225 protein-coding genes, 4 tRNA genes and 5 pseudogenes (1 of these 234 running past the window's edge) are annotated in these 227,427 nt (G+C 68.6%); 126 read left to right on the top strand and 108 right to left on the bottom strand.

The features are described from left to right. The 5 genes from QM714_RS14385 to trxA (QM714_RS14365) all read right to left on the bottom strand — a co-directional run. Nucleotides 1–777 carry the 5' end (the start) of an AMP-binding protein gene (locus QM714_RS14385; protein WP_415101735.1) on the bottom strand. It extends 954 nt beyond the left edge of the window, so the window shows 777 of its 1,731 coding nt (coding positions 1–777); the start codon lies at nt 775–777; its stop codon lies beyond the left edge, outside the window. A 135-nt stretch (nt 778–912) separates the two neighbouring features. Next, on the bottom strand, nt 913–1,617 hold the full coding sequence (locus QM714_RS14380) for a PadR family transcriptional regulator (RefSeq protein ID WP_415101733.1): 705 nt from the start codon (nt 1,615–1,617) through the stop codon (nt 913–915). 412 nt (nt 1,618–2,029) lie between these two features. After that, a complete protein-coding gene (locus tag QM714_RS14375; RefSeq protein ID WP_415101731.1) occupies nt 2,030–2,293 on the bottom strand; it encodes a metal-sensitive transcriptional regulator in 264 nt (87 codons plus the stop codon). After that, nucleotides 2,293–2,718: a DUF302 domain-containing protein gene (locus tag QM714_RS14370; protein ID WP_415101729.1), complete on the bottom strand. Its 426-nt coding sequence runs from the start codon at nt 2,716–2,718 to the stop codon at nt 2,293–2,295. Before QM714_RS14370 ends, QM714_RS14375 begins: the two co-directional genes overlap by 1 nt. Nucleotides 2,719–2,722: 4 nt before the next feature. Beyond that, complete coding sequence (trxA, locus tag QM714_RS14365; protein ID WP_415101727.1) at nt 2,723–3,100, bottom strand: thioredoxin; 378 nt, start codon at nt 3,098–3,100, stop codon at nt 2,723–2,725. Between the two features lie 204 nt (nt 3,101–3,304). On the opposite strand from trxA (QM714_RS14365), the gene QM714_RS14360 reads away from it, so the two are divergent. From QM714_RS14360 to QM714_RS14340, 5 genes are all read left to right on the top strand, one after another. Then, nucleotides 3,305–3,823, top strand: a complete 519-nt coding sequence (locus QM714_RS14360) for a SigE family RNA polymerase sigma factor (RefSeq protein ID WP_415101725.1) — start codon at nt 3,305–3,307, stop codon at nt 3,821–3,823. After that, nucleotides 3,820–4,926 (top strand): hypothetical protein, encoded by a 1,107-nt coding sequence (locus QM714_RS14355; RefSeq protein WP_415101723.1) that lies wholly within the window; start codon nt 3,820–3,822, stop codon nt 4,924–4,926. Before QM714_RS14360 ends, QM714_RS14355 begins: the two co-directional genes overlap by 4 nt. 131 nt (nt 4,927–5,057) lie before the next feature. Next, nucleotides 5,058–6,095, top strand: a complete 1,038-nt coding sequence (gene tdh / locus QM714_RS14350) for an L-threonine 3-dehydrogenase (RefSeq protein WP_415101721.1) — start codon at nt 5,058–5,060, stop codon at nt 6,093–6,095. 16 nt (nt 6,096–6,111) lie between these two features. After that, on the top strand, nt 6,112–7,290 hold the full coding sequence (locus QM714_RS14345) for a glycine C-acetyltransferase (RefSeq protein ID WP_415101719.1): 1,179 nt from the start codon (nt 6,112–6,114) through the stop codon (nt 7,288–7,290). Between the two features lie 103 nt (nt 7,291–7,393). After that, the gene (locus QM714_RS14340) at nt 7,394–7,831 is read left to right on the top strand and encodes a hypothetical protein (RefSeq protein ID WP_415101717.1); all 438 of its coding nucleotides are present in this window, start codon (nt 7,394–7,396) and stop codon (nt 7,829–7,831) included. A 37-nt stretch (nt 7,832–7,868) separates the two neighbouring features. On the opposite strand, the gene QM714_RS14335 is transcribed toward QM714_RS14340, so the two are convergent. The 10 genes from QM714_RS14335 to QM714_RS14290 form a co-directional block, all read right to left on the bottom strand. Then, entirely contained in the window at nt 7,869–9,134 is a 1,266-nt protein-coding gene (locus tag QM714_RS14335) for an MFS transporter (protein WP_415101715.1), read from the bottom strand. A 123-nt stretch (nt 9,135–9,257) separates the two neighbouring features. Then, a complete protein-coding gene (locus QM714_RS14330; protein WP_415101713.1) occupies nt 9,258–9,884 on the bottom strand; it encodes a hypothetical protein in 627 nt (208 codons plus the stop codon). Nucleotides 9,885–10,054: 170 nt separating this feature from the next. Beyond that, nucleotides 10,055–10,696 (bottom strand): response regulator, encoded by a 642-nt coding sequence (locus tag QM714_RS14325; protein ID WP_415101711.1) that lies wholly within the window; start codon nt 10,694–10,696, stop codon nt 10,055–10,057. Further along, nucleotides 10,693–12,189, bottom strand: coding sequence for a histidine kinase (locus QM714_RS14320; protein ID WP_415101709.1), 1,497 nt, complete (start codon nt 12,187–12,189; stop codon nt 10,693–10,695). Before QM714_RS14320 ends, QM714_RS14325 begins: the two co-directional genes overlap by 4 nt. 169 nt (nt 12,190–12,358) lie before the next feature. Then, nucleotides 12,359–13,267 carry a carbamate kinase gene (arcC, locus tag QM714_RS14315; protein WP_415101707.1) on the bottom strand — a complete coding sequence of 303 codons (909 nt, stop codon included), beginning with the start codon at nt 13,265–13,267 and terminating at the stop codon, nt 12,359–12,361. A 9-nt stretch (nt 13,268–13,276) separates the two neighbouring features. Next, nucleotides 13,277–14,281, bottom strand: a complete 1,005-nt coding sequence (locus QM714_RS14310; RefSeq protein ID WP_415101705.1) for an ornithine carbamoyltransferase — start codon at nt 14,279–14,281, stop codon at nt 13,277–13,279. A 98-nt stretch (nt 14,282–14,379) separates the two neighbouring features. Beyond that, the gene (locus tag QM714_RS14305) at nt 14,380–15,648 is read right to left on the bottom strand and encodes an arginine deiminase (RefSeq protein ID WP_415101704.1); all 1,269 of its coding nucleotides are present in this window, start codon (nt 15,646–15,648) and stop codon (nt 14,380–14,382) included. Nucleotides 15,649–15,712: 64 nt separating this feature from the next. After that, on the bottom strand, nt 15,713–17,206 hold the full coding sequence (gene arcD / locus QM714_RS14300) for an arginine-ornithine antiporter (protein ID WP_415101702.1): 1,494 nt from the start codon (nt 17,204–17,206) through the stop codon (nt 15,713–15,715). A 128-nt stretch (nt 17,207–17,334) separates the two neighbouring features. After that, nucleotides 17,335–17,574, bottom strand: coding sequence for a hypothetical protein (locus QM714_RS14295; protein ID WP_415101700.1), 240 nt, complete (start codon nt 17,572–17,574; stop codon nt 17,335–17,337). Nucleotides 17,575–17,647: 73 nt separating this feature from the next. Next, nucleotides 17,648–18,388 carry an NUDIX hydrolase gene (locus QM714_RS14290; protein ID WP_415101698.1) on the bottom strand — a complete coding sequence of 247 codons (741 nt, stop codon included), beginning with the start codon at nt 18,386–18,388 and terminating at the stop codon, nt 17,648–17,650. A gap of 62 nt (nt 18,389–18,450) precedes the next feature. Here QM714_RS14290 and nadA point away from each other — a divergent pair, with 62 nt between their 5' ends. The 10 genes from nadA to QM714_RS14240 all read left to right on the top strand — a co-directional run bounded on the left by nadA (nt 18,451) and on the right by QM714_RS14240 (nt 27,667). Next, a complete protein-coding gene (gene nadA / locus QM714_RS14285; RefSeq protein WP_415101696.1) occupies nt 18,451–19,425 on the top strand; it encodes a quinolinate synthase NadA in 975 nt (324 codons plus the stop codon). Next, nucleotides 19,422–20,984 (top strand): L-aspartate oxidase, encoded by a 1,563-nt coding sequence (gene nadB, locus QM714_RS14280; protein WP_415101694.1) that lies wholly within the window; start codon nt 19,422–19,424, stop codon nt 20,982–20,984. The genes nadA and nadB overlap by 4 nt, the downstream gene beginning before the upstream one ends. Then, on the top strand, nt 20,981–21,931 hold the full coding sequence (gene nadC, locus QM714_RS14275; protein ID WP_415101692.1) for a carboxylating nicotinate-nucleotide diphosphorylase: 951 nt from the start codon (nt 20,981–20,983) through the stop codon (nt 21,929–21,931). Before nadB ends, nadC begins: the two co-directional genes overlap by 4 nt. 60 nt (nt 21,932–21,991) lie before the next feature. Then, complete coding sequence (locus tag QM714_RS14270) at nt 21,992–23,155, top strand: aromatic ring-hydroxylating oxygenase subunit alpha (protein ID WP_415101690.1); 1,164 nt, start codon at nt 21,992–21,994, stop codon at nt 23,153–23,155. Between the two features lie 128 nt (nt 23,156–23,283). Next, the gene (locus QM714_RS14265; protein WP_415101688.1) at nt 23,284–24,456 is read left to right on the top strand and encodes an aromatic ring-hydroxylating oxygenase subunit alpha; all 1,173 of its coding nucleotides are present in this window, start codon (nt 23,284–23,286) and stop codon (nt 24,454–24,456) included. After that, entirely contained in the window at nt 24,443–24,814 is a 372-nt protein-coding gene (locus QM714_RS14260) for a hypothetical protein (protein ID WP_415101686.1), read from the top strand. Before QM714_RS14265 ends, QM714_RS14260 begins: the two co-directional genes overlap by 14 nt. Before the next feature lie 516 nt (nt 24,815–25,330). After that, nucleotides 25,331–26,014, top strand: a complete 684-nt coding sequence (locus tag QM714_RS14255) for a hypothetical protein (RefSeq protein WP_415101684.1) — start codon at nt 25,331–25,333, stop codon at nt 26,012–26,014. 41 nt (nt 26,015–26,055) lie between these two features. After that, nucleotides 26,056–26,598, top strand: a complete 543-nt coding sequence (locus QM714_RS14250; RefSeq protein WP_415101682.1) for a type IV toxin-antitoxin system AbiEi family antitoxin domain-containing protein — start codon at nt 26,056–26,058, stop codon at nt 26,596–26,598. Continuing rightward, the gene (locus tag QM714_RS14245) at nt 26,595–26,759 is read left to right on the top strand and encodes a hypothetical protein (RefSeq protein WP_415101680.1); all 165 of its coding nucleotides are present in this window, start codon (nt 26,595–26,597) and stop codon (nt 26,757–26,759) included. Before QM714_RS14250 ends, QM714_RS14245 begins: the two co-directional genes overlap by 4 nt. Before the next feature lie 86 nt (nt 26,760–26,845). Next, on the top strand, nt 26,846–27,667 hold the full coding sequence (locus QM714_RS14240) for a hypothetical protein (RefSeq protein WP_415101679.1): 822 nt from the start codon (nt 26,846–26,848) through the stop codon (nt 27,665–27,667). Here QM714_RS14240 and QM714_RS14235 read toward each other — a convergent pair. Continuing rightward, nucleotides 27,654–29,264 carry a BTAD domain-containing putative transcriptional regulator gene (locus tag QM714_RS14235; RefSeq protein ID WP_415101677.1) on the bottom strand — a complete coding sequence of 537 codons (1,611 nt, stop codon included), beginning with the start codon at nt 29,262–29,264 and terminating at the stop codon, nt 27,654–27,656. The two genes, QM714_RS14240 and QM714_RS14235, sit on opposite strands and share 14 nt — an antisense overlap. Before the next feature lie 77 nt (nt 29,265–29,341). Between QM714_RS14235 and QM714_RS14230 the strand changes: the two genes are divergently transcribed. Genes QM714_RS14230 through QM714_RS14220 form a run of 3 tightly spaced genes read left to right on the top strand, consistent with a single transcriptional unit; the run spans nt 29,342 to nt 31,228 of the window. Continuing rightward, the gene (locus QM714_RS14230) at nt 29,342–29,974 is read left to right on the top strand and encodes a helix-turn-helix domain-containing protein (RefSeq protein ID WP_415101675.1); all 633 of its coding nucleotides are present in this window, start codon (nt 29,342–29,344) and stop codon (nt 29,972–29,974) included. Between the two features lie 4 nt (nt 29,975–29,978). Further along, nucleotides 29,979–30,329: a hypothetical protein gene (locus tag QM714_RS14225; protein WP_415101673.1), complete on the top strand. Its 351-nt coding sequence runs from the start codon at nt 29,979–29,981 to the stop codon at nt 30,327–30,329. Continuing rightward, entirely contained in the window at nt 30,326–31,228 is a 903-nt protein-coding gene (locus QM714_RS14220; RefSeq protein ID WP_415101671.1) for an EamA family transporter, read from the top strand. Before QM714_RS14225 ends, QM714_RS14220 begins: the two co-directional genes overlap by 4 nt. Here the strand turns inward: QM714_RS14220 and QM714_RS14215 are convergent. Further along, nucleotides 31,218–31,904 (bottom strand): histidine phosphatase family protein, encoded by a 687-nt coding sequence (locus tag QM714_RS14215; protein WP_415101669.1) that lies wholly within the window; start codon nt 31,902–31,904, stop codon nt 31,218–31,220. The two genes, QM714_RS14220 and QM714_RS14215, sit on opposite strands and share 11 nt — an antisense overlap. An 87-nt stretch (nt 31,905–31,991) precedes the next feature. Between QM714_RS14215 and QM714_RS14210 the strand changes: the two genes are divergently transcribed. After that, nucleotides 31,992–32,663, top strand: a complete 672-nt coding sequence (locus QM714_RS14210; protein ID WP_415101667.1) for an EcsC family protein — start codon at nt 31,992–31,994, stop codon at nt 32,661–32,663. Between the two features lie 10 nt (nt 32,664–32,673). Here the strand turns inward: QM714_RS14210 and QM714_RS14205 are convergent, their stop codons facing one another. Next, on the bottom strand, nt 32,674–33,021 hold the full coding sequence (locus QM714_RS14205) for an antitoxin (protein ID WP_415101665.1): 348 nt from the start codon (nt 33,019–33,021) through the stop codon (nt 32,674–32,676). A 118-nt stretch (nt 33,022–33,139) separates the two neighbouring features. Here QM714_RS14205 and QM714_RS14200 point away from each other — a divergent pair, with 118 nt between their 5' ends. Beyond that, entirely contained in the window at nt 33,140–33,913 is a 774-nt protein-coding gene (locus QM714_RS14200; RefSeq protein ID WP_415101663.1) for a lysostaphin resistance A-like protein, read from the top strand. On the opposite strand, the gene QM714_RS14195 is transcribed toward QM714_RS14200, so the two are convergent. Next, complete coding sequence (locus tag QM714_RS14195; RefSeq protein ID WP_415101661.1) at nt 33,900–34,367, bottom strand: SRPBCC family protein; 468 nt, start codon at nt 34,365–34,367, stop codon at nt 33,900–33,902. The genes QM714_RS14200 and QM714_RS14195 overlap by 14 nt on opposite strands. A 51-nt stretch (nt 34,368–34,418) precedes the next feature. On the opposite strand from QM714_RS14195, the gene QM714_RS14190 reads away from it, so the two are divergent. The 4 genes from QM714_RS14190 (at nt 34,419) to QM714_RS14175 (ending at nt 37,973) form a co-directional block, all read left to right on the top strand. Next, on the top strand, nt 34,419–35,255 hold the full coding sequence (locus QM714_RS14190) for an aldo/keto reductase (RefSeq protein ID WP_415101659.1): 837 nt from the start codon (nt 34,419–34,421) through the stop codon (nt 35,253–35,255). A 202-nt stretch (nt 35,256–35,457) separates the two neighbouring features. After that, complete coding sequence (locus QM714_RS14185) at nt 35,458–36,888, top strand: sensor histidine kinase (RefSeq protein WP_415101657.1); 1,431 nt, start codon at nt 35,458–35,460, stop codon at nt 36,886–36,888. Next, nucleotides 36,885–37,556, top strand: a complete 672-nt coding sequence (locus QM714_RS14180; protein WP_415101655.1) for a response regulator — start codon at nt 36,885–36,887, stop codon at nt 37,554–37,556. The genes QM714_RS14185 and QM714_RS14180 overlap by 4 nt, the downstream gene beginning before the upstream one ends. A 54-nt stretch (nt 37,557–37,610) precedes the next feature. Continuing rightward, on the top strand, nt 37,611–37,973 hold the full coding sequence (locus QM714_RS14175; protein WP_415101653.1) for a DUF1304 domain-containing protein: 363 nt from the start codon (nt 37,611–37,613) through the stop codon (nt 37,971–37,973). A 91-nt stretch (nt 37,974–38,064) separates the two neighbouring features. Here the strand turns inward: QM714_RS14175 and QM714_RS14170 are convergent, their stop codons facing one another. Together QM714_RS14170 and QM714_RS14165 are read right to left on the bottom strand one after the other, a co-directional pair. Beyond that, a complete protein-coding gene (locus QM714_RS14170; protein ID WP_415101651.1) occupies nt 38,065–38,439 on the bottom strand; it encodes a hypothetical protein in 375 nt (124 codons plus the stop codon). Further along, nucleotides 38,436–38,669 carry a patatin-like phospholipase family protein gene (locus QM714_RS14165; RefSeq protein WP_415101649.1) on the bottom strand — a complete coding sequence of 78 codons (234 nt, stop codon included), beginning with the start codon at nt 38,667–38,669 and terminating at the stop codon, nt 38,436–38,438. Before QM714_RS14165 ends, QM714_RS14170 begins: the two co-directional genes overlap by 4 nt. A 78-nt stretch (nt 38,670–38,747) precedes the next feature. Here QM714_RS14165 and QM714_RS14160 point away from each other — a divergent pair, with 78 nt between their 5' ends. Beyond that, complete coding sequence (locus QM714_RS14160) at nt 38,748–39,098, top strand: DUF3054 domain-containing protein (protein ID WP_415101647.1); 351 nt, start codon at nt 38,748–38,750, stop codon at nt 39,096–39,098. Here QM714_RS14160 and QM714_RS14155 read toward each other — a convergent pair. Together QM714_RS14155 and QM714_RS14150 are read right to left on the bottom strand one after the other, a co-directional pair. Next, a complete protein-coding gene (locus QM714_RS14155; RefSeq protein WP_415101645.1) occupies nt 39,073–39,600 on the bottom strand; it encodes a DUF4112 domain-containing protein in 528 nt (175 codons plus the stop codon). The two genes, QM714_RS14160 and QM714_RS14155, sit on opposite strands and share 26 nt — an antisense overlap. Nucleotides 39,601–39,639: 39 nt before the next feature. Continuing rightward, nucleotides 39,640–39,801, bottom strand: a complete 162-nt coding sequence (locus QM714_RS14150) for a hypothetical protein (protein WP_415101643.1) — start codon at nt 39,799–39,801, stop codon at nt 39,640–39,642. Nucleotides 39,802–40,087: 286 nt separating this feature from the next. Here QM714_RS14150 and QM714_RS14145 point away from each other — a divergent pair, with 286 nt between their 5' ends. The 4 genes from QM714_RS14145 (at nt 40,088) to QM714_RS14130 (ending at nt 44,052) form a co-directional block, all read left to right on the top strand. Beyond that, complete coding sequence (locus QM714_RS14145; RefSeq protein WP_415101641.1) at nt 40,088–41,767, top strand: circularly permuted type 2 ATP-grasp protein; 1,680 nt, start codon at nt 40,088–40,090, stop codon at nt 41,765–41,767. Continuing rightward, nucleotides 41,767–42,690 carry an alpha-E domain-containing protein gene (locus QM714_RS14140; RefSeq protein ID WP_415101639.1) on the top strand — a complete coding sequence of 308 codons (924 nt, stop codon included), beginning with the start codon at nt 41,767–41,769 and terminating at the stop codon, nt 42,688–42,690. Before QM714_RS14145 ends, QM714_RS14140 begins: the two co-directional genes overlap by 1 nt. After that, nucleotides 42,687–43,532: a transglutaminase family protein gene (locus tag QM714_RS14135; protein ID WP_415101637.1), complete on the top strand. Its 846-nt coding sequence runs from the start codon at nt 42,687–42,689 to the stop codon at nt 43,530–43,532. Before QM714_RS14140 ends, QM714_RS14135 begins: the two co-directional genes overlap by 4 nt. A 373-nt stretch (nt 43,533–43,905) precedes the next feature. After that, the gene (locus QM714_RS14130; RefSeq protein ID WP_415101635.1) at nt 43,906–44,052 is read left to right on the top strand and encodes a hypothetical protein; all 147 of its coding nucleotides are present in this window, start codon (nt 43,906–43,908) and stop codon (nt 44,050–44,052) included. A gap of 39 nt (nt 44,053–44,091) precedes the next feature. Here the strand turns inward: QM714_RS14130 and QM714_RS14125 are convergent, their stop codons facing one another. From QM714_RS14125 to QM714_RS14115, 3 genes are all read right to left on the bottom strand, one after another. After that, a complete protein-coding gene (locus tag QM714_RS14125) occupies nt 44,092–44,763 on the bottom strand; it encodes a response regulator transcription factor (protein WP_415101633.1) in 672 nt (223 codons plus the stop codon). Continuing rightward, entirely contained in the window at nt 44,748–46,229 is a 1,482-nt protein-coding gene (locus tag QM714_RS14120; protein WP_415101631.1) for a sensor histidine kinase, read from the bottom strand. Before QM714_RS14120 ends, QM714_RS14125 begins: the two co-directional genes overlap by 16 nt. Nucleotides 46,230–46,335: 106 nt before the next feature. Then, nucleotides 46,336–46,722: a hypothetical protein gene (locus QM714_RS14115; RefSeq protein WP_415101629.1), complete on the bottom strand. Its 387-nt coding sequence runs from the start codon at nt 46,720–46,722 to the stop codon at nt 46,336–46,338. 243 nt (nt 46,723–46,965) lie between these two features. Between QM714_RS14115 and glgX the strand changes: the two genes are divergently transcribed. After that, complete coding sequence (gene glgX / locus QM714_RS14110) at nt 46,966–49,182, top strand: glycogen debranching protein GlgX (protein WP_415101627.1); 2,217 nt, start codon at nt 46,966–46,968, stop codon at nt 49,180–49,182. Nucleotides 49,183–49,231: 49 nt separating this feature from the next. Here the strand turns inward: glgX and QM714_RS14105 are convergent, their stop codons facing one another. Beyond that, nucleotides 49,232–50,959, bottom strand: a complete 1,728-nt coding sequence (locus QM714_RS14105; protein ID WP_415101625.1) for an alpha/beta hydrolase — start codon at nt 50,957–50,959, stop codon at nt 49,232–49,234. A 59-nt stretch (nt 50,960–51,018) separates the two neighbouring features. Next, entirely contained in the window at nt 51,019–52,251 is a 1,233-nt protein-coding gene (locus QM714_RS14100; RefSeq protein WP_415101623.1) for a calcium:proton antiporter, read from the bottom strand. Nucleotides 52,252–52,284: 33 nt separating this feature from the next. On the opposite strand from QM714_RS14100, the gene QM714_RS14095 reads away from it, so the two are divergent. Both QM714_RS14095 and QM714_RS14090 read left to right on the top strand, forming a co-directional pair. Then, nucleotides 52,285–52,851, top strand: a complete 567-nt coding sequence (locus tag QM714_RS14095) for an SDR family NAD(P)-dependent oxidoreductase (RefSeq protein WP_415101621.1) — start codon at nt 52,285–52,287, stop codon at nt 52,849–52,851. A gap of 227 nt (nt 52,852–53,078) precedes the next feature. Then, on the top strand, nt 53,079–53,468 hold the full coding sequence (locus tag QM714_RS14090) for a hypothetical protein (RefSeq protein WP_415101619.1): 390 nt from the start codon (nt 53,079–53,081) through the stop codon (nt 53,466–53,468). Between the two features lie 477 nt (nt 53,469–53,945). Here the strand turns inward: QM714_RS14090 and QM714_RS14085 are convergent, their stop codons facing one another. The 3 genes from QM714_RS14085 to QM714_RS14075 are packed head-to-tail and all read right to left on the bottom strand — an operon-like array spanning nt 53,946 to nt 59,554. Beyond that, nucleotides 53,946–57,317, bottom strand: coding sequence for an error-prone DNA polymerase (locus tag QM714_RS14085; protein ID WP_415101617.1), 3,372 nt, complete (start codon nt 57,315–57,317; stop codon nt 53,946–53,948). Between the two features lie 18 nt (nt 57,318–57,335). Continuing rightward, nucleotides 57,336–58,892 carry a DNA polymerase Y family protein gene (locus QM714_RS14080; protein WP_415101615.1) on the bottom strand — a complete coding sequence of 519 codons (1,557 nt, stop codon included), beginning with the start codon at nt 58,890–58,892 and terminating at the stop codon, nt 57,336–57,338. Next, on the bottom strand, nt 58,889–59,554 hold the full coding sequence (locus QM714_RS14075) for a hypothetical protein (RefSeq protein ID WP_415101613.1): 666 nt from the start codon (nt 59,552–59,554) through the stop codon (nt 58,889–58,891). The genes QM714_RS14080 and QM714_RS14075 overlap by 4 nt, the downstream gene beginning before the upstream one ends. Nucleotides 59,555–59,572: 18 nt before the next feature. Here QM714_RS14075 and QM714_RS14070 point away from each other — a divergent pair, with 18 nt between their 5' ends. Next, complete coding sequence (locus tag QM714_RS14070; RefSeq protein WP_415101611.1) at nt 59,573–60,016, top strand: VOC family protein; 444 nt, start codon at nt 59,573–59,575, stop codon at nt 60,014–60,016. A 77-nt stretch (nt 60,017–60,093) separates the two neighbouring features. Here QM714_RS14070 and QM714_RS14065 read toward each other — a convergent pair whose 3' ends face one another. The 3 genes from QM714_RS14065 to QM714_RS14055 all read right to left on the bottom strand — a co-directional run bounded on the left by QM714_RS14065 (nt 60,094) and on the right by QM714_RS14055 (nt 63,679). After that, nucleotides 60,094–61,344: an MFS transporter gene (locus QM714_RS14065; RefSeq protein ID WP_415101609.1), complete on the bottom strand. Its 1,251-nt coding sequence runs from the start codon at nt 61,342–61,344 to the stop codon at nt 60,094–60,096. Further along, nucleotides 61,341–62,087, bottom strand: a complete 747-nt coding sequence (locus QM714_RS14060) for a JmjC domain-containing protein (protein WP_415101607.1) — start codon at nt 62,085–62,087, stop codon at nt 61,341–61,343. The genes QM714_RS14065 and QM714_RS14060 overlap by 4 nt, the downstream gene beginning before the upstream one ends. A 98-nt stretch (nt 62,088–62,185) precedes the next feature. After that, entirely contained in the window at nt 62,186–63,679 is a 1,494-nt protein-coding gene (locus tag QM714_RS14055) for a TfuA-like protein (RefSeq protein ID WP_415101605.1), read from the bottom strand. 248 nt (nt 63,680–63,927) lie between these two features. Here QM714_RS14055 and QM714_RS14050 point away from each other — a divergent pair, with 248 nt between their 5' ends. Together QM714_RS14050 and QM714_RS14045 are read left to right on the top strand one after the other, a co-directional pair. Next, a complete protein-coding gene (locus QM714_RS14050; protein ID WP_415101603.1) occupies nt 63,928–65,199 on the top strand; it encodes a helix-turn-helix transcriptional regulator in 1,272 nt (423 codons plus the stop codon). 136 nt (nt 65,200–65,335) lie between these two features. Further along, a complete protein-coding gene (locus QM714_RS14045; protein ID WP_415101601.1) occupies nt 65,336–66,394 on the top strand; it encodes a GNAT family N-acetyltransferase in 1,059 nt (352 codons plus the stop codon). A 35-nt stretch (nt 66,395–66,429) separates the two neighbouring features. On the opposite strand, the gene QM714_RS14040 is transcribed toward QM714_RS14045, so the two are convergent. The 5 genes from QM714_RS14040 to QM714_RS14020 all read right to left on the bottom strand — a co-directional run bounded on the left by QM714_RS14040 (nt 66,430) and on the right by QM714_RS14020 (nt 70,505). Then, nucleotides 66,430–68,220 (bottom strand): carbohydrate-binding domain-containing protein, encoded by a 1,791-nt coding sequence (locus tag QM714_RS14040; RefSeq protein ID WP_415101599.1) that lies wholly within the window; start codon nt 68,218–68,220, stop codon nt 66,430–66,432. Next, complete coding sequence (locus QM714_RS14035) at nt 68,217–69,131, bottom strand: polyphosphate polymerase domain-containing protein (protein WP_415101597.1); 915 nt, start codon at nt 69,129–69,131, stop codon at nt 68,217–68,219. The genes QM714_RS14040 and QM714_RS14035 overlap by 4 nt, the downstream gene beginning before the upstream one ends. Further along, nucleotides 69,128–69,730 (bottom strand): DUF4956 domain-containing protein, encoded by a 603-nt coding sequence (locus QM714_RS14030; protein ID WP_415101595.1) that lies wholly within the window; start codon nt 69,728–69,730, stop codon nt 69,128–69,130. The genes QM714_RS14035 and QM714_RS14030 overlap by 4 nt, the downstream gene beginning before the upstream one ends. Before the next feature lie 95 nt (nt 69,731–69,825). Continuing rightward, complete coding sequence (locus QM714_RS14025; RefSeq protein WP_415101593.1) at nt 69,826–70,263, bottom strand: type II toxin-antitoxin system VapC family toxin; 438 nt, start codon at nt 70,261–70,263, stop codon at nt 69,826–69,828. Further along, on the bottom strand, nt 70,260–70,505 hold the full coding sequence (locus QM714_RS14020; RefSeq protein WP_415101591.1) for an AbrB/MazE/SpoVT family DNA-binding domain-containing protein: 246 nt from the start codon (nt 70,503–70,505) through the stop codon (nt 70,260–70,262). The genes QM714_RS14025 and QM714_RS14020 overlap by 4 nt, the downstream gene beginning before the upstream one ends. Before the next feature lie 86 nt (nt 70,506–70,591). Here QM714_RS14020 and QM714_RS14015 point away from each other — a divergent pair, with 86 nt between their 5' ends. Beyond that, nucleotides 70,592–72,352: a DEAD/DEAH box helicase gene (locus QM714_RS14015; protein WP_415101589.1), complete on the top strand. Its 1,761-nt coding sequence runs from the start codon at nt 70,592–70,594 to the stop codon at nt 72,350–72,352. 3 nt (nt 72,353–72,355) lie between these two features. Here QM714_RS14015 and QM714_RS14010 read toward each other — a convergent pair whose 3' ends face one another. Continuing rightward, nucleotides 72,356–72,757 carry a hypothetical protein gene (locus QM714_RS14010; protein ID WP_415101587.1) on the bottom strand — a complete coding sequence of 134 codons (402 nt, stop codon included), beginning with the start codon at nt 72,755–72,757 and terminating at the stop codon, nt 72,356–72,358. 57 nt (nt 72,758–72,814) lie between these two features. Further along, the gene (locus QM714_RS14005) at nt 72,815–73,132 is read right to left on the bottom strand and encodes a DUF1905 domain-containing protein (protein WP_415101586.1); all 318 of its coding nucleotides are present in this window, start codon (nt 73,130–73,132) and stop codon (nt 72,815–72,817) included. A gap of 63 nt (nt 73,133–73,195) precedes the next feature. Between QM714_RS14005 and QM714_RS14000 the strand changes: the two genes are divergently transcribed. The 6 genes from QM714_RS14000 (at nt 73,196) to lgt (ending at nt 80,363) form a co-directional block, all read left to right on the top strand. Then, nucleotides 73,196–73,909, top strand: coding sequence for an HAD family hydrolase (locus tag QM714_RS14000; protein ID WP_415101584.1), 714 nt, complete (start codon nt 73,196–73,198; stop codon nt 73,907–73,909). After that, the gene (locus QM714_RS13995; protein WP_415101582.1) at nt 73,906–76,395 is read left to right on the top strand and encodes a glycoside hydrolase family 65 protein; all 2,490 of its coding nucleotides are present in this window, start codon (nt 73,906–73,908) and stop codon (nt 76,393–76,395) included. Before QM714_RS14000 ends, QM714_RS13995 begins: the two co-directional genes overlap by 4 nt. A gap of 263 nt (nt 76,396–76,658) precedes the next feature. Continuing rightward, nucleotides 76,659–77,423, top strand: a complete 765-nt coding sequence (modA, locus tag QM714_RS13990; RefSeq protein WP_415101580.1) for a molybdate ABC transporter substrate-binding protein — start codon at nt 76,659–76,661, stop codon at nt 77,421–77,423. Nucleotides 77,424–77,430: 7 nt separating this feature from the next. Next, nucleotides 77,431–78,222, top strand: coding sequence for an ABC transporter permease (locus QM714_RS13985; RefSeq protein WP_415101578.1), 792 nt, complete (start codon nt 77,431–77,433; stop codon nt 78,220–78,222). 52 nt (nt 78,223–78,274) lie between these two features. Further along, on the top strand, nt 78,275–79,336 hold the full coding sequence (locus QM714_RS13980) for a sulfate/molybdate ABC transporter ATP-binding protein (RefSeq protein WP_415101576.1): 1,062 nt from the start codon (nt 78,275–78,277) through the stop codon (nt 79,334–79,336). Between the two features lie 127 nt (nt 79,337–79,463). Continuing rightward, complete coding sequence (lgt, locus tag QM714_RS13975) at nt 79,464–80,363, top strand: prolipoprotein diacylglyceryl transferase (RefSeq protein WP_415101574.1); 900 nt, start codon at nt 79,464–79,466, stop codon at nt 80,361–80,363. A gap of 167 nt (nt 80,364–80,530) precedes the next feature. Here lgt and QM714_RS13970 read toward each other — a convergent pair whose 3' ends face one another. The 4 genes from QM714_RS13970 to QM714_RS13955 are packed head-to-tail and all read right to left on the bottom strand — an operon-like array spanning nt 80,531 to nt 83,683. Then, a complete protein-coding gene (locus QM714_RS13970; protein ID WP_415101572.1) occupies nt 80,531–81,964 on the bottom strand; it encodes a flavin monoamine oxidase family protein in 1,434 nt (477 codons plus the stop codon). Continuing rightward, nucleotides 81,961–82,755 (bottom strand): hypothetical protein, encoded by a 795-nt coding sequence (locus tag QM714_RS13965; RefSeq protein WP_415101570.1) that lies wholly within the window; start codon nt 82,753–82,755, stop codon nt 81,961–81,963. The genes QM714_RS13970 and QM714_RS13965 overlap by 4 nt, the downstream gene beginning before the upstream one ends. A gap of 39 nt (nt 82,756–82,794) precedes the next feature. Beyond that, nucleotides 82,795–83,469, bottom strand: coding sequence for a DsbA family oxidoreductase (locus tag QM714_RS13960; RefSeq protein ID WP_415101568.1), 675 nt, complete (start codon nt 83,467–83,469; stop codon nt 82,795–82,797). Between the two features lie 19 nt (nt 83,470–83,488). Beyond that, nucleotides 83,489–83,683, bottom strand: a complete 195-nt coding sequence (locus tag QM714_RS13955) for a hypothetical protein (RefSeq protein WP_415101566.1) — start codon at nt 83,681–83,683, stop codon at nt 83,489–83,491. A gap of 152 nt (nt 83,684–83,835) precedes the next feature. Here QM714_RS13955 and QM714_RS13950 point away from each other — a divergent pair, with 152 nt between their 5' ends. Both QM714_RS13950 and QM714_RS13945 read left to right on the top strand, forming a co-directional pair. Beyond that, on the top strand, nt 83,836–85,254 hold the full coding sequence (locus QM714_RS13950) for an aspartate aminotransferase family protein (RefSeq protein ID WP_415101564.1): 1,419 nt from the start codon (nt 83,836–83,838) through the stop codon (nt 85,252–85,254). Nucleotides 85,255–85,533: 279 nt separating this feature from the next. Next, nucleotides 85,534–87,666, top strand: a complete 2,133-nt coding sequence (locus QM714_RS13945; RefSeq protein WP_415101562.1) for a DEAD/DEAH box helicase — start codon at nt 85,534–85,536, stop codon at nt 87,664–87,666. Between the two features lie 21 nt (nt 87,667–87,687). Here the strand turns inward: QM714_RS13945 and QM714_RS13940 are convergent. The 4 genes and pseudogenes from QM714_RS13940 to QM714_RS13925 form a co-directional block, all read right to left on the bottom strand. Further along, a pseudogene (locus QM714_RS13940) lies at nt 87,688–87,949 on the bottom strand (DUF6457 domain-containing protein). Between the two features lie 102 nt (nt 87,950–88,051). Next, nucleotides 88,052–88,576 carry an aminotransferase class V-fold PLP-dependent enzyme gene (locus QM714_RS13935; RefSeq protein ID WP_415103034.1) on the bottom strand — a complete coding sequence of 175 codons (525 nt, stop codon included), beginning with the start codon at nt 88,574–88,576 and terminating at the stop codon, nt 88,052–88,054. Further along, nucleotides 88,516–89,460, bottom strand: a pseudogene (locus tag QM714_RS13930) (aminotransferase class V-fold PLP-dependent enzyme); the annotation flags it as partial. The pseudogene QM714_RS13930 and the gene QM714_RS13935, both read right to left, overlap by 61 nt. Before the next feature lie 24 nt (nt 89,461–89,484). Further along, complete coding sequence (locus QM714_RS13925) at nt 89,485–90,357, bottom strand: class I SAM-dependent methyltransferase (RefSeq protein ID WP_415101560.1); 873 nt, start codon at nt 90,355–90,357, stop codon at nt 89,485–89,487. Nucleotides 90,358–90,489: 132 nt separating this feature from the next. Between QM714_RS13925 and QM714_RS13920 the strand changes: the two genes are divergently transcribed. Continuing rightward, on the top strand, nt 90,490–93,387 hold the full coding sequence (locus QM714_RS13920; protein ID WP_415101558.1) for a helix-turn-helix transcriptional regulator: 2,898 nt from the start codon (nt 90,490–90,492) through the stop codon (nt 93,385–93,387). A 55-nt stretch (nt 93,388–93,442) separates the two neighbouring features. Here QM714_RS13920 and QM714_RS13915 read toward each other — a convergent pair whose 3' ends face one another. Both QM714_RS13915 and QM714_RS13910 read right to left on the bottom strand, forming a co-directional pair. Next, the gene (locus QM714_RS13915) at nt 93,443–93,859 is read right to left on the bottom strand and encodes a hypothetical protein (protein ID WP_415101556.1); all 417 of its coding nucleotides are present in this window, start codon (nt 93,857–93,859) and stop codon (nt 93,443–93,445) included. A gap of 62 nt (nt 93,860–93,921) precedes the next feature. Further along, nucleotides 93,922–94,410: a Dps family protein gene (locus tag QM714_RS13910; protein ID WP_415101554.1), complete on the bottom strand. Its 489-nt coding sequence runs from the start codon at nt 94,408–94,410 to the stop codon at nt 93,922–93,924. Nucleotides 94,411–94,428: 18 nt separating this feature from the next. Here QM714_RS13910 and QM714_RS13905 point away from each other — a divergent pair, with 18 nt between their 5' ends. Next, complete coding sequence (locus tag QM714_RS13905; RefSeq protein WP_415101552.1) at nt 94,429–94,551, top strand: hypothetical protein; 123 nt, start codon at nt 94,429–94,431, stop codon at nt 94,549–94,551. Nucleotides 94,552–94,632: 81 nt separating this feature from the next. Here the strand turns inward: QM714_RS13905 and QM714_RS13900 are convergent, their stop codons facing one another. Further along, nucleotides 94,633–95,373, bottom strand: a complete 741-nt coding sequence (locus tag QM714_RS13900; RefSeq protein WP_415101550.1) for a TetR/AcrR family transcriptional regulator — start codon at nt 95,371–95,373, stop codon at nt 94,633–94,635. Nucleotides 95,374–95,499: 126 nt separating this feature from the next. Here QM714_RS13900 and QM714_RS13895 point away from each other — a divergent pair, with 126 nt between their 5' ends. Together QM714_RS13895 and QM714_RS13890 are read left to right on the top strand one after the other, a co-directional pair. Beyond that, nucleotides 95,500–96,672 carry an FAD-dependent monooxygenase gene (locus tag QM714_RS13895; RefSeq protein ID WP_415101548.1) on the top strand — a complete coding sequence of 391 codons (1,173 nt, stop codon included), beginning with the start codon at nt 95,500–95,502 and terminating at the stop codon, nt 96,670–96,672. A gap of 261 nt (nt 96,673–96,933) precedes the next feature. Next, the gene (locus QM714_RS13890) at nt 96,934–98,286 is read left to right on the top strand and encodes a DUF222 domain-containing protein (protein ID WP_415101546.1); all 1,353 of its coding nucleotides are present in this window, start codon (nt 96,934–96,936) and stop codon (nt 98,284–98,286) included. 1 nt (nt 98,287) lies between these two features. Here the strand turns inward: QM714_RS13890 and QM714_RS13885 are convergent, their stop codons facing one another. From QM714_RS13885 to QM714_RS13840, 10 genes and pseudogenes are all read right to left on the bottom strand, one after another. Next, nucleotides 98,288–98,872 carry a methyltransferase family protein gene (locus QM714_RS13885; protein WP_415101544.1) on the bottom strand — a complete coding sequence of 195 codons (585 nt, stop codon included), beginning with the start codon at nt 98,870–98,872 and terminating at the stop codon, nt 98,288–98,290. A gap of 10 nt (nt 98,873–98,882) precedes the next feature. Beyond that, nucleotides 98,883–99,098, bottom strand: a complete 216-nt coding sequence (locus tag QM714_RS13880) for a helix-turn-helix domain-containing protein (protein ID WP_415101542.1) — start codon at nt 99,096–99,098, stop codon at nt 98,883–98,885. Nucleotides 99,099–99,206: 108 nt separating this feature from the next. Continuing rightward, nucleotides 99,207–99,830, bottom strand: coding sequence for a CG0192-related protein (locus QM714_RS13875; RefSeq protein ID WP_415101540.1), 624 nt, complete (start codon nt 99,828–99,830; stop codon nt 99,207–99,209). An 18-nt stretch (nt 99,831–99,848) separates the two neighbouring features. Beyond that, nucleotides 99,849–100,298 carry a MarR family winged helix-turn-helix transcriptional regulator gene (locus QM714_RS13870; RefSeq protein WP_415101538.1) on the bottom strand — a complete coding sequence of 150 codons (450 nt, stop codon included), beginning with the start codon at nt 100,296–100,298 and terminating at the stop codon, nt 99,849–99,851. Between the two features lie 14 nt (nt 100,299–100,312). Then, nucleotides 100,313–101,536 (bottom strand): MFS transporter, encoded by a 1,224-nt coding sequence (locus tag QM714_RS13865; protein WP_415101536.1) that lies wholly within the window; start codon nt 101,534–101,536, stop codon nt 100,313–100,315. A gap of 169 nt (nt 101,537–101,705) precedes the next feature. Continuing rightward, a pseudogene (locus QM714_RS13860) lies at nt 101,706–101,858 on the bottom strand (hypothetical protein); the annotation flags it as partial. A gap of 81 nt (nt 101,859–101,939) precedes the next feature. Continuing rightward, entirely contained in the window at nt 101,940–102,941 is a 1,002-nt protein-coding gene (locus QM714_RS13855) for a MerR family transcriptional regulator (RefSeq protein WP_415101534.1), read from the bottom strand. Between the two features lie 185 nt (nt 102,942–103,126). Further along, nucleotides 103,127–103,288, bottom strand: a complete 162-nt coding sequence (locus QM714_RS13850; protein ID WP_415101532.1) for a hypothetical protein — start codon at nt 103,286–103,288, stop codon at nt 103,127–103,129. 109 nt (nt 103,289–103,397) lie between these two features. Beyond that, nucleotides 103,398–103,886 (bottom strand): hypothetical protein, encoded by a 489-nt coding sequence (locus tag QM714_RS13845; RefSeq protein WP_415101530.1) that lies wholly within the window; start codon nt 103,884–103,886, stop codon nt 103,398–103,400. Then, the gene (locus tag QM714_RS13840) at nt 103,883–104,524 is read right to left on the bottom strand and encodes a TetR/AcrR family transcriptional regulator (protein ID WP_415101528.1); all 642 of its coding nucleotides are present in this window, start codon (nt 104,522–104,524) and stop codon (nt 103,883–103,885) included. Before QM714_RS13840 ends, QM714_RS13845 begins: the two co-directional genes overlap by 4 nt. A gap of 79 nt (nt 104,525–104,603) precedes the next feature. On the opposite strand from QM714_RS13840, the gene QM714_RS13835 reads away from it, so the two are divergent. Continuing rightward, nucleotides 104,604–105,116: a hypothetical protein gene (locus tag QM714_RS13835; protein ID WP_415101526.1), complete on the top strand. Its 513-nt coding sequence runs from the start codon at nt 104,604–104,606 to the stop codon at nt 105,114–105,116. 41 nt (nt 105,117–105,157) lie between these two features. Here QM714_RS13835 and QM714_RS13830 read toward each other — a convergent pair whose 3' ends face one another. Together QM714_RS13830 and QM714_RS13825 are read right to left on the bottom strand one after the other, a co-directional pair. After that, nucleotides 105,158–105,712 (bottom strand): AAA family ATPase, encoded by a 555-nt coding sequence (locus QM714_RS13830; protein ID WP_415101524.1) that lies wholly within the window; start codon nt 105,710–105,712, stop codon nt 105,158–105,160. Nucleotides 105,713–105,745: 33 nt separating this feature from the next. Next, on the bottom strand, nt 105,746–106,144 hold the full coding sequence (locus tag QM714_RS13825; protein ID WP_415101522.1) for a GNAT family N-acetyltransferase: 399 nt from the start codon (nt 106,142–106,144) through the stop codon (nt 105,746–105,748). A 211-nt stretch (nt 106,145–106,355) separates the two neighbouring features. On the opposite strand from QM714_RS13825, the gene QM714_RS13820 reads away from it, so the two are divergent. From QM714_RS13820 to QM714_RS13810, 3 genes are all read left to right on the top strand, one after another. After that, on the top strand, nt 106,356–106,919 hold the full coding sequence (locus QM714_RS13820) for a dihydrofolate reductase family protein (RefSeq protein WP_415101520.1): 564 nt from the start codon (nt 106,356–106,358) through the stop codon (nt 106,917–106,919). A gap of 150 nt (nt 106,920–107,069) precedes the next feature. Continuing rightward, entirely contained in the window at nt 107,070–107,672 is a 603-nt protein-coding gene (locus QM714_RS13815; RefSeq protein ID WP_415101518.1) for a class I SAM-dependent methyltransferase, read from the top strand. A 93-nt stretch (nt 107,673–107,765) separates the two neighbouring features. Next, complete coding sequence (locus tag QM714_RS13810; protein ID WP_415101516.1) at nt 107,766–108,482, top strand: DUF488 family protein; 717 nt, start codon at nt 107,766–107,768, stop codon at nt 108,480–108,482. Here QM714_RS13810 and QM714_RS13805 read toward each other — a convergent pair. From QM714_RS13805 to dnaB, 3 genes are all read right to left on the bottom strand, one after another. Next, the gene (locus QM714_RS13805; protein WP_415101514.1) at nt 108,479–109,297 is read right to left on the bottom strand and encodes a hypothetical protein; all 819 of its coding nucleotides are present in this window, start codon (nt 109,295–109,297) and stop codon (nt 108,479–108,481) included. The two genes, QM714_RS13810 and QM714_RS13805, sit on opposite strands and share 4 nt — an antisense overlap. Before the next feature lie 136 nt (nt 109,298–109,433). Next, a complete protein-coding gene (locus QM714_RS13800; RefSeq protein ID WP_415101512.1) occupies nt 109,434–111,182 on the bottom strand; it encodes an exonuclease domain-containing protein in 1,749 nt (582 codons plus the stop codon). A gap of 110 nt (nt 111,183–111,292) precedes the next feature. Further along, nucleotides 111,293–113,140 (bottom strand): replicative DNA helicase, encoded by a 1,848-nt coding sequence (dnaB, locus tag QM714_RS13795; RefSeq protein ID WP_415103033.1) that lies wholly within the window; start codon nt 113,138–113,140, stop codon nt 111,293–111,295. A 654-nt stretch (nt 113,141–113,794) separates the two neighbouring features. Between dnaB and nagB the strand changes: the two genes are divergently transcribed. From nagB to QM714_RS13780, 3 genes and pseudogenes are all read left to right on the top strand, one after another. After that, a complete protein-coding gene (gene nagB, locus QM714_RS13790) occupies nt 113,795–114,580 on the top strand; it encodes a glucosamine-6-phosphate deaminase (RefSeq protein WP_415101510.1) in 786 nt (261 codons plus the stop codon). A 49-nt stretch (nt 114,581–114,629) separates the two neighbouring features. After that, a complete protein-coding gene (gene nagA, locus QM714_RS13785; RefSeq protein WP_415101508.1) occupies nt 114,630–115,787 on the top strand; it encodes an N-acetylglucosamine-6-phosphate deacetylase in 1,158 nt (385 codons plus the stop codon). A gap of 31 nt (nt 115,788–115,818) precedes the next feature. Next, nucleotides 115,819–117,048 (top strand): annotated as a pseudogene (locus QM714_RS13780) (MATE family efflux transporter); the annotation flags it as partial. Nucleotides 117,049–117,189: 141 nt separating this feature from the next. On the opposite strand, the gene QM714_RS13775 reads toward QM714_RS13780, so the two are convergent. The 5 genes from QM714_RS13775 to rpsF all read right to left on the bottom strand — a co-directional run bounded on the left by QM714_RS13775 (nt 117,190) and on the right by rpsF (nt 119,567). Next, the gene (locus QM714_RS13775) at nt 117,190–117,705 is read right to left on the bottom strand and encodes a TetR family transcriptional regulator (RefSeq protein ID WP_415103032.1); all 516 of its coding nucleotides are present in this window, start codon (nt 117,703–117,705) and stop codon (nt 117,190–117,192) included. Nucleotides 117,706–117,813: 108 nt separating this feature from the next. Further along, a complete protein-coding gene (rplI, locus tag QM714_RS13770; protein WP_415101506.1) occupies nt 117,814–118,260 on the bottom strand; it encodes a 50S ribosomal protein L9 in 447 nt (148 codons plus the stop codon). A gap of 14 nt (nt 118,261–118,274) precedes the next feature. Continuing rightward, a complete protein-coding gene (rpsR, locus tag QM714_RS13765) occupies nt 118,275–118,511 on the bottom strand; it encodes a 30S ribosomal protein S18 (RefSeq protein WP_415101504.1) in 237 nt (78 codons plus the stop codon). A 133-nt stretch (nt 118,512–118,644) separates the two neighbouring features. Continuing rightward, entirely contained in the window at nt 118,645–119,187 is a 543-nt protein-coding gene (locus QM714_RS13760; RefSeq protein WP_415101502.1) for a single-stranded DNA-binding protein, read from the bottom strand. An 86-nt stretch (nt 119,188–119,273) separates the two neighbouring features. Continuing rightward, complete coding sequence (rpsF, locus tag QM714_RS13755; protein ID WP_415101500.1) at nt 119,274–119,567, bottom strand: 30S ribosomal protein S6; 294 nt, start codon at nt 119,565–119,567, stop codon at nt 119,274–119,276. Nucleotides 119,568–119,881: 314 nt separating this feature from the next. Between rpsF and QM714_RS13750 the strand changes: the two genes are divergently transcribed. After that, a complete protein-coding gene (locus tag QM714_RS13750) occupies nt 119,882–120,688 on the top strand; it encodes a deoxyribonuclease IV (RefSeq protein ID WP_415101498.1) in 807 nt (268 codons plus the stop codon). Between the two features lie 63 nt (nt 120,689–120,751). Here the strand turns inward: QM714_RS13750 and QM714_RS13745 are convergent, their stop codons facing one another. The 4 genes from QM714_RS13745 to QM714_RS13730 are packed head-to-tail and all read right to left on the bottom strand — an operon-like array spanning nt 120,752 to nt 125,912. Further along, on the bottom strand, nt 120,752–123,211 hold the full coding sequence (locus tag QM714_RS13745; protein ID WP_415101496.1) for a CHAT domain-containing protein: 2,460 nt from the start codon (nt 123,209–123,211) through the stop codon (nt 120,752–120,754). Then, nucleotides 123,195–124,841 carry a S8/S53 family peptidase gene (locus tag QM714_RS13740; RefSeq protein ID WP_415101494.1) on the bottom strand — a complete coding sequence of 549 codons (1,647 nt, stop codon included), beginning with the start codon at nt 124,839–124,841 and terminating at the stop codon, nt 123,195–123,197. Before QM714_RS13740 ends, QM714_RS13745 begins: the two co-directional genes overlap by 17 nt. A 22-nt stretch (nt 124,842–124,863) precedes the next feature. Next, nucleotides 124,864–125,352 (bottom strand): hypothetical protein, encoded by a 489-nt coding sequence (locus QM714_RS13735; protein WP_415101492.1) that lies wholly within the window; start codon nt 125,350–125,352, stop codon nt 124,864–124,866. After that, a complete protein-coding gene (locus QM714_RS13730; RefSeq protein WP_415101490.1) occupies nt 125,349–125,912 on the bottom strand; it encodes an RNA polymerase sigma factor in 564 nt (187 codons plus the stop codon). The genes QM714_RS13735 and QM714_RS13730 overlap by 4 nt, the downstream gene beginning before the upstream one ends. Nucleotides 125,913–126,371: 459 nt before the next feature. On the opposite strand from QM714_RS13730, the gene QM714_RS13725 reads away from it, so the two are divergent. Together QM714_RS13725 and QM714_RS13720 are read left to right on the top strand one after the other, a co-directional pair. Further along, a complete protein-coding gene (locus tag QM714_RS13725) occupies nt 126,372–127,523 on the top strand; it encodes a lipid II:glycine glycyltransferase FemX (protein ID WP_415101488.1) in 1,152 nt (383 codons plus the stop codon). Nucleotides 127,524–127,526: 3 nt separating this feature from the next. Beyond that, nucleotides 127,527–128,588: an alanine racemase gene (locus tag QM714_RS13720; RefSeq protein ID WP_415101486.1), complete on the top strand. Its 1,062-nt coding sequence runs from the start codon at nt 127,527–127,529 to the stop codon at nt 128,586–128,588. Here QM714_RS13720 and QM714_RS13715 read toward each other — a convergent pair. Both QM714_RS13715 and QM714_RS13710 read right to left on the bottom strand, forming a co-directional pair. Then, nucleotides 128,581–130,002 carry a glycosyltransferase family 87 protein gene (locus tag QM714_RS13715; protein ID WP_415101484.1) on the bottom strand — a complete coding sequence of 474 codons (1,422 nt, stop codon included), beginning with the start codon at nt 130,000–130,002 and terminating at the stop codon, nt 128,581–128,583. The genes QM714_RS13720 and QM714_RS13715 overlap by 8 nt on opposite strands. Next, nucleotides 129,989–132,322 (bottom strand): transglycosylase domain-containing protein, encoded by a 2,334-nt coding sequence (locus QM714_RS13710; RefSeq protein WP_415101482.1) that lies wholly within the window; start codon nt 132,320–132,322, stop codon nt 129,989–129,991. The genes QM714_RS13715 and QM714_RS13710 overlap by 14 nt, the downstream gene beginning before the upstream one ends. A gap of 159 nt (nt 132,323–132,481) precedes the next feature. Between QM714_RS13710 and QM714_RS13705 the strand changes: the two genes are divergently transcribed. After that, complete coding sequence (locus tag QM714_RS13705) at nt 132,482–133,054, top strand: helix-turn-helix transcriptional regulator (RefSeq protein WP_415101480.1); 573 nt, start codon at nt 132,482–132,484, stop codon at nt 133,052–133,054. 84 nt (nt 133,055–133,138) lie between these two features. After that, on the top strand, nt 133,139–134,224 hold the full coding sequence (locus tag QM714_RS13700; protein ID WP_415101478.1) for an inositol-3-phosphate synthase: 1,086 nt from the start codon (nt 133,139–133,141) through the stop codon (nt 134,222–134,224). 116 nt (nt 134,225–134,340) lie between these two features. On the opposite strand, the gene QM714_RS13695 is transcribed toward QM714_RS13700, so the two are convergent. Then, on the bottom strand, nt 134,341–135,762 hold the full coding sequence (locus QM714_RS13695; protein WP_415103031.1) for a CCA tRNA nucleotidyltransferase: 1,422 nt from the start codon (nt 135,760–135,762) through the stop codon (nt 134,341–134,343). A gap of 129 nt (nt 135,763–135,891) precedes the next feature. On the opposite strand from QM714_RS13695, the gene QM714_RS13690 reads away from it, so the two are divergent. From QM714_RS13690 to trxA (QM714_RS13660), 7 genes are all read left to right on the top strand, one after another. Beyond that, nucleotides 135,892–137,988: a hypothetical protein gene (locus tag QM714_RS13690; protein ID WP_415101476.1), complete on the top strand. Its 2,097-nt coding sequence runs from the start codon at nt 135,892–135,894 to the stop codon at nt 137,986–137,988. Then, a complete protein-coding gene (murJ, locus tag QM714_RS13685; protein WP_415101474.1) occupies nt 137,985–139,655 on the top strand; it encodes a murein biosynthesis integral membrane protein MurJ in 1,671 nt (556 codons plus the stop codon). The genes QM714_RS13690 and murJ overlap by 4 nt, the downstream gene beginning before the upstream one ends. A gap of 60 nt (nt 139,656–139,715) precedes the next feature. Continuing rightward, a complete protein-coding gene (locus QM714_RS13680; protein ID WP_415101472.1) occupies nt 139,716–141,671 on the top strand; it encodes a hypothetical protein in 1,956 nt (651 codons plus the stop codon). Further along, nucleotides 141,668–142,366: an RNA polymerase sigma factor SigM gene (sigM, locus tag QM714_RS13675; RefSeq protein ID WP_415101470.1), complete on the top strand. Its 699-nt coding sequence runs from the start codon at nt 141,668–141,670 to the stop codon at nt 142,364–142,366. The genes QM714_RS13680 and sigM overlap by 4 nt, the downstream gene beginning before the upstream one ends. After that, nucleotides 142,363–143,115, top strand: coding sequence for a hypothetical protein (locus QM714_RS13670; RefSeq protein ID WP_415101468.1), 753 nt, complete (start codon nt 142,363–142,365; stop codon nt 143,113–143,115). The genes sigM and QM714_RS13670 overlap by 4 nt, the downstream gene beginning before the upstream one ends. A gap of 79 nt (nt 143,116–143,194) precedes the next feature. Then, nucleotides 143,195–144,187, top strand: coding sequence for a thioredoxin-disulfide reductase (trxB, locus tag QM714_RS13665; RefSeq protein WP_415103030.1), 993 nt, complete (start codon nt 143,195–143,197; stop codon nt 144,185–144,187). 180 nt (nt 144,188–144,367) lie between these two features. Next, nucleotides 144,368–144,694: a thioredoxin gene (gene trxA / locus QM714_RS13660; RefSeq protein WP_415101466.1), complete on the top strand. Its 327-nt coding sequence runs from the start codon at nt 144,368–144,370 to the stop codon at nt 144,692–144,694. 16 nt (nt 144,695–144,710) lie between these two features. On the opposite strand, the gene QM714_RS13655 is transcribed toward trxA (QM714_RS13660), so the two are convergent. Beyond that, nucleotides 144,711–145,358, bottom strand: a complete 648-nt coding sequence (locus QM714_RS13655) for a GNAT family N-acetyltransferase (protein WP_415101464.1) — start codon at nt 145,356–145,358, stop codon at nt 144,711–144,713. 117 nt (nt 145,359–145,475) lie between these two features. Here QM714_RS13655 and QM714_RS13650 point away from each other — a divergent pair, with 117 nt between their 5' ends. Then, on the top strand, nt 145,476–146,792 hold the full coding sequence (locus QM714_RS13650; protein ID WP_415101462.1) for a PLP-dependent aminotransferase family protein: 1,317 nt from the start codon (nt 145,476–145,478) through the stop codon (nt 146,790–146,792). Nucleotides 146,793–146,862: 70 nt separating this feature from the next. Beyond that, nucleotides 146,863–147,834 (top strand): D-alanine--D-alanine ligase family protein, encoded by a 972-nt coding sequence (locus QM714_RS13645; protein WP_415101460.1) that lies wholly within the window; start codon nt 146,863–146,865, stop codon nt 147,832–147,834. A 169-nt stretch (nt 147,835–148,003) separates the two neighbouring features. Here QM714_RS13645 and QM714_RS13640 read toward each other — a convergent pair whose 3' ends face one another. From QM714_RS13640 to rpmH, 8 genes are all read right to left on the bottom strand, one after another. Then, the gene (locus QM714_RS13640; protein WP_415101458.1) at nt 148,004–148,990 is read right to left on the bottom strand and encodes a ParB/RepB/Spo0J family partition protein; all 987 of its coding nucleotides are present in this window, start codon (nt 148,988–148,990) and stop codon (nt 148,004–148,006) included. After that, nucleotides 148,987–149,940, bottom strand: a complete 954-nt coding sequence (locus tag QM714_RS13635) for a ParA family protein (RefSeq protein WP_415101456.1) — start codon at nt 149,938–149,940, stop codon at nt 148,987–148,989. Before QM714_RS13635 ends, QM714_RS13640 begins: the two co-directional genes overlap by 4 nt. A gap of 188 nt (nt 149,941–150,128) precedes the next feature. Next, on the bottom strand, nt 150,129–150,821 hold the full coding sequence (gene rsmG / locus QM714_RS13630) for a 16S rRNA (guanine(527)-N(7))-methyltransferase RsmG (RefSeq protein WP_415101454.1): 693 nt from the start codon (nt 150,819–150,821) through the stop codon (nt 150,129–150,131). A gap of 52 nt (nt 150,822–150,873) precedes the next feature. Next, nucleotides 150,874–151,467 carry a protein jag gene (locus QM714_RS13625; RefSeq protein WP_415103029.1) on the bottom strand — a complete coding sequence of 198 codons (594 nt, stop codon included), beginning with the start codon at nt 151,465–151,467 and terminating at the stop codon, nt 150,874–150,876. 59 nt (nt 151,468–151,526) lie between these two features. Then, a complete protein-coding gene (yidC, locus tag QM714_RS13620) occupies nt 151,527–152,486 on the bottom strand; it encodes a membrane protein insertase YidC (protein WP_415103028.1) in 960 nt (319 codons plus the stop codon). A gap of 30 nt (nt 152,487–152,516) precedes the next feature. Next, on the bottom strand, nt 152,517–152,765 hold the full coding sequence (gene yidD, locus QM714_RS13615; protein WP_415101452.1) for a membrane protein insertion efficiency factor YidD: 249 nt from the start codon (nt 152,763–152,765) through the stop codon (nt 152,517–152,519). Further along, entirely contained in the window at nt 152,762–153,130 is a 369-nt protein-coding gene (rnpA, locus tag QM714_RS13610; protein WP_415101450.1) for a ribonuclease P protein component, read from the bottom strand. Before rnpA ends, yidD begins: the two co-directional genes overlap by 4 nt. A 26-nt stretch (nt 153,131–153,156) precedes the next feature. After that, a complete protein-coding gene (rpmH, locus tag QM714_RS13605) occupies nt 153,157–153,294 on the bottom strand; it encodes a 50S ribosomal protein L34 (RefSeq protein ID WP_011758123.1) in 138 nt (45 codons plus the stop codon). Nucleotides 153,295–153,824: 530 nt separating this feature from the next. Between rpmH and dnaA the strand changes: the two genes are divergently transcribed. The 9 genes from dnaA to QM714_RS13560 all read left to right on the top strand — a co-directional run bounded on the left by dnaA (nt 153,825) and on the right by QM714_RS13560 (nt 165,850). After that, nucleotides 153,825–155,330 (top strand): chromosomal replication initiator protein DnaA, encoded by a 1,506-nt coding sequence (dnaA, locus tag QM714_RS13600; RefSeq protein WP_415101447.1) that lies wholly within the window; start codon nt 153,825–153,827, stop codon nt 155,328–155,330. A gap of 431 nt (nt 155,331–155,761) precedes the next feature. After that, a complete protein-coding gene (gene dnaN / locus QM714_RS13595; RefSeq protein WP_415101445.1) occupies nt 155,762–156,901 on the top strand; it encodes a DNA polymerase III subunit beta in 1,140 nt (379 codons plus the stop codon). A 29-nt stretch (nt 156,902–156,930) separates the two neighbouring features. Further along, nucleotides 156,931–157,836 (top strand): phosphogluconate dehydrogenase (NAD(+)-dependent, decarboxylating), encoded by a 906-nt coding sequence (gnd, locus tag QM714_RS13590; protein WP_415101443.1) that lies wholly within the window; start codon nt 156,931–156,933, stop codon nt 157,834–157,836. Nucleotides 157,837–157,845: 9 nt separating this feature from the next. Beyond that, entirely contained in the window at nt 157,846–159,003 is a 1,158-nt protein-coding gene (gene recF / locus QM714_RS13585; RefSeq protein WP_415101441.1) for a DNA replication/repair protein RecF, read from the top strand. Further along, nucleotides 158,996–159,544 carry a DUF721 domain-containing protein gene (locus tag QM714_RS13580; RefSeq protein ID WP_415101439.1) on the top strand — a complete coding sequence of 183 codons (549 nt, stop codon included), beginning with the start codon at nt 158,996–158,998 and terminating at the stop codon, nt 159,542–159,544. The genes recF and QM714_RS13580 overlap by 8 nt, the downstream gene beginning before the upstream one ends. Nucleotides 159,545–159,860: 316 nt before the next feature. Next, on the top strand, nt 159,861–161,966 hold the full coding sequence (gene gyrB, locus QM714_RS13575; RefSeq protein WP_415101437.1) for a DNA topoisomerase (ATP-hydrolyzing) subunit B: 2,106 nt from the start codon (nt 159,861–159,863) through the stop codon (nt 161,964–161,966). A gap of 51 nt (nt 161,967–162,017) precedes the next feature. Continuing rightward, the gene (gyrA, locus tag QM714_RS13570) at nt 162,018–164,672 is read left to right on the top strand and encodes a DNA gyrase subunit A (RefSeq protein WP_415101435.1); all 2,655 of its coding nucleotides are present in this window, start codon (nt 162,018–162,020) and stop codon (nt 164,670–164,672) included. Further along, nucleotides 164,672–165,664, top strand: coding sequence for a DUF3566 domain-containing protein (locus tag QM714_RS13565; protein ID WP_415101433.1), 993 nt, complete (start codon nt 164,672–164,674; stop codon nt 165,662–165,664). The genes gyrA and QM714_RS13565 overlap by 1 nt, the downstream gene beginning before the upstream one ends. A gap of 112 nt (nt 165,665–165,776) precedes the next feature. Continuing rightward, a tRNA-Ile gene (locus tag QM714_RS13560) sits at nt 165,777–165,850 on the top strand. Nucleotides 165,851–165,915: 65 nt separating this feature from the next. Here QM714_RS13560 and QM714_RS13555 read toward each other — a convergent pair. After that, complete coding sequence (locus tag QM714_RS13555) at nt 165,916–166,731, bottom strand: IclR family transcriptional regulator C-terminal domain-containing protein (RefSeq protein WP_415101431.1); 816 nt, start codon at nt 166,729–166,731, stop codon at nt 165,916–165,918. 178 nt (nt 166,732–166,909) lie between these two features. On the opposite strand from QM714_RS13555, the gene QM714_RS13550 reads away from it, so the two are divergent. The 13 genes and pseudogenes from QM714_RS13550 (at nt 166,910) to QM714_RS13490 (ending at nt 176,815) form a co-directional block, all read left to right on the top strand. Beyond that, nucleotides 166,910–168,472: a bifunctional 3-(3-hydroxy-phenyl)propionate/3-hydroxycinnamic acid hydroxylase gene (locus tag QM714_RS13550; RefSeq protein WP_415101429.1), complete on the top strand. Its 1,563-nt coding sequence runs from the start codon at nt 166,910–166,912 to the stop codon at nt 168,470–168,472. 58 nt (nt 168,473–168,530) lie between these two features. Then, nucleotides 168,531–169,673, top strand: a complete 1,143-nt coding sequence (locus QM714_RS13545) for an alpha/beta hydrolase family protein (protein WP_415101427.1) — start codon at nt 168,531–168,533, stop codon at nt 169,671–169,673. Next, the gene (locus tag QM714_RS13540; RefSeq protein ID WP_415101425.1) at nt 169,670–171,034 is read left to right on the top strand and encodes an amidohydrolase family protein; all 1,365 of its coding nucleotides are present in this window, start codon (nt 169,670–169,672) and stop codon (nt 171,032–171,034) included. The genes QM714_RS13545 and QM714_RS13540 overlap by 4 nt, the downstream gene beginning before the upstream one ends. 11 nt (nt 171,035–171,045) lie before the next feature. Next, nucleotides 171,046–171,585, top strand: coding sequence for a DoxX family protein (locus tag QM714_RS13535; protein WP_415101423.1), 540 nt, complete (start codon nt 171,046–171,048; stop codon nt 171,583–171,585). A gap of 124 nt (nt 171,586–171,709) precedes the next feature. Beyond that, the gene (locus QM714_RS13530; protein WP_415101421.1) at nt 171,710–172,573 is read left to right on the top strand and encodes a hypothetical protein; all 864 of its coding nucleotides are present in this window, start codon (nt 171,710–171,712) and stop codon (nt 172,571–172,573) included. Next, a complete protein-coding gene (locus QM714_RS13525) occupies nt 172,570–172,929 on the top strand; it encodes a hypothetical protein (RefSeq protein WP_415101419.1) in 360 nt (119 codons plus the stop codon). Before QM714_RS13530 ends, QM714_RS13525 begins: the two co-directional genes overlap by 4 nt. A 63-nt stretch (nt 172,930–172,992) precedes the next feature. Next, nucleotides 172,993–174,246, top strand: coding sequence for a CaiB/BaiF CoA transferase family protein (locus QM714_RS13520; protein WP_415101417.1), 1,254 nt, complete (start codon nt 172,993–172,995; stop codon nt 174,244–174,246). Continuing rightward, complete coding sequence (locus tag QM714_RS13515; RefSeq protein ID WP_415101415.1) at nt 174,243–175,049, top strand: citryl-CoA lyase; 807 nt, start codon at nt 174,243–174,245, stop codon at nt 175,047–175,049. The genes QM714_RS13520 and QM714_RS13515 overlap by 4 nt, the downstream gene beginning before the upstream one ends. A 196-nt stretch (nt 175,050–175,245) precedes the next feature. Further along, the gene (locus tag QM714_RS13510) at nt 175,246–175,371 is read left to right on the top strand and encodes a DLW-39 family protein (protein ID WP_415101413.1); all 126 of its coding nucleotides are present in this window, start codon (nt 175,246–175,248) and stop codon (nt 175,369–175,371) included. Between the two features lie 58 nt (nt 175,372–175,429). Then, a tRNA-Ala gene (locus QM714_RS13505) sits at nt 175,430–175,494 on the top strand. Then, nucleotides 175,489–175,564, top strand: a tRNA-Ala gene (locus tag QM714_RS13500). Before QM714_RS13505 ends, QM714_RS13500 begins: the two co-directional genes overlap by 6 nt. 77 nt (nt 175,565–175,641) lie before the next feature. Further along, nucleotides 175,642–176,049 (top strand): annotated as a pseudogene (locus QM714_RS13495) (DUF1016 N-terminal domain-containing protein); the annotation flags it as partial. A 73-nt stretch (nt 176,050–176,122) separates the two neighbouring features. Continuing rightward, entirely contained in the window at nt 176,123–176,815 is a 693-nt protein-coding gene (locus QM714_RS13490; protein ID WP_415103027.1) for a PDDEXK nuclease domain-containing protein, read from the top strand. 495 nt (nt 176,816–177,310) lie between these two features. Here QM714_RS13490 and QM714_RS13485 read toward each other — a convergent pair whose 3' ends face one another. The 4 genes from QM714_RS13485 to QM714_RS13470 form a co-directional block, all read right to left on the bottom strand. Next, nucleotides 177,311–177,550 (bottom strand): hypothetical protein, encoded by a 240-nt coding sequence (locus QM714_RS13485; protein ID WP_415101411.1) that lies wholly within the window; start codon nt 177,548–177,550, stop codon nt 177,311–177,313. A gap of 401 nt (nt 177,551–177,951) precedes the next feature. Then, on the bottom strand, nt 177,952–179,628 hold the full coding sequence (locus tag QM714_RS13480) for an RNA-binding domain-containing protein (protein WP_415101409.1): 1,677 nt from the start codon (nt 179,626–179,628) through the stop codon (nt 177,952–177,954). A gap of 102 nt (nt 179,629–179,730) precedes the next feature. After that, nucleotides 179,731–179,919 carry a hypothetical protein gene (locus QM714_RS13475; protein ID WP_415101407.1) on the bottom strand — a complete coding sequence of 63 codons (189 nt, stop codon included), beginning with the start codon at nt 179,917–179,919 and terminating at the stop codon, nt 179,731–179,733. A 39-nt stretch (nt 179,920–179,958) separates the two neighbouring features. Continuing rightward, a complete protein-coding gene (locus QM714_RS13470) occupies nt 179,959–180,384 on the bottom strand; it encodes a hypothetical protein (protein WP_415101405.1) in 426 nt (141 codons plus the stop codon). A 60-nt stretch (nt 180,385–180,444) separates the two neighbouring features. On the opposite strand from QM714_RS13470, the gene QM714_RS13465 reads away from it, so the two are divergent. The 6 genes from QM714_RS13465 to QM714_RS13440 all read left to right on the top strand — a co-directional run bounded on the left by QM714_RS13465 (nt 180,445) and on the right by QM714_RS13440 (nt 184,340). Continuing rightward, nucleotides 180,445–180,987, top strand: coding sequence for a TetR/AcrR family transcriptional regulator (locus QM714_RS13465; RefSeq protein WP_415101403.1), 543 nt, complete (start codon nt 180,445–180,447; stop codon nt 180,985–180,987). A 95-nt stretch (nt 180,988–181,082) separates the two neighbouring features. Continuing rightward, nucleotides 181,083–181,232: a hypothetical protein gene (locus tag QM714_RS13460; protein WP_415101401.1), complete on the top strand. Its 150-nt coding sequence runs from the start codon at nt 181,083–181,085 to the stop codon at nt 181,230–181,232. 43 nt (nt 181,233–181,275) lie between these two features. Beyond that, nucleotides 181,276–182,097, top strand: coding sequence for an SURF1 family protein (locus QM714_RS13455; protein WP_415101399.1), 822 nt, complete (start codon nt 181,276–181,278; stop codon nt 182,095–182,097). Further along, the gene (locus QM714_RS13450; protein ID WP_415101397.1) at nt 182,094–182,435 is read left to right on the top strand and encodes a DUF3817 domain-containing protein; all 342 of its coding nucleotides are present in this window, start codon (nt 182,094–182,096) and stop codon (nt 182,433–182,435) included. Before QM714_RS13455 ends, QM714_RS13450 begins: the two co-directional genes overlap by 4 nt. 28 nt (nt 182,436–182,463) lie before the next feature. Next, entirely contained in the window at nt 182,464–183,324 is an 861-nt protein-coding gene (locus QM714_RS13445; protein WP_415101395.1) for a patatin-like phospholipase family protein, read from the top strand. Continuing rightward, nucleotides 183,324–184,340, top strand: a complete 1,017-nt coding sequence (locus QM714_RS13440) for a 1-acyl-sn-glycerol-3-phosphate acyltransferase (RefSeq protein ID WP_415101393.1) — start codon at nt 183,324–183,326, stop codon at nt 184,338–184,340. Before QM714_RS13445 ends, QM714_RS13440 begins: the two co-directional genes overlap by 1 nt. A gap of 7 nt (nt 184,341–184,347) precedes the next feature. Here QM714_RS13440 and QM714_RS13435 read toward each other — a convergent pair whose 3' ends face one another. Next, nucleotides 184,348–184,845, bottom strand: a complete 498-nt coding sequence (locus tag QM714_RS13435; protein WP_415101391.1) for a hypothetical protein — start codon at nt 184,843–184,845, stop codon at nt 184,348–184,350. A 131-nt stretch (nt 184,846–184,976) separates the two neighbouring features. On the opposite strand from QM714_RS13435, the gene QM714_RS13430 reads away from it, so the two are divergent. Together QM714_RS13430 and QM714_RS13425 are read left to right on the top strand one after the other, a co-directional pair. Further along, nucleotides 184,977–185,492 (top strand): peptidylprolyl isomerase, encoded by a 516-nt coding sequence (locus QM714_RS13430; protein ID WP_415101389.1) that lies wholly within the window; start codon nt 184,977–184,979, stop codon nt 185,490–185,492. 13 nt (nt 185,493–185,505) lie between these two features. Further along, nucleotides 185,506–186,411 carry a rhomboid family intramembrane serine protease gene (locus QM714_RS13425; RefSeq protein ID WP_415101387.1) on the top strand — a complete coding sequence of 302 codons (906 nt, stop codon included), beginning with the start codon at nt 185,506–185,508 and terminating at the stop codon, nt 186,409–186,411. A gap of 88 nt (nt 186,412–186,499) precedes the next feature. On the opposite strand, the gene QM714_RS13420 is transcribed toward QM714_RS13425, so the two are convergent. Beyond that, nucleotides 186,500–186,967: a cell division protein CrgA gene (locus QM714_RS13420; RefSeq protein ID WP_415101385.1), complete on the bottom strand. Its 468-nt coding sequence runs from the start codon at nt 186,965–186,967 to the stop codon at nt 186,500–186,502. Between the two features lie 83 nt (nt 186,968–187,050). On the opposite strand from QM714_RS13420, the gene QM714_RS13415 reads away from it, so the two are divergent. After that, on the top strand, nt 187,051–187,842 hold the full coding sequence (locus QM714_RS13415; protein WP_415101383.1) for a DUF881 domain-containing protein: 792 nt from the start codon (nt 187,051–187,053) through the stop codon (nt 187,840–187,842). Between the two features lie 45 nt (nt 187,843–187,887). Here the strand turns inward: QM714_RS13415 and pknB are convergent, their stop codons facing one another. From pknB to QM714_RS13385, 6 genes are read right to left on the bottom strand one after another with little or no spacing between them, the layout of a single operon-like run. Beyond that, nucleotides 187,888–189,648 (bottom strand): Stk1 family PASTA domain-containing Ser/Thr kinase, encoded by a 1,761-nt coding sequence (pknB, locus tag QM714_RS13410; protein ID WP_415101381.1) that lies wholly within the window; start codon nt 189,646–189,648, stop codon nt 187,888–187,890. 25 nt (nt 189,649–189,673) lie between these two features. Further along, nucleotides 189,674–191,128, bottom strand: a complete 1,455-nt coding sequence (locus QM714_RS13405) for a peptidoglycan D,D-transpeptidase FtsI family protein (RefSeq protein WP_415101379.1) — start codon at nt 191,126–191,128, stop codon at nt 189,674–189,676. Beyond that, complete coding sequence (locus tag QM714_RS13400; protein WP_415103026.1) at nt 191,125–192,510, bottom strand: FtsW/RodA/SpoVE family cell cycle protein; 1,386 nt, start codon at nt 192,508–192,510, stop codon at nt 191,125–191,127. The genes QM714_RS13405 and QM714_RS13400 overlap by 4 nt, the downstream gene beginning before the upstream one ends. 26 nt (nt 192,511–192,536) lie before the next feature. Next, nucleotides 192,537–193,883: a PP2C family protein-serine/threonine phosphatase gene (locus tag QM714_RS13395; RefSeq protein ID WP_415101377.1), complete on the bottom strand. Its 1,347-nt coding sequence runs from the start codon at nt 193,881–193,883 to the stop codon at nt 192,537–192,539. A gap of 3 nt (nt 193,884–193,886) precedes the next feature. After that, the gene (locus QM714_RS13390) at nt 193,887–194,357 is read right to left on the bottom strand and encodes an FHA domain-containing protein (RefSeq protein ID WP_415101375.1); all 471 of its coding nucleotides are present in this window, start codon (nt 194,355–194,357) and stop codon (nt 193,887–193,889) included. Next, a complete protein-coding gene (locus tag QM714_RS13385) occupies nt 194,350–195,102 on the bottom strand; it encodes an FhaA domain-containing protein (RefSeq protein WP_415101373.1) in 753 nt (250 codons plus the stop codon). Before QM714_RS13385 ends, QM714_RS13390 begins: the two co-directional genes overlap by 8 nt. Before the next feature lie 289 nt (nt 195,103–195,391). Here QM714_RS13385 and QM714_RS13380 point away from each other — a divergent pair. The 9 genes from QM714_RS13380 (at nt 195,392) to QM714_RS13340 (ending at nt 203,077) form a co-directional block, all read left to right on the top strand. Continuing rightward, a tRNA-Leu gene (locus tag QM714_RS13380) sits at nt 195,392–195,475 on the top strand. Between the two features lies 1 nt (nt 195,476). After that, the gene (locus QM714_RS13375) at nt 195,477–196,433 is read left to right on the top strand and encodes a tyrosine-type recombinase/integrase (protein WP_415101371.1); all 957 of its coding nucleotides are present in this window, start codon (nt 195,477–195,479) and stop codon (nt 196,431–196,433) included. A 282-nt stretch (nt 196,434–196,715) separates the two neighbouring features. Beyond that, on the top strand, nt 196,716–196,925 hold the full coding sequence (locus QM714_RS13370) for a hypothetical protein (protein ID WP_415101369.1): 210 nt from the start codon (nt 196,716–196,718) through the stop codon (nt 196,923–196,925). Then, entirely contained in the window at nt 196,919–197,101 is a 183-nt protein-coding gene (locus QM714_RS13365) for a YegP family protein (RefSeq protein WP_415101367.1), read from the top strand. The genes QM714_RS13370 and QM714_RS13365 overlap by 7 nt, the downstream gene beginning before the upstream one ends. Before the next feature lie 247 nt (nt 197,102–197,348). Beyond that, complete coding sequence (locus tag QM714_RS13360; RefSeq protein ID WP_415101365.1) at nt 197,349–197,648, top strand: hypothetical protein; 300 nt, start codon at nt 197,349–197,351, stop codon at nt 197,646–197,648. A 466-nt stretch (nt 197,649–198,114) separates the two neighbouring features. After that, entirely contained in the window at nt 198,115–198,615 is a 501-nt protein-coding gene (locus QM714_RS13355; protein WP_415101363.1) for a VOC family protein, read from the top strand. Between the two features lie 286 nt (nt 198,616–198,901). Continuing rightward, the gene (locus QM714_RS13350) at nt 198,902–200,164 is read left to right on the top strand and encodes a M24 family metallopeptidase (RefSeq protein WP_415101361.1); all 1,263 of its coding nucleotides are present in this window, start codon (nt 198,902–198,904) and stop codon (nt 200,162–200,164) included. Nucleotides 200,165–200,186: 22 nt separating this feature from the next. Further along, complete coding sequence (locus QM714_RS13345) at nt 200,187–201,635, top strand: NAD-dependent succinate-semialdehyde dehydrogenase (protein ID WP_415101359.1); 1,449 nt, start codon at nt 200,187–200,189, stop codon at nt 201,633–201,635. Next, complete coding sequence (locus QM714_RS13340) at nt 201,632–203,077, top strand: amidohydrolase family protein (protein ID WP_415101357.1); 1,446 nt, start codon at nt 201,632–201,634, stop codon at nt 203,075–203,077. Before QM714_RS13345 ends, QM714_RS13340 begins: the two co-directional genes overlap by 4 nt. A gap of 34 nt (nt 203,078–203,111) precedes the next feature. Here QM714_RS13340 and QM714_RS13335 read toward each other — a convergent pair whose 3' ends face one another. After that, nucleotides 203,112–204,137, bottom strand: coding sequence for a ketopantoate reductase family protein (locus QM714_RS13335; RefSeq protein ID WP_415101355.1), 1,026 nt, complete (start codon nt 204,135–204,137; stop codon nt 203,112–203,114). Nucleotides 204,138–204,265: 128 nt separating this feature from the next. Between QM714_RS13335 and QM714_RS13330 the strand changes: the two genes are divergently transcribed. Genes QM714_RS13330 through QM714_RS13315 form a run of 4 tightly spaced genes read left to right on the top strand, consistent with a single transcriptional unit; the run spans nt 204,266 to nt 207,367 of the window. Next, complete coding sequence (locus QM714_RS13330) at nt 204,266–204,703, top strand: cupin domain-containing protein (protein WP_415101353.1); 438 nt, start codon at nt 204,266–204,268, stop codon at nt 204,701–204,703. Further along, nucleotides 204,700–205,614, top strand: a complete 915-nt coding sequence (locus QM714_RS13325) for an NAD(P)-dependent oxidoreductase (protein ID WP_415101351.1) — start codon at nt 204,700–204,702, stop codon at nt 205,612–205,614. Before QM714_RS13330 ends, QM714_RS13325 begins: the two co-directional genes overlap by 4 nt. Continuing rightward, nucleotides 205,611–206,726 (top strand): zinc-dependent alcohol dehydrogenase, encoded by a 1,116-nt coding sequence (locus QM714_RS13320; protein ID WP_415101349.1) that lies wholly within the window; start codon nt 205,611–205,613, stop codon nt 206,724–206,726. Before QM714_RS13325 ends, QM714_RS13320 begins: the two co-directional genes overlap by 4 nt. A 41-nt stretch (nt 206,727–206,767) precedes the next feature. Further along, entirely contained in the window at nt 206,768–207,367 is a 600-nt protein-coding gene (locus QM714_RS13315; protein ID WP_415101347.1) for a helix-turn-helix domain-containing protein, read from the top strand. On the opposite strand, the gene QM714_RS13310 is transcribed toward QM714_RS13315, so the two are convergent. Beyond that, nucleotides 207,352–207,654, bottom strand: a complete 303-nt coding sequence (locus QM714_RS13310) for a Dabb family protein (protein WP_415101345.1) — start codon at nt 207,652–207,654, stop codon at nt 207,352–207,354. The two genes, QM714_RS13315 and QM714_RS13310, sit on opposite strands and share 16 nt — an antisense overlap. 73 nt (nt 207,655–207,727) lie before the next feature. Here QM714_RS13310 and QM714_RS13305 point away from each other — a divergent pair, with 73 nt between their 5' ends. After that, nucleotides 207,728–208,756, top strand: coding sequence for a ketopantoate reductase family protein (locus QM714_RS13305; protein WP_415101343.1), 1,029 nt, complete (start codon nt 207,728–207,730; stop codon nt 208,754–208,756). Nucleotides 208,757–208,765: 9 nt separating this feature from the next. On the opposite strand, the gene QM714_RS13300 is transcribed toward QM714_RS13305, so the two are convergent. Continuing rightward, nucleotides 208,766–209,794, bottom strand: coding sequence for a LacI family DNA-binding transcriptional regulator (locus QM714_RS13300; RefSeq protein WP_415101341.1), 1,029 nt, complete (start codon nt 209,792–209,794; stop codon nt 208,766–208,768). A 188-nt stretch (nt 209,795–209,982) separates the two neighbouring features. Between QM714_RS13300 and QM714_RS13295 the strand changes: the two genes are divergently transcribed. From QM714_RS13295 to QM714_RS13255, 9 genes are all read left to right on the top strand, one after another. Further along, entirely contained in the window at nt 209,983–211,053 is a 1,071-nt protein-coding gene (locus QM714_RS13295) for a sugar ABC transporter substrate-binding protein (protein WP_415101339.1), read from the top strand. Nucleotides 211,054–211,061: 8 nt separating this feature from the next. Then, nucleotides 211,062–212,561: a sugar ABC transporter ATP-binding protein gene (locus QM714_RS13290; protein ID WP_415101337.1), complete on the top strand. Its 1,500-nt coding sequence runs from the start codon at nt 211,062–211,064 to the stop codon at nt 212,559–212,561. Nucleotides 212,562–212,639: 78 nt separating this feature from the next. Further along, nucleotides 212,640–213,665: an ABC transporter permease gene (locus tag QM714_RS13285; RefSeq protein WP_415101335.1), complete on the top strand. Its 1,026-nt coding sequence runs from the start codon at nt 212,640–212,642 to the stop codon at nt 213,663–213,665. Nucleotides 213,666–213,843: 178 nt separating this feature from the next. Continuing rightward, nucleotides 213,844–215,418, top strand: a complete 1,575-nt coding sequence (locus QM714_RS13280; protein WP_415101333.1) for a sugar ABC transporter ATP-binding protein — start codon at nt 213,844–213,846, stop codon at nt 215,416–215,418. Then, a complete protein-coding gene (locus QM714_RS13275) occupies nt 215,415–216,428 on the top strand; it encodes an ABC transporter permease (RefSeq protein WP_415101331.1) in 1,014 nt (337 codons plus the stop codon). Before QM714_RS13280 ends, QM714_RS13275 begins: the two co-directional genes overlap by 4 nt. Then, nucleotides 216,421–217,488 (top strand): ABC transporter permease, encoded by a 1,068-nt coding sequence (locus QM714_RS13270; RefSeq protein ID WP_415101329.1) that lies wholly within the window; start codon nt 216,421–216,423, stop codon nt 217,486–217,488. The genes QM714_RS13275 and QM714_RS13270 overlap by 8 nt, the downstream gene beginning before the upstream one ends. Before the next feature lie 19 nt (nt 217,489–217,507). Continuing rightward, nucleotides 217,508–218,515, top strand: a complete 1,008-nt coding sequence (locus QM714_RS13265; RefSeq protein ID WP_415101327.1) for a substrate-binding domain-containing protein — start codon at nt 217,508–217,510, stop codon at nt 218,513–218,515. A gap of 222 nt (nt 218,516–218,737) precedes the next feature. Next, nucleotides 218,738–219,037, top strand: coding sequence for a hypothetical protein (locus QM714_RS13260; RefSeq protein ID WP_415101325.1), 300 nt, complete (start codon nt 218,738–218,740; stop codon nt 219,035–219,037). Further along, nucleotides 219,028–219,642: an enolase C-terminal domain-like protein gene (locus QM714_RS13255; protein ID WP_415101323.1), complete on the top strand. Its 615-nt coding sequence runs from the start codon at nt 219,028–219,030 to the stop codon at nt 219,640–219,642. Before QM714_RS13260 ends, QM714_RS13255 begins: the two co-directional genes overlap by 10 nt. Nucleotides 219,643–219,732: 90 nt before the next feature. Here QM714_RS13255 and QM714_RS13250 read toward each other — a convergent pair whose 3' ends face one another. Beyond that, nucleotides 219,733–220,431, bottom strand: coding sequence for a GntR family transcriptional regulator (locus QM714_RS13250; protein ID WP_415101321.1), 699 nt, complete (start codon nt 220,429–220,431; stop codon nt 219,733–219,735). Nucleotides 220,432–220,445: 14 nt separating this feature from the next. After that, complete coding sequence (locus QM714_RS13245) at nt 220,446–220,955, bottom strand: VOC family protein (RefSeq protein WP_415101319.1); 510 nt, start codon at nt 220,953–220,955, stop codon at nt 220,446–220,448. A 136-nt stretch (nt 220,956–221,091) separates the two neighbouring features. On the opposite strand from QM714_RS13245, the gene QM714_RS13240 reads away from it, so the two are divergent. From QM714_RS13240 to lpdA, 3 genes are all read left to right on the top strand, one after another. Then, the gene (locus tag QM714_RS13240) at nt 221,092–223,248 is read left to right on the top strand and encodes a thiamine pyrophosphate-dependent enzyme (RefSeq protein ID WP_415101317.1); all 2,157 of its coding nucleotides are present in this window, start codon (nt 221,092–221,094) and stop codon (nt 223,246–223,248) included. A gap of 64 nt (nt 223,249–223,312) precedes the next feature. Next, nucleotides 223,313–224,674, top strand: coding sequence for a dihydrolipoamide acetyltransferase family protein (locus tag QM714_RS13235; protein WP_415101315.1), 1,362 nt, complete (start codon nt 223,313–223,315; stop codon nt 224,672–224,674). A 39-nt stretch (nt 224,675–224,713) separates the two neighbouring features. Next, on the top strand, nt 224,714–226,081 hold the full coding sequence (gene lpdA, locus QM714_RS13230; RefSeq protein ID WP_415103025.1) for a dihydrolipoyl dehydrogenase: 1,368 nt from the start codon (nt 224,714–224,716) through the stop codon (nt 226,079–226,081). A gap of 60 nt (nt 226,082–226,141) precedes the next feature. Here lpdA and QM714_RS13225 read toward each other — a convergent pair whose 3' ends face one another. After that, complete coding sequence (locus QM714_RS13225) at nt 226,142–226,639, bottom strand: hypothetical protein (protein ID WP_415103024.1); 498 nt, start codon at nt 226,637–226,639, stop codon at nt 226,142–226,144. Nucleotides 226,640–227,134: 495 nt separating this feature from the next. Next, the gene (locus QM714_RS13220) at nt 227,135–227,338 is read right to left on the bottom strand and encodes a hypothetical protein (RefSeq protein ID WP_415101313.1); all 204 of its coding nucleotides are present in this window, start codon (nt 227,336–227,338) and stop codon (nt 227,135–227,137) included. Nucleotides 227,339–227,427 lie beyond the last annotated feature (89 nt).

The raw sequence follows: 227,427 nt of genomic DNA, 5'->3' as shown, positions 1-227,427 counted from the left end.
CCACGCGTGCTTGGCCCATCCGGGCGAGGAGATGTTGAGGTGCACGTCGCCGGGCCGCAGGCCGAGCCAGTACATCGTCGAGAGATGCCCGATCGGATAGGACGCCTGGGTGTGCTCGACCAGCTTCGGCCGTGACGTGGTGCCGGAGGTGAAGTAGAGCAGCAGCCGGTCGCCCGGCCCGGTCCCCGGGTGCTCGCTGGCGACGGCGTCGAGGTCGTACGCCGCCCGCAGGTCGTGCCAGACCCCACCGGAATCCCGAGCCGCTGGTCCGCCGACGGGACCGACGCTGATCCGCGTGTAGTCGCCGGCGACAGTGTCGAACTTCGGTGCGTCGACCGGGTTGCAGATCACGAAGCGAGCGGCACCGCGGCTGACCCGGTCGGTCAACTCGGCCGGTCCCACTGCCGTTGTGGTGGGCATGATCACCGCGCCCAGCTTGATGACCGCCAGCATGGTCTCCCAGAGCTCGATCTGGTTGCCCAGCATGACGATCACCGAGTCGCCGCGGCCGACCCCGCGCTCGCGCAGCCAGCTCGCCACCTGATCCGAGCGGCGGACCAGTTCGTCGAAGGTGCGGGTCCTCGCGGAGCCATCCTCCTCGACCACGATGAGGCCGGGTTGGTCGTTGCCACGGGCGAAGGTGTCGAACCAGTCGATCGCCCAGTTCCACCGGTCGCCGACGTCGGGGAACTCGAACTCGGCGACGGCCCGGTCGCGCTGCTCCCTGAGCGCCAACAGATGGTCGCGCGCCTCACGGTAGGCCTCGGTCCCAGACATGCTGCTCCCCTCGACGATCCTGTCGCCGAGTCTGCCCCCTGCGCGGGCATCCGACCACACGGGGTCCGGTGAGCCGGGACGGCACCGTGCCCCGGGCGAAGCCTCGCCCGGGGCACGGTGTGGTGGCAGGGAGGGCTACTCCACGTCGCCTTCGGCGAGCAGACCGTAGAGCTTGCGCCGGGTCTCGACCAGGAGGTCGATCGCCTCGGCGTGCTGCTGTTCGGTGCCCGTGGTGACGATCTGCCAGACGGCGTTCATCAAGGCCACGATCTCAGGCTTGAGCCTGCTGACCTCGTCCTCGCCGTCGCCGAGGTCGCGCTCGAAGGGGCGCCACACCGCGGCCAGATCGTCGGCGCGCTCGGCGACGTACGCCTCGCCCGCCTCGGTGAGTCGGAGGGTGCGGCGACCGGCGCTCTCGTCGGTCGTGACCAGGCCCTCGTCCTCGAGCTGGGAGATGGTCGGGTAGACCGAGCCCGGACTGGGCCGCCACGCCCCGTCGCTGCGCTCGGCGATCTGGCTGATGATCTGGTAGCCGTTCATCGGCTGATGGCGCAGCACGTCCAAGATCGCGGATCGTACGTCGCCGCGGCGCACCCGCGGGCCGCGCCGGGGGTCGCCCCCTGGGCCGCCTTGGGCCGCTCCGAAGAGGCCGCCGATCCAGGGCGGCGGGCCCTGGCGGCCGCGGCGCGAACCGCCTCGACCTCGGTCCCAACCCCTGTCCCAGCCGCGCTCCCAGCCCTCGGGGCCGTCACCGCGACGACCGTCGCGGTGCTGCTCCCATTCGCCCTCGGTCGGGCGGCGTCGCCAGCCATCATGTCCTCGTTGTCCTCGTTGTCCCATGATCAGGACTCCTCTCGGTGATCGGCCGGAGCGTTGGTGGGCCCGGCCGTAGGCATCGGTGGGGAGCTCGTGACCCCCCGACTATCGTGAGACTATCGTCGATGCATCACGATATATCGTTACCGTACACGGCGATCGGCGCCCTCGCAAGGCCCGGCCGCGAACGTGCCGACCAGGTCGATGCGCCGACGGGCGTCAACAGGTGGTCACCACGCACAGAAGTGCGCCCCGGACGGCGCGCGCGATGGCCATCCGGGGCGCGACCGCGACACCAGCCGGTGCCGCGGAGTCGCAGGTCGCCAACGTCGCGGCGCCCGTACGCCCCGGCTCCAGCATCCCCCTCCCACGGGGACGCCGACAGGACCTGCGTCACACCTGGACGGGTCAATTCCCGACCCGTCAGTGAGACCGATCAGGCGAGGGTGAGGAAGAGTTTCTCCATCTTCTTCACGTCGACGCCGCCGCTGTCTTCGGGGTTGGCCAGGCACTGCTGGATCCCGGAGGCGACGATGGCGAAGCCGGCCCGATCCAGCGCCTTGGACACCGCGGCCAGCTGGGTCACCACCGACTCGCAGTCACGGCCCTCCTCGAGCATCCGGAGCACGCCACCGAGCTGGCCCTGGGCGCGCTTGATGCGGTTGATGACATGGATCATCTCGTCGGGATCCAGCTGCATCACGCCTCCTTGCTGTCGGGCTGACGGGTCTCGGACCGACTGGCAACGGCGGCCAAGGCAGCGGTCAACCGCTGCTTGGCATCGGCCGCCACCTCACGGACGGCGGGCCCGCCTGCCAGCGACATCATGGCATCGGGGTCGATCGCCTCCACGACGACACCCTGCTCGGCGGCGCGGACGACCACGTTGCACGGCAACAGCGCCGCGATGGACGGATCTGCCTGCAGCGCCGCGTGGGCGAGCGGCGGGCGGCACGCACCCAGGATCACCTGGGGCGCCACCTCCACGCCGAGCTTGGCGCGCAGCGTCGCCTGGATGTCGATCTCGGTCAGCACCCCGAACCCCTGCTCGGCGAGGGCCTCGCGCACCTGCACGACCGCGTCGTCGTACGCCGCGTCGACGGTGGCTGTCAGTGTGTAGTCCATGGTCTCAGGCCTCCGGCGCGGTCTCACCCGACGAAGCGGAGGCCGCTCTGGCGGCGTCGATGTCGAGGTCGCGCACGGCTTGGATCAGCTCCGCGAGAGCTGGCGCGGGAAGCGCGCCCGGCTGGGCGAAGACCAGTGAGCCGTCCTTGAAGGCCATCAGTGTCGGAATCGAGCTGATGCCGGCCGCACCGGCGAGGCCGCGCTCGGCCTCGGTGTCGATCTTGCCGAACACGATGTCGGGATGCTCGTCGGACGCCTGCTCGAAGATCGGCGCGAACATCCGGCACGGCCCGCACCACGACGCCCACCAGTCGACGAGGACGATGTGGTTGTCCTTGACGGTGGACTCGAAGTCGGCTTGGCCGAGCGTGGTCGTGGCCATGGGTGAACCTTTCAGACGGCGGCGTGCGTGGGTGTCACTCGACCTAACGAGGATACCCCACCCCGTATTCCCGGCACCGTGCCCGGGGCGCCGTAGTGATCGGTCGCCCGGGCGACCGGGGAGGATGACCTCCCACGGGACGGCCAACCTTTCCGGGGTCGCACCTCGTCAGCAGGACATGAGCACAGCAGCGGAGGACCGTCGATGACACCGTCCCAGCGTGCGGCGTTCGCCGATTTCGCCACGGCCCGGGGCGCGGCGCTCCATCGAGCCGCCTACTTGATGGTGGGCGATGCACACCTGGCCGAGGACCTGGTTCAAGAGGCGTTGTCGAGGGTGTATGCCGCCTGGCCGCGAGTGCGTGAACCGGAGGCCTACGCGCGGCGCGCCATCACCACGACTGCGATCTCCTGGATGCGGCGCAAGGCCTGGGCCGAGCGGCCCGTGGACCTCGTCGCGGAGCCGGGCACTGCCGTCGACGGCTCAACGGAAGTTGCCAGTCGCCTCGACCTCTGGTCAGCGCTCGGCGCCCTCCCGCCCCGACAGCGCGCCGCCGTGGTGCTGCGCTACTTCGAGGACCTCACCGAGGCCCAGACCGCCCAGGCGATGGGCTGCTCGGTCGGCACGGTGAAGAGCCAGGTGTCGGCGGCCATCGCCAAGCTGCGCGACTCCCTCACCACAGACACCCCCTTGGCTATCGACTCCGTAGGAGAGTTCTCATGACTGATCTCAAGCAGCGTCTCCAGGTCGAGGTGGACCAACTGCCTCTCCTGGTGGTGGACCTCGACGCAATCACTGCCTCGGGCGGCAGCATCGTCCGTCGTCGTCGGGCGGCCTGGGTGGCTGGAGGCACCGCCGCGGTCCTCGCGGTCGCGGGCCTCGGGTACGGCCTTGCAGCCCTCCCCGGTCACTCCGCTCGGACATCCGCTGTGGCCAGCGCGGGGCTGCCCACCGGTCCGTCCTGGGCCGTCGGCAGCACCATCCATCTCGGGGACACCTCCGTCGATGTCGGGCGTCGGGTCCAAGCGATGGTGCTCACCGAGCGTGGTGCCGCGTTCACCGACGACACCGACGATGTCTTCGCAGTGGTGGACGGCACCGTGAAGCGCCTCGGAGCTGCCTTCGTCGCCGACGGCGACAACGGTGACCTGCTCCTCGCCGCCGACAGCCAGGGCACCCGCGTGGCATGGATCAGCACGGACGGCGACGGCTTCTCGCTGGCGACGTACGACGTCGCCAAGGACTCGGTGACTACCCACGCCCTCGACCGCCCGGGATCTGCTCCGCAGGTCCGCGCTGTCGATCGTTCAGGGGTCTACCTCTTCGACGGTCGCGGGGTGGTCCGCATCGACGGCGACGACGAGCAGGTCATGGCCGCCACCACCAACCACGAACTGCTCCAGGACGTCTCAAGTGGAGTGTTCCTGCGTCAGGAGAGCACGGGCGAGACGATCGGGATGGTGGCGGCGAGCGATCTGGCGGCGCGAGGTCACCGCTTCCGCAGCGCCAGCACCGGCACGCTGTCGCCGGACGGCGAGCACGCGATCAGCGACACCGCCGACCAGGCCCTGCTGATGGACACCGCCACTGGCCGGCAACGCGATCTGTCCCTGCCGGGCTTTGGCTTCCTAGCGCCCTACGGCTGGATCGACAACGACACCATTGCTGCCATCGGCATCGAGTCCGAGGACGCCACCGAGGTCAGCATCGCCACCTGTGCGGTCACGACTGCACAGTGCCAGGTCAGCGTCGCCAACACCGGCACCGCGGATCCACTGGACCTCGCATTTCCGACCGGTGACGACCTCTACCGCGAAGTCGACTGAGCGGCACTCCGCAGGATCAGGAAGAGCGCTCGTCTCTCCGGAAAGGATGACGTCCACCGGGGTTGGTGCCGTGCGAGCGGTCGGCAGCGGCCTCGCTAGAGTGGGGCCGCACCCTACGGCGAGGAGGCGGCATGCGGGCGCTGGTCAAGACGGCCCCGGGGCCGGGGTTGGAGCTGCTCGACGTCGTGGAGCCGGAGTGCGGCCCGGACGAGGTGAAGATCCGGGTGCTCCGCGCCGGCCTGTGCGGCACCGACCTGCACCTGTTCGAGTGGGACGAGTGGGCGGCGGCCACGGTGCGCACGCCGATGACGATCGGACACGAGTTCTACGGCGAGGTGGCCGAGGTCGGCGAGGACGTCACCACCATCGAGGTCGGCCAGCGCGTCTCTGGTGAGGGTCACATCGTCTGCGGGATGTGCCGCAACTGCCGCGCCGGGAGACGCCACCTGTGCATCAACACTGTCGGCATCGGGGTGAACCGGGACGGTGCGTTCGCCGACTACGTCGTCATTCCCGCCACCAACGTGTGGGTCCAGCCGGCCGACCTCGACCCGGACCTGGGGGCCCTGTTCGACCCGTTCGGCAATGCCACGCACACCGCGTTGTCTTTCCCGATCGCGGGCGAGGACGTGGTCATCACCGGCGCTGGGCCGATCGGGGTGATGGCGACCGCCATCACCCGGCACGTCGGCGCTCGGTTCATCGTGGTGACCGACATCAGCGAGGTCCGGCTGGAGTTGGCCAGAGCCGCCGGCGCCGACCTGGCGATCAATGCCGCGACCACCTCGCTCGGCGACGCCATGGCCACACTCGGCATGAAGGAAGGCTTCGACATCGGTCTGGAGATGTCCGGCGCGCCCGCCGCCGTGGCCGACATGCTGGCCACGATGAACCATGGCGGCCGGGTTGCGATGTTGGGGCTGCCGCACGCCGACTACGTCATCGACTGGGGTCGGGTGATCACCCACATGCTCACCATCAAGGGGATCTACGGCCGGGAGATGTACGACACCTGGTATGCCATGAGCGCCATGCTGCAGACCTCCGCCCCCTTGCGCGACGCCCTCCGCTCGGTGATCACCCACCGCTTCCCCGCGGAGCGCTGGCCGGAGGCCTTCGAGGCGATCCGCTCCGGTCGGTGCGGCAAAGTGATCATGGACTGGAGCTGACGAGAAGGAGAGAAGCATGTACGCCGCCGTCCGCGACCAGTTGCGCGCGACCCTCGACGAGATCGAGGCCACCGGACTCACCAAGCACGAGCGGGAGCTGACCTCACCCCAGGCGGCGCACGTGACGACGTCGACCGGTGAGGCGCTGAACTTCTGCGCCAACAACTACCTCGGCCTGGCCGGCCATCCCGACGTCGTCGCCGCCGCGTCAGATGCCCTCCGGAACTGGGGCTTCGGGATGGCCAGCGTGCGGTTCATCTGCGGCACCCAGGAGCTGCACAAGCGACTCGAGGCGGCACTCACCGCCTTCCTCGGCACCCAGGACACCGTCTTGTTCGCGTCCTGCTTCGACGCCAACGGCGGCGTGTTCGAGGTGCTCTTCGGCGAGCAGGACGCGGTCATCTCCGACGAGCTCAACCACGCGTCCCTGATCGACGGCATCCGACTGTGCAAGGCGAGCCGCTACCGCTACCGCAACGCCGACCTGGCCGACCTGGAAGCGCAGCTCCAGGCGGCCTCGGGCGCACGCCGGCGCTGCATCGTCACCGACGGCGTCTTCTCCATGGACGGCTACCTCGCGCCCTTGCCGGGGATCTGCGAGCTCGCCGAGAGGTACGACGCCCTGGTGCTGGTCGACGACTCCCACGCCGTCGGCTTCGTCGGCGACGGTGGCCGCGGCACCCCCGAACACTTCGGGGTCGCCTCCCGCGTAGACATCCTCACCGGCACCCTCGGCAAGGCGCTCGGCGGCGCGTCCGGCGGCTACGTGAGCGGGCCGCGCGAGGTCATCGAGCTGCTCCGGCAGCGCGCCCGCCCGTATCTGTTCTCCAACGCGGTAGCTCCGAGTGTGGCCGCCGGATCCCTGCGGGCCCTCGAGCTGGTCTCCTCCTCCGACGAGGCGCGCGAGACGCTGCGGCGCAACACCACCCTCTTCCGGTCGCTGATGACCGACGCCGGCTTCGAGATCCTGCCTGGTGAGCACCCCATCACGCCGGTGATGTTCCGTGGCGAGGACGGCGCCCGCCGCGCCGCCGAAGTGGCCGATCGGATGCTTGCCGAAGGCATCTACGTCATCGCGTTCTCGTTCCCCGTCGTGCCGCGTGGCCAGGCCAGGATCCGGGTGCAGCTCTCCGCCGCTCACACCGAGGACGACGTACGCCGTTGCGTCGCCGCCTTCGTCGCCGCGACCTCCTGACCCTGGGAGACGGCGGCCACGCCCGACCGCACGGGTCCAACCGCACAGCGTCGTCATAGCCGGCGCCGAGGCACGGCCTAGGGATCCGGACCACGCTGAGGTCGTGACCGATCAACAACAAGCACCCGACCCGGGCTCGCCCGAGCCCACCGACTCCACCGGCACCGACCGTCGCGGCGAGAGCGCCACGGCGACCGCAGACGCCCGACCCGGCTCCCGTCTCTCCGGGTTGCGCGGCGTGAGGCTGGGACTGGTCGCAGCGACGGCCGGCCTGTTGATGGGCGGCGTGGGCGGGTTCGCGGTCGGTCAAGTCACTGCCGGGGAAGCGCGCGACGAAATGTCCCCCTCGCACAGCTTCCCCGGCAGTGGCGCCAACGACGGGAGCGAACTCCCTGGAGCGCCAGCCGGTCAGCAGGACGGGGCGTCCGACGGAGCAGCGCCGGGCCAGGGACAACCCCCGACCGGTGGGCAAGGCGAGCAGGGCGACGGCGACCAGGACGGCGGCGGGGGCAGCAGCGACTCCTCCACCTCGGCCACCTGACAGCCTCCGTCAGGGCCCGCGAATCAGGGCCCGCGAGTCAGGGCCCGGCGATCCGGTAGCGGACGAAGGCGGGCGCGGCTAGCGCGGCGGCGACCATCAGGACCACCACGAGCACACCGCCGCCGGCTGCGGCCGCCGCCGTGCCGACCAAGGCCGCCGCGCTGCCGTGCACGACATCGGCGATCCGCGGGCCGCCCGCGACCACGACGATGAAGACGCCCTGGAGGCGGCCACGCACCTCGTCCGAGGCGGCGCCCTGCAGCATGCTCATCCGGAACGCGGCGGAGGCCATGTCAGCGGCCCCACCCACGACCAACATCACGACAGCGACCGCGAGCAGGGCGCCACCGGTGCCACCCGCCAGGCCCGCGGCGACGCCGAAGCCGACCATGGCGGCGCCCCAGACCACGATGGCGACGATCACCGCGAAGCCCTGCCGCTCCACCCGCGAGACCCATCCGGAGAAGATGCCGCCCAGCACCGCGCCGGCGGGGATGGCGGCAAACAGCAAGGCGAAGGCGAGCCCGCCTTCGTTCGGCCCACCGAAGCTGAGGTGCGCCATCTCCGGGAAGAGCGCCCTCGGCATCCCGAAGACCATCGCGATGATGTCGACCACGAAGGACATCAGCAGGACCGGATGGTGGCGCAGATAGCCCAGCCCGTCGACGATCGAGCGCAGGCCCGGTGTCTTCGTCGCTCCTTCGATCGGCAGGGCGGGCAGGGCGATCACCGACGCCAAGGTCGCGAACAGGGACAGGCTGTCGAGCAGGTAGAGCCAGCTGAAGCCAAGGATCGGGATCAACACACCACCGACCAGCGGTCCCGCGATCGCACCCGCCTGGGTCACGGTCATGCTCAAGGAGTTGGCCGCCGGCAGGAGTTCGTCCTCCATCAGCCGGGGCAGGATCGCGCTGCGGGTGGGCCAGTTGACGGCGAAGAAGGCCTGCTGCACGGCGAAGACGACCAGCAGCAGCCAGACGTCTCCGTTGCCCAGCAGCGCCTGCAACCAGAACACCGCGCTGGTCACGATCAGCCCGATGGTGGTGATGATCAGGATGGTCCGGCGGTCCATCGCGTCCGCCAGCGCACCGCCCCAGAGCCCGAAGACGACCAGCGGGACCAGCCCGAAGACGCCGGTCAGGCCGACGTACGCCGACGAGCCGGTGATCGCATAGATCTGCGCCGGCACCGCCACCACGGTGAGCTGGGCGCCGATCACGGTGACGATGCTGGCCAGCCACAGCCGACGAAAGGCAGGTACGGCGAGGGGGCGGGTGTCTGCCAACACCCCACGCAGACCCATCTGGTCCCTCCCGCCGTGTGTCTCACCAAGCCGGGCGACCTCGCCGACCGGGACACCGAGGTGCCCGAGCGATGCTCTCACCTCCGGCGGCCCGGTGCGCGATCGGACCACCGGAGGCGAGATTCACGACCTGGGTCGCGCACCCACTCCGACCACCGAGATTCCGCCGAGGACGGTCATGGTGAGCAGAACTGGGCTCGCCCAGTCGTCGGCGAACAGGAACACGGCGACGGTCAGCAGCACCGCAAGCACTGACAGCGCGAGCACTCGGCCGCCGACGCCGAGCTCGTTGCGTCGCACCTGGGTCAGTCCGATCACCATGGCCGGCAAGAAGGTCGCCGCGAGACCGAAGAACGCCGCCAGGCCGGAGGCGTTGTAGATCGGCCCCGAGTCGATCTCGAAGACCTTGAGCAACGGGTAGATGATCCCGTTGCCCGCGATCATCGCGACGAGTCCGGCCATCAAGATCGTGCGGCAGACCCGGAGCGTGCGGCCGAACCGCTGAACCGCGAGGAACAACGGACGCTCGCGACGGAGCACCACGATGAGCATGGCGCAGGCCAGACAGAGGCCCCCGGTGAGCAGGACGTGGACCCAGAGCGGAGCGGACAGAGCATCGTCGGTGATGAAGGTGCGCTCGCCAGTGACGCCGGTGATGATCCAGTCCACCGCGAGGGCGGTCAGAAGCGGTACGACGACAACGAGGGCCGCGACGTGGTGGTTGGCCAGGAGGGCCCGAGTCTCGGACACGGCCCGATCATCGGCAGGGGTTGAAGCGGTGGTCATGGTGTGCCTCTCGTGGTTGATTCAGGAGTTCCACCGTGGTCCGCGCACCGCCGCCGACACGTCGGCCGATCGAGCCTCATCCGGCGCCCGAGGGCGGAGATCGGCCCATCCTTGAGGAGGAGGCCTGCCGAGCCTCAGGACAGCAGGCCGGCCCGGTGAGCGGCCACCGCGGCCTGCAGCCGGTCTCGCACGCCCAGTTTGGTGAGGATGTGCGCCACGTGCGTCTTGACCGTGGTCTCCGCCAGGTAGAGCTCGCGGCTGATCTCGGCGTTGGAGCGGCCCGCGGCGAGCGAACGGAGCACGTCCAGTTCGCGATCGGTGAGGTCGGCAAGCCCGGGCACCGGCTCCTGCGGCGCCCCGAGCAGCGGTCGCACGACGCGCTCCAGCACGTGCGACGCGATCGTCGACTGCCCTTGCGCGCAGGCAGAGACGGCGCGCAGGAGGTCGGCGGGCGGGGTGGTCTTGAGCAGATAGCCGCTGGCCCCGGCCCGAAGCGCCTCGACGACATACTCATCCAGGTCGAACATGGTCAGCACCAGCACGCGTGTGTCCGGGAGGGCCGCAGTGATCTCCCGGGTGGCCGAGATGCCGTCGCCCCCGGCCATCTCGACGTCCATCAAGACGACGTCGGGCCGCAGCCGCTGCGCGAGCCGGACGGCCTCCGGTCCGTCGGTGGCCTGGCCGATGACCTCGATCTGGTCGTCGCTGGTCAACACGGTGACCAGGCCTTGGCGGAGCACCTCGTGGTCGTCCACGACCAGGACCCGGACCTTCACGCGCGGGCCACCGTACGGTGCGGCAGCTGGACAACGAGGCGATGTCCACCGCGCGCACCCGGACCGGTGGACAGCGAGCCGCCGGCCAACCCGACCCGCTCTCTCAGACCGACCAGCCCGAAGCCTGGCTCGGCCGTCGGCGACGGACCGGGCCCATCGTCCTCGATCTCGACCTCGACCAGGTCGGATCGCTGGACCACCTGGACTCGGACGGTGGCGCCTCGCGCATGGCGGAGCACGTTGGTGAGGGCCTCCTGCACCACCCGATGCGCGACCGGCCCGGCCGAGCCGGTCAGGACCGTGGGTCCGTCGTACTGCAGTCGGAGCCCGGCTGCCCGGGCTCGAGCGACCAGCGAACCCAGGTCCGCGACTTCTGGTGGCGTCGCGGCGGACGCCACCTCGGACAACTCCTCGATCGCCGCCCCCACGCTGGCGTCGAGGGCATCGAGCGCGGCCAGGGCCGTGGCCGGGTGTTGCCGCCACGAGACCGTGGCCGCGGACGCCTGGACTGCGACGACCGCAACGGCATGAGAGACCACGTCGTGCAGCTCACGAGCCAGGGACAGTCGCTCAAGACGGCCGGCCGCCTCCCGGGCTTGGGCCAGGCGCTCCTCTCGTTCCTCGACCAGCGCGACGGTGGCGTGCTCGCGGCCCCGCGTCACCCGACGCACGGTCGCGGCCACCACCGTCACCAGCAGCAGCACGGCGGTGGCACCGGCGTTGTCGCGGTTCAGCACCCAGGTCGAGACGCACATGGAGGCAACCAGGAAGGTGCCCGCGGCGGCCAGCCGATCGACACCCTTCGTCCGCTGTACCAGCGTCCACAGCACGGCCCCCATGGTCACCAACATCCAGAATCCGCCGGAGACCATATGACCCATCGACAGTGCGAGCAGGTGCACGATCCCGATCAGCACTGCTGCGGCGGCCGGTGACGTCCGGGCCAGCAGGACAGGCACCGCCGCGGCCACGGTCAAGATCACGGTCGTCCAGTCCACCGCACCCAGCTCCATCGACGTGTATAACGTCGCCTCTGCACCAGCAAGGGCCCCGGCCACCACAGCGAGTGCCAGGTCTCCTCGCCGCAGCGTGGGCGCGAGATCCGCCGCCTCTTCATCCGCTGGAGGCGGCTCGGGCGGACGAAGCAGACCGATCTGGCGCCGAAGCTCGCTGGTGGCGCGGCGGGACTCCAGGTGGATGCCGTCGAGCGGGGCCGTCGGGTCGCCGCCGTCGACGATCGCCTGACGCGCCGCGGCGGACTCATGTCGTACGACGTCAAGGCCGGCCCGCAGACCCACCGAGATCTCGGTGGAGAGCCGCTCTCGCTCCGCCTGGACCGCGGCATAGGCCACCCGCTCCGGATCGACGCCGACGAGGAGTGCAGCCTGCCGGCGGACCTCGCGGAGCCGCCGCCATGCCACCACCTGGCCATGGACGACCCACGCGAGGACCGAGAGCAAGACGCTGAAGAACAGCACTTCGGGCCAGCCCACCGCGTCAGCATAGGAGCGCCGGAAACGCTGCGTCATCGTCCTTTCGACGGAGCAGCTCCCACCAGAGGAGCACCACGAGTCGCCGCAGCCCGTGCACTCCCCTCGACGCGGTCGAGCTCGATGTCGCTAGTGGCTGACGGTCCGCTGATCCACGTCTGTCAACGCGTGCTCAGGAGAGCCGCACCCGCGTGCCGGCGGTGCCGCGCACGATGTCGGCGATGTCGGCCAGCGAGCCGATCACGGCCTCCTTGCCCGAGGCCCGGGCGAACCGGCAGGCTGCCTCCACCTTGGGGCCCATCGAGCCGACGGGTAGGTCGAGGCCCTCGAGCTCGTCGGGCGTGACCACACCGAGCCGGCGCTGCTGCGGCGTCCCGAAGTCGACGTACACCCCGTCCACGTCGGTAGCGATGACCAACAGGTCGGCGTCCAGCTCTCGGGCGAGCAGGGCAGAGGCGAGGTCCTTGTCGATGACCGCCTCGACCCCGTGCAGCTTGCCGTGCTCGTCGAACATGGTGGGGATGCCGCCACCGCCGGCGCAGATCACGATCGCGCCGCTCTCCAGGAGGGTGCGGATCGGGCGGATCTCGAAGATGCGGCGCGGGCGAGGGCTGGCGACGACCCGGCGGAACCGATCCCCGTCGGCCGCGATCGTCCAGCCCCCCTCGGCTGCGAGCACTTCGGCGGTCTCCCGGTCGTAGGTCGGCCCGATCGGCTTGGTCGGGGTGGCGAAGGCCGGGTCGTCCCGGTCCACCTCGATCATGGTGAGCAGGGTGGCCAGCGGCTGTTCCGGCGGCAAGATGTTGCCGAGCTCCTGCTCGATGACATAGCCGATCATCGCCTCGGTCTGCGCGCCCAGGACATCGAGCGGGTAGGCCTTCACCTCGGTGTAGGCCGCCGCCTGCAACGCGAGCAGGCCGACCTGGGGCCCGTTGCCGTGCGCGATGACCAGCTCGTTGTCGGGCGCCACCTCGGCGATCCGCTCGGAGGCGAGGCGGACGTTGGCACGCTGGTTCTCCGCCGTCATCGGTTCGCCCCGACGCAGCAGCGCGTTGCCACCGAGGGCGATCACGATCCGCATCCAGCCTCCTCAGCCCAGCGCGGCCACGAGGACCGCCTTGATGGTGTGCATCCGGTTCTCGGCCTGCTCGAAGGCGAGGTTGGCCGGCGACTCGAAGACATCCTCGGTGACCTCGATGCCGTTGGCCAGCGCCGGGTAGGCCTCGGCGATCTGCGCGCCGACGACGGTCTCGGCGTTGTGGAAGGCGGGCAGGCAGTGCATGAACTTCACCCGCGGGTTGCCGGCGGCCGCCATCAGTGCCGGGTTGACCTGGAAGGGCAGCAACAGGTCGATCCGCTCACCCCAGGACTCGACCGGCTCGCCCATCGACACCCAGACGTCGGTGTGGATGAAGTCGACGCCGGCCACCGCGACCTGGGGGTCGTCGGTGACGGTGATCCGGGCCCCCGACTCGGCGGCGAACTCCTGACACTGCTCCACCAGCTCGTCGAGTGGCCACAACTCACGCGGCGCACCGATCCGCACGTCCATGCCCAGCTTCGCGCCCACCAGCAGCAGTGAGTTGGCCATGTTGTTGCGGCCGTCGCCCACGTAGGCGTAGGAGATCTCGTGGACCGGCTTGGTCGAGTGCTCGGTCATGGTGAGCACGTCGGCGAGCATCTGGGTGGGGTGGAACTCGTTGGTCAGGCCGTTGAAGACCGGCACGCCGGAGTACTCCGCGAGGATCTCGACGTTCTCCTGGCCGGAGCCGCGATACTCGATCGCGTCGTACATCCGACCCAGCACCCGCGCGGTGTCCTTCATCGACTCCTTGTGCCCGATCTGCGAGGACGTCGGGTCGATGTAGGTGACGTGGGCACCTTCGTCGAAGGCCGCGACCTCGAACGCGCACCGGGTGCGGGTGGAGGTCTTCTCGAAGATCAGCGCGATGTTCTTGCCGGCCAGGCTGCGCCGTTGCACACCGGAGTACTTCGCGCGTTTGAGGTCGCGGGAGAGGTCCAGCAGATAGTGCAGGTCGCGCTCGGAGTGGTGCCGCAGGCTGAGCAGGCTCCGGTTGCGGAGGTTGAATGACATCGGATGCGCCTTTCGATGCGGCCGGCCGGAGGCCAGGGTGACGGGGTACGGCGGGCCCGGGTCGGCTGCTCCGGCCGGCCCGGGCTGGAGGTGGAAGGTCAGGTGTAGAGCGGGTCACGCAGGATCGGGCAGGTCATGCATCGACCGCCGCCGCGGCCACGGCCCAGCTCGCTGGCCGTGATCGTGACCACCTCGACGCCGGCCTTGCGCAGCGCGGTGTTGGTCAGCGTGTTGCGGTCGTAGCCGATCACCACACCGGGCTCCAGCGCCACCACGTTGTTGCCGTCGTCCCACTGTTCGCGCTGGATGCCGTAGAGATCACCGGCAGTGGTGACCACCCGGAAGTCGACACCCAGCGCCTCGCCGACGGTGTCGATCAGACCCCGCGGCTCGCGCCTGATGTCCAGCCCGGACGGGCCGTCGCCGGGGCGCAGGCTGAAGCACGAGATGCCGTCCACCACGGGGGCGAACGAGGTGACCAGGTCGTGGTCGGCGAAGGTGAACACCGTGTCGAGGTGCATCGCCGCCCGCATCCGGGGCAGGCTCGCCACGATGACCCGCTCCGCGGCGCCCGCGGCGAACAGGTTGCCCGCCACCTGCGAGATGGCCTGATGCGAGGTCCGCTCGCCCATCCCGACCAGCACCACGCCGCGACCCAGCGGCATCACGTCGCCACCTTCGAGGAACGCGAAGCCGCTGTCCTCGGGCGGGCCGTCCAGGTCGCCCAGCCAGACGTCGAACTTGTCGTCGGCGAAGGCCGGATGGAAGCGGTAGACGGCGGTCGTCAACAGCGTCTCGTCCCGCCGCGCTGGATAGTGCATGGGATTGAGTGTCACCCCGGAGAAGATCCACGAGGTGTTGTCCCGCATGAACTGGGTGTTGGGCAGCGGCCGGATCACGAACCCGAGGGGGTCGACCTCGCGCAGGGTGCTCAAGAAACCACCACCGAGGTCCTCGGGCAGGTCCTGATAGGCGACTCCGCCGATGAGGAACTCCGCGAGCCGCTCCGCAGCCAGCTCGTCGAGCCAGGCCCGGACGTCGGGTCGCAGGCCGGGGCCGACCCGGCGGTCGGTGATCTTGTGGTCCAGCAGCCACCCTCGCGCCTCGGGCTCCGCAACCACCTCGGCGAGCAGGTCGTGGAGCTCGAGCACCTCGATGTCGCGTTCGGCCATCTTCGCGACGAAGTCGAAGTGGTCGCGCCGGGCCTGCTGCACCCAGATGACGTCGTCGAAGAGCAGCTCGTCGCAGTTCTCCGGAGTCAGTCTCTGGTGAGCCAGGCCCGGCGCGCACACCAGGACGCGGCGCAGCTTGCCGGCCTCGGACCAGACGCCCACCCGGGCATCTGTTCGGACGTCGATGTCGTTCATCGTCCCTCTCTCCTCTTCCGGCACGCGGTCATCGTGTCATCCCACCTGGGTCGTCACACCTGGGTCACAACACCTGGAGCCAGCCCTGCGCGATGCCCAGGACGGCGACCACGGAAGTCACCGTCACCACGGCGGCGAGGACCCACTCACGTGAGGTGAACAGCTGCTGCCGACTCTCCTTGCGCGCCCACAGGTAGAACGCCGTGCCGACGAGGTAGAAGAGTGCGGCAACGAGAACGTACTGCCACCCTCCCGCGTAGACCAACCACACGGCGTACACCAGCGCGATGGCGCCGACCACCAGGTCCTTGCCGCGCGGTCCACCGCCGAGGTAGGTCTCGCCCCGCGCCGCCAGCAGCAGTTGGTAGGCCGCCGACCAGAGGTAGGGCAGCAAGATCAGCGAGGTGGCCAGGTAGATCAGGTTGGTGTAGGTGCTCTCGTTGAAGAGCGTCCACACCAGCAGCACCTGCACGCACCCGTTGGTCAGCCACAGCGCGACGGAAGGTGCGCCGTGGGAGTTCTCGCGGCCGAGGGCCTTCGGCATCACGTGCTCCTGGGCCGGCAGGCGCAGGATCTCCACGCACAACATCACCCAGGCGAGCAGGGCACCGAGCAGCGAGACCACCAGCCCGATGGAGATGAACGCGCCACCCCACGTGCCGACCTGGTCCTCCATCAATCCGGCCATGGACGGGTCGTCGAGACCGGCGATCTTGGCCTGGGCCATCAATCCGTAGGACAACAGGTTGACCAGCACCAGCAGACCGAGCACGCCTACGAAGCCGATCACCGTCGCGCGGCCGACGTCCTTGCGGCTGCCGGCGCGCTGGGAGTAGACCGCGGCACCTTCGATGCCGATGAAGGCCCACACCGTCACCAGCATCATGTTCTTGACCTGGTCGAGCGTGCCGCCCAGGGAGCTACCGTCGACGGTGAGGTGCTGACCCCAGAAGTCGGCGCTGAACAGCCCGGCCTTGAATCCCACCGCCGCAATCGCGACGAAGGTGAGGATCGGCACGATCTTCGCAATGGTCACGACGGTGTTGACGAACGCAGCGGTGTGTACGCCGCGCAGCGCCAACGCGTGGATGACCCAGAGCAGGATCGACGCCCCGATGATGGCCGGCAGCGTCGTACCTCCCACGAACGGGTCGAAGAAGTAGCCGAGCGTGGCGAACAGCAGCACCAGATAGGCCACGTTGCCCACCCACGCCGACACCCAGTAGCCCCAGGCCGCCGTGAAGCCGACATAGTTGCCGAACCCGGCGCGGGCGTAGCCGTAGACACCGCCGTCGACGTCGGGCTTGCGCTCAGCGAGGGTCTGGAAGACGAAGGCCAGGGTCAACATGCCGACACCGGTGATGGCCCAGCCGATCAACAGCGGACCCGGTGCGGCGCTCGCGGCCATCTGGGATGGCAGCGCGAAGATGCCGCTACCGATCATGGACCCGACCACCAGAGCGGTCAGGGCACTCAGCGTCAGGCCGACTTTGACTCCCGGAGATCTGCCCTCACCGTGCCCGGCCGACTCGACTCGGGTCTGCACCTGGTGACTCATGATGCGCCTCCTTCGTGCCGCCGGATGCACCGCACCCGACACTTCGACGCTAGTGACTCGGCTGCTGTCCAAGACAGCGAATGCAACCGAGGTCACGGTGACTCGTGCGTCACACCGGCGAGGCTTCCCTAGGGGTCCTCGTCGCCCCGGCTGGGGGCGAGCGTCTCGGCCTCCTCGGCCGGGCCGTTCTCGGCAGCCGGAGTGGCGCCGTACGACGCCAGGCGGGCCTGCTTGACCCCGGCCGAGATCGAGTGCCAGAGCCGGTGCTCGCCGAGCTCGTCGAGCAAGCCGGAGCGGCCCAGCACCACGGAGTGCATCCCCGGTCGGTGGCGGGCCCGGTTGTGGCGCCCCGGGCCGGGAACGGTCACCCGGTGCGGCTGAGCCAGTTGCGGCTACTGGTGCGTACGACACGGCAGGTGAGTCGTACACACCAGTAGCCGATCAACCAGTCGGCGGTTTGAGGACGGCGAACGGGTCGGTGACCGTGAGTGACCGCTCGCGGAAGCGGAACAGGGCGGCCGGTCGGCCGCCCGCGTTCCCTGATGGCGCGCGCGCACCGGTCGGCTCGATCATGTCCCGCCTGGTCATCACCCGATGCAGGTTGGTGGGGTCGACAGGGTGGTCGAGGGCGGCGGCGATGATGCCGCGCAGCCGGGCGATGGTGAACTCCGGCGGCGCCAGCGCGAAGCCGATGTTGGTGTAGGACAGCTTCGCGCGCAGCCGCTCCACTGCGGCCTCGATGAAGTAGTGGTGGTCGAACGCGGTCTCGGGCAGCGCCGCCACGTCGAACCATCTGGTGTCCTCGGGGAGGTCGGGCTCGCTGCCGGTGGGCACCAGAGCGAGGTAGCCGGTGGCGAGCACGCGGCCACGCGGGTCCCGATCGACGCGGCTGTGCGTGGCGACCTGCTCGAGCCAGGCGATCTCGCGCACGTCGACCTTCTCCGCGAGGTGCTGGCCAAGGGCGTCGCGCAACCTCAGATCGGCGGGCACGCCACCGCCGGGCAGCGACCAGGCGCCGGCTGCCGGCGGCAATCGCCGCTGCCACAACAACACCTGCAGCCGATCGTCGCGGACAGAGAGCACCACCGAGAGGACCTCATGGGGGTACGCCGGAAAGGGCGGGCCGCCGGACTCCATCCCGGCCCCCGTCTCGGCGGGAAGCTCCCGTTCACGCTCTGGCACGCGGTCATGCTAACCTGCTCTCGAGCAGTTTTCGACTGATAGACGCAAACCTGGAGGCGGCGATGACGATCACCCCCGAGCGCACCTGGCAGGACGAGGTGCGCCACCTCGCCGAGGAGCGAGACGCGGTCGTGCTCGCGCACAACTACATGCGCCCCGAGATCCAAGACGTCGCCCACCATGTGGGCGACTCGCTGGCCCTCTCCCGGATCGCCGCCGCGACCGACGCCTCGACCATCGTGTTCTGCGGAGTGCACTTCATGGCCGAGACCGCGAAGCTGCTCTCCCCAGAGAAGACGGTGCTGGCGCCGACGCGGGAGGCCGGCTGCTCGCTGGCCGACAGCATCGACGCCGCGGCACTGCGGGCCTGGAAGGCAGAGCATCCCGGCGCCGTCGTGGTCGCCTACGTCAACACCACTGCGGAGGTGAAGGCGGAGACGGACATCTGCTGCACCTCCTCCAACGCGGTCGAGGTGGTCGCCTCGATCCCCGAGGACACCCCGGTGCTGTTCCTCCCCGACCAGTTCCTCGGCGCGCACGTGCGTCGGATGACGGGTCGCACCAACATGCATGTCTGGATGGGCGAGTGCCACGTCCATGCCGGCATCAGTCCGGCTGACGTGCGCAGCCAGGTGGCCGCCCATCCCGACGCCGAGCTGCTGGTGCATCCCGAGTGTGGCTGCGCCACGTCCGCGCTATGGCTCACCGGCGAAGGGGAGCTGCCCGCCTCGCGCACCCAGATCCTGTCCACCGGCGGCATGGTCGACGCCGCCCGGTCGATGCAGGCGAGCACCGCCCTGGTCGCCACCGAGATCGGGATGCTGCATCAGCTGCGCCAGGTCAACAAGCACACCACGTTCTTGCCGATGAACCCGCAGGCCTCCTGCCGCTACATGAAGATGACCACGCCCGAGCTCCTCCTGCGCGCGCTGCGAGAGGGCCGCGACGAGGTCACCGTCGATCCCGTCATCGCCGAGCGGGCTCGACGTGCGGTCGAGCGGATGATCGCCGTCGGCAACCCCGGCGGTAGCGAGTGAACGCGGCGAGCCGGCCGACGACGGAGCGGGAGACCGACGTCCTCGTCCTCGGCGCCGGCGTCGCGGGCCTCACCGTTGCCCGAGCGGTAGCAGGCGCACGTCGGGTGCTGTTGGTCGAGGCAGGACCCGGATCGACCGCGACCGCCCAGGGTGGGATCGCGGCCGCGATCGACGCCGAGGACGACCCGCGCCAACACGCGGCCGACACCTCGGTGGCCGGAGCGGGCGTCTGCGACGAGGACGCGGTGACCGCGTTGACCGAGGACGGTCCGGTCGCGATCGCCGGGCTGGTGCGGGCCGGCGCGCAGTTCGACCGCGGGCCCGACGGTCGGCTCGCGCTCGGCCTCGAAGGTGGCCACCACCGTCGACGGATCGTCCATGCCGGTGGCGACGCCACCGGAGCCGAGGTGCATCGGGCGCTCTCCGGCTCGCTGACCGGGGTGGAGCGGCTGCGCGGCAGCGCGGTGACCCTGACGCTCGGGATCGGGGCTCTCGGCATCGGAACCCACGGCCGGCAGGTCACCGGCGCCGTGGTGCGCACCCCCGAGGGCGACGTCGTGGTGCGCGCTCGAGCCACAGTGCTGGCCACCGGGGGACTCGGCCACGTGTATGCACGCACCACCAATCCCGTCGGGGTCGACGGCTCCGGGTTGGCGCTGGCTCTGGCCGCCGGCGCCAACCTGGTGGACATGGAGTTCGTCCAGTTCCACCCGACCGCCCTGGCCACCGGCGCCGCCTCCGGGCAGCTTCCGTTGGTGTCAGAAGCGGTGCGCGGAGAAGGCGCCGTGCTCCTCGACGCCGACGGTCGCCGGTTCATGCTCGGCCGACACCCGCTCGCCGACCTGGCGCCGCGCGACATCGTGGCCCGCGAGATCACCAAGGTCGCAGCGGAGACTGGCTCCGCCCACGTCTGGTTGGATGCTCGGCCGATCGGCCGGGCTCTCCCCGCCCGATTCCCCACCTTCGTCGCGAGCTGCGCCACGCTCGGCCTGGACCCGGCCGACGACCTGGTGCCGGTGGCTCCGGCCGAGCACTACCTGTGCGGTGGCGTGGCGACCGACCGCTGGGGAGCCACGAACGTGCCCGGCCTGTACGCCGTCGGCGAGGTCGCCGCCACCGGCATCCACGGTGCCAACCGGCTCGCGTCGAACAGCCTGCTCGAGGGCCTCGTCTTCGGACGGCGACTCGCCGACCGGCTGGTGTTGGAGCTGCCGGACCGAGCCCCCCACGAGCTGACGGTGGGCATCCCCCAACGCGACCCCTCTGCCGCGGCCCTGGTGCCCGGCCTGCTCGCCGAGCATGCCGGCGTGGTGCGGGATGCGGTCGGGCTCGACCTGGCCACCGCCGCGCTGGCCGCCCTGCCCGTGGACGACCCGCTCGCCCAGGTCGGCCGAGCGGTGCTCGCCGCCGCGACCGCTCGCACCGAGAGTCGCGGAGCACACTTCCGCACCGACCACCCCGCCACCGACCCCGGTTGGGTCCGACGGGTGCCGGTCCGGCTCGACGAGGACGGCCTCCCCCGCGCCGATCTCACCCGCGCCGAGGAGTGTGCCGCGTGACGACATTGTCCACTCCGACGAACGCCTCCGATGCTGGCGGCTCCCTTCCCTCGGCGGCCTCGAGCGGCGGCGCCACGGCCACGGATCTGCTCCGCACTGCAGGACTCGACGCCGGCGAAGTGCAGGCCCTGGTCCGGGCCACGCTCGCGGAGGATCTCGGCGAGCGGGGCGACCTGACCTCGGCCGCAACCGTCCCCGACGACGCCACGCTGTCGGTCCGGTGGGTGGCGCGCCAGGCCGGGGTCGTGGCGGGACTCCCGGTGCTCGCCTTGATCGTCGAGGAGCACCTCGGCCTGCCCGTCGTCGTACACACCTATGACGGTGATCTGGTGGACCGCCGCACCGTGCTCGCCTCCTTGCACGGACCAGCTCGAGGGATCTTGGAGATCGAGCGCACCTCGCTGAACCTGCTGGGACATCTCAGTGGGGTGGCGACTCTGACCCGGCGCTGGGTCGACGCGGTCGCCGGCACCGGCGCGCAGATCCGAGACACCCGCAAGACGATGCCGCTGCTGCGCGCGTTGCAGAAGTACGCCGTCCGCTGCGGCGGCGGCGTCAACCACCGGTCCGGTCTCTACGACGCCGTCCTCGTCAAGGACAACCACGTCGCGGCGGCCGGTGGGATCGGCCCTGCCCTCGACGCCGCGCTCGCGGCCTACTCGGACGCCCAGGTCGTGGTCCAGATCGAGGTCGACGACCTCGCCCAGCTCCGCGAGGCGCTGGCACACGGCGCGACCCAGGTGCTGCTGGACAACATGCCCCCCGCGGTGCTGTCCGAGGCGGTCGCGCTCACCCGCGCCACCGCGCCCGGCGTACTCCTCGAAGCCAGCGGTGGCCTCGCCCTCGCCACCGCCCGCGAGGTGGCCGAGACCGGCGTCGACTTCCTCGCCGTCGGCGCCCTCACCCACTCCGTCCCCCAGCTCGACATCGGTCTCGACGCCGGGTGAGGCTGCATCGGCCGGCGGTCGCCGTACCGTTCGGAGCCGAACAGGATCTAGGATCTCGTCATGTCCCAGACCGTCACCGCTCAGCAGATCCCGCCCGCCCCCGTCGACGCGAAGCAGCTCGCCGATGCGCTGCGCCCGTTCGGCGAGAGCCGGATGCTTCCTCGTGGGTCCTACTTCGATCCCGAGGTGCTGGCGTGGGAACGGCGACATCTGTTCAGCGGCTGGGTCGGGCTCGGTCGCAGCGACGAGTTGACTCGGCCCCGGATGATGAAGGCCTACCCGGCCGGCGACGGCGGCGTGCTCGTCGTGCGCCAGGACGACGGCAGCCTCAAGGGCTTCGAGAACGCCTGCCGCCACCGTGGCCACGAACTGCTGCCGTGTGACGGCAGCACCGAGGGTCGCGCGATCGTCTGCCCCTACCACGCCTGGGCCTACCGCCTCGACGGCTCACTGCTCGGCGCTCCCGGCTTCAAGGACGTCGAGCACTTCGACACCACCGAGTTCCCCCTCCACGAGGTCGAGCTGCGCGAGTGGCAGGGCTGGCTGTTCGGCAACATGGGCACCACCCAGCCGTTCGAGGAGCACATCTCCGGACTGGAGCCGATCTTCGAACACTACGACGGCGCCGACCTGGTCACCGCCGAGCTCCACGAGTACGACGTCGAGGCCAACTGGAAGGTCGTCGTCGAGAACTACCAGGAGTGCTACCACTGCCCCTCGATCCACCCCGAGCTGTGCCAGGTGAGCCCGCCGGCCTCCGGTGACAACCTGAACCCGCAGGCGGACTGGATCGGGGGCACCATGGAGCTGCGCGACCACGCGGCGACGATGTCCCTGGACGGCCACAGCGGCGGCGCCATGATAGGCCGCCTCGACGAGGTCGAGCAGCGCACGGTGATGTACCTCGGTCTGCTGCCCAACCTGCTCATCTCGCTGCACCCCGACTACGTGATGACCCACCTGCTGATCCCGACGACCCCCGAACGCACCCGGATCCGCTGCTCGTGGGCGTTCCCGCGCGCGGTGACCGAGGCCGAGGGCTTCGACCCGGCCTACGCCGTGGACTTCTGGGACATCACCAACCGTCAGGACTGGGCGGCCTGCGAGTCCGTCCAGCGCGGGATGGCCAACCCCGCCTTCCTCCCCGGCCCGCTCGCTCCCGCCGAGGACGGCCTCTACGACTTCGTGCACTACGTCGCGAGGAAGTACGCCGGCGAGGGCTGACGGCTCGCTTCGGGACCTCAGGCTTCGACCACGCGCAGGCAGGCGCCTAAACGGAGCGGCATCAGCGTCTGCTGCCAGAGTCGCCGTCCTTGGGTAGATTGACCGAACGATCAGTCAGGAGCCCTTCCGTGGATCCGAGCAAGACGCCGACCGCCACTCGCAGCCTGCCAGGCGTCGCGTACACCGATCCGGTGCTGTACGAGCAGGAGCTCAAAGACGTCTTTGAGCGGGCGTGGATCCTGGTCGGCCACGTTTCCGAGCTGTCCGAGCCAGGCCAGTACGTCACGGCGAACGTCGGTCGCGAGCCGGTCGTCGTCGTCCGGGGTCACGACGGCGAACTGCGGGCGATGTCGAACGTCTGCCGCCATCGGGCGTCGCTGATCCTGGAAGGGACCGGTCAGACCCGCTCGGTGATGCGCTGTCCGTACCACGCCTGGACCTACGAGCTCGACGGTCGGCTGGCGGCGGCGCCGTCGGGTCAGGGGTTCGCGTGCCTCGACCGCGACCAGGTGGCTCTTCCCCAGTTCCGGGTCGGCATCGCCGGTGGCCTGGTGTTCTGCTGCACCGACCCTGACCAGATGTCGCTGGAGGACATGCTCGGCCCGGTCGCGCCGTACCTGGACTGGCTCAACATCGGAGGCCTCACGGTGCACCGGAACGACGGGGCGGCGCGGTGGACCGAGGACTTCGAGGAGAACTGGAAGATCCTTGCCGACAACTACCTCGAGGACTACCACGTCCCGGTGGCGCACCCCGCGCTGGTGCGAATCGTCGAGGTCAAGGGGACGATCGGCGACAACAACGACTGGTGCGAGTGGTCGCGGGCGCCTTATCGCACTCGCCCGTCACGAGACCCGCGCGAGCGCGAGTACCAGAGCCTGATCCGCCGGATGCCCGGCATGCCCGAGGAGTTCGAGGGGTGGATGGGCCACGTCTGCATCTGGCCTACGACGTTCATGGAGATCTACCCCCACCACGTCGACACCTGGCAGCTCGAGCCGACGGGGTTGTTCTCGACGCGGGCCACCACCATGACGCTGGTGCATCCCGACGAGGATGCGCAGGCGAGGCGGGCGCGGGCGCTGATGCGCGAGCTCAACGTCGACATCATGGGCGAGGACGTCGACATCACCACCCGGGTGCAGCGGGGCGTCCAGGCTCCGTCGTACCACTCGGGGATCCTCAACGACGAGCAGGAGTTCTCCGTGATCCGCTTTCAGCGGCGGTTGCGCGAGTTGCTGCCACGGATCACCGAGCTCGAGGCGACGGCCACGGGGGCGAGCAGCGTTGCCTCATCCTGACGCCTGGCTCTTCCTGCCTCCGGAGGTCGAGGCGCTGGTGCCGTCGCTGCTGAGCCGCCTCGCCGCCACCGGCGGCTCGTCGGACGAGGTCGAACGGGGCCTGCGGCATCGCATCCAGGCTCTGATCCTCGAGGGCGACGTCGAGCAATGGCGCACGTTCCTGCGTGAGGCCACCGGGATGGTCGCCGAGTACGCCGGTGATGATGATGAGGCGCGCACCATGCTCGCCGCGATCTTGGACGACCAGTTCCTGCTCGCCCGTGCCGTCGTCGACCTCGACCCCCCCCGATCTCGACGCCCGCCGTCGGCTCGCTCTTGCCGGCGCGACGCCACCACGCTCCAGCCGAGCGTAGCGTGAGGGTCGGTTTTGCAGGGGACCTCGCCCAGCAGCCCACGGCCGCCCGGGAACTTGCTGCCCGGACCCGGACACGGAACTGGCTGGGCTAGGACCGATGCCTCTCGGACGAAGTGTCGGGGATCTGAGCCTTTCCACCTCGACCTGTGCATGAGCAGCTGGTCCCAACGGGATCGTTCCTCGGCGTCCTCATGGCAGTGCTCGTCGGACTTCGGCCACGAGGGTCGGATACGGATCGTCGAGAGGCGGAGAAGTCTCGCCAGCCCCAGTCGGCCGCGATCACGTGCAAGGCACGAAAGTCATCGGAGCTGTGCAACTCGTGAAGGACGGTGCGATGCCGTCGCAGGATCTCGTCATACTGGGCCGACTCTCGGGGTACCGCTTCGACCCGGGAAGGCTGTGGAACCGGACCCATCGCGGCAATCTACGGCGGACGGCCGTGAAGCCCCGACCGGATTACGGCGCTGCCGGCGCCAATCTCGGTCGCAGGCGACGACGCTCTGCGTGAGGATGGACCGCATGGAATGGGACGACGTCACCCGGGAGAGGCTTGAGGTCGCGCTCAACGAGTCCGACGTGGTCGGAGTACGGCTCGACCCCGCCCGTGCGTACGTCGACGTTCTGCTTCACGTGATCGCACTTCCAGAGTCTGGCCCACTCATGAAGGACGGTCGCCGGATCATGCGGCTCAAGCGGCCTGCCGAGTTGCGGTTCTTGCTGCGACGGGATCCGATTGGCGAGCAGGCGGCGACCCAGCCAGCCATCCCTTTGGCTGACGAGGCTGCGGTCGAGAACTTCTTCGACTCGCTCGCGTGGGGCGGTTCGATCTACGGCTGGCGCTTCTTCGATGAGCCCGGACTGACCAGAGACTGGCCAGCGGATCCGAGCCTCCGCATCCCGGTTCGAACCGAAGGTGGCGCGCATTCGTTCTACTGGTTCAACGAATGCGGCATCGAGAGGGACGGGGAGGCCGAGGCCTTCTGTATCGAGGGCACGGTCACCTTCGACGACCTCGTGGTGTTCGATGCCGAGGAGCGCGAGATTCCCATCGAGACGTTCATTGCTGACGGCGTTCGCCAATGGGACGCCCTCTACGCACATGATGAGCGCCTCAGTGTGGAGGCTCAGAGGGAGTCGCAGAACCGCGCCCCGAAGTGGAGGAAGTGGGCGGAGGGAGCCGAATCGGCAATGGGCCCAATCTGATTCGTGTGTCACAACACTACCGGTTTCGGTATAGTTGTGACATGGCCGCCGAGGCGAAATACCGAGATGTCGTGCGCGAGATCGCGCTCGATCAGTACGGCTACGTCACCACGAAGCAGGCGGCCGAGGCGGGTGTCCCAGCCGTCGAGCTTCCGAAGCTTGCTGCTCGCGGTGGTCTGGAGAACGTTGCCTATGGGCTCTATCGACTGCCAGATGCGCCTGCCACCCCCTTCGCGCAGTCCGCCGAGGCGCTACTGCGTGCGGGCGAGGGGTCGTATCTCCACGGAGACTCGGTGCTGGCGTTGTTCGGGCTCGCAGACGTGAACCCTCGACGGATCAGGGTCGCGGTCCGGAAGCGAACCAGGCCGAAGCTGCCGCCGTTCATTGACCTGACGCTGGTGAAGGGCGATGTCGTCACGACGCAGTACGAAGGTCTGGAGTCGCAACGAGTTGCGGATGCGATCCTCGAATGTCGAGGGCGAATCGAGCGGAGTCGTCTGATAGAGGCTGCCGAGGAAGCACGAAAGGAGGGCTTGGTGACCACGAAGGAGTGGCAGCGGGTCAGGAAGGAACTCCGGTCGTGAGCTACACCGATGTGCCGAACAGTGTCCGGTCTTTGGAGCAGCGGATCCGCAACCTCGAGGGCAGCGACGAACTCGCCATTCGGCGACGCGTCGGCATGCCGCGGGTCAGCCACACAATGCCATCAGCCGTTGAGCGTGCCGCGCTCCCCTGGCGCTACTGAACGCCCTCACGCCGCAATTTACCGTCGCATTACCGTTCTCTGACCTGCTGGACGCCTCAATCTGGACGGCAGGAGGGGTGTCGATGATGTGGCGAGGAGTGGGGGTCGCGGCGGCGGTTGCGTTGCTGCTCGGGGGTTGTGGCGGCGGGTCGGAGCCCACGGCCGAGGCGAAGCCGGACCCGGTGAGGGTGGCGGTGCTCGGCGGAAGTCTGCCGACATCCGGGCCGGAGAGCAGCGATCCGGGGGCGTGGTGGGTGCAGTTCGCCGATCACGTCACCACCGAGCTGGGTCGGGAGACGACCTACGACCTGCTGTCGCTGGGGTCGGTGCAGGACGCGGTGGCAGCGGTGTCGGAGCCGGGCGCGGACGCGGACAAGATCGCCGCCGCCGACATCGTGCTCGTCACCCTCGGTGGGGGCCAGGCCCTCCCGGACCCCGAGACCGGGATCGGCTGCAAGACCTGGTTCCTCGAGGCCAAGGGGCCTTGCTTGGCCGAGGGCGTGACGACGTACGGCGACCTCTACGACCAGCTCTACGCCGGGATCAAGGCACTGCGCGGTGACAAGCCGACGGTTTATGTGCAGACGACGAGCTACAACGGCAACATCGAGTCACCCGACGACGTCCCCGACGGCCTGCTCTCCCTCTACACCAAGACACATCAGGAGAAGGAGGCCAAGGCGTGGGCAGTGGCGGCCTACGACCGGTGGGCCACGATGCAGACCGAGCGCGCGACGGCAGCCGGGTTCCAGGTCATCGACATGTACCACGCCTTCAACGGCCCGGACGGGACAGGCACCCTGGTGCCGGCGTACATGGACCCGCCCTCGACTCTGAACGCGGGAGGTCACGACCTGTTCGCCTCGGAGCTGACCAAGATCGACCTGTCAACGCTCAGCGACAAGTAGGTGCATACGGGCGGTCGCCGACGTACTCCCGCCACTCGACCGGCGTCAGCGGCCGTCCCGCCAGCCCGCACGCATAGGTGATCCAGCGCGCGACGGAGGGATCGCGGATGGACATCGTGAGGTCACCGGCGCGGAACATCACCGGATCGCCGTCCATAGTCCGGGCCAGGGCGTGGGAGGCGGTGAGATCCCACCGGTGGATGCCGTCGTCGCCGAACGACCAGACCGACGAGCCATCCGGTGCGAAGACGTGAGCCTGAACCGCCCCGTCGCCGGAGTCGAACGTCGCCACCTCGGCGCCACTCTCGACGTCCCACACCACCGTCGAGCCGGTCGGCGCGAAACCGAGCTCACTCATGCCGGCGGCCAAGTAGCGACCATCCGGGGAGAACGTGAGAGCAGTCGGGTTGTCCGTCGGAGTCATCAGGCGGCGGGTCGGCCGGTCGTCCTTGGTGAGCTGGATGGCGGCAGCGCGAGCAGTTGCCATGGTCCGCCCGTCCGGCGACGCGGCCACCGAAGACTCCTCCGGCCATCCTTCGGCAGGCGGGGTGCCAGTGCTGAGCAGGTCTGAGAAGTTGCCCAACGTGTCCAGGGCGCGAGTGCGCACCGCCTCGGAGTCATCGACAGACAGCGCCTCGGCGGCGAGCGCCAGCGCGACCGACGGGTTGGTCTGGGTCGAGGCGAGCTCGCCGAGGCGGAGCGCCTCCGTGGTGTCCCGAGCGGCGGCGGCCTGCTGGGACGCGTGGTTGGCACGGCTCCGTTGGTGCAGCGCGACCCCGATGCCGACGACAGTCACCAGGGCGAGCACCGCAGCGACGATCCGGCCGGTCCGCGAGAACAGCCACCGTCCGCTTCCGACCGACGACGGCAGGTCGAGCGACGGATCCTGTCGGAGCATCGCGGTCTCCAACGCGGCGATCTCCGGCGACGGATCGATGCCGAGATCCTCGGCGAGGGTGTCGCGCAGCATGCGCAGGGTCGCCAAGCCATCCGCCTGACGACCGGCGGCGTACTGCGCGCGGGCCAGGAGTGCCCAGCGCTCTTCGCGGTACGGCGTGACAGACGCGAGGGCCTCCGCGAGGACGGCCGCGGAGGCGGCACGGCCCGAGAGCAGGGTCGCCTCGACCTCGACATCCCTCGCGATCTCGCGGAGCTCACGCAGGCGCTGCGCCTCGGCCTGCGCGGGAGCCCACTCCGGGAGCTCTGGATAGGGGTCACCACGCCACAGCTCCAAGGCGTCACCGGCACGCTCGGCCGCGCGCCGCGGATCGCCTTCATCCAGCGCCGACTGGGCGGTGTCGACGAGCGCTTCGAAGAGGGACGTGTCCACCTCGTCGGCTGGAAGCACCAACGAGTAGCCACCCTCTCGAGTAGCGATCGAGTCCTCGCCAAGCTGACGTCGAAGCCGGACGACACAGCCCTGCACCACCTTCCGATGGGTCACAGGCGGACGGTCGCCCCAGATCGCATCGGCCAGCTCGCTCATCTCCACGGTCGAGCCCGTCCGCACCACCAGCACCCCGAGCACGGCCCGGTCGCGCAGCGACAAGTCACCCCGGCCGCCCACGACCATCGCACCGAGCACCGCGATCTGCATAGTCACATGATGGCTGCGGCGACCAGTCCCCGACTAGGAGCAACTCCCGTTCACTCCAAGTGCACTATGCTGCACTCGTGGACGACGAGACGGCGACCCTGGCGTCGACGATCGGTGAGCGGGTGCGGCGGGAGCGGCAGGCGCGACGGTGGACGTTGGATCGTCTCGCCGAGGCCGCCGGCGTGAGCCGACGCATGGTGATCAGCGTCGAGCAGGGCGCGGTGAACCCGAGCGTGGGCACCCTGCTGCGGTTGAGCGATGCCCTCGGCATCGGGCTGCCGACGCTGGTGGAGCCCCCCGAGGTCAGGCCGGTCAAGCTGACCCGGCGAGGCGAGGGTGCGGTGCTGTGGAGCGGCGACTCGGGGGGTCGCGGCGTTCTGGTCGGCGGAACCCAGCCGCCCGAGGTGGTCGAGCTCTGGGACTGGACCCAGGAGCCCGGCGAGAGCCTGGCCAGCGAGCCGCACACGCCCGGGACCATGGAGCTGATCCAGGTCCAGCAAGGCGCGCTCACCGTCACGGTGGGCGACGAGTCGTTCGTCCTGGCCGTCGGCGATGCGGTCACCTATCCCGGCGACGTCGCGCACTCCTACGCCAACCGTGGCAAGCGACCAACCCGATTCACGATGGTGGTCTTCGAGCCGGACGTCGGGTCCGCACCCCACCAGGAGGCCGTCTCGACCAGCACCCGATCCAACCCGGAGAGTGAGTGACCACATGCTGATTCATCCCTGGGATGCCGCCCTCGACGATCAGGAGTGGCGGGAGTGGGTCGCCTCGACCGACCGGTTCGGCATGCTCGTGGTCAACAACCTCGACCCCGCCGAGGCGCCGATCGTGGTGCCGACCCACTTCACGGTGGCGGCCGAGGACGCCGGCAGCGAACCCGCGTTGTTGATCCACCTGGCCAGGCCCAACCCGGTCGAGCACCGAGAGCGCGTGATCGGCTACCTCGGCCAGCGCGACCGTGGGCTCGATGCCGGCGCCGCCACCCAGCAGCGCCGCCGGCTCGACGCGATCGGCGACTGGGAAGCCCCGCGCGACCAGACTCGTCGTGATCGGTCGTGACCGACCCGATCTCACCCTTCGAGCCCACACGATCCGATCTGCCCAGTGCGGCCCGACCGGGCAACGCGGCGCTCGGCGTACCGCCATGGATCCTCGCGGTGGCGGCGATGCTGTCTGTCCAGCTGGGGTCGGCGCTGTCGGTCGGGCTGATCTCGACGGTCGGATCGGCCGGGATCGCCTGGCTCCGGTTGACGATGGGTGCGTTGGTCCTGGTCGTGCTCGCTCGGCCGCCCCTGCGCTCGATCCGACGAGCCGACGTCCCGGTGCTGCTCGCGCTGGGGGTGGCCACCGGGATGATGACCGTCGCCTTCCTCTCCGCGATCGAGCGCATCCCGCTCGGCACCGCGGTGGCCATCGACTTCCTCGGCCCGCTGACGGTGGCCGCGGTGCGCAGCCACCATGCCCGAGCGCTGATGTGGCCGGGCCTGGCCTTGCTCGGCGTGCTGTGCCTGACCGAGCCGTGGCACGGCAAGGTGGATCCGGTCGGCATCGGGTTCGCCGCCCTGGCGGCCCTCGGCTGGGGCACCTACATCCTGCTCACCCAGCTCGTCGGGGACCGCTTCTCCGGGATCGGTGGCCTCTCGATGACCATCCCGATCGCGGCCGTCGCGGCCGCTGTCGTCGGCATCCCCCAAGCCGCCGGGCACATCACCCCAGGCGTCCTCGGCGCAACTCTCGGCCTCGGGATCCTGGTCCCGGTGCTGCCCTTCTCCTTGGAGATGCTGGCCCTTCGCGAGATGACCCACCATGCCTTCGGCACACTCATGGCGGTCGAGCCGGCCATCGGCTTCCTGCTCGGACTGATCATCCTCGACCAGCGCCCGACCACACTGCCACTGTTCGGCCTCCTGCTCGTCGTCGTCGCGGGCGCCGCCGCGCAGCGCAGCGTCAGGAGCTGATCTGGTCCGGCCTGAGGTGGGACACGCCGTTCAGGGCGGTCGCGACCACTCCGTGCCGACCGATCTCGAACCGGCTGATGGCGGTGTTGTCGATCTGGATCCAGCCCGTCATGTCACCGATGCCGAGCAGGGCGCGGATCAGGAACTGGGTGAAGAAGCCGTGCGTCACCAGCGCGATCACCCGCGGATCCTCTGTGGCGCCAGGCTGGATCAGGCTCTCGACCACTCGCCTACCCCGCTCAGCGGCCACGGCGTTCTCCTCGAACGGACCGGGCCACCACACCTCGCCACCGTCCACCGGATCGTGCTGGAGCCGGCTGGTCAACGCACGCAGAGCCGACATCGGTGTCCCCGGATGCCAGCTGCGCGCCCCGGTCTCCTCGTCCTCCTCATAGGGGCCGCCGACCTCGAAGATCTCGGGATGCCCCAGCAAAGGCAGGTCCAGGGTCTCGGCCAGCGGAGCCGCGGTCTGCACGGCGCGGTGCATCAGGCTCGTGTGCAGCTCGGTCACCCGCGGCGCCGAAGCATCGCGCGCGAACCAGCGGGCCAGCGCGTCGGCCTGGGCCAACCCCAGGTCGGTGAGCGGGCTGTCCGGGTCCCTGCCCGCGATGCCACCGGTCTGCTCCCAGATCAGGTTGTTGCCTGACTGCCCGTGCCGGATGAGTACGACCTCCACGGTCACTCAACCTATCCGGCTCGCCCACCGTCCTGGCATCATGGGTCGGACCGCCCCATCCGGGTGAGCGGCCAACGGGGAGGTGCCATGGGATCGGACGAGGCGAGGGCACGGACCGCACTCGAGGCAGCGCACGACGCCGACCAGGGCATGCTCACCCGGCTCATCCAGCAGGTGCTCGACTGTGGCCTGGACGGCTTCGGACCCTACGACTCCGCCGCCGAGGTCGCGGCCAAGGCCCGCTCGGAGACCTCCTCGGTCGCTGCCGCCGTCAAGAAGGTGACACGCTCCCACGTCCTCGGCGCGGGGGTCGGCGGATTCGCGACGGGTGTCGGCGGATTCGTCACCCTGCCGGTCGCGCTGCCGGCCAATGTGCTGGAGTTCTACGTCCAGGCCGCCCGTCTGGTCGGCGCGGTAGCGGTGCTGCGCGGCTACGACGTCGCCGACCAGCGGGTGCGGATGGCGGTGCTGCTCACCCTCTCGGGCGCCGACGCCGACGACGTGCTCGCCAAGGCAGGGCTGAGCACGGGTGGTGGTCGGCTCGCCTCCCTCGCCACTCGGCGGATGCCCCCGGCCGCCGTCGTACTCGTCAACAAGGCGGTCGCCTTCCGGCTGCTGCGCACCCTCGGCGACAGCGTGCTGACCCGACTGGGCAAGGGCGTCCCGCTGGTCGGCGGCGCGGTCGGCGCATCCTTCGACGGCTACCTGATGAAGAAGATCGCCGAGCGTGCAGAGAGGGAGTTCCCGCCGGCCGACTGACCGTGCCGGGCTACTCCTCCGACTCCGGCCGACTCGGCTCGTCCGGCGCGGCGAGCGGGAGCTCGGTGACCTCGGCCTCGGTGGCACGCTGCTCGGCCACCTTCGCCCAGGCGGTCGTGATGCCGTCGCGCACCTTGTCCCACGCGTCGGAGTAGCGACCCTCGGTGCGCTCGTCGATCGCAGCACCGGCCTTGTCCAGCCACTCCTCGAGACCGTCCTCGTGGTCGTGCGCGAAGTCGCCGACCTTCTCCAGTGCCTTGACGACCGTGTCCTCGGCAAGTCCGGTCGCCTCGGTGACGTGTCGCTCGATCTCCAGGTCGTCGAGGAACTGCTTGATGCTGTCGGTGATGTTGGCCATCGGTGGTCCCCTCTCGGCGCTCGGGGTGGGTCGGTCGGGATGTGTCCGGGATGACCGGGGGTCCGGCCAGGGTCAGCCCCGACGCGGCGAGCCCACTCCGATCGCCAGGCTACAAGTCATGTCCGCCTACTCACCTGCACAGGATGCATCTCCGCTGATCCGACAGCACTCACTCGCCGGGGTCCTCGGCGTCTGGGCCGCTGCCGCTCTCCCGATGGCCGCCCTGGCCTGGCTGGTAGCACCGGCCATCGCCCACCCCGATGCCGCCGACCCGGCATGGTTCCGCACGCTGGTGCTGGCGCTGACCGCCGGACTGGCCTGGCAGGCGGTGTTGGTGGCCTGGCTGGTGCGCCGCGAGCAAGGCACCCTGCGATGGGCCAGCACCCGGCGGGCACTCTGGCTGGTCGCGCCGACCACGGCGGCGGGTCGGCCATCGCGTCGACTCTGGTGGCTGGTCGTCCCCCTCGCCGTGGGCTTCGCCGCCGAGGAGGCGGTGCCGGTGGCCAGTCATCCGGCCGCCAGAGACATGGCCGCCTTCTTGGACGGAGCGACCGGTCACGACTTCCTTTCCGGCAACTGGCTGTGGTGGGGGATCCTGCTGGTGATGCTGGTCCTCAACACCGTCCTCGGTGAGGAGCTGATGTTCCGTGGCTGGCTGCTGCCGCGGATGCGTGGCGTCTTCGGCCGTGCGGACTGGGTCGCCAACGGAGTGCTGTTCGCCGTCTACCACCTGCACATGCCGTGGGCGATCCCCGGCGCACTGCTGGACACGTTCTGGCTGTCCTGGCCGAGCCGCCGGTTCCGGAGCGCTTGGTTCGGCATCGCGGTGCACAGCCTGCAGAGTGTGGTCATCTTGGTCGCCGTCACGGCGCTCGTCCTCACCCGGCGGTGACGAGATCCTCGATCCGCTCCAAGGTGGCCTCCATCGCCCGTCGGGTGCGCGCGGCGAGCAGGCGGACGAACGGGCGAGACAGCGGCCTCTCGGTGCTGATGTCCCAGGTCTCGGTCACCAACGTCCCCTCGTCGCGCGGCTCGAGCTGATAGCGCCAGGTGCGCCCGGTCACGACCTTCGAGAGTGCGCCACCGGCCAGCGTCCGCCACGCGATGACCCGGTCTTCCTCCAGCTCCACGACCTGGTTCAGGGTGGAGTAACCGATGCCGGCGTCCATATTCATCCCGAAGCGGTCGCCCAGGGCCAGCCGCCGGCTACCCCCACGCGACTCGCGCACCCAACCGGATCCGTCGATCTCCGCGTGTCTGGCTGGGTCGGCCAACAGATCGAAGATTTCCGAGGCGGGAGCGTGGATGAGGCGTTGCACGCTGATCCGGTCACTGCTTCGGTTCATGGCGCGCGAGGCTAGCAGTCGTCCTGGAGGCGCCCACTACGGTGGGGACCCATGGGCATCCCCACACACACACTCAACGACGGCCACACCCTGCCGGCGATCGGCTTCGGCACCTACCCACTCAACGGCGAGGACGGCATCGTCGCGGTGGTGAGCGCCGTCGAACAGGGCTACCGCCTGCTGGACACCGCGGTGAACTACGGCAACGAGGAGGCGGTCGGTGAAGCGATCCGCCGCTCGGGTCTCCCGCGTGAGGAGCTCAGGGTGACCAGCAAGATCCCCGGTCGCCACCATGCCTACGACGACGCGGTCGCCTCCACCAAGGACTCGTTGCGTCGGCTGGGGTTGGACTATCTCGACCTGCACCTCATCCACTGGCCGAATCCGAGCGTGGACAAGTACGTCGAGGCGTGGCGTGCGCTGATCGATCTGCGGGAGCAGGGTCTGGTCCGCTCGATCGGCGTCTCGAACTTCACCCCCGCCCACCTAGAGCGGATCATCACCGAGACCGGAGTGACCCCCGCGGTCAACCAGATCGAGCTGCACCCCCACTTCCCCCAGGTCGAGCAACGCGCCGTGAACGAGCGGCTGGGCATCCTCACCGAGTCGTGGAGCCCCCTAGGCAGGCGGCAGGCACCGTTCGAGGAGCCCGCGGTCGCCGGTCCGGCCGAGGCGTACGGCGTCACGCCGGGGCAGGTGATCCTGCGCTGGCAAGTGCAGCTCGGCGCCCTGCCCATCCCGAAGTCGGCGACCCGGGCACGGCAGACGCAGAACCTCGACGTCTTCGGCTTCCAGCTCACCGCCGGAGAGGTGGCCGCGATCACCGCTCTGGGTCGGACCGACGGGCGGCTCTTCGGCAGCGACCCGGACACGCACGAGGAGATGTAGCCGGCCCGCCGAACGAGCAGACCGGCACCAGAGTCGACCCGACCGGCACCTCCGATGGAGGCGGCGGAGGCGAGAGCCCGGCAAGGTGGTTCGTGACGGCGCGCCGCGGGACGCTACGGGGGTACGTCTCGCGGCGCAGCCGGCGCCGACGGGCGTCGATCAGTGCCTGAGCCAACATCCTGAGCCAACATCAGGGGAGACGATGACCAGCGATCCGACCACACCGATGGCGGTGCCGAGCCACCCCGGTGTCGTGCGCCCAGGGTCGGTCGGACAACCCTTCGCGAGTCCCCACGATCCCCACCCAGAGCCGACCGGCTTCGCCGCGTGGTGGCCCGACCTCACCACTGGCGGCGCAGTGACACTGGTCGGCCTGGTCGAAGTGCTGACGCGGGCGCCGTTCCTCTGGTGGGCGCCTACCATCTTGATGCTGGTGCTGGGGATCGCCGTCGCCAGCGCCCGGCACCTCCCGTGGCTCGCCTTCGGGCTGATGTGGGTTGCGGCCGTCATCCAACTGCTCACCGGGACTGGGCCATGGCTCGTCGAGGCGGCCGTCGGCATCGTGGCCTACGGGATAGCGCGGCACGGTAGCACCAGCCTGGTCTGGCTCAGTGGGCTGTCGATCCCGGCCGTCGGCATGCTCGGACTGCTATGGACCGGCGCACCCAACGACCTCGTCGACGTTGCTACCGGGTTGCGCTACGGGTCACCCGATCTGGTCGCGTTGACCATGCCTCTGCTGGCGTGGGGACTGATCCTGTTCTTGGTGCTCGGGTTGCCGTGGTTCGTCGGCCTGACGATGCGCTCGCTGGATCGTTCCCGCGCTTCCCAGGCCGCAGCCGAGCGACGGCAGGCGGAAGCCGAGGCACGGTCTGCCGCCGCCGAGCATGCCCGTCTTCAGGCCCAGGAGATCGCGACCCTCAAGGAGGGCCACGCCCAGCTCGCTCGCGACGTGCACGACGTGGTCGGCCATTCGCTCGCGGTGATCTTGGCCCAAGCTGAGGCTGCCCGCACCCGACCGGACAGCGACGTCGAGGCGATGCGTGAGGCGATGGGCAACGTTGCCGACTCCGCGCGACGTTCGCTCGGGGATGTGCGGGCTGTGCTGAGTCGGACCGGCGGCGGGGCCGCCGCCACGACGGCACGGGGTGGGCTGACCGAGTTGGTCGACGGCGTCGCGGCGGCCGGCAACGACGTCCGGCTCAGCGTGCTCGGCGAGCCGGTGCCGCTCCCGCCCGAGCTGGAGCAGGTGTCCTACCGGGTGCTGCAAGAGATGCTCACGAACGCTCTCAAGCACGGTCGACAGACCGGCCCGATCTGGGTCGAGCTGGCCTGGGGCGACCAATGGCAGCCCGATCAGCTCCGGTTGGAGGTCGCCAACCTCGGCAATGACGGGCCGGGGCTCACCCAGCCGATCCGACCGAATGACGGCGGAGCCGCACCGTGGACCGAGGGTTCAGAGCACCCGACCTCCGGTGCGGACGCCGCGCACCCCGGGCTCGGGCTGATCTCGATCCGGCAACGACTGGAGTCCGTGGGCGGCCGGATGGACGTACGCCGCCGTAGCAGCCCCGGCGGTGACCTGTTCACGGTGACCTGCTGGCTCCCGGTGCGCTCCGCGGAGCTGCGGTGACCGAGCCGCCCGAGACCATCGGTGTGCTTCTGGTCGACGACCAAGAGCTGTTCCGCGCCGGCGTCGCTGTGATCCTCAACGCGCAGGACGGGCTCCAGGTCATCGGTGAAGCAGGCGACGGCCGCGAGGCCGTCGAGCTCGTCGAGACGCTGGAGCCGGACGTCGTCTTGATGGACATCCGGATGCCCGACATGGACGGCGTCGAGGCGACCCGCCAGATCTTCGCACCCGAGCGGATCTCGCGGCGGACGCGGCCGGTCCGAGTCGTCGTCCTCACCACGTTCAACCTCGACGACCGGGCGGCCACCGCGATCCGCTACGGCGCCAGCGGGTTCCTGCTCAAGGACGCCACGCCGGCGATGCTGGCCGACGCGATCCGCACCGTGCACACGGGGAATGCGGTGCTCGCGCCGGCAGATCTGGCGACCCTGCTCGACGGCCAGTTCCGGATCCAGCAGCCGGTGCCCGCGGCGTACCTCTCCCTGACCGACAAGGAGCGTGAGGTGGCTCTGGCCATCGCTTGCGGATTGTCCAACGCAGAGATCGGGCAGCAGATCTTCGCGAGCGAATCGACGGTGAAGACCCACGTCGGGAGCATCTTGCGCAAGCTGGGCCTGCGCGATCGGGTCCAGGTCGTCGTCTTCGCCCATCAGCACGGCCTAGTCTGAGGTCGCGGGCGGAGCCCGATTCCGCGGAACGGCCGCGGGCTCTACGATCACAAGATGTCGATCGTCGCCTCGATCCTGGTCGCCCTGGTGGCGCTGGTCCACTGCTACATCGTCGTGCTCGAGATGGCGCTGTGGACCTCGCCACGGGGACGCGCCGCCTTCGGCACGACCGCGGAGTTCGCCGAGGAGACCAAGACGCTGGCGGCCAACCAGGGTCTCTACAACGGCTTCTTGGCGGCCGGCCTGATCTGGAGCCTGCTCGGCCCCGAGCACCTGCGCTTCGGCTTCGCCGTCTTCTTCCTGCTCTGCGTGATGGTCGCGGGACTCTACGGCGCGCTCACCGTCAGCCGACGCATCCTCGTGGTGCAGACTGTCCCCGCCACTCTCGCCCTCATCGCGGTCCTGCTCGCCCACTGATCACCCGGCAGCTGCCGTCGGACGTCATCGCGCCCGGTCGCCGGAGCGACCGGAAGGCATGAGGTCTGCGCCGGATCCGCCGACCGAGGGGTCAACGGTCGAGCTGGTCGAGCAGCCAGGAGGGGCGGAGCACCTCGGCGTCGACCGAGGCGACCCGGGCGGCCAGCGCGCGGTCGGCGGTGACGACCGTGACCGACGCTCCCGACTCAGCGGCCCCGCGAGCCGCCGCGACGATCGCTGCATCGCCGTCACGGGGCGCGTGCACGATGCGGACGTGGGCGTCCCGGCCAGCGGGCACGCCTGCCTTGGCCTGGCCCTCCAGCACCAACACGACTTCGTCATGAACCAGGTCCGCCACCAACAGTCGCTCGTGGAGCCGCGCCGCGGCCCCAGGCCGATCCTTCCACCAGCCATCGGGCGTCGCGCCCACGACGTTCGCACCGTCGACGATCAAGACTCGGGTCACTCCCCCTCCCGGCGCCGGAGCACGTCGGAGCGGCGTAGCCCGCTGACCCGGGTCGCATAATCCTCCAGGCGATCGGTCGCCACCAGCCCACCGATCAGCGCGCCCATCGAGGCGCCGGAGATCGCGGCCACCTCCATGTTGCGCCGTTGAAGCTCCCGGATCACCCCGATGTGCGCATACCCGCGCGCTCCCCCGGAGCCCAGCGCCAGCGCTACCCGCGTCGTTGCCACTCCTCCACGCTACTGAGGACGCCCCGCCCGACCCGGCCCGGCCTCACGAGCAGGAGCACTCCGCGAGATGCTGAGCGGGTGCGATGGTTCCCGGTCGACGTGCTGATGGTGTCGCTGTTCGCCGCCATCGGCCGACTCAGTCACGGCGAAGATCTGTCTCCGGGCGGCTGGTGGCACACCGCCTGGCCCTTCTTGGACGGACTGCTCGTCGGCTGGGTGCTGATCTGGTTGGCCGGTCGGGCCGGCGGCGGGCTCGGCGCCGGCATGGTCGTCTGGGGCTGCACCCTGATAGGCGGCATGCTGCTGCGAGCGCTGAGCGATCAGGGCATCGCCGCGCCGTTCGTCATCGTGGCGACCGTCGTACTCGCTGCCTTCGTGCTCGGCCCCCGCGCCCTGGTGAGGATCAGCCGAAGATCCAGCGCAGCATGAGCCACAGAGCGACGATGCTGATCACCACGCCCAGGACCAGGGGTACGACGACCAGGGCGACCGCCGCCACGATGTAGCCTGCTGTCGGCGGACCCGGATCGGGGTTCTCGCGGACCGCCTTCTCCAGCAGCGCGTAGTTCTTGCGGTTCGCCCGGTGGGCGACGTCGAGCAGGTCACCCACCCCCGGCACCACACCGAGGAGCGCATCCACGATCAGGGTGGTGCCCATCCGGGCCAGGCTCGGCACCGGCACCCGGTAGCGCACGGCGTCGTAGACGATCACGCCCGAGACGGTGGAGCCGATCAGGTCGCCGAGGCCGGGGATCAGGCCGATCACCGCATCGAGTCCGACGCCGACCTGGGTGCCCGGCACGGTCGCGAGGTCGTCCATCACATGCGCCAGGTGGCGACTGGTGGTGAGCCGAGGCGCGGGGTCGGCTACCGGGGCATCAATGGGTGTCGCGGGCTCCGCGGTGACGCTGGCTGACGGCTTCCGACTCACCCCTCCAGCGTAGGAGGTCTTGGGTCACGGACGGCCACCTCACGCGCACCACAGCACCGCGTCGCCGAGCTGATCGGCGAGGGCCGAGACACCGCGCAGCTCCTCGCGATCGGTCAGCAGCCTCACCAGCCCCTCGGCATTGCGCGCCTCAAGACGCTCGCGCATGGCCAGGCTCACTACGAGTCGGTCGTCATCGGTCATCGTCAGCTCCCTTCTCGACCGTGGACAGTCTCGACCGTGGCAGTCTCAACCGTTGGGCAGCAGCCTTGCTCAACGAGTTGTCGGCGGTGTTGACGACCGGTTACGTCCCCATCACATCGAAGGGAGGTCGACGGAACGGCCAGAGGCCGATCACCCGGATCGCACTACGATCCGGTCATGGTGACTGCGTCCTCGCGAAACCTGGCCGTGACATGCCCGCCGCGTAGGCGTCACACGTGACGCTTAGCCTGGATCCGTGGAAGGCCACCAGGCTTAGGGTGCGGCCGTGAGCGCCCCGACCCAGGCCGAGTCCGGCCACTACGGACCCGCGCCGGACCACGCCGGGGCGCTCTTCGACGGCTACGCCCTGGATCCGCACGCGTGGGACGAGATGCTGGAGGAAGTCGGCGCACCGCGTACGACGTACAAGGCCGTCCACCACACCCTGGCCTCGATGACGTCGGCGGAGATGAGGGACCGAGCCGACCAGCTCGCCCGCAGCTATCTCGACCAGGGCGTCACCTTCGACCACTCCGGGGAGGAACAACCGTTCCCCCTGGACGCCGTGCCGCGGGTGATCTCGGCGCACGAGTGGGATGCCATCGAGTCGGGCGTGATCCAGCGGGTGACCGCGCTCGAGGCCCTGCTGGACGACATCTACAGCCGCGAGGGGGAGCTGCCTCGCTCGGTCCACGAGGGCATCGTCCCGTGGCGGCTGATCGCGTCGTCGGCGCACTTCCACCGCGCGGTGACCGGGATCCGGCCACCGAACGGCGTGCGGGTGCACGTCTCCGGCATCGACCTGGTCCGCGACGAGGACGGCGTCTTCCGGGTCTTGGAGGACAACGTGCGCGTGCCCTCCGGTGTCTCCTATGTGATCGCGAACCGTCGCGCGATGGCCAACGTCTTCCCCGAGGCGTTCGCGACGATGCGGATCCGCCCGGTCCGTGACTATCCGCGGATGCTGCTGTCCGCGCTGCGTGCCGCCGCACCGGACGGCACCAAGGATCCGACGGTCGTCGTCCTCACCCCGGGCATCTACAACAGCGCCTACTTCGAGCACGCGCTCCTGGCCCGGATGATGGGCGTCGAGCTCGTCGAGGGCCGCGACCTGATCTGCAGCGGCGGCCAGGTGCGGATGCGCACGACCACCGGCGACCAACCCGTCGACGTGATCTACAAGCGCCTCGACGACGAGTTCCTCGACCCGGTGCACTTCCGTGGGGACTCGATGCTCGGCTGCGCGGGCCTGGTGTCGTCGATGCGGGCCGGTCGGGTGAGCGTCGCCAACGCGGTCGGCAACGGGGTCGCCGACGACAAGCTGATCTACTCCTACATTCCCGATCTGATCCGCTTCTATCTCGAAGAGGACCCGATCCTGCCCAACGTCGACACCTACCGCTGCAACGAGCCCCCCGCGCTGCGGCACGTCCTCGACCACCTCGACGAGATGGTCGTCAAGCCGGTCGACGGCTCCGGAGGCAAGGGCCTGGTGATCGGCACGGAGGCGGACGGCAAGACCCTGGACGGGCTCCGGGCCAAGCTGGTCGCCGATCCGCGCGGCTGGATCGCCCAACCGGTGGTCCAGCTGTCGACGGTGCCGACCTTGATCTCCGGCCGCCTCGAGCCACGCCACGTGGACCTGCGTCCCTTCGCGGTCAACGACGGCGACCGGGTGCGTGTGCTGCCCGGTGGGCTGACTCGGGTCGCCCTCCCCGCCGGTCAGCTCGTGGTCAACTCCAGCCAGGGCGGGGGTTCGAAGGACACCTGGGTGCTCTCCGGGCGCCACCATCTGGCCCAGCGGCGCTCCAGACGGTCCGCCGACAGCCGGGAGGTCATCGTGATGACGGCGCCGACCTCGTCGCCCGAGGACTCCCTGCGCGCCCAGCAACAACAGCAGCAACAGACCGGAGCAGAGCGCTATCGTGCCCGCCGGAAGGCGTCGCCGCCCGGGGGTGAGCGATGATGCTCAGCCGGATCGCGGAGTCGCTGTTCTGGATCGGGAGGTACGTCGAGCGGGCCGACGGCACCGCGCGCATCGTCGACGTACTCCGACTCCAACTGCTGGAGGACCCTGGCGCCGACGAGCACCAGACCGCGGCGACCGTGCTGTCCTCGGTGATGGGCATGCCGACCGACGGCGAGGCCACCTTCGCCACGGTCGGCGACCTGCTCGTCTTCGACCGCGGCAACCCCAGCTCGATCTCGGGGGCGTGGCACGCGGCCCGGGAGAACGCGCGCCGGACCCGCGAGACCCTCTCCACCGAGCTGTGGGAGACCATCAACACGACCTGGCATCGCTGGCGCAGCATGGGCCGGCATGCGGTGACCGAGCGGCATCTCTCCTGGGTCCGCGAGCGCGCGGCGTTGGTCAACGGCATCGCCGACTCCACGATGAGCCACGACGACGCCTGGGACTTCCTCGTGCTCGGCCGTGCCCTCGAACGTGCCGACATGACCGCCCGCCTGGTCGCCAACGGTGGCCTGCACTCCCGCGGTCCGTCGTGGTCGACCGTGCTCAGCTCGTGCGGCGCGGCCCAGGCCTTCACCCGCAGCCAGCGCGGCCTGCTCACCGACCACCGAGCGGCGGCATTCCTGGTCCTCGACCGTGAGTTCCCGCGGTCGGTGTGCTTCGCGCTCGCCGAGGCCGAGCGACGGCTGATGGCCCTCTCCCCCGAGGCCGCCCGGATCGGCGTCTCCGACGAGGCGCGCCGCCAACTCGGGCGCATCCGCACGTCGCTGGAGTATCGCTCCACCTCCGAGATCCTCGCCGACCTCCCCGCCCAGATGCTGCGGGTGCAGGCCGCCATCACCGCAGCCTCGGAGGCGATCGCCGCGAAGTACTTCCAGGCCGGTCCGGTCCTCAGCTGGACCGAGGAGCTGGTGTGACCGTGCGGCGCTATCGGATCGTGCACAAGACCTCGATGACATACGACGCACCGGTGCGCGCCTCTCACAACGAGCTGCGGATGACACCGCTGAGCGAGCCCGGTCAGACCACGCTCGAGAGCCGGCTGCGGGTCCGGCCGATGACCTGGAGCCACATCTACCGTGACCATTGGGGCACTCATGTCACGGCGATGGAGTCGCTCCAAGAGCACCATCGTCTGGACATCGAGGCGGTCAGCACCGTCGAGCGGAGCGATCCGCCGTCGTTCGTCGAGTCGATCGGCTGGGGAGCGCTGGCCGACGACGCCGTCGGCGATCGCAACTACGAGTGGCTGATGCTGACCCCACGAACCACGCCGGGTGAGGGGGTCGGGGAGCTGGCCGACTCCGTGCGGGAACTCGCGACCCCGCGCGAGGCGGCGTACTCCTTGTGTGCACGCGTCAACGAGGTGATGACCTACCAGCACGGCGCCACCGGGGTGCACAGCAGCGGCGAGGAGGCCTGGCTCGCCCGCGCCGGCGTGTGTCAGGACTTCGCGCACATCACCCTCGGTGCGCTGCGCACCCTCGGCGTGCCCGCCCGCTATGTCTCCGGCTACCTGGCTCCCAAACGGGACGCCGAGGTCGGCGAGACCAGCACCGGCGAGAGTCATGCGTGGGTGGAGTTCTGGGACGGTGACTGGCTTGCCGCCGACCCGACCAACCTGACCCCGGTCGGCGTCGACCATGTCGTCGTCGCCCGCGGCCGGGACTATCAAGACGTGCCGCCGTTCAAGGGCGTCTACTCCGGCCCCGGGGTGGCCGACCTCACCGTCGAGGTGCGGTTCACCCGGCTGAGCTGACGGCTCGCTGGCTCGGCTGACTCGGACCCGTCTGCTGCGCGATTGTCGGGGCTGAGTTCCCTGCAGAACGGGCATCCAGCACCCACGCGGGCGCAGGAGATCACGGGGTCTCAAAGGAGGAACGATGAGGAAGCTCGCATCCGCCGGCACCGTCGCGATGATCGGCCAGCCGGTCGGACCAGACTCGCGACTGGACCCGTGACGGCGGCGACCGCACTCGCGACTGGTCGGCCGACAAGACCAACGGCGCCAGCCGCAACGACAACCGCAGTCTGCGCTGATCCGATGACCGACCCCCAGCGCACGGCTCCCGCCTCGTGGGGGCTGCAGGAGGGCGACCCGATCTCCGCCGAGCTCGGAGCTGCCCGACGACGTGCCCGACGAGGTCGCCAAGCTGATCCTCGCGATGCTCGAGAAGCGACCCGCCAACCGGCCCCGGCCGGCAGAGGTCGCCGACACGCTGCAGCCCGTCTTGGAGGCACTCCCCCGCGGCCGCCTGGCCGGCTTCAAGGTCCGTTGATCCCGCCTGCTCGACTTGCCCTCGCGGAGTAGCCCCTCGTCAGCGGGCGTTGAAGCGGTAGCCCATCCCGCGCACGGTGCTGATCGTGTCGGCCCCGAACTTCTTGCGCAGGTAGCCGACGTAGACGTCGACGACGTTCGATCCAGGATCGAAGTCATAGCCCCAGACGTGATCGAGAAGCTGCTCTCGGGAGAGCACCTGCCCCGGGTTGAGCGTGAAGATCTCCGCGAGTGCGAACTCCCTTGCCGAGAGCTCGACCACTCGACCGGAGATCTCCGCCTGCCGGGTGCGGAGGTCCAACAAGACGTCACCGACCACCAGGTGCTCCGGTCTCGCGCTGGCGGCCTGTTCCGGCTGACGCAGCCGGAGCCGGACCCGGGCCAGGAGCTCGGCGAAGCGGAACGGCTTGGGCATGTAGTCGTCGGCGCCCCCTTCCAGCGCCGTGACCGTGTCGGTCACCGAGTCCCGCGCGGTCAGCACGATGACCGGCACCCGGCTGCCCTGCGAGCGGAGCTGGTCGAGCACCTCGAAGCCGTCCAGCCCCGGCAGGCCGATATCGAGGATGACCAGGTCATAGAGCCCGGTCATCGCCTCGTCCAACGCCTGCCGACCGTCGCCGACCACCGTGGGCTGGTGCCCTTCTGCCCGCAGGCCCTTGGCGACGAACGACGCGATGCGCTCCTCGTCCTCGACGATCAAGATCGCGGCCATGACTGCTCCTCCGATGACTCTGCGTGCTGCGTCCCTAGGTCCGGCGCCTCTGGATGCAACGTCTCAGGGCTCGGTGCCTCCGCGTGCGCCGACGCCTGGGTGGTGACGAGAGGGATGACGACCTCGAAGCAGGCGCCGCTCGGGTCGGCCGGCACGGCCCGCGCGGTGCCGCCGTGGGCCTCGGCGATGGCGCGCACGATGGAGAGGCCGAGCCCGAAGCCCTCGTCGCCGGCGGCCACAACCCCGCGACCGAACCGGTCGAAGATCAGCTCCCGGTCCGCCTCGGGCACGCCCGGTCCCTCGTCGGCCACCCACAACACCAGGTCGCCGCCGACCACCGAGGCGCCAAAGCCGACGGCGTCGTCCGACTCGGTGTGCTTGACCGCGTTGTCGGCGAGCTGCAGCAGCGCCTGGGTGATCCGCTGCTCGTCGAGCATCGCGGTGAGCTCGGGCACCGAGTCGAGCCACCAGTCCCGGTCACCGAGCGCGCGGGCCTTGGCGAGCACGGCCCTCAGCAGCGGCTCGATCTGGGTCGGAGCAGGGTGGACGAAGTCGGGTCGACGGGCCTTCGCGAGCAGGATCAGGTCGCCGACCAGACGGGCCATCCGGTCGGTCTCGTCCAGAAGCAGCTCCTTGGTCTCCGCGATCTCCTCCTGACTGCCGACGTCGAGCAGCTCCAGGTGGCCGCGGAGCACCGTCAGCGGCGTGCGCAGCTCGTGGCCCGCGTCGTCGAGGAACCGGCGCTGACCCTCGAAGCCGGCTTCCAGCCGGTCGAGCATGTCGTTGACCGTTCGAGTCAGTGCGGTCAGGTCGTCGTTGCCACGCTCGGGGATCCGCTGGGTCAGGTCAGTGGCCGTGATGTCCTCGGCAGTGCGGCGCAGTGTCCGCAACGGAGCGAGCAGCCGACCGGACTGCCACCAGGCCAGCCCGGCGACCAGGATCAACAATCCCGAGCCCACCAGGGCATAGGTGCGGATGGTGTCATGCAGACCACCCCTGGCGAGGTCCAGGAAGGTGACGATCACCAGCGCACCGGAGTCCGAGTCACCGGCTTGGGCAGGTTGGACGGTGACCATCAGCTCGCCGTACTCCCGCGAGTGGTAGATCGACGTGCCGCTGACGTCGATCCGCTCCCTCACGAACGCGACGAACGACGGGTCCTCGGCCAGCGGATGTCGGGGCGACCGGATCTTCGGCCCGCCTCCCCACCAACCGATCAACAGCTCGTCCTCGTCGGGGACGTTGCGGCTCAAGAAGGTGCTGATCAACGACTGCACGTCGGTGAAGGGCGTGCCGCCTTCCGCTGCGTCCCTCTGCAGCGCCGCGAACTCGTCCAACTCCTGGTCGATCTCCCGCGTGACCTCCTCGCCGATCCGATCGGCCTCGATGGCGAAGGCGATCACGCCCGCCGCGGCCAGGGCGAGACCCGCCAGCAGCGCCATCGCTGCGGTGAGTCGAGCGCGCACGGACAAGCCCGGTCGAGAGCGATCCGCGCTTCGGCCGGGCTCAGGAGTCGAGGGCGGCGAGCTCAGTGGCCGCCCCTGTCAGTCGTCATCGTTCAGTCGTCATCGTTCAGTCGTCATCGGGATCATCGTCATGGTCGTCGTGCCGATCGTCCCTGTCGTGGTCATCGTCATCGTCGCCGTCCCGGCCGTCGTCATCCCCATCGTCGTCGATGTCGTCCGGATCAAGGGTGGCGTCCTCCACCGGACTCTGCGAGCGACCCGGACCGCCGGACGGATCCGCCGACCGGCTGCGCCTTCCGCTGGGCCCTCCGCTGGGCTCGGCGGTGCTGCTCGACGTCGGAGCGTCCTTGAGCACGACGGTCTGCCGGGGCGCCGGTGGCTCAGGGCTGGCATGCAGGATGCCGAAGGCATAGATGGCGAGCACCGCGACCACTCCCGCCCCCAGCGTGGTCTGCCACCACCGCATCACGACCTCCCGCCCCGCCGTCTTCACGCCGCCTCCTCGCGCTCCGGGGGCAGTCGCCACTGCTGACCGCCCGAGATCCAGCCTGCGGCCGCCCGATGGGCTGGCGATGAGACGAAAATGAGAAGCCTCTCATGAAACCAGAGCCGCCCACCTCGCCGGACGTCGTGCGAGCTGGTCGCCCGGGCGACCGGAGACGATGACGTCCCGCCCACCCGGCTAACGTTGCCCGGTGGGCGTCGGCAACCGCCGACTGCCGAGGAGGGGGATGTCGTGCAGGTCTGGCCAGGCTCGGCATACCCCCTGGGCGCCGACTTCGACGGCAGCGGCACCAACTTCGCGCTGTTCAGCGAGGTAGCCGACCGGGTCGAGCTGTGCCTCTTCGACAACGGCGTCGGGCCGGACGCGGCGCCGGTCGAGACACGAATCGAGCTGACCGAGGTCGACGGCTACGTCTGGCACTGCTACCTGCCGCACGTGCAGCCCGGACAGCGCTACGGCTACCGCGTGCACGGACCCTACGACCCCGACCGCGGCCAGCGCTGCAACCCCAACAAGCTGCTGCTGGACCCCTACGCCAAGGCCACCTGGGGCACCATCGACTGGAGCCCGGCGCTGTTCGGCTACGACTTCGACGATCCCGACCAGCGCAACGACGAGGACTCCGCCCCGCACATGATGCTCGGGGTGGTCATCAACCCGTTCTTCAACTGGGAGGGCGACCGTCGACTCGGCCACCCCTACAACGAGACGGTCATCTACGAGGCGCACGTCAAGGGCCTCACCGAGCTGCACCCCGACATCCCGGCCGAGCTGCGCGGCACGTACGCCGGCCTGGCGCACCCCGCCATCACCGAACACCTCACCCGACTCGGGGTCACCGCGATCGAGCTGATGCCCGTCCACGAGTTCGTGCAGGACCAAGCCCTGCAGGAGCAGGGGCTGCGCAACTACTGGGGCTACAACACCATCGGCTTCTTCGCCCCGCACGCCGGGTACGCCGCCGTACCCCGTGATCCGACGCAGCGCGGCCAGCAGGTCCAGGAGTTCAAGTCGATGGTCAAGGCGATGCACGCCGCCGGCATCGAGGTGATCTTGGACGTGGTCTACAACCACACCGCGGAGGGCAACCATCTCGGGCCGACACTGTCCTTCAAGGGCATCGACAACGCGGCGTACTACCGCGTCGTCGAGGACGACCCCCGCTACTACATGGACTACACCGGCACCGGCAACTCGCTCAACGTGCGGCACCCGCACTCGCTGCAGCTGATCATGGACTCGCTGCGCTACTGGGTCACCGAGATGCACGTCGACGGCTTCCGCTTCGACCTTGCCGCCACGCTGGCGCGCGAGTTCTACGACGTCGACCGGCTGGCCACCTTCTTCGAGCTGGTGCAGCAGGACCCGGTGGTCAGCCAGGTCAAGCTGATCGCGGAGCCGTGGGACGTCGGCCCTGGCGGCTATCAAGTCGGGAACTTCCCGCCGCAGTGGACCGAGTGGAACGGCGCCTACCGCGACACCGTGCGCGACTTCTGGCGCGGGGAGCCGGAGATCGGCGCGTTCGCCAGCCGGCTGGCCGGATCCTCGGACTTCTACGAGCACTCCGGCCGCCGCCCGGTCGCCTCGATCAACTTCATCACCGCCCACGACGGATTCACCCTCGCCGACCTGGTGTCCTACAACGAGAAGCACAACGACGCCAACGGCGAAGGCGGTCGGGACGGTGAGAGCTTCAACCGGTCCTGGAACCACGGCGCCGAGGGCCCCACCGACGATCCCGCGATCCTCGCCTCCCGGGCGCGCACGCAGCGCAACTTCCTGGCCACCCTGCTGCTCAGCCAGGGCGTCCCGATGATTGCGCACGGCGACGAGCTGGGCCGCACCCAGCAGGGCAACAACAACACCTACGCCCAAGACTCCGAGCTGAGCTGGGTGCACTGGGACGAGGCCGACCTGCCCCTGGTGGAGTTCACCGCGGCCGTGTCCCGGCTACGCCGCGAACACCCGACCTTCCGGCGCAAGCGGTTCTTCACCGGCACGACGGTGCGCACGGCCGACGGCCCCGAAGGCGGGGACCGGCTCAACGACATCGTCTGGCTGCAGGCCGACGGCCGCCCGATGGAGGGTGCGGACTGGGAGGCGGCGGGAGAGACGCTGCTGGGCATGTACCTCAACGGTCAGGGCATCACCGGCCCGGACGCCATGGGTCGGCCCATCCACGACGACCACTTCTTGCTGTACTTCAACGCCGCCGATGCCGCGGTCGCCGTACAGCTCCCGCCGGAGGAGTACGCCGCCGCGTGGGACGTCGTCCTCGACACCGCTGCCGCCAAGCCCGACGCCGACCCACACCTCCCGGGCACCTCTCTCGAGGTCCCCGCCCGGAGCGTGGTGGTGCTGCGCGAGCACGTCCCCGCCGCCCCCACCCCCGACTCCTCCGTCGCCGCCTCCCTCGCAGCGAAATCCCGCCGCCCCACCTCCCCCTGACCCGCGAGATACCAGGCGGGGTTGCGCGAGGTGCCAGGCACCTCCCGGGTCAGGCGCGGTCGGGGTCGATGATCTTGGCGACCGCGGCCTCGATGGCGGCAAGCTCGTCGTCGGGAAGCTTGACGCCGAGGATGGTGGCCCAGGCGGGGGCCACGATCTCGTCGTAGATGTGGCCGTGGCCGGGCGGCACCGAGTTGGCGCCTAGCTGGTCGAAGCTTCCCTGCAGCCAACTGACCACCGGGAATGCGTTCATCCGGGGATGGATGTCCGGACCGCGTGGGTCCAGCCATTCACGGCGGCTGATCTTCCAGGCGACGATCGGGTCGGACTGGTGGACCAGGTAGATGATCCGGTTATCTGTCTTCCAGGTAAGCGTGGGGTCGGTGAGGTCGGCGGCGTCGTCGACTGTTCGGGCCATCGCCCCGTCTTGGTAGCGCGGCTTCCAGATCGGTGACCCCGGGTCACGGCGTTCCTGAATGCGCTGCCAGGTCGGCTCGAAGTCGGGTGGCCCGATCATCAACGCACCGTCGGTGGTGGTGGCGATGTCCTCCACGCTGGTGAAGGCACTGCCGGTGGAGTAGGCCCCGAGGCTTTCGCCGAAGACGTAGAGCTGCGGGCGTTTGTCGGCTGGCATCGAGGCCAGCTCGACCCGGATCGCGGTGAGCAGCTCGGCGGCGTTCTCCTGGGCGCGGCTGCGGTCCACGAGATAGGACATCCAGCTGGGCAGGTAGGAGTACTGCGTGGTGACGATCGCGACGTCACCGTGCGTGACATACTCCAGCGCCGCCGGTGGCTGCGGGTCGATCCAGCCGGTGCCGGTAGTGCCTGCGACGGCCAGCACGCTCCGGTCGAAGCCGCCGAGGTCGTGCAGCTCCTTGACGGCGAGCTGCGCCCGCTCCGCGGCTGAGTCGGCGGCCCGCAGGCCGACGTACGCCCGCACCGGCTCGACGGCGTCTGTGGCGCCGGTGACCTCGGTGATGTCGGCCGCGGTCAGCCCGCTGGAGACGAAGTAGCGGCCCTCTCGGCTGAGCTGGTCCCAGGCAACGTCGGAGCGCGGACCTCCGGAGCGGAACTGCGACTCCGGGTTCGACACGCCCTCCTTGTCGCCGGCCGCATGCGCCGCGAAGACGCCGTCCGCCATGGTCAGCGCCCGGTCGACGACGACTCCGCGGGCGAGCTGCCAGCTGATGAAGGCGGTGAGCAAGATCGCGATGACGGCGGCCAATCGGCCGGGGAGCACGCGGCTCAAGGCGCGGTCGAGGGCCCGGCCCAGCAGACGGATCGCCCGCGCGACGAGCAGCCCGACGGCCACCACCAGCACTCCCAGCAGCGGGGCAATCAGCCACCACCAGGAGGCATCGCCGTCCATGCCCAACAACTCGCGCTGCTGGCTCTGCCAGCGCCGACCTAGCCATCCGCCGATCAGCAGGGCGACCGGGGTGGCGATCAGGAGCACCCGCCACAGCCAGCGGCGCAGCCGCTCGGGCAGGTCCGGCAGGCCGAGCGCACGCCAGACCCAGGCGAGGAAGGCTCCGGCGGCATACCCGACCAGGAAGCAGACACCCGCCAGCAGGACCTGCAACGGCCAGATCCGCGGGACCAACGAGGGGGTGACCGACGCGACCATCAACACTGCTCCCAGCAGCGCTCCGAGCAGGCTGGCCTGTCGGATCTTCAAGGGGCCGAGTCTCAGGTCCGGCCGCGACCCCGAGGTCTTGCCCACCGAAGGCGCAGCAGCCTCGGCCGGATCGGGGCTGGGCGTTGTCTCGGTGGCCACCGCGCAGAGACTACGGGATCGCGGGCACGGCTCGGAGAGGGCTCCGCTCAGTACGTGTACTAGGGCTGCACGGTCAAGAAGATGAACGCGGCGGCCAAGGTGAGGTGCAGGCCGGCCTGGAGCGGTTTGGCGCGACCCGGCACTACGGTGAGCACCGACACGAACCCGGTGGCCACGAGGAGCACCAGGTGCACCGGGTCCAGGCCGAGGTGCAGCGGCTGGTCGATCCAGATGGTGCTCAACGCGATCACCGGGATGGTCAGGCCGACACAGGCCAGGCAGGATCCGTAGGCGAGGTTGAGGCTGGTCTGCACGCGATCGGCGTACGCCGCCCGGGCCGCGGCCACCGACTCGGGACCGAGCACGACGATCGCGACCACCACTCCGACGAAGGCGTGCTCCAGGCCCAGCCTGGAGACGATCCGTTCGATCGGGGCCGACTCCACCTTCGCCAGCCCGACCACGGCCACCAGGGCGGCCACCAGCAGCGCGAACGCTGCCGTGGAGCTGCGCTGGCTGTCGACGTCGGCATGATCCTCGGCGTCGTCGGGCTCGATGCCGTCGCCCTCGTCTCCGTGGCCGGGAGTGGGCCCGGAGCCGGAGACGGCCTGCTTGACGGGAAGGAAGAAGTCGCGATGGCGGACGGTCTGGGTGAAGAGGAACAGCAGATAGACCGCGAGTGAGCAGACTGCGGCGAAACCAAGCTGGGCGGGGGAGAAGTCCGGACCCGATGTCGTGGTGGTGTATCTCGGCACCACGAAGCAGAGGATCACCAAGGTGAGTGCGGCCGACAGCGCGGCACCGGTGCCCTCGGGGTTGAACTCGGCCAGGTGGTGCCGCAGCGACGCGATCAGGATCGACAGACCCACGATGAAGTTCAACGTCAGCATCACAGCGGCGAACACGGTGTCCCGGGCCAGCGTCGAGACGTCCTTGTCCGCCGAGACGGTCAACGTGACGATGAGGGCCACCTCGATGACGGTGACCGCCACCGCCAGCACCAAGGACCCCAGCGGTTCACCCACCCGGTGGGCGATCACCTCGGCGTGATGCACCGCGGCCAGCACCGAGGCGACCAGGAGCACCGCGACCAACACCAACACGGGGGTGCTCAGGGAGCGGCCCCAGCTGAGCCCCAGCACGACCAGGCCGAGCAGCGGCACGACGACCGTCCAGTCGAGATGGCGACGCCAGGCCGGCCGCCCTCCGCTCGGGTCTGGTGCGGGCCCGTTGTCGGCTCGGCTGTGAGCCGCGCCATCCGCCCCGACCCCGCCCGCCTGATGCTCAGCCATGGCGCCCAGCCTGACAGGTAGGAGGCGAGGAACATGAACGCCAACCACTTCCCCAGCACCAACCACTTCAACTGCAGGGGCAAGGTCTTCGTCGTCACGGGTGGCGGCAACGGCATCGGACGAGCGGTCGTCCTCGGTCTGCTGCGCCGGGGAGCCGAGGTGGCCGACCGGATGAGCAGCCATGTCGTCGACATCTCCGATCGTGCCGCGGTCGCCGCGCTGCCTGACGCCGTACTCTCCCGGCACGGTCGAGTGGACGGCCTGCTCAACGTCGCCGGGGTCATCCAGCGCTTCGTCCCCTTCGCCGAGCTCCGCGGCACGCCCGTCGCGGTCACCGTCGTCTTCCCCGGTGGGGTAGCCACCCATATCGCCGACAACTCCGGCCCCGCCGCGCCTGGTGCCGGTGACAACAACGCAGAGGTGGCCGCCAAGCTGGCCACCCCGCAGTACGCCGCCCAGCAGATCATCGACGGGATGGAGAGGGGCAGCTACCGCGTGGTGATCGGCAAGGACGCCGCGATGACGGACAAGTTCTCCCGGATCGCACCCCAGCGGGCCACCGACACCATCGCCAAGAAGATGGCCTCGCTGCTGTCCTGACCCTCTGGCGGATGGGACGTCATGCTCTCCGGTCGCTCGGGCGGCCGCGCGGCATGACGTCCCGCGGATGAGGGAGTCCGTCGACACGGTCGATGAGAGGGCTCTCATCTTCGTCTCATCCCCGCCCCATCGGCGGGCTGCAGGCTGGGGACATCGAGGCGGAGCACCTGCGGCAGTTGCCCGGGACTGTCTCGTTAACCCCACGATGTCGACCACCAGGAGGAGTCATGTCCCCGATCACCCGCGCTACTGCCATCGCTGCCGGCGGCGCCCTACTCGCCACCCCGGCAGTGCTGTTCGCCGCCCCGGCGCATGCCGATGTCGAGAGGCACGGCAACTGCGGTGGTGGCACCTACGAGTTCTCCGTCGACCGTGAGGACAGCGGCCGCTACGAGGTCTCCCTCGATCTCGACCGGGTCAAGCCGGGCAGCACCTGGAAGGTCGTGCTGAAGCAGAACGGCAACCGCTTCTTCTCCGGCAAGCTGACCACCGACCACGAGGGCGACCTCGACGTCGAGCGGCACCGGGCGAACACCACCGGCAAGGACACGTTCAAGTTCAAGGCCAAGCGCGTCGGCCACTCCAGCAGCTGCTCGCGCACCATCACCGTCGCCTGATCCACGCCGGCCTGAACGATCCCGCGTCCCACCCCTGGCCGCCGTCGGAGACTCCTCCGGCGGCGGCCCCGGACGTCATGCGATCCGCCCGTCCGCCGCCGGGATGCTGGTCTGCGGTGGTGCTGGCCGACAGGGCGGCAACGACGGATGAGCATCGCCGTGGTCCGGGTCGTCGGCCGGGATGCTGGTCGCTGGTGGTCACTCCCGTCGCTGCTTTCACAAGGTATCTGGGTGGGCCTGCACTTCTCATTGCGTGTGCGCCGTGAGAGGTGACGCTTCATCCACTTACCTTGATGAAGCAGCGATCCGAGCGGCCCCCGGGAACCCAGCGGCAGGACTCGGGGGACGGGGCCATCGATTGGCCGCAAACGACATGCCGGATCGCGGTCTCGTTGCCGTTTGGGCCCAAACCGCAACCCCTCGACCCACCAGAGCCCCTCTCCCGCCTGCGATCCGCCATCCCGACACGGGCCCGTTCTAGTGGAAGTCGCGGGAGCGGTGCCGGGCACGCAGAGAGGCACCGGCATCGGGGTGGATCGTCTCGATCGGCGCCAGCTCGTCGGCGATCAGATTGGTGACGCCGTCGTGGCGCTCGAGGATCCCGCGGATCACCATGCCCGCGGCGTTGCGGGCGATCTGGGCGTGCTTCCCCCACAACCCGGCGGAGCAGACGACGTTGAGCATTCCGGTTTCGTCCTCGAGGTTGAAGAAGGTGACGCCGCCGGCCGTGCCCGGCCGCTGCCGGTGGGTGATCAGGCCGGCGACGTGCAACCGTCGCTTCGGCTCGGCGTGCGCCAGATCGGCGATCGCCCAGACCCCGCGCTCACGCAGGAGGGGACGCAGGTGACCGACCGGATGACTCGCAGGGGTGACCGACGTCGCCCACAGGTCGGCCAGGGTCACCTCAACCTCGTCCATCGTCGGCAGGGCCGGGATGGGCACGACGGTCGCGGTGCCCTCGAGCTGGTCCGGACTCTCGGTGTAGCCGGCGTTCCACAGCGCCTCACGCCGGCCCAGTCCCAAAGAACCGAATGCGCCGGCCGTGGCCAGCGCCTCCAACTGCCGGCTGTCCAGGCCGGCCCGGCGCGATAGGTCGACCATGTCGACGAACGGCCGCTCCTCCCGTGCGGCCACGATCCGGGCGGCGACCTCGGCACCAATACCGCGCACCGAGTCGAGCCCCAGCCGCACGGAGTACGCCGTGTCGCGGCGATGTTGCGGGGTGGGGTCGAGGGTGCCGTCAACGAACTCGGTGCGCCCAACATGGTCACCACGACAAGAATCCAGCCCCGTCGCCCGTGCCGTGCCCGGCGACTCACGATCCAGCACCTCCAGATCGGCCAACGCAGCAGAGCAGACGATGTCGGGGCGGCGTACTTCGACACCGTGACGGCGGGCATCCTGCACCAGCGACTGCGAGGAGTAGAACCCCATCGGCTGAGCACGCAGCAGCGCAGCCAGGAACGCGGCCGGGTAGTGCAACTTGAACCACGAAGAGGCATAGACGAGCTTGGCGAAGGAGAGCGCATGGCTCTCGGCGAAGCCGAAGTTGGCGAAGGAGAGGATCTTGTCGTAGATCGCGTCGGCGGCCTTGCCGACGATGTCGCGCTCCGCCATCCCGGCGTACAGCTTGTCCTTGATGCTCTCGATCCGCTCGATCCCCCGCTTGGAGCCCATCGCCCGGCGGAGCAGGTCGGCCTCGTCCGCGGTGCAGTCACCGAGCGTGCGCGCCATCGCCATCAGCTGCTCCTGGAACAGCGGCACCCCCTTGGTCCGCTCCAGGATCGGGATCAGGTCGTCGTGGTCGTAGGCGATCTCCTCTCGCCCGGTGGCCCGCCGGATGTAGGGGTGCACGGCGCCACCTTGGATCGGGCCGGGTCGGATCAGCGCGATCTCGATCGCCAGGTCGTAGAACTCTCGCGGTCGGAGCCGCGGCAGGGTGCCGATCTGGGCGCGGCTCTCGACCTGGAAGACACCGACCGAGTCGGCCCGGCAGAGCATGTCGTAGACCGCCGGTTCCTCTTTGGGGATGGTGGCCAGCGTCCACTCCTCACCGAGGTGGTCAGAGACGATCCGCATCATGTGGTCCAGGGCGGAGAGCATGCCCAGCCCGAGCAGGTCGAACTTGACCAGTCCCATGAACTCGCAGGCGTCCTTGTCCCACTGCAGCACCGTGCGGTCGTCCATCCGGGCCCGCTCGATCGGGCACACCTCGCCGATCGGTCGCTCGGTGAGGATCATCCCGCCGGAGTGGATGCCGAGGTGACGTGGTGCGCCGAGCAACTGGTTGGCCAGCCCGACGACCGGATCGGGGATGCCGTGGTTGTCTCCCGCCTCCACCGCCTGCCAGCTGATGATCTGCTTGGACCAGGCGTCCTGCTGACCCGGGGAGTAGCCGAGCGCCTTGGCCGCATCCCGGATCGCCAGCTTGGGCCGGTAAGTGATCACGTTGGCGACCTGGGCGGCGTTGCGTCGGCCGTACCGCTCGTAGACCCACTGGATGACCTTCTCGCGCCGATCGGAGTCGAAGTCCACGTCGATGTCGGGCTCTTCGTCCCGGGTCTCGGAGATGAACCGCTCGAACGGTAGCTCATAGAAGACCGGGTCGATCGCGGTGACCCCGAGGGCGTAGCAGACCGCTGAGGCGGCCGCCGAGCCCCGTCCCTGGCACAAGATCCCCTCCGAGCGCGCGAACGCGACGATGTCGTGCACGATGACGAAGTAGCCGGCGAAGTCCTTCCGCTCGATGACCTCCAGCTCGTGCTCGACCCTCGCGCGCGCCTTCCTCTCCAGACCTGTCCCGCGATAGCGCTCCGCGAAGCCGCGCGCCACCAGGACCCGCAGCCAGCTCATCGGGGTCTCTCCCTCCGGGATGTGGCGCTTGGGCAGACGGGGGGCGGCCTTCTGCAGGTCGAAGCTCACCTCCCGCGCGATCTCCACGCTGCGGGCAACCACGCCGGGATAGCGGGCGAACCGCTCCACCATCTCGTCACCGGACCGCAGACAGGCACCGCCCCAGGCCGGCAGCCAGCCGTTCATCTCGGTCAGGCTGCGCCTTGCCCGGATCGCCGCCATCGCATCGGCCAGCCGGTGGCCTGCGGGGGTGGCGTAGTGCACGTTGCCGGTGGCGACCGCTCGGAGACCTAGGTCGTGAGCAAGCGCGAAGAGCGCGTCGTTGACGGCGCTGTCGTCGGGGTAACCGTGGTCGGTCAGCTCCACCGCCACGCTGTCGCTGCCGAACCGGTCGACCAGGTCGGCGATCTCCGCGCGGCTGCGCATCCCCTTGCGGCAGCCGGTGAGCAGCAGCCAGTGGCCACGACCCTGGTCGGTGAGCTCGTCGAGGTCGTACGCCGGCCGCCCCTTCTCGTCGCCGCGCAACTGAGCCTCGGTGATCGCGCCGGCCAACCGGTGATAGCCCTCGACCCCTCTAGCCAGGACGAGCAGGTGTCGACCTTCGGGATCCGCAACGCCGTTCTGCGGCCGGGTCAGCCCGAGTGACAGCTCCGCGCCGTACCCGGTCTGGAGATCGGGATACTTCTGCGCGACCTCGGCGAACAAGGGGGCGCCGTAGAACCCGTCGTGGTCGGTGAGCGAGAGGCCGACCAGCCCGAGCCGGACCGCCTCCTCCACCAGGGTGACCGGACTGGCCGCGCCGTCGAGGAAGCTGAAGTGGCTGTGGCTGTGCAGCTCGGCGTACGGCGTGACCGGCCGGTCGGGCGGAGTCACCTCGGGGCGGGGCTGGTATTTCTTCCGACGACGCGGTCCCGGGCCGTCCTCGGGTGGGACCGAAATGCCGGAGAGCGTGCGCTCGTGCTGCCGCCATGAGGTCGGTGGGTTCTGCCAGCCCATCAGGCTCTCCTCGCTTCCCTAGTCATAGCTCGCCTCGATCCACCACTGGTCGTCCATGCAGACCATCAACCAGGCCCGGCCGTCGAAGCCGACCACCTGGAATCGGGCCACCCGACGCCGGTCCTCCTCCCACCACAGCTCGTCGACCGGCCACGGCCCCGCCCAAGCCGCGACCTGCTGCCACCTGTCCGGCTGTCCACCAGTCAGCCCGGCGGAGAACCGAGCCGGCGCCGAGGTCATCGCACCGCGGTCGCTGACCATCGGCACCCGGCCGTCGGCGCCCACCATCGCGGCCGGCAACGGCTCGGCGAAGATCCTGGTGGGTGCGGGGTCGGGCACGCTGCCCGGCCAGGGCAGCTCCCGCGGTCGCAGCCCGGTCGGCCGCTCCCCCCACGGGATCAACGCCTGCCGGTCCGCGGGGGCCCGACCGCCCTGCAGCACCGGGACGACCACGGCGTCATAGCCGAGCATCGCCTGCACTCGGGCGATGCCGCGCTCGGCGTCCTCGTCGGTGCCGCCCCAAAGCCCCTCGGCATGGGCGGCGCTGGACTCGATCGCCTCCGGGATCAGCCGCACCAGCCCGACCGGTCCGGGCAGTCGCTGCGCCGACAGTTGCCAGTGCACCCGGTCGATGAGGTCGGGAGCACGGAACCAGCGCACGTGTGCCCAGCTCTGGGCAGAGGCCGCCACCCCCTCACGCTCGACTCCCTCACATTCAACCTGGATCTCGACCCGGGTGCAGACCAGGTGGCGATCGGCCAGCTGGGCGACGAATTGGTCGGCGGTGCGACGCAGGCTGGAGCACACCGTCTCGACCGAGGCGAGCGGTGGCTCGAAGCCGATCTGGCAGACCAGGTCCGGTGGCGGGGTGCGCAGCGCCAGCGCAGCGTCGTCGTCCCCTCGGGCGAGGCGGTGGATCCGAGCACCTTCGGCTCCGAAGCGGGCGTGAACCTCGCGGCGGGGCAGCCCGGCGAGGTCGCCGAGGGTGCGGATGCCGAGACGTCGCAGCAGGCCGACCAGGTCGGGATCGTCCAATGCCTCGACCGGAAGCCCTTGCAGGAAGCCCGCCGAGCCGCCCTCCGAGACGATCAGGGTGTCCTGCGGCGCGGCCTGTCGGGCCGCCTGCTCCGCGGCGAACAGATTGTCGGCGACGCCGACGCGGCAGTCCCACACCCCGAGGTCGACCACCCGCTCGGCGATGATCGCCGCCGCCTCGACCTCACCGCCGTAGAACCGGTCGGGGACATGCAGGGCGAGCAGTCCCGGTCGCAGCAGGTCCACGCCCGGACGCAGCTCCTCGACAGCGGCGGCCACCGGCTCGAAGGCCCGCGCGTCTCGCTCCGGGTTGGCCTCGAGCAGGACCAGCTCGGGGCATCGGGACTGGGCGTCTCGCCGCCGCATGCCACGGCGTACGCCGTCAGCGCGCGCCGCACCGTTGCAGGCGACCACGGCGTTCTTCTCCAGCACCGCCGCCGGCAGCCGATCCGGGAGGCCCGCGTCGGCCAGCCCGGAGACCACCGGCCAGTCCGGGCACCAGAGCACCAGCACCCGCCTGACCTTCTGGCTACTGCTCATCCGGCGGCCTCGACTTCCTCCACCACCTCCGCGGCCGCCCCAGCCGGCACTGCCCGGATCGCACCATCGTCGTCAGGGAGCCACAGCGTGCCCCGCCGCTCCGACCCAGCTCCGCGACGTGCGGTGACGACTACCTGGCGAGACCGCAGCCGGCCGTCCCCTCGGCCGGGGCCCGTCCACTGGGAGGCGGCCACCGAGAGCCGCGCATCGCAACGCGGCCAGGATCCCCAGGCGACCAGCACGGTCCCCTTCTTGCGGAGCCGGGCGGACAGCCGGCTCGCCGTCTGCGCGTCAACCCGTCCCGGGGGGCGGAGCACGACGAGCGCTGCCGACTCCACCAGGGCCGCCGTCGCCTCAAGCCACTGCGGCCCCGGGTCGGGCACCAGCACCGTCCGGGCCAGGTCGACCCCGACCGCTGCCGCCGCCTCCAGGCCGAGGTCGGCCACCCCCACCACCGCTGTCCAGGCGCCCTGTCGGGACGGCCCCGCCATCAGCATCAGCGCCAGGCTCGCGGAGTCCACCTGATAGGTGCCACCGGCGTACAACCGCACCAGACCAGCCAGCGACGGATGGGTCGCCACCGGCTGCCGCCCGGCGCCCTCCATCCGGCTCACTCGGGCCCGCAGCATCTCGACGGTCTGCGCGACGGGCTGCACGGTCATCCTTCGATGATCGAACATATGTTCGATCCCGTCAATCCCGGTGCGCCCACCATGCGGGTGGTTGGCTGGCTACATGGCCAGCAAGTTCACCGAGCTCGCGATCGACTGCGCCGACCCCCCCCCCGCCTCGCCCAGTTCTGGTGCGCGGTCCTCGGCTACGAGGTGCAGGACGAGGAGGACGGCGTGGTCGCCATCGGCTCCCCGCTGGTGCCCGACGGGAAGGCCACCCCCGGCCCGGTGCCGCCGACGCTGACCTTCGCGTCCGTGCCTGGGGCCAAGACGATCAAGAACCGGCTCCACCTCGACCTCAACCCCACCGACAGGAGCCAGGCAGAAGAGGTACGCCGCCTGCTCGGCCTGGGCGCCCGCCATGTCGACGTCGGCCAGGGCGACCAGAGCTGGGTCGTCCTTGCCGACCCAGAGGGGAACGAGTTCTGCGTCCTGGCCACCCGCTGTCCGTGACCGGCAGCGCCAGCCGCGGATGCCGCGCCGTGAACCAGTTCGAGCGAACATCAGACTCGGCGTAGCTGATCGCAGCCCTATCCGAGGCACCCCTTGGCGTCATCTAGTGATTTGACCGAGGTGATCTGCGGACTCAACACCCAGCCCACAGCGACGCACATGCCTCCGGCGCAAATGAAGAGCGCCACGTGCGGCGTCAAGACGGTGAGCAAGAGACCCCCGAGCAGCCCTCCGAGCGCTGTGCCACCCCGCGTCAGCACCCGATTGGCGCCAAGGACGCGCGAGTACACATTCTCCGGCGTAACTGCGCGGTTGAGAGTCCCAGCAACCACGCCCGAAAGAAGGCTTCCAGCGCCCATGACCGCGAATGTCAGACACACCGCGGCGAAAGCGAGCCAAGAGTCTCCGATAAACGTCGGCACCAGGATGGTGGCAGCATCGGCAACGAGGAGAGCGCGCAAGATCGTGGGTCCTATGCCAATGCGGCTCGCCAGCTTTGGGCCGAGCTCGGAGCCGACCACGGCACCGAGGCTACTCGCTCCGAGGGCGATGCCGATCTGTGTTGGGGACCAGTGAAGTTCAGCGGCTGCATGCACCATGAAACCGACGATGAATGCCTGGTAGAAGACGTTGTAGTGCGCTCCTTCGAGGACGATCCGTCGGTTGACGGTGTTGCTCCAAGCGAACGACGCACCTTCTCTCAGCCTGCTCAAGAATGTTGCACGCGGGTCAGCACCCGTCGGCTCAAGTTCCGGAAGACGTCGAACGAAGAGGAACGAGACCAGGTACGTCATCGCATCGCCTGTCACTGCGCGAGCTGCTCCAGCGATCCCAATCAGCATCCCGGCAAGAGGTCTGCCGGCTACGTCTGCTGACTGCATGAGGCTCACTTGCCGGCTCCGGGCGGCGACAAGTTGGTCGAGACCGACAAGCCGAGGCAGATAGGACGTGCTTGCGAGGTCGCTGAAGACGGTGAGACAACCGACCACCAACGCCGCGAGAAGGAGATGAAGGAACGTCAGTAAACCAGCCATGAACGCGAGCGGAATGGTGAGAAGAACCGCAGCGCGACCAGCATCGCAAACGAGCATCAGGCGTCTCGGTCGCATCGCCTCGATCCACGTACCCGCTGGCACGCCGAGAACAAGGTTCGGAATAAGAGCAGCCGAACTGAGCGCCCCGACTTCGAACGCCGTGGAGTCAAGGACCGTCAACGCCACGAGCGGCAACGCGAGCTCCGAGATCCGGCTACCGAATGCCGACACCCCAGTAGCTGCTTGGAGCCACCTCACCTGGCGCGCGGCGTTGCCCAAGTGAGCGACGCTCACGACGCTCCCATAAGCGAGGTGAGTCGTTGCCGCGCAGCCGACGCCTCGACCCGTTGGTTGGTCCCTTTCGTGTTAGTCATTGCCCGAAGTTCGGAGATAAAGCGTTCGGTGAGTGCCTCAAGAGGTAGGTCGTCAGGGAGTGCCGAGGCCGCGGCCCGGATGTTGGACCTCAAGGCTGACCTCCCACTTCGGACCTTGGCAGTTAGCGACACGTGAAGTGAGTAGGTCTCTGAGCTCTGCGCTTGGTGAGGATGGGCAGCGGGCATTGAGAAAACGTCCCCGACACCAAGGATCATGTCATGTGCGACCGATGCGTCTCCTCGAAGCATGACTGGGCCCGCCACGTCGTTGCCTTCGACGTGGTCATAGACCTGCCAGCGTTTCTCGCCATTGCACTGGATGACGACCACGTGAACGGGATCCTGATGGAGCGGGAATGCGCCGAGTCCTGGCGGACTGAGAAATGCCATCGCGCCGATCTCAACGCCGGTTGCTCGCTCGACTAGGGCGACGATCTTGGCAAGGACTGGCCAGTATGCTTCGAGTTCGTTGAAAACAATGCTGGCACCCGCCTTAAGCAATCCTTCAACCTTCGGGATTTCTACGAATCCAGCGGACGGGGTGCCGTTTATGATCCGCTCGCCAGTGAACTCACTAGGCGATAGTGGCTTCCCACCCAGGGTCATTACCACGTGGGGAAAGCGTGCGCGCCCGTCGACGAGAATGTCAACTACATCGGCCATCGTCAGCGGCAGTGGGTGCGCTGCGCCCGGTAAGAGGTGACATGAAGTGTCATTGGATGCAAAGAACTCGGCCGCAATATCAGCCAACGTTTCTGTCGTCACTGTCGATAGTCCCATCGGATAGTCGGCATTCCCTTGCTGACGGCGTATGGCAGGTACGGCCTGGCCGCTGCCACAAACTCGTCAAGACTCGCGAATCCGCGCCTCAGGACTTCGTACCGGGTGACATCGGTTCCCCACCAAGACTTGAAGTGATGGAGGACGGTGATTGAAGCGATGTACTCTGGGCGTGCATTGGGCGCTGTAGTAGCCAACCTCTCGTTATAGACGCTCACTTCTGCCGCGAGTTCGATTGCATCCTGTTGGATTGGGAAGTCACCTGCTATCGCCTGCGCTGTTCGATACGTGTGACGCGCCAAGGCTCTAGCCACCAGCTCACCAGAACCCAAGGTCGCTTGTTCCAATGGGGAAAGATAGTGGGACAATCCCGCCGATTTGGCATTCTCATCCCAGGTAGGTTGCTGACCAAAAGAGCCACACCGGTCAATGAGCTCCACATCGCTCTCGACACCCCACGCTGACCTGAGCGCCGCGGCGCCGTAGTGCGCTACTGCCTCAGGGGCATTGCTGGCAAAGAGTTGCAGCACGTTGAGTGCTTGGCGTCGAGTCACACTGTTCGGTGCCAACGGCTGAAAGTCGGCCACCCAGTCGTATACGAGTTGAGGAAATCCTTCTGGCCTCCAATCGTTGTTATCCCGGGGACGGACAATCCAAGTGTCAAGAGACAAAGCGTTAAGCAATTGCCTAGCGTCCTCCTGCTTGGCGTTCCAGGGCTCTGTAATGAGCCACTCTCGGAATCGTTCAGCAGTACGGGATGTGAAGACGCCGGAGCGCTCGCATAGCCGAACGAGGTCTCGGGCTCTGCGGCGACCGAAGTGCAGCGACCGTGCGGTGGCCACGAACCCGGCAGCCTCAACGGCATTGAGTGTTCCGTCAAGTTCAGCGCGCTCAGCTGCAGCACGAAGGTTGACGAGTGGATCCGAATAGGAGATCCAACCCTCGTCAGCGTCACCATGCACGACGGCGACCTCATCGTCAGCGATAAGAGTCCCTGCGGCGTACGCTTCATAGACTTGACCGATGCCTCGCATGCCGAATCGGTTGAGTTCTGCCGCCCTGAGAGCACCCATACTCGATGCTCCGACCACACGGACGCCGCGCTCGATGAGATATAGAAGCTCCTTGTGTCGTACGGCGGAGGACTGGAAGAACAGCCCATCGATAATCGCGAGAGTGTCACCCTCAACAACATCAATCCGTAGTGGGTCGCCGTGGCTGACTGGAGGGTGGACTTCGGCGTTAGGAAGCCATTGGTAATGGAGGCACCGTGCGCTTGGACGCACAGCCGCATAAACGGGGATTCCGAGTTCATCCAGCCCGGTGTGGTCAACAATCCTGGTGATCCCAGCGCGCGTCAGCAGTGGTTGGATTCGCGCCCAGGTTTCATGCGGCGCTACAAGGCGGGATGTGGCGCGGTAGCAGTCAGCATGGCGCCCGGCGAGCGCCGAACGTGATCGAACGTCGGTAGTCATAACATGTAACTCTTGTCCTGGATCCGAGGGAGAGCGAGAAGATAGCTCGGAGAGGGCGGCGTCAAGGTCCAGTTGGCGCCGCCCTCAGAGAGTTCACCTCAGCCGCTGATGTGGTTCGCGCTGTAAGCGTTGTCCAACTCTTGGACGCTGTCTTCGAAGATGTCCTCCATGCCCTCCACCTCCCTCCGAAGCGACGTCGCGCCGTTCTCTTCCAGCGCGAGTTGGGAAGACGGTAGAATCTGTGACTGATGGTGTCAAGAGTTGTGACAACAGAGTCACAGATTGTTGAAGTTGGCGGGGAGATGGTGGACACAGACTTCAAGACTCGTCTGCGCGAGCTGAGGATCAGGCGCGGGCTCTCCCAAGGCGCTCTGGGCGGTAGCCGATACACGGCTAGCTACATATCGCTGCTTGAGAGTGGCCGCCGCCAGCCGACCACTGAGGTCGTCGGCTACCTTGCGTCAGCACTGGACGTCGCGCGCGAGGAACTCGATCCACCAGATGAACACAGCACCTCAACCGCGACAGAGTTGCTCGACCTCGAGCTGGACCTGAGCCAGTCCTGGCGGGGTGGTGCGTTGGATACGGTTCGCTCGGCCGCCGAAAAGCTCGCCGGGGCGGCCGCCGCCAACGACCGTTGGGACGTGTGGTGGCGTGCCTCTCTCGAGTTGGCTCACGTTGAGGCACTGCAGGGATCGACCGACGCGAGTATCACGCTGCTCAGGGAACTGGCGAGCCACGAGATCGTCGCCACCTCGGCTTCCATAGCCGCCGAGGCCCTCAATCTGACAACCGCCGTACTCACCTGGCAAGGCAGACTGGCCGAGGCACTCGAGTCCGCCCATGAGGCCGTGAGAGCGACGTCCACGATGCCGTCGGGCTCGTCGCGACGTGTCCGCGCAATTGCCAACTTGCTCACCGCCTACGTTGCCGTCGGAGACGCTGTCCAAGGACAGCGCCAGACCCAGGCTCTCAAGGCTGAGATCAGCGAGGTGGGTTCTGTGCAGGTCCGCGGCATTGCGCATTGGGCCGTCGGTGAATCCACGCTGCTTTCCGGTGCGATTGACGCCGGAGTTGAACATATCCGGGCCGCCCGTGCCCTTCTCTCGCCCGCGAACGACGCCGTCCTCTGGGGTCAGTTCCTGCGTACGGCGGCGTTCCACCTCGCGAGAGTCAACGCCGCACCCGAACTCCAGGACTTGATGACGCTGGTGGAATCGGCTCCACAGACGTATCTACCCAACGAACTCGCGATGGAAACGATGGCGCGGGTGATTGCCAACGCCGACCCGGCGAACCCGGCAGGGACAGCTGACCAATTGCTGGATACTGCCCGCCAGCTTCCGGAGTCACCGGTCCACATCATCGCGGAGATACATCTCCTTGCTGCGGCATACCTCCGCCGAGACGGCCAGCGTGGGCGCGCGGATGAAGTCGCTCGGGATGCAGCGGCCGCCTTCACACGGGTTGGAGCACCCTGGAGGGCCATCGCCGCCTATGAGCTCATGGCTGCTGACTAGCTAGTTCAGCCCAAGGGCCGCCAGGTTGCATGTCTCGCCCACACTGTGAGCAGGCGATGGGTTGAACCGACGTCCATCCCGGCCTCTTCTCCTCTTGAGGTTTCCCAACATCTCCCCGTCGGGGATGCTTGGTCGGATGGTCCGCTCTGAGCCGCTGCCGACGCGCTATCCGCTATCGACCGAGCGACTGCTCCTGCGCATCATGCGGAGCACCGACGCGGAGGCGTTCGCGGCCTACCGCAACGACCCCGAGGTCGCCCGCCACCAGCTCTGGGATCTGCCCTTCACCGAGCAAGACGCCCATGAGGTGCTCGACGACCAGGACGAGCTGACCGACCTGGTGATCGGCGGGTGGACCCAGATCGCGGTGGAGCGAGGCGGCGAGGTCATCGGCGACGTTTGCTGCGACATCGACGAGACCCGCGGGATCGCCGAGATCGGCTACACCTTGTCGCGAGCAGCCCAAGGGCACGGCTATGCGACCGAGGCAGCGGCGGTGCTGGCCGAGGATCTGGTCGAACGCATCGGCGTAGGCCGCCTCTACGGCGAGCTCGACCCGGTCAACGTCGCCTCCCAACGGGTGCTGGAGAACATCGGGCTCAGCTACGAATACACCACGAAGCGCTCCTTCCTCTGGCGCGGCGAGTGGAGCGACAACATGGGCTACGGCGCCACCGCTAAGGAGTGGCGAGCATGGCGTGACCGGCCAACCAGCCCGCCTGGCGACGTACGTCTGGTGCCGCTCACCACCACCGACGCCGAGGCCTACGGCGCCCTGCGCACCCACCATTCCCAGGAGCGGTTCGTGGCCCCGATGGCCGACAGCTTCGCCGACGCCCTCTTCCCCGAAATCGTCAACGGAGCACCGGTCGTGCCGCGGATGTACGGCGTCGAGGCGGACGGGGAGCCGGTGGCATTCGTGATGATCGCGGAGGTGACCCCGGCCCACCCCGAGCCGTTCTTGTGGCGGCTGCTCGTCGACCGCCTCCACCAGCGGCGCGGCATCGGCACCCGCGCGCTGGACCTGCTCCGCGACGTCCTGCTCGCCGAAGGCTGCGAGACCCTGCAGACCAGCTGGTACGACGCCCCGGGCGGCCCGCGCGGCTTCTACCTGCGTCACGGGTTCGTCGAGACCGGGGAGATGCTGGGCGAAGAGACCATCGGTCGGCTGGTCCTGACCGACCGGGATGCCTGATCTCCTGCGCTGACCGCGCCGACGGCGACCCGCCCTCAGCTGTTCGTGCTGGCCTGCCCTCCATCAGCCGAGCCACCGTCGGGAGCTCCCTGGGGTGCCTCGCCGTCGGGAGCCTCGCCGTTCGGTGCCCCGCCACCGAAGCCACCGCCGTCACTGCCGGCGGCCGCCTCACCGGCAGTCACGGTGGTCAGCTCGTCGCCGGCCACGACCAGGGTGTACTCCTCGCCGTTCTCGACCGCGGACGACGACAGCACCAGCGACGAGACGTCCTCGGGCACCTGATAGCTGGCGATCTCGGTGCCGTCCTCGTCCACCACGGTCAGCGTCGAGCCGGTCGAGACCGTGTCGAAGGTCGCGACCAGCCAACCCTGCTGGGAGTCCTCCGATGGTGAGACCAGCATCGAGGAAGTGCCGACGGCGACCATGACGCCGCCGTTGACCACCACGCCGCCGTCGGCGTCCAGGGAGCCGTTGCCCGCCTGGGTGGGGCCGTTGACGGTGACCGTCCCGCCGGTCTGGGTCAGCGCACCACCGTTGACGTCGATGCCGTCACCGCCGGCCGTGACCGTCACGTCGCCACCTGAGATGGTGACCGAGGCGGCATCGTCGCCGGACCCGTTGATGCCGTCGTCGGAGGCGGTCAGGTCGACGGTGCCGCCGCTGATCGACACGGCCAGCCCTTCCAGCGCCTCGACGGAGTCGCTCACGGTGAGCCGACCACCGGCGACGGTGAGGGCCGCGTCGGCGTGTGCTCCGTCGTCCCCGGAGGCGACGGAGACCTTGCCGCCGTCGATCGAGACGGTGCCGTCGGAGTGCAGTCCGTCGTCGGCGGCATCGACGCTCACCGTTCCGCCCGAGACCACCACGCTGACATCGCCCTTGAGACCCTTCGCCGAGGCATCGTCCGCCAGGGCTTCGCCGGCTCCACCGCCAGCGGTCACCGACAAGTCCCCGTCGGCCACGATCACGTCGGTGGCCGCAGTCAGCCCGTCATCGCCGGCGGTGATGGTGAGGGTGCCGCCCTCGATGGCGACGTACCCCTCGGTCGCGTCGCTGTCCTGGTCGGACTTCAGCCCGTCTCCTCCGGCCTCCACACTCACCTGGCCACCGGTGACGACGAGGTAGTCCTTGCCGCGGATGCCGTCGTCGGCAGCGGTGACGTTCACCTTGCCGGAGAGGATCACCAGACCGTCCTTGCTGGTTATGCCGTCGGCGTGGCCGGACACGGTGAGCGAGCCGGAGCCGGCGATGGTCAGGTCGGCGGTCGAGAAGAGAGTCGCATTGGGCGCGTCCTCCTCGTCGTCGTCCGCGGTCGACCCGGTCCCGTCGGCGAGCTGGTTGTCCGAGCCCGCCGCCAGGACCACGACCACCTCGTCGGCGTCGCTGACCAGCAGCGGCGAGGAGTCGGCGGAGGTGAGGTCGACCCCGTCCAAGACGATGACCACCTTGCCGTCGCCCGAGCTGTCGACGACGAGTTGGCCGTCGCTCAGCGTGCCGGAGACGACGTAGGTGCCCGCCGCGCTGATAGTGACCACGTCGCCGTCCACACTCGCGCCGTCACCGTCGACCGCAGACGCCCCGTCGGCCAGGGTGATGGTCGTGGCCGAGGCAGCGTCGTAGTCGCCGTCGTCGGCATCCGCGTGGGTGTCAGCGTTGTCGGCGAGGGCGTCGGCGGCACTGATGGCCTTGGTGTCGGCGACGCTCACGACCGATGCGTTCGAGTCGCTACCGGTCGTGCTCTCGGTGGCTTGAGCCCCGCAGGCGGTCAGCACCAAGGCGAGGGCACCGGCGGCGAAGGCGGCAACGGGACGGCGGGGGATTCTCATGAGGCGCTCCTGGGAGTCGATAGGTAGTGCTGGGCAGGGGCCAGCTGGAATGTGGACGGCCGGACGACGGACGACGACGCGCCGGCCGCCTCGACGGAGGTCGCAGTGGCGGCGCCCTCGGCGCGCCGCCGACGGACGTCGAGGTGGTGATCGAGGGTGCGGTGCCACTTGTTGCGCGGCAGGTCGGGCCGGAGTGCGGCCAGGCCGACGGCGTACTTGCTCAGCCGCACCGGTCGATGCCCGCTGCGCCACAGCAGCCGGTCGACCTCCGACGGAGTCGAGCCGGACTTGGTCTCGACGACCACCAGGCCGGGGCGGTCGAGGTCGCCCCCGCCTGCCCGAAGAGCGGTCCAGCCGAGCTCGGTGTCGATGGTGACCCGGGTCTGCTGACCGGGCAACAACAAGGTGCTGCGCCGATAGGCCGTCGCCAGGACCGGCCTCAGATCCTCAGCCGTGACCGCGGAGATGTGCGCCTCGGCCAGACAGCGGTCGACGAACGCCTCGCCGACGTCGCCGAGGGGGGCGAACTCCGCGTCGTGGTGCGCGATGCGCTGCTTGAGAGTCGCCGCACGCGGACCTCTGGTCTTCACCTCCAGCCAGCAGGTGTGGGTGTCGAGGTAGGCCCGACTGCGCACCTTGAACCTGCGCCGCCGGCCCGCCGCGGTCAGGTGGTAGCCGGCCAGCGCGGGGGTGTCGAGGTAGACCGAGCGGTAGCCGAACTCACGCCGACCGTCGATGTCGAGCACGCGGGTGTCGGTCGGCAGCGCTGCCAGCAGGTCGGGCAGCTCGCGGCGCGAGACGGCGTACTTGCGGTCGATCCGATGCAGCAGGGCCGCCTGCTCGACCAGCTCGTCGAGACCGACGCTGGGCAGGCCGTCGACGACCCTGCGGGCGTCTGTCGGGGTCCTCATGCGATGTCCTCGTGGGCGCCGGTGAGGACAGCCACGGGCCGGTCGTCGCGGCGGTAGCGCACGGTCACGTGGGTGGTGTCGTTGACCAAGTCGGTGCGACGAACCCGCACCGACTCCACCCGGGCGCCGAGCAGGCCTTCCACTCGAGCAACCACACCGCGCTCGTCGGTGAACGCCCGGTCCAAGACGAGATCCTGGGAGCGGGTGCCGGCGGCGATCCTCGGGTGATCGCCGATCAGGACACTGGCCACGATGGCGGCCATCAGGCCGAGGTTGAGCCAGCTCGCGGTCAGACCGAGGCCACCGAGCAGGCCCAGCGCCAGCGCCGCGAAGTAGTAGGCCACCTCGTGCTGGGCCAACTCATCCGAGCGCAGCCGGATGATCGACAGCACCCCGAACAGACCCAGCCCCAGTCCGGCGCCGACGGTGCCGGTCGCCAGGGCGGTGGTCACCGCCAGCACCCCGACGTTGACGCCGAGATAGGCGACGATCAGGTCACGGCGGCCATGTCGGGGCAGGAACAGGCCGAACACCAAGACGCTGATGGCGACGAGGTCGGCGGCGACCATGAGGTACGGCGAGAGGGCGGTGAGCGACATCAGAACTCCTGGGATCGGTGGTGAGATCCCAGTCAGTCAGTCCGCGCTCTGCCCACGGTGTGGCCTGTCTGTGAGCCTGCTGTGAGCGCCGGTCTCTACATCAGCCGATAGGTCGCACCGACGACGCCGTAGGTCGTCCGAGCGCGTTGGTCGCGGGTGAGTAGCGCGAAGCCGTGGTGCGCGGCAGTGGCGGCGACCAGTCCGTCGTACACCGCGCCGCCGACGACCCGATGTTGCGCCAACTGCGAGATGAGCCGGGGCCAGCGTGGCGCCGACAGGGTGAGGACGCGCAGCCCGAGACCACCAACCGCGACGCCGGCCACCGCGGCGTCGAGTCGATGCGGCGCAGGCAGTCGGGTCAGCACGGAGTAGCACTCCATCAGGACATGCGCGGGCACGGCCGTCACGTGGGCGGCGATCTCCTCCCGGCAGGCATCGTGGTCGGCATGCCAGGACAGCAGCGCAGGGACGAGGACGCTGGTGTCGCATGCCCACGGAACATCCTCGGCATGGTCACCACCGCGAATGCTCACCTGCGGGTGGCCTCGACCGTCGCCCTGATCTCGTCGTCGCTGAGCGGCGGTAGTGGCTCGGCTGCTCGCAGGCGCGGCAGCGGCTCGCTCAGGTCGGCGTCCACTCGGGCCGGCGCCAGCTCGATCTCGATCCGACCGTCGACGTAGGCGACGTCGACCAGCCGGCCCGCAGTCAACTTCATCTCGTCACGGATCGCCTTGGGCACGACGATCCGACCAGCTCCGTCGATGGTGGTGATCATGGTAGAAAAATACCATCAATGCTGCCAGAGGTCGCCGCCCGATCGACACTTCGGCACAAGGGCGGGCTGTGCTCTACGGTTGTGGAGTGGACGAGCGCAGCGAGAGCGCGGACCAGCCTGACCTGACCTTCGCCGACCTCGGACTCGGGGCGCCGATGCTCAAGGCGCTGCGCGAGGTCGGCTACGAGACCCCCAGCACCATCCAGGCCCAGACCATCCCGCACCTGCTCGCCGGCAGCGACGTGGTGGGGCTGGCGCAGACCGGCACCGGCAAGACGGCCGCCTTCGCGCTGCCGATCCTCGAGCAGCTCGACCTGCACCAGAAGACACCTCAAGCGCTGGTGCTCGCGCCCACCCGCGAGCTCGCTGTCCAGGTCTGCGAGGCGTTCGAGAGGTACGCCGCCCACCTGCGCGGCGTACGCCTGCTGCCCGTCTACGGCGGCCAGGGCTACGGCATCCAACTCTCCGCGCTGCGTCGCGGAGTGCACGTGGTCGTCGGCACGCCCGGTCGGATCATGGACCACCTCGAACGCGGCACCCTCGACCTCTCCGAGCTGCGCTTCTGTGTGCTCGACGAGGCCGACGAGATGCTCAAGATGGGCTTCGCCGACGACGTCGAGACGATCCTGGCCAGCACGCCGGACACCAAGCAGGTGGCGCTCTTCTCCGCCACCATGCCGGCCGCGATCCGCAAGTTGGCCGCGCGCTATCTGCACGATCCGGTCGAGATCACCGTCAAGGGGCGCACGACCACGGCGGCCAACGTCTCTCAGCGCTATCTGATCGTCGCCTATCCGCAGAAGGTCGACGCGCTGACCCGGATCCTCGAGGTCGAGAACTTCGAGGGCATGATCGTCTTCGTCCGCACCAAGAACGAGACCGAGACGCTCGCCGAGAAGTTGCGCGCCCGCGGGTTCGGCGCCGAGGCGATCAACGGTGACATGGCCCAGCAGCAGCGGGAGCGGACGGTCAACCGGCTCCGCTCCGGCAAGCTCGACATCCTGGTCGCCACCGACGTCGCCGCGCGCGGCCTCGACGTCGACCGGATCAGTCACGTCGTCAACTACGACATCCCGACCGACACCGAGTCCTACGTCCACCGGATCGGCCGCACCGGGCGAGCCGGTCGCAGCGGTGCGGCCATCTCCTTCGTCACCCCGCGCGAGCGCTACCTGCTCAAGCACATCGAGAAGGCCACCCGCCAGCCGCTCACCGAGATGTCGATGCCGTCCGTGGACGCCGTCAACACCACCCGACTGGCTCGCTTCGACGACCAGATCACCGCGGCCCTCGGGTCACGCGACGTCGACTTCTTCCGCGACGTGGTCACCCACTACGTCCAGGAGTACGACGTCCCGGAGGTCGACGTGGCCGCGGCCCTGGCCATCGCCATGCAGGGCGACACCCCGCTGCTGCTCGAGCCCGACCCGGAGCCGCGTCCGGCTCGCCGCTCCCCGGCCGGCGGGGAGAGGGGCGGCGGTCGGCGCGACCGATCGGCTGGCGGCCCCTCGGCGACCTACCGCATCGCCGTCGGCCGGCGGCACAAGGTCGAGCCGCGCCAGATCGTCGGCGCACTCGCCAACGAAGGCGGCCTGCGCCGCGAGGACTTCGGCCACATCTCCATCCGGGTCGACCACTCCCTGGTCGAGCTGCCGGCCCGGCTGCCGCAGGAGGTGTGGGACCGGCTGCGGGACACCCGCATCTCGGGCAAGCTCGTCGAGCTGCGACCCGACACCGGCCCGCGCCGCGACGATCGCGGCTCGGACGGCAAGAAGCACGGCAAGGGCACCAGCAAGAGCAAGGGTGACAAGAAGGGCCGCTCCCGCGGGCCCCGAGATCACGGCTGAGCCTCAGCGCGACGGCGGCTTCGCCAGCTGCCAGATGCCCGGCGCGGGCTTGCTCATCAGTCCTTCGTCGATCAGCTCGATCCGGGCCCGGCGGGCGGCGGAGCGCCAGCGGAGCTCACCCTCGGGTGTCATCTCGTGGTCCCCGGGCAGCAGCCGGTCCTCGGTCAGGATCTCCAGCTCCAAGAAGGCTTCCTCGGCCTCCAGCTCCCCCCGGCTTCGGTCAGCACGCTCACGATGAGCGGCTTGAAGACCTCCGGCGGTGTCCAACGACGGGCGACGGATCTGGCCGGAGTCGTGGACCTGACGGCGGTAGTGGGGCGAGCCGAAGTCGACGGACGCCGTCTCGGCTTCGGCTTCTCCGCCTTGGGAGCCTGCTTCGGGGCCGGCGGCAGGCCGTGGACACATTGGGAAAGCGGGAGATCACACAACTCGCAGTAGTCGTCGGTGTCCATCGCGCCCACTCTAGGCGTCGCGGTGGACGAGGCGACCGTCGCGGGTCGCGACGGTGAGCCCGACATCGACGCGGTCGCCGAGACGGAGCGACTCGGCGTCGCGGACCTTGCCCTTGACCGGAAGCAGATAGCCCCCGTCCTTGGGCCACAGCGACGTCTCCCACTCGGTCCCACCGACCTGGACCCGGACCGGGATCATCCCCCAGCCGTAGGTCACTTCGGCGGCCAACTCGGCCACGTCGGCGGCCAGATCTTCGGGGAGGCCCACGAAGTGGTACGGCGCCGGGCCACGCCACTCGACGAGGGGGCCGGCGAACGCGAAGTCCATCCGGTCACGGTAGTACGGTGAGCAGGACACCCAGCCGACACCGAACCGGCCTATCCTCACCACGTGAACTGGGAGCCCTACGCCGCTGTTCTCTTCGACCTCGACGGGGTGGTCACCCCGACAGCCGAGGTGCACATGCGGGCGTGGGCGGTGATGTTCAGCAAGTTCCTGCGAGACTACGACCCCGAGCAGGCGCCGTACACCGAGCGCGACTACTTCGACTACATCGACGGCAAGCCGCGCTACGACGGCGTCGCGTCGTTCCTGGAGTCGCGCGGCATCGACCTGCCGACCGGCGACCCGAGTGACCCGCCGACCGCCCTGACCGTGTGCGGGTTGGGCAACCGGAAGAACGAGGCGTTCAACGAGGTGCTGCGCGACGAGGGCGTGACGGCCTACCCCGGCTCGCTGCGGCTGGTCCGACAGCTGCACGCACAGGGCATGCCGATGGCGATCGTCTCCTCCTCCAAGAACGCGCCCGCCGTGTTGGCGGCCGCAGATCTGGAGCAGTACTTCGCCGAGGTGATGCACGGTGGCGCCGCCGCCGAGCGGGGGCTGGCCGGCAAGCCGGCGCCGGACACCTTCGTGGCCGCCGCCCAGGATCTGGGCGTCGAGCCCGCCCACGCGGTCGTGCTCGAGGATGCTCTCAGCGGGGTCAGCGCCGGGGCCGCGGGAGGCTTCGGACTGGTGATCGGCGTGGACCGGGGCGTCGGTGCGGAGAATCTGGTCGACGCGGGCGCCGACGTCGTCGTTCATGACCTGGAGGAGCTGCTATGACCGCGTTCGCGGCCGTCACCGGCGACCCGATGGATCGCAGCCGTTTCCCGGTCGACGACTGGGCGCTCACCGAGACCCGCTTCGACGCCGAGGACCTCGGCGTCACCGAGTCGCTGTTCGCGGTGGGCAACGGCTACCTCGGGCTGCGCGGCAACTACGAGGAGAGCCGAGACGCTTTCTCCGACGGCACCTTCATCAACGGCTTCCACGAGACGTGGCCGATCCTGCATGCCGAGGAGGCCTACGGTCTGGCGCGGGTGGGCCAGAGCATCGTCAACGTGCCCGACCCGAAGGTGATCCGGCTCTATGTGGACGACGAGCCGTTGGAGCTGTCCAGCGCCGACTTGTTGGAGTACGACCGCACCCTCGACTTCCGCACCGGTGTGCTCACCCGGCAACTGTGCTGGCGCACCCCCAGCGGACGTCGGATCCGCGTGGTCAGCCGCCGGATGGTCTCCTTCACCCAGAAGCACTTGGCGGTGATGACCTTCGAGGTCACCCCCCTCGATGGCCGCGGGCCGGTGCAGATCTCCTCGCAACTGCTCAACAGGCAGGACCGTGAGCTCGAGCACCCTGCCATCGAGACGCCGGGCGGCACCATCGCCGACCCACGCAAGGCGGAGAAGATCGGGCGGCGGGTGCTGATCCCGGCCGTCTCCAGCATCGATGAGGACCATGGCCGGATCAGGCTCGGCTACCGCTGTGCCGAGAGCGGGATGACGCTGGGTGTCGTGGTAGACCACGAGATCAGTGCGCCGGTCGACATTCGCACCCAGGCCCACATCGCCGAGGACGAAGGGAAGATGATCTACCGCCTCCAACTCGAGGCCGGCCAGACCGTCACTCTCGTCAAGACCGCTTCCTTCCACACCGCGCAGCACGTCCCGCCGCGCGAGCTGATCGACCGCTGCGAGCGCACGCTGGATCGGGCCGCCGAGGAGGGGCTGCAGCGGCAGTTCGACGACCAGCGAGCCTGGCTGGACGCCTACTGGCAGCGGTCGGACGTCGAGCTGCCCGATCGGCCGTCGTTGCAGCAGGCGACCCGGTGGAACCTGTTCTCGCTCGCCCAGGCCTCCGCCCGAGCCGAGGCCCAGGGCATCCCCGCCAAGGGAGTGACGGGATCGGGCTATGGCGGCCACTACTTCTGGGACACCGAGGTCTACGTGCTGCCGTTCTTGACCTACACCTCGCCGTACGCCGCCCGCAACGCCCTGCGCTTCCGCTACTCGCTCCTCCCCGCTGCGCGCCGCCGGGCCCGGGAGCTGTGCCAGCGTGGCGCCCTGTTCCCCTGGCGCACGATCAACGGGCACGAAGCGTCGGCCTACTACGCGGCAGGTACCGCGCAATATCACATCGACGCCGACGTGGCCTACGGCCTGAGTCAATACGTCGGCGCGACCGACGACGTCGACTTCCTCTGTCGCGAGGGCATCGACATCCTGGTCGAGACGGCCCGGCTCTGGGCCGACTTGGGCTTCTGGCGCCGGGAGAACGGCGACGCCAGCTTCCACATCCACGGCGTCACCGGGCCGGACGAGTACACCACCGTGGTCAACGACAACATGTACACCAACGTGCTCGCGCGCTTCAATCTGCGCCGAGCCGCCGATGCCGTGGCCGAGGTGCGCGCCGTCGATCCGGACGCCTACGACCAGCTGGTCCGCCGCACCGGACTGCGCGAGGAGGAGATCCTCGAGTGGCGCGAGGCCGCTGCCGAGATGAGCATCCCGTTCGACGCCAAGGTCGGCATCCACCCCCAAGACTCCCGTTTCCTGGACCGCGAGATGTGGGACCTGGAGAACACCCCAGTCGAGGTCCGGCCGCTGCTCCTGCACCACCACCCGTTGGTGATCTACCGCTTCCAGGTGCTCAAGCAGGCCGATGTCGTGCTCGCGCTCTTCTTGCAAGGGGAGGAGTTCAGCTACGACGAGAAGCTCGCCGACTTCTCCTACTACGACCCGATCACGACCGGTGATTCGACGCTGTCAGCGGTGGCGCAGTCGATCATCGCTGCCGAGGTCGGCTACCACGAGCTCGCCTGGAGCTACTTCCTCGAGGCGGCGTACGTCGACCTGGCCAACCGGCACGCCAACACCAGCGACGGCGTCCACGTCGCCTCGATCGGCGGCGTGTGGAGCGCGCTGGCGTTCGGGTTCGGCGGCTTCCGTGACCTCGGTGCCGGCCAGTGGACCTTCGACCCGAGACTGCCCGACGAGCTGGACTCGCTGGTCTACCGGCTCACCCTGCGCGGCACCCGGATGCGGGTCACCGTGCGGCGCACCGAGGTGAGCTTCGAGATCGAGGCGGGCGCCGGGCCGCTCACCTTCTCCGTCCGCGGCGAGCCGGTCGTGCTCACCCCCGACTCGCCCGTCACGGTGCAGCTCGCCGACCAGGGGCCCCGCCTCGAGGGTCGTCCGCCCAACCCCGCCGGCACCGTCCGCGCCGACGGCACCGTCATCTCCGCGACTGTGCCCCGCGGGGACTGAGGCACCGATGCGGATCGCGGTGGCCGGAGGCACCGGCTGGATCAGCAGGCCGGTGGTCGAGGAGGTACGCCGGTCCGGCGACACCGCAGTCGTCCTCAGCCGCGGCACCGGCGTCGACCTGACCACCGGATCCGGCCTCACGACGAGCCGCATTCTCGCCCCCTTCAGACTTCCGCAGAGTTGGAGCTGGAGCTCGGCTCCGTTGCTGTCGCGGTCGTCAAGTCGACCACGGTGATCGTGGAAACCCCCCAAGGAGGAGTCTCATGAGACGCCTATTCAGTGCCGCTGCTGCACTCGCGCTAGCCAGCACCCTGGTGGCCTGCGGATCCGACGACAGCTCGGGAGGTGACGGCGCGACGACGCTCACCGTCTTCGCCGCCGCCTCACTGACCAGCACCTTCACCGAGCTCGGCGAGCAGTTCGAGGCCGACCACGACGGAGTCAAGGTGGTCTTCGACTTCGCCGGCTCCTCCGACCTGGTCGCCCAGATCCAGCAGGGTGCGCCAGCCGACGTCTTCGCCTCCGCCGACACCGCCAACATGGACAAGGCCACTGGTGACGGCCTAGTCGAGGGCGACCCCGTGGACTTCGCGACCAACGTCCTCGAGATCGCGACGCCGCCGGATAACCCGGCCGACGTGACATCCCTCCAGGACCTCGCCAAGCCCGGCGTCAGCGTCGTGGTCTGCGCGCCCGAGGTCCCCTGTGGTGCCGCCACCGTCAAGGTCACCGACCTGGCCGGCGTCAAGCTCGAGCCAGTCAGCGAAGAACAGTCGGTGACCGACGTGCTGGGCAAGGTCACCAGCGGAGATGCGGACGCCGGCCTCGTCTACGTCACCGATGTCACCGCCGCCGGTGACGCGGTGCACGGCGTGGAGTTCCCCGAGTCCGACCAGGTGGTCAACGTCTACCCGATCGCAGCGCTCGCCGACAGCAAGGAGCCCGACCTGGCTGCCGACTTCGTCAAGCTGGTCACCGGCGAGCAGGGTCAGAGCGTCCTCTCCGACGCCGGCTTCGGCGCACCGTAGACCGGCCATGGCCGCCAGCTCAGCGCAGGTCGACCTGCCACGGTGGGCATTCCTGCCTGCCGTGGCAGGCGCCGTGTTCATCATGCTGCCCCTGGTGGCACTGCTGGTCAGGGTCGACTGGTCGAACTTCGTCGGCCTGGTCACCTCCGACTCCGCGCTCGCCGCGCTGTGGCTGAGCCTGAAGACGTCCACGGCCAGCACCGCGTTGTGCCTTGTCTTCGGGGTCCCGATGGCGCTGGTGCTCGCCCGCACCGAGTTCCGAGGCGAGCAGGCACTGCGGTCCCTGATCCTGCTGCCGCTGGTCCTCCCTCCGGTCGTGGGCGGCATCGCGCTCCTCTACACCTTCGGGCGGCGCGGCCTGCTCGGAAGCACCCTGGACGTGCTCGGCATCCAGATCGCCTTCTCGACGACCGCCGTGGTGATGGCGCAGACCTTCGTCGCCCTGCCCTTCTTGGTGTTGAGCCTGGAGGGTGCGATGCGCACGGCGGGTCACCGCTACGAGGTCGTCGCGGCGACCCTCGGCGCCCGTCCCACGACGGTGTTCCGTCGGGTGACCTTGCCGTTGGTCCTTCCCGGCCTGGTGTCCGGTGCGATCTTGTCCTTCGCCCGGTCGCTCGGCGAGTTCGGCGCCACCATCACCTTCGCCGGTAGCCTGCAGGGAGTGACTCGCACCCTGCCGTTGGAGATCTACCTGCAACGAGAGACCGACCCGGACGCGGCGGTCGCACTCTCCCTGCTCCTGGTGCTGGTCGCCGTCCTCGTGATCGGGCTGGCCCGGGGCGGGCGCGGTCTCGGATGACCCGCCCTTCACCACCGCTTGGCACCCTTGGGCGCCGCCGCGTGAGAGTCCGATGAGCCTCGAGTTGTCGGCTCGGGTCACCGAGCGTGAGTTCGACCTCGACCTATCCGTCCCGACCGGACAGGTCGTCGCCCTGATCGGCCCCAACGGAGCCGGGAAGTCCACCGCCCTGTCGGTGATCTCCGGCCTACTCCGGCCCGATCGTGGCCACGCCATCCTCGACGGCCAGGCCCTGTTCGACCTCAGCGGCCCCGGAAGCGAGCGAGCGTGGACGCCGCCGCACGCTCGCAGAGTCGCCCTGCTCGCCCAGGAGCCGCTGCTGTTCCCCCACCTGACCGCACTGGACAACGTCGCCTTCGGTCCCCGCAGCACGGGCCAGTCGAAGCAGGACTCGCGCAACAGCGGGCTGCGCTGGCTGGACGAGGTCGATGCCCGCGAGTTCGCCGACCGCAAACCCGCCCAACTCTCCGGCGGCCAGGCACAGCGGATCGCGGTCGCCCGGGCGCTGGCCGCCGAACCGAGCCTGCTGCTCTTGGACGAGCCGATGGCGGCGCTCGACGTCGCCGTCGCGCCAGCTCTGCGGCAGATGCTCGGCCGCGTACTCGCCGGCCGCACCGCCGTGCTGGTCACCCACGACGTGCTGGACGCACTCCTGCTGGCCGACCGGGTGGTCGTCCTCGACGATGGCCGCGTCACCGAAGACGGGCCGACCGGTCAGGTGCTGTCTCGGCCCAAGAGTGCGTTTGCCGCCCGGATCGCCGGACTGAACATGATCCGCGGCAACCTGGTCGAGGGTGGCCTGCGCACCGACGACGGGGTGCTGGTCAGCGGCCGGGTGGATGCCACCCTCGACCAGACCAGCTCAACGGAGGCGATCGCGGTCTTCCGACCCAGCGCGGTCAGCATCTTCGAGCAGCCCCCGGGGGGCAGCCCGCAGGACGTCTTCGATGTCGTGATCACCGAGTTGGAGCCCCAAGGCGACCGGATTCGCGTGCGCACCGGTCAACTGAACGCCGACGTCACACCGGCCGCGGTCGCCCAGCTCGGCCTGGCCCCCGGGCAACGGGTCAGTTTCGTGGTCAAGGCCAACGAGGTCGACATCTACCCCGTGTAGCCCGGTCACCACTCGGGTCACTCGAGGCCGCGCTTGCGGCCACCCACCCGCCTACCCGCCGCACCTGCCCTTCGTGAGCTGGTCTCGTCGATTGCGTCGAAGCCAGCCGAGCCACCACCATGGAGTCGTGCTGCTCTCCGACGTGTTGCACTGGGCCGACCTCGGCCTCCAGCCAGGGTTCCATATCGGCCCGCTGCTGATCCACTACTACGCCCTGGCCTATGTCCTCGGCGTCCTGATCGGGTTCTGGCACCTGACCAGGATGGTGCGCAGCCCGGGGAGCCCGATGACCGAGGAGCAGGCCGGGGATCTGGTCTTCTGGTGCATCCTCGGCATCATCCTCGGCGGCCGGCTGGGCTACGCGACGTTCTACGAAGCATCACTGTGGACCTCCGTCGATCTGGTGAAGGTCTGGCAGGGCGGGATGAGCTTCCACGGCGGTCTGATCGGTGTGCTGGTCGCGCTCGCGGTCTTCGTCCGACGGCAACGGCTCAGCATGCTGCGGGTGTTGGACTACGTCGCGGTCAACGTCCCGTTCGGGATGATGCTGGGTCGGATCGCAAACTTCATCAACGGGGAGCTGTGGGGGAAGCCCAGCACCGTGCCGTGGGCCATGGTGTTCCCTGGCGCCGGCGATCAGCCGCGGCACCCGAGCCAGCTCTACGAGGCCGCGCTCGAGGGCGCGGCGTTGATCGTCGTGATGCTCCTGTTCTTCTGGCGAACCCAGGCGCGGTGGCGACCGGGCCTGCTCGCCGGCGTCTTCGCGGTCGGCATCGGGGTGGCCAGGTTCATCGTGGAGTTCTTCCGCGAGCCCGATGCTCAGCTGGCGGCGTTCGCCGCGCGGACCGGCCTGCACATGGGGCAGTGGTTGACGCTTCCGCTGATCGCCATCGGCGTCTTCTTGATCGTCCGGGCCCGGCGTCGTCCGGCGCTGCCGCGGGCCGACGGCGACGACGTCGTCGTCGGCGGCGGCAGCAGCAACAACGCTGGCGATGGCGGCGAGCACCGAACCGGGTCCAGGTCGTAGGCGCGCGGAGGGCGGGAGACCTCGACGGCGTCGGTCGCCTCCTCCCGACCGACCGGGCAGCCCGCGCGACACCGCCCTCGGACTGCCCATCACCGAGGATCACCCTGCCAGCCAGCCCCAGACCAGCCAGCCCCAGACCAGCCAGGAGCAACTGTCTGGATCCACGCCTAAGCCGACCGAGGACCGAGCGCGGCGACGACCTGGCGGGCGGCACGGCGACCGGAGAGCAGGGCACCGTGGACGGTGCCGCTGTAGTCGGGCTCGGTCGCCTCACCGGCCAGGAAGACGCGGCCCTCGATCGGCCGCGTCAACGCCACCCGATCGACCCGGGTCGAGCCCACTGCGTTGATGGAGTAGGAGCCGTGGGCGTGCGGATCCAGCGACCACCGGGTGCTGCGGACGGCAACCGGGTCGGGGATGTCGGAGCCGAACATGCGGCGCAGCACTCGCATCGCCTCGGCCCGCACGTCGGCCGGGTCGGCGGCCTCCAACGACCGAGCCCGGTCACCACCGTGGAAGCAGAGCAGCACCGGTGGTCCGGACTTGGCGAGGCTGAACCATTCGGCCCAGGCCCCGTGCCGCGGTCCGAGATACTCCTGCCAGTCGATCCGCACGGGCCAGAACGGCTCGGGGAAGCGTAGGAAGGTCTTGCTCAGCACGCCCATCTCGAGGCGGTCGATCGCCGCCGCGACACGGTGCGGCAGCACTGGCCGGAAGTCGATGCCCTCCGCCTCGAGCACGCCCAGTGGCACGGTGACCACGGCCGCGCGAGCGCGCAGAGTGCCGGCGTTGGTGTGCACGTCCACCCCACCAGGGCGGAGCACGATCCGTCGGACCCGCACGCCGGTGTGCACCGACAGCCGACGAGCCATGAAGTCGGTCACCTGGTCGTAGCCGTCGGGGAGGATCGCGTCCTCCCCCGTCTCGCCGTACTCCAACCCCTGGTCGACGGTCCGCGCCGACAGCTCGTCCGGATCAGCACCCCACTCGGTGGTGTAGTTGGCGTTGAGATAGAACGCCAGGTCCGCCCGCTCGACCTTGCTCAGGTCGAGATCTCTGACCTCGCGGCGGACGGCTTGGGCCAGGCTGACGTCGTGCGGGCCACGGCGTGCGGCACGCTCGGCACGTCTGACCACCGCCGCCCACCGACCCTCCTGCGACCGGGTCAATCCGGCGGCTTCGAGCCGGGCGTCGATGTGCAGCCGCCACGAGGAGTACGACGTCGGCACCAGCCGCGCGTCGGCGCGACGGGCAAGCGGAGTGACCGGGTTACCGGCGGCATAGCCGTGGATCCACGACGCGCCGAGGTCGAGAGTCGTGTCCGGCCACCCACGCCAGGAGTGGATCCGTCCACCGACCCGGTCGCGCACCTCCAGCACCCGCACCCGGTGGCCGGCGCGCTGGATCCCGCGAGCCGCAGCGATGCCGGCCATGCCCGCCCCGATGACGACGACGCCGGACCTGGTCCGACCCGCCAGGTGCGCCGACGGGAGCGCCTCGCTGCCTACAGTCGAGCCTGCCGAGCACCAGGCCGCCCGCCGCGGCGCCGGTGAGGACGGTACGGCGTCCGGCGACCGGTCCGGCCCAGCCCATCGCCTCACTCCATCCCGGTCGGCTGCGCGAGGATCCGGCCGGTGCCGTAGGGCGTGAAGCCGATCCGACGGACGATCGGTCCGGAGGTTCCGACGCTGGCGTGGACCAGCGCCAGGGTGGCGCCGTGCTCGACGGCGACCTCGAGCCGACGCTCGAGGACCAGTCGGTAGGCACCTCGACCACGCGCCTCCGGGAGGGTACAGGCGCTCCACAGTCGAGCCACTCGGTCGACGATCTGACAGCCGCCGGTGGCCAGCGGCGCACCCGCGGCGTCGTAGACCACGACCTGGAAGCCGTCCTGCTCCGCCGCCGGTCGCGCCAGCGCTGCCAGCTTCTGGGCACGGCGCGCGCCGGACGACGGCTCACCACCCCACACGGCCGCCGTGACGTGCTCGGCGTCGTCGAGCGTCGCCTCGTCCTGGACCAGGCGAGCCACCAGACCCTCGGTCGGTCCGTGGTCGGGGATGCCGTCGGTCAGATCCAGCGCGTAGACCTCGGTCTCCACGTCGAGGGTGGCGCCCTGGGCGATCAGGAAGTCGGCGAAGTCCACCGGTCGGGTGGATGGCGAGACCCACCACTGCACCTTCGCGCGGCCACGCTCACGCGCCACCTTGACCACAGCCGCGACGGTCCGCCCCGGGTCGGCGACCACCTGCGGACGCGCGTAGAAGCCCATCAGCGCCCAGGCGGGGTAGTCGATGACGTCGACCCCGTCAACCACGAGCGTCTCGGCTCCGCCCGGCACCCAGCGCCAGGCATCCGACGCGGCCAAGACGGCCTCGCGGGTCCAGGTGGTCATCGCTGGATCATAGGCAGGCTTGGATCACGGGCAGGAGAGTCACTCGGCAGAGTCACCGACTGGGCGATCCGCCCAAGCGCGCTCCAGCACCTGGCCGAACACCTCGCGCGACTGCGCCCCGGAGACGCCGTACTTCGCGTCGATGACGAAGAACGGCACCCCGTTGGCGCCGTACTGACGCGCCCGGTCGATGTCGGCCTCCACGGCGTCGGAGTAGTCCTTCCCGGCCAGCACCGCCGCCACCCGCTCGGGGTCCAGCCCGACCTCGGTGCCGAGCCGGGCGAGCACCTCGTGGTCGGCGAGGTTCCCGGTCTCGACGAAGTACGTCGCCAGCAGCCGCTCCTCGAGCCGCCCCTGAACCTCCGGGCCACCCTCGGCCAGCGCGAGCTGGAGCAGTCGGTGGGCGTCGAAGGTGTTCACGTGCCGGGACTCCGCGTGGCGGAACACCAGGCCCTCCTCGGCGGCTACCGCCTCGACCTGCGCCACCATCTGCCGACCCGCATCGTCCCCGCCGCCGTACTTCCGACCGAGCATCTCGACCACCGACTCGGTCGGCTTCCTCGGTGCTGACGGATCAAGCTCGAAGGAGTGCCAGACGGTCTCCACCTCGGCGTCGGGGTGGGCCTGGTCGAAGTCGGCCAAGGCCCCCTCGAGACGTCGCTTGCCGATGTAGCACCAGGGGCAGACCACGTCGGCCCAGATGTCGATGCGCACGTGGTGGCAACCTTCTCGGTCAGGCCACTATTCCTGGCTCGGCGTCGAGCTCCGCCCGCCGGGCGTAGGCCCAGCCCGGCCGTCGCAACAGGAAGGACCAGCGGTCCCGCCAGGTCCGCGCGGAAGCGACGTCGGCGGCGATGTCGGTCCATTCATAGGTGGCGATCCGGGCCAGGTTGTAGCTGTCCACGTTGCGGGTCAGCCCGTAGACCACCGGGGCGTCCTCCTCCTCGAAGGCGCACTACGCTACTGATTCGGATCACGTGGTTCACGGACCGCCTCGGATGCGGAATGATGGGTCTACCGCCGGTTGTCACAACGAAATCCTGTTCAGCGGACCTTGCCGAGCAGGCGCAGGAGGGAAGCATGTCCGAGACTGGAGCAGCCACGACCTGGCCACCGAACGACCCCGCGACCTGGCGCCATGTCCCCGCGAGCTCGACTCCGGTCGACCCCGACCGGGTGCAGAAGCTGCTCGCGGCGGAGTGGGAGCGCTTCACCGCGGACACGTCCGGCTCCGGCGAGCACAACACCCGGGCCAGCGAGTCGCTTCCGTTGGGCGTGACCTCCTCCTTCCAGCACTGGGATCCCTACCCGATCTCGATCGAGTCGGCCCGTGGCGCCTGGCTCACCGACGTCGACGGCCGCCGGCTGCTAGACCTGTCGATGGGCTTCGGCGCCATGCTCGTCGGCCACCTCAACCCGGTGGTCGTCGACCACGTCACCCGCGCGCTGAACGAGACCGGCACGCTCTTCGTCACCCCGTCGCCGCAGGCGACCGAGATGAGCGAGCGCTACCAGGAGCGCTTCGGCCTCGGCATGCTCCGCTTCACCAACTCCGGCACCGAGTCGCTGATGTACGCCGTCCGGGCGGCCCGCGCCTACACCGGCCGCAAGGCGGTGCTCAAGATCGAGGGCGGCTACCACGGTGGGTACGACGCCCTCCAGGTCTCCGTCAAACCCGCGCTGGAGGACATCGGTCCCGCCGACAACCCCATCCCCGAGGTGCCGTTCGACGTCGAGGCCGGCGATGTCTACGTGGTCGCCTACAACGACCTGGAGATGCTCGAGCGGGTGCTCTGCGAGCGCGGTTCGGAGATCGCGGTCCTGGTCATCGAGCCGGTGGTGGAGAACCTCTCCATCGTGGTGCCCGACGAGGGCTACCTGGCTGCGGTCCGCGAGGCCTGCGACCGGCACGGCGTCGTCCTCCTCTTCGACGAGGTGAAGACCGGCCTCACCGCTGGCTATGCCGGCGCCGCGCAACGCCTCGGCGTACAACCCGACCTGATCACGCTGGCCAAGAGCATCGGCGGCGGCCTACCGCTCGCGGCCTTCGGTGGTAAGCGCGAGGTGATGGAGGTCGTCGTCGACGGGCGGATGGCCCACTTCGGCACCTACAACGGCAACCCGCTGGTGATGGCGGCGGCCAAGGCGGTCGACGAGATCTGCACCCGCGAGGCGCTGGCCGGGGTGGAGGCGCTCAACGAGAAGGCGCTCAGCGCACTGGACGAGGTGATCGCGACCTACGAGCTGCCCGCCCATACCGTCGGCCTCGGCGCCAAGGGCTGCGTCACCTGGTCACCCACGCCGGTGCGCAACTACCGCGACTACAAGGCGGTCGACTTCGGCCTGGCCGAGCTGTCCTGGCTGTGGGGCGTCAACCGCAACATCCTCACCCCGCCCGGTCTCGACGAGCAGTGGCTGGTCTCCCTCGCCCACACCACCGACGACATGGACCTGCTGGTCAGCGACTTCGCCGAGCTGGCCCGAGCGCTGCGGGACTGATTTCCACGCGGATGCCCACGAATGCCCGTCGACCTCCTAGACTGGGGTAGCCCGCGGCAGTAGACCGGTGACCACGTCCCAGATCCGAGCACCGCGGTCGAGTGTCACAGCACACGGTGGTGCGCAGGTCCGAGCGTTGCTCGGTGCGTCGGACCGGACCGTCGGAGCGGTTCCCCAGGGGCGCTCCGAGAGGAACGATCCGGCTACGCGGTCGTGCCGGTGGGTGACGCGAAGAGCACGTCTCGTCGCACGACGAGACGCAGTGGAAGGACTGCTCGTTTGGCGACACGAGAGAGGCAGCGGTCGGGAGACCGCCGGCCGAGCCAGCGTGCGCGCGCCCGCGGCTATGACAACGAGGGCATCATCCCGGTGCTCGCGAAGGCGGTCCGAGAGATCGAGAACGCCGTCAAGCGTGGCCCCCTGACGTTGGCCCAGCGTGGCCGCTATCAGGCAGTCGCCCTGTTGGCCAGGGAGGAGCGAGCCAGCGTCCGCACCGACAAGACGCTCACGGATGCACAGCGCGACATCCAGCTCAAGCGTCTCGACGGGATCGCCACGATCTTGGCCCAGACCGCGGCCAATCACCCCTCCTTGTTCTCCCTCCTCGGTGAGGACGCCGAGATCGGCGAGTCCACTCAGCGGATGAAGCGCGAGATGCAGCTCGCCGCCGGCCTCGAACTGCCCGAGGCCGAGGTGACCGAGCCCGTCGAGGTGACCGAAGGGCGCGTCGATCGTCGCGTCATCCCGCCGTCAGTGGCGGCGGCTCAGTTGGCCAACCCGTTCCTGGTCCCCGACTTCAGCCAGGTGGCTCCCCGACCCCAGGGCCATCTGGTCGGCTGGGATCTGATCGGCCCACTGCTCAACTCCTTCGAGGTCTCCACCCCGGGTGCGTCGACCTGTATGGAGCTCCCCGAGCCCGGCAACCTGCTGCTCCCGAAGGGCGTCGACCTGATGCCGCACCAGGCCCGCCTGGTCGCCTCCGTCTCCGCCGGCCACCGGAGCTTCCTGCTCGCCGACGAGCCCGGTCTCGGCAAGACCGCACAGGCGCTGCTGGCCGCCCAGGTGGCCAACGCCTATCCCCTCCTGGCGGTCGTCCCCAACGTGGTGAAGACCAACTGGGCCCGTGAGGTCGAGATGTGGACCCCGCAGCGGACGGTCAGCGTGGTGCATGGCGACGGCGAGACTGTCGACGGCTTCGCCGACATCATGGTGGTCAACTACGAAATCCTCGACCGTCACGTCGACTGGATCGGCAAGCACGGGTTCCGTGGGATGGTCGTCGACGAAGCGCACTACATCAAGAACAAGAAGTCGCAGCGCTCCCAGCATGTCTTGGAGATCTCCCAGCGGGTACGCCGCCGCATGACACGGCCACTCCTGATGGCGCTCACGGGCACCCCGCTGATCAACGACATCGAGGACTTCCGCACCATCTGGCAGTTCCTCGGCTGGATCGGGGAGCGCCAGCCGGGTGACGCCTTGATGGCCAGGCTCGAGGCGACTGACCTGACTCCGGCTGACCACGCCTTCTACCCCGCCGCCCGTCAGGCCGTGGTGGACATGGGCATCGTGCGGCGTCGCAAGGTCGACGTCGCCGCTGACATCCCTGCCCGTCGCATCGCCGACCTGCCGGTCGAGCTCGAGGGTGCCGTGGGGCGGTCGATCCACGAGGCGGAGCTGCGGCTCGCCCAACGGCTGGTGGGTCGCTACCAGGCCGCCCTGGAGCATCGCCGCTCCACAGGCGTGGTCGTGGACGGCATCGACCACGAGCTGGTGCGCCGCGTCGCCGAGCGCGAGGTGGCCGAGAGCTCGGAGTCGAGCACCGAGGACAACGTCTTCGCGATGGTGCGTCGGATCGGTCAGGCCAAGGCCGAGCTCGCTGCGGACTACGCTGCCCAACTGGCGCGGAGCGCCGGCAAGGTCGTGTTCTTCGCCAAGCACCTCGACGTGATGGACACCGCCGAGGAGCTCTTCGCCAAGCGTGGCCTGCGGTCCACCTCGATCCGCGGCGACCAGACCAAGACCGCCCGTCAGCAGGCGATCGACAGTTTCGTGAACGATCCGGATGTGCCGCTGATCGTCTGCTCGCTCACCGCCGCGGGCGTCGGCATCAACCTCCAGGTTTCTTCCAACGTGGTGCTTGCCGAGCTTTCCTGGACCAACGCCGAGCAGACCCAGGCCATCGACCGGGTGCACCGGATCGGCCAGCGTGAGCCGGTCACCGCCTGGCGGATCATCGCCGCGCAGACCATCGACGCCCGGATCGCCGAGCTGATCGACAGCAAGGCCGGCCTCGCCGCCCGCGCCCTGGACGGCTCCACCGAGGAGATCACCGCCTCCGCCGACATCCAGGTCGAGGCTCTGGTGTCCCTGCTCACGCAAGCGCTCACCGAGGACGCGGCGCCGATCTAGGGTCGAACGGAACGAGGCGAGTCAGTCGGACGGGTAGTCCAACGCCAGGTCGGCCAGCCGCGCGGCGAGTTCCTCGGCGTCGGCTCCTCGGCCGACGGCGACACCGACCAGGAAGGCGGTGAGCGGCGCCCCGGGTCGCGACGGGCCGTGGGCGACGTCGGAGATCATCGCCAACAGCGGCGCCCTCGGCATCGAGCACCGCGGCGGGGTCGACGACGATCTCGGCCGCAGCCGCAGTCAGCCAGGCCCGCATCCGGGCCATCTTCTCGGGGTCGTCCGGCATGCTGCCTCCTCCTGACGGTCCAGCGGTCGCCGGCACTCGGCTACTGGTGTGTACGACACAGCAGGCGCGTCGTACACACCAGTAGCCTCTCAGATAGTCCGCTCAGCCGACGTTGACAAACCCCGATCCGTGACGTCTGCGTAGCCGCTGAGCGACCCCGCGCACCCCCTCCACCGCGCGGAGCACGTCGTCGTGACTGGAGTAGACGGCGAAGCTGAGTCTGCAGCTGGCCGGCGGTTCCAGGCCGAGGTCTCGATGGGCGAGCGTCGCGCAGTGGCATCCCGCCCGTGCCTCGATCCCCTCACGGCCCAGCTGTCTGGCCAACTGGAACGGATCGACGCCATCGATGTTGAACGCAGCCAGCGGCGAGCGCGGTGCACCTGCGGGCGGGCCGTAGATCGCAAGGCCGTCGACAGACTCAGCTCGCGCAATGCCAGCTCGGTGACGTCGGCGACGTGGCCACCGACTCGTCGCATCGTCTCCGTGACCGTCGCCTGTGGCAGCGACCCGGTCCCGCCGAACCAGCGCGTGCTCGGATCCGCATCGGTCAGATCCACCAGCAACCGCAGCGCCCGGGCGGAGAGGATCACGCCGAGGATGTTGGGTGTGCCGGCGGCGTACTTCCACGGCAGGTCGTTGTACTCCACCTGATCCGGGGCCACCCGGCCCTCGGCGATCATGTCCCCGCCATAGAGGAACGGCCGCGCTCGGGCCAGCAGATCCTCCTTGCCGTAGAGCACACCCACGCCGAAGGGCGCGAGCAGCTTGTGGCAGGAGAACACGAGATAGTCCACGTCGAGCTCGCGGACGTCGACTCGACTACTGGGCACCAGTTGCGCCGCGTCGACCAACATCAGCGAGCCGGTCCCACCGTCGTCTCGCAGATAGCCACTGGCATCCGCGATCGCGCGAACCCGAGCCAGCGGTGGCTTGCTGCCGAGGAAGTTCGAGGCACCCGTGACGCAGACCAACTTGGTCCTCCGGTCGACCAGCCTGACGAGATGGTCCAGGTCGAGCTCACCTGAGCGGTGGTCGAAGCGGGCGACCCGGCACTCGACGCGACGCCCGAAGCGGGGCAGGATCTCGCGACACATGCCGTGCCACGGCACGAAGTTGGAGTTGTGCTCCACCATGGTGGTGACCACGTTGTCGCCGTCACGAAACTCCGTGAGCAGGGAGTACATCACCGCGTTGATCGCCTCGGTCGTGTTGCGATAGGTCACGATGGAGCGACGACTGGGTGCATTGAGCCATTGCGCGAAGGTGTCGTACGCCGACTCGAAGCGCAGCGTCATCCGTTGGGACGCCGGCGACTGACCACGATGGACGTTCTCGTAGTCGCGGCTGAGCAAGTCCATCAGTTCGACCAGCTCGCGCGGCGGCTGGGTGCTGGCCGCGTTGTTGGCGACGACTCGACCCAAGCTCGGGAACTCGAAGTGGGCACGGACCCGGTCGACATCTAGGACGTCGCTCCTACGGTGCGCTGCCTTCCGACGATGCAGTGGCCACATCACAGATCCTCCGATCACCGCCGGTCAGGCGTCCTTGCGCTTCCAGGAGGCCAAGAGCAGTGGCCACAGGGTCGGTCGCTCGGGATCGGCAGCGGCGGCATCGCGCAACCGACCGAGCAGCTCCTCCGCAGCGGACTCGGTGGTCACTCCGCGTGCGATCGCCACCGGGAGCAGGCTGCGAGAGACCTGCTCGAACATCCGCGCCGCATCGGCCAGCCGATCCAGCTGGCCGGCCACATCGGTCCCGTCCGGCGCTCCGACGCCGGCCTCGCCGAACCAGCGTGGCAGCAGCACGCCAGCGCGCACCTCGCATCCGGCGGCCCGGAAGGAGTCCAAGACCAGATCGCCGACAGCAGCGACACTCGGCAGGGCCGGGGCCGTCCCCGCGGCGGTGAGGTCGTAGTCGTGCACGACGAGATGGCCGCCAGGCGCCACGGCATCCCACAGCCGAGCGAGCACCTCGACCCGTCGGGGGAGGTGGAAGAGCACCAGCCGCGCGTAGACGACGTCGTACGGCGCACCGGGGATCGGCTTGTCGTCGAGCAGATCATGCGCGTAGAACTCACACTGCCGGTGGCCGTCCGCATGGAGCCGCTCCAGGCTGACCCTGCCGAGCACCTCGTCCACGTCGACCCCGACGACCTGGCCCTGGGACCCGACTCGCTGGGCCAGTTGCCGCATCGTCACTCCGGGTCCCGAGCCGGCGTCCAAGCAACGGGACCCTGGCTTCACGTCGATGCGGTCGAGCGCCCGTTCAGTGGCGGACTCCCAGATCTGTGCCTGATAGCGCAGACGCTCGTACTCGCTCGTGCTGGTGCCGAGCGAGTAGTCGCTCGGCTGACCCGGTGCCGTACCAAGCGGTGTCGAGCCAGGGGTCGTGGTGTCGAGAGTGGTCATCGTCGCCTCCAAAGTCGGTCTCCGTCGAGACTGACGGAGGTCGGGGCCGCCGACATCGTGGTGAGGACCACGAGGTTTCGCTGTGCCCGCGCCAGCGTGGACATCGACGGTCGAGGGGAACACACTGGTCGGATGCGCCGTGGGCTGTTGCAGCGCGACACCGAGCTGGCCACCCTCGAGCGGCACCTTCACCAGATGCTTGCCGGGGCGGGTTGTGTCAGCGTCGTCGACGGACCCGCCGGCGTCGGCAAGTCGAGCCTACTCGGGGCCGCCGCGGACATCGCCGAAGACGCCGGCTTCCGGGTGCTTCGGGCGTGGGGCGGCCCTTTGGAACAGCAGTCCGGCTGGGGTGTAGTCCGCCAGTTGTTCGGCCGCGTGACGAGCGGGCCCGAGTGGGACCGACTCGCCGTCGGTGCGGCGTCGCTCGCGAAGCGAGTGCTCGACCCCGATCCCGGGACCCCCGCGCCGTCGGGCGATGCCGCGCACGCTGCGTCGTACGGCTTGACCTGGCTGGCCTACGGAGTGGCCGAACTGGCCCCGACCTTGTTGATCGTCGACGACGTGCACTGGGCCGACGCGCCGTCGCTGCGCTGGCTGGCTCAGCTCAGCCGTCGGCTGGGCGACCTCCGACTGGGGATCCTCTGCGCGGTCCGTTCGGGCGAGCCGGCCACCGAGCCAGCGGCTCTGGCCGAGCTGCTGGCCGCGGCAGCGGAGCCACCCCTACGACCCCGGCCGCTCGGTCCGGAGGCGGTGGCCACCATCGTGGTCGGGCGACTGCCCGGCGCCGACCCGGCCTTCGCCTCCGCCTGCCACGCCGCCAGCGCCGGCAATCCCTTCCTGCTCGGCGCCCTCCTCGACCAGGTCGAGGCGGAAGGCGCCGCGGCGAGCGCGGAGGTGGCCGCCCGGCTGACCTCTTTCGGTCCCGAGCGGGTTGCTCGCAGTGTCGAGTTGCAGCTCTCCCGACTGCCGGAGCCGGCCACCGCGTTGGCTCGAGCCTTCGCTGTCCTCGGTCGAGGCGCCTTGCTGCGCCAGGCAGCCGCGCTGGCCGATCTCGACGTCGTGGATGCACATCGACTGGTCGACCACCTGATCGCCGGGGGTCTGCTCGAGGTCGCGGACGACGGCTACACACTCGCTCACCCGTTGGTCGCCAACGCTCTGTATCGCAGCCTCCAGCCCGGGGAACGATCGTTGCTCCACCGCCGCGCCGCCACCCAGCTGGCCGAGGAGGAGGGCGACGTCGAGGCGATCGGTCTGCACCTGCTGCACGCGGAGCCCGCGGACGAGCCGGAGACGGTGGTCGCGCTCCATGCCGCGGCGGCCCGGGCGAACCTGCGCGGGGCGCCCGAGAGCGCTGCAGTCTTCCTGCGTCGAGCGCTTCTCGAACCACCGAACGATCCGACGCTGACCGCCGACCTGCACGGCGAGCTCGGTCTCTCGCTCGCCGCTCAGGTCCGCCCGGGCGCGCGGGAGCACCTGTACGACGCCGTGCAGCACGCCCAGACCACCAACCAGCGACTCGATCTCGCGTTGGCGGGCACCCGCGCTCTAGGCCTCGGCGGAGACTTCAGTGATGCCATCGGCCTGGCCCGCTCGGCTCTCGCCGAGGACGCCTCCGCGGAGTCAGCACCAGACGAGGAGGATCGCCGCGGTTACCTCGAGCTGGAGATGGTGTGCAACATGATGCTGGCCGCCGAGACGGTGGACGAGGCACTGCACCTGGTGCGCAGCCGGGCGCGGCCGGCCTCGCCGGAGGTGCCGGCCCAGCGCGCCGAGCCCGCTTCCTTGGCGGCATTGTGGGGCATCGGCGCCGCGTGGGAGACCCTCAACCGCGGTGATGCCGCCCAGCTCGTGCACGATCTGCTCGAGCCCGCCATCGAGGAGGTGACGCCCCCACGCCTCGCCCAGTCGCTGCTGGGCACCACCACGAAGTTCATCTTGATCGCCAACGGTGAGCTCGACACGGCACGACGGCTGTGCGACGCGCTGGTCGACCTGGCTCGACCCCAGGGTTGGCTGATCGCCCTGGCGCACGGGAGCTTCATGCGGGCGCTGGCGCTGGTGCAGCTCGGCCGCGTCCACGAGGCCCGAGACGACGCCGCGCTGTCCTTCGAGTTCAAGCAGGGCAACAGCCCTCCGGGCGCCCTGGTGTGGTCGCTGTTCCCACTGGTCGAGGCCCTCACCGAGCTCGGCGCGCTCGACGAGGCAGAGGCCGCACTGGACATCGGCCACCAGTTCGGTGACGCGCCTGCCGCCTCGCTGGGCAGCACCTACTTGCTGGAGAGGCGTGGCCGCCTCCGCCTGGCTCAGCATCGATACGCCGAAGCCCACGCCGACTTCGCCCTGGCTGCCGACTGGTGGCAGCGGCTCCACATCGTGCATCCAGGAGTCGCCACCTGGCGCGCCGATGACAGCGAGGCGTTGGTTGCACTCGGTGACGTGGACACCGCACGTGTCCTGGCGCGCGAGCATCTCGACCTGGCCGACTGGACGGGCCTGCCCGCATTGCGCTCGGCCGGGCTGCGCGCGCTGGCCCGCACCAGCGACAGCGAGGAGGCGGTCGATCTGTTGAGTCGCGCCGTCGACCTGATGGCCGACAGCCCCGCGCTGTTGGAGCGCACCCGGGCCCTGGTGGACTTCGGCACGGCACTGCGTCGGACCAACCACAGGACGGCCGCCCGAGAGCCGCTGCGGGCCGCGCTCGATCTCGCCGAGCGCGGCGGGATGCTGCTCCTGGCCGAGCGGGCCCGAGTTGAACTGCGCGCCTGCGGGGCTCGCCCTCGGCGTACTGCTCTCACCGGACTGGAGTCGCTGACCCCGGCCGAGCGTCAGGTCGCGGTGCTGGCCGCGCAGGGCCACGGCAATCGAGAGATCGCGCAACGGCTCTACGTCACCCGGCGCACCGTCGAGACCCACCTCACCCACGTCTTCAGCAAGCTCGGCATCTCCGGGCGCGCCGACCTGCCTCCGCTCGATGCTCCGCTCGACCCCGTGCCGGACGTCCACCTCCGAGCCGTCACCGACCTCTAGGTCCTGGTGATCGGCCCTCAGGGCCACCGGAGGACGCCCTCATCTGGAACTCGGTCTAGAGCCGCTCGGGGACGGCGGCCAGCCGGCGGCACAGACCGTTCACCTGGTCACTGGCCCGCCCGCCGATCCAGATGGTGAACTCGCGCTCGGCGTCGGGCTCGTCGGGCATCCACTCGGCAGTCCATCCGGTGATCGCCTGGGCGAGCAGCACACCCCGAGTCACCGGCGCGGCCGAGAGCTCCTGGTCGGCCGGCTCTGGGCGGGTCGACGCTGGACGACGCAACTGCGTGATGGTGACCCGGGCCGGCGCGATGAGGGCAGGCAGTTGCACGCCCTCATCGGTCTCGACGTACACCTGACCGAAGGTGTGCGCAGGCAGCAGGCACAGCACCTGCTGGATCGCGTCAAGATCCTCGGTCTCGCCGGCAATCAAGATGTGCTCGACGGTACGGCGGCGGGGGCTGGGCCTCATGGGGTGAGTATAGGTAAGGCTTACCTCACTCACCAACCGGAGTCCTCCGGCCCAACCTCGGTTCAGACGGCGACGTGTGCCTGGAGCAGCCAACGGTCCTTGGTCAGACCACGCTCGATCTCGATGGCGACGTCCTGGCTGCTCAGGTCGACCTCGTCGAGCCCGGCGACGGCCGCCCGGACGGTGACCAGCGCGGCGTCGATCTGCGCGACCGCCTCGGCAACGGTGTCCTCCCAACGCTGGAATCCGTCGGCCAGCGCCGGCAGCGTGGTCTTCTGCGCCACCGTGGCGATCCTGGAGTCGAGCGGGAGGCCGAGCGCGACAATGCGCTCAGCGGCGGTGTCGGCGTACTCCTGAGCGTGGGCGACCACGTCGTCGAGCAACTCGTGGACGCCGACGAAGCTGCCCCCACGCACGTGCCAGTGGGCCTGCTTGCCATTCACGACCAGTGCCTCCAGGTCGATCACGACCGGGGTCAGGAACTGGGCGACACCGGCGGCGATCTCGGGAGTCGTGGACAGCGTCGGGGGGGTCTGGGTCGTGGTGGCCATGGGCCTTCCTCTCATGCGGTGCAGATCTTCTTCTCAAGCCCCAGGATTCCTGGACGACGGATCATCTTCAACGAAGCCAAGGCTGCCCTCACCGCCCTCGGCGCCGTGCGCACGGCGTCTTCGGTCGTCCTCACACCCTGACACGTGGGCAAGATCACTCTGGGTGACAGCGTTGGGCGCCTGCGCTCAGCGGTTCAGCCCGCGTCCCACTGGCGAGGTCCCCTAGCCGCGGCGCGCGATCAGGGCAGCGACGCCGTCGAGGATCCGCTCTAGGCCGAAGTCGAAGGCGTCGTCGCGCCGCCCGGTCACTGCTGCCTCGGTGAACGCTGCCACCGTGTGCGGGAACCGGTCGGCATGCGCGGTCAGGATCGGTTCGAGGGACTCGGCGAGCGAGGTCTCGGGCTGGTCGATCGCGGCCGCCTGCTCCACGCTTCCTCGGACGTGGTTGGCCAGCAGCGCCAAGGTGTCGAGGCGCTCGGCGCCGTCGAGTGGAGCGCTCCGCAGGGCGGCGACTCCCTGCTCGAGCCAGGCCAGCTCGTGCGGCCCCGGCGTACGCCGGCCGACGGTGAGCTCCAGCGTCCACGGCCGCGCCGACATCCGCTCGTGCATCGTGACCGTCCAGCTTCGCAGCCGCCGGCGCCACCGACCGGACGCATCGGTCGGTGGCAGACCTAGGGCCCGATCCAGCATCAGCGCGGTGAGCTCGGTCTTGCCGGGCACGTAGCGATAGAGCGCCATCTTCGCCGCACCGAGCTCGTCCGCGACGCGTTGCATGGTCACGGCGCTCAGCCCCTCGGCATCGGCGACGGCGATCGCGGCATCGACCACGTCATCGAGGGAGAACTTCGGTCGGGGTCCTCGTTTGCGCCGCGGCTCTCCCGGCCAAAGCACGGCGGTGACGCCGCTCGACGAGCCAGTCCCGTCCGCTCCCGCTGTCTGGTCGACCCCGGTCGTTCCGCCCATCCGCCACCCCTGACTTCGCCGCCCTCACCGGACGAGCCACGACCGCGTCGACACTCTCGGCCTTGTAACTGCGTCCATTGTACGCTACTTTAATTGCGTCTGGAGGACGCTGCTTAGGAGTCGATCGTGAAGGTTCTCATCTCAGGCGCAAGCATCGCCGGCCCTGCTCTGGCGTTGTGGCTGGGCCGCAACGGATTCGACGTGACCGTCGTCGAGAGGTCCCCGAGCATCCGCCCCGGCGGCCAAGCCGTGGACTTCAAAGGGCGCACTCATCGCCGGGTGCTCGAGCGGATGGGCATCTGGGACGACGTCGTGGCCGCTCAGACCGCCAAGACCGACATCCGCCTGGTCGGCGCCACGGGACGGGTGAAGGCGGTGATGCCGGGGGAGTTCATCGGTGGCGACGTGGAGATCCTGCGCGGCGACCTGGCCCGCATCCTGCACGCCCACGCGGCCCCACACGCCGACTTCGTCTTCGGTGACGAGATCGTCTCGGTCACCCCGACGCCGGCCGGGCTGGACGTCAGCTTCCTGCACCGGGCCGATGAGCGGTTCGACCTCGTCGTCGGCGCGGACGGCATCCACTCCGCCGTGCGGGCGCTGGCCTTCGGCCCCGAGCCCGAGCACGTGCGGCAGATGGGCTACTTCTACGCCGTCGCGGGCGCCGCCGTACCGACCAATGGGTTGGACACCGAGCTGCCCGGCGGTCGAGCGGTCGGCTACGGCTACAACGAGCCCGGCCGCTACGCGGTGCTCGGCGGCTCCAAGGCGCCTCAGCTGTTCGTCTTCCGGGCCACCGAGGCGACGTACGACCGTCGCGACGTCGACTCACAGAAGGCGTTCCTCGCGACGCACTTCCGCGACGCTGGCTGGCGAGTGCCCCAGATGCTCGAAGCGGCGCTCGGCGCCTCGGAGTTCTACCTCGACGGACTGGCCCGCACCACGATGACGGGCTTCACCCGCGGCCGCTTTGCGCTGCTGGGTGACGCCGGATACGCCAACACGCTGGGAGGATTCGGCACCGGGCTGGCTCTGGTCGGCGCCTACGTCCTCGCCGGTGAACTGGTGGCCGCACGCGGCAACTACGCAGAGGCGTACGCCGGCTACGACCGGCGGATGGGGCCCCTCACAAAGGTCGCCCGGCGAGGCAACGCCGGCCCGTTCCTCGCGCCTCCGTCCCCGCTGCGGATCCGGCTGCGCGACCTCACCTTCGCCAGTCCGCTGCTCTTCAAGTCGATGATGCGACTCACCGACAGGTTCGCCACCGACGATCGGCTGCCGGACTACGTGCTGAGCTGACCGGCCGCCGGGGGCGAGTCTCCGTGCGATGTCTCGCGACGCAATGTCGCGGGACGTCGGCGATGTCTCCACAGAACCTATTTTCGGGGTTGTGCTCGGATATAGGTTCTCATAGACTGGGCCGTAGGCGTTCCTGCCATCCGGAGCCAGACTCTTGCCGGGAGGTGGGGCCGCCAGTCGCAAGGGTTTCGTGATAGTCCCGGTGGGGGCCTCCAGGAGCGACGACCGTCAGTCGTCGTCTGTGTGGAGGTGGTGGTCGCGGTGGCTCATCCGATCCTGGAAGGCACCCACGCGATCGGGCAGGCGCTGAAGAGTGTGGCCGACGTCAATCCGGTCTTCATGACCACCGACGACAAGGCCGAGGCTCTGGTCGAGATCAGTCGGCTCGAGGCCCGCCTGGCCGAGCTGCGGCTGCGGATCATGGCCGACGCCGCTGATGTGGCCGCCACCGACGGCAGCCGCGACATCGCCGACTGGCTGGCCGGTCACACCCGCATCCGGTTCGAGGACGCCCGCGCCGACTACCGCCTCGCTGCGGCATTGGATCGTCGATACGCCGCCCTGGCCGTCGCGCTGCGTCATGGTCAGGCCAACCTGGCCCAGGCCCAGGTCATCACCCGACGCCTCGACGACCTGCCCACCGACCTGCCCACCCAGACGCGGGAGCAGGCCGAGCACACCCTGGTCGGCTATGCCGCCGAGTTCACCCCCCGCCAGCTCGGCCGGCTCGGCCGACGGGTTCTCGATGTCATCGCTCCCGACATCGCCGAAGCCGCCGAGGCCCGCCGCCTGGCTGCGCTGGAGGCCAACGCGATCAGGTGCACCCGGCTGACCCTCCGCAGGGTCGGCGACGGCACCACCCGGATCACCGGGCTGCTTCCCGACGCTGTGGCTACCCGTCTCGCGATCTACCTCGAGGCATTCACCAACCCCCGCAAAACCACCCAGACCACCGAGTCCACCGGCGAGGCCACCGAGGAATCAGACCCCGAGCAACCCGGCCCCGATCGGGGCCCTGCTAATCGGGGTCCGGGGTGGCCCGACCCGGTCGATCGACTCCCCTACCCCCGCCGCCTCGGTCAGGCGTTCTGCCACCTCCTCGAGGCCTACGACCCCGCCAGGCTTCCGCTGCACGCTGGCGACGCCACCACGCTGATCGTCACCGTCGGCCTCGACACCCTCCGCCGCACCCTCGGCACAGCCGACCTGCTCAGTCTCGCCCACATCCCGGGTGAGGACAGCACCGTTGACGATGCCACCGGCGAGACCATCACCGCCGACCAAGCACGGCGGCTGGCCTGCACCGCGACGATCATCCCCGCCGTCCTCGGATCCAACTCGCAGATTCTCGACCTCGGCCGCAGTGTTCGACTGTTCACCCATCCCCAGCGCAAGGCGCTCCTCCTGCGCGATCGGACCTGCCGCGCTGAAGGTTGCACCATCCCCGGCACCTGGGCCGAAGCCCACCACCTCCAACCCTGGAGCGAAGGCGGACCGACCACCCTGGCCAACGGCATCCTGCTCTGCAGACACCACCACCAACGCATCCACGACCCCCGCTACCACCACGAACGGCTCCCGGGCGGCGACATCCGCTTCTACCTGAGGACCTGAGCTACCAGACCCACGGCACGAGCCAGGCCCGGCCCGCGGCGAAGTCTCGATAGTCATCCCCTAGGGCGATCGTGAGCGCGCGCTCCTCACGCACCAGCCGATCGATGAGCACCCCGAGCATCAGCACGAACGACCCCACCAAGCCGACCCAGTTGCCGACTACCAGTCCGCATCCGAGCACGATGAGCAGCAGACCGGTGTAGCTCGGATGGCGCAGGATGCGGTAGGGCCCCCGATCGATGACGGGTTGATCGGATGAGACCTTCACGACTGTGGTGAAGTAGCGGCCCAGCGAGACGAACGACCACCACCGCAGCAGCAGACCGACCCATCCGATCACCATCCCGAGGGCAAACACGCCGACTCCGCCACCGATCCGCGCCGCGGGGGCCAGCCACCAACCAATGGGCAACAGCAGGATGCTTGCGAAGAAGCCGATCCGGAAGGTGATCTCCGGCCACAGGTCACCGCGTGCATCCCGGCGCCGATGGAGGGCCTGGATGACTTCTCCGGCAAGAAACAGCCCGGCGCTCGCCTCGACCATGACGCGAGCGAGGTCGGAGCTCGCCGAATAGGGCGCCGCCACCAGGGGACCGTCAATTCCGGGAGAAGCGCGAGCCGCCGTACTTGCGGTGCACCGCCTGCTTGGAGACGCCCAGCGCGGCAGCGATCTCGGCCCAGGACAAGCCGGCCACCCTGGCCCGCCTGACCAGCACGGCTTCCTGACGCTCGACCACGCGGCGCAGCTCAGCGCCGCCGCGCAACGCTGCCCGGGGATCGTCGTCGTCCATGAATGCCGTCAACAAGGCCATTGCTTCACGCTCCGCCATGGGCGTCTTCCAGGATGGTCAACATATGTTGACGGTACGTCGACGACGTGACGATGTCAACGAACGTTGACGAAACGCAGCCTCGCGGCCTTACACGTCAAGAGCGGCCAGCACACCCAGGTCCTGGTCGTGAACCGAGCCAGTGAGGGTAGCGGCGCCGTCGAGGGGAGTCCCGACGACGCGTGCCAGCTGGAGCGTGACCGTCCCTGCGACCACGGTGGTGACGAGACCGTCGTCTCGGACCGAGTCGACAGTCTCGATGATCGGCACCGGTGTCCCCGCGGAGCCGGAGCCACGCACCGGGAGGCGTGGGGGTACGTCGACCGTCTGGCCGTCGCGCTCGAACACCATCTGCGCCTGATGGCCACCGGTCAGGATCACGGTCGCGAGAGTGCTGGCCCAGACGGGGTCGGCACAGCCGTCGTACACCCAGCGTGTCCCCAGCACACTGTGCTCCGACGTCCCGACCAGATGTGCCTCCGCGCCAGCCAGCGGCGCCCCTCGGTAGGTGAACGGCACCTGCAGCAGCGAGCCGTCCGGCGTACGCCACACGATCGTCTCGACGCCCACCTCACCCTCGGGGTCGTCGAAGCGGTACTCCCCGACCTTCTCGACGGCGGTCACCCCTCCGGCCCACGGCCGCGACGGAAGCCACGCCTCGAGCAGCTCCTGCTTGCTAGGGACAACGGTCGCGGTGGCGTAAACAAGACCCATATCGCGAGCCTAGATGCACTACTGCTGCCTCGAGGATGTGAAGTGATCCGCGAGCGCGACCAGGGCGGGCAGCGCGGCGGCGAGAGCGTCGCGTTGGTCCGCCGGCAGCGCCTCGATGCCGGCGGCTAACTCGCCGGTGCCCTCGCGGCGCAGCTTGTCGAGGGCCTCTGCCCCGTGGGGGCTCAAGCTGACCAGGCTGGCCCGTCGATCATCCGGGTCGGGTTCTCGCCGGATCCAGTCACCCTCGAGCAGCACGTCGATCAGACGCGACGCGCTAGCCGCGGTGATGTTGAGCCGGGTGGCCAGGTCACCGGGGCGGAGGGGCCCGTGCTTCAGCAGCGTCACCAGCGCCGCGAGGCGAGTCGGCGTGATCCCGTCGCTGGTGGCGGGAGACCGCAGAGCGTGGGCGAGTCGGTTGACCGCCGTGCGCAGACCTCCGGCAAGCTCATCCACTCGCTGTTGAGCCATCGGCTCGCTCCTGGTCACTCGGCTCCTTCGGCAAGCAACTCGGCCGGAGGCACCGAGTCCTGGTCGATCACGTTGTCTCCATCATCGTGGATGTACTTCCCACCCCGGAAGGCGGAGGCGAACGCGGCGATCAGGCAGGCGGCGATCGCGAAGCTGAAAGCCACACCCAGCCCGTCGGCGAACGGCCCGGAGATCAGCGACGGGAAGAAGTCGTGTCCGGTCAGGTGCGCCTGCGTCGCTGCCGGTAGTTGGTGCAGCACGTCTGGGCCCAGCAGTGACTGGATCGGGTTGTAGCCCAGCAGGGAGGCGAAGAGCACCCCGACGGGCGGCAGGGCGGCCACCTGTGCGGCGGCGGCGTGAGGTACGCCGTTCGCGGTCAGGCCCTGCATCATCGTCTCTGGCAACGAGGAGGCCAGGCCGGTGATCATCAGCGAGAAGAAGATGCCGATCGAGAGCACCATCGCCGAGTTGCTGAACACCGTGCTCATCCCGGCACCGACACCACGGTAGTGCGCGGGGAGAATGTTCATGATCCCCGTGCGGTTGGGCGCCGCGAACAGGCCCATGCCCAAGCCGTTGACCAGCAGGGCCAGCGCGAACTGCCAGTAGCTGAAGTCGACCGGCAGGGTCCACAGCCATACGAAGCTGCCTGCCGCGACCAGCATCCCGCCCGTCGCGAAGGCGCGTGCGCCGAACCGATCCGAGAGCCAGCCGGAGGTGGGGCCCGCCACCAAGAACCCGACGGTCATCGGCAGCATGAAGATGCCGGCCCAGAGCGGAGTCGACTCGAAGCTGTAGCCGTGCCGAGGCAGCCAGATCCCCTGCAACCAGATGATCAGAATGAACATCAGGCCACCGCGCCCGAGCGCGCCGAGCAGGCTGGCGATGTTGCCGAAGGTGAACGCCCGAATCTTGAACAGGCCGAGCCGAAACATCGGCTCGGGCACCCTGGTCTCCACCCAGCAGAAGACCGCGAGCACGGCACATCCGCCGACCAGCGCCAGCACCACCCAGGGGTTGGTCCAGCCCATGGTGTCGTCGCCATAGGGCTGGATGCCGTAGGTGATGCCGACCAGGACGGCGATCAGCCCGACCGCGAAGGTGAGGTTGCCCCCACCAGTCCATCGTCGCGTGTCGTCGTACGCCGGTGTCGTGCAGCCGCAGGTAGGCCCACACCGTGCCGAACAGGCCGATCGGCACCGAGACGAGGAAGACCAGATGCCACTCGATGGGGGCAAGCACGCCTCCGACGATCAGCCCGATAAACGAGCCGGCGATGCCGGCGACCATGTTGAGGCCCAGCCCCAGGCCTCGTTCGTTGACCGGGAAGGCGTCGGTGATGATCGCGCTGGAGTTGGCCATCAGCATCGCACCACCCACGCCCTGGAAGATCCGCATCGCGATCAGCCACAGCCCGGCCGCGGTGCCGTGCATCCAGGTGATCGCCAGCATCACCGAGAAGAAGGTGAAGATCGCGAATCCGGCGTTGTAGATCTTGACCCGGCCATACATGTCACCGAGGCGACCGAGCCCGACCACCAACACGGCCGTGACGACCATGTAGCCCATGATCAGCCACAGCAGCAGGCTGGTGTTGCCGGGCGTCAACGGGTCGATCCGATGGGCCAGGTCCGAAGTGGCTCAGGTCAGGTCGAGGACGACGACGGTGTGGTTGTCGGGGGATCCTGCGTCCTCGACGGCGGTGCCGACGGCGTCGGCCACCGACTGCGGGCTGTCCTCGTCAAGGAGCAGATCCGCGAGAATCTCGGGATCGACGACGGCGTGCACGCCGTCGGTGGTCAGGACCAGCCGGTCGCCCGGCTGCAGATCGACGACGCGTTCGTCGGGGACGACGGGCCGGCCGACCAGCGCGCGGTTGATCAGGTTGCGGTGCGGATGGGAGCGGGCCTCGTCTTCGGTCAACTGGCCCGACTCGACCAGTGCCGCGACCAGGGTGTGGTCGTGGGTGAGTACGTCGATCTGGTCGTCCCGGACGAGCTGAACCCGAGCGTCACCGACATGGGTGATCCGGGCCGTCGCGCCATCGAGTTGGACGGCGGTCAGCGTCGTTCCGGTGAGGTCACCGCCCGGTTCGGTCGCCTCGACGGCTGCCTCGAACCCTCTTGCCGCGAACGCGTCGAGTGCGGCGGCAGCGAGGTCGTCGCGGTCGCCGAAGCCGTCGGCGACCGCGACCAGGTCTGGCCGCGTCAGCACGGCGTCCTGCTGGCGGCTGCGGACGCCCTGGCGGTGGCTGACGCCGATCTGTGCGTGCAGGGTGGCGGTGGTGTCGGGCATGGTGTGTTCCTCGCTCCTCAGTTGCCGGACGAGGGAGGTCACAACCTCCCGGCGGGAGGTGGTGTCGGCCTCGACCTGACGCCAGTACGCCTCGACCTCGCTGGCTGCTGCGTCCCGTGACAGGTCGAGAACTCCTCGGATCCGTGCCAGCGGCATCCCGACCAATCGCAGGGTCGCGACCAGGCGGGCTCGCTCAATCTGGTCCACCGCGTATCGCCGATATCCGGTGTGCGGATCCACCTCCGCCGGCACGAGCAGCCCGAGGTCGTCGTACAAGCGCAGCGCCTTGGGCGTCAGCCCGGAGCGACGGCTGAACTCGCCGATGCTCCACAGCGTTTCCTCTGCCACGGTCTCATCCTCGTCCCCGATGACGTTCATCGGTGACGGCCACCCTGGTGCTTGCCCGTGGGGCAAGGTCAAGTGGGCTGCCCGTGACGACCACCGATCGGAGGCTGTGCGTCTCGCGCACGAGGCCGGCATCGGCACCCACCGACCCCCACGCTAGGAACCGTCTCGTTCGCCCCTGTCCCTCCTCATACGCAGCGCAGCACGCACTCACCGAGTTGCGGAGACTCTGCCCGGACAGTCAGCCCCTTCACCAGGTCGACCGGAGCGGTGATGCCGCCCGTGAGCACCACCATTCCCGGCTCCAGCGCCGCCCCGCGCTCATGCAGTTGCGCGACCAGCCATGCCACCGCCGCGGCCGGCGACCCTATCGCCGCATCACCCAGTCCACTCCGAGCCTCTCCGGCTGCGTGCATGGTGAGTTGGAAGCGCTCCGGAGCTGTGCGCGAGTCCCGGAACTCACCGACGACGTAGGCGGCTGCAGAAGACCCATCCGCGGTGTTGTCGAGCCAGTCGAACTCGTAGCTTCTCCCAGCGCGGATCGACCACCTCCAACGCCACCGCCCATCGCCCAGCGCTCAGCACCTCCGTTGCCGTCAGCTGGCCTCCCTCGAGTGCCTGCTCGGCCAGGAACGCGAACTCCGGCTCCGCCTTGGGATGGATGAGTCGTCCGAGGTCCAACTCACCGTCGGCCACCCTCATGTACTCCCACAGGCTGCCGAAGTTGGGTTGCGCGATGCCCAATGCGCTCCGCATCACCTCAGAGGTCCAGCCCAGCTTGTAGCCGCTGCGCGTCTCGCCCCGCTCCTCCCGCAGTCGATCTCGCCAGGCCGCGATGCTCCAGGCATCCTCCTCGGTCAGCACCTCTGGGCGCATGGAGAGCGGACACACCCCGATGTGCGTCTTCTCCGCCTCGTCCAGTTCCAGCGCGATGGCTCGATGCGTCATAGGGAGCCTCGGAGCAACTCCACCTGGCTGACGGTTTGTCGCGCCAGCCAGCGGGCGTATCGCTCTGCCGACCAGCCTCGGTCGCGGAGGAGGAGCAGCGCCACTTCGGGTGAGATGAGGGCCCAGTGCGCGTCTACCTGTTCGGCGAGGGCCGCTGGTGCAGCGCCGGGGCAGAGCCGGCGGAAGAGCGCGCGGGTGCCCCGGAGCCGTTCGTCCTTCATTCGGGCGACGGTCGGCTCCAGCTCCGGGTGGCTCCCCGCCGCGGCCATCGCGGTGACCAGCGGAGCTACTCGGAGCGCGATGCCGGCGGTGGTTCGGCCGTAGGCGTCGGCGATCTGCTCCAGATCGCCGGACTCGAGCAGGTCGGTGATCTCGGGGCGTGCCAGCAGCGGGGTGGGGTCGTCGTCGCCGGCGACCGCGACGTCGTACGCCGCCTTGAGCAGGTCGGCCTTGTTGCCGAAGGTCTTGTACACGGTCTCGCGGGCGACGCCCGCCTGGCGGGCCACACCAGCAATGGTCACCTGCGCGAAGCCCTGCTCCACGAACAGCTCGCGCGCGGCGTCGAGGACCCGACGGCGGGTGAGGATCGCCTGCTCGGCCCGCAGGGGCGACTCATAGGCCTTGCGGCGTTCGGACAATGGGGCTACCTTTCAGATAACAGATTGTCAGGTCAATACGCTGTCTGTCGGTTCATCTTATCGCACGCAAGGAGAGGCCATGACCGCTACCATCACCACCGACACGACCCCGGACACCGCCACCGACGGACCCCTGGTGTCCGGCATCTTGATCCCGATGCTCCCGGTCGCCGACCTCGCCAGGAGCGCGTCCTTCTATGGCGCCCTGATGGGGCTGGAGCTGCGGCGCGAGTTCGTCCAGGACGGCCAGGTCACGGGCCTGGCCCTGGGTCGGGGTGACATCGGCTGGGGGCTCAACCTGCGCCTGCGGTCCACGCTGGCCGCACCCGCAGACCTGCGCGGCGAGCACCCCGTTGTGTGGAAGGCAGAGGACTATGAAGCCCTGGCCGCCTTCCGCGACCACGCCGCGGAGTTGGGATCGGACCCGGTCATGTTCGAGCACGACGATGCGGTCCTGGTGCGAGTCGTCGATCCCGACGACATCGACGTCTACGTGGCCGTGCCCAAACGAGCCTGGACGTCCTTCCAGGGCTACACCCTCGAGCCGTCCGGATATCGCGCCACCCACTCGACCGCCCTCACCGCGTCGTAGAGAGCTCCAGCATCGACCCGGCCAAGTCGGCGAGGTCCCCGCTAGCCGAGCGAATCGATGAGCTCCTGATAGGTCTCGTCCACAGCGCCCTCCACGCTCATGATGACCACCGCATCAGGACGGTCGGGGAGGAGGTGCTCGAGCGCCACGTGGTAGTCGGCCAGGGCCGCGTCACCTCCACTCGCGGCCACGATGGCCTGCACCTGGTCGTGCCACGGATCGCCGCCGTCCGAGGCGCCGCGGCGCGTGAACCGTGCCACCACCGCGTCCGCCGACTCCTCCATCAAGATCCGCTCGACGAACCGCGCGCCCGCGCTAGCCGCGGCCTCCTCGAAACGAGCCACCTCGGCGGGATCCACCAGCAGTTGGGGCAGCACCACGTCGTTGCCACTGGCTAGGTACGCCTCGATCACCGCCAGCGCCACCGGCCGGATCAGTTCTCCCGCCCGCAAGAAGTCGCTCTCCCAGCCACCGATCAGGGTCCTGAGCGTGTCGACATCACAGTTCAACACTCCGGGATGGTCTCGGACATAGCGCTTCGCCAGCGTCGACTTCCCGACGCCCGGTGGGCCGTTGAGGTGGATGAGGCGAGGCATCTGCCGACCGTACTCGGCTCCTGTCACCACGGTTCAGACCAACACCTTGGCCATGGCCACGCGCGGCCAATGGTCGAGGCCCGCCGCTGCCTCCTCCTCCCGCTCGGCACGTAGACCGGCAGAGAGCTCCTCGTCGTCGATTTCGCGCCAGCCGAGGCGCCGGTAGAACGGGCCGTTGAAAGGTACGTCGCGGAAGGTCGTCAACGTCATCTTCGCGAACCCTCGAGCGATCGCACGTTGCTCGACGGCGATCATCAACCGCCGCCCAATCCCTTGTCGCTGTGCCGTCGGAGCGACGGTCACTTGGACCACGTGCAGACACCCGTCCAACTGCTTCGTCTGCACGAACCCAACGAGTTCACCATCGAACTCGGCCACGAGAAGATCGCCGCTACGCGCCGCAGCCTCGAAGTCCGCGGCACCGGGGAGCAACTCCCTCCGCCACCAACCCCATGCCGAGCTCGCGGAACAACCCGCCCGCAGCGACCTGCATGCCCGGCAGGCATGCCACCTCGGCGCTGGTCGCTAGCCGAACCACTACTGGTGACACGACTGAAGTCTGCCAGCGCTCCGGCGCGACCAATGAATCTTCCGCACTGCACTGGTCTGTACGTCGACCACATCTCACGGGAGGCTGACACCCATGCGGAAACTCACCTTCGGTATGAACGTAAGTTTGGACGGCTACACCGCCGCGCCTGGCGACGACATCGGTTGGAGCGTCCCGAGCGACGAGCTGTTCCAATGGTGGTCCGATCGGGTGGCTGCGACCGACCTAGCGCTGTACGGACGCAAGCTGTGGGAGACGATGAGCTCTCACTGGCCGACCGCCGACCAGCAGCCGAAGGTGACGCCAGCGGAGATCGAGTTCGCCCATCGCTGGCAGGCCATGCCGAAGGTGGTGTTCTCCTCGGCGGCCAGGCCGGTCGACTGGAACACCCGTCTGGTCACCAGCGACGCGGTCACCGAGATCAGCCGACTCAAGGCCGAGGACGGCGGCCCGATGGACATCGGCGGCGCCACCCTCGCCGCAGCGGCCATGCGAGCCGGACTGATCGACGAGTACGTATTGGCCACCGCGCCGGTCCTGGTGGGCGGCGGCACACCGTTCTTCACCGCCCTGGACAACTGGGTCAACCTGACTCTGGTGGAGACCCGGACGTTTCCCGGCGGCGTGGTGTTGACCAGATACGAGACCAAGCGCTAAGCGGCCGAACCCATCCACACTCCGCGATACCTAGGGGTGAGATCACCTACAGGGTGAACCTTGATGGGAAGGTCCTCTTCGAGGGCCGACGCAAGGCCGATTGCGCAAGGGTGCCCCGGTCGAGGTGCTCAAGGTCGATAGCCTCGGCGGATGGCACGAGCCGATGTCGCCGACGCTTACGACGCCCGCGCCGACGAGTACGTCGAGAAGCTGGGCTCGGTCCAGCAGATGGCGGACCGAGATCGGGTCACGATCGAGCAGTGGCGGGACACCCTCGCCGGCCGCCTTCTTGACGCTGGTTGCGGGCCGGGCCACTGGACCGACGTGTTGTCTAAGAGCGGTCGCCGTGACGTCGTGGGGATCGACGCATCGTCGCGGTTCCTCGAGTCCGCACGGCATCGCTTTCCGGGAAACCAGTTCGTGATGGGTGACCTCGCCGCACTCCCGATCAGATCGCGATCCGTTGATGGGATCTTGGCCTGGTACTCGATCATCCACACTCCGAAGGAGGACCTCCCCCAGATTCTGCGTGAGTTCGCTCGCGCTCTCGCACCGGGCGGTTCGCTCCTGCTGGGCTTCGCTGATGGCGAGCCTGGTGCAGCGTTCGAGCACGCGGTGACAACGGCGTACTCCTGGTCCGCCGAAGCTCTGACTGACTTGCTGCACCCGCTCGGCTTCCTCGTCGAGCGTGCCGAAACCCGCAGCGACCCCGACGCGCGACGCAAACACGGGGAACTGCTCGCGGGCCGATAGGTCGCTGAGGTTCAGGTCATCCGCGTAGGAATCTCTCCAAAGAATCTGTTGAATCCCCTTCGTAGAAGTAAATATTTACTATACAATTCCTACGTGCGCCCGGGGCGTCCTTCACGGCTGGCATTCCGCGGACCCTTGATTGGGCAAGCGATCGCGGCCCACAGACTGAGCACAGGAATGTCCCGAGGTGAGCTCGCGATCAAGGCCGGGCTCTCGACCAACACCTTGATGAAGGTGGAGCAAGGACAGACCCGCGATCCTGGAGTGCTGAAGGTCGCCGCACTCTGCAGAGCGTTGTCGGTGTCCATCGATGAGCTGGTGCACGAGGCCGAACGCGATCACCCATCTCGAAAGGGAACGCTCATGGCACACGGAATCGTCTCGGTCGGGTATGAGGGGCGCAACATCGACGAGTTTGTGGCCGAGCTCGTATACGCGGGCGTGCACACCGTTGCCGACGTTCGACTTAACGCAATCAGCCGGAAGGCAGGCTTCTCCAAGACGCGGCTCCGCGAGGCGTTAGCAGCAGCCGGGATTGGCTACCGGCACATGCGATGCCTGGGCAACGCAAAGGAGAACCGACAGCCTTTCTGGGACGGCCGCGTGGACGAAGGGCGTCGCGTCTTCCGCGAAGCCCTTCAGTCGCCGGAGGCCGAGTCATCGATCCACGAGCTCGCGAGTTTGGCCACAGACGAGGTCGTGGCCGTGTTGTGTTTCGAGTCCGACGTTGAGATGTGCCACCGCAAAGTGATCATTGATGAGGTGGTCAAGGCAGTGCCGGTGCCGGTCGTTGCCCTCCCCGCCAGCTAGAACAGTGGGTCGTCTACGTCGACCTTCGGCCAGAAGACGCCGAGCACTAGGAACGTTGTGAGCCACTGATGAGTGTTCCCCACAAAGAAATGGGTGTCGCGATCGGCTCCACACAGCTGCGTGAGGAACTTCTCGCGAATGCGGTCTGGGATTTCGGCCTCCGGATAGCGCCGAGACCATCTCCTGCCGGCTTCACCTACCTCCCAGTCGATGAGTGACTGCGTGTGAGCCCGGCAGCCGGGCTCCGCGCACCGATAGCGATACTTCACGATGTAGGGGCTCGGCTCGAGCTCTTGCTTCGCCTCGGTGAATAGCGTCGCCTCGGCAGAGATCGCAGCGAGCGCCCGCTTGTCGGCGTCGAAGCCACCGTTCCTCTCGACCTCAACCTCGAGTACGTCTGGCTTGATCAGCCCTAGCGATGGCACCACCGCGCGGCCGCTCTTCTCGTTCTGACGTAGCAACCTGCACATCGTGGTTTCTGCGACGAGGCTTCCGAGCTGCCGGCGTCGCTCGGTCCATCGCTGGTCCGAACCGCTGTCAATGGATCGGACCACACTGATGCTTCCCGGGGCTGGGATGAAGCTCTCGGGTCGCGCGTCGTTGCCGCGTCTGATCTCAACGTCGATGATGTCGTACTTCTTGAACTTCTGGTATTCGTCGAGATCGCGGTAGGCAACCGGGTAGAGGCGGATCCATTCCGGGCCCTCGGTGTCGAGGCGGACACCAGCGACGCAGACAACCTCGCCCGACTTCTTGCTCAGTTGGGGATACGCCTTGACGGTCACCATGACCTGTGCGCGCTCGGAGGTTGCCATGACAGCAAGATATGCAACCGCTCTGATAACTTCGTGCGCTCTCCACAACAGACCGGTCGACAACTGGCGACAAGCAGCAAAGATTGACGAACCCCACATGGAGTTTTGACGGGTACCGCCCTCTCAGGCGTGATCGTCAAAGTAGTTCGCGGCCGCCAGGCTCGGCAGCCGGTGTGCGTTCACCCGCGGCGACGAAGGCTGCGAGCAAGTCCCGATTGAGCCGGCCGCGGACGCCTACCTCCCAGCCGTTCTGACGTCCCCACTCGCGGACGTCGGCTGAAGTGATGCCGTCAGGCATGTCGACCGGAGCCGGCACAGGACTCTTTGGATCCGCAGTCTTCCGCGGCCTGGGCGCGGCTTTGGGTTGGCGAGGCCGGACTGGTTGAAGGTGGTCAAGCAGGGTGCGGAAGTCGTTTGGATGGACGACGCGGGCACCGAGTTCCCGCGCTCGCTCGGCCTTGCCGCCATCCATCGTTCCGTCGCTCACCAGGAGAGCGACCCTGGGCGACATCGAGCCGATGACATGAACGCCGAGCGTTGTTGCGCGTTCCTCCATGCCTGGGCGGTTGAAAGCTGCGCAGCCAGTGAAGGCGACCTTGTCTCCGACTCGCAACGGTTCGCCCAATGACCAGTCGGCGGGTAGCGGAGCAAGGCCTTCGCTCATTCGCTGCTCGCGAGCAGCCTCTGCTCTGTCGAGGAGGGTTGGGACGAGCTTGGGGTTGACCTTGAGGATGTCAGCGACCCGCAAGAGTTCGGCCCTCTCGGCGCGCGAGACCTTCCCGTCGCCGAGTGCTTCAATCGCGAGCGCATGGACAAACGCTTCATTGGCTGCGGTGACGTCCTCGTCGGTGAGTCCCATCGTTTGGACAAGCGCTGCGAGACCCGTCGCTTCCTGGTCGGAGATCTCACCGTCTTCGAGTGCTTGGGCGAGCTCTTCAAGGTAAGCGATCCCGTTCTCGGGAGCGCCCATGCCGAGTGCGTCGAGCAGCGAGAAGCGGTCAACCATCGAGACGAGTGTCTCGGAAGCGGTGGATGCCTGAGACGGAGTCAAAGATGTATACGTTGACCCGTCCAGGCGCGGCGGCAGGCCGCTACTGATCGGAGCACCAGTGGGCTCCACGGGCCAGCGCACTTGCATCGCCTGCTCTGGTAGCGCCAGGTGCTCGGGCAAGGGTGTAGCGCCGACGTGCGGGTGCATGAAGGACGCGAGCAGAACGGCGGTCGCCCGTGCATCTCCGAGCGCGGAGTGCGCGCCCGTCAGAGGCGTGCCCACCGCCCAACAGCAGTCCGCGAGACGACGTCGGTCGAGGTCCGGCAAGTGGTAGGTCGAGGCACGAAGGGTGCACAGCGCTGGCACTTCCGGCATCTCCCACCCCGCTCGACGGAACTCCTCGCGGACGAACGCCAGGTCGAACTCAGCGTTATGTGCGACGAGGGCCGCGCCCGCCAGTTGCTGGATGAGCGCAGCGATGACGTCACGAAACACCGGTGCCTGAGCGACGTCAGCTTCGGTGATTCCATGAATGTGACTGGCTCCTACGGGACCATCGGGGTTAGTGCGGGTCGACCACTCGCCAAGGACGCGCCCCCACGGATCGGTGGTCACGACTGCGATCTCGAGGATGCGGTCCACCTGCGGCGTCAGGCCCGTGGTCTCGATGTCGAGGACTGCGAAGCGCGGCTGGTCGAGTCGCACCGTCAGCTGCGTCTGCGGGGGCGCCGTCGCTTGCTTGCGGAATCGATCCATGAGTCCCATGCCAGCACTGTTCCACGCAGTGCCGACAGATTCGTGGAATTCTTCCGAGACACCGAACGGTCCGCAGGTCCAGGGAGCGTTGGCTGGCGTTCCCGAGGGCAAGAAACGAAGCGTCGACGCCGGACTCAACGCAGAGTACCTTCGCTACACGGTCGAGACGGGCTGGTGCCCGCGAGATCGTGCCGATGGCTGGCGCGCCGCGTGCCGACCCAGACGGGCGGCGCACACCTGGGCGGCGCTCAGTGCGCCATGTCGACGAACCGGGAGTAGTGGCCCTGGAAGGCAACGGTGAGGTCGCGGGTGGGGCCGTTGCGGTGCTTGGCGATGATCAAGTCGGCCTCGCCGGGGCGGGTCGACTCCTTCTCGTAGACGTCGTCGCGGTGCAACAGGACGACCATGTCGGCATCCTGTTCCAAACTGCCGCTTTCGCGCAGATCCGACAGCATCGGCCGCTTGTCGGCGCGCTGCTCGGGGCCACGGTTGAGCTGGGAGAGGGCAACGATGGGGACCTCGAGCTCCTTGGCGAGCAGCTTGATCTGACGGGAGAACTCCGAGACCTCGAGCTGACGGGACTCGACCTTCTTGCCGGAGGTCATCAGCTGCATGTAGTCGATGATCACCAGCCGCAGGTCGTGCCGCTGCTTGAGTCGGCGGGCCTTGGAGCGGATCTCCATCATCGTCATGTTGGGGCTGTCGTCGATGAACATCGGTGCCGAGGAGACCTCACCCATCCGGCGAGCGAGCTTGGCCCAGTCGTCGTCGCCCATCTGGCCGTTGCGGATGTGGTTGAGCGGCACCTTGGCTTCGGCCGACAGCAGCCGCATGGTGATCTCGGAGCGGGTCATCTCCAGGCTGAAGAAGGCACTGGTCATGTTGTTGTGGATCGACGCCGCGCGACACAGGTCCAGCGCCAGCGTGGAGTTGTGCGTGGGGATGCCGGCCTGGCCAGCGAGGTAGAGGGCAGCGGGGTTGTCGACCTGCACGCATCGCACCGGCACGGAGTCGACCGGCCGGACCGACTCGATCTTGACCACACCTCCGTCGGGCATCGGGATGGTGTGCAGCTGGTCGACGGTGGCGGCCAGCTCGGCAGTGGTGCGAATGGCCAGCGGCACCGTCTCCCCCGCGGTCGAGGAGCGCCGGGCATGCCGGCCGACCTCGGCGTGGCCCACCCGAGCGCGGGGAGCACGGCGCTCGACGAGCTCGCGCCGCACCGCTGCGAAGATCGGGGTGGCCTCGGCAAGCTCGCGACCCGCTGGAGCGAGGGGCGCGGTGACCCACTGGTGCTCGGCGTCCGCCACGATGACGGTGCTGTCAGAGAAGGTCAGCTCGAAGCAGGGCCGATCGACCATCACCTCGGTGGCAGCGACCACGCGAGTCGGACGACGCTGGGCATCCAACAGCTGATCACCGACCCGGACCCCGCCCATCGTGGTCCAGCCGCGGGGAGTGAGCAGCGGAGTGTCCAGCGCCAGCGCCTTGCCCATCGCAGGCCGGGCGGCCACGATGATCATCTGGCCCTGGTGGAGACCGTTGGTCAGGTCGTCGAGGTCGGCGAAGCCGGTCGGGACGCCGTACAGCCCCGCCTCCCGGTTGCCGATCGCCTCGATCTCGTCCAGGACGCCGTCCATGATGTCCGACAACGGGGCGTAGTCCTCGGACTGGCGCCGCTCGGTGACCTGGTAGATCTCCGCCTGTGCCTGGTCGACCACCGCGTCGACCTCGCCCTCCTGGGAGTAGCCGAGCTGCACCACCTTGGTGCCGGCCTCGACCAGGCGGCGCAGGATCGCCTTCTCGTGCACGATCTCGGCGTAGTAGCCGGCGTTGGCGGCGATCGGGACGTTGGCCGAGAGCGTGTGCAGATAGGGCGCGCCGCCGATCCGCTCGAGCTCCCCACGCCGGGTCAGCTCGGCGGCGACGGTGACTGGGTCGGCCGGCTCGCCGCGGCCGTAGAGGTCGACGATCGCGTCGTGGATGATCTCGTGCGAGGGCCGGTAGAAGTCGACGCCCCGCAGCACCTCGGAGACGTCGGCGATGGCGTCCTTGGACAGCATCATCGAGCCCAGCACCGACTGCTCGGCGGCCATGTCTTGGGGCGGGGTGCGGTCGCCGGGGCGGAAGGGTGCCTCGCCGGGAGAGTACGCCGCCGGGCCGTCGCCATAGTCGTCGAACGGCGGCTCGGGGAACCCCCGCGCGTCACTCTCGACGATGCTCACCCAGGCTCCCCCTTTCGCCCTACTCGTTGTGCTGCCTCGTCTGCCTGCCCGGCCGGCCCGCCCCCAGCCTGTCCACGAACCTTCGAACCACAGGTTCGCACCGAGGCTAGAGTCCCCCTCCGACACTGGACTCCGCGGCGCTCTCGCCGTGGCTCAGCGCCCGCTGGCAACCGGTCGGTGGTGCGCGGCCAACTGCTGGCAACCGGGCGACGGTACGGCGCCGCCGGGGCTCGATGGAAGAGCGCTATCCACAGGCTCTGTTGATAACTCGCGAGGACCCGTGGACGACACGCGTACGGCTGTGCAGGACCTGTCAATCCAGCTGTGGAGGAACCCCGCCAACATCCCCCGAACACCGCCCTGACCTGCACAAACGCAGATCTGATGTTGTGCACCCAAGAAAGTTGCCGAGAATCTTCGTTCACCCTCCCGTCATCTGGACGACCGAGTGTGTTTGTCGACATCCGGGCGATCCGCGCGGGCTATCTACAACTTACCCACAGGCTGCCTGGGAGAGGATGAAGCATGGAGATCGTGATCCTCGACGACGCGCAGGCGATCGGCCGGCTGGCCGCCGACCAAGTCTGCACCCTGCTGGCCCGCAAACCGGACGCCGTGCTGGGGCTGGCGACGGGCTCCTCCCCGCTGCCGGTCTACGACGAGCTCGTCCGTCGGCACCAGGCCGGCGAGGTGACGTTCGGACAGGCCCGGGCGTTCACCCTGGACGAGTACGTCGGCCTCGCGGCGGGACATCCCGAGCGCTACCGCAATGTCATCGACCGCGAGTTCACCGGACGGGTCGACCTCGACCCGTCCCGGGTGGCGGGCCCCGACGGGCTGGCGCGGGACGTGCCTGCTGCGTGCGCGGCGTACGAAAGGGCGATCACCGACGCCGGTGGGGTGGATCTGCAGATCCTCGGGATCGGCACCGACGGGCACATCGCGTTCAACGAACCCGGCTCGTCGCTGGCCTCGCGCACCCGGATCAAGACGCTCACCCACCAGACCCGCGTCGACAACGCGCGGTTCTTCGGGGGTGACGTGGACGCCGTCCCCACCCACTGCCTGACCCAAGGGCTGGCGACGATCATGGCGGCCCGGCACGTGCTGCTCGTCGCGACCGGACAAGGCAAGGCCCAGGCGGTGCACGAGCTCGCCGAGGGCGCGGTCAGCGCGCTCTGGCCCGCCACGGTGCTGCAGCATCACCCGCACGTGAGCATCCTGGTCGACGAGGCCGCCGCCAGCCGATTGCAACTGGTCGGCTACTACCGGGAGACCTACCTCGCCAAACCTGCCTGGCAGGGCCTGTGAACCCGCACCCACCGGTGGCGCCGGTCCACACCCACTCGAGAGCCGCCACATGTTGATCACCGCCCACGAGGTCGTCACCGGCCAGGAGCTGCTGCAACCGGGCTGGCTGGAGGTCTCCGGTGGTCGGATCGTCTCCATCGGCGGCAGGACACCGCCCCGACCGGCGGACCTCGACCTGGGCGAGGTCACGGTGGTCCCCGGATTCGTCGACACGCATGTCCATGGCGGTGCCGGGGCGACATTCTCCGATGCCACGCCGGAGGCGACCCGGACGGCCCGCGACCTGCACCTGGCCCACGGCACCACCACCCTGGTCGCCTCGCTTGTCTCGGCGACACCCGAGACGATGCGTCATCAGGTTGGCGTGCTGTCCACGCAGGTGCGCGACGGCATCCTCGACGGCATCCACGTGGAGGGCCCCTGGCTGTCGCTCCGCCGCTGCGGAGCCCACGAGCCGTCGGCATTGCGCCCGCCCGATCCCGACGAGGTCGACGCGCTGCTGCGACTCGGTGCCGGCACCATCCGGATGGTGACCCTCGCCCCCGAGCTGCCTGGGGCGCTCGACGCGGTCCGGCGGGTGGTCGGGGCGGGTGCGGTAGCAGCGATCGGCCACACCGACGGCACCTACGACGATGCGCGAGCCGCCGTCGAAGCCGGCGCCACGGTGGCCACCCACCTCTTCAACGCGATGCGACCCGTGCACCACCGGGAGCCCGGGCCGGTCCTCGCCCTGATGGAAAACGAGCGGGTCACCCTGGAGATGATCACCGACGGCACCCATCTGCACCCGGCGCTCTACCGCCAGGTGATGGCCGCCGTGGGCGCCGAACGGATCTCGCTGGTGACCGACGCGATGGCCGCGGCCGGCATGGCCGACGGCGGCTACCACCTCGGCCCACGGCCCGTCGACGTCGTCGACGGTGTGGCCCGGCTGGCGGGCGCGGAGACCATCGCCGGCAGCACCGCCACCATGGACCGGCTCTTCCGGTTCGTGCTCGCCGAGAGTGGGCTCGAGCGCGGCACCGCACTCCACGCTGCTGTCCACCAGACGTCGGTAGGGCCGGCCCGAGCACTCGGACTGCCCCCCGCCGGGCTAAGGCCCGGCGCTGCCGCCGACCTCGTCGTCCTCGACTCCTCCTGCCACCTCACCCGGGTGATGCGACGGGGTGTCTGGGTGGCGCCGCCACCGGCTGCGGACGACGCCTGACGGACCGACTCGGGCAGCTACGCTCACCTCCATGGCGAGGCAGGCGCGGATCGATGCCTCCCGCCACGACCGCGAGATCCTTCGGCTGGCCTGGCCGGCCTTTCTCGCACTAGTTGCCGAACCGCTCTTCTTGATCGCCGACGCCGCGATCGTCGGCCATCTCGGGACGCCTCAACTGGCTGGTCTGGGCATTGCCGCCGCCGTGCTGCAGACCGTGGTCGGGCTCTGTGTCTTCCTCGCCTACGGGACCACTGCGTCGGTGGCCCGGCGAGTCGGCGCCGGTGACCACCGCGGGGCGCTCGCCCAGGGCATCGACGGGCTGTGGCTGGCGGTCCTGATCGGTGCCCTCGCCACGGCTGCGGGCGTCGTCCTCACCCGGCCACTGGTCGAGGCGTTCGGCGCCTCGGCGCAGGTGACCGACTTCGCCGCGACGTACCTCCGACTCGCCTTCCTCGGCACTACCCCGCTGCTGTTGATGCTCGCCGCCACCGGTGTGCTGCGCGGACTGCAAGACACCCGCACCCCCCTGGTGGTCGCCGTGGCGGGCAACGCGCTCAACGTAGTGCTCAACCTGGTGCTCGTGTACGGCGTCGGGCCGGCGCCGGCCTGGGGGATCGCCGGGTCCGCGGTGGGGTCGGTGCTAGCCCAGGCGCTGTCTGCCGCGGCACTGCTGACCGTGGTCGTGCGCGGAGCCAGGCGAGCGGGCGCACCGCTGCGCCCCGACCTGCGCGGGGTCCGCACTGCGGCCCGTGCCGCGGTCGCGCTGGTGATCAGGACCCTCACCTTGCGTGCGGCGCTGCTGGTGACCACCTACGCCGTCGTCGTCTCGACATCCGGCGACGATGCGTCCCTGGCGGCCCATCAGTTGGCGTTCACGATCTGGGGCTTCTTGGCGTTCGTCCTCGACGCCATCGCGATCGCCGCGCAGGCGCTGACCGGTCGCTACCTCGGCGCGGCCGACCCCGCCACCGCGCGGGCCGTCACCGCCCGGATGATCCAGTGGGGTGCCGCCAGCGGTGTCGTCACCGGGCTCGCCTTGGCAGCGATCTCGCCGGTGCTCGGCGGGCTCTTCACCGGCGACCCCGAGGTGCGGCGGCTGTTGGTGCCGGTGCTCCTCGTCGCCGCCCTCGGCCAGCCCGTGGCCGGGATCGTCTTCGTCCTCGACGGCGTGCTCATCGGCGCTGGCGACGGGAGCTATCTGGCCTGGGCCGGGCTGGTCGTGCTGCTGGTCTATGCGCCCGTCGTGCTGGTCGCCGCCGCGCTGAGCAGCCATGGCATGGCCAGCCACGGATTGCTCTGGGTCTGGGTCAGCTTCTCCGCGGTCTTCATGGGCGCGCGCTGCGTCGTACTCCTGCATCGCGAACGCGGCGACCGCTGGCTGGTGCTCGGCGTCAGCTGGCTGTCACCCGGCGGGCAGCGGATCGGTCAGATAGTGCTGCAGGACCGGCCCGATCGCGGCCACCAGCTGCTCGGCGTCGGCCTCGGCGAGGACCGGCAGGCTCAACACGTGTCGAGCCATCACCAGGCCCGCGATCTGGGAGCCCAGCAAGGCACCCCGCAACTCGGGCTGATCCGCGCCGAGACGCTCGGCCAGCGGGCCGAGCACCCGGGTCATCAACACCTGGCGGATCGTAGCGGCCGCCTCTTCCTCCGAGGCCGCTGCCCGGAGCAGACCGGTGGCGGCCTGCCGACCGGTCTCCTGGGTCAGCACACGCTGCAGCACGAAGCGGGCCAGTCGCTCTCCCACCCCGTCGATGCCGGGGCCGAGCACGACCTCGAAGGCCAGCTCCGGATCGAAGGGCAGCTCCACGCACTCGGCGAACAGGTCCTGTTTGGAGCCGAAGTAGTGGGTCACCAGGCGTACGTCGACACCCGCGTCCTGGGCGACCGCTCGCAGCGTGGTTCGCGGATAGCCCACCTCGGCGAACCGTCGTTTCGCCGCAGCCAGGATCGCCGCCCTGGTGCCACTGCCGGCAGGGCGGCGACCACGTGGCTGTGCCACCTCAGCCGTCCTGTCGCCGAAAGGTCAGGCGGGGACGACGTTGAGGGCGACCTTGGCCGACACCTCGTCGTGCAGCTTGACCGACACCTCGTGCGGGCCGAGAGCCTTGATCGGGTTGGCGATCGCGATGGTGCGGCGGTCCAGGCTCTCACCGGTGGCGGTCGAGAGCGCCTCGGCGATCTCGGTCACCGTCACCGCGCCGAACAGCCGACCGGCCTGACCGGCGCGCACCTGCACGTTGATCGGCGCGCCCTCCAGCTTGGACTTGATCTCGACGGCGTGGTCGAGGCCGCGCACCGCACGGGCGGCACGAGCGGCCTTGATCGAATCGACGGTCTTCTGGCCACCGCGGGTCCAGCGGGTGGCCAGGCCACGGGGGACCAGGTAGTTGCGGCCGTAGCCGTCCTTGACCTCCACCACGTCGCCGGCGGAGCCGAGGCCCTCGACCTCTTGAGTCAAGATGAGCTTCATCGTCTCGTCTCCTCTCAGCGACCGGTCGAGGTGTAGGGCAGCAGGGCGACCTCACGCGCGTTCTTGACGGCGATCGCCACGTCGCGCTGGTGCTGGACGCAGTTGCCGGTCACCCGACGGGCGCGGATCTTGCCGCGGTCGGAGATGAACTTGCGGAGCAGCGCGGTGTCCTTGTAGTCGACACCGGTCGCCTTCTCCTTGCAGAACTGGCAAACCTTCTTCTTCGGCTTGCGAATCACTGGCTTGGCCATTGTGGTGCTCCCTTTCTAGAAGCCCGACGCCGAGTGATCGGCGGCGCCGGAATGGATGGTCTCGGAACAGTGCTGGTGAATCTCAGGTGATCGGGGCTCGAAGGTCGATGCGGCTGACCGTGGCTGGAGCCGATCAGAACGGGGGCTCCTCCGAGCCGACCCCGGGCGCGCCCCACGGGTCGCCGCCGGCCTGCTGGCCGCCACCCTGCTGGCCGCCGCCTTGTTGACCGCCCCGCGGAGCCGGGCTGGCCCACGGGTCGTCGCCGGCCGGTGCCTGACCGCCGCCGGAGAATCCGCCGCCACCGCCGGAGCGAGTGGTGCGGGTGACCTTGGCGGTGGCGTACTTCAAGCTGGGGCCGACCTCGTCGACGTCGATCTCGAAGACGGTGCGTCGCTCACCCTCGCGGGTTTCGTACTGCCGGGACTTCAACCGCCCCTGCACCACGACGCGCATGCCCTTCTGCAGTGACTCGGCAACGTTCTCCGCGGCCTGCCGCCAGACCGAGCAGGACAAGAACAGCGCCTCGCCGTCCTTCCACTCGTTGGTCTGTCGGTCGAAGGTCCGTGGGGTCGAGGCGATCCGGAAGTTGGCGACCGCCGCCCCGGAGGGGGTGAAGCGGAGCTCGGGATCGTCGACCAGGTTGCCGACCACGGTGATGACTGTTTCGCCTGCCATGTCAGGCCTCCCTCGGTGGAAGTGAGTGCGTCGGTCCCATCGTCGCGGACGCGACCGACACGACGCCGGTGTCTGTCCACAGCCGCTCAGTGAGCAGCGGGACGCATCACCTTGGTGCGTAGCACGGATTCGTTCAGGCCCAGCTGACGGTCGAGCTCCTTGACCGTCGCCGGCTCGGCCTGCAGGGTGATCACGGCGTAGATCCCCTCGGCGTTCTTCTCGATCTCGTAGGCCATCCGACGGCGTCCCCAGACGTCGACGTTGTCCACCGAACCGCCATCCTTGCGGATGACGCTGTCGAGGTACTTGTCGAGTGCGGGCGCAACGGTGCGCTCATCGAGATTCGGGTCGAGGATGACCATCATTTCGTAGGCACGCAAAGCAGTCTCCACCTCCTCTGGACTCGGCGGCCACGGGCGATCCGTGACAGGAGGGCTGTGCGTGGCGGGCGACCTGAGCCACCCGCTCGTCACCTGGTCCTGACCTTGACGGCAAGGCCGACCGGGCGACGGCCCAGGCTACCAGCGCCGCTCGGAGCAAGCCGAATCGCCGCTCGCGGCTGTGGACGAGATGGCTACTGGTGTGTACGACGCACCAGGCGTGTCGTACACACCAGTAGCCCTGAGCATCCGCCGACCGCGGGGGTTACGCTCGATGACGCGAACAGTCCGGGAGCGGTGACGAGGAGGAGTCGGTGGCCAGCAGCGAGACGATCGCCATCGGAGCACACGTCGACCAAACCGACCCGATCGCCGAGGCCCGCGTCCGGGGCATGGCGTCGGTGCAGTTCTTCCTCGGTGATCCGCAGGGATACAAGGGCCCCGAGATCCGCTACGTCGGTGGTGCCGACGGCCTCCGCGCCGACGCGGAGTCGGCCGGGATCGACCTCTATGTTCATGCGCCGTACATCGTCAACGTCGCCACCACCAACAACCGGATCCGGATTCCGTCGCGCAAGCTGCTGCAGAAGCACGTCGACGCGGCCGCGGCGATCGGAGCCAAGGGGTTGATCGTGCACGGCGGACACGTCAACAAGGCCGACGATCCGGAGGTCGGCTTCGACAACTGGCGCAAGGCCATCGATGCTACGGACCTCAAGCTTCCCGTGTTGATCGAGAACACCGCTGGCGGCGACAACGCCATGACTCGCTACCTGGAGCGGATCGCCGGGGTCTGGGCGGCGATCGCGGCCTGCGACCAGGCGGACCGCGTCGGCTTCTGCCTGGACACCTGCCACGCCCATGCAGGCGGCAACCCACTCGAGACCGTGGTGGCCGACGTCCTCGCGATCACCGATCGAATCGACCTGGTCCACTGCAACGACTCCCGCGACGACTTCGACTCCGGTGCCGATCGGCACGCCAACGTGGGCGCGGGCAAGATCGGCGCCGAGGCTTTGGCCGACGTGGTCGCAGCTGCTGGTGCTCCGGTGATCTTGGAGACACCCGGTGGCGTAGAGGAGCACCGCGCCGACGCCGACACCCTGCGCGGGTTGCTCTAGCGCGAGCGGGCGCATCCCCGGTGAGGTTGGCCGCTCACCCGGGCGCCAGCGCGAGCCGCTACCTCAGCCGAAACAGACGAACGGGGCGGGTGGGGTGTCGGGGGTGGGGGCGGGGAGAGCGGCGGCGAGCGCGGCAGCGGGGTCGAGGCCGGCGCGCAATCCACGGTGCACGCCGACCAACACATCGTGGGCGACGCCGTCGTTCACGGCAGCGGCCGACGCGACGACCGAGCGGACACCGGCGTGCTGCCAGGCCGCCGTCATCCCGACCAGCTCCTCGCCGTAGCGGACCTCGGAGCGGCCGACCTCGCAGGCGGACAGCAACACCAGTCGCGGCACCGCGGCCAACTGGTCGATGTCGTAGCCGAACCACGGCCCGTCCACCAGCTCCACGCCGGAGAACAGCGGGTTCTCCGCGGAGTGCCGGCCGTGCGCGGACACATGCAGTACGTCGACCCCGGCTGCCAGGGCGGAGACCGCCCCAGCCGTGGCGTCCGAGACGCCGAGGACCGAGGAGCCGGCCCAGAGCCCGGCAGCGGCTGCTACCTCCGCCTCGGCCCGCTCGACCCGTGGCCCGGCCACGAACCCGGCCGACTCCAACCGCAGTGGGTCGACGGAACGAGCCAACCAAGAGGTCGCGGACTGGGCGACCGTCACCGGGCGACCGTGGAAGCCGGGCAGCAGCCCCCACGGCACACCGGCCAGCACTCCCGACGGAGTGAGCACCAGTGACCGGTCCCCGATGTCGTCGAGCAACGGAGTGACCAACACCTCGGCGAGGTCGGCCAACCGGGAGACCAGCTCGCCGCGCACAGTGGCCCCGAACGGAGCCGGCAGATCGGAGCCGGCCATGTCGAGATCGGGGAACAGTCCCCCCAACAGCGTGTCCAGGTGGCCTCGCGACCCGAGGTCGACCACGCGGGCGAGGCCAGCCGCGACGACTAGCGCCACGATCCGTTCACGAGTCGTCACATAGGCGACCAAGCCCGAGTCACGCCCCTCGAGCACCTCGGTCACCCCGGTCAGGGACACCGGGTGCACGACCTCCCGCGAGCCATCGCCGTACCACGCGTGCTGTCGGATCGAGTCGCGCAGCTCGGCCAGTCGGCGGCCGGCCGGCGAGTCCGCCGCAGGCGCCTGCGCTGCCAGCCAGCGCACCTCTGAGAGCTCCTCGGTCACGGCGGGGTCACCAGGACTCCGGACCGGGATCACCCGACTGGCCAGCCCTCGAGCCCGCTCGGACCACTCGAACAAGACCTCCGGCCGCCCGTCCGCGACCGCCAGCGCGAGGCCGTCGATCACCAGTTGGCGGCCGTGGCCGACGACTCCGCTCTGGAGGTCCAGGCTCCCGAAGGACGACTGCCAGGCATGCAGAGACTCCAACCCCTGCCTGAGGCGTCCGAAGGCAAGCGAACGCCGCCCCCGGGCACGCTCCAAGTCGGCGGCGATCTCCAACCGGAGCAGCCGCAGCCCGATCGGGGCCGATGCGGAGACGCGGACCTTCCGCAGCCGACGCCCGGCGTCGTCGAGGTCGCCGCGGCGGATCAGCACGCGGACGGCATGCAGATGGACGAGCGCAGCATCGTCCATCAGCCGCTCGCGGTGCAGCCGAGGAAGGAGAGCGTCGATCTCCTCGACCAGCCGCAGTGACCGGGAGCCCGCTCGCACCGCCGCCATGGTGGCGATCGCGTCAGCTCGCAGCGCCCACACCTCACTTCCGTGGCGCCGGAATCGACGTGCCGCTTGCCTGGCGATCCTCCGGGCCGCCCGCGGATCGTCGGCCAGCAGGGCACGCGCCCGGATCACCTCGGCCTCTCCCTGGAACAGCGGTAGCCGCCGGCGGCCGTAAGTCTGCGCGGCGTTGGCGAGCTGCTTCTCCCCTTGAGCGAGGAGGCCGGCCTGGATCAGGATCTCCCCACGAGTCCCGGAGATCGTGGCCTGGTAGAGCGGGCCGAGCGCGGCGAGCCGTGGCTCCACGTCGTCGATCCTCCGCATGGCCGAGACCAGATCACCGGCGAGCTGATCGGCATAGCCGAGGTTGAACTTCGCCTTGTCGTAGTTGGCGTCCGGCTCGGGCGACTCCAGGCAGCCCAGGACCGCCTCGAAGTCGGCTCGGGCGCCCGCCAGATCGCCGTTCTGCATGTGCAGGTTGCCGCGGTTGAGATAGGCACGACCGGCCAACACCGCGTCGTCACCGATGACGCCGAGCGCGTCGGTGAAGTCGCGCAACGCACTCGCGGAGCTGCCGGCGCGGGCATGCAGCAGACCACGCTGGCTGCGAGCGATGCCCAGCGTCCGCACCTCCAGTCCGGGGCGGGCGAGCACGTCGTCAAGCCGGGCCAGTGCGCCGGGCAGATCCCCCGTCTCGGAGTCGAGGTAGGCAGTGCTGACCTCCACCAAGGCCGACAGATCGGCGTCAGTGCTGGCCCCGGCCGCACGGTTCAGGTAGCGGCGCGCGGCACCCAGTCGCCCACTGCTACTAGCGGCGACGCCTCGGTCGTACAGCTCACGAGCGCTTAGCACTCCGCAATTCTTGCGGTCGGAGGTCGCTCAGCTCCACTAGCGACGCCCAAGCGCGCCGTTTGGCGCCCGCGACGGTGTCGTTCGAGTTGCGCATGAGGCGGCTCCCGATCTCTTGGGCGAGCCGCCCGGCGAAGAGAGGCGCTGCGAAGGAGGTGCCGCTCCAGACGCCGAAGCCACCCGTGAAGTTGTCCGGGTCGATCGACTCGCGCACGCGCTTGAACGCCCGGGTGCGCGAGGCTGGCAGCGCTCCACCTTCGAAGTTCAGTGGCAGCGTACTCACCACGGCGGCCCCGTAGTCGTGCACCCTGACCCAGTGCCCTGCATTGGAGAACAGGGCGTCGGTCTTGCCGCTGGGGTTCAGCGCGCCGACCGACACGACCGGCAGCGCAGTGGGGTCCGGCGGAATCGGCCCGTTGCCGTCGTCCCACGGGGTGAACGCCGCGGGGAACATCGGTCGCGCGGTGGCGTCGTTGCCGGCTGAGCAGACCACAACGGTCCCTGCGGCGCCGAACCGACGCATGATCTCCCACACCGTCGGGTCGATCAGCTCGTCCTCGGGTGTCTCGTGGTAGTAGCCCAAGGACAGACTGAGCACGTCGATCGGTCGACCGGTGCGGGGATCCTCCCGATAGGCCTCGACGAGCGCAAGGATGCCGCGCAGTGCCTTGATCAGATCGGATTCACGGACCGGACCGGCGGAGTTCACCACGCGCCAGGCGTAGATGTCCGCGTCCGGACACATCTGGTGCACGAGTCCGCAGATGAAGGTCCCGTGCCCGGAGTAGGAGTCGATCCCACCGTCGAGTGGACCCACCTGGTCCGGGTGGATCTCCGGGTTGGTCTTCTTCAACGTGTAGCCGATGGGCTTTCCGTTCAGCCGGACATCGGTCTGGACGGCGTCCTCGAGCCAGGGGTGCTCACCACAGCCCGTGTCCAGCACACCCACCACCGGGCGCCTGCCCTTGATTCTCTTGTCCGGGTGGCGGTGCGGACGGGGACCGACATAGGCAACCGGCTGTCGGCCTCCGGAGCCGGGCAGCATATAGCTGAGGATCGCGTTGTCGATGGGGTTGGGTCCCCACATCCCGGGGTTCGGCGCCCACATCCCCGGGTTGGGTGCCCACATGCCGGGCCGCAGGAACACGATGTGATCGAGGCCGACACCTCGCATCGGATTGCCGAAGGTCGCCCTGGCCTGTTGAAGCAAGATCCAGCCGTCAGGCGCCTGCACGGCCTTGCCGTTGCCTTCGGTGACCGAGAGGTTGACGCCGACGACGCCGATGTCCTCGCCCGACTTGGACCACGTCCGCGGCATCCGACCCCGGCGTCGTCGACCCTCGGCGGGCTCCCGCACTCCGGCATCCAGACTGACGCTCCAGCCGAGGCCGGCCGCCACCTCGCGCAACCGGCCGAGCAGGAGGGGCACGTCGAAGAGCGTGGAGATCAGCAGTCGCGGGCCCACATAGACGGTCGCGTACGGCGTGATGCCCGGCAGCGCCATCGCGGTCGACGGGTCGAGCACCCGGCCGTCGTACTCGTCGAGCGCGCGCTGCGGAGGCGGCGTCGGATCACGCCAGAGTCTGGTGTCCTGCTCTGGTTTGGCCGACGATTGCTTGGGGTTCTGGGCCATGTCCTACCTTGCTCTGTCGGGGTCAGATTTCGAATGCAGGCGTGCCGAACGGCTTGGCATCGGCATCGGCGGGGGTGAGCCAGAGGCGGTAGAGGCCGGCGGGCAGATCGGTGAACTCGAACCGGCCGCGGCCGTCGACCTCGGTCTCCCAGGTCTGCTCCGCGGCGGCCTCGCCGGGGCTGTCGATCCGGGTGGCGCGCACGGTGATCGTCGCGGGTGGGACGACCCAGCCGTCGAGTCGGGTCGTGGGGCCTCCGTTGGCGCTGCCGGCACGGACCAGAAGATCGAGGTTGTCGCCGCCGAAGCGCAGGGTGTACGCCGTGCTGCCACGGGTGCCCGTCAACTCGGCCGACCGCTCGACCAGGAGCATCAGCTCGTAGTCCAGATCGGTCTCGGCCAGGGTCCGCTCGGCGGTGACCAGGGCGAGCATCCGGTCCACCAGGCCGTCGGGCACCGGGTCGCGTTCGGTCCACAGTTGTTCGAGGTGGTCGAAGATCTCGTCGCGCGTCATGACGTCATCTCCTGTTCAGCGGCGTCCCCGAGGGCAGCGCGCAACTTGGCCAGGCAGCGGCTCCGGGTGGGACCGATGCTGCCGATGGGCATGTGGAGGGTTTCGGCGACGGCCTTGTAGTCGGGCCGGTGCTCGAAGGCGACGATGCGCAGCAGCCGCTGGCAGCGCTCGTTGAGGGTGGCGACCGCGAGCCACAACCGATCGGCCTCGGCGTGCTCGACGGCGTCGGCCTCGGCGGGGCGCTGTGCCGGGAGCGCCACCTCGAACTCGGTGACCTCGACCGGCACGGCCCGACCGTCCCTCTGAGCCACCCGCCAGGCCTCCCGACGAGCCGTCATGGTCAGCCAGCCGCCCACGGCCCGCGCGTCCTCGATGTGGTCGCGACGACGCACCAGAGCCAGCCAGGTCGACTGGATCACGTCCTCGGTCGACTCCGCGGGGAGGCGGTAGGCACGCACCACGTGCCAGAGCACGGGGGTCATCACCCGGACCAGTTCGTCGAGCCCGTCGGTGTCTCCGTCCAGCCAGCGCACGAAGCACGAGGACGCGTCCGACCACACCTGGCCAGACCGGTCCCGCGATCCTGGTTGTCCCACGAGGCTCTCCCGCACCGCGGTAGGGGCTGTCGAGGTCGTCACGCGATAGAGGAGCCCACGAGACCCTGCCTGATACATGACCAACCGTCGATACGTGCCGGTGCTGGACACCACTGTGCCGGAAGCCGGCCCGTCTCGCGACCTTTCCCGTCAGGCCTGAGCCTGGATCTGGCCCGAGATTTCCCGATCAGAGATGTATCAGGAGCGCCGATGCTCCCACCTGGGTGGCAAGTGGGTCGTGCGGGGCCGGAACACCGGCACTGACCCTGGGTGGGATCCGACCGGTGCGGGGGACCGGTCGGATCCCCCCTTTCCCAGCGAGCTTTTGTGGGGGAGCAGCGCCGGGCAGGGTCCGCACGCACCACCATCCACCACCACGCCGGCCGCGGGCGCGACCGCGTCGGGACGGTAGCCTCAGGCGTTGTGAGCCTGACTGTCCGGCCGATCTCGGCTGCCGAGCACCTGGCCTTCTTGCGCAGCGACGAGGCCGCCAGCAGCGGATCGGCCAGCTTCTTGCAGACCCCGGCCTGGGGTCAGGTGAAGACGGAGTGGCGATCGGAGTCGATCGGCTGGTTCACCGCAAACGCCGCCGAGCCGCTCGGCGTCGGGCTGGTGCTCTACCGCCAGATCCCCCGCCTCAAGCGCTACCTGGCCTATCTGCCCGAGGGCCCGCTGATCCCGTGGGGCGAGGAGGGGTTGGCCAACTGGCTCGACCCGATGGCCGAGCACCTGCGCGGGCGCGGCGCGTTCGGTGTCCGGATCGGCCCGGCCGTGGCGACCCGGCGCTGGAGCGCGGCCCAGGTCAAGGAGGGCATCGCCTCACCTGAGGTACGCCGCCTCACCGACGTCCCGCCCCTGACGCGTTCACGCGAGGGCGCCAACGTCGTCTCCCAGCTGACCGAGCTCGGCTGGCGCCCCCAGCTCGCCGAGGGTGGCTTCGCCGCCGGGCAGCCGCAGTACAACTTCTGGATCCCGCTGGTCGACGACCAGGGCGAGCCACGCACCGAGGAACAGGTGCTGGCCGGGATGAACCAGCTCTGGCGGCGCAACGTCCGCAAAGCCGAGAGGGTCGGCGTCGAGGTGACGGTCGGCGGCCGCGCCGACCTCGCGGAGTTCCACCGGCTCTACCTCCACACGGCCGAGCGTGACCACTTCACGCCCCGGCCGCTGGGGTATTTCGAGACGATGCACGACGCCCTCTCGGCCGAGGAGCCGGATCGAATCACCGTGTTCTCGGCCCGGCACGAGGGCGACCTGGTCGCGGCCACCATCGCGATCCGGGTCGGCGGCCACGCGTGGTACTCCTACGGTGCCTCCTCGACCGAGAAGCGTGAGGTTCGCGGCTCCAACGCGGTCCAGTGGGCGATGATCCGGGCCGCCCTCGCCGCGGGTGCGCGGGTCTACGACCTGCGCGGCATCACCGACACCCTGGACGCCGAGGACCCACACGTCGGGCTGATCCAGTTCAAGGTCGGCACCGGCGGCGAGGCCGTGGAGTATCCCGGCGAGTGGGACCTGCCCCTCAACAAGCTGCTCTACCGCGGCTTCGAGCTCTACCTCAAGCGGCGGAGGTAAGCCGTGAGTCTGACTCTCACCGTGGACGGCGAGCGCTGGCGGCGCCACCTGGAGTCCGTCGCCGCTCGACATCCGGGCATCGTCCCGGTCGCGAAGGGCAACGGCTACGGCTTCGGCAACGCTCGGTTGGCTCGGCGGGCGCAATGGCTGGCGGTCGACACGCTGGCGGTCGGCACCTACGACGAGCTGGGCACAGTCGAGTCACGGTTCGACGGCGACCTGCTGGTGCTCACCCCCTGGCGCTGCGTCGGTCCACGGCCCGACCTGGATCCCGACCTCGACGAGAGGCTGATCCACACCGTGAGTCGGGTGGTCGATCTCGGTGACCTCCTCGAGCGGGATCGGCCGACGAGATACGTCTTGGAGCTGACCACCTCGATGCGCCGCCACGGTCTCTCCGCCGCGGACCTGCGCAGTCTCGGCCGGCGGCTCGCCGGCGGCGGTCGCCGCCAGGGTCGACTCGAGGGAGTGGCGCTGCATCTTCCGCTGGCCCAGGGTGCCCACGAAGCGGAGATGCTCCGACTGCTCACCGACATCGTGGCCGCGGGTCTGCCGACCACCACGGTCTGGGTCAGCCACCTCACCGCGACCGAGTTGGACCGGCTGCGAGCGGCATACCCCGACTTCACCTTCCGGCCCCGGATCGGCACCACCCTCTGGCTGGGTGACCGCGAGGCGCTCCGTCCCACGGCGACGGTGCTCGACGTGCACCCGGTCGAGCGGGGCGACACCTTCGGCTATCGCCAGCGGATGCTGCCTCGAGCCGGTCACCTCGTCGTCGTCTCCGGCGGAACCGCGCACGGCATCGGCCTGATCGCCCCCACCGGCGAGCAGTCGCTGCGCGCCCGGGCGGCCGCGGTCGCGCGGGGTGGGCTCGACGCGGCCGGCTTCGCGCGCTCGCCCTTCCTGATCGACGGCAAGACCCGCCTGTTCGCCGAGCCGCCACACATGCAGGCCTCGATGCTCTTCTTGCCCACGGGCTCTCGGGTCCCCGAGATCGGCGACGAGATCGACGTCCGGGTTCGGTTCACCACCACCGCCTTCGACCGCGTCCTGGTCAGCTGACCTCGACGGGTTCCGGTGCCTCGACGGGGTCGCGCCAGGGACGGCGGATGTCGCGGGCGACGACGCCGACCAGGTAGAGCTGAGCGGCCAGCCGAACCCCGATCGCGATCCAGTAGACGCCCACCCGGTCGCCGCCGGGGGGGTCGAGGAAGCCGCCGAGATACCACCAGACCGCGGCGAAGTAGAACAGCTCACCGGACATCCACACGATCAGATCGCGCCACCGGGGTCGGGCCAGGACGGCGAGCGGCAGCAGCCAGAGGACGTACTGCGGCGAGTAGACCTTGTTCACCAGCAAGAAGCCGGCCACCACGAGGAACCCTAGCTGGGCCAGCCGAGGGGTCTGCGGCGCGGCCAGGCCGAACACCAGCATCCCGGCGCACCACAGCACGAAGAACGCCCACGAGCCGGCGTTCACGACGTGGGAGGTGATGCTCACCCCGAAGGCCTGCGAGACCAACAGCCAGATCGAGCCGAGGTCCGGGCCACGGTCGGCGTTGAAGGTCCAGAAGACCTTCCACTCGGCCGCGCCGGAGAGGTACGCCGGCGCGTTGGCGACCAACCAGGCGACCAGGGCGCCGACGGTGGCCACCAGCAGAGCCCGCCAGCGTCGCTCCCGCCAGCAGATGACCAGGATGCCGCCGAGCAGGAAGAGCGGATAGAGCTTCGCGGCCGTGCCCAGGCCGACCAGCACCCCGGTCAGCAGAGGTCTGCCCCGCGCCCACGCCCACAGCGCACCCGCGACCAGGACCACGGCGACCAGGTCCCAGTTGACCAGTCCGGTGAAGGCCAGCGCCGGCGCCACCGCGAAGCCCGCGGCATCCCACGGTCGGCCGGGGTTCACCCCCGCCAGCAGCGCCGTGGAGATCAGTGCCAGCAGTGCGAACCCGATCGCATTGACGATCACGAAGACCGCCTGTTCGCGCTTGATGCCAGCCTCGGCGCCGAGGGCGTCGGACGCGATCGCGTAGCGGGGGGCGAGATCTGGTGACCCCGAGAGCCAGTGCGTCGCCCACGCGGCGCCGTACGCCCAGTAGGAGATCAGCACGGGATACTCCATCACCGAGTAGCGGGCGCGAACCTGCTCGTCGGAGGTGTAGGGCCAGTTCAGCTCGGCCAGGCCGCGGCCGGTGTAGAGATACGGCAGGTCGGAGTAGCACATGTGGGAGTACTGCAGCGTGCCGTCGAAGTGTCCGTCGGGATAGCACGGCGCCTTCTGCACGATCGCCAGCGCGAAGGTCACCGAGACCATCGCGAGCAGCACCCGCAGCGGCGTCCACCAGGGATGCCGGCTGGCCCGAGCGCCGAACGGGCCACCCACCGACTCGCTGAGCGCCTCGACGACCGGGTCGTCCAGGGTGGGGTGGGCCCGCACCGGAAGGGTCCCGCCGGTCATCTGATCAGCCGCCGCCACCGTCGTCACCGTCGGTAGGCGGCGCGGAGGTGCTCGGCGGAGCCGACGAGCTCGATGCCGACGAGGAGCTGGGCGGAGCCGACGAGGTGGGCGGAGCCGACGACGACTCCGGCGGAGCCGACGACGAGTGCGGCGGAGCCGAGGAAGACCGGCGCGGCTTGTGACTCTGCTGGGTCGGCGGCGGGACATAGGCCTGGTGGCCCTCGGACGGCGCGTCGCCGTCGACGTACACCGGCTCGGGGAAGTCCAAGACCGGTTCACCGGCGAGCGCGGTCGTCATGATCGCGGTCCAGGTGCGGGTCGGATAGGCGCCACCGAAGTAGGACGGCAGCCACCCGTCGAGCTGGTCGTCACCGTCGCCGCGGACATACATCACCGCCGTCGCCAGCTGCGGAGTGGCGCCCACGAACCAGGCCGAGGAGACCTGGTCCTTGCTGTTCGTCGCGGTGCCGGTCTTCCCGGCCACCGGGCGGCCCAGCGGGAGGGCGGCCGTGCCGGTGCCGGCGTTGACGACCTGCTGCATCGCATAGGTCACGTCGGCGGAGATGTCGGCGCTGAGCACCCTCTTGGTAGGCGACTTGAACGTGTAGTCGTGGCCGTTGGTCTCGTCGGTGACCTTCTCGATGAGGTGCACCTGCGCGCGCTCGCCGCCGGCCGCCAAGGTGGCATAGGTGTTGGCCATGTTGATCGGGCTGATCCGCGCGCGACCCAGAGTGATCAAGGCGTCCTCGGGCGACAGGTCCGTGGTGTGGTTGGGGATCCCGGGGAACTCGTCGTCGGGTTCGTTCGGCGGGATGCCGAGCTTCTCGGCCATCTGGTAGATCGCCTCGGGTCCGTTCTTCATGCTCGCCGACATGTCCACGAACGCGGTGTTGACCGACTCCTCCAGAGCAGTGATCGCCGAGATCGCCGAGCCGTAGTCGGTGTCCTGCTCGTTGCGGACCTCCAGGCCGTCGGGGAACACGTAGGGCGTGTTCCCGTCGAAGGTGTCCTTGAGGGAGAAGCCCTGCTTGATCGCCGCGGCCAACGTCACGGGCTTCATCGTCGAGCCGATCATGCCGCCGGAGACCGCCCAGTTGATCTGCGACTCCAAGAAGTCCTGGCCGGCGTAGAACCCCTTCAGCGCCCCGGTGCCGGGCTCGACGGCAGCCACGCCGATGTGCAGCTGTTTGTCGCTGAAGCCCTCGGGGCGCTGCGCCTGGACACCCTGTTTGATGTCGTCCATCACACCCGAATCGAGCGTGGTGGTGATCTTCAGGCCGCCACCGTCGATCTCCTGGTCGGTGTAGCCCAGGGCGTTGAGCTGCTTGCGCACCAGCGTCAAGATGTGGCCCTTCTCGCCACCGAGCCGACTGCTGATCGGGATCTCCGGGAAGTGCGGAAGCCGGCGCGCGGCCCGATTCGCCTGCTGCTCGGTGATGGTGCCCATGCTGGCCATCCCGTCGAGGACGTACTGGTATCGGTCCTTGAGCTCCCGCTTGGCGGCCCTGCCGTTCTTCGGGTCGAGGCCGGTCGGGTTGTTCAGCACACTGGCCAGCATGGCGCTCTGCCGAAGGTTGAGCTCCTCGGCGTCGATCTTGAAGTAGGCAAGCGCGGCGGCTTGGACGCCGTACGCCCCCCGGCCGAAGTAGATCGTGTTGAGGTAGTCCTCGAGGATGTGCTCCTTGCTCATCTCCCGCTGCAGCTTCAAGGACAAGATCGCCTCCTTGAGCTTGCGCGAGAAGCTCCGCTCAGAGGTGAGGTAGAGGATCTTCACGTACTGCTGAGTGATCGTCGAAGCACCCTGCGTGGCGCCCCCGGACGCGTTGTTGAACGCCGCCCGGAGGATGCCCTTGGGGTCGATGCCGCGGTTGGTCCAGAAGGTGCGGTCCTCGGCGGACACCACCGCGTCCTGGAGCGTCTGGGGCATCTCCTCGAGCGGGATCGAGTCGCGGTTCTGGGTCGCGAAGGTGCCGATCTCGGTGCCGTCGGAGTAGTAGACGTGCGTGGTCTGGGTCTGGAAGTCCTTGTTGGGGTCGGGCAGGTCGGTGGTCTGGTAGAGGTAGACGAAGAACCCCGCCGCCACCAGCATGCCGACCAGGCCGCAGATGAGCAGCCATTTGAGTGTCTTGCGGACGCGGCGACCGACGCCGGAGCCGCCAGCCTTCGAGCCGCCAGCCTTCGAGCCGGACTTCGACCCAGCCTTGGAGCTCGGCTTCGCGGCCCGGCCGCTGGGCTTGCGGGTCACGGCGGGTCCGGGAGCCCGGCGCTTGCTGCTCACGTCGAGTCGGCTTTCGGTCAGGGGATAGGTCTTCGGTGCGGTCGCGGCCGGATCGGTCACGGGCGACCGTGACGAGGGTACGGCGCCACCGGGCGGGCCACCGAATCCAACCTCCGATGCTCAGCGACTTCTCAGCGTGACACCCTTGTGGATGCCTGATAGGTCGCCACGCGCTATCGAGAATTCGCGTCGGGCAGATATATCGCTACGATAGGTCATGTGGCACGTCGCGCTGAGACCATCGAGCTTGCAGTCCTCGGACTGCTGCACGAGGCTCCGATGCACGGCTACGAGCTGCGCAAGCGCCTCAACCTGATGCTCGGCTGGGGCCGAGTGCTGTCCTACGGCACCCTCTACCCCACCTTGAAGAAGCTGATGCGCACCCAGTTCATCCAGGAGGCCGACACCACGCCGGCGCCGGTGACGCTGCGGCCCCGCATCGTCTACTCGCTGACCGAGGCGGGCCACCGCGAGTTCGAGCGACTGATGATGGAGGTCGGCCCCACCGCGTGGGAGGACGACAACTTCGACATCCGGTTCGCTTTCTTCTCCCGCACCGACATGGAGATCCGGCTGCGGGTGCTCGAAGGGCGCCGCTCTCGGCTCCAGGAGCGACTGGACCGGGTGCAGGGCCAGTTGACCATGACCCAGAAGGAAGTCGACCGGTACGCCGCCGAGTTGCAGCGTCACGGGGTCGAGTCGGTGGAGCGCGAGGTCCGCTGGCTCTCGGACTTGATCAACGCCGAGCGTGGCGAGCCGGAGGCTCCGCCGTCGCATCCCGAACCGGCCTGATCCGGTCGTCAAGACCTTGAACACAACAGCCTGAAACACAACTGACCGAACGAGTCGAGAATGAGACCAGAGAAGGGGAGCCCGATGGGTTCGATCCGAGTAGCAATCGTCGGGGTGGGCAACTGCGCCACCTCTCTCGTCCAGGGCGTGGAGTACTACAAGGACGCCGACCCGACGGCGACCGTCCCCGGACTCATGCACGTGAAGTTCGGCGACTACCACGTCCGCGACGTCTCGTTCGTCGCGGCGTTCGACGTCGACGACATGAAGGTCGGCAAGGACCTCTCCGAGGCGATCAACGCCTCCGAGAACAACACCATCAAGATCTGCGAGGTGCCCACCCTCGGCGTGGAGGTGCAGCGCGGCCACACCCTCGACGGGCTGGGCAAGTACTACCGGATGACCATCGAGGAGTCCGCCGCCGAGCCGGTGGACGTGGTCGCCGCGCTGCGTGAGGCCGAGGTCGACGTGGTGGTGTCCTACCTGCCGGTCGGCTCGGAGAACGCCGACAAGTTCTACGCCCAGTGCGCGCTGGACGCCGGCTGCGCCTTCGTCAACGCCCTCCCCGTCTTCATCGCCTCCGACCCCGAGTGGGCGCAGAAGTTCACCGCCGCCGGGCTGCCGATCGTCGGCGACGACATCAAGTCCCAGGTCGGCGCGACCATCACCCACCGGGTGATGGCCAAGCTGTTCGAGGACCGCGGCGTCGCTCTGGACCGCACCTACCAGCTCAACGTCGGCGGCAACATGGACTTCAAGAACATGCTCGAGCGCGAGCGGCTGGAGTCGAAGAAGGTCTCCAAGACCCAGTCGGTGACCTCCAACCTGCAGGGCGAGCTGGCCGGCAAGGTGCACGACCGCAACGTCCACATCGGCCCGTCCGACTACGTCCAGTGGCTCGACGACCGCAAGTGGGCCTACGTCCGGCTCGAGGGTCGTGCCTTCGGTGACGCCCCGCTCAACTTGGAGTACAAGCTCGAGGTGTGGGACTCCCCCAACTCCGCCGGCATCATCATCGACGCCATCCGGGCGGCGAAGATCGCCAAGGACCGCGGTCTCGGGGGCCCGGTGCTCGCCGCGTCGTCGTACCTCATGAAGTCGCCGCCGGTGCAGCTCCCCGACGAGGAGGGGCGTGCCCGGGTGGAGGCGTTCATCCGCGGCGAGGAGTAGGGCGGCATCCTGACCCATCTCCCGCGGTCCTATGGTGGCTGAGGACCCGGAATACGGGGCACTTTGCCACTACAAGACCGCGGCAGACGCACGAACACCGCGGCAGCGCTGAGGCGCTAGGCCTGCTCGGCCGCCCAGGCACGGAGGGCGGCGGTGGCCTCCTCGGGTGACATCGGGCCGCGATCCATCCGCAGCTCCAAGAGGTAGCGGTAGGCCTGGCCGACCTGCCGGCCGGGGCCGATGCCCAAGATCTCCATGATCTGGTTGCCGTCGAGATCGGGACGGATCGCGGCCAGCTCCTCTTCTTCGGACAGCCGGGCGATCCTGGCCTCGATGTTGTCGTAGGTGCGCTGCAGGCGCTCGGCCTTGCGTCGGTTGCGGGTCGTCGAGTCGGCCCGGGTGAGGATGTGGAGCCGCTCCAACTGGTCGCCGGCGTCGCGCACATAGCGGCGTACGGCGGAGTCGGTCCACTCCCCCGAGCCGTAGCCGTGGAAGCGCAGGTGCAGCTCGACCAGCTTGGCCACCGCATCGGTCTCCTCGCCGGAGAAGCGCAGCGCTCGCATCCGCTTGCGGGTGAGCTTCGCGCCGACCACGTCGTGGTGGTGGAAGGTGACCGTGCCGTCGTCGAGGAAGCGGCGTGTCCGCGGCTTCCCGATGTCGTGCATCAGGGCGGCGAACCGCGCCACGAGGTCCGGGCCTCCGTCGGGCAGGCGCTCCTCCAAGGCCATCGTCTGTTCGAGCACGGTGAGCGTGTGCTCGTAGACGTCCTTGTGCCGGTGATGCTCGTCGCGCTCGAGCCGCAGCGCCGGCAACTCGGGAAGCACCCGGTCGGCGAGGCCGGTCTCCACCAGCAGGGCCAGTCCCCTGCGGGGGTACGGCGCGCAGACCAGCTTGACCAACTCGTCGCGCACCCGCTCGGCGGAGACGATGTCGATCCGGTCGGCCATGCCGGCCATCGCCTCGACTACCTCGGGTGCGACGGTGAAGCCGAGCTGGGCAGCGAACCGGGCAGCCCGCATCATCCGCAGCGGATCGTCGGAGAAGGAGTCCTCCGGGCGTCCTGGGGTGCGCAACAGCCGATGGGCGAGGTCGACGATGCCGCCGAAGGGATCCTCGAACCGCCGCTCCGGCACGGTCACCGCCATCGCGTTGACGGTGAAGTCCCGCCGTCCCAGATCACCGGTCAGCGAGTCGCCGAAGTCCACCTCCGGCTTGCGGGAGGTGGGGTCGTAGGACTCCGAGCGGTAGGTCGTGATCTCGACCTGCCACGGGCCCTTTCGGCAGCCGATGGTGCCGAACCGGCGCCCCATGTCCCAGGTCGCCTCTGCCCAGCCGGCGACGAGACGTTCGGTCACGTCGGGGTGAGCGGAGGTGGTGAAGTCCAGGTCGTTCTGCGAGCGACCAAGCATCGCGTCGCGCACCGGGCCGCCCACCAGGGCCAGCGCCTCACCGGCGGCGGCGAACCGATCGCCCAGCTCGTCGATGACCGGACCGATCCGGTTCAGCTCCGCGCCGACGGCGCGCTGCACCTCACGCATGTTCAGCGGCTCGACGGAGGGGGTGGACACGGTCCCCCACCCTATGAGGTTCCGCCAGCAGGGCGAATCCCGGCTGGCCGCCGCCCACACGGTCACAGGGACCACAGCCGCGACGGATAGAGTCGCGGCGTGGTCCGTCGCGCGCAGATGCTCGGTGTGCTCGGCGCGATGACCACCCTGTTGCTGGCCTTGCTCGCTGTGATGACACCGGCCGAGGCCGCCGAGGACGATGATCTCCCGCTGGCGGTGACGATCACGTCGCTGAGCCCCTCGACGCTCCCTGCGAGCGGACCGGTGACGATCTCCGGCACCGTCACCAACACCTCGACGCAGGAGTATCGCGTCATCCGTGTCTACGGGCTGACCTCGACCACACCGATCACCTCGCGGGCCGAGCTCGCCGAGGCCGCGGAGAGCAGCCCGACCGTCGACATCGGCGACCGCATCACCGCTCGCTCTGCCTCCATCGACGCGCTCGCGCCCGGTGAGCAGCGACCCTACTCGCTCACCATTCCGCGTCGTCTGCTCCCCATCGGGGCCGACTCGACGCCGGGTGTCTACTGGCTCGGCGTCCATGCCTTGGGCGAGACCGATGACGGCCGGCTGCCGGGTGCCGACGGCAAGGCGCGCACCTTCATGCCACTGATCACCGACCAACACAAGTCGGTGGACGCCGCGCTGGTGATGTCGCTCCGGCACGAGGTGCGCTATCGGTCCAGCGGGCGGGTGGCCGGGCTCGACCGCTGGCGGACCGACCTCTCCCCTGGAGGTCGCCTGGCCGACTTGATCGGTTTCGGCCAAGCGGCGGGCGACCGGCCACTCACCTGGTTGGTCGACCCGGCAGTCACCGATGCCGTCCGGCGGCTCGCAGCAGGCAACCCCGCACAATGGCTCGGCCGCACCCGAGGTGACGATTTCGACCAGCCCCTCCAAGCGGCCGCCGCCGTGGACGCTGATCGCGGTCGCCCGACCGACCCGGTGGCGGCGACCGCAGCCGACTGGCTCGGCTCGGCCACCAGCGCACTTTCCGATGACCAGCTGCTCGCACTCCCCTACGGCGATGTCGACGTCTCGGCCGCGGCACGTTGGTCGATCGCGACCTACCAGCAGGCCCGCGCCAGCTCGGGCCGCTCGATCGTCGGTCTCGACCTGCATGCATCGCCCGTGGTGGCACCGCCCGACGGCTATCTCGACCCCGACGCGCTGAGCCAGCTGCCGACTCGGACAACGGTGCTGCTCGGCGATCAGATGGTGCCGGGTGACCAGAAGCCGACCGTGATCGAGGCGGACGGACGGAGTTTCGTCGCCAGCGACCAAGCGGTCAGCACCGGCGGACCGCGTCCCGGCGAGCGGACCGCGCCACTCCAGATCCGCCAGCGCATCCTCAGCGACGCCGCCCTGCGCCTGCTTGCCGGCGACGGTCCGCTGGTGGTCACCTTGCCCAGCGACTGGGACACCGGCGGCCCGGTCGACGCCGACGAGTTCTTCACCGGTCTGGACGTGCCCTGGCTGCACCTGACCCGGCTACGGGCGATCGTCAACCGAACGCCCGCCGTCGTCGAGGCGAACGAACTGACCTACCCCGAGGCACGGGCCGACGAGGAGCTGCCGGGCCCCAACTTCGGCGCGGCCTCCGCGCTCGTCGACGACGGTCAGTTGATGCAGTCGGTGCTGCCGACCAACCACACCATCGCCGAGGAGGTGCGCCGTCAGGCCCTGACCAGCACGTCGTACGCCTCCCGCGGCGATCCAGAAGCCGCCCGCGAGCGCGCGGACATCGCCCGCGAGCGTCTCCTCAAGCGGCTGGGTCGGGTGACGGTGGAGGCGCCGTCGTCGGTCACCTTGTCCAGCGACAGCGGGCGGTTCAGTGCGATCATCACCAACGGGATGGCCGAGCGGGTCCGAGTGCAGGTGGTCGGGCGCTCTGACGGCGAACTCGCGATCACGCCGTCGGAAGTCATCGAGCTAGCCCCCGGTGAGCTGGCCACGGTCGAGCTCACGGCGAGCAGCCGGGTGCTCGGCCTGCACGACGTCACGTTGTTGGTGACGGATGCCGACGGTCAGCCGCTCGGCGGACAGGCCCGGTTTCCCCTGCGCGCGGCACAAGTCAGCAGCGTGATCTGGGTGGTGTTCGCGGTCGGGGCGGCACTCCTCTTCGGAGCGATCGCCGTGCGCCTCGTCCGACGGATTCGTGGCGCTCTGCAACGACGATCGGCTGCCTCGTGAGCGATCAGGACGAGCAACAGGGCATCCTCCGCTCCTCGGCGGTGATGGCGGCAGGCACCGTCGTCTCCCGGCTGACCGGCTTCCTGCGCGCGGGCCTGCTGGCCTGGGCACTGGGACCGCTGCTGCACGCGGACATCTTCAATCTGGCCAACACGATCCCCAACATGCTCTACATCCTGCTGGCGGGCGGGATCTTCAACGCCGTGCTGGTCCCCCAACTGGTGCGGGCGATGAAGCACGACGAGGACGGCGGCGACGCCTACACCAACCGGGTGCTGACGCTCGCCGTCCTCTTCCTCGGCGTGGTGACGATCCTGCTGGTCGTCGCCGCGCCCTGGGTGATGGCCCCGTTCCTGGGCAGCGCCTGGGATTCGCTGCCCGCGCAGCGAGAGTCGGTGATCGCCTTCGCGCGCTACTGCCTCCCACAGGTGTTCTTCTACGGAATGTTCGTGTTGGTCGGGCAGATCCTCAACGCGCGCGGGCGCTTCGGGCCGATGATGTGGGCGCCGATCGCCAACAACTTCATCTCGGTCGCGGTGCTCTCCGCCTATCTGGTGATCCATGGCCAGCCGGCCGACCTGTGTGGCCCCTTCACCTCGAGCCAGGAGCTCTTGCTGGGCCTCGGCTCGACTCTCGGCATCGCGGTGCAGTTCTTGATCCTGCTGCCCTTCTTGCGGGCTGCGGGCTTCCGCTTCCACCCCCGCTTCGACTTCGGCGACGCCGGTCTCGGGCACACCCTCCGGCTCGGCATGTGGACGGTGCTGTTCGTGGTGGTCAACCAGCTGGCCTACACCGTGGTGGCCAGGCTGGCAGGCAGCGGCACCGCCCAGGTCGCTCTCGACACCTGTTCGCCGGCGACCCAGGCGACCGGCTACACCGTCTACTCCACCGCGTTCTTGATCGTGATGGTCCCGCACTCGGTGGTCACCGTCTCGCTGGCGACCGCGATCCTGCCCCGGCTCTCCGCCCACGCCGCGGACCAGGACCTGTCGGCGATGGGCCGGACGCTGATCGGCGCGCTGCGGTCCGTGCTGGCGGTGATCGTGCCGTTCGTGGCGCTGATGCCGATCATCGCCCCCGATCTGGCCAATCTGCTGCTCGGGCATGGGGCGACTCGAGAGAGCTACTCCCTCTACGTGCCGACACTCTCCCTGTTCGGCATCGGCCTGTTCTTCTTCACCGTGCACTACCTGATGCTGCGTGGCTTCTACGCCATCGAGCTGACCCGGACCGTCTTCTGGATCCAGTGCGTGGTGGCGACCACCAACATCGTCGTCGCCGTCGTCGCGGTCCCCCACGTGGATCCGGTCGACACCGCGCCGATGCTGGTCGGCGCCTACTCTGCGGCGTACGCCGTCGGCGCGTCGGTCTCCTTCCTGGTCCTCGGCCAGAGGATCGGCCGCCTCGGAGATGCGCAGCTGGTGCGGTACGCCGTCCGGTTGGCGCTGGCGGTCGCGCTGACGGCTGCGGCGGCGTACCTCGTCTCCCGACTGGTGCACGTCTGGCTGGGCGCGCATCCCTCCTGGGTGATCTCCACCGTCATCTTGGCCGGTGTGAGCACCCTCGGTGTCGCGATCTATCTGGGTCTGGCCCGGCTCTTCGACCTGACCGAGGTGCGCGCCATCTGGAACATGCTGGGCGGACGGTTGCTGCGGCGCGCTCGATGAGGCGGTCGGCCCTCTACGATGGGCTGGACGACAAGTTCGCAGCGGGAGCCAAGGGGGGACGTGCCCACGTCGAACCGGCCCGGGGACATCCTCGCCGGGCGCTACCGACTCGACGACCTGCTCAGCGAGAGCAGGGGCGCCCGATTCTGGCGTGCCTATGACTTGGTGCTCGCCCGCCCGGTCGCGGTGCACGTCATCGCGGCCGCTGACGAACGGGCACCGCTGCTGTTGGAGGCGGCGCGCCGGTCAGCACGGGTGCGCGATCGACGCTTCCTGCGAGTGCTCGATGCCGACGGCACCGGCACCGAGTGCTTCGTCGTCAACGAGTGGGGCCAGGGCCGCTCCCTCGACATCGTGTTGGCCAGCGACGGTCCGCTCGACCCGACCCACGCGGCGTGGCTGATCGGCGAGACGGCGGCAGCATTGGCGGCGGCCCACGATATCGGCGTCACCCACAACCGACTGGTGCCTGAGAACGTTCTTATCGACCACCACGGCGACGTGCGCATCATCGGGCTCGCGGTGGATGCCGCGCTCAACGGGATGCCGACAGTGCACCAGGCCACCGATGTGCGCGACCTCGTCGGCTGTCTGTACGCCGCGCTGACCGGCCGCTGGCCCGGCCCGTCCGCCTCCCTGGTCCCGTCCGCCCCGCGCGCGGCGGGCAACGTGCTTCGGCCACGACGTGTCCGGGGCGGGATCCCGCGACCGCTCGACGAGCTGTGCGCCATGGTCCTCTGCCCGCCTCAGATCGGCGCACACGCCCGCGCCGCCTACGACCTCACCACGGCCCGTGGCGTCGCCGACCTGCTGCGTGCCTACGTCGGCGAGCCCACCGACCTGTCCGACCTCGCGCCAGCCGCGGCACCTCCCGCACTTGGAGTCGCGCTCCCGCCGCTTCCAGACGAGATCACCTGGCCCGACCGAGACCAGCTGGCCGGGCAACCGACGGAGGCGATCGCCGCTGCGCCCGACGCGTCCGGTCCGAGCACCGAGCTCCTCGGCAACGCCGGCGGCGACTCTGCCAGTGATCTCGCCGGCGATCCGGAGGCCACCTCCGCTCCCGTCGCGCCCGAGCAGCTCCCCCTCACCGAGCAGCCGACCGAGGCAGGCATGCCGGTCTTCGAGGAGTCCGGTGACGTGGGGTGGGTCTCCGCGCGAGTCACGACGCCCGCACCGCCACCGCCGTTCGAGCAGCCCGCCGTCAAGCCGTTGTTCGCTCCCGACCCGCCCGCCGGCATGCCGGTGCGCCGCCCCCGGCAGTCGGGAGGGGCCACCACCACGACGCTCGGAGCCACGCCGACCGGCGCCGGGGCGACCCGCAGCAGCGGGGAGTTCTGGCCCTGGGACACCACCGGGTCGGCCGCACTCACCAGCAGCGGGGCGCTGCCCCTCGACGAGGAGACCGACGACCAGGTGCCGGGACGACGCTGGTTCCGGCTGGCGCTGATCGTGGCCGTGGTGGCGATGGCGTTCCTGGTGGCGATGGTGGCGGTGAACCTCACCCGCGGGCGCGGTCTGTTGGGCAACGAGCGCGACGGGTCGGGCTCCTCGTCGTCGACCGGCGCTACCGCCAAGGTCGTCACCGGCGTTCGCGCGACGGACTTCGACCCGCAGGGGGATCCACCGAGTGAGAACCCCGAGCGTGCCGCCTTCGCTGTCGACCGGGACCCGTCGACCTCGTGGACGACCGAGACCTACCGCCAACAGCTCGGCCCCGGTGGCTTGAAGAGCGGCGTCGGCCTGGTCCTCGAGCTGGGCCGCAGCCGCAGCGTGCAGAGCGTCACCCTGCGCATGGTCGGCAAACCCACCGGTGTGAGTCTGTATCTCACCGACACCGCGCCGACGACGGTCGACGACCTGACTCCTGTCTCGACCGACACCGTCGGGCAAGAGTCCACGCTCACCCTCACCGACGCACCCACCGGTCGCTACCTGACCGTGTGGCTGACCGTGCTACCCGCCGTCCAGGGCGGCTTCCGTGGCGAGGTCGCCGAGGTAACGGTGCGGTCATGACGACCGAGGAGGCCTCGGACACCGCGTTGCTGGCCGCACATGTCGACGGTGACCCGGATGCCTTCGGCGTCCTCTTCGCCCGGCATCGTGACCGCTTGTGGGCGGTCGCGGTGCGCACGATGGGCAACCCCGAGGACGCGGCCGACGGGCTCCAGGACGGCCTGATCGCGGCGTACCGCAGAGCGAGCTCCTACCGCGGCGAGGCCGCGGTCACCACCTGGCTGCATCGGGTCGTGGTCAACGCCTGTCTGGACCGACTGCGCGCCGCCCGAGTGCGGGCGGCGCAGGCACTGCCCGACGACCTGGACGAGGTGGCCACCCATGGCTCCCTGATCACCGCGGACCTCGACCACGACCCCGCCGACGCGGTCGTGGCGACCGAGCGACGCGAACTGTTGCTGGCCGCGTTGGCCGAGCTGCCCGCCGAGCAGCGGATCGCCCTCGTGCTCGTCGACATGGAGGGCCACTCGGTCGCGGAGGCGGCGCAGATGCTCGGCTGCGCGGAGGGCACGGTGAAGTCGCGATGCTCGCGCGGCCGCACCAGGCTGGCCACCCGACTCGGCATGTTGAGGCCGGGCGCCCCCTCTGCCGACACCGCGGGGAACCCTGCGGTCGCCCCGACCGTCCCACCTTCTGGGCCGTCACTCCGCGGTCCCAGTCCGCCACCCGAGCCGACGAGAGGAGGTGCACCATGACCGAGGACGAGCTGTCCCCCGAGACCGAGGAGCAGGTGCGCCGACTGCTCGCCTCGGCCCGGCACACCGACCCGATGCCCGAGACCGTCGCCGCGCGGATGGACGAGGTCCTACGCGGCCTCTCCGACGAGCGGCGGGAGGACTCCCTCACCGCACCCGAGGCCGCCGAGACCGTGAAGCACAGCCCACCGGTGAGTCTCGACGCGGTCAGACGCCGGCACCACCGGCGCTTCGCCCTCCTGGCCGGTGCCGCCACACTCGTGGTCGGCGGCGTGGTCACCCCGATGTTGCTTCACCTGGGCGAGGTCACCGGGGAGTCGTCCACCGCGGCTGACCGCGCTACCGGAGGCTCGGTCGACTCCGACTCCGGTCTGGAAAGCGCTCCCGACAAGCCGGAGCGCACCGACAAGGCGAGGGGAGTCTCGCCGGCACGCTCGTCTCCCTCCGACAGCCTGGCAGCCGCCACGCTGAGGTCCGAACACTTCCGTCGGGACGTGGCAGCCCTGACCAAGGCTCCGAAGGCCTATCTCGCCGAGCGCGATCAGACCACCACCGACGGCGCCGCACATCGGGCCATCGCGGGCTGCCCCGACAACCCCGACCTGGGTCGGGGACGCGCGCTCCGGGTGACCTACGACGACGAGCCGGGCATGCTCGTCTATCGCCGACCGACTGGCACCGGACAACGGGTGGACCTGTTCTTGTGCGGCTCCAGCAGCCCCACCCGGAGCGTCACGCTGCCCCGTTGAGCGGACGCCGGACGGGTCAGGGAATGCCGAGGACCTACGATCGGTTGCACCGACGTACTGTCCTGATACCCCGGTGGGTATGTCACCCGGAAGAAGTGAGCGCAGCATGGCCGACCAGTCCGACATCCGCAACGTCATCGTGATCGGCTCCGGGCCGTCGGGCTACACCGCGGCGCTCTACACCGCGCGCGCTGCCCTGCAGCCGCTGGTCTTCGAGGGGTCCGTCACCGCCGGTGGCGCGCTGATGAACACCACCGAGGTGGAGAACTTCCCCGGCTTCCGGGACGGCATCATGGGGCCGGCCCTGATGGACGAGATGCGCGCCCAGGCGGAGCGGTTCGGTGCCGAGCTGGTGCCTGACGACGTGGTCGAGGTCGACCTGACCGGGGACCTCAAGGTCGTCAAGACCGCCACCGGCAGCTACACCGCTCGCTCGGTGATCCTGGCCACCGGGTCGGGCTACCGCAAGCTCGGCCTGCCCCGCGAGGAGGAGCTGTCCGGGCGTGGTGTCTCCTGGTGCGCGACCTGCGACGGCTTCTTCTTCCGCGACCAGGCGATCGCCGTGGTCGGTGGCGGCGACTCGGCGATCGAGGAGGCCACCTTCCTGACCCGATTCGGCACGAAGGTCTACCTGATCCACCGGCGTGACGAGCTGCGGGCCTCCAAGATCATGCAGGAGCGGGCGTTCAACGACCCCAAGCTCGAGATCATCTGGAATGCCCAAGTCGTCGAGCTGCACGGCGAGCCGAAGCTGTCCTCGGTGACCCTGCGCGACACCGTCACCGACGAGACCCGCCCCCTAGAGGTCACCGGCCTGTTCATCGCGGTGGGTCACGACCCGCGCTCGGAGCTCCTGGGTGGTCAGGTGGACCTCGACGAGAACGGCTATGTCTTGGTGGATCACCCGAGCACCCGCACCAACCTCCCCGGTGTGTTCGCGGCGGGCGACCTGGTCGACCACCACTACCGGCAGGCGGTCACCGCCGCCGGCACCGGCTGCGCCGCCGCCTTGGACGCCGAGCGCTACGTCGCCGAGCTCCAGCACGCCGCCGCAACCAGCGCGTCGGCTTGAGTTGACCGCCGGGCGGCCGGCGATCTCCGGGATCTCGGGCGGGTGCCCGGCGAGGGACGGAACAAACCGTCGGGGGCCTGGTGTTGACTGAATTGATCGGATCGCGCGAGCGGCCCCCTGGGCAGGCTCGGGCATCCCGCTGACCACGACCAAACGCCAACCAAGGAGCAACCCGTGTCCATGGGCAAAGTGACCGACGCCGACTTCGAGAGCGTCGTACTCAAGGCAGACAAGCCGGTCCTCGTCGACTTCTGGGCCGAGTGGTGCGGCCCTTGCCGCCAGGTCTCGCCGATCCTGGACGAGATCTCCAGCGAGCACGGCGACAAGATGGGCTTCGTCAAGATGAACGTCGACGAGAACCCGGTGACGCCGTCGACCTACATGGTCACCGGCATCCCCACCATCAACGTCTACTCCGGCGGTGAGCTGGTCAAGTCGATCGTCGGTGCCCGGCCCAAGGCTGCCATCCTCGGCGAGCTCAAGGAGTTCCTGGGCGCGCAGGTCTAGGGAGCCACGACACCGGTCAGCGAGAGGACCGGTGAGTGCGACCCAGCGGCACGTCCGGTCGCGGCTTGGGCACGGGGCGCACGACGCCGACCAGGCGTTCCAAGGCCTGCTCCACCTCGTCACGCCAGGTCAACGCGGTGCGCAACTCCATCCGCATGCGGGGCGTGGTGCTGTGTGGCCGCTGGGTCTTGAAGCCGACGCTGCCCAAGAAGTCCGCTGGCATCACGCAGCCCCGGGCGCCGCGGGAGTCGCCGAACGCCTCCACCGCTGTCACCGTTTTGCGTCTGATCAGGTCGCGGGCCATGCCCTGGATCAGCATCCGGCCAAGCCCGCCGCCACGGTGGGCCGGGTCGACGTACACGACCGAGAGCAGCACCGCGTCCGGCGACACCGGAGCCGTCGGGAACGCCGCTGCTCCGGGCAGATAGCCCGTCGGGGCATAGATCGCGTGTCCGACGGGGCGCTCGTCGACCAACGCCACCCGCCCACACGAGCCCCAGTCGCGCAGCACCTGGCTGACCCAGGCCTCCTTCTCCTCGGCGCGATCAGCGGCAGGCACCCGCATCCGGCGGACCGGGTCGAGCTCCCAGAACAGGCAGTCTCGACAGGAGCCCGCGAGGTCGGGCATCAGGTCCACTGTCAGTCGGACGATCTTGCGGGCCATCTGCCTCCCTCCGACTCGTGCCCCGATGTGCAGGCTGCGCCTCGATCGTCCATGCTAGACCTCGTGCATCCGCGCCACCGTGTGGAACCTGCCGACAGCGACGGGCTCGGCTGATCCATGGACCACTCCCCCGCCCGCAGCACCCGCCTCGACTCCTACGTCGACCGCTACGCCGCCCGCACGGCCGGCATGACCGCATCGGAGATCCGGGCCCTGTTCGCCGTCGCCTCCCGGCCCGAGGTGGTCTCGTTGGCCGGTGGCATGCCCAACATCTCCGGGCTGCCCCTCGACGTGGTCGCCGACTCGCTCACCGATGTGATGTCCTCGCGTGGCTCGGTCGCACTGCAGTACGGCTCCGGTCAGGGCGACCCGCAGCTGCGCGAGCAGATCTGCGAGGTGATGCGCCTGGAAGGCATCGACGCTCACCCCGATGACGTGGTGGTGACCGTCGGGTCGCAGCAGGCCGTCGACCTAGTCACCCGGGTGTTCTGCGATCCCGGGGACGTCGTCATCTGCGAGGCACCGTCGTACGTCGGCGCGCTCGGCGTCTTCAAGGCCTACCAGGCCGACGTCGTCCACGCCGAGATGGATGCCGACGGCCTGGTGCCCGACGCGCTGCGCCAGGCGATCGCGGCCACCCGAGCAGCGGGCCGGCGGATCAAGTTCCTCTACACGATCCCGAACTTCCACAATCCCGCCGGCGTCACCCTGTCCGCCGCGCGGCGGGCCGAGATCCTCGATATCTGTCGCGCCGAGGACGTCTTGGTGCTGGAAGACAACCCCTACGGGCTGCTCGGCTTCGATGCCGAGCCGATGCGGGCGATGCGAGCCGACGAGGCCGAGGGTGTGATCTACCTCGGCTCCTTCTCGAAGACCTTCGCTCCCGGATTCCGGGTCGGCTGGGCGCTGGCGCCGCATGCCGTCCGCGAGAAGCTGGTGTTGGCCCAGGAGTCGGCCACCCTGTGTCCACCGACCTTCTCCCAGCTCGCCGTCTCGGCCTATCTCACCGACCACGACTGGCGCGGTCAGATCAAGTCCTTCCGCGAGATGTATCGCGAGCGGCGTGATGCGATGGTGACCGCTCTCGGCGACCTGATGCCGGCGACTTGCACCTGGAACGTCCCCGCGGGTGGCTTCTACGTCTGGCTGCAGCTACCCGAGGGGATCGACGCCAAGGCGATGTTGCCCCGAGCGGTGACCGCCCGGGTCGCCTACGTGCCCGGCACCGCGTTCTACTCCGATGGCTTCGGCTCCCGGTTCGTGCGACTGTCGTTCTGCTATCCCACGCCCGAGCGGATCCGGGAGGGGGTGGCCCGGCTGGCCGGCGTACTCCAGGCCGAGGTCGAGCTGCGCGAGACCTTCGGTGCGACGGCACCCAGCCCGGGCCTGGTCCCACGGAGCCGGTACGACGGTCCCGCCACCGACCTGACCTGACGGTGGTCGCAAGACCTGCCGTGATCGAGGCCCGCTGAAATCGAGGCCCGCTGAAATCGAGGAGAGACTGATGAGCCGACCAGCACAAGACAGTGCCCCTTCGGGGGCCGTATTGGTGCTCGCCGGCGGCCTCTCCCACGAGCGGGACGTCTCGCTCCGCTCGGGCCGCCGGGTCGCCGAGGCCCTGCGTGGCGTCGGGCTGGACGTCGTCGAGCGCGATGTCGACGCCACCTTGATGTCCTTCCTGCGTGAGGAGCGGCCCTCCTGCGTGGTGCCGATGTTGCATGGCGAGACTGGTGAGGACGGTGCGCTTCGTGAGGTCTTCGAGCTGCTGGATCTGCCGTACGTCGGCTCGGTCCCGGCCGCCTGCCGGACCGCCTTCGACAAGCCGACTGCCAAGTCCATCGTCACCCGAGCCGGCCTAGCCACTCCACCGTCGGTGTGCCTGCCGCACGAGACCTTCCGTGAGCTCGGCGCCGCGGCGGTGATGGAGGCGCTGATCGCCCGGCTGGGCCTGCCCATCATGGTCAAACCCGCGCAGAGCGGCTCCGCGCTCGGCTGTAGCGTCGTCTCCCGCTCCGAGGAGCTGCCGGCGGCGATGGTCAACGCGTTCGCCTACGGTGACGTCGCCCTGCTCGAGCGGTTCGTCGTCGGCACCGAGATCGCGGTGCCCGTCCTCGACGACGGCACCGGCCCCCGGGCCTGGCCAGCGGTGGCGATCAGGCCGGATGGCGGCATCTACGACTACACCGCGCGCTACACCGCCGGTGCGACCGAGTTCGAGGTCCCTGCCCCCCTCTCCGACGAGCTGGCCGCCGAATGCGCCCGGGTCGCCCTCGCCGCGCACGAGTCTCTCGGGCTACGCGATCTCTCCCGCTCCGACCTGCTCGTCGGCGCCGACGGCACGGTGTGGTTCTTGGAGGTCAATGTGGCGCCCGGCTTCACCGAGACCTCCCTGGTTCCCCTCTCCGTCGCCGCCGGCGGCGCCGACCTGGGCGAGGTCTGCGCCAACCTCGTCACCGCCGCCATCGCCCGCAGCTGACCTGCCCTGACCCATCTTCCGCGGTGCTGTAGTGGGATGGGGCCCGGTATCCGGGCCACTTTGCCACCACAAGACCGCGGCAGACGGCGACCGCCCAACGAACGGCGCTTAGTCGACAAAGCAATAGAACGATGAGGAGCCTTATCGATAAGGATTGACCCGGGCGGGCTCAGATCGGGCGGTCGGTGCGGTTGCGGGGGTCCATGATGTCTACGATCCGCTGGAGGTCCTCCAGGGTGGCGAACTCGACGGTGATCTTGCCCTTGGCTCGGCCGAGGTCGATCTTGACTCGTGTCTCGAGACGGTCGGAGAGTCGCTCGGCGAGGTCGGTCAAGCCGGGAGCAACCGGCTTGCGCCGGGTCTGGCGTGTGGGGCGTTCCTCGGCATCGCCGACCGCAACGATCTCCTCCAGGCCCCGCACGCTGATCCCCTCAGCAACAACCCGCTGGGCGAGCCGATCCTGCAGGTCGGCGTTGTCGAGCGCGAGCAGCGCCCGGGCGTGGCCCGCGGAGAGGACTCCGGCCGCCACTCGGCGCTGCACCGCGGGCGGGAGCTTGAGCAGGCGGATCGTATTGCTGATCTGGGGCCTGGAGCGTCCGATCCGCTGGGCTAGATCCTCGTGGGTGCAGGCGAAGTCCTCCAGCATCTGCTGGTAGGCAGCCGCCTCCTCGAGCGGGTTGAGCTGGGAGCGGTGCAGGTTCTCCAGCAGCGCGTCGCGGAGCATGTCGGTGTCGTCGGTCTCCCGCACGATCGCCGGGATCTCGCTGAGACCGGCCTCGCGTGCTGCTCGCCAGCGCCGCTCGCCCATCACCAGCTCGTAGCTGTCGGCGTCGATGCGCCGGACGACGACCGGCTGCAACAGCCCGATCTCCCGGATCGAGAAGACAAGCTCCGCCATCGCGTCCTCGTCGAAGACCTGACGTGGCTGGCGGGCGTTCGGGGTGATCTGGTCGATCGGAAGTTCGGCGAAGGAGGTGCCGGCTATCGGAGCCAGGTGGACCTCCGGAGCAGCCGTGACCTCAGCGACATCACCGTTCGCCGAGGAGGTCGCCGACGACTCCGGGCTGGCGATCTGCTCGGGCGGCTCCGCGGGCGCCGTCGGGATCAGCGAGCCCAAGCCACGACCGAGGCCACGGCGCTTGGGGGTGGCGTTCATGTGGGCGCTCCCTTGGTGACGATCTCCCGCGCTGCCTCCAGATAGCTCAGCGCACCCGGCGAGCCAGGATCGTAGGTCATCACGGTCTGGGCGTACGACGGCGCCTCCGACACTCGCACCGACCTCGGGATGGTGGTCTTGAGGACTCGATCGCCGAAGTGCTCCCGCACCTCCTCGGCGACGCCCGCCGCCAATCGGGTGCGCGCGTCGAACATCGTCACCATGATGGTGGACACCACCAGCCGCGGGTTGAGGTGCTTGCGCACCATCTCGACGGTCTCCAGCAGCTGACCGAGGCCCTCCAGCGCGTAGTACTCCGCCTGGATGGGGATGAGCATCTCGGCACCGGCAACCAAGGCGTTGAGGGTGAGCAGGCCGAGCGACGGTGGGCAGTCGATGAGGACGTAGTCGTAGCGCTCCTCCCCCGCTGACTCGGCCGGGCCGATCCGGTCGTGGGCCTGCAGGGCACGCAGCAGACGGGTCTCCCTGGCGACGACCGAGACCAGCTCGATCTCGGCACCCGCCAGGTCGATGGTCGCGGGGACCACGTCGAGCCCCTCGACGTCGGGGCAGGAGGTGGTGACCTCGGTCAGAGACACTCCGTCCACGATCAGCTCATAGGTGGATGGCACTCCCCGCCGATGCTCGATGTTGAGTGCCGTCGAGGCGTTGCCCTGCGGATCCAGATCCACGACTAGCACCCGCTGGCCCAATTGGGTGAGCGCCGCTGCGACGTTGACGGTCGAGGTGGTCTTGCCGACCCCGCCCTTCTGGTTGGCCACCACCAGCACCCTGGTGTGCGTCGGTCGCGACATCGGCTGGCCGCGTAGTGCGCTCTGTCGGGCTAGCACCGAGTCTTGGACGGCCTGAGCCAGCGGCGTCGTCTCGTCCGCGAAGAGCGGTCCGTCGGCGGCCAACTCGGCCGCGGTGCGGACCTCGAGCGGGTTCATTGGCGGTCCTGTTTCACGTGAAACATCATCGCTGGATCGGGGTGTGAATGGCGACCCTGCCTGTGGATGAACTGGCTGGTTCTGTGGATAGTCACGCTCAGCAAGCGGGTCTTCACCGGTGGATAACCCTCCACCGCCCGTTGAGGGCTCGGTCCGGCGACTCTCATCCTCCGGGTTGTTGAACTCCGTCACCGACCCTGCTTCCTCCGACGCGCAACCTTCCGCGGGACGCCAGCGTCGTTGCGCCGGACCAGCCGCAAACCTACCGCCGACGGGCCTGCCCATTCCACCCGGACCGCCCGGCTCGAAGCCTCGCCGAGGCCTTCGCCCACCGAGATCAGCTCCGGAACTGCGCACCCCAACTGCTCCAGGACTGGCTTCGCGCCCCCGATCTCGGCCTCCGCCGACGCGCCCTTCAGAGCGACCAGAGCCCCCGTGGACCGCACCAACGGCATGCACCACTCCACCAGTCGGGCCAGCGGCGCCACCGCCCGGGCAGTCACGATGTCGAAGGCGCGCTGACCATGCAGCGCGTCCGCCCGGCCGCGGATCACCTCCACTCGATCCAAGCCCAGATCATCGACCACCTCGGTGAGGAACGTCGTCCGCCGCAGCAGTGGCTCGACCAGGGTCACCGACAGGTCTGGCCGAGCGATCGCGAGCACCAACCCGGGCAACCCGGCCCCCGAGCCCACGTCGCACAAGCTCGCGTCCGGCGGCACCAGTTCGGCGACGCCGACGCTGTTCAACAGGTGTCGCTCCCAGAGCCGAGGCACCTCCCGGGGACCCACCAGCCCGCGCACCACCCCGTCGCTCGTGAGGCGGTCGGCGTACGCCTCGATCAGGGGCAGACGATCACCGAACACCCGTGCCGCCAGCACGGGTGTTTCACGTGAAACACGCCGCTCCACCCGGTCCGCACTCCCCACTCGATCAGGAGGGTTGGATGACGACGTAGCGCCTGGGCTCCATCCCGTCCGACTCCGAGGTCAGACCGGCAGCCTTCACCTCGTCGTGCACGACCTTCCGCTCGAACGCCGACATCGGCTCCATCGCCACGGGCGCGCCCTCGGTGCGAACCCGGTCGACCGCCTCCCGGGCCACCTCGACCAGCTCCGCTCGCTTCTCGGCTCGATAGCCGGAGATGTCGAGCATCAGCCGGGACCGCTCCCCGGTCTCCCGGTAGACCGCGAGCCGGACGAGCTCCTGCAAGGCCTCGAGCACCTCTCCGTCGCGACCTACCAACTGCGAGAGGTCGGCGCCCACGATGGAGACGGCGGCGCGATCACCCTCGACATCCATGTCCAGGTCACCGTCCAGATCCGCGATGTCGAGCAACTCCTCGAGGTAGTCGGCGGCGATATCGCCCTCCTGCTCCAGGCGCTCCACGCGGGACGGCCGGCCTTCCTCAACCTCCACCGGCTCATCGCTCGGCTCGATCGGCTCCGCGGGGGCCTCGTCCAGGTCCATCGCCCGCTCAAGCTCCGCCTCGGTCAGCAAATCCGCGGTGACGGTCCCCTCCGCGATCTCGGTCTCCACCGGGGTGCTGGTCTCTTCGGTCATCGGCTCTGCTCCTGCTCAGAAGTTCAGCTGTCGGTCTCGGGTGCCCGCTCCGTCTCGGAGCCCTCGGGCGGGTTCGGCTTCCGCTGCGCGCCCTTCTTGCGCTGCTCACGCGACTGCTTCTTCGGCTGCTGGCGCTGCGGTGCTTGCTTGGGCTGCTCCTCCTCGACCCCGGTGAGCGGATCGGGGGTCACCGTGCGGCCCTTGCGCTCGTCACGCTGCTGCTTCGCGGCGAACGCCGGCGTGCCCGGCGCGGGGTTGCTCCTGATCACGTAGAACTGCTGCCCCATGGTCCACAGGTTCGAGGTGGTCCAGTAGAGCAGCACGCCGATCGGGAAGGCGATGCCACCGACCGCGAAGACGACTGGGAGGACGTAGAGGAGCATCTTCTGCTGTTGGGCATAGGGCCCGCTCATCGCATCGGCTGGCATGTTCTTGCTCATCAATTGCCGCTGGGTGAGGAACGTCGTTGCCGTCATCGCGATCACTAGGGCACCGGCCAGGATCTTCACCGTGATGTCGCCGCTGCCGGTGAAGGTGTCGGAGATGTGCGCACCGAAGATGGTCGCGTCGCTGAGCTGCTTGACCTGCTCCTGGGTAAGCACGCCCTTAGGCACGTCACGAGCCGCATGGTTGAGCAGTCGGAACAGCGCCAAGAAGATCGGCATCTGCACGATCAGCGGCAGACAAGAGGCGAACGGGTTGGTCCCGGAGTCCTTGTAGAGCTGCATCGTCTCCTGGGCGAGCCGCTCGCGGTCGTGGCCGTACTTCTTCTGCAGCTCCTTGACCTTGGGCTGGATCAACTGCATGTTGCGGCTGGACTTGATCTGCTTGACGAACAGCGGGATCAGCAGGGCGCGAATAGTCACCGTCAACCCGACGATCGCCAGCGCCCAGGCCCAACCGCTCGACGAGCCGAGCACCGCGGCGAAGAGCCCGTGCCAGGCGACCAGGATCAACGAGATCACCCAGTACAGCGGTCCCATGATGACCGTGCTGAGGAAGTCCAACACTCTTCAGGCTCCTAGAGTCCGGGGGTGGTCGGCGCCCGCACGGGGCGGCACGGGGTCATAGCCGCCCGCCGCCCAAGGGTGGCAGCGCCCAAGTCGTCGTACAGTCAGCCAACTGCCACGCAGACTGCCATGCTCGGTCACCGCTTCGAGAGCGTACGCCGAGCAGGACGGGTGGTAGCGGCATACCTGTCCGTAGAGAGGGCTGATGAACAGCCGATAGGCGCGCAGCAGCCAGATCAGGGGATACTTCATGCCCGGCTCCGTTCCAGCGCGGGAGTCCCGGCCACACGGTCCAGGCATCGGTCCAGATCCTTCGCCAGGCCGACCGAGTCGGCATCCGCAGCGGGCGGCAGAGCGCGGATGACGAGGGTGCTCGGAGCGGCGAGGCGGTCCAGCCGGTCCGCGACCAGATGCCGAAGCCGACGTTGCACTCGATGCCGCGTCACGGAGTTGCCCACCGCGCGGCTCACCACCAAACCCACTCGGACCGCCGGTTGGTCACTCGCCCCACCCGGCAGCCAATGCACGACAAGGGTCGCCGCACCGCACCGCACGCCCGAACGGATCGTGCGGCGGAACCCCTCACCGGAGGTCAGCCGGTTGGCACGCGGGAGCACCCGACACCACGCGACGGTGTCGGGTCTCAGACCGCGAGGCTCTTGCGGCCCTTGCGACGACGCGAGGAGAGGATGGCCCGCCCCGCGCGGGTGCGCATGCGCAGACGGAAACCATGCACCTTGTGACGGCGACGGTTGTTCGGCTGGTAGGTGCGCTTGCTCACGAGCTTCTCCGTAGTCTTCCCCGATGGTCCGGGGCGCTGGTGTTTCCGGCTGGATGTCCCTCGGCGCGGTGGGCGAGACCTGACGTACTTCGTCGGCTGGCACCGCCCACCCGCGGACCTTTCCGGCTGCTCTCGTCGGTCGAACGAGGGGCTGCCGGAAGGTGGTCCGTGGACATGCGGCACCGGTCGACGCCGGGCGACCTGTCAACGGTACGCGAGTGGTCTCCGCAGGGTCAAACCCACCGGCCCCTTGCCTGTGGATGAGCGCTTGCTGTTCGGCAGCAGTGCTTGTTACGTTCACGCTACCGAGTTTCCCCGCCACCCACGGGTCGGACTCCGCACAAGCGATCGTTCAGCGTGAGGTCGCCGCCTCTTACTAGGCGGTTGACCTGCGAAAACGCAGCAGCGTCGGGGTCCTGGGTGCGTCTCGGAGGGCTCCCGCCCACCCCGCTTGAGCTACGTGCACAGGCTGTGGACAAACTTGTGGAGCAGGGTCGGTCTCCGACCCATAACGAGACAGGACACCTGCAGTGACCGAGGATGACCGAAGGGGTAGGGAGACGGTGCAGAACAACGACGCCACTCGGCTTGGCGTGGTCTGGCAGCGCGTGCTCGACGAGCTCCAACCCAACCAACGGGCCTGGCTCCGCGCCAGTGAACCGGTGACCATGCACGGCGAGACGGCGATCATCGCCGTCCCCAACGACTTCACCCGCGGCCAGCTCGAGGGTCGGCTGCGCGCCCAGGTCGAAGATGCCCTCAGCGACTCCTTCGGTCAGGAGACCCGCATCGCGGTGACCGTCAACCCTGCCCTCGACGATGGCACCGTCTCGGCGCCGGTCGAAGTCGACGTACCACCAAGTCGAGAAAGTGATCTATCGACAAAGCATTTTGGCTCCTTGGACCCCTTGAGTGCGTCAACCGCTCCCCCTGCCGGACCCGAGGCACATCTGCTCGACCGGATGGACACCTCCCCGCGCCAAGCAGCGGCCGTCATGGAGTCCCGGCTCAACCCGAAGTACACCTTCGAAACCTTCGTCATCGGGTCGTCCAACCGCTTCCCTCATGCCGCCGCCGTCGCGGTGGCCGAGGCACCCGGCCGCTCCTACAACCCGCTCCTCATCTACGGCGATTCCGGCCTCGGCAAGACCCACCTGCTGCACGCGATCGGCCACTACGTCCGCAGCCTCTACTCCGGTGCCAAGGTCCGCTACGTCTCCAGTGAAGAGTTCACCAACGAGTTCATCAACGCCATCCGTGACGAGCGCCAGGATCGGTTCAAGCGGCGTTACCGCGACGTAGACGTCCTCCTGATCGACGACATCCAGTTCCTCGAAGGCAAGATCCAGACCCAAGAGGAGTTCTTCCACACCTTCAACACCCTGCACAACGCGAACAAACAGATCGTGCTCACCTCCGACCGGGCCCCCAAGAAACTCGACGAGTTCGAGGACCGGCTGCGCAACCGGTTCGAGTGGGGCCTGGTCACCGACGTCCAGCCGCCCGAGCTGGAGACCCGGATCGCCATCTTGCGCAAGAAGGCCGCGATCGACCGGCTCTCCGCGCCGGCCGACGTGTTGGAGTTCATCGCCTCCAAGATCCAGACCAACATCCGCGAGCTCGAGGGTGCGCTGATCCGCGTCACCGCCTTCGCCAACCTCAACCGTCAAGAGGTCGACCTCACCCTGGCCGAGATCGTCTTGAAGGACCTGATCCCCGAGGGGGGTGAGCCCGAGATCACCGCACCCCTGATCATCGCACAGACGGCCGCCTATTTCGGGGTCAGCATCGAGGACCTCACCGGTCCCAGCCGCGGCCGCCACCTCGTGCAGGGGCGTCAGATCGCGATGTACCTGTGTCGCGAGCTCACCGACCTCTCATTGCCCAAGATCGGCGCGCAGTTCGGCAACCGCGACCACACCACGGTGATGTACGCCGACCGCAAGATCAACCAGCTCCTCGCCGAACGCCGCTCGGTGTTCAACCAGGTCAGCGAGCTGACCAACCGGATCAAGATGCAGGCACGTCAGGCCTGACCCCGATCGCGGTGACCTGCTCGCCGCGCGTGGATCTGGGCCTGTGGATCTGGGTGTGCGCAGCCTCGGAGTGTCATCCACAGGGGCAGTGGACAGACCAGCGGCCTATCTCGTCGGGGTTGCCGCATACACACGCCCCGCCCTGGCGACCGCCCGCTCTCCACAGCACTATCACCAGCCCCATACCTGTTCTGACCTGGGCGAACGCTGTCTATCCACTGTTTCCACCGATGCTATGACCACTACGATCCCCTAGCGGAGTCACACACGGACGAACTCTGCTCCGCGACCCGACCTGGGGAGAACCCCCTCGCTGTGGCAGCATCAGCTGCAGGTCGGCCGCGCCGAGACGGCGAGGTGAGCCTGTCCGGTCATGGCAGGATGCACACAGTTCACCTGTTCCCCGCACGGTCGAGATGGAGGTTGGGGAAGTGAAGTTCTCAGTCGACCGCGACGTCCTCGCGGACGCCGTGGCGTGGGCTGCGCGCAGTCTTCCGATCCGACCGAGCGTGCCCGTCCTCGTGGGCCTGCTCCTCGACGCCGACGAGTCTGGCCTCGTGCTGTCGACCTTCGACTACGAGACCTCAGCGACGGCGACTGTAAGTGCGGACGTCTCCGAGCCAGGTCGGGCACTCGTGAGTGGTCGCCTGCTCGCCGACATCTGCCGCAGCCTCCCGAACAAGCCGGTTGACCTGCAGCTCGAAGGCGCTCGAGTCACCCTGACCTGCGGTGCCGCGCGCTTCAGTCTGCAGACCATGCCTGTCGAGGACTACCCCACGCTGCCCGCGATGCCGAGTGCCACCGGCACGGTCGACAGTGAAACGTTCGCCCATGCGGTGGCCCAGGCGGTCACGGCCGCTGGACGTGACGACATGCTGCCGGTGCTGACCGGCGTACGCATCGAGATCGACGGCTCGACCATCAGCCTGCTGGCCACCGACCGGTTCCGGCTCAGCCAGCGGGAGCTGGACTGGAATCCAAACAGCCCCGACGAGTCTGCGGCTGCCCTGGTGCCTGCCAAGGTGCTCGGCGACACCGCCAAGTCCCTCACTGCGGGGCCAGAGGTGACCATTGCGCTCTCCCACGGTGGCGTGGGCGAAGGCATCATCGGTTTCGAGGGGCACGCCGACGGTGGGCTGCGGCGCACCACCACCAGACTGCTGGACGGTGAGTTCCCCAAGGTGCGCAGCCTGTTCCCCTCGGAGCATCAGACGACCGCGCTGGTTGACAAGGCGGCCCTGGTCGAGTCGGTCAAGCGCGTCTCCCTCGTCGCCGAGCGCAACACGGCCGTGCAGCTGGCCTTCTCCGACGGGGTGCTCACCTTGGACGCCGGCTCCGGCGACGAGGCACAGGCCTCGGAGTCGGTCGAGGCGACCATCGATGGCGAGGACATCACCACCGGGTTCAACCCGCAGTTCCTGCTCGACGGACTGGGCGCGATCGACGAGCCGGTGGTCAAGATGGCATTCACCCAGGCCTCGAAGCCTGTCGTGATCAGCGGCGCGGTCCAAGAAGGTGGCGGGGACTCCGGTTTCCGCTATCTGCTGATGCCGCGCCGACTTCTATCCTGAAGAGCCCTACCAATCGAGCGGGAGGACACATGGAGATCGGACTGATCGGCCTCGGCAAGATGGGTGGCAACATGCGCACCCGGTTGCGCAACGCCGGACACACGGTGGTGGGCTTCGACCGCGATCCGGGGTTGTCGGACGCCGCCAGCCTCGCCGAGATGGTCGACCGACTGCCCGCACCGAAGGTGGTCTGGGTGATGGTCCCGGCCGGCGGTCCGACCCGCGACACCGTGCACGAGTTGGGTGAGCTGCTCAGCGAGGGCGACGTCGTGGTCGACGGCGGCAACTCACGCTGGACTGACGACCTGGCACATGCCGAGCATCTGCGCGGGAAGGGCATCGGCTATGTCGACTGCGGAGTCTCCGGAGGTGTCTGGGGCCTGCAGAACGGCTACGCCTTGATGTACGGCGGCGACGCGGCCGACATCGCCAAAGTGCAGCCAGCGTTCGACGCACTGAAGCCCGAAGGCGACTTCGGTGCGGTCCACGCTGGCGCCGTGGGCGCCGGCCACTTCTCCAAGATGGTCCATAACGGGATCGAGTACGCCATCATGCAGGCCTACGCCGAAGGATGGGAGCTGCTCGAGAAGGTCGACCTGGTCGACAACGTCACCGAGGTCTTCCGCTCCTGGCGTGAAGGCACGGTCATCCGCTCGTGGCTGCTCGACCTGCTGGTCTCCGCGCTGGACGAGGATCCCGGACTTGTCGGGATCGAGGGATTCGCCGCAGACTCCGGAGAGGGTCGCTGGACGGTCGAGGCCGGCATCGACAACGGCGTGCCCACGCCTGCCATCACCGCTGCCCTCTATGCCCGATTCGTCTCCCAGCAAGACGACTCTCCCGCGATGAAGGCGATCGCGGCGATGCGCAACCAGTTCGGCGGCCACGCCGTGAAGACCTCGCCGCCACCCGGCGGTGACGCCAACCCGGGCTAGATCCAGAGGGTGTACGTCTCCCATCTGCTCCTGCACGACTTCAGGTCCTACGCCGACCTCGATGTCGAGCTAGATCCGGGACCGACGGCGTTCATCGGGCGCAACGGCCAGGGCAAGACCAACCTGATCGAGGCGATCGACTACCTGTCCCGGCTCTCCTCCCACCGAGTCGCGACCGATGCTCCCCTGGTCCGAGCGGACACCGAGCAGGCGGTAGTGCGGGCGGTGGTCGTGCGCGACGGTCGGCAGGCGACGCTCGAGGTCGAGATCAACCCCGGCCGGTCCAACCGTGCCCGGGTCAATCGGGCGGTCCTCCCCCGGGCCCGGGAGTTGATCGGCCTGGTCCGGACGGTGGTCTTCTCCCCGGAGGACCTCGGCCTGGTCAAGGGCGACCCGTCGGACCGGCGGCACTTCCTCGACGACCTGCTGATCCAGCGCACGCCGAGGCTGGCCGGCGTGCGCGCCGACTACGACCGGGTCCTCAAGCAGCGCAACTCGCTGCTGAAGACTGCACGGCTCGCTCACGGCTCCTCGCGGGAGAGCGCGCTGGACACCCTCGAGGTGTGGGACGCGAACCTGGCCCGCACCGGCGCCGAGCTGCTCGCTGCCCGACTGCGCCTGGTCGACGACCTGCGACCACACCTGGGTGCGGCTTACGAAGCGGTCGCCCGGGGAGCCACCCGTGAGGACGCCGGCATCGACTACCGCCCCTGCTTCGAGCTGGACGCCGAGACGATCGCCGCCCTGCCCGACTCGGCACCGCTCGAGAAGGCGCTGCTCGCCGAGCTGGCCGTCCGGCGTCGAGACGAGCTCGAGCGTGGCATCTCCCTCGTCGGCCCGCACCGAGACGACCTGCTGTGCACGCTGGCCAGCCCGGGCCAGCGGCTGTCGGTCAAGGGGTACGCCTCGCACGGTGAGTCCTGGTCGTTCGCGGTGGCCCTGCGGTTGGCGTCGTACGACCTCCTGCGTGACGACGGCGACGACCCGATCCTGATCCTCGACGACGTCTTCGCCGAGTTGGACGGAGAACGCCGCGAGCAACTCGCCGCCCTGGTCGCCGGCGCCGAGCAGGTGCTGGTCACCGCCGCGGTCGCGGCCGACGTCCCCGACAAGCTGGCCGCAGCGCGCTACCTCGTCGCCGAGGGACAGGTGACCCGTGATGGCTGAGCCGGACCAGCCAGACGAGACGGAGCAGGGGAGTTCGCACGCCGACGACGGCCTGGACCTGGCGCGCCGCACTGCGCGGTCCCTGGCGGGTGGTCCGCCCGCACGGAAGCCGCGCCGGCGGACCGTGCCACGCGCGGAGACCCGGGGTGGCCGCCCCCCTCTCTCGGGCGCGTATCCCGACGAGCGCGACCCGCAACCGCTGGACACCACCGTCGATCGCCTGGTCAGCGACCGCGGCTGGGAGCTCGACCTGCGCGTGCACGGTGTCTTCGCCCGCTGGGCCGAACTGGTCGGGTCCGAGGTCGGCGAGCACTCCACACCCGAGTCGTTCACCGAGGGCAAGCTCGTGGTCCGCACCGACTCCACGGCGTGGGCGACCCAGTTGAAGTACCTCGCGCCGACCGTCGTCCGCCGCCTCAACGAGGAGCTCGGGCACGGCACGGTGACGCTGTTGGAGGTCGTCGGTCCGGCCGCACCCTCCTGGAAGCGTGGCCCCCGTTCGGTGCGCGACGGCCGCGGGCCGAGAGACACCTACGGCTGAACAGACTGTGCGCACCCGGCGAGCCACGCTTGGTGGCCGCCCGCACGCCTCCACTGGCCGCTCCAGGGGCTTGGCCGTGGTATGGGGACATATGCCACCCCCTGATCGGCCGCTGAAACCGCCTTCGGATGCCGCAAACAGCCGATTTCCTCCACAGATCACCCCATCTGCTGAGGCGGCAACTCGGCTCGCGGCCCGTGAGCGGCTATCATAGGTTCTCGGGTCGCCTGGCTCCTCGAGCGGCGGCCTTCGCTATGTCAGGCACGCGGATGGACGACTTCAGGACGGCCGCCGCGCCAGTGCGGAAGAGGTGCGTGTGTCCGACGAGACCACCGACATCCAGCCCCCCGATCAGTTCGCCACCACCCCTTTCGAAGGGGAGTACGACGCCTCCACCATCCAGGTCCTCGAGGGACTGGAGGCAGTCCGGAAGCGCCCGGGGATGTACATCGGCTCCACCGGCGAGCGCGGTCTGCACCATCTGGTCTGGGAGATCGTCGACAACTCCGTCGACGAGGCGCTAGCTGGCTTCTGCGACCGGATCGTGCTGACCCTCCAGGCCGATGGCGGTGTCCGGGTGGAGGACAACGGTCGCGGCATCCCGACCGATATCCATCCGGTCGAGGGCATCCCGGCGGTCACCTTGGCGCTGACCCAACTGCATGCCGGCGGCAAGTTCGGTGGTGGCGGCTACAAGGTCTCCGGCGGACTGCACGGCGTCGGTGTCTCGGTCGTCAACGCGCTGAGTTCGCGACTGGTCGTCGAGGTCCGCAACCGCGGTCACCTGTGGCGGCAGTCGTTCTCCCTCGGTGTGCCCGACGGTGACCTGGAGCAGGTGCGGGCGATGGAGCCCGGCGAGGCAACCGGCACCACGGTCACGTTCTACGCATCGGTCGACATCTTCGAGACCACGACGTACTCCCTGGAGACGATCACGTCGCGGATCCGCGAGATGGCCTTCCTCAACAAGGGCCTGGAGATCGTGGTCCGTGACGAGCGGCCGGTCGCCGACGAGATCGTCGAGGCTGTCGAGGACGGCACCGTCGACCACGAGATCGACCAGGCCGGCACCGACGCGATCAAGCGGGCCGAGACCGGCGGCATCGAGCGCACCTTCCGCTACGACCGCGGGTTGGTCGACTATGTCGAGCACCTCAACCGCCGCAAGGACAAGGCCAACCCGAGCATCATCGACTTCGACGCCTCCCAGACGTCCGGTGTGAACGGCGACAGCGGCGAGATGAGTCTCGAGATCGCGATGCAGTGGAACACCGGCTTCACCGAGTCGGTGCACACCTTCGCCAACGCGATCAACACCCACGAGGGCGGCACCCACGAGGAGGGTTTCCGTGCGGCGCTCACCACCCTGGTCAACCACTGGGGGGAGGAGTGGGGGCTGATCAAGAAGCGCGAGGACCGGGTCTCCGGCGACGACATCCGCGAGGGCCTTACCGCGATCATCTCTATCAAGCTGGCCGAGCCGCAGTTCGAAGGGCAGACCAAGACCAAGCTCGGCAACACCGAGGCCAAGGGCTTCGTGCAGCGGGTGGTCAACGACCAGCTCGGCGCATGGTTCGAGCAGAACCCCGGTGAGGGCAAGGACATCGTCCGCAAGTCCCAGGCGGCCGCCTCGGCGCGCATCGCCGCCCGCAAGGCCCGTGACCTGGCCCGATCCCGGAAGGGTCTGCTAGGTGGCGGAGGGCTGCCGGGCAAGCTGGCCGACTGTCAGTCGACCAACCCCGACGAGTGCGAGGTCTTCATCGTCGAGGGCGACTCCGCGGGCGGCTCGGCCAAGCAGGGCCGGGACCCACGGGTGCAGGCGATCTTGCCGATCCGAGGCAAGATCCTCAACGTCGAGAAGGCCCGCATCGACAAGGTGCTCGCCAACGCCGAGGTGCAGGCGATCATCTCCGCCCTCGGCACCGGCATCCACGAGGAGTTCAACCTCGACAAGCTCCGCTACCACAAGATCGTGCTGATGGCCGACGCCGATGTCGACGGCCACCACATCAACACGCTGTTGTTGACGCTGCTGTTCCGATTCATGAAGCCGCTCATCGAGCACGGCTACGTCTACATGGCCCAGCCACCGCTCTACCGACTGCGCTGGAACAAGCCGCACGAGCACGAGTTCGTCTACTCCGACGCCGAGCGTGACGCGCTCCTGCGGGACGGCCAGGAGCAGGGCAAGAAGCTGCCCAAGGAGATGCCGGTGCAGCGCTACAAGGGTCTCGGTGAGATGAACGCCGACGAGTTGTGGGAGACCACGATGGACCCGGCCCAGCGGCTGCTCCTCCAGGTGACCCTCGAGGACGCCGCTCAAGCCGACGAGATCTTCTCGGTGCTGATGGGCGAGGACGTCGAGCAGCGACGGTCGTTCATCCAGCGCAACGCCAAGGACGTCCGCTTCCTCGATATCTAGCAATCTAAGGGGTTCGCTAGATATCGGTAGAGAGAGTCAGAAAGAGCAATCGTGACCGAGACGACCAACACTCCCCCACCCGACGGCCCGACCGGACGCATCGAACCGGTCGAGCTGCAGGTGGAGATGCAGCGCTCCTACATCGACTACGCCATGGCGGTCATCGTCGGCCGTGCCCTGCCCGACGTACGCGATGGACTCAAGCCGGTGCACCGCCGGGTGCTCTACGCGATGTTCGACGGCGGCTACCGACCCGATCGGGGCTTCTCCAAGTGCAGCCGTGTGGTCGGTGACGTGATGGGTCAGTACCACCCTCACGGCGACACCGCGATCTACGACACCTTGGTCCGACTCGCCCAGCCCTGGGTGATGCGCGCACCGCTCATCCAGGGCCAGGGCAACTTCGGCTCGCCGGGCAACGACCCGGCCGCTGCCATGCGCTACACCGAGTGTCGGATGGACCCGCTGGCCATGGAGATGGTCCGCGACATCGAGCAGGAGACCGTCGACTTCCAGCCCAACTACGACGGCAAGGGCGCCGAGCCGACCATTCTGCCGGCACGCTTCCCCAACCTCTTGGTCAACGGGTCGGCCGGGATCGCGGTGGGGATGGCTACCAACATCCCGCCGCACAACCTGCGCGAGGTCGCCGACGGTGCGCAGTGGCTGCTCGACCATCCCGACGCCTCTCGCGAGGAGTTGCAGGACGCCTTGATCGAGCGGATCAAGGGCCCCGACTTTCCCAACGGCGCCCTGATGGTGGGCCGCCAGGGCATCGAGCAGGCCTACCGCACCGGGCGCGGCTCGATCATGCAGCGCGCGGTCGTCGAGATCGACGAGGACAGCAAGGGCCGCACCTGTCTGGTGATCTCCGAGCTGCCCTATATGGTCAACCCCGACAACCTGGCGCTGAAGATCGCCGAGCTCGCCGACAGTGGCCGGGTCCAGGGCATCTCCGACGTCCGCGACGACTCCTCGTCGCGGACCGGGCAGCGGCTGGTGGTCGTGCTCAAGCGCGACGCCGTTGCCCGGGTCGTGCTCAACAACCTGTTCAAGCACACCGAACTGCAGACCAACTTCTCCGCCAACATGCTTGCGCTCGTCGACGGGGTGCCGCGCACCTTGTCCATCGACCAGTTCGTGCTGCACTGGGTCAACCACCAGATCGATGTCATCCAGCGCCGCACTCGCTACCGGCTGCGCAAGGCAGAGGAGCGCGCGCACATCCTGCGCGGCCTGGTCAAGGCGCTCGACCAGCTCGACGCCGTCATCGCGCTGATCCGCGGCAGTGCGAGCGCGGACGCCGCCCGCACCGGCCTGATCGAGCTGCTCGAGATCGACGATCTGCAGGCACGGGCGATCTTGGACATGCAGCTGCGCTCGTTGGCTGCCCTCGAGCGGCAGAGGATCATCGATGACCTGGCCGCCATCGAGACCGAGATCGCCGACCTGACCGACATCCTCGCCAACGAGTCCCGGCAACGGGGCATCGTCAGCGAGGAGCTCGGCCAGATCGTCGACAAGTACGGCACCGACCGGCGCACCCAGCTCATCGCCGCCGACGGGGATCTGTCCATGGAGGACCTGATCCCCGACGAGGACCTGGTCGTCTCCATCACCCGGGGCGGCTATGCCAAGCGGACCCGCGCGGACGCCTATCGGACCCAGAAGCGCGGCGGCAAGGGAGTCCGCGGTGCGGCGCTGCGCGGCGACGACGTCGTGGAGCACTTCATCGCGACCACCAACCACCACTGGCTGCTCTTCTTCACCACCGCGGGCCGGGTCTATCGGACCAAGGCCTACAACCTCCCCGAGGCGTCTCGAGATGCCAAGGGTGGTCACGTCGCGGGGCTGCTCTCCTTCCAGCCCGACGAGTCGATCGCTCAGGTGTTGGCCATCCGCGACTACGAGCAGGCGCCGTACCTCGTCCTGGCCACCCGCAACGGACTGGTCAAGAAGACCCGCCTGGCCGACTACAACAGTCCTCGCCAGGCGGGCGTGATCGCGATCAACTTCCGCGAGGACGACGACGAGCTGATCGGAGCCGAGCTGGTCGGCCCCGACGACGACATCCTGCTCGTGTCGCGGCGGGGTCAGTCGATCCGCTTCCGCGCCGACGACGCCCAGCTCCGCCCGATGGGACGGGCCACCTCGGGCGTGTCGGGCATGAAGTTCCGCGACGGCGACTCGATGCTGTCGATGTCGGTGATCCGCAACGCCGAGGAGGCCGGCGACGAGCCGGAGCAGTATCTCTTCACGATGACCGACGGCGGCTTCGCCAAGCGCAGCCGGATCGAGGACTACCGGTTGCAGGGCCGTGGCGGGCTAGGCATCAAGGCGATGGCGCTCACCAACGAGGATCGCGGCGGCCTGGTGGGGGCGTTCATCGTCTCCGACGGCGACGAGGTGCTGTCGATCACCCAGAGCGGGCAGGTCGTGCGCAGCCCGATCAACGACGATTTCCGGGTCACCGGACGCTCCACGATGGGGGTGAAGTTCGTGACGCCGAAGGCGGGCGACGCCGTTGCCGTGGTGGCACGATCGGTCGAGAGTAGGGACGAGGAGGGTGACCCCGAGACCGCCGAGGCCACCGGCGCGGAGTCCGCTGAGGTGTCCGAGACTGGCTCCGCCGAATCGGCCGATCTGGGGTCGGATGCAACAATCGACCACGAAACGCCCGACAAAAGCGGAGAGAGTGAGTCCTGATGGCGGATCGTCCGGCCACCCCCACGGGGCAGCGGCCGGCACCCGACAAGGGTGCTGCACCCACTAACCGCAAGGGCCGCGTGCTGCCGCCGATGCCACCGGCGAACGGCGTCGCACCGGCTGACGACGACACGGCCGTGCGCCCCGCCGTACCCGCCGATGCGCCGGCGGCCAAACGTTCGACGAAGCGACCGGCGGCCAAGCGCCCGGCTGCCAAACGGGGCGCTGGGCAGTCGGCCCCGGCCCAGTCCCAGCCGGCCCAGACGCAACCGATGCGGACCGCCTCGCCCCAGGCGGATCAGGGTGCGCAGACGCGGCCAACCGAGGCGGCACCTCCGCCGGCCGGCCAGCCTGGTCGACGCTCGACGAGCTCGCGGAAGGCCGCCCCGAGCGCCGCTCCGGCCCAGCCGACGGCGCGCACACAGGGCGGAGCGCCCCGCGCGGCGGCTCCGGCGCCGGTCGCTGCTCCGACAGCCCCCGCCTCGGCGCCCGCTCCGGCTGCCCCGCCGAGGTCGGCTCCTCAGGCAGACCCTCGGCAGCAGCCGACGGCTGCGGCCGCTTCGGCACAGGCTCGCTCCCAGCAGCCTGCTCCCACGGCCGCCCGACCGGCGCCGCGTGGGCCTCGTCGGGCCCGGCTGCGGCTGACCCAGATCGATCCGTGGTCGGTGATGAAGACCGCGTTCCTGCTCTCGATCGCGCTCGGCATCGTCACCGTTGTCGCAGTGCTCACCGTGTGGTCGATCCTCGGCATCGCCGGCGTGTGGGACTCCATCAACTCCACGGTGGCCACCGCCGTCGGCGGCGAGGACGGCACGAAGTTCAACGTGACCGACTATGTCGGGTTGCCCCGGGTGCTCGGTTTCACGACGCTGATGGCGGTCGTCGACGTCGTCCTGCTCACTGCCTTGGCCACGCTGGCGGCCTTCCTCTACAACATGGCCGCCGCGCTGCTCGGCGGCATCGATGTAACGCTCACCGAGGACGAGGACTGAGCGTCAGGATCGGCATCGCCGGAAGTCGACCGCGTTTTGTCGGCCCCTCCGGCGGTGGGGTAATGTTCACGCTCGGTCGGGCTCGCCTCGACCCCCCTGCGATCGCCAGCACGGGCCTATAGCTCAGACGGTTAGAGCGCTTCCCTGATAAGGAAGAGGTCACAGGTTCAAGTCCTGTTAGGCCCACCGAGTTCTCCGGATCAGGGATCTGCCGAGTCAGTAGAGCTTCGGCGGCGGAATGCAGCGAACCGTCACTGGGGGGGTGGGGGGGTCAAACCGCTGACCGGGAGCGCGTCTATCCGAGCCCAGTCGGCGCTGATTGAACTCGCCGTGGCGAGGAGCTTCGGGAGGTGCTCATCGAGCAATCTCTCCGTGGCTGTCTCGCTCGCATGGACGGTGACATTCAAGGCGGCACGAGTGCGTCCGCTGCCGTCGCGAAGCGGTGTTGCGATGGACCGGATGCCGATGGCAAGCTCCTGGTCGGTGAGGATCCAGCCTTGCTCGCGGATCTCCGCCAACTGCTCGTAAAGTTCGCGCAGACTCGGAGTGTGGCGTGGCACAATGCCGGACCGGGTCGGTTCGGCGAGGAGGACGGCAACGTCCTCGTCGGTGAGGTCGGACAGGAGCACCTTTCCCAGGGATGTGGTGGCGGCTGGGAAGCGGGTTCCGATGCGGACGACGAGGGCGATCAGTTTCGGGACCGCGACGCGCGCGACGTAGACGATGTCCGAGCCGTCGAGCTGGGCCACCGAGCTCGACTCGTGGGTCTGCGCGACCAGTCGCTCCATGTGTGGCCGGGTCAGGTCCCAGATGTCGGTGGCCTGAATGTAGGTCATCCCGAGATCGAGAACCCGCGGCGTCAGTGTGAAGTTGCCGTTGTGGCGGCGCACGTATCCGAGGGCTTGGAGGGTGTGCAGGATCCGCGCTGCGGTCGGGCGCGCAAGGTTGGCGGCGGTCGCGAGCTCGCTCATCGTCATCGACTGGCGGGCGGGCTCGAAGGCCCTGAGCAGGTCGAGTCCGCGCGCTACCGCTTCGACGAAGTTGGGATCGGCATCGCGCTTCGGCATTGGGTCCAGCTCCTCTCGCCGACACCGGAGTCTACGCGATGTCCGCGGTACGGACAATTGTCTATTTTTCTGGACCGGCTGGTCGCGAGCCCTTGACCGGGGTGGCGCTCGTCACAGAGAGTCGTCGACGACGCGCGTATCCGCTAGGCAGACAGTTGTCCGAATCAAGGAGAGAGTCATGGACCAGTACGACGTCGTGGTGATCGGCTACGGCCCCTGTGGACAGATGGCCAGCCTTCAACTCGGCCAGGCCGGTCACCGTGTGATCGCGCTTGAGCGACACCCCCAGCTCTATGGCCTGTCTCGGGCCGGGCACATCGATGACGAGATCATGCGCACCCTGGACCGGGTCGGTGCCGGCGAAGAATTCCGCGAGGACGCTGTCGCGTGGGAGCTCTACGACATGCGCAACAAGGCCTTCGGCGGCGACTTGTTGCTCAGCCTCGACTGGTCGCAGGTCGGCCCTAACGGCCACCGCGGTCACTGGATCTTCTACCAGAACAACCTTGAGCTCGCCCTGAACCACCGCATCCGCGAGCTCGACAATGTCGAGGTTCACATGGACCACGAGGTCGTTGCGATCGACCAGGACGCCGACGGCGTAGAGGTCCGGTACCGCAACCGCAACAGCGGCGAGGAACGCACTGTCCGCGCGCAGTACGCAGTTGCCGCCGACGGTGCCAACAGCTTCGTCCGCGAGCAGCTAGGCATCGCCATTACTCCGGGCCACGAAGGCCCGTTCCAGTTGGTCATCGATACCCTGCAGAAGCGAGCGGTGTCGTTCGAGTTCGACAACGGTCAGTTCGCCGACCCGGAGCGTCCCGGCTGCCTCTTTCAGCTCGGTAAGACGCACCGCCGCTGGGAGTTCACCCTTCTGCCTGGCGAAAAGCCTGAGGACTTCACCCTCACCCGTGTCTGGGAGCTGCTCCAGCCATGGGTGACGCCGGAGGACGTCGAGGTGTTGCGCTACCCGGTCTATCAGTTCCGCGAGTTCATGGCGGACGAGTGGCGCCGTGACCGCATCTTCCTGGTCGGCGACTCCGCCCACAACACGTGGCCGTACGCCGGCGAGGGGATGTGCAACGGGATGCGCGACGCGTCCGCCCTCACCTGGCGCCTCGACCTGGTGCTGCGCGGTCTTGCCGACAGCCGCGTCCTGGACAGCTACGAAGACGACCGCAAGCCGAACATGCAAGGCTGGATCGACCTGTCCCGCGAGATCGGCCTGCCCTGCATCATCACCGATCCCGAAGCGGCCGCGCAGCGTGACGGCTTCCTCAAGGCCGCCTTGGCGGACCCGACCCTGATGCCGCCTCCGATCATCCCGCCGGGTCCCGTCGCGTTCTCCCGCAAGGGTGACCCGCTTGCCGGAGTTCCCGCAATCCAGGGTCGGGTCGAGGTCAACCATCAGCGGGGCCTCTTCGATGAGGTCGTTGGCCGCGGGTTCCAGCTCATCGCGACTGAACAGTCGGTCATCGACGCTTTGGACGAGTCCAACCATGCGTTCCTCGTCAGCATCGGAGCTACGGTGGCCGTCGTCGCAGAGGCCTCGAGCGGCAGCCCGGTCGTAGACGTTGACGGAACCTACGCCACGTGGTTCGCCGAGCACGGCCGTGTGGCTGTGCTTGCTCGACCGGACTTCTACCTGTACGGCTCTGCGGCCGACGGTGACGACGTCAACGCGATCGTGGCTGACCTGCGGTCCAGCATCGACGCCCCGCCGGAGGCCGTGGTCGCCTGACAACCTCGCCAACACCGGGCGTCACGACCCAGTAGGCACCCCGAGGAGACTGGAAGCAGTGACCGAGCAGCCACCGCTATCGAAGGCCGCAGCCGAAGCGCACAAGCGCGCGATGCCGCTGCAGCGCCTGACCGGCAACGGCATGGACTACGCCGATGTCGTTGCGCTCTACGCCGGCGTGGACTCGGGTACGCCGTGGGACGAGGCGGCTGAGAACCTGGGCAACCGCAACATCGATCGCGCTGAGCGAGAGGCCACGGCCGGCCACTCGCTCAGTGCCCGGTCGTGGTATCTGGCAGCCTCGTGCTGCTACCGGGTCGGACAGGCCATCCTGGCCGACGGCCCACGCAAGCACGAGATGTTCGCCAAGATGGTCGATGCCTACGGCAAGGCCGGCGACTTGTTCGAGCCGCCCTTCGAGCATCTCGACATCCCACACCGTGGTGGCACCTTGTCGGGTTGGCTAGCGCTCCCCGGCTGCGCTGGCCCAACGAACCGCTGGTCGCTAGTGATCGTGATGGGCGGCTTCGACGGGTGGCGCGAGGAGTATCACGTCGGCGCCACCTACCTGCGCGACCGAGGTGTCGCCACCTTCCTGGTCGACGGTCCGGGCCAGGGCGAGAGCCGGCTTTTCGGTGGTCTCGTCTTGGACCACGACTTCCCCGCCGCATTCTCGGCCGTCATCGACTATCTGGTCGCCGACGACCGCTTGAACGGTCGAGTGGGCATCTGGGGAAACTCCATGGGCGGTTTCATGGCGGCCAGCGTCGCCGCGTCCGACGGTCGAATCGAGGCCTGCTGCGTCAACGGGGGCACCGGCCGCCCCGCGGAGGTCCTCGACAGGTTCCCTCGTTTCGTCACCAAGGTCCAGCTTCTGCTCGGCGTCAACGACGCCGACAAGGCCATCGCAGAGATGGGCACCTACGTCCTGACCGACGAGCAGTTCGCAAACCTGACCTGTCCCCTCCTGATCCTGCACGGGACGCCGGACCAGGTCTTCCTTGTCGAGAACGCCCGTGCCCTGCACGGGCGCGCCGCCAGCACCGACAAGACGTTTCTCGAGTGGCCCGACGGAGACCACTGCATCTACAACCACTCCCACGACAAGCACACCCGCGTCAGCGATTGGTTCGCCGACCGACTCACCGACACGCTCGACCTCAACGAAACCCCCACCAGGAGAACCAGGAGAATATCGTGACCACCGCCCCCCAAGCCCCCGCCGGCGACATCCTCATCAAGGGTGCCCACCTGCTCACCCAGGACCCCGTGTGCGGCGAGCTGGTCGGTGACCTTCTCGTCCGCGACGGCAAGATCGCTGAGATTGGCGCGAGTCTGTCCGCAGACGGGGAAGTCACCGTCATTGACGGCACCGACCGAGCCGTCCTACCCGGCTTCATCGATACCCACCGCCACACCTGGCAGGGTGCGGTACGTCAGACCGGCATTGGCTGGGACTTCGGCGCCTACCGCCAACACATTCAGGTCACCTGGGGACCGGAGTACACGCCCGAAGACGTCTACATCGGCAACACGATCGGTGCCCTAGGCGCTCTCGACGCCGGCATCACGACCCTGCGCGACGAATCGCACATCCAGAACAGCCCGGCCCACACCGACCAGGCCATCGCGGCGCTGCAGGACTCCGGCATCCGAGGTGTGTTCGCCTACGGTTGGCCCTCCATCGACTCCAACAAGTGGATGCTGCGCGGCGAAGCCACCCACCCCGAGGACATCCGACGCGTCCGTGAACAGCTCCTGACCGACGACAGCGCCCGGGTCACCCTCCAGGCCATGCTCCGCGGCCCCGAGCTGTCCACCACCGAGGTCAGCGCCGCTGACATCGCGCTGGCCCGCGACCTCGGCATCCGCTCGAGCATGCACGTCGGCAATGGACCCTGGGGACCGCAGTTTCGCGGCATCGGTTCACTCGGCGACGCTGGCCTGCTGGGTGACGACCTGATGTTCATCCACTGCTGCACCTCCGACGACGAGGAGCTCAAGATGCTCGCCGATTGCGGTGCCGGCGCCTCGGTGTCCGCTGCCATCGAGGCAGTCCTGCCCGGCCTCGGTGCACCGGCCACCGGCCGACTGCTCAAGTTCGGCATCCGCCCGTCGCTGAGCGTCGACACCGAGGCCACTGTCGCGGGCGACATGTTCAACGTCATGCGCGCCGCCCTATCGGCCCACCAACTCGGTGTGAGCCTGCTGCCGGAGGAGTACGTCGACCTGCCGACCTTCACCCCACGCGATCTGCTTGAATTCGCCACCATCGCTGGCGCCAAGGCCTCCGGTCTCGACGACCGCACCGGCAGCCTGACCGTGGGCAAGGACGCGGACCTCGTCGTGTTCCGTCTCGACCAGTTCACTACCGTCCCCAGCGCCGATATCGCTGCGTCCATCGTGGGAGCCGGACACCCAGGCAACGTCGAAACCGTCCTGGTCGCCGGCAAGGCTGCGAAGTGGAACGGCAAGCTCACTCACCCCGACCTGGACGGCATCCGTGCCATGGCGGAGAAGTCGCGCGACCGGCTGCTCGCAACCCCTCTGGTCGAGGGCTGAACGGACCCGAGATGGCTGACGGCTTCTTCACCACGGCTCTGACCGGCGTCGACGTGGGGCTTCTGTTGTTGCGGGTCGGTGTTGCGGTGCTGCTGGTCGGTCACGCCACACAGAAGCTGTTCGGTTGGTTCAGCGGCGCCGGCCCAGCCGGGACTGGGGCGATGTTCGAGACGTGGGGCTTCCGGCCCGGACCACTCATGGCGGTCATGGCCGGATCCTCCGAGCTCACCGCGGCTGCCTCGCTCGCGCTCGGACTCCTCACTGTCGCTGGATGCGTGGTCCTGATCGGCACGATGCTCGTCGCATGCGCACCCAACGCCGGCAAGGGCGTGTGGGCTCACATGGGCGGCTTCGAAGTGCCGCTCCTGTATGCAGGTGCTGCAATCGTCATCGTGTTCACTGGCCCCGGCAGTTATAGCCTCGACCACTGGCTGCTCGACGCAACGCGCCCGACCCCGGCTCTGGCCCTGACCGCAGTCGTGGTCGGAGGTCTCGCTGCCGCACCCCTACTGCTGCGGCGCCGCGCCGTACTACACGCGAACACCACCTGAACACAAGAGATTGGTGCCCAGCCACAGCGCGTGGCCACCGCACCAACAAGGTGCACCCAGCCCTCACTCCAGAGTCCCTCCTTACCCCCACGGTTCTCGCTAGACGGAAGAGACGAACACTGACATGGCAACCGTTTGTGCGGTCATCGCATCCACCCACCACCCTTTCTACTACCGCGCCAGCACCTCCACCGGCGCGGACCGGCCTCCGTTCGCTGACGAGTGGGTCGCGAAGATCGAGGCGTTCCGGGAGACCCTCACCAAGGCCGAGCCCGACGTGCTGGTGATGGTCGGCAGCGACCACTTCCACCAGCTGTGGCTGGACAACATGCCGCAGTTCCTCGTCGGCAAGGCGCCCTTCTACGACGCCAACTGGTACAACGAGGAACGCGAGTTCGGACTACCGAAGATGGCCTTGGCCGGCCAGCGGGAACTCTCGGCACACCTGCTGCGCAAGGGCCTGGACTCTGGCTTCGACCTCGCCTTCAGCGACGAGCTGCGCATCGATCACTCGATCACCTGCCCGATCATCACGCTGCGGCCCCAAGCCGACCTGCCGATCGTGCCGATCTACACCAACATCTTCGCTCCTCCGCTACCGCAGCCGAAACGGTTCATCCAGCTCGGTCAGACCATCCGCGAGATCATCGACTCCTGGCCCGAGAACCTCCGCGTCGCGATCATCGGCACTGGGCACCTCTCCCTCGAACTCGGTGGCCCGCGCCAGTTCGGTGAGCACGGCCCCGACCCGGAGTTCGACCGCCGTGCCGTGGACTGGATCGCCAACGGAGACTTCGACGGCTGCCTATCCCAGGTGAGCCTGGACAGCCTCCACCTCCCCGGCAACGCCACCCACGGCTTCATGGACTTTATGCTGATGATGGGCGTGGCTGGTGAGAACGTGAAGGCCGACTACGTCGACACCCTCGACCTCTTCCACACCATGGAGGCCTACTTCACCTGGTACCCCGAAGGGAGACTGGCGTGAGCAAGTACCTGCTGAACAAGTTCCTGTTCACCATTGACCGCGACCCCGGACTCGTCGAGCGGTATCGCGACGAGCCACGCGCCACCGTCGAGTGGTGGGAGGCCGAAGAGGCCAACCGCATCCTCAACTGCATCAGCGAGGAACGCAGCACTTGGCTGAAACTCGACGACATCGAGCGCGAAGCGCTCGCTATGCACGACTACGTGCAACTCTTCGCGCTCGGCGCTCACCCCTTCCTCACGCTGACACTCTTCATCGCGATGTTCGAGCGCGACCATGAGCCACTGGGGTTCCAACGAGAGTATGCCCAGCGGCTGTCGCACTTTCAGATGCCGTACCCCGATATCGCCACCTGACCCGTCCGCCTCCGCACCGCCGGACTCCCAGCCTGCCGGCATACCCGATCGATGGAAGGACCGATGTCCACCCCACGCACCCACGTTGGTACGCCAAGCGCGCCGACGACCGACACCAGTGTCGCTCAACCCGGACCGCTACACGGCCTGGTCGTCGCGGACTTCTCCCGCATCCTTGCGGGTCCCTACGCGACCATGCTGATGGCGGACATGGGAGCCGAGGTCATCAAGGTCGAAAGCCACGCCGGCGATGACACCCGGCAATGGGTCCCGCCAGTCCGCGACGGCATCGGGACCTACTACCTTGCCGTTAACCGCAACAAGCGGTCCATCGCCCTGGACCTGAAAGACCCCGACGACCTCCAAGTCGCCCACGCTCTCTCCGAGCGCGCCGACATTTTCATCCAGAACTTCAAGCCCGGAGGCCTAGCTCGCTTCACCCTGGACTACGATTCTGTCGCCGCCCGCAACCCGCGCAGCATCTACTGCTCCATCAGTGGCTTCGGCGCCAAGGGCGGCAAGGATCTCCCCGGCTACGACCTGCTGGTGCAGGCGGTCTCAGGGTTGATGAGCCTCACCGGCGACCCGAGCGGGCCGCCTTACCGCGCCGGAATCTCGGTATTCGACGTGATGACCGGACTCCACTCCGTCATCGGCATCCTCGCCGCACTGCGCCACCTGTCCGAGACCGGCGAGGGGCAGCACATCGAGACCAACCTGCTCTCGTCCGCGATGTCGTCCTTGGTCAACCAGACCGAGGCCTACGTTGCCGGCGACGTCGTTCCCGGCCGGATGGGCAACGCCCATCTCAGCTTGTTTCCCTACGAGCCGCTGGCAACCGGAGATGGAGAACTCATCGTGATCGCCGGCAACGACGGTCAGTACCGCAAGCTCGTGGAGGTTCTGGGCGCCCCCGAATTGGCCGACGACGAGCGGTTCGCCACCGTCGGCAGTCGCAACGACAACCGCGAGGAACTTCGACCCCTGCTGCTCGAACTTCTCTCCGCCAAGTCCGCCGAGGAGTGGTTCGCCCTCATCACCGCCGAGGGTGTCCCGTGTGGGCCTATCAACGATATTCGCGGCGGTGTCGAGCTCGCCGATCGACTGGGCCTTGAGCCGGTCGTGGAGATCGACGGCATTCCAACCGTCCGCAACCCCATCGGGTTCTCCCGCTCCCCCGCCCGCTACGACCTCCCGCCGCCAGTCACCGACGCCGACGGGGACGAGATCCGCGCGTGGCTCAGCGATGATGGCCGGACCCTCACGGCGCCAGATTGGGCCGTGCTCGGGTCGCCCAACCATCGGAGGCAAGCATGAACGACGGCTACCCGACCTCCCTCGGGGTCTCCACCGTCGAGAGCATCAGCCTGTTCGGGCAAGACCTATCCCAGGAGCTCATCGGGCACGTGGGATTCGGCGAACTCGCCTACCGGCTCATTACTCTCCGCGAACCGACCGCTGGCCAGGCCGTCATGTTCAATGCTGTCCTCGTCGCACTCGCCGACCACGGCTTCACCCCGACCGCCATCGCCGCCCGGCTGACCTGGCTCAGCGCCCCCGACGCCATCCAGGGCGCCCTCGCTTCGGGCCTGCTCGGCGGTGGATCTCGGTTCCTCGGCGTCAGCGAGGACACCGGTCGCTTCCTCAACCAGGCAGTCGCCAGCGTCAAGGGTGAAATGCCCACCAACGACGCCGAATGGGACGCCCTCGCGGTCAAGGCGATCGAACGGCGGCGTGATGAGGGCGGCTTCGTTCCCGGACTCGGCCACCACCTGCACAAGAACGGCGATCCCCGCGTCTCCCGTCTCCTTGAGCTCGCGCGCGAGAACGACACCTTCGGCCCGAGGCTTGCATTGTTCGCCGCGATCGGGCGCGTTGCTCCCGGTGTGCTGGGCAAGAATCTCCCACTCAATGGTGCCGGCGCCTGCGGCGCGGTGCTCTCCGACCTCGACATCCCACAGGAGATGCTGCGAGGCGTCGTCCTTTTAGCACGATGCGCTGGCCTGCTCGGTCACTTGGCCGAGGAGATGCGCACCCCGATTGCGTCCCAGATCTTCAATCACGTCGAACAATCCGCAAAGTTCCAGCCGATCGGCAATACCCAGGCGGAAGACTGCTAGGTGTCCGGCACGACGTCTGTGGCAGTAGGGCCGCGCGTTTTGCGCCGAACGGTGCCAGCCCCATCCCGTTGTTGGCTGCAGCGCCGAGGTCTGCGAGGGGGCCTGCGGCGCGCTGATATGCTTCTGTGATGGCCGGACCTCCCCTGAGGTTCGTGCACCGCCGCAAGGCGTACCGCCATGCACGGAGGGGAAGTCCATGAAGAAGGTCCTGCTGGTCCTAGCCGCCGCCGTCGGAGCTGCGTTCATCAAGAAGAAGATGAGCGAGGGCAAGTCCGAGCAGGCGCTCTGGGCCGAAGCCACCGACAACGTCTCCAAGGACTGAGCCTCCTCAGCGGCTGACCGGCGTTCGCGGCGCCGGGGGCGCACCGCGCCCGCACGGGGCCATGGCGCAATTGGTAGCGCACCTGCTTTGCAAGCAGGGCGCTGGATAATTCAACAGGGGGCATTAGCTCAGTTGGTAGAGCGCTGCCTTTGCAAGGCAGATGTCAGGAGTTCGAGTCTCCTATGCTCCACCAGAACGTCGTTGTTCAAACTGACGACATTTCCGGTTTGACGCCCAGATTCCACGATCTGGCGCTGACGGTGGACCGCGATGCGCTGCAGGCCCTGCCGGGCCGGTCCGAGCAGCGCGAATGGACATTTCGTCCCCCGGCCTGTCGGTGGTCCCTGGGAGGCTTGGGGTGTGAATGATCCCAGCGTGTCAACTCCGGAGGACGGCAGCAGCTCGGTGCGCCGTCGGGCGATCGGCGTGCCGCCGACCGGGGATGTCGAATTGGTCGAGCGGGTGTCGTCCCTCATCGACCAAGCTCGTGAGCAGGTTGCCTCCTACGCCAACGCGACCTTGACGATGACCTATTGGCAGATCGGATCGCTGATCGACACCGAGGTGCTGCGCGGTGAGAGGGCCGACTACGGGTCTCAGATTCTTGTGTCGCTGGCACACGAATTGACCGAGCGGTTCGGGCGAGGCTTCGACCGCCCGAACCTCAGCCGGATGGTCAAGTTCGCTCGTCAGTTCCCCGACTCTGAGATTGTTGCGTCGCTGGCACACGAAATTGAGCTGGACGCACATCGTGGCTCTCTTGCCACTGAAGTCCGACGAAGCGCGGAAGTTCTACGCCAGCCATGTCGCCGCCGGTCGGCTCACGGTCAGGGAGCTCAAGAGCGCGATCGGGCGCAAGGCATACGAGCGTCGGGAGATCGCCGACTCCCAGCTCGGTCCGGGGTCGATGGTCCCGGCCGATACCTTCAGCGACCCCTACCTGCTCGACTTCCTAGGCCTCCATGACGGCTACCTCGAAGCGGACCTGGAAGCGGCGATCCTGCGAGACCTGGAGGCATTCCTGCTGGAGGTCGGCACCGGCTTCACCTTCGTGGAGCGTCAGAAGCGGATGGTCATCGACGGCAAGGACTTCCACCTCGACCTACTCCTGTACCACCGGCCGCTGAAGCGGCTGGTCGCCGTCGAATTGAAGATCGGCGAGTTCGACGCCAGGGACGAGGGCCAGATGAAGCTCTACCTGAAGTGGCTCAACCGACACGAGCGCCACGATGGCGAGGAGACGCCGATCGGGCTGATCCTGTGCGCCGAGGCCAGCCGGGAGCAGATCGAACTGTTGGAGATGCACAAGGACGGCATCGTCGTCGCGGAGTACTGGACAGCCCTGCCGCCCAAGCATGAACTCGAACAGCGCCTCCAAGTCATGCTCCGCGGCGCCCGCGAGCGCCTCACACGGCGAGAACTGCCCTCCGAAGGCGACGACTGACATCTGGATCCTCACCGATCCGGACCTCGATTCGAGGCAGTCAAACGGGTTTGACACTGACACGAATTCTCGACTCTCGGGCTCGCCAACCCCAGCCGTCCAGTGCTCGGGGAGGGGGCCGAGGGCCCGGTGAACACCGCGGGGAGGCACCGCATGAGCGAACCAACCGCCTTTCGAGGGTTTGAGAAGCACGCCCGGAGGCCCACGTTTTCGCATCAGGGCCCTCATCCGGCAACGGATGAGGGCCCTGATGCTGTCCGGCCAGAGCAGGATCGCGGCGTCGTTCGACGGCCGACAGCGGTTGTCGTCGGACCGTCCTCCGGTCCAGCTATGCCAGATCTATGCCAGATTGACGGGCAAACTGGCGGGAGGCCGTGGGGATGCGCGGAGCTGGCCCGCGCTGCATGGAATTGTCCAGGCGTTGTCTGGACGATTGGCGTCTCGGTGGAGGCCCGTGTCACTGATCGTGCAGACACTGCTTGCACGGATCGCGGCCTATCGGGTTGGGAAGCGCTCACGAGCGGGGTCGTCCAGGGTTGCAAGGTCGAGGTAGCGGAGGTTGCCGTCGACGCCGTCGCAGTTGAGCGACCAGATCCGGGTCTCGTACGTCGCGTCGGGCAGGTCGGCGGTCGTCTCGTCGATGACGTGGTAGTGCCCGTGGGCGAAGAGACGGGGGCGTACGCCGAGGAACGCGTCGTGCATCAGCTCCGCGCCGGCGCGCGTAGGCCAGGGCATGCTCGGCCCACCCGTCCTGGTTACGGGTGCGGTACTCAAGGTCGACCGACGGTGCACCGCCGAGCGAGACGAAGCTGCGTCCCTCGAGGGTGAAACGGTGACCGCGCGGCGGGATCGCGATGTGCTTCGAGACGTGCAGCGGCCGGGCGCTGTGCTCGCGCTGCGCCCAGAGCCGGGTCAGGCTGCCCCAGTCCTCGTGGTTGCCGGGGGTCACCCAGATCCCGACGCCGTTGGCGGCGACCTCGGCGATGCGCGCGCGGGCCCAGCGCGTGTTGCCGTGCCAGTCGCCGGCGAGCGCGACGGTGCTCATCGCTCCTATCCTTCCGCTGTTGCTGGCCAGCCAGGATCGCATGGGCCGCGGTGTCGGGCGAGCGAGTTCTGCGACGACCTCCCGGTCCGCGTCAGAGTGCGTCCCTGCGGACGTAGTGAGCACCTCGTCGCTCGCCGAGCATCTGGAGTTCGCCGGCATCTGTCAGCCTCTTGAGGGCGACGCGAGCTTGGCCAGGAGTCAAATGACAGAGTTCGGCCGCTTTGCTGCGAGTGATGCTGCCGAACTGATCGACGAACGCCAGGATCATGTGGTCCTGCTGGATCGGGTCGGTGTCCTGCAGCCGGACGTACGCGCTCGATTGGGCCAGACGGAAGAAGGCAGCTGTCAGGTGATGTCGACGGCTCCGGCCGTTGCCTCGGGACTCGATCAGGCCCATTTCTGTCAGGCGGGCGAGGTGGGTGCGTACGACGGAGTCTGACTCGTGGGTGGCCTCGACGAGTTCGCTCGTCGTCTCGGGCCCCATCGCCTTGATCTCGTGCAGGATCTGCAGCTGAGGAAGCTGAAGGGTCCGCCCGTTCGCGTCCTCGTACTCAACCACGAAGCGAACCATTTCGAGGTCGGCATCGCTGGTCGTGATCTGCACGATGACGGCGCTGTTGTTGGTCGCGGAGTAGTCAGGGACGCCTCGCCCTGCTCGCAGCAGTTGGCCGCACATCTCGCGGATGCCTCGACCCGCGCGATCGACGATGCCGGCGCGCTTGAACGCTTCGGCGAGGATCGCGCTGCGAGGCTTGGAGTCGTCGAGGAAGTTCTGAAGCGTGATCCCGGCCGGGAACCCGCCTGGGCTCTTGACTCGGAACTGCTCGTCGGTGAGCTGCACCGTGATCGGGCCGACCTCGGAGTAGTCGCGGTGCACCAGCGCATTTGCGATCGACTCTCGGATCGTCCCGGGCGGCACGCGGGGGATTCCGATGCGATGCAGTCCGATGAGCAGTTCCTGTTCGGAGTTCCTGGTGTCGATGAGCTCGAAGAGACGACCGGCTGCTCTGAACAGCGGGAGCCTGATGGTCTCGTTGGTAGCGATCGTGCCCCCCTTGAACTCCTGGAAGACGGCCTCGGCGGTCGGCACAGTGCGCGCGATCACGTCTGGGGTCCCGAACAGCAGGACCGCTCCAAGCGTCAGCGAGTTCCCGTGCTCGGGGAGGACGAGTCTCAGGCTGCGAAGGATCTCCTCGTCGGCGAGCTCTGCCAGGGTGCGGTCGCCCTTCCCCGTGGCGCACATGCGTCGGAACCGATGGAACTCGTCGACGTCGAGGTCCTGCAGGCTCGCGCCGCGCGCGGGAGTGGCGGCGTAGTCGCGGCCTTGTGCCGTCAGCCCGACGGAGAGCATCTCGTGAAGCGGGTACGGGACGCACTCGGGCGTACCGTCGACCTTCAGCGAGCGACGCAGGTACTTCCCCGTCTTGGTGCCGACTGGAGCGAGCATCTTCGGAACATCGATCACGGCGACGGGCAGCGAATCGATGTGGACGACCTCGACGCTGGTGGCGACGGGGATGTCCGTCCTATTGAGGATCATCGCCTGGAGAAGGTGGGGGTCGGTGGTCGCTCCGTGGCGGGGCGCCATTCCGGTGACAGTGCCGTCGTCGTCGACCCCGAGGAGGAGCAGTCCTCCCTGTCCGTTCGCCATACAGGTGACGGCCTCGACCAAGGCGTTGTCGTTGATCGCACCTTGGGTCGCGCGCTTGAACTCGACGGTCAGAGATTCGCCATTCGCGATCACCTGGGTCAGTTCGTCGGGAGTCACGGCACCATAGTTATGCATAGTTATGGTCGTCGCAAGACGACATACCGCGATCTACCATAGATATGCAATCGTCGGTCATATGTGTCGCCTGACGCGAAGGGCTCAGCCCCAGAGCGCCGGGAGATTGTCCGCGACCCACCGCAGCGCGTGCTGGGCAGGTGCGATTGTCGGCTCGTCGGCGGCCCCCTCGACGACGAGTAGTTGCGCGTTGCCGACGATTGCCTCCGCGACCTTCCGCTGCTGTGGGTCCAGACCATCCGCATGGACCCGCTCGCCACGACCGATACGCACGCAGCGGCCCGTCGAGCAAGCCGCTCGACGAGCTTCAGGCTAGGCGCCCGCAGTGGCGAGGAGGCAGATGCCCAGCATGCCGAACCAGGCGAGTGCGCCGGTCAGCGCATGGAGCGCCGGGACCGGACGTCTGAAGCTGAGTACGTCGCCGCTCACGGCGCGGTAGTTCGAACCAGCAGCGGCGGGATGCCGGGCGCGGTAGGAGGCGAACATCAACAGGTCGCCGAACACCTGCCCCACGGTGATGACGGCGAAGGCGACCCAGGCGATCGGCAACTCACCGGTGATGGCGAACGCCGCCCAGATCCCGACGCTGATGATCTGAAGGGTGAGGTGGGCACTGATCTTCGCGACGGGGAAGCCGGAGGCGCGGTGGCGCGCCCAGGCGCGCAACGAGGCGAGGCCGAGCGCGGCGGCGAGCAGTAGGAGCACGAGATCGACCGTGGCCAGCGCAGTGACCGACATGCCCCGACGCTACTACAGATGTAGTATTGGCGGAACTACGAATGTAGTTAGAGTGGTGGGGTGGCATCGAATCGCGAGCGTGCGCTGAGTGCAGCGATCGAGATTCTCGCCACCGAAGGCGTTCGCGCGCTGACCCACCGCCATGTGGACGAGCGCGCAGGACTCCCTGGCGGCTCCACCTCGAACGCCTTCCGCACCCGCGGTGCGCTCCTCGTGGGCATCACCGAGCAGATGGTCGCCACCGAGCTGCCCGCTCTCTCGGAGTGGCTAGTGACCACCTCACCGGACGAGCTGGCCGAATCGCTCACAGCGCTGTTCGACCACCTGACCGGGCCGCTGCGCACCCAGACCGCGGCCCGGTTGACGTTGTTCGTCGAAGCTGGCCACGACGAGGCGGTGCGGTTGGCCCTGAGCCGAGGTCGGGTGAGGGTCGTCGAGCCGATCCGGTCTGCCTTCGTTGCCGTCGGCGCCGCCGACCCGGACCTCGCCGTACAACTCGTTGCGACCTGCTTCGAGGGGCTGTTCCTGCAAGTGCTCAGGGGACAGCCCGACTTCGACCCACGCCCGATCATCGCCGCCACTGTCCGGGCTGCTGTCGAGTAGTCCCGACGTGGTGCCAACCCGCCGAGGTCGTGGAAGCGTTCATCTCACAAGGGAAGGGGTGCACCCGAGCTGCTGGACCTGATCGGGAGGACTCCGTGACGGATTTCCGGGAGCGCGACCACCAAGGTCGCGACGCCAGCATCAGGTTCGTTGGCTGGGACCCGAAGACAGGTGACCTCCAGCTGGTGACCCGCACCCGTGCCTTGTTGCCGGGCTTCTCGGTCGCGGCGGACCTCCTCGGCTGACCGGCGGTTCTCTGCCCTGGACCAGACGCCGTACCCTCGACGTGTGTCCAGCCGCGCCGTGACCCGTGCTCTGGCGCCGCGGTTCTGGCCCGCCCACGTTGCGCTGGCGGCGGCGCTGGTGGTCGCGGGACTGCTGGGGCTGTGGCAGTACCACGCCTGGGAGGCTCGGCGGGCAGCGGCCGCAGTGGACCTGACCACGGTGGCACCGATCCCGCTGACCGAGGCGATGGGCCCCGACGACCCGTTCCCCGGCAAGCTGGTGGGCCAGCCGGTGGTGCTGAGCGGCACCTGGGTGCCCCAGAGCACCCTCTACATCGCCGGTCGTGACGACGACGGCCGGGACGGCTACTGGGCGGTGACACCGCTCACCATCGACGACACCGTGACGGCAGGTGACACCACCGGCTCGGCCATGCTCGTCGTCCGCGGCTGGACCGACGACCCCGACGATGCCCCGGCTCCGCCGCGAGGCTCGGCCGAGCTGGTCGGATGGTTGCAGCCGCCCGAGGGTGCCACCGGAGTCACCGACGACGACCCGACCGACGACGTGCTGCCGCAGCTGCGCATCGCCGACGCGATCCAGCACGTCGACCAGGACCTCTACGGCGCCTACGTGATCGTCGCCGACCGCGCTGCACCAGGGGACTGGCCGGTCGGTGACCGTGCGGAGAACCCCGGCACCGAGGGGCTGCAGCCGGCACACCCGGACCAACAGCCCGACGTGGCTCGATTCACGGCCCTGCGCAATCTGCTCTATGCCTTGCAATGGTGGGTGTTCGGTGGCTTCGCCGTCTTCGTCTGGTGGCGCTACCTGGCCGACTCGCTCGCACCCGCTGCCCGGGCCTCCTCTAAGTTGGGCACGTGAAGAGTCTGTTCAACGCCTACCGAGTGCTGGCGATCGTGGTCGGCGTGCTGCTGGCCTTCTGCTCCTTGGTGGCGCTGCCTTCGAAGTACCTCGCCACGGAAGGCAGCAGCCTGCAGCGGTTCGGTGAGCAGGCCAGCTTCTTGTGGGTGGCACACGGGTGGGTCTTCATGGCCTATGTCGTGGTGGCATTTCTGCTGTCGCGCCGCGCTGGCTGGACGCCGCTGTTCACCATCGTCGCCCTGGCCGCGGGACTGATCCCGCTGCTGATCTTCTGGGTCGAGCACAAGGTGACGCAGCGGTTCCGAGTCGAGCACCCCGAGCTCGTCTCCCCCAGATGAGCGCGCGGCGAGGTGCGAGGATCACCCCATGGTGACGGCGTTCGTGCTCGGCGGCGGCGGCGTGCTCGGCGCGGTAGAGGTCGGCATGCTGCGGGCCCTGCTCGAGCGTGACATCCGGCCCGATCTCGTGCTGGGCACCAGCGTCGGTGCGCTGAACGGCGCGATGGTCGCGAGCGACCCGCACCTGGGCGTTGTCGAGCGGCTCGTCGGGCTCTGGCAGGCCGCGGCCGAGACCGGCGACGTGTACGGCGACCGGCCGTTGCGCACGATGCGTCGAGCGGTGTCGACCAGGACGCACATCTACTCGGCCGAGCCGCTGAAGCAGCGACTCCGAGACGAGATCGGTGATCTGACCTTCGAGGAGCTGCCGGTTCGCTTCCAGGTCTGCGCGGCCAGCATCGAACGGGCAGCCGAGCACTGGTTCAGCAACGGCTCGGTCGTCGATGCGGTCATCGCGAGCGCCGCGGTGCCGGGACTGCTGCCGCCCGCGGAGGTGGGCGGCGAGCACTATCTCGACGGCGGCATCGTCAACTCCATCCCGGTCGGGCGCGCGGTTCAGCTCGGCGCGGACCGCATCTTCGTGCTCCAGGTGGGTCGAATCGATCGACCCCTGAAGCCGCCCACCCGGCCGTGGGAGGTGGCCAGGGTCTCCTTCGAGATCGCCCGGCGGCACCGGTTCGCCCGCGAGATGGCGGAGATCCCGGCAGACGTGGAGGCCCATGTCTTGCCGACGGCCGGGACGTCGGCCAAGGATGACTCCGTGTTCGCCTATCGCGACTTCTCCACGGTGCAACGCCGGATGGACGCGACGTACGACGCCGTCGTGGCCTACCTTGACGACTGGGTGGACGGGATCGACCGCCCCGCTGTCGACCGCGAGGAGTCCTGATGGCCAGCCTGCTGCGCCGGGTGGTGCTAGCTCCGCTGATCATCGTCCTCACCGCCCTGGCCTGGGTGACCGCGCCGCTGTGGCTGCTGATCGCGGCCGCCGTCTCGCCCCGGCTGCCCGGGCACTGGCGTCCGCTGCGGGTGCTCTGGATGGTGATGGTCTATGCGACCGGCGAGAGCCTCCTGCTCGTCGTCATGTTCGGGCTGTGGATCTCCTCGGGGTTCGGCCGGCTGGTCAAGACGCCGTACTTCCAGGGCATCCACTACGACCTGCTGCAGGGCATGCTGTGGGTGCTCTTCCGGGAGGGTCAGCGCGTCTTGAACACCGCGATCGTGATCAGTGGGCCTGCCCCAGAAGCCCGGCCGAGCAAGCCGCTGATCGTGTGCAGTCGGCATGCGGGGCCCGGCGACTCCTTCATCCTGGTCGGGTCCCTGATGAACACCTTCCAGCGCGAGCCACGCATCGTGCTCAAGTACACCCTGGCCTGGGACCCGATGTTCGACATCGTCTTGCATCGGCTGCCGGCGCGATTCATCAGACCGAATCCGAGGCCCGGGGAGGACGTGGAGAGCCAGATCCGGGAGCTGGCCGCCGGGCTCGACGAGAACGACGCCTTCGTGATCTTCCCCGAGGGCGGCAACTTCACCCCCAAGCGCCGGGAACGAGGCATCGCACGGTTGCGCAAGCTGGGCCTGGAGAAGATGGCTGATCGGGCCGAGGCCATGACCCACCTGTTGGCCCCCCGACCCGGCGGCGTGCTGGCGGCGCTCGACGCCGCTCCCGACGCCGACGTAGCGATGGTGGCGCACACCGGCTTGGACCACCTCAACGCGATCGGGGACATCTGGCGCGAGCTGCCGATGGACAAGCAGATCACCATGCGGTGGTGGAGAGTGCAACGCGAAGAGATCCCGGCCGACCGAGAGGCCCGCATCGACTGGCTCTACGGCTGGTGGGAGCAGATCGACGCCTGGATCGAGGAGAATCGGCCCGAGGAAGCGAAGAAATCGGGCTGAACCGACCCTACGACTCCTTCGCGGTCTCCTCGTCGGCGACCTCGACCACCTCGACGGGCGCATCTGGGGTGGTCGGCTCGTGCGGCTCGGCCGCGGCGTCGTCAGGTGCGGCGCCGACCTCGCCGTCGGCGACGGGCGGCGGTGGCGGGACGTAGGCGGACTGCCAGTTGTCAGCGGCCTGCTGACTGTCGCGCATCCGCTTGAAGATGATCCCGCCGATGGCAGCGAGCAGCCCGAGCACCAGCAGCCGCTTGAACCAGCGCCCGCCGCCGGATCCCTCGGCATCGTCGTGGCCGCCGTACAGTTCCGATGGGCTGGCCTCGGCCACCTCACTCACCTTGGCCTGGGAGGCGGCGGCGACGTCCTTGGCCGCCCCCTTCGCGGCCTCGATGCCTTCCTTGGCGGCATCGATCAGGGTGTCGAGCGCCGACTCGACCACGGGGACGGCCCCCTGTGCCTTCTCCTTGGTCTGGTCCAGCAGGGACTTGTCGATGGTGAGCGCCATGCACCGACTCTACGTGGTCGACCCAGGCCGTCGCGCCGGGCCTCGACCCGTAGGGAGGCGGCGGTACGCCGCCGTTGGGCGCCCCGTGACAGGATGAGCGTCGGCACGCACTGTCGAAGCGAGAGGCATCCATGTCCGACCTGAAGGCCACCTTGAAGACCAACCGAGGTGACATCGTCGTCAACCTCTTCCCCGACCACGCCCCGATGACCGTGGAGAACTTCGTCGGCCTCGCCGAGGGCACCAAGGACTACCGCGACGACGCCGGCCGGTCGGGCGTGCGCTACTACGACGGTCTCGGCTTCCACCGGGTCATCGACGGGTTCATGATCCAGGGCGGCTGCCCGCTCGGCACCGGCACCGGCGGACCTGGCTACACCTTCAAGGACGAGCCTCACCCTGAGCTCGTCTTCGACAAGCCCTACCTGCTGGCGATGGCCAACGCCGGCCCCGGCACCAACGGCTCGCAGTTCTTCATCACCGTCGGCGCCACCACGTGGCTCAACTTCAAGCACACCATCTTCGGAGAGGTCGCCGACCAGGCCTCCCGCGACGTCGTGGACGCGATCGCGACCTCTCCCACCGGCGCGATGGACCGGCCCGTCGAGCCGGTGGTGATCGAGCGCGTCGAGATCGATCGCGGCTGACTGTCCTCGCCCGATGTCTGAGCCGACCCCGCCATCCGCGGCGCCCGGCCCCGGAGTGCCGACCTGCTATCGGCATCCCGAGCGGGAGACCTACATCAACTGCCAACGCTGCGGTCGACCGATCTGCCCGGACTGCATGCGTGACGCCGCCGTCGGCTTCCAATGCCCCTCGTGCGTCGCCGAAGGGGCCAAGGCGACCCGGCAGGGGCGAACGGCGTACGGCGGTCGGCTGAGCAGCAACCCCGGCGCGGTGTCGGTGACCCTGATCGGGATCAACGCCCTGGTCTGGGTGCTCATCATGCTGACCGGCGGCGGCAACTCGACCTGGGTGCGCCGGCTCGCGCTGCTGCCCGCCGACACGCTCTTCCGCCTCGACAACAACGACGTCGTGCTGGTCCACGGAGTGTCCGGCGGCGCCTGGTGGCAGCTGATCACCAGTGCCTTCACCCAGGTCGAGGTCTGGCATATCGGCTTCAACATGCTGGCGCTGTGGGTGCTCGGCCCGCAGCTCGAGATCGCCTTCGGCCGGATCCGGTTCCTGACCCTCTATCTGGTGGCGGGACTAGCCGGCTCCACGCTGGTCTACGTGCTGGCCGACCCGCACTCGTTGACGGTCGGCGCCTCGGGTGCCCTGTTCGGCCTGATGGGCGCGCTGCTCCTCGTCGCGATCAAGGTCCGTGGCAACGTCTCGTCCATCCTCGGCTGGATCGGCATCAACTTCATGATCACCGTGGTCGGCGCCGGCTATCTGTCCTGGCAGGGCCACCTCGGCGGCTTCCTCGGCGGCGCCGTGGTCGGCGCGATCATGATCTACGCCCCGCGGCAGCGGCGCACGCTGTGGCAGAGCATCGGGGTCGGCCTGGTCGTGCTCGTGCTGCTCGCGGTGATCGTCGCCCGCACCGCTGTGCTGACCGGGTGAGCCTGGTTCCGCCGAGAACTACACCGATGTAGTTCTCCACAGATCGGTCCACAACTGTGGATTCGCGGGGGCCCCCCTTTGGAGGCGGCTACTCCCAGCGGGTGGCGAAGGCGAATCCGACGGCCATGAAGGCGATGCCGACGATGAGGTTCTTCTGACCCAGGTCGTTCATCACCGGCAGCACACTGACGTCGTTGCTGATCACGTAGAAGGTGCAGATCCAGAGCAGGCCGAGCAGGAAGCAGCCCAGCATGCCGACCACGACCCCGCGGCCGCGGCCGAGGGGAGTGGCCGGGTGGGCGGCGAGCAGTAGGCCGAGAAAGAGCAGGCCGAAGCCGATCAGGTAGTTCCACTCCCCGAGGTCGGCCATGAATGCCGGCCCACCGGGCTTGCCGGGCTTGGCCACTGTCGTGTCCACCCGCACCACGACGTAGTAGTAGATGATCCAGGCGATGCCGAGCACCATCAGCACCAGCGTCAGCAAGAAGCGCGGCGTGAAGAGCGGGCCGCCCATGGGGTCGGCGTACTCCTGACGCTTGGCCTTCGGCTTGGACACGGCAAACTCCTCGGTGGGGCCTCGACTGGTGGTCTGGAGCGATGATTCGAAGGACTCGTGGGTCGCGGGCTACCTTAGTCGGCGTGAGCAGCGGAGCCGAGCCGGGACGTCATATTCCGGCTGGACCGACCGCGGAGCATCGCGCCCGGCACGGGTGGATCAGCTGGCGTTTGGCGGCTCCGTTGGTGTTCGTGCTCACCGGTGTGCTGTTCGTGGCGAGTGCGCACAACAGTGAAGGCACCGACCTGCGGGAAGGCAGATACACCGACCTCGCGTCCCTGGTTTCCAACGAGAGCCGCCAGGTCAGTGACCTCAAGCGCGAGGCGGCCGCGCTGCAGACCGAGGTCGACCGGCTCGCCGACGGAGTGCAGAACCAGGCGGTCCGGCGGCTCCAGCAGAAGGCCGAACGGCAGCGGCACGCCGCCGGGTTCACCGAGGTCACCGGTCCGGCGCTGCAGATCACCTTGTCCGATGCGCCCGCTGACGTGATCAACTCCTCCACCCAGAAGGTGGACCGGATGATCGTGCATCAACAAGACATCCAGGCGGTCGTCAATGCGTTGTGGAATGGCGGTGCCACCGGCATCACCATCCAGGGCCAGCGGGTCATCAGCACGACCGGCATCAAGTGCGAGGGCAACGCCGTCCAGCTCGACGGAGTGCCCTACGGCCAGCCCTACGTCATCGTCGCGGTGGGTGACCTAGCCGCCCTGGCGCAGGCCATCGATGCCGACTCCTACGTGCAGACCTACATCGAGGACTCTCGCCAGCCCGACATCGCCGTCGGCTGGGAGCTGACGGCGCTGCCGTCGGTCACCTTGCCGGCCTATACCGGCCTGCGCGACCTGCACTATGCGCAGGTGGCCGCTTCCTGAGCCTCGGCACCTCGGCACCGAGTGTGCGCTGGTGACCGGTCGAGGTCAGGGCTCGTCTGACGCTGACTGCGACGGTGACCCGCTCGGGGACTCGGTGGGTGGGGACGGGGACTCGCTCGGCTCGACGTAGGAGGTCACGATCAGCACGATCTGGCCGTCGGCAGCCAGCGGGGAGTCCGCGGCCGGGGTCTGCTCCAAGACGGTCCCGGTCGGCTCGTCGGTCTCGCTGCTGTCGTAGATCACCTTGACGTTGGTGAAGCCGGCTGCATGCAACAACTGCTCGGCGACCTTCTCCTGCCGCCCCACCACGTTGGGCACCAGCGCCGGGCCGTCGCTGTAGTAGATCGTCACGGTCGTCCCCTCGGCCACGGACTTGCCGGGTGCCGGGTCGGTCTCGATGACCTGCCCGGCCGGCTCGTCGGAGTCCTTCTCTTGCTGGATGACCTCGAAGTTGTACGGCGCGCTCCGCAGCATTCTGGCGGCAGCCTGTCTGGTCATCCCGGTCACCGAGGGCATGGTGACGGTGGGCTTCCCCGCAGAGACGGTGAAGTCGATGGTGGTGCCGGGCTCGACGTAGTCGTCGGCCTTCGGGTCCTGGTCGAGCACCAGACCCTTCTTGACGGTGTCGCTGGTTTCGGGAGTGACCGTGCCGACCTTGAGGTCGGCGTCGGTGATCGCCTTCCTGGCCTGGGCCTCGGTCTGGCCGGTGAGGTCCGGCACGCGCACCTCGGTAGGCTCCTCCTCCCCACCGAGGAACTTGGGCAGCGCGAACGCCGCCGCGGCAGCCAGCGCGGCGACCAACACCAGTCCGGCGATCCACCAGCCGATGCGGCGCTTGCGCGGCTCCTCCTCCGGCTCCTCGAGCTCGGTCACGGCGGTCGCGCGCGCCGCGTCGTCGTACTCCCCGATCATCGAGGTCGGCGCGATCGGGACGGCGGGTGCCTGCACGGGCCGTCCGGCCAGGTAGCGCTCGATGTCGTTGCGCATGGCGGCGGCGCTCTGGTAGCGATCCTCGACCCGCTTGGCCAGCGCCTTCATCACGATGGCGTCGATCTCGGGGGGCAGCTCGGTGTCGTGGTCCGACGGCGGCTGGGCAGGCTCTCGGACGTGCTGATAGGCAACCGCCACCGGGGAGTCGCCGACGAACGGCGGCCGGCCAGTGAGCAGCTCGTAGAGCAGGCAGCCGGCGGAGTAGACGTCGGAGCGGGAGTCGACGGTCTCCCCACGGGCCTGCTCGGGGGAGAGGTACTGCGCGGTGCCTACCACGGCCGCGGTCTGAGTCATCGTCGAAGCCGAGTCCGAGACGGCGCGGGCGATGCCGAAGTCCATCACCTTGACGTCGCCGGTCGGGGTGAGCATCACGTTGCCGGGCTTGATGTCGCGGTGGATGATGCCCGCGCGGTGGCTGTAGTCCAGGGCCGCCAAGACGCTGCTGGTGATCTCCAGCGCGCGCTCGGGGAGGATCTTGCGACCCTCTCGGAGGATGTCGCGCAGGGTGCGGCCTTCGACGTACTCCATCACGATGTAGGGCTGGGCGACATCGCTGCCGTCGGTGGCCAACTCCTCGCCGGTGTCGTAGACGGCCACGATCGACGGGTGGTTGAGCGCTGCCGACGACTGGGCCTCGCGGCGGAACCGGGCCTGGAAGGTGGCGTCGGTGGCGAGGTCGGTGCGCAGCCGCTTGACCGCCACCGCCCGGCCCAGTCGCAGGTCGACGCCCTTGCGAACCTCGGCCATGCCACCTCGGCCGAGCAGTTCCCCGAGTTGATAGCGGCCACCGACCACGGTCGGCTCTGCGTTGCTCATCCTCGGTCCCCCGGCTCTGTCGTCGTCACTTGATCACTGCCTCCATCACCGCTTTGGCGACCGGGCCGCCCAGCTGCCCACCGGCGATGTCCTCGTTCGGCACGTTGGTCCCCTGGATCATCACCGCGACCGCGACCTGGGGGTCGTTGGCCGGCGCGAAGGAGATGAACCAGGCGTAGTTCTTGCAGTCCGAGCAGTTCTCCGCGGTGCCGGTCTTGCCGGCCACCTCGACACCGGGGATCGCCGCCGGCGAGGCGGTGCCGGAGGTCACCGTGCTGACCATCATCGAGTTGACCTGCTTGGCAGTGCTCTCGGAGACGGCGCGGTCCAACTCACTGGGGTCGGTGCGGTCGATCACGTCGAGGTCGGGCGAGAGCACCTGGTCGACCAGGTAGGGCCGCATCACCACGCCGTCGTTGGCGATCCCGGCCGCCACCATCGCCATCTGCAGAGGCGTGGCCTGGACGTCGAACTGGCCGATGCCGGTCATCGCGGTCTGCGGCTCGTCGGCCTTCTTCGGATAGACCGACTGCGCGGTGGGACGTAGGTCGTCGAAGTAGTCACGGTTGAAGCCGAACTTCTCCGCCTGCTCCTGGAGCTTCTCGTGACCCAGCTCGTCGGCGATGGCCAAGAAGCTGGTGTTGCAGGAGTTGGCGATGGCCTGGGTCATGGTGATCTTGTCGGTGCCGCAGTCGCGACCACCGTTGTCGATCTTCTTCGTGCTCTGCGGAAGTTGATAGACCGGGCCCCCCGGCACCATCGAATCGGCGTCGTCGTAGAGGCCGTCCTCCAGCGCCGCCGAAGCCGTCACGATCTTGAAGGTCGACCCCGGTGGCAGCCGGGTCTGGATGGCGCGGTTCAACAGAGGCTGGCCGGGATCGGCGAGCAGCCGGTCGTAGGTGCTCTGCGCTGCGGAGAGATCGTGACTGGCCAACTTGTTGGGGTCGAAGGTCGGCAGGGAAACCATGGCCAGCACCTTCCCGGTGCTCGGCTCGAGCGCTACGACGGAGCCTTGGATGCCCGGGATGCCGCTGAGGGCGTCGTACGCCGCCTGCTGGACCTTCGGGTCGATGGTCGTCTGGACCCGGCCACCCTTGGGTGAGGTGTTGCTGATCAGGTCGACCAGCCGGGTCACGAACAAGCGGGGATCGTCGCCCGACAGCACCTGGTTCTGGGTCTGCTCGAGGCCGGTCTGGGAGTAGTAGGAGAAGAACCCGGTGACCGGCGCATAGACGAAGGGCTTGGCGTAGCGGCGCTGGTAGTCGAACCGGTCGCCGGAGCGGACACTCTCGGCAACCGCGTCGCGGCCGACCATGATGGCACCCCGGTCGCGGGAGAAGGCGGCGTCGATGACGCGACGGTTCTGCGGGTTCTCGTCGAGGCTGTTGGCGCGGACGTACTGCACATAGGTGGCGTTGACCATCAGCGCCAAGAACAGGGCCATGCAGAACAGCGACATGGTGCGGATCGGCTTGTTCACAGCTTCACCACCTGGGTCGCCTCGCTGTCGTCGAGGTCGGCGTCCTCGGGGGCGAGCGTCGGCGGCGGGCGGCGGGCATGGTCGGAGATGCGCAGCAGCAGCGCCACGATCACCCAGTTGGCGACTAGTGAGGAGCCACCGTAGGAGAGGAACGGCGTGGTCAGCCCGGTCAACGGGATCAGGCGGGTGACGCCCCCGACGACGACGAAGACCTGAAGCGCGAAGACCACCGCGAGACCGGTGGCGACCAGCTTGCCGAACTCGTCGCGACAGATCACCGCGGTGCGCAGGCCGCGCTCCACGATGAGGCCGTAGCAGAGGATCAGCGCTATCACCGCCGTCAGGCCGAGCTCCTCGCCGATGGCGGCCATGATGAAGTCGGACTCGGCGAAGGAGACCCGCCAGGGCTGGCCGTTGCCGAACCCACGCCCGATCAGGCCGCCCCAGGCCATCCCGAACAGCGCCTCCACGCTCTGCCGCGCCCGATCGTCGGTTCCGTCGCCGTAGTGGGCCCACGGATGCAGCCAGATCTCCACCCGGCGGTGCGCGGTGGGCACGAAACGGTACGCCGCCAGCGCGCCCACGCTGAACAGAGCGGCGCCGACGACCAGCCAGCCGGGCCGCTCGGTGGCGACGTAGAGCATGACCAGGAAGAGGCCGAAGAACAGCAACGACGAGCCGAGGTCGTGCTGGAAGACCAGGATCCCCAGCGAGATCAGCCACATGCCGAGGATCGGCCCGAGGTCGCGGCCGCGGGGCAGGTCGATGAAGAGCAGTCGTCGCCCGGCCAGCGCGAGCGCGTCGCGATGCACCACGAGATAGCCGGCGAAGGCGACCACCAGCAGGACCTTGGCGACCTCGCCGGGCTGGAAGCTGAACGGGCCCAGGTGAATCCAGATCCGGGCGCCGTTGAGCTCCTTGCCGATGATCGGGAGCATCGGCGTCAACAGCAGCACGATCGCGGCCAGGCCGGCGGTGTAGGTGAACCGCTGCAGCACGCGATGGTCGCGAATGATGACCAGGGTGGCCACGAAGAGAATCACCCCGACCGTCATCCAGGTCAGCTGCTGACGGGCGAAGCTGCCGTTGTCGTTGGTCAGCCCAGCGGCCAGGTCGAGGCGATGGATCACGGCGAGGCCGAGGCCGTTGAGGGCGGCGACGATCGGGAGCAGCACCGGGTCGGCGTACGGCGCCGTGAGGCGCACGGTGACGTGGGCGATCACCAGCAACGCCACCAGCCAGCCGCCGTAGCCCATGATGTCGGCCGGGATCTCGCCCTGCACACCGATGCCGACCGCAGCGTAAGCGCCGATGCCGACGGCCAGCGCGAGCAGCAGCAGGAGCAGCTCCGCGCCGCGTCGACGACGGTGCACGAAGCCCATCAGTGCCGAGGTCTGGCTCGTCGCGCTCACTGCCCACCCGCTGCGCTGGACTGGTCGTAGAGGTTGGTGACGGTCTGCCGAGCCTCGTCGAGGGTGCCCGAGTCGAGACCTTCGGTCACGCTCTTGGCGTCGATGCTGCTCAGTTGGCTGACGGTCAGGTTCGTCGACTCGTAGGGCGTGGAGAGCTGACGGCCGAGCACGTCGGCGTTGACGCCGCGGAAGATCGTCACGACGCCGTCTTGCTGACCGACGTAGTACTGCTGCTGGATCCACCACTGGGCGATGCCGACGCCGGTGCCGAGCAGCCCGACCAGAGTCAGCGTCGCCAGGCCCCGGCGCAGCCAGACATGGCGGGGCCGCTGCACGGGGGCGTAGCGGGCCTGCTCGGGATCGATCGGGTCCGTCTCGATCGCAAAGCCGCCGGCCGCTTCTGGGAAGTCGGTCACCGGCTCGAGCTCTCCGGTGTCCCCGGCGCGGTGGCCGCGGAACAGGGCGCCGGGCTTCGGGGTGATGCTGCGGGAGCCGCGCAACAGCTTGCGGGGAAGCTCGGCAGCAGCTCCCACCAGGAGCGGCTGGAGGTCCTCGTCCAGCGGTGTCTCGGCCGGGACGACGTCGGCGACCAGGCAGGTGACGTTGTCCGAGCTGCCCGCCTCGAGCGCCGCGCGGACCAGCTCGATCGCGGCGAAGTCGGGGCTGCCGGTGCTCAAGATGTCGGTCAGTCGCTGGTCGTCGAGCACACCACTGGCGCCATCGCTGCACAGCAGCAGCCGGTCGCCTGCCGCCAGGTCGACGTAGAACAGGTCCGGGTCGGTCTCGTGCACGCCGTCCAGGGCCTTGAGGATGAGGTTGCGGTGCGGATGGGTCCGGGCATCCTCCTCGGTGATCCGACCCTCGTCGATCAGCGTCTGCACGAAGGTGTGGTCACTGGTGAGCTGGCGCAGCGCACCCTCGCGGAGGAGGTATCCGCGGCTGTCACCGAGGTGGCCGATGCCGATCCGGTGTCCGTCGAAGAGCGCGACGGTCGCGGTGGTGCTGGTGCCCGACAGGCTGGGGTCGTGCTCGACCAGCTCGCTGATTCGGTCGTGCGCGCGGTGGAGTGACCCGGCCACGAGGGCGAGCAGGTCCTCGTCGGGCGGCTGCTCGTCGAGACGGCGCAGCTGCTGGACCGCTGTGCTGGAGGCGATGTCGCCGCGGGCCGCCCCACCTACTCCGTCACAGACGGTGAGCAGCCACGGACCGGCGTACCCCGAGTCCTGGTTGTCCTTGCGCACCCGGCCCACGTCGGAGATCGCGGAATACTGCAGGCGCAGACCGGCGTCGGCGCCCTCGGTAGGTGTGGGTGTCGGCGATGCTGCGGTGGGCGGCTGGGTCATGGGCTACTTCCGCAGTTCGAGGATCGTCTTGCCGATCCGGACCTGCGTGCCGAGGGTGAGCGTGGTCGGCTGGGTGATGCGGGTGCTGCCGACGTAGGTGCCGTTGGTGGAGCCGAGATCCTCGACGAACCACTGGTCGTCGGTCGCGGCGATGCGGGCGTGCCGGGTGGAGGCGTAGTCGTCGTCGAGCCGGATCGCGGCGTCGGGGCCGCGGCCGATCAGCAGGGGAGCGTCGGCGAGCTCGGCTCGGGCACCCTGGTTGGCGCCCTCCACGACGAGGACGTGGGTGGCCGCCTTGCGTCGTCGGCTCGGCTTGGCGACGCCTCGCCGCCCGGGTGCGGCCGCCGCTCGGGCGGACTCGGGCACCCGCGCGCCGAACATGTCGGAGCGGATCACCGAGATCGCCGAGAGCACGAAGATCCACAAGATCGCCAGGTAGGCCAGTCGGATCAAGAAGAGGGTCAGCTCAGACATCGCTGTCCTCTCCGGGGCTCTCCTCGATCCGGTCGTCCTCGACGACTCGGAGGATCATGTCGGTGCTGCCGATGCGCACCCGGGACCCGTTGCGCAGGCGCACCGCGGTCGCACGGTGACCGTCGACGAGCATGCCGTTGGTCGAGCCGAGGTCACGGACACTGATCGACAGTGGGCTGCCGTCCTCGGTCCGACCCATGGAGACGTTGAACTCCACGTGTTGTCGGCTGATCCCCGGGTCGTTGATCCGCACGTCGGAGTCCAAGCCCCTTCCCACGGTCAGGCCGGGCGGGGTCAGCGGGTGGCTGGTGCCGTTGATGTCGAGGTAGGCGCGGGTCTCACGGATCCGGGTCCGTCGGGCGCTGCCGCGCACGCTGGCCATCGCCTTGCTAGTGACCCGGAACCGGCCCGTGGACAGGTCGTCGGCCTCCTCGAACACGATGGTCACCGGGCCGGGGAAGACGTAGGCCTGCTTGGTGGCGTGATCGTGGAGCTGGTCGGACAGCTCGCGCTCCATGGCGGAGTCGTACGGCGCCAGCCGGGCCATGTCGGCCCCGCTCAGCTCCACATGGAAGTCGTTGGGCGCCAACCGTCGGTCCCGGCTGAGGATCTGGCTGTTGTTGTCGACCTCGCGCTGCAGCGCCGCCGCGATCTCTACCGGCTGCACGGCGCTGCGGAACGCCTTGGCGAACGCACCCGAGATGGCGCGCTCGAGCCGTTGCTCGAACTTCTGCAACGCTCCCACCTACGCCACCTCCTTCCACCGCAACTTTCACCGCAGTCACATCGACCCCTCGGATCGTATCGGGGCCAGGCTCGCGGAGCCGGGTCCGCCGACGGCGTGGGCGGTCGTGGTCGTGGGCCGGGCCCTGGGCTGGGTGCTGTCTGGCTCGGGGTGCGCGGGGCCTGCTCCGGGTGCCGGTCGGCAGGCTACTGGTGCGTACGACACATATGCCGACCGTGGACACCACTTTGAGCCGCGTCCTCCGGTTTGGGCCCGCTCACCGCGCTGGGATACCCTGAGCCCGCTTCTCGCGCGAGTGGCGGAATAGGCAGACGCGCACGGTTCAGGTCCGTGTGTCCGAAAGGACGTGGGGGTTCAACTCCCCCCTCGCGCACGTGAGTAGCCCCGGGGATGACCTGGGGCTTTACTCATTTCCCGGGGTTAGCCTGAACGCCCAAGGGCGCACGAAGGGTGCACCAGCCTCTACTCGGAGAGGTTTGGACATGGCTTACATAGAGAAGCGACGCCGCGCCGACGGCTTCAAGAAGATGGTCGACGCTGCTGGCCAGCGGTGGCCGTCCGGCTGGGTAAAGGGCGAGGGCTTCGTCCGGCCGGACGGCGAGGCGGACCCGCTAACTGAGCCGCCACGGTTCGTTGATATCGGCGAGGAGTACGTCCGGCAGATCGTTGACCTCTCGCCCGGCCAGCGCAAGCGCTATTTGGGCCACCTGCGCGTGCTTGAAGAGACCAGGATCCGAGGATCGCTGATCTTCACGAAGCCGGTGGCCGCGATCACCGAGGCAGACCTCAAGGATTGGTTGATCGACTGGGACCGGTCACTCAAGACGAAGGCGAACTATCACGGCCTGATCTACGGAGTCTTCGGATACGCTGTCAAGCGCGGCTGGCTGTCTGCCAATCCTGCTGTCGGGACAGCGCCACGGATGTCCAGGGTGAAGCAGTCAAGACCGGAGTTGCGGTTCCTCACTGAACGAGAGCTGCAGCGTGCGGTCAAGTTGGCCGGACCGTACGCCGACCTACTGACCGTCGCCGTAGGTACGGGCATGCGGTTCGGCGAACTCGGAGCTCTCTGGGTCTCCGATGTCGACCTTGAGCGTCGCACGATCCGAATCAACAAGGCGTGGAAGCGCAACGGAGATGACGATGCAACCGATGTCCCCGGGTGGCTCGCCAAGCTGTTGAAGCCCAAGCACACGATGCGCGATCACCACCTCGGCGTACCAGACGACCAAGTCGCGTCGGACGATCACCATCTCGCCTGCCCTCGTCGCCGTCTTGCCGTCGTCGATGCCCAGTCGAAATGCTTTCCGCCGCCCCCGGAATGCTCTTGAGATCACGATGATGCGGACGGCTCGTGCCGGTATGACGTGGATCTCTTACTCGTCGGTCACCGCGAGGACAGTGTCGCGGGTTCTCTAACGTTCGGTCGGCTGACGCGGTTCTCCCTGTCTCCGGGAGCCCCGACAGAGTGAGCCGGTCTTCCTATCCCTCCGTTCCGGGAGGCTGGCAAGCACCCTGGCCCACCGGTTATGAGTGCAGACCCGGTGGGTCAGGGGCCACCGACGAAGTCCGAATGAAATCCCGACGGGAACTGATTTGTGAACGTGATCCATGTGGCTACCGTGTCGCCGAAACTGGACCTCGCCATTCTCGAAAGGATCCTCGGCGGACTCGAAGCCGCGCTGCGGCAACTCGGCGCCACGCGAATCTGGCTCGAGCGCGAGGGTGACTTGCTCGCCGTGCTCGCCGTGGTCGCCGAGTTGCCGGTTCGTCGCGGATCCCGGGTGACCGCGCCGGTCGGGGCAGTCAGCCCGTCGTGCTGAAGATCGCGGGACTGTTCGAGGTGTACGCACTCGACGGTGAGCACTACTGGCTGTTGCGCGATTGGGACGGTCAGATCATGGCGCGAAACGGGGGCTACCCCTCCCGCGGTGGGGCGCTCATGGACATCGAGCGTCTGCGGGTGACGGCCCTGACCGCGAATGTCGTCGAGGTGTGATGCGCGATGCGGGGCGGGCGCCCGCGGGGGAGGCGCCCGCCCGCGTGCAGGCCCGTGGTGGCCGCGCTCCACGGGTCCAGGCTGGGCGCGGCCCCCATGCCGTGCGCGACGCCTGAGCGACCTCGGACTCCACTCGATCAGCACCCAGCACCTGTCGAGCCGGCAGCACTGTCCGCCTGAATGCCTGGGCTGAGTCGCGCGGCCGCCCCGGCCAAAGTCCCTGAAACCTGAACCCGACGAGGCGGCCATGACAAGTCGGCGCGATCCGGCCATCACGAAGCTCGAGAAGGTGGCCCGGCACCTGGTCGAACGAGACGTCGCCGACGACGTCGCCGTCGCGGAGCTGGCTCTGGTCAGCAGGGATCCGAAGGTCCTGGGCATGGCCGCCGGGCGTTCGCTCGGCCGTTGGGAGGTCCTTCCGCTCTACTGTCCGCACGGGCATGGCGTATTTCGACTGCTCCTGCGCGCCGGCGCGGACGCGGAGGTTGCGAAGGTAGCCGCGGAGGACACCGTGCGTCGGCTGCGGATCTATCTACGACGCGGCTGATTGACGGCAGCAGAATCGGGCGCCCTGTCGTGAGGCACGGAGGATCGACCGAGTCTTCTCGCCCGCGCCACGACCGTCGTCGAAGGTGCTCACTATCGTCCACCGTACGCATCGCCAGCCTCGCGTCTGCGGTCGCTGTCCGCCGGGAGCCGGAGTCCCTGTCGGTCTGGCGTCCGTCGGTCTGGCGTCCGTTGGTCTGGCGTCCGTTGGTCTGGCGTCCGTCGGTCCTGGCGCGCGCCGTCCTGGCGCTGCCCGTCGCGCGACCCGGCCTGTGCCCTGATGGCGTGCTCTTTCGGGCCTGAGCGGGTCGCCGAGGAAGTAGTGGGCGCAGGTTCGGCGACGTGTTGCAGGACAGCGGGACGTGACCGATGGATCCGATGTCTGGCCGACCGTCGGCGATTTACACCGCATGGGCCCATCTGGTTTGCTGCGCGGAGCACCCATCGGATCCGAAAGGACTGACCCGATGCCCCTTCCCGGGCTCCGCCGCTTCGATCACGTCGGCTTTACGGTCCCTGATCTGGATGAGGCCCACGAATTCTTCGTCGACGTCCTCGGGTGCGACTTCTTGTACTCCTTGGGGCCGTTCCGAGACGACGACGGAGACTGGATGACCGAACACCTGGCCGTCCATCCCCGAGCCGAAATGGTCGAGAACCGCTGGTACCGCCTCGGCGACCAGGCTGTCTTCGAGGTCTTTCGGTATCGCGCACCGGACCAGCGGACGGAGCTGCCGCGCAACAGTGACTATGGCGGCCACCACGTCGCCCTGTACGTGGACGATCTCGATGCGGCGATCGATCACCTGGTCGCGCAGGGCGTCCGGGTCCTCGCCGGTCCGACCGCGAGCCGTGGTCCTGCAGCCGGCAACCGGTGGATCTACTTCCTGAGCCCATGGGGCATGCAGTTCGAACTGGTCTCGTACCCCAACGGCAAGGCCTGGGACTTGGAGCGCCGCCCGAACTGACCTGCGCGCGACCGGGGCTCTGCAAGGCCGGCGAGGGCCGACAGTTGACACCCTCGGACCGCCCCACTCCACACGTCTCCGCGCGCCCCGGGGCGTCTACCGGCGGCGGCGGGAACACTCGCCACCCCGGGAATGGGGCCGCAATGGCACGTCGCCGCCCGTGGCCGCCGACGTGGCGCGCTCGTGACGGACCACTTGACGGCGCCGGACGAGGCCCTTAGGTTATCGTCACAAACGATTGCAGATAGGTGGCTTCGGTGACAGATTCGCAGGCAGAGGACGTCCGGTGAGTGGGCCGAACTGGCCCTCGGGAGCGTCGCCGCTGGCGGCCCCGGGGCACATGGCGGTCGACTACGAGAGCCGCGTCGACTTCAACCGATTGCGATCCTACCGGCTCGACCGTGCCCGCGCAGCCCTCGAAGCCAGCGAGTGCGGCGCCTTCCTGCTGTTCGACTTCTACAACATCCGATACACCACCCAGACCTGGATCGGCGGAGCGCTGGGGGACAAGATGACCCGCTACGCCCTGCTCGCCCGCAACGGCGAACCGGTCCTGTGGGACTTCGGATCGGCAGCTCGCCACCACCGCCTCTACGCACCGTGGCTGCGAGAGGAGAACTCACGCGCAGGCATGCTCGGACTGCGCGGCGCGATCGCGCCCTCGGCCGGCCTGATGGAGTCGGCGGTCCGGGAAATCAAGGGCCTGCTCGCCGACGCCGGTGTCGCCGGTGACCCCGTCGGCGTCGACATCGTCGAGCCGGCCTTCCTGTTCGAAATGGAACGCCAGGGCCTACGCGTCGTCGACGCTCAACAGCGGATGCTGGACGCCCGCGTCATAAAGTCCTCCGACGAGATCATCCTCCTCAACCAGGCCGCCGCGATGGTCGACGGCGTCTACCAGGACATCGTGGACGTCCTCAAGCCAGGCATCCGCGAGAACGAGATCGTCGCGCTCGCCAACCGGCGGCTCTACGAGATGGGCTCCGACCAAGTCGAAGCAGTCAACGCCGTCTCCGGAGAGCGGTGCAACCCCCACCCACACAACTTCTCCGACCGGATCATCCGTCCCGGAGACCAGGCGTTCTTCGACATCATCCACTCCTTCAACGGCTACCGGACCTGCTACTACCGCACCTTCAACGTCGGCAGCGCAACACCCAGCCAGCGCGACGCCTACACACGGGCACGAGAGTGGATGGACGCCGCCATCGAGCTGATCAAGCCCGGCATCGGCACCGACCAGGTCGCCGCCGTCTGGCCCGCCGCAACCGACTTCGGATTCGAGAACGAGATGGCCGCGTTCGGGCTCCAATTTGGTCACGGCCTGGGCCTCGGCCTCCACGAACGCCCGATCATCTCCCGCCTCAACAGCATGGTCGAACCGATCGAGCTGCAAGAGGGCATGGTGTTCGCGCTCGAGACCTACTGCCCCGCAGACGACGGCTTCTCCGCCGCCCGGATCGAAGAAGAGGTCGTCGTCACCGCCGACGGCCCCCGTGTCCTCACTCTGTTCCCGGCCCAAGACCTGTTCGTCGCCAACCCCTACTGACCTGTACCCGAAAGGCACCTCCATGTTCGCCGACCCCTCCGACGTCCCCACCGACCTGTACCTGGGGGGCAAGTGGGTGGCAGCCCAGGACAACGGACGGTTCGATGTCCTCGACCCCTCCAACGGAGCGGTCCTTGCCACCGTGGCCGACGGGACCCCCGCCGACGCAATCGCCGCCGTCGACGCTGCAGAAGCCGCCGCCGAATCCTGGGCTGCCACCTCGCCACGTGAACGGTCAGAAGTACTGCGCCGGGCGTTCGAGCTGATGACCCTCCACGCAGAGGACCTCGCGAGGCTGGTCACCCTCGAAAACGGCAAGGCGCTCCCCGATGCGCGCGGCGAGGTCGCCTACGCTGCGGAATTCTTCCGCTGGTACGCCGAGGAAGCAGTACGGGCCCACGGATCGATCGTCACCGCGCCCTCGGGTGCCAACAAGATCCTCGTCCTCGAACAGCCCGTCGGCATCTGCGTCCTGGTCACGCCGTGGAACTTTCCCGCCGCAATGGCGACCCGCAAGATCGGACCGGCTCTCGCGGCCGGCTGCACGGTCGTGCTCAAGCCCGCCAGCGACACCCCCCTCACCGCGCTCGCGATGGCCGCGATCCTGCAGGACGCGGGAGTGCCGGGCGGCGTGGTCAACGTCCTACCGGCACGGAGGTCCGGAGCCGTCGTCTCAGCGATGCTGCACGACCCCCGAGTCCGCAAGCTGTCCTTCACCGGCAGCACCGAAGTCGGACGGATTCTGCTGAAGGAGGCTGCCGACCAGGTCGTCAACTGCTCGATGGAGCTCGGAGGCAACGCACCGTTCCTGGTCTTCGCCGACGCAGACCTCGACGCCGCCGTCGACGCCGCCATGATCGCCAAGATGCGCAACGGCGGAGAAGCCTGCACGGCAGCCAACCGGTTCTTCGTCGAGGACTCGGTCGCCGAGGAGTTCGGTCGACTGCTCGTCGAACGTATGGCGGCGCTACGTGTCGGACCCGGCATCGACCAGGCAACGCAGGTCGGCCCCATGGTCAACCTCGACGCGGTCGAGAAGATCCACGACCTCGTCACCGGCGCAGTCAAAGCCGGTGCCCGGCTGGCCCTGGGCGGCAACCGGCCCGACCGTCCCGGCTTCTTCTACGAGCCGACCGTCCTGGTCGACGTGCCGACCGACGCACCGATCCTCCGTGAGGAGATCTTCGGCCCCGTCGCACCGCTGGTCACCTTCCGCGACGAGGACGAGGCTGTGCGGATGGCCAACGACACCGAATACGGCCTCGTCTCCTACGCCTTCACCGGTGACCTGGCGCGCGGGCTCCGGCTCAGTGAACGGCTCGACTCCGGGATGGTCGGACTCAACCGCGGTCTGGTGAGTGACCCCGCAGCCCCGTTCGGTGGCACCAAGCAGAGCGGCATCGGGCGCGAGGGTGGCCACGACGGCATGCTCGACTACCTCGAGTCCAAGTACGTGGCGGTGCAGTGGTGACCGGTCCCACCATCGGGGACCCGGCCGACATCATCCGGCTCGCCTCCCCCGACGAAGGCGCCCCTTTCGTGCTGCGCGGCGCCACGGTCCTCACACTCGACCCCGGGCTCGGTCGCATCGACGGCGGTGACGTCCTGGTGCGGAACGGTCGAATCGCCGCGGTGGCCGAACGCATCGGAGACCTACCCGCAGATGCGGTGACCGTCGACGCGACCGACTGCATCGTGACGCCCGGCTTCGTCGACGGACACCGCCACTGCTGGCAGGGCTCCTTGCGTCGGCTGGCGGTCGACGCCGACCTCGCCGAGTACCTCGCGATTACCCATGACGGAGTCGCGCGCCACTATCGACCCGAGGACATGTACATCGGCAACCGCGTCGCTCTGACCGGGGCGCTCGATGCCGGATTCACCACCGTCCTCGACCTGAGCCACAACACCCGCTCCAAGGCACACGCAGACGCCGTGTTCGACGCCTACCGCGACACGGGGATCCGCGCCGTACACGCATCTGCGCCTCCCAATGCCTACGAATGGGAGGAGCACTGGCCCGATGACCTCGGGCGCCTGCGTGACCTCGCCGACGCCCAGCCCCTGGTGACGCTACGGATGGCGATCGACATGCGGCGGGTCCGCCCCGTCGAAGAACTGATGGGCATCGCCCGGTCCCTCGGGCTGGGGATCACCATGGACGGCGTCATGGGTCCCGGCTCCGCCGAGGAACTGACCCGCCTCGGCCGTCAGGGCTTCCTCGGACCCGACGTGACCCTGATCCATGCGACGTCGCTGAGCGAGTCCGCGTGGGTCGAGATCGAGCGTGCCGGCGTTCAGATCGTGCTCGCGACCACCTCTGACGAGCAGCTCAGCCTCGCCGGCGGCGTGCCCCCCGTCCAGCGCGCCCTGGACACCGGTCACAAGCCCGGCCTGTCCGTCGACGTCGAGATCTCGCTGGCGGGGGACGCGTTCACGCAGATGCGCGCGACTCTACTGACTCAGCGGATGCTCGCGGTGATGAGCCGCACCGCAGGCGAGCGCCAGCCCGAGATGCTGACCAACGCCGATGTCCTAGAGATGGCCACGATGTCAGGTGCCCGAGCGGTCGGCCTCGCGGACCGGGTCGGATCCATCGCAGTCGGGAAGGAAGCCGACCTGCTGGTGATCTCCGCTCAAGGGATCAACAGCCTCCCCGGCGGCAACCCGGTCGGAACAGTCGTGCAGGGCGTCGACCGCTCGGACATCCGCGCGGTTTTCGTCGGCGGCACACTGCGCAAGTGGGACGGTGCCGTGCTCGGCGTCGACCTGCCCGACCTCAGGGCGCGTGCAGAGACGTCGCGCGACCACGTGCTCTCGGCCGCCGGTTTCCGGATCGGACCGAACGGCCCAGAAGGCGTCCCGGAGCTGCAGGACGCCTGGCTCCGTGAGTACTTCGCGAGCCACGACTGAGGGCCGCGGCGCCAGCGGCCGCGGCCCATCCGCGTCACAGCGGCGCGAGGAGCAGCTCAGCGTTCTCGACCCCGGGTCGCAACTCGCCGTTCTCGATGCGGTGCGCGACCTCCACCGTACGGGCGTTCGCCGGGGCGCTGCCCCCCAGGATGGCACGCTGCTGGACGACGTAGCCGTTGAGCTCGTCGACCTCGCTGTGACGTCCCTTGCGCCAGTCCTGAAGGACCGTGGTGAGGGTGTGCGGGAGCGACCAGTGCGTGTACACGGCGTCCAGCATCCGTTCGACGAAGAGCTCCGGCTGGTCGGGGTCCACCTCCTCCAGGCCGAAGATAGGGACGATGCGGTGACCCAGGTCGACCGAGGTCCGCACCGCCTCTTTGCCCGCCCTGATCATGAAGTCGTGCATGCCGGGGACCTGGGCGGCCTGGAGCAGCGGCAGGTCGAGGCATGCGGATGTAACGAGCTCGGCGGAGTTGACCACCAGCTTCATCCACTTCGCGGAGCGGATGTCGTCGACGACCGCCACCGTCCCGGCGTTGCCCAACAGCCCGGCCACTTCCTGTGCCCGCCCGACGGTCGCCGGGTCGATACCTCCCAGGGCGAACCAGGTACCCGAGACGGGGGTGTGCCGGTCGACGACCCCGGGTTCGAACATTGCGGCGGCGATCTCGATGACGCTACCGAGCGTCCGCTCGGGGCCGACGACTTCGGCCATCACATCTACGGTCATGCCGTTCTGCAACCCCACGACGAGGGCGTCGGGCGCCAGGTACGGCTTGATGAGTTCGCATGCCCAGCGCGTGTCGTAGGCGTTGACCACCACGAAGACGACGTCGAAACGGTCCCGCAGCGTGGCCACGTCACAAAGGTGCAGGGCGCGGACCGTGGTGACGTCTGCGCCGTCGGGGGTCTCCTGGCGGACGCCTTCGGTCCGCATCCTCTCGACGTTGGCCGGCCACTGGTCGATCAGGGTCACGTCGAGGCCCGCCCGACTCAGATCCGCCCCGACCGCGGCGCCGTTGGCGCCGGTGCCGAGGACGGCGATCTTCTGGTGCGACATGTCGATCGGGCTCCTGTCGAGACTGGTGGGCGCGAGCCCGAGTGTTTAGTATGACTGAACACTAGCAAGGGTCGGCTGTCGAAGGAAGACGGGCCGACCCAACGGAAAGAAGACCGGGAGACACCGAAATGACCAGTGACCAAACCCAGCCCACGACCGCCGAGCGGTACCGCGTGTCGTCCGACGCGGTCGCTCCCGACGGCAACCTCCTCGCCGAAGACGGTTGGATCGACATGGAGGTGCGGTGGCTGATCACCGCAGACTCCGTCGGCGCACGGCAGACCGTGGTCGGCCGAACCGTGCTCCAGCCCGGCTCGAAGCACGACATCCACCGCCACCCGCACGCCGAAGAATGGGAGTACGTCGTCTCCGGGACCGCCGTCAAGCACGTCGGTCCCGACTCGGTCCGACTCAAGGCGGGCGATGTGGTCTTCGTGCCGGCCAACGTGTTCCACGGTCTGGAGAACGCATCGACCACCGAACCGGTGGTGACGATCTGGGGCTACAGCGGCGCCGCGACCCTGGACGCAGCCGGCTACGAACTCCCGAGCGAGGAGCACGCATGAGCGAGACCACGGTCGCCTGGGTCGGCCTCGGGCGCATGGGCGTCGTGATGGCCGGTCGCCTCCTCGCAGCCGACACACCCCTGTCCGTCTGGAACCGGACGGCAGCCAAGTGCGCCCCTCTCGTCGAACTCGGCGCCACCCAACTGCACTCCGTCGCCGACGCCGCGAGCAGCGACGTCGTGTTCTCCATGGTGCTCGACGACGGTGCCCTCGCCGCCCTCCACGACCCGGCCACCGGCCTATTCTCCGGACCGCCTGCCCAGCGATCGGTACGCGTCTGGATCGACGGGTCCACGGTGTCCCCCGTGGCAGCCGAGACCGCCGCCGCCGCCGCCGCAGCCGCCGGTGTCGCCTACGTCTCGGCGCCCATCAGCGGCAACCCCGGCGTCGTCGAGTCCGGGAACGCCATCTTCGCCGTCTCCGGCGACCCAGCCGCCCTCGACACCGCCGAGGAACTGTGCCTGCGTATCGGCCGCCTCGTCCATCGGGTCGGGTCACGCGCCGAGGCCAACGTGGTGAAGCTGTGCACCAACGCCCTGCTGGCGGTCACCATGCAGACCATCGCCGAGATCGCCGTCCTCGCCGACAAGGTCGGCGTCTCCCGAGCAGCGCTGATGGGCTTCGTGAACGAGAGCGCAATCGGGTCACCGTTCAGCCGCTACAAGACCGCCAACATGGTGGAGCTCGAGTTCCCCACCACCTTCACGGCCCAAGGACAACGCAAGGACATCCGACTCGCGCTCGAACTCGCCCGCCAGGCCGAGGTGCCGATGCCCGTCCTGTCCGAGACCGAGGTCGCATTCTCGCGTCTGGTCGGCTCCGGCCTCGGAGAAGGGCTCGACTTCGCGACGCTCGTATTGAACGCCGCCCGCGACGCGGGCCACACCCTCCAGCCTGAGGAGCTGACATGACCCTCCCCGAGATGATGCGGGCCGCCGTCTACCACGGACGGGAAGACATCCGCTTCGAACAAGTCCCTGCCCCGCGACCGGGCGCAGGGGAACTCCTGCTCGAGGTCGGAACCGCCGGTGTCTGCGGCTCGGACGTGGGCGAGTGGGCCCACGGACCGCAACAGCACTGGTTCGACGCACCCCACCCCGCGACCGGCCACCAGGGCCCGATCATCCCCGGCCACGAGTTCAGCGGCACCGTGGTGGCCGTGGGCGACGGCGTCGACCAGAACTGGCTCGGAACCCGTGTCGCGTCCTGTGGTTCGGTCGCCTGCGGCCGATGCGACGCGTGCACCCGCGGACAGTCCAACCAGTGCAAGTGGTACGCCGGAGTCGGCCTGCACCGCCACGGGGCCCTGGCCGAATACGTCGTCACCCCAACCGAGAATTGTCTGTCGATCGAAGGCACCGGACTCTCCCTCGACGAGGCGGCACTGTGCCAACCCATGTCGATCGCGGTGCACAACGTCTCGCGGGCCGGCGGCGTCGAGGGCCAGACCGTCGTCGTCCTGGGCGTCGGCGGGATCGGCACATTCTTGGTTTACGCCCTCGCGGAGAGCGGCGCGCACGTGACGGCGGCCGACATCGATCCCGAGCGGCTCCGGCTGGCCACCGAACTCGGCGCCGAGCGCACCGTTCTCGTGAGCGGCTCCTCCGAGGACCCCGAGGTGATCCGGGCTGCCCTCGGCCAGGACGACCTGCGGGTCGTGTTCGAGGTGAGCGGCTCCCGGGGCGGCGTGCTCAACGCGCTCACTCTCGCGCCGCGCGGCTGCCGTGTGGTGCTCGTCGGCATCCAGAAGGCGCCGGTCGAGGTCGACCTGGGGACCGTGACGATGGAAGAGAAGATCCTGATCGGCACCAACGCGTTGGTCCGGGAGGTCGACTTCCCCCGGGCAGTCGAACTCGTCGCGCGTCGCGCGGGCCGGTGGGCCCTGCTGGCCCCTCGGGTCGTTCCCCTGGATAGCTACGTCGAGGAGGCGCTCCGCCCGATGAGCATGGGGTGCCCGAAGGCGGTCAAGACTTTGGTCGACCCCCGTGGCGGCGCCGCACGCCCGCTGCGGACCGGGCCTTGACGCCTCGGTCCGCACCCACTCGGACGCTAGCCTCCTCGGTCATGGACGGATTGTTGGGTCCGCGGTTGCGTGCCGCTCGCGAAGCGCGGGGGTGGACTCTGCGCTCGGTCGCCGCGACCGTCGGCATCTCGCCCAGTCTCCTGTCCCAAGTCGAGACCGGGAAGATCCATCCGTCGGTGAGCACGCTCTACGCGTTGGTCAGCCACCTCGGCGTTTCCATTGACGAACTCCTCGGTCACGCGGTGACCGGATCTGTGACCGGCCCGGGTGTGGGGGTCCGGGCCGTGCTCCGTGCCGAGGACACGCCCCGCATCGCCATGGAGAACGGAGTCACCTGGGACCGCTTGGCGGTTGATGGCAGGGGCCTGGTCGACCCGCTCCTCACGACGTATGCGCCCGGCGGGTCCAGTTCGGTAGACGGGCGTTCGATGCGTCATCCGGGGATCGAATACGGCTATCTCATCAGCGGTGAACTGACGCTACGGCTCGAGGACGAGGCGACGGTGTTGAAGGCGGGCGACTCGATGTGCTTCGACTCGCAACGCCCGCACCTGTATGTCAACCACACCGACGAGGAGACCCGGGGGATCTGGTTCGTGGTGGGCGGCCCGAGCGAACCCGACGGTCAGCCGATCTCGTAGTCGACGACGGCCCGGGCGGAGGCGACTCCGTCGACCCAGGCGATGACGGCCCGGTGTCGGGCGTCGCTGGCGTAGCTCGCCAGCGCCGCCCGGTTCTGGTGGTGTGAGACGAGCGCGACGTCCCAGTGGCCGTCGACTTCGCCGAGGTCAGGCCGTACCTGGAGATCGTCGACGCCCGGTACCACCCCCACCAGCGCTTCGAGGCGGGCGCCGAGCTCGGCTGCGTCACGGTCGCGCTGGGCAATGTCGTCGGCGGCGAGGCGGAAGAGAACGATGTGTCGGATCACGGAGGGTCGCTTTCAATTGGGTGTTCAGTGTAACTTAACAGTCTCGGTGTCTCAGCGACAGGAGTGAGCAGGTATGGGTCGACGTATTGCCGTGCTCGGCGCGGGTGCCAACGGCGCCTCCGTCGGAGCCGACCTCACGATGGCCGGCGAAGACGTCGTCCTCATCGAGCAATGGCCCGAGCACGTCGAGGCGATGCGAGCCCACGGCGTGCGCATCAACACCCCCGGCGACAGCACCGTGGTCCCCGTCCGCACCCTGCACCTGTGCGAAGTAGCCACCCTCCGACACCGCTTCGACGTCGTGCTGATGCTGATGAAGGCCTACGACTCGACCTGGGCCGCCCACCTCCTTGAGCCCTACCTGGCCGAGGACGGCCTCCTGGTCGGCGTCCAGAACGGCATGTCCGTCGACACCATCGCGCGTGCGGTAGGTGGGCACCGCACACTCGGATGCGTCATCGAGATCACGTCCATGATGTTCGAGCCAGGTGTCGTGGAGCGCCACTCGCCCTATGACCGGTCATGGTTCGCTGTCGGGAGCCTCGACCCGTCCACCCATGGCAGAGAAGATGAGGTCGCGTCCCTCCTGCGGCACGTCGGACGAGTCGAAATCGTCGACGACATCCGCGCCGCGAAGTGGATGAAGATCGTCAGCAACGCCACCACGCTGGTGACCAGCGCCATCCTCGACCTGCCGCTCCTCGAAGCGGCACGGATCCCGCAGATGCGCGAACTGATGCTGCGGTCCGGGCGTGAGGCCCTGGACGCGACCGTGTCGCTCGGCAATCCGGTTCTCCCGATCTTCGGCCTCAGCAAAGACGACGTCGTCGACCACGAACGGGTCCCCGAGACCCTGCTCGACGCGCTCCTTCAGGGATTCGTGCTCCCGGAGTCGAAGACCACGATCCTCCAGGACTGGATGAAAGGGCGCCGCAGCGAAGTCGACGACATCAACGGGCTGGTCGCACGGACCCACCGCGAACTCGGCGGTCGTGCACCGGCGAACGGCGCCGTCGTCGAAGTCGCCCATCGCATCGAACGAGGCTCCGTGGTCCCCGGCCCCGACAACCTCGTGCTCCTGCTGGAACTGGAGGCGCGCTGATCGATTGGCTCAGCCGGGCGCGGGACCCGTCGAGCCCCGCAACTTCAGGTCAGGCTTCATCTGGCGGACCTCGGCGGCCGGACGGCCACCGCTCGCCTGGATCTGGGAGAGCAGCAACTGGGCCGCGCTTCTCCCCATCTCATACTTGGGCACGCTCACCGTCGACAGCGGTGGCGCCGTGTGATCTAGGAACTGGCTGTCGTTGACACCGATGACCGAAACGTCACCGGGGCAGCTCCGACCCGACTCCGCCAACGCCGACAGGCAGCCCAGCGCGATCATGTCGTTCGCAGCAACGATCCCGGTGATGTCCGGATGCTCCTCGAGCAACCGTCCGCATGCGATCCGGCCGGCCTCGATGGAGAACTGGGCGCTCTCCAAGACCGTCGCACTCACACCGCTCGCCCGTTTCGTCGCCCGCAGGAAGGCCTGCCGGCGGCTGACCGCGGTGGAGACGGTGCGCGGGCCGGCCACGTGGGCGATCCTGCGATGTCCGAGGCCGTAGAGCGCGTCCACCGCCATCTCGATGGCCTCCTCGTCGTCGAGCATCACGCCGGACACCTTCAGGCCGTCCACGTCGCGGCTGACCAGCACCATGGGCATCCCGGTCGCGGCCAGCTCGACCAAGGACGGGTGCTTGCGTTTGGCCGTCATGACGATCAGACCGTCGACCTGCCGCTCGCGGAGCGTCTCCAGGACGCGGGTCTCCTTCGCGGCGTCGTTGTCGGTGTTTGCCACCAGCGCGACGTAGGACGCGACGCTCAACTCGTCCTCCACCCCCCGGACGATCGGCGGGTAGAACGGGTTGGTCAGGTCGGGGATGAGCACGCCGACGGTGAGCGAGCGATTGGTGCGGAGACTGCGGGCGATCGGATTCACCCGGTAGCCGAGCTCCGCCGCGGCAGCGAGCACCCGCTCCGCCGTCGCCACCTTTACCTGGCTCCGCGTCGCCGGGTTGATGGCGCGTGAAGCCGTCCCGGGGTGCACCTTCGCGGCACGCGCGACGTCGCGCAGAGTCACAATCGTTTGTTCACTCATCTTGTCCTCATCCTGCCAGACGCCGGGTATGTCCGCCATCCGCCCGCGTGACGAGCGCTCGTCGGCCTCTCAACGAGGCCTCGGACGGACCCTTGACATGACCAGCATCACACCATAGGTTCGCGTTACTGCAAAGGATTGCAGTGTCTCGGGCAGGCACCGTCAACGAACTCACTCAGGAGCAGCACGTGCCCAGTTACCACGCCTCAATCTCAAGGCCTCGCCGCCGGTCGATCGCGCTCGCCGCCGTCGGCATCGCGGGTGCTCTGAGTCTCACGCTGGCCGGCTGCGGCGGCAGCGCCGACGGCACATCCGGAGGATCCGGCTCGACACAGGTCGGATACTCCGCTCCGTTCCTATCCGCCCAGTTCGAGGTCGTCCTCCAAGACACGGTCCTCCAGCAGGCGAAGGACTCCTCACTCGACTTCCTGTCCCCGACCAATGCCGACTCTGACTCGGGCCAGCAGATCACCGACGTCGCCAACCTCATCTCGGCCGGCGCCAAGGGCCTCATCGTCGTCGCCAACGACAGCAAGGCGATCATCCCCGCGCTCGACCAGGCCAAGAGCGCAAACGTACCCGTCGTCGCCATCGACATCGGCCCCGACGGTGGCCACGTCGCCGCGATCGTGCGCGCCGACAACGTCGGCATGGGCGAGATGGCATGCAAGGCCATGGCCGACGCCATCGGCGGCGAAGGCAAAGTCCTGTCCCTCATGGGCGCCGAGACGTCCATCAACGGCCGCGAGCGCAGCCAGGGGTTCCACGACTGCATCACGCAGAACTACCCGAACATCACGCTCATCGAACGACCCACCGACTGGGACCCGACCAAGCAGGCGAACGCCCTGCAGACGGTGCTCGCAGCCAACCCCGACCTCAAGGGAGTCTTCCAGCAGTCCGACTACGCACTGTCGCCCACGCTGAACGTCCTCAAGACCGCTGGGCGGGACGCGAAGGTCGGAGAGGACGGCCACATCTTCGACATCAGCATCGACGGCACCCCCCAGGCCCTCGACCTGGTCCGCCAGGGCGTGCTCGACGCCGCCATCTCCCAGCCCCTAGGCGGCTACGCCAAGTACGGCCTCCAGTACCTCCAGGACGCGCTGGCAGGTAAGGAGATCCCGCTCGGACCGACCGATCACGACAGCAAGGTGGTGGAGTTCAACGGGAACCCCATGGACCTCCTGCCGGCCGTCCTGGTCACCAAGGACAATGTCGACGACTCCAGCCTCTGGGGCAACCAGGCAGATCAGTGAGCTCCGTCTTGAACGACTCGATCCGGCCAGCCTCCGACCCCCGGTCACGACCGGCTCCCGGAGACAGCCCCCCAGCGCTGGTCCGTGTCGCCGGAGTCAGCAAGCGGTACGGCGCCACCCAGGCCCTCCGCGACGTGTCGGTCGACGTCCACTCCGGACGTTCGCACGCCCTCGTCGGTCGCAACGGCGCGGGCAAGTCCACGCTGGTCAAGATCCTCACTGGTCTGGAAGTCCCGGACACCGGGGTGGTCGAGTTCGAGGGCGTTCCCGCGCCGCCGATCGCGCGCCGACGCGAATGGGCCGGCAACGTCGCGTGTGTGCACCAGCGGTCGATGATCGTGCCCGACCTCAGTGTGCTCGAGAACCTGATGCTCGACCGCATCGCGCAGGGCGGGTCGCGCGTACATTGGCGTCCCATGCGGCGTGAGGCCGTAGAGCTGATGGACGAATGGGACCTACGCATCCCCCTGGACGCCCCAGCCCGCGACCTGACGGTCGGAGAACGACAACTGCTTGAGATAGCACGCTCCCTGCGCGGTGGCAGCCGGTTCATCGTGATGGACGAACCGACGTCGCAGCTACAGGCGCGCGAGATCGAGGTGCTGTTCGGGCACATGGACCGGCTCAAGCGCGACGGTGTCACGTTCCTCTACATCTCACATCACCTCTCCGAGATCTTCGAGGTCTGCGACGCCGCGACTGTGCTGCGCGACGGGCGCCACATCATCACCACACCGATCGAGACGCTGAGTCGAAACGATCTGGTGGAGGCGATGGTCGGTGCCACGACGCTGCAGGCCGGTGGTTCACCAGTAGCCCCGCAGGACACGGCTGGAGGGGTGGACGACGAGCACGCCCCCGCCGGGCCGATCGTCCTGAGCGTCGAAGGCCTCACGATCGCAGGCGCCTTCCGAGACGTGACTTTGGACGTACGTCGGGGAGAACGTGTCGGCGTCGCCGGAATCGCCGGCTGCGGCAAGGTGGAACTGGCCGCCGCGATCGCGGGCCTTGAGCGGCCGGATGCCGGCAACGTCGCCGTCGAAGGTCGCCGTCCGGCCCCCGGCCGCATCGACGCTGCGATCCGCGAAGGGATCAGCTACGTGCCCGAGGACCGCCACCACAACGGCTTCTGCGCGAATCTGTCCATCGAGGAGAACCTGACGAGCACGGTCCTCCCGCGGCTGTCGCGTTGGGGGCTGGTCAGTAAGTCGAGGCGATCGCAGATGGCCAGTCGCCTCTTCGAGGAACTCGACATCAAGGCCAGTTCGTTGGCCCAGCTCGCCGGCGAGCTCTCCGGTGGCAACCAGCAGAAGCTTCGCCCTCGGGCGCGCGTTGGCCTCGGACCCCGCGGTCCTCGTGCTCGCTACGCCTACAGCCGGCATCGATGTCGCGGCCAAGGAACTGATCTTCGACCACGTCCGTCGACAGGAGTGCGCCGTCCTGATCGTCTCCGACGATCTGGAGGAGTTGGCCCTGTGCGACCGGGTGCTGGTCATGTTCGACGGTGAGATCCGCACCGAGTTGGGCCCGCGTCGAAGTGACGACCAACTCGTGTCCGCCATGGAAGGAGTGGGAGCGTGACGAGCTTGGAGACGACGACGATGGACGGGCGAGCGGGCGCGTCGCGCAGCGAAATCTGGCGGCATCTGCGCCGATGGGCGAAGCAGGATCAGGTCGCCCTCGTGCCGGTGTTGGTGATCGCACTGGTTGTAGGGTCGGCGCTCCAGCCGGCGTTCATGACCCAGACGAACATGATCAATGTCCTTCGGCAGTCCTCCGAGCTGTCGGTGGTGGTCCTCGCCGAGACCCTGATCTTATTGACGGGCCGGTTCGATCTGTCGCTCGAGTCGACCGTCGGGCTGGCCCCCATGGTGGGCGCCTGGCTCGTATGCCCGGTCGCGATCGGTGGGTCCGGTTTCGGGCTGAATCCCTGGCTGGCGTTGCTCGCCATGTTCGCCACCGGCGCAGTGGTCGGCGCGGTGAACGGTGCGCTCATCGTCGGGCTACGTCTCAACGCGTTCATGGCGACGCTCGCCATGCTGATCCTGTTGCGCGGTATCACAATCGGTCTGAGCGACGGCAAGACGCTGTATGACCTCCCGGCCAGCTTCACCTACATCGGCTCTGCCTCCTGGTTAGGTGTGCCGACTTCCGTATGGATCGCCGGCGTCCTGTATCTCCTCGTCGGACTGTTCTTGCGCTACCACCGGGTGGGGCGCGCGGTCTACGCGATCGGTGGCAACAGCGAGGCAGCCCGGGCAGCCGGCATCCGCAGGGACCGGATCGTGGTCGGCGTGTACGTGGCCGGGGGAGGCCTGGCCGTCGTGGCCGGTCTCATGCTCGCCGGACGCCTCGCGTCGGTGACCTCCAGCCAGGGCCAGAACATGATCTTCACGGTGTTCGCTGCTGCCGTGATCGGACGCATCAGCCTTAACGGTGGGCGGGGGACGGTCCTGGGGGCACTGCTCGGTGTCCTCCTGTTGGGCTTGGTGTCCAACATCCTCACGCTCTCCAACATCCAGCCGTTCTGGATCAACGCCGCGTTCGGGGCGATCATCCTGCTGGCCCTGATCGTCGCCCGCTTCACGACCGGCGAGAAGGACCAGGCCTAGCACTTTCTGAACGCGCGCCGCGGCCGACTCCTCTCGGGGGTCGGCCGCAGCGTTGTCTTTCGGTGGCGTCCGGTCGGATCCGTGCTCGGGGGCTCTTGACTACAACCGATTGCAGTTCTAGCCTCTACAAACGATTGCATAAGTGACCGCCGCCACTCGAAAGGGCCATCAGGTGACAATGCCTACGCCGGAGGCGAGCACGAAGACCTCGATCCCAGCCGCGCAGCCTGTTCTCGCCTTGGTCGGCGTCGACCGCGTCTTCGGAGCGACGCACGCCGTGCGGGAACTCGACCTCGAACTGCACGCCGGCACCGTCCACTCGCTCGTAGGAGAGAACGGCGCCGGCAAAAGCACCGCCGGAAAGATCGCGGCCGGGGTCATCCCGCCCAGCCGCGGCCACGTAGAACTGTTCGGCGAAGCCCGCCACTACCGCTCCGCCCGCGACGCCGAGGCCGACGGCGTCGTCCTGGTCCCCCAGGAACTCCTCCTCTACGACTCCCTCAGTGTCGAAGACAACATGTTCGCAGGACGGCGGCGCCCCCGCACCGCCTACGGAACACTGTCCTCGACCCGCATGCGCCGCGACGTCGACGACGCCCTAGGCCGCCTCGGTCTCGCCCTCGACCGCCGAGCCAGGGTCGGAGAACTCTCGCCCGGCATGAAGCAGCTCGTGACCATCGCCCGAGCGCTCGTGAACCAGGCCAAGGTGCTCGTCCTCGACGAACCGACAGCCGCGCTCGACGAGTGGGAGGCACAGCGCCTGCTCGAAGTCGTCGACGGACTGCGCCGAGAAGGAGTCGCGATCCTCTACGTCTCCCACCGCCTCCATGAGGTGATGGCCGTATCCGACGTCGTCTCCGTCCTACGTGACGGAGCGCTCGTCCGTACCGCGCCCATCCAGGAGTTCGACCAAGAGTCCCTCGTGGAAGACATGCTCGGACGCGAGGTCCTCGCACGGGAACAGACGCAGGGCCGAGTCACCGGGGACGTGATCCTGGAGACCCGCGACCTGTGCCGCGCCGGCGACTTCGACCAAGTCTCCCTGAGCGTCCGGCGGGGCGAGGTCGTCGGGCTCGCCGGGATCGTCGGCGCCGGTCGCAGCGAGCTCGGTCAGGCGATCTGCGGCATCAACCGACGCACCGGGGGCGAAGTCCGCCTCGACGGCGAACAGCTGCAACTCACCGGCGTGCGCAGCGCGACGCAGAAACGAATCGCCTACGTGCCCGAGGAACGCCAGTCACAAGGACTGTTCATGGACTTCACGGTCGAAGACAACGTCGCAATGTCCTCACTGGGACGTCTCGGCCCACATGGCACCGTGCTCCCACGACGCGTACGGACACTGGCCACACAAGCACTCGCCGGCCTGGCGCTGCGTGGTCGACTCCAAGACCGCGTCGGCTCCCTGTCCGGCGGCAACCAGCAGAAGGTCCTCCTCGCCAAGTGGCTCGCCACCAAGCCGGAGATGCTGGTCCTAGATGAACCGACGCGCGGTATCGACATCGGAGCGCGGGCAGAGATCTACGCGATCATCGACCAGCTCGCGGCCTCCGGGTGCGGCGTACTGCTGATCTCCTCAGACCTGCAAGAACTCCTCCAACTCGCCGACCGGATCCTCGTCATGCGCGAAGGTCGACTGGTCGGGGACTTCTCCGGAGACGCCATGACCGAGAGCGCAGTCGGTCGGGCCGCCCTCGGAGTCGAAGGTGGCGAGGGCACGCTGGCAGCCCGGGCCGAGCAGGTGACCCTGTGAGCGCCTTGACGGCCGACACCGGCCGACGACACCGCCAGGCAGGCCACGGGATCCGCGCCCGATGGGTCAGCGGCGTCGACGCCGGCGCGCTGGGCGTGCTCCTCTGCCTGATCGTCATCTTCTCGGCGGTCGCACCCGGTTTCGCCACCGTGGACAACGCGCGCAGCATCGGGATCTCGATCGCGGTCGTGGCCTGCCTGGCGATCGGACAGAACCTGGTGATCATGACCGGCGAGATCGACGTATCGGTCGGGTCGATCGTCGCGCTCGCCGGCTTCGTCGCCGGACCAGTCGGCGTGCGGACCGAGAACCTGTTCCTCACCGTGGTGTGCTCCCTCGCGATCGGGGCGGCCGCCGGCCTCGTCAACGGGCTACTCGTCGCATACACGCCGGTGCCGTCCATAGTCGTCACCCTCGGCACGCTCTACGTCTTCCAGGGCCTAGCCCTGATCCGCTCCGACAGCCACAACATCGTGTCGTTCCCGGCGAGTGCGAGTTCTTTCGGCAGCGGCAACCTGCTCGGCGTGCCCCGAGGCCTCATGGTCGTCTTGGCCGCCTTCTTGATCCTGCTCCTCGTCCGCCGGCACACCAACTGGGGCCGCGATCTGCTCCCCACGGGCGAGCACCGGGCCGCGGCCCGGACCATGGGCGTCCGGGTCCGCGCGGAGTTGGTCGGCGTGTACATCGCCTCAGGGCTGGCGGCCGGCCTCGGGACCGTCATCTACCTCGGCGCAGTCGGGGGCATGCAGACATCAATCGTGGACAGCAACCTGGCGCTACAGGTCATCGCCGCCTGCGCGGTCGGCGGTACCTCGATCGAGGGTGGTCGGGGCACCGATCTCGCACCGCTGACCGGCGCGGCCATCGTTGGCGTCATCACCGCGGGGGTCGTGATCCTCGGAGTGCCTGGCGTTTGGATCTCGTGCGCCTACGGCGCATGCCTGCTCTTGGCCGTCGCGCGTGACCGTATCCGCGACCTGGCGCTCTCACGGAGGAGGACCCGTGGCTGATTCGTTGTCGGCACCCACCACACTCGACCGACGCAGTGAGCGCATCCGCGCCACCGCGGGCCGGTCGGCCGGCCTGGCCGTCCTACTGCTGGCCTGTGTCGTATTCTTCTCGGCCTCGTCACCGTACTTCGCGACGACATCCAACGCGTTCACCCTCTTCCGCATCGCGTCCGAGGCCGGCCTAATCGCAATCGGAATGTCCCTGGTGATCGCCTCCGGGGGGATCGACCTATCCGTCGGCGCGATCTTCAGCCTGTCGTCGGTCACGTTGGGCGTCTTGTTCAGCCACGGAGTACCGATCTCCAGGTGCGTGGCAGTGGCGGCGCTCGTCGGCCTCGGGTGCGGCCTGCTCAACGGACTGATCGTGGTGGTGCTGCGCATCCATCCCCTGCTGGTCACTCTCGGTACGCTCGCGCTCTTCCGTGGCCTGGCGCTCGGCATCTCGAACGGCTCAGGCATCGCGGGATTCCCGACGTCCTTCGAGGTCGTCGGACAGGGCTACGTCAGTATCGTCCCGGCCCAATGCCTGCTGTGGCTCGCAGTGATCGCTGTTGCCGTATTCGTCACGACACGCACCGCTGCCGGACGCAGCCTCGTCGCCGTCGGTGCCAACGAGACAGCCGCCCGATTCAGCGGGGTCCGAGTCGCGCTCGCACGCCTCACCGTCTACGGCGTCGCCGGGTTGCTCAGCGGCATCGCAGCAGTGATCTACACCTCGCGGGTGCTGTCCTCGCGCGCAGACGCCGGCAACGGCCTCGAGCTGCTCGCGATCGCGGCAGTGGTCGTCGGCGGCGCCTCGATCCAAGGCGGCCAGATCTCGATCGTCCGCACGACCCTCGCCGTGATCGCGATCGCGACGATCCCCAACGGCTTCGTCCTCTCTGGCTACAGCACGAGCTGGCAGTACGTCGCTATCGGCTTGGTCATGATCGTCGCCGTCGTCTTCAACGAAGGCCTCGCCACCCGGGTCTTCAACTTCGTCGCGCGGCGCCGCGCCGCGCCCCCCGAACCCTCTCGGGACCGACTAGAAAAGGAAGAAGCACATGTGGAGCACGGATAGCAGGCGTCACAGGACGTGGGTGGCGGCGGCGGTCGTCGCCACGTGCGCGCTGGCCGCAGCATGCAGTACCAACGCACCCGACGCCGCCAAGGCTGACACCGGCGGCAGTACTACCTCCAAGACAATCGTCCTGGTCCCCAAGCAGACGAGCGACCCCTTCTTCACCGCTGCCGAGAGCGGAGCGAAAGAGGCCGCCGGCCAGCTCGGTTACAGCATCAACTACGTCGGCCCGACCACCGCAGACGCCGCCGGCCAGGTGACCACGCTGGAGTCCGCACTCCAGTCCCACCCGGCCGCCATCACCATCGCGCCCAATGATCCGGACGCAGTCGCGCCGGTGTTGAAGAAGGCGATGGAGCAGGGCGTGGTGGTCTCGGCATTCAATGCCGACGCCGCCCCAGACGCCCGGCAGTTCTTCGTGAGCCAGGCCTCCGACGAAGGAATCGCGGAGGCGATCGTCGACACCATGGCCGAGCAGACGAACGGCCAGGGAACGTTCCTGCTCGTCACCTCGACCGCCACCGCCGCCAACCAGAAGACCTGGCTGAACCTCATGAAGCCGTACATCGCTAAGAAGTACCCGAACATGAAGATCGCTCAGATCATCCCCGGCAACGACGACCCCGCCACGGTCCTCCAGGTCACCAGCAGCTACCTCTCGGCCCACAAGAGCGACACGACCGGTGTGTGGGTGATCGGCGGAGGGATGTCCGGCGCAGTGAGGGCCATGCAGCAACTCGGCATCGACCCGAAGCAGATGCCGGTTGCCGGGCTGTGCATCCCCAGCGATGTACGTGAAGACATGCACGCCGGGCTGATCAAGAACTGCGTGCTGTGGAGCCCCGCCGACACCGCATATGCCGATGTGTACGCCATCGACGCAATGATCAAGGGCACCTACCCGGAGTCGGGTAACGGGACCCTCGACGCGGGCCGGCTCGGTACCTTGCAGATCAAGGACAACGTGGTCGAGGTCGGCGACCCCATCACCTTCACGGCCGACAACATCGACCAGTATAAGTTCTGACCCGAGCACGATTGGCGGGCGGCGGTCGGACCCGGCTGGGTCCGACCGCCAACCGACGGGGCAGCCCTTTACACGCACGCCGGAGCAATCGATGGGCAAGTTGCTACCGTTGTAGCTTCGAGGACGACTCACGTCAGATCTGTGTCCCGGGCTGTTCCAGGCAAGTGCCTCTGCGGAGCCTGCAACTCGGGACTCGGGTGTCGGCCCGCCGGCGCCACGCGGGTGTACACCTCCACGGGCCTGGTCGGCGAGGCGTATGTCGGGGACGAGGACGACGGACTCGCCACCATCGCGGGAATCGTCCAGCGCGAACTCGCCCCGCTAGTCGTGGGACGCGACGCGCTGGCAGTGGAGCGGCTGTGGACGATGACGAACGCGGCGACGATGGACATACTCAGGGACCGCCGTCTCGGACTGGTGGCCCAAGCGGCGGTCGACACCACGCTCTGGGATGTGGTAGGCAAGGCCTGTGGTCAGCCTTGTGGCGTCTGTGGGGTGGGGCATCGTCGTCGGTGCCCCTGATCGCGATCGGCGGCTACTACGGAGACGCTCTGGGAACGATCGAGGACGAAGTCCACTTCTACCGTGACGAGCTCGGGCTCGCAGGAGTCAAGTTCAAGGTCGGGGGAGCATCGCCTGAGGTCGACGCCGACCGGGTGCGCCGTGCTCGCGCGGCAAGTGGCCCGGATTGGGTCATCGCAACGGACGCCAACCAGGGCTGGACGGTCCCCGAGGCTCTCGACTTCACTCGTCGGGTCGCCGACCTCGACATCGCCTGGCTCGAGGAGCCGGTGCGCTGGCAGGACGACCGCAGGGGCCTTCGCGACGTGCGTCTTGTCGGCGGGATCCCGGTGTGCGCGGGCCAGAGCGAGTACTCGCCCGCCGGATGTCGCGATCTCATGGAGCTGGGAGCGATCGACTACTGCAACTTCGATGCCTCCTGGTCTGGCGGAGCCACCGCCTGGTTGCGGACGGCAGCGATCGCCCACTCCTACGGCATCCGAGTCGGACATCACGAGGAGCCGCAGGTCTCGTCCCACCTACTGGCCAGTCAGAGCCACGGCGGATACGCGGAGTGCTTCCACCCCGACCGGGATCCGTTCTGGTGGTCTCTGGCGCGGTGGTGACTGGCTCGAAGGTGGCCGGGTCCGACTCGGGGACGCTCCTGGCCTGGGATGGGGCCTGGACGAGGACTACATCAGCGAGGTCCGTATCGACTAGGTCACCGGCGGTGCCGGTTCTGACCGATCTGGTGACAGCGATCTCAGGAACTCAGGATTCCTCGCGAGCTCGACCCGGGTGCGTTGGATGTGGAGTGCCAGCACACTCGCCGCGCTGTCGGTGTCGCCGCTCGCGACCGCCTCTACCAAGAGTCGGTGTTCGGTGTTGATCATCCACGAGCCATGCGATCCCATGAGTCGAGCGAATTCCCGCCGATAGTGCTGCGTGGTGTCCCACATCCGCTCCACCATGGTCGCCAGGTACGGCGTGCGGTGGCCGGCGTAGGTGGCCCAGTGCAGTTCGCGGTCCAGTCGGATGAAGGTCTCGACGTCGTCGTTGGCTTCGATTTCCGCTTGGAGTGCCCGCAACCGATCGACCGTCCCGGGTTGCAGGTTCGGCATGCTGTCGACGAGCAGGATCGGCTCGATGCGCTCTCGGACCCGGTAGGTGATGGACAGGTCGTGGAGGTCCATCTGGGTGACCCATGCCCCCGAGTTCGAACGGATCTCGACCAGTCCTCGCGAGTCGAGGATCCTCAGGGCCTCGCGCACGGGGATGCGGCTGGTCTGCAACTCATCCGCGAGCCGGTCCTGCTTGATGCGAGTTCCAGGCGGAAGCTGGCCGGAGAGGATCCGCTCCCGGACCACTTCGGCGATTCGCTGACTGGCGACCGGCGAACTCCCGGGTGACGTCACGGCGACCTCCTCGGCTACTCGAACGCCGCAGGGTTGCGGTAGTACGCCTTGCCGTCAGGGTAGGACACCAGTTCGAACTGCATCCCCCACGGGCTCGTGAAGTAGACCCATCGCTGTCCCTCGTGCGCCCCTCGGCTGCTCGTCGGCGCGCCCATCACCCTCACGCCGCGCTCGTTGAGGGCGTCGACGGCTGCGTCCAGGTCGTCGACGTACAGCGCCACGTGGTGGCCTCCGACGTCGCTGTTGCGTGGTGGTTCGCCGACCTGGTCGGGAGCGTCGTATTGGAACACTTCGAAGATCGCCTGTCCGCCGAGTCCGTAGAAGTGCACCCTGCGGATGGTTGCGCGCGGATGGACGCCCAGGTGCACGGCCATCCAGTCGCCGGCGTCCGCGATGGGGCCAAAGCGGTACAGGTACTCACACCCCAAGACCTCGGTGAAGAAGACGTGCGCCTCACGGATGTCGGGGACCGTGACGCCGATGTGGTCGACGTGACGGACGCCGGGGATCGGAGTGGCAGACATCTCACGAACTCCTTGCAATGGATACATTCCGGGCTCTATCATACGCCTGATCGCGGGAGCGGGACACGCTAGCGGGGATCCGTTGGATCCAATCGATACAGACGGGACTGAGATGACAACGCACACCAAGCTGAGCGTGAGCGCACCTTGGGTAGAGCTTTCGGCCAGTGAGAAGGACTGGTCGACCGCCGACCCCGACCTGCTCCTCCAGTTGCTGGGTCGCGCGCAGTGGATCCGTTCGTTCGAGGAGTACGTGCTCGAACTGGCGGGCCAGGGCCTCATCCACGGCCCCGCACACTCCAGCGTCGGTCAGGAAGGCGGCGCAGTCGGATCGATTCTGCCGCTGCGCTCGGACGACTTCGTGAACGGCTCGCACCGTGGGCACCACCAGTTCATCGCGAAGGCGGTCGGACACGTCCTCGAACCGAAGCGTGGCGCGCTTCCGGAGATCACCCCCGAGGTGCACGAAGTCTTCAGGCGGACCCTGGCCGAGATCTGTGGTCTCGCGGACGGCTTCTGCCGGGGACGAGGCGGCTCCATGCACCTGCAGTGGCGGGAGGCCGGCGCCATGGGAACGAACGCCATCGTCGGTGGTGGTGTCCCGCAGGCCGCCGGCTTCGCCTGGAACATGAAGAGGGCCGGCACCGACGCGGTATCAGTCACCTACTTCGGCGACGGAGCGGTCAACATCGGATCGGTCTTAGAGACGTTCAACCTGGCCGCCGCATGGAAGCTGCCGATCTGCTTCTTCATCGAGAACAACCAGTACGCAGTGTCCACAGCCGTCGCCAAGGCGACCGCAGAGGCCCGTCTGTCGGCCCGCGGACCCGGCTTCGGCATCCCCAGTTGGCGCGTCGACGGCATGGACGCACTGGCCGTCCACGCGACCATGATCGAAGCCGTCAAGCACATGCGCGAAGGAAACGGACCGACGATCATCGAGGCGGAGGTCTACCGGTACTTCCACCAGAACGGCGCGTTCCCCGGCTCCGCCTTCGGCTATCGCGACAAGGCCGAAGAGAAGCAGTGGCGTGATCGCGACCCCATCGATCAGCTCCGGGCTGCAGTGCTCGAGCGCGGCATCCTGACCGCCGGCGAGGTCAGCGAAGCGAAGGCAGAGGTCGACCGGGTGATGGCCGGCATCGGCGACACGTTGCTGGAGCCAGTAAAGGGCGGAAAGCCCGGACAACGCCGTATCCGCGACGACCTCTGGCCAGACACGAGCTTCGTCGACGTCGGAGTCCGCGGCGACCTCTCCGAACTCGAAGGCCTGCGGTTCGAGGATCAGGGCGACTTCTCGGGCGAACTGACGGACCGTCGCTTCATCGACGTCGTGAGCGACGTCCTGGCAAGGCGAATGGAATGCGACGACCGCATCGTCATCATGGGCGAGGACGTCGACGGCCTGAAAGGCGGCACAAACGGCGCCACCAAGCGGTCCCTCGAGCTCTTCCCCGACCGAGTCCTCGGCACCCCGATCAGCGAGAACGCGTTCGCGGGCCTCGGGGGAGGGATGGCCCTCGACGGGCGTTTCCGGCCGATAGTCGAGTTCATGTACGCGGACTTCATGTGGGTGGCTGCCGACCAGCTGTTCAACCAGGTCGCCAAGGCGCGTCACATGTTCGGTGGTCACAGCGCCGTCCCGTTCGTGTTGCGCAGCAAGCTGGCCGCCGGGACCGGATACGGGTCGCAGCACTCGATGGACCCTGCCGGCGTCTTGACGACGGCCCCGGGCCTGCGAGTCGTCGCGCCGTCGACGCCGTTCGACTACGTGGGCCTCATGAACACCGCGCTCGCGTGCGACGATCCGGTCGTCGTCCTCGAACACGTCGACCTCTACACATCGACCGGCACTGCCCCCGCCGACGACCTTGACTACCACCTCCCCGTCGGGAAGGCAGCGCTGCGACGCGAGGGCGACGACCTCACCGTCATCTCCTACCTGACCATGGTGGGCCACTGTCTTGAGGCCATCGATCAGGTCCCCGACCTGTCCGTCGACCTTATCGACCTGCGCTGGCTCGACCGCGCGTCGCTGGACTGGGAGACCATCGAGGCGAGCGTGAAGAAGACCAATCGTGTCTTGATCGTCGAGCAGGGCGCCATCGGGACCTCCTACGGCGGGTGGCTCGCCGATGAAATCCAGCGCCGCCTCTTCGACTGGCTCGACGCTCCGATCGAGCGTGTGACCGGCGCCGAGGCGTCACCGAGCATCAGCAAGGTCTTGGAGCGGGCCGCAATCGCAAAGACGGACGAGGTCGCCGCGGCACTGCGCGCCATCGCAGCCGAGTGACGCCGCCAGCCGACCGACCGACCCGACCCGCGCTGACCGACTTCAGAGACTAGGAACCAAACCCATGGCTGAGCTGTTGCCCGTGCCTGAGGTGGCTGCAGGAGCCACCGAGGTGATCGTCGCCGAGTGGCTTGTTGCGGTCGGTGCCGAGTTCAAGGCAGGCGACGCGATCGCCGTCATCGAGACCGAGAAGGCCATCGTCGAGATCGAGGCCGAGCAGGACTCGGTGCTCCTGCGCGCGCTCGTCGAACCGGGAACGACGATCGACGTCGGCGCGCCGATGGCCCTCCTCGGCACCCTCGCCGAACTCGACGCCGACCTCGACGCACTCCTGGGGGGACTCGGAGTCGACGGCCCAGCGGCACCGGACGCCTCGAAGTCCGAGGTCCCGCCGAGCGAGGCCGAATCCCCTGCGCCAGGGCAAGACCCAGCTCCCCTGGAACAGCCCCCCGGGGCTGGTCACGACGCCGGCGAAGAGCGCACGTCGCACACAAACCCCCGACGTGTGTTCATCAGCCCCATCGCGCGGAAGCTCCTGAAGGATGCCGGCCTGCCCGTCGACGGCATCGAGGCGTCTGGACCGGGCGGAAGGATCCGACGACGAGATGTCGAGGCGGCGATCGCGGCCCGTCCCACGGTCATCCCCGACACCACAGACCGTTTCACCGCAGCGCGCGTTGAGGAGCCGACGGAACCGGTCTCCGAGGCGCGGTCCCACGAATCGGTGATCGAGCATCCCGGTGGCGCATGGTGGACCGAGGTGGAGCACTCACGGCTCCGGCGCGCGGTGGCGCGTCGCCTGACGCAGAGCAAACAAGAGGTGCCGCACTTCTATGTGAAGCGAACTGCCGTGCTCGAGGACCTGCTGGCCCTGCGCGCTCAACTCAACGAGCTCGGCACACACAGGGTCTCGGTGAACGACTTCCTGATCCGGGCCATCGCAGTAGCCCACACCAAGATCCCGGAAGCCAACGTCGTCTGGACCAACGACGCGATGAGGCAGTTCGACGGTGTAGACGTGGCCGTGGCGATCGCTTCGGAGCGTGGACTGGTCACCCCGGTACTCCGAGGCGTCGAGAACATGACCCTGTCGGGCATCTCATCGCAAGTGAAGAACCTCGTCGAGCGCGCGAACGCCGGCCGTCTCCAGCAGCGCGACCTCGAAGGCGGCTCGATCACGATCTCGAACCTCGGAATGTACGGCGTAGACGAGTTCTCAGCGATCATCAACCCGCCCCAATCGGCGATCCTGGCCGTCGGGGCCGGACGTCCGACACCCTCGGTGGTCGGGGACACCGTGCAGGTCCGCACGGCGGTCCAGCTCGTCGTCTCGGTCGACCACCGTGCCATCGACGGAACCCTGGCGGCCCAATGGATGGATGCCTTGGTCACGGCGATCGAGAATCCGCTCAGCCTCGTCGTCTGATCGACGCCCAACGTGGTCCGTCGCGACCGGAGAGTGAACATGGCAAACAACTTCGACGTGCTGATCCTCGGTGGAGGTAGCGGGGGCTACGCCACCGCCCTGCGTGCGACCCAGTTGGGGAAGACCGTCGGTCTAATCGAACAGGACCGGCTCGGAGGGACCTGTCTGCATCGAGGCTGCGTGCCCACCAAAGCGCTCCTCCACGCTGCCGAGCTGGCAGACAGCGCGCGCGCCGGTGCGGCCCACGGGATCAACACGACCTTCGACGGCGTCGACATGGCGAAAGTCGGCGCCTATCAAGCAGGAATCGTCGACCGGCTGTACAGGGGCCTGCAGGGGCTCATGACCACGGGAGGCGTCACCCTGATCCAAGGCAGGGGGACGCTCGTCGGCTCGACAGTCGTGGAAGTCGGCGACACCCGATACTCCGGAACCGACCTCGTACTCGCAACTGGCTCTTATGCCAGGACGCTCCCAAGTTTGGAACTGGGCCCACGCGTCGTCACCAGCGACGAGGCGCTTCGACTGGGTGAGATCCCCGACAGGGCCGTCATCATCGGTGGAAGCGTGATCGGAGTCGAATTCGCTTCAGCGTGGCGCTCACTCGGGTCAGAGGTCACCGTCATCGAAGCGCTCCCCTCGCTGGTCCCGCTGGAAGACCCCGCCATCGGCAGACAACTCGAACGCGCGTTCCGCAAGCGGGGAATCAAGTTCCGGACCGGTGTGCGGTTCAGCCACGTCGATCAGAACCCCGAGGGCGCTGTCGTCCACCTAGACAACGGCGACGTCATTCCCGCCGACCTCGTCCTAGTGGCGGTCGGACGGGGCCCGGCATCGCGCGGACTGGGGTTTGAAGAAGCCGGAGTCCGACTCGACCGCGGTTGGGTAGTGACAGACCAAGAGCTGCGTACATCGGTGCCGCGCGTCTACGCAGTCGGTGACCTCGTCCCCGGTCTGCAATTGGCACACCGGGGATTCGCCCACGGCATCTTCGTCGCCGAACACATCGCCGGTTTGGAACCCGAGCCGCTCCGAGACTCCGACGTCCCCCGAGTCACCTACAGCGACCCCGAGATCGCGTCGGTCGGACTCACCGAAGACCAGGCGCGGGCCCGGTTCGGCCAGGTCGACACCTACGAGTACAACCTCGCTGGCAACGGGAAGAGCCAGATCCTCGGCACCACGGGGTTCGTGAAGTTGGTCCGTGAGAAGGACGGCCCGATCGTCGGTGTCCACATGATCGGCGCACGGATCGGCGAGCAGGTCGGCGAGGCTGCGCTCATGGTGAACTGGGAGGCGAAACCCGAAGACGTCGCGCTATTCGTTCACGCTCATCCGACGCAGAACGAGTCGCTCGGTGAGGCCGCGTTGGCGCTCGCCGGAAAACCCCTGCACGCCCACAGCTGAGACATCGACATGTGGCGAAGTTGCGGCGACGCGAGCGCACCGAGCATGTCGTCAAAGACCTCACGGACGACACCCCTCCGTCCAGACGTCCGTGAGGAGGGGTGGGCGAGAAGCGTGATCTCGCCTACCCCGACCCCGGCCGACCCATTGCCAGAATTGGTGGCTTGCCCGCCACCAAATTCGCTCCGGACCGCCGTCTTCGCCTCGACCCGTCGGCGGTCCGGACACCACCCGAAGCGCCACCCGCCGGCAACCGCAATCTGAACCGCGCTCACTGCCGGACGGCCCCTCGAGGGCCGAGCCATCTTGGCCATAGGCCGAGCCCTTCGCGCCGGGGGTAGTGACCGGGACAAGGCCGTAGGCGCCGAAGGTGTGAACCCAGGGCTGCAGGCCCTCGCGCGCCAACGCGCCCGCCATCGACATCATTTTCGCCTCGGCCGTGCCGGCATGGACGAACCGCTCCGGCAAGGCGTTCTGAAATAGATCGGCGTCGCACTGCCGGGTGAGATCCCCGGACAGGCAGAGCACGTCCTCGCGCTCGGTTGCCAACGCGACCAGCGCCTGGCCGCTGTCGCATGGCGGATGTTCTGGCTGGTGGCCTTCAGCGAGGCGAAGTCCCGAGCGTGTCCGGAGTGCTGCAGTGTTGTCGATGACTCGTGCCGTGGCGACTAGCTTTCAGGCCGAAGTCAAGAGTGAGGGCTGGTCACGCAGCAGCGGCCACGGCCTGTGGGCGGGCGGGGGCTTCAGGTTGCTTTCAGTCCCGGACCCATGTGCTCATGGACTACTGTTGCGGTGCTGGTGGGAGCCGGCTCAACTGGATACGGCTGGTGCACCCCTGGGGTGCACGGACCCGAGGTAACGGGAGGGAACCGGAGGCAACGAGAGGGCCGGTTTCACGCTCAGCATGGCGGTTCGTGCGTGGTCGACCGTGATGGTCCTACGGTTCAACTCCCCCCTCGCGCACGAATGGAAGATGGCCTCTGACCTGGGGGCACGCTCTCGTGTGCGTTCGGGTGCCGACACGTACGCAACACCTTGAGGAAGCAGGGCGGCTTAGGGTGCGAGAGCGGCGAGCGGAGCGTTGACGGTGCCGTCGTCGGTGACCAGAGTCGGACCGGTTCCGGTGATCACCAGCCGGAACGCCGGCTCGCCGATTGCCGCAGTGTCGACTTGGTCGATGACAGCCTGGAGCGACTCGGCTCCACCTTCTGAGAGGGCGCCATCGTCCAGTGGTGGGAGAAGCTTCGGTCGGGACACGCGGCGTCACCAGCCCGGGCAGTGGCGCCGCTGGCGCGTCCCGGTCAGCAGTGTGGCGGAGTGGGCCAGAGGCCGGGTGGTCGGCGTGC

The sequence above is a fragment of the Nocardioides sp. genome (assembly GCF_047602075.1).
GTDB lineage: Bacteria > Actinomycetota > Actinomycetes > Propionibacteriales > Nocardioidaceae > Nocardioides.
Note: the sequence above shows the minus strand (reverse complement) of the source record. Positions and strands in the feature narration are given on the sequence as shown.

Excerpts from the sequence above, each read along its gene's own strand:
- QM714_RS14380 (WP_415101733.1), bottom strand. The coding sequence starts at position 1,617 with ATGGGACAACGAGGACAACGAGGACATGATGGCTGGCGACGCCGCCCG.
- QM714_RS14375 (WP_415101731.1), bottom strand. The coding sequence starts at position 2,293 with ATGCAGCTGGATCCCGACGAGATGATCCATGTCATCAACCGCATCAAG.
- QM714_RS14370 (WP_415101729.1), bottom strand. The coding sequence starts at position 2,718 with ATGGACTACACACTGACAGCCACCGTCGACGCGGCGTACGACGACGCG.
- trxA (WP_415101727.1), bottom strand. The coding sequence starts at position 3,100 with ATGGCCACGACCACGCTCGGCCAAGCCGACTTCGAGTCCACCGTCAAG.
- QM714_RS14360 (WP_415101725.1), top strand. The coding sequence starts at position 3,305 with ATGACACCGTCCCAGCGTGCGGCGTTCGCCGATTTCGCCACGGCCCGG.
- QM714_RS14355 (WP_415101723.1), top strand. The coding sequence starts at position 3,820 with ATGACTGATCTCAAGCAGCGTCTCCAGGTCGAGGTGGACCAACTGCCT.
- tdh (WP_415101721.1), top strand. The coding sequence starts at position 5,058 with ATGCGGGCGCTGGTCAAGACGGCCCCGGGGCCGGGGTTGGAGCTGCTC.
- QM714_RS14345 (WP_415101719.1), top strand. The coding sequence starts at position 6,112 with ATGTACGCCGCCGTCCGCGACCAGTTGCGCGCGACCCTCGACGAGATC.
- QM714_RS14335 (WP_415101715.1), bottom strand. The coding sequence starts at position 9,134 with ATGGGTCTGCGTGGGGTGTTGGCAGACACCCGCCCCCTCGCCGTACCT.
- arcC (WP_415101707.1), bottom strand. The coding sequence starts at position 13,267 with ATGCGGATCGTGATCGCCCTCGGTGGCAACGCGCTGCTGCGTCGGGGC.
- QM714_RS14310 (WP_415101705.1), bottom strand. The coding sequence starts at position 14,281 with ATGTCATTCAACCTCCGCAACCGGAGCCTGCTCAGCCTGCGGCACCAC.
- QM714_RS14305 (WP_415101704.1), bottom strand. The coding sequence starts at position 15,648 with ATGAACGACATCGACGTCCGAACAGATGCCCGGGTGGGCGTCTGGTCC.
- arcD (WP_415101702.1), bottom strand. The coding sequence starts at position 17,206 with ATGAGTCACCAGGTGCAGACCCGAGTCGAGTCGGCCGGGCACGGTGAG.
- nadA (WP_415101696.1), top strand. The coding sequence starts at position 18,451 with ATGACGATCACCCCCGAGCGCACCTGGCAGGACGAGGTGCGCCACCTC.
- QM714_RS14270 (WP_415101690.1), top strand. The coding sequence starts at position 21,992 with ATGTCCCAGACCGTCACCGCTCAGCAGATCCCGCCCGCCCCCGTCGAC.
- QM714_RS14255 (WP_415101684.1), top strand. The coding sequence starts at position 25,331 with ATGGAATGGGACGACGTCACCCGGGAGAGGCTTGAGGTCGCGCTCAAC.
- QM714_RS14250 (WP_415101682.1), top strand. The coding sequence starts at position 26,056 with ATGGCCGCCGAGGCGAAATACCGAGATGTCGTGCGCGAGATCGCGCTC.
- QM714_RS14240 (WP_415101679.1), top strand. The coding sequence starts at position 26,846 with ATGTGGCGAGGAGTGGGGGTCGCGGCGGCGGTTGCGTTGCTGCTCGGG.
- QM714_RS14235 (WP_415101677.1), bottom strand. The coding sequence starts at position 29,264 with ATGCAGATCGCGGTGCTCGGTGCGATGGTCGTGGGCGGCCGGGGTGAC.
- QM714_RS14225 (WP_415101673.1), top strand. The coding sequence starts at position 29,979 with ATGCTGATTCATCCCTGGGATGCCGCCCTCGACGATCAGGAGTGGCGG.
- QM714_RS14210 (WP_415101667.1), top strand. The coding sequence starts at position 31,992 with ATGGGATCGGACGAGGCGAGGGCACGGACCGCACTCGAGGCAGCGCAC.
- QM714_RS14205 (WP_415101665.1), bottom strand. The coding sequence starts at position 33,021 with ATGGCCAACATCACCGACAGCATCAAGCAGTTCCTCGACGACCTGGAG.
- QM714_RS14200 (WP_415101663.1), top strand. The coding sequence starts at position 33,140 with ATGTCCGCCTACTCACCTGCACAGGATGCATCTCCGCTGATCCGACAG.
- QM714_RS14195 (WP_415101661.1), bottom strand. The coding sequence starts at position 34,367 with ATGAACCGAAGCAGTGACCGGATCAGCGTGCAACGCCTCATCCACGCT.
- QM714_RS14190 (WP_415101659.1), top strand. The coding sequence starts at position 34,419 with ATGGGCATCCCCACACACACACTCAACGACGGCCACACCCTGCCGGCG.
- QM714_RS14185 (WP_415101657.1), top strand. The coding sequence starts at position 35,458 with ATGACCAGCGATCCGACCACACCGATGGCGGTGCCGAGCCACCCCGGT.
- QM714_RS14175 (WP_415101653.1), top strand. The coding sequence starts at position 37,611 with ATGTCGATCGTCGCCTCGATCCTGGTCGCCCTGGTGGCGCTGGTCCAC.
- QM714_RS14150 (WP_415101643.1), bottom strand. The coding sequence starts at position 39,801 with ATGACCGATGACGACCGACTCGTAGTGAGCCTGGCCATGCGCGAGCGT.
- QM714_RS14140 (WP_415101639.1), top strand. The coding sequence starts at position 41,767 with ATGCTCAGCCGGATCGCGGAGTCGCTGTTCTGGATCGGGAGGTACGTC.
- QM714_RS14125 (WP_415101633.1), bottom strand. The coding sequence starts at position 44,763 with ATGGCCGCGATCTTGATCGTCGAGGACGAGGAGCGCATCGCGTCGTTC.
- QM714_RS14100 (WP_415101623.1), bottom strand. The coding sequence starts at position 52,251 with ATGGCTGAGCATCAGGCGGGCGGGGTCGGGGCGGATGGCGCGGCTCAC.
- QM714_RS14095 (WP_415101621.1), top strand. The coding sequence starts at position 52,285 with ATGAACGCCAACCACTTCCCCAGCACCAACCACTTCAACTGCAGGGGC.
- QM714_RS14090 (WP_415101619.1), top strand. The coding sequence starts at position 53,079 with ATGTCCCCGATCACCCGCGCTACTGCCATCGCTGCCGGCGGCGCCCTA.
- QM714_RS14085 (WP_415101617.1), bottom strand. The coding sequence starts at position 57,317 with ATGGGCTGGCAGAACCCACCGACCTCATGGCGGCAGCACGAGCGCACG.
- QM714_RS14080 (WP_415101615.1), bottom strand. The coding sequence starts at position 58,892 with ATGAGCAGTAGCCAGAAGGTCAGGCGGGTGCTGGTGCTCTGGTGCCCG.
- QM714_RS14075 (WP_415101613.1), bottom strand. The coding sequence starts at position 59,554 with ATGACCGTGCAGCCCGTCGCGCAGACCGTCGAGATGCTGCGGGCCCGA.
- QM714_RS14070 (WP_415101611.1), top strand. The coding sequence starts at position 59,573 with ATGTTCGATCCCGTCAATCCCGGTGCGCCCACCATGCGGGTGGTTGGC.
- QM714_RS14060 (WP_415101607.1), bottom strand. The coding sequence starts at position 62,087 with ATGGCCGATGTAGTTGACATTCTCGTCGACGGGCGCGCACGCTTTCCC.
- QM714_RS14055 (WP_415101605.1), bottom strand. The coding sequence starts at position 63,679 with ATGACTACCGACGTTCGATCACGTTCGGCGCTCGCCGGGCGCCATGCT.
- QM714_RS14050 (WP_415101603.1), top strand. The coding sequence starts at position 63,928 with ATGGTGTCAAGAGTTGTGACAACAGAGTCACAGATTGTTGAAGTTGGC.
- QM714_RS14045 (WP_415101601.1), top strand. The coding sequence starts at position 65,336 with ATGGTCCGCTCTGAGCCGCTGCCGACGCGCTATCCGCTATCGACCGAG.
- QM714_RS14040 (WP_415101599.1), bottom strand. The coding sequence starts at position 68,220 with ATGAGAATCCCCCGCCGTCCCGTTGCCGCCTTCGCCGCCGGTGCCCTC.
- QM714_RS14035 (WP_415101597.1), bottom strand. The coding sequence starts at position 69,131 with ATGAGGACCCCGACAGACGCCCGCAGGGTCGTCGACGGCCTGCCCAGC.
- QM714_RS14030 (WP_415101595.1), bottom strand. The coding sequence starts at position 69,730 with ATGTCGCTCACCGCCCTCTCGCCGTACCTCATGGTCGCCGCCGACCTC.
- QM714_RS14020 (WP_415101591.1), bottom strand. The coding sequence starts at position 70,505 with ATGATCACCACCATCGACGGAGCTGGTCGGATCGTCGTGCCCAAGGCG.
- QM714_RS14010 (WP_415101587.1), bottom strand. The coding sequence starts at position 72,757 with ATGTGTCCACGGCCTGCCGCCGGCCCCGAAGCAGGCTCCCAAGGCGGA.
- QM714_RS14005 (WP_415101586.1), bottom strand. The coding sequence starts at position 73,132 with ATGGACTTCGCGTTCGCCGGCCCCCTCGTCGAGTGGCGTGGCCCGGCG.
- QM714_RS13995 (WP_415101582.1), top strand. The coding sequence starts at position 73,906 with ATGACCGCGTTCGCGGCCGTCACCGGCGACCCGATGGATCGCAGCCGT.
- modA (WP_415101580.1), top strand. The coding sequence starts at position 76,659 with ATGAGACGCCTATTCAGTGCCGCTGCTGCACTCGCGCTAGCCAGCACC.
- QM714_RS13985 (WP_415101578.1), top strand. The coding sequence starts at position 77,431 with ATGGCCGCCAGCTCAGCGCAGGTCGACCTGCCACGGTGGGCATTCCTG.
- QM714_RS13980 (WP_415101576.1), top strand. The coding sequence starts at position 78,275 with ATGAGCCTCGAGTTGTCGGCTCGGGTCACCGAGCGTGAGTTCGACCTC.
- QM714_RS13965 (WP_415101570.1), bottom strand. The coding sequence starts at position 82,755 with ATGACCACCTGGACCCGCGAGGCCGTCTTGGCCGCGTCGGATGCCTGG.
- QM714_RS13950 (WP_415101564.1), top strand. The coding sequence starts at position 83,836 with ATGTCCGAGACTGGAGCAGCCACGACCTGGCCACCGAACGACCCCGCG.
- QM714_RS13925 (WP_415101560.1), bottom strand. The coding sequence starts at position 90,357 with ATGACCACTCTCGACACCACGACCCCTGGCTCGACACCGCTTGGTACG.
- QM714_RS13920 (WP_415101558.1), top strand. The coding sequence starts at position 90,490 with ATGCGCCGTGGGCTGTTGCAGCGCGACACCGAGCTGGCCACCCTCGAG.
- QM714_RS13915 (WP_415101556.1), bottom strand. The coding sequence starts at position 93,859 with ATGAGGCCCAGCCCCCGCCGCCGTACCGTCGAGCACATCTTGATTGCC.
- QM714_RS13910 (WP_415101554.1), bottom strand. The coding sequence starts at position 94,410 with ATGGCCACCACGACCCAGACCCCCCCGACGCTGTCCACGACTCCCGAG.
- QM714_RS13900 (WP_415101550.1), bottom strand. The coding sequence starts at position 95,373 with ATGGGCGGAACGACCGGGGTCGACCAGACAGCGGGAGCGGACGGGACT.
- QM714_RS13880 (WP_415101542.1), bottom strand. The coding sequence starts at position 99,098 with ATGGCCTTGTTGACGGCATTCATGGACGACGACGATCCCCGGGCAGCG.
- QM714_RS13875 (WP_415101540.1), bottom strand. The coding sequence starts at position 99,830 with ATGGGTCTTGTTTACGCCACCGCGACCGTTGTCCCTAGCAAGCAGGAG.
- QM714_RS13870 (WP_415101538.1), bottom strand. The coding sequence starts at position 100,298 with ATGGCTCAACAGCGAGTGGATGAGCTTGCCGGAGGTCTGCGCACGGCG.
- QM714_RS13845 (WP_415101530.1), bottom strand. The coding sequence starts at position 103,886 with ATGACGCATCGAGCCATCGCGCTGGAACTGGACGAGGCGGAGAAGACG.
- QM714_RS13835 (WP_415101526.1), top strand. The coding sequence starts at position 104,604 with ATGACCGCTACCATCACCACCGACACGACCCCGGACACCGCCACCGAC.
- QM714_RS13830 (WP_415101524.1), bottom strand. The coding sequence starts at position 105,712 with ATGCCTCGCCTCATCCACCTCAACGGCCCACCGGGCGTCGGGAAGTCG.
- QM714_RS13820 (WP_415101520.1), top strand. The coding sequence starts at position 106,356 with ATGCGGAAACTCACCTTCGGTATGAACGTAAGTTTGGACGGCTACACC.
- QM714_RS13815 (WP_415101518.1), top strand. The coding sequence starts at position 107,070 with ATGGCACGAGCCGATGTCGCCGACGCTTACGACGCCCGCGCCGACGAG.
- QM714_RS13805 (WP_415101514.1), bottom strand. The coding sequence starts at position 109,297 with ATGGCAACCTCCGAGCGCGCACAGGTCATGGTGACCGTCAAGGCGTAT.
- dnaB (WP_415103033.1), bottom strand. The coding sequence starts at position 113,140 with ATGGCCGCCGAGCAGTCGGTGCTGGGCTCGATGATGCTGTCCAAGGAC.
- nagB (WP_415101510.1), top strand. The coding sequence starts at position 113,795 with ATGGAGATCGTGATCCTCGACGACGCGCAGGCGATCGGCCGGCTGGCC.
- nagA (WP_415101508.1), top strand. The coding sequence starts at position 114,630 with ATGTTGATCACCGCCCACGAGGTCGTCACCGGCCAGGAGCTGCTGCAA.
- rplI (WP_415101506.1), bottom strand. The coding sequence starts at position 118,260 with ATGAAGCTCATCTTGACTCAAGAGGTCGAGGGCCTCGGCTCCGCCGGC.
- rpsR (WP_415101504.1), bottom strand. The coding sequence starts at position 118,511 with ATGGCCAAGCCAGTGATTCGCAAGCCGAAGAAGAAGGTTTGCCAGTTC.
- QM714_RS13760 (WP_415101502.1), bottom strand. The coding sequence starts at position 119,187 with ATGGCAGGCGAAACAGTCATCACCGTGGTCGGCAACCTGGTCGACGAT.
- QM714_RS13740 (WP_415101494.1), bottom strand. The coding sequence starts at position 124,841 with ATGGCCCAGAACCCCAAGCAATCGTCGGCCAAACCAGAGCAGGACACC.
- QM714_RS13735 (WP_415101492.1), bottom strand. The coding sequence starts at position 125,352 with ATGACGCGCGACGAGATCTTCGACCACCTCGAACAACTGTGGACCGAA.
- QM714_RS13700 (WP_415101478.1), top strand. The coding sequence starts at position 133,139 with ATGGGTTCGATCCGAGTAGCAATCGTCGGGGTGGGCAACTGCGCCACC.
- QM714_RS13695 (WP_415103031.1), bottom strand. The coding sequence starts at position 135,762 with ATGCGTGAGGTGCAGCGCGCCGTCGGCGCGGAGCTGAACCGGATCGGT.
- sigM (WP_415101470.1), top strand. The coding sequence starts at position 141,668 with ATGACGACCGAGGAGGCCTCGGACACCGCGTTGCTGGCCGCACATGTC.
- QM714_RS13670 (WP_415101468.1), top strand. The coding sequence starts at position 142,363 with ATGACCGAGGACGAGCTGTCCCCCGAGACCGAGGAGCAGGTGCGCCGA.
- trxB (WP_415103030.1), top strand. The coding sequence starts at position 143,195 with ATGTCACCCGGAAGAAGTGAGCGCAGCATGGCCGACCAGTCCGACATC.
- trxA (WP_415101466.1), top strand. The coding sequence starts at position 144,368 with ATGGGCAAAGTGACCGACGCCGACTTCGAGAGCGTCGTACTCAAGGCA.
- QM714_RS13655 (WP_415101464.1), bottom strand. The coding sequence starts at position 145,358 with ATGGCCCGCAAGATCGTCCGACTGACAGTGGACCTGATGCCCGACCTC.
- QM714_RS13650 (WP_415101462.1), top strand. The coding sequence starts at position 145,476 with ATGGACCACTCCCCCGCCCGCAGCACCCGCCTCGACTCCTACGTCGAC.
- QM714_RS13645 (WP_415101460.1), top strand. The coding sequence starts at position 146,863 with ATGAGCCGACCAGCACAAGACAGTGCCCCTTCGGGGGCCGTATTGGTG.
- QM714_RS13640 (WP_415101458.1), bottom strand. The coding sequence starts at position 148,990 with ATGAACGCCACCCCCAAGCGCCGTGGCCTCGGTCGTGGCTTGGGCTCG.
- QM714_RS13635 (WP_415101456.1), bottom strand. The coding sequence starts at position 149,940 with ATGAACCCGCTCGAGGTCCGCACCGCGGCCGAGTTGGCCGCCGACGGA.
- yidC (WP_415103028.1), bottom strand. The coding sequence starts at position 152,486 with ATGGGACCGCTGTACTGGGTGATCTCGTTGATCCTGGTCGCCTGGCAC.
- yidD (WP_415101452.1), bottom strand. The coding sequence starts at position 152,765 with ATGAAGTATCCCCTGATCTGGCTGCTGCGCGCCTATCGGCTGTTCATC.
- gnd (WP_415101443.1), top strand. The coding sequence starts at position 156,931 with ATGGAGATCGGACTGATCGGCCTCGGCAAGATGGGTGGCAACATGCGC.
- QM714_RS13580 (WP_415101439.1), top strand. The coding sequence starts at position 158,996 with ATGGCTGAGCCGGACCAGCCAGACGAGACGGAGCAGGGGAGTTCGCAC.
- QM714_RS13565 (WP_415101433.1), top strand. The coding sequence starts at position 164,672 with ATGGCGGATCGTCCGGCCACCCCCACGGGGCAGCGGCCGGCACCCGAC.
- QM714_RS13555 (WP_415101431.1), bottom strand. The coding sequence starts at position 166,731 with ATGCCGAAGCGCGATGCCGATCCCAACTTCGTCGAAGCGGTAGCGCGC.
- QM714_RS13550 (WP_415101429.1), top strand. The coding sequence starts at position 166,910 with ATGGACCAGTACGACGTCGTGGTGATCGGCTACGGCCCCTGTGGACAG.
- QM714_RS13535 (WP_415101423.1), top strand. The coding sequence starts at position 171,046 with ATGGCTGACGGCTTCTTCACCACGGCTCTGACCGGCGTCGACGTGGGG.
- QM714_RS13530 (WP_415101421.1), top strand. The coding sequence starts at position 171,710 with ATGGCAACCGTTTGTGCGGTCATCGCATCCACCCACCACCCTTTCTAC.
- QM714_RS13520 (WP_415101417.1), top strand. The coding sequence starts at position 172,993 with ATGTCCACCCCACGCACCCACGTTGGTACGCCAAGCGCGCCGACGACC.
- QM714_RS13515 (WP_415101415.1), top strand. The coding sequence starts at position 174,243 with ATGAACGACGGCTACCCGACCTCCCTCGGGGTCTCCACCGTCGAGAGC.
- QM714_RS13510 (WP_415101413.1), top strand. The coding sequence starts at position 175,246 with ATGAAGAAGGTCCTGCTGGTCCTAGCCGCCGCCGTCGGAGCTGCGTTC.
- QM714_RS13485 (WP_415101411.1), bottom strand. The coding sequence starts at position 177,550 with ATGCCCTGGCCTACGCGCGCCGGCGCGGAGCTGATGCACGACGCGTTC.
- QM714_RS13470 (WP_415101405.1), bottom strand. The coding sequence starts at position 180,384 with ATGTCGGTCACTGCGCTGGCCACGGTCGATCTCGTGCTCCTACTGCTC.
- QM714_RS13445 (WP_415101395.1), top strand. The coding sequence starts at position 182,464 with ATGGTGACGGCGTTCGTGCTCGGCGGCGGCGGCGTGCTCGGCGCGGTA.
- QM714_RS13440 (WP_415101393.1), top strand. The coding sequence starts at position 183,324 with ATGGCCAGCCTGCTGCGCCGGGTGGTGCTAGCTCCGCTGATCATCGTC.
- QM714_RS13435 (WP_415101391.1), bottom strand. The coding sequence starts at position 184,845 with ATGGCGCTCACCATCGACAAGTCCCTGCTGGACCAGACCAAGGAGAAG.
- QM714_RS13430 (WP_415101389.1), top strand. The coding sequence starts at position 184,977 with ATGTCCGACCTGAAGGCCACCTTGAAGACCAACCGAGGTGACATCGTC.
- QM714_RS13425 (WP_415101387.1), top strand. The coding sequence starts at position 185,506 with ATGTCTGAGCCGACCCCGCCATCCGCGGCGCCCGGCCCCGGAGTGCCG.
- pknB (WP_415101381.1), bottom strand. The coding sequence starts at position 189,648 with ATGAGCAACGCAGAGCCGACCGTGGTCGGTGGCCGCTATCAACTCGGG.
- QM714_RS13400 (WP_415103026.1), bottom strand. The coding sequence starts at position 192,510 with ATGGGCTTCGTGCACCGTCGTCGACGCGGCGCGGAGCTGCTCCTGCTG.
- QM714_RS13395 (WP_415101377.1), bottom strand. The coding sequence starts at position 193,883 with ATGACCCAGCCGCCCACCGCAGCATCGCCGACACCCACACCTACCGAG.
- QM714_RS13390 (WP_415101375.1), bottom strand. The coding sequence starts at position 194,357 with ATGTCTGAGCTGACCCTCTTCTTGATCCGACTGGCCTACCTGGCGATC.
- QM714_RS13360 (WP_415101365.1), top strand. The coding sequence starts at position 197,349 with ATGACAAGTCGGCGCGATCCGGCCATCACGAAGCTCGAGAAGGTGGCC.
- QM714_RS13355 (WP_415101363.1), top strand. The coding sequence starts at position 198,115 with ATGCCCCTTCCCGGGCTCCGCCGCTTCGATCACGTCGGCTTTACGGTC.
- QM714_RS13345 (WP_415101359.1), top strand. The coding sequence starts at position 200,187 with ATGTTCGCCGACCCCTCCGACGTCCCCACCGACCTGTACCTGGGGGGC.
- QM714_RS13335 (WP_415101355.1), bottom strand. The coding sequence starts at position 204,137 with ATGTCGCACCAGAAGATCGCCGTCCTCGGCACCGGCGCCAACGGCGCC.
- QM714_RS13330 (WP_415101353.1), top strand. The coding sequence starts at position 204,266 with ATGACCAGTGACCAAACCCAGCCCACGACCGCCGAGCGGTACCGCGTG.
- QM714_RS13325 (WP_415101351.1), top strand. The coding sequence starts at position 204,700 with ATGAGCGAGACCACGGTCGCCTGGGTCGGCCTCGGGCGCATGGGCGTC.
- QM714_RS13320 (WP_415101349.1), top strand. The coding sequence starts at position 205,611 with ATGACCCTCCCCGAGATGATGCGGGCCGCCGTCTACCACGGACGGGAA.
- QM714_RS13315 (WP_415101347.1), top strand. The coding sequence starts at position 206,768 with ATGGACGGATTGTTGGGTCCGCGGTTGCGTGCCGCTCGCGAAGCGCGG.
- QM714_RS13305 (WP_415101343.1), top strand. The coding sequence starts at position 207,728 with ATGGGTCGACGTATTGCCGTGCTCGGCGCGGGTGCCAACGGCGCCTCC.
- QM714_RS13300 (WP_415101341.1), bottom strand. The coding sequence starts at position 209,794 with ATGAGTGAACAAACGATTGTGACTCTGCGCGACGTCGCGCGTGCCGCG.
- QM714_RS13280 (WP_415101333.1), top strand. The coding sequence starts at position 213,844 with ATGCCTACGCCGGAGGCGAGCACGAAGACCTCGATCCCAGCCGCGCAG.
- QM714_RS13245 (WP_415101319.1), bottom strand. The coding sequence starts at position 220,955 with ATGTCTGCCACTCCGATCCCCGGCGTCCGTCACGTCGACCACATCGGC.
- QM714_RS13235 (WP_415101315.1), top strand. The coding sequence starts at position 223,313 with ATGGCTGAGCTGTTGCCCGTGCCTGAGGTGGCTGCAGGAGCCACCGAG.
- lpdA (WP_415103025.1), top strand. The coding sequence starts at position 224,714 with ATGGCAAACAACTTCGACGTGCTGATCCTCGGTGGAGGTAGCGGGGGC.